Source organism: Paenibacillus sp. SN-8-1, from assembly GCF_050995535.1.
GTDB lineage: Bacteria > Bacillota > Bacilli > Paenibacillales > Paenibacillaceae > Fontibacillus.
On record NZ_CP194782.1, the window covers coordinates 3217852 to 3448537 of the forward strand.

The following is a 230686-nucleotide window of genomic DNA, read 5'->3' on the forward strand; positions in this document are numbered from 1 at the left end:
GTGCCAAGCTGTACTCGCAGCTTTGTTCGCATGCTCACACCTGAACGCGGCCGTACCTGCATTTCGTAGCCTTCCGGGACCTCGAACGCTAAGCCCGTCCGGACCAGCGCGGTATCCCCAGGCGCGATAATCACGTCTTCAACCGCTACGAGATCGACGCCACTATCGCCCGGCTTTGAGTATCTCGGAACGACCGCGTCCGGATGCAGGCGCTTGATATTTACGTTCACTTGCGTCCCTCCTCAATCGCTAAGTCAATGAATGCTGTGGCGGTGAAAAATAACGTGAGCCCCACGATGAATCCGTCTGGTTCGTAGATGCCGAAGAGGTAAAGGATAAATAGAACCGTCCAGTATGCCGCAAATAATGCGTGAAGTATCTTCATTTACGCAGCCTCCTTCGTGGACACTGCGTTATAGTCTACGTCGGTGTCATCGATGACTTCGAACTGCTCTTCACCTATCCATCCGCGATCGTGTCCGTGTTTCCAAGCGCGTCCGTAAATTCCGTCAAGCCCAGACTCACGCCTTTTTAATACCGCTGTCCAAGTCCCTCCACCTGGGCGAGTATCAACAACCGCACCTACCCGAGGCTCGTCCGGTTGTGGCGCGTCAGTATACTCGGCTGGCACCGTGAGACCCAACGCCTTTCTCAGCGCGATTGCCTTGCCGATCTCAGCGTGGAATACGTCGCCTGGCGCACATTTGGCGATAACGACCTCGTCAGGAGTCCGCTTCTTGGTGTGTCCCTTCGAGATTAAGGCCGTAACTGTGCGTTTATTGCGGTTGACGGCGAAGTCAACTACGTAGAATTTCGAAGAGAACGGCGTGCGTTCTGGTAGAGTCGCGAACCTGTTGCCACCAACCCGCGTTAATTCCTCTACATCCTTACGCGCCTGCTCGATAACTTCCGCACGTTTTAGCGTTTTAGCTACAGGCTCCGGCTTAATTCCGTCGAGTTCCGCGAGGATCTTACGTAGGCCATCCGCATTGTCCCGAATGAACTGGCGGAAGTTATCGTAGAGTGGATCGGATGTGAGCGGAGTTGGTGCGGATGTTACCGGTTCGAGGACGACGTATTCCTCGTCGTAAACGAAAACCAACGTCTCCTGCGTGAAAACTCCGTGCGGAACTACGTCTCTCCGCCGTGTTACCGTCATCATGTCTCCGTTTTTGTACGCTCCAGACGCCGACACAGCGCGAACGATTTTGATCCGCTCGCCTACCGCTGCTTTGCGTTTAACTTCGTTATACTTCTTCATATCCGAATCGCCTCCGTTTGAGTGATTAGCGCGGTTGTTTGCGCTGATGTTGTATTATCTACGCTAAGTTTCCGTTTCGCACACTTTTCCGCACAATTTACGAAAATAAAAAAGCGGAGAGCAACGGATATTACTCCGCAACTCTCCGCTCTGTTATCGCTAATCTACGCCGGGCTTCCGCCAGTCTCCGTTCGTACTCCACCGCCATTGCGCTATACGTCGCGACTGCGCGTTCCAAGTTCGCAACCTCTTCGCGCTGGAACGTAAGGAGGCGCTCGCCGACCGTTGCATTCGGAGGGACTTTCGCTATCATGCGGCCGCCTCCGCAATTGGATCGATGAGTCCCTCGCGGATCAAATACGCCAGACATACCGCGAGCGCATCACTATCATCGTAGCCACTTCGGAACACATAGTCCGCCCCTAACCGCAGCCACTTCCGTACGGCCCGCGCAACTTCGTCTTTCTCCGCTTTACCATTACCCGTTACGATTTTCTTAACGCTGGTCGGCGCCAATGCCGGCTTCAAGTCCTCCGCTCGGTATCCGTAAGCCGCAAGCGCCCGATCCGCCGCCGACCATGCGCTAAATATCGTTTGAGTAGCGCGCTTATTCCGCCCGGCTGTAAAGTCCTCGCGCACAACGATATCGAACGGACGGTGCGCATAGATAAACTGAGCTACGAAGGACTCAACGGTGAAATTACGTACGGCGTCCGTATCTGCCGACGAAGTAGCGACCGAAGCGGCCGCGAGGAGGTACGGTTGCCTGTTCCGCACCTCGATCGCAGCGATTCCGGGGCTTAGCGATAAGTCGAGGCCGAGTATGCGGAATTTAGGCTGCGTCGGTTTCTTCGCCAGGACTATCGCCTCCTCCCGTGTAGCCGATTACGAATAGGACTACCGCAATGGCCGCAGTAATAATCCGCGTATATACCGGATTGTTTTCGTCAAGGATTGCGTCAGCTACCGCGAAGATTCCGAATCCTACCGAGAACGAAAGGCCGATATACAAGAGTCCGAGTGCAACCTTATTAACATATTTCATTCGCGCATCCTCCCTTGATGAACGTGTAAACGTAGTTCCGCGTTGTAATAGTTAGTACATCCGGACCTGCGTCCTCAACACGCTCAATCTGCGTACCTTGTAGCAAGTGATTGTGGTCATCGCGATATACGAGAACGAGCGGTTGACCAACGTTTGGGCTCAATATCTCTACGCGCTGGCCTTTACGCTTGGCCTCGCGTTCGGTTGGAACGCCGGCGTGTGTGCGCATGGATTCGATAATGTACGTCATTTATGCGGCCTCCTTCGTATCTTCCGGTACGGTTGCGAGATATTGGCGGAGGTACTTATGATCCTCCTTGCCCGCCATACTGCCGCTCGCCATACGAGATTCCGCCCGTTCAAGTAGCGCCCGGTTCTCCGCTGTTAACGTCTTAGCGCAATGTCCGCGAAATGCGCAGAAGCCGCACTTACCCGTCATCTCAACGCTAACGTCCGGAACTGCTCCTGTCTTCTGCGCTTCATAAACTAACGAGGCTTGCCGCGCCAGGTCGTTGAGAAGCTGCGTCTTCATGGCGTCCGTTATTCGCACATAGAAAGCGCGTAGATCCGGAAGCGGTACGCCCTCTTTCCATGTCTTCTGTCCTTTAGTTACGCTCGAACTCTCCTCATCCGAGAACCAAGAGGGTTTTTGCGTAGACTCGTAAACGATAAGCGCCTCGTCAATTCCGAACACCAGCGCTTCCGCTACGACCTGGCGTTTGTGATCGTCTTGTGCGCCCTTAAAGTCGAGCTTTCCGTTCATAGCACGCAGACCGCTTGCCTTCGTCTTATATTCGAGGATGACGCGCGATCCATCCGGCATGTATTCGAACTTGCCGTCCGGCTTAGCCGTGATTGCGAACGATACCAGCTCGCCAGTTTCCGGATTCGGATGCGTAAAGACTACGCGTTCCTGCGCCGCGTCCTCGAAATCCCATTCGCCGTTATCACGCTGAGCCATCCGAAACTTAACCGAGCCCAGACGCTTTGGTGCGTGGATAATATCGAGTTGCAGGTAATCGACGATCGCTGTACCTTGGCGCCGCTGCCGTCCACGGAACGGAATGTCTGCGGACTTCTCCGCCTTGACGCGTCCGTTCTTAAATACGATCTCGCGGTCACACTTCGCGGTACCTGACGCACCGAACGTAATGAGTCCGTCTTTTGGGTACGGCTTAAATCCGATATGGCGCAGCTTCTGTTCGTAGTATTTGCGCTCAAGCGCGTTGTCGTAGAACGAAGTGTCCGGCGATGAATAATACGCATCCATTTGCGATAGGAAATCGTGTACTAGCGTTTCTCCTCGGTTAATTTAAACCGCCTCCCATACTTCGATTGTTTTCGGAACCTTGCGGACTTCAACCACGTCAGCGTCTCCGTCATCCCATTCGTTTTCATATTCGGCTAAGTGCGCCGCCTCTTCGAACGGTTCCCAGCCGCAAGAGCACGGATGGTCCCCGTATTCATCCGCCAGAACGTGGATTTGTCGCCGGCATTGCGGACAAGTGTACGTAGCTGTTTCACGTTCCATCTATGCGGCTGCCTCCTTCGGAACACGGTACGGAAGGACGATAACGTCAATCTCGTTTTCCTCGTCGCGCAGAACGATCGGAGACGCTTCGCCGGTAACCCCGATAATCACACGCCGGCTGCCAGCGTCCTTAAATACGTTAAGCGCGTTAAGAAGATACTCGGCATTAAACGATACCTCTGCGTCCGGACCGAAAGTATCAGCGCTAATGCCTGCCGAGAATCTATACGGAGTTTCGTCGTTATTCGCGGACAATCTTACGTCAGTCCCGACGAGAGTTAGGCGCGCAATGTACGTCTTGTCTCCGGATAGTTTCGTCGCTTCTAGCGCTACTTTCGTCCGTGCGATTGCGTCTTTGATGTCGTCGCGTCTCGGCCAGTCTGATACGAGCGCTATCTGAGTCGGAAGATCCATCGGGATAATACGCGACGTGTCCGGATATTGTCCGTCAATGGGCGCGCCCGTCTTAGCGTGCGACGTGAATGCCTCCGTAAAGTTATGCGCTCCGCCAATGCGGATGAGCGTGTGGCGATCGGTTGCGACTACGGAGCCATCTGCGCTGTAATGAACGCCCTGTAATATAGGAGTCGCCTCGCTCTTTGCCGTAAACTTTTTCGCGTGCTTCGTGATAATTTCGAGTTTCTTCGCTTGTGAAATCGCCATCTATGCGGCCTCCTCTTTTTGCCGGAACCAATCGTCCGGAGTCATTCCCTTGCCCCACCGTTTCATAATCGCAATGTCCGTACCGTTAGCCACAACGTCGCCCCACCTATAGGACTGCGTCATAATGCGCTCGATGACCGCGATATCCTCACGCGTGAAGTCTTCGGGAATCTCGAAAACTAATTCGTCATGAATCGTTCCCCAAAGCGCCCATCCTTCGCGTTTAGCGCATTCCTTATGCGCCTCGATCATCGTCACCTTCGTTTGGATAGCGGAGCTACCTTGTACGCGAGCGTTCGTTCCCTGGCGCATAGCCCGGTTAATCTTCGCGTTATGCCGGCGCCATTCTTCGTACTTCGGATCGTTCCACTTGCCGAACGGAATCTCCTTGCGCTTAAGTTTACCGTCGGGCAGGCGACGTTTCCGTTGCTGCTTATCCGCCCATACAAAGCCGTTCCTGGCGACGTCCTCTTCGTTGGACTTAAGCCATGCGGACAGCTTCGGCATTCCGCTGAACAGCTCGTCCTTGAACGCGGTCGCTTCCGGCTTCTTGAGGCCGAGCATTTCCGCGAGTGAGAAATCGCTCATTCCGTACAAAGTCGCGAGCCATACGACCTTCATCGCTTTCCGTTCCGGAGTGTCTTCACCGTTCGGTAGCTTATTGACTTCGTGATATGGGCGCTTGTAATACATACTCGCCATGTTAGCGTACGGATCGATTCCCTTTTCGAAGGCTTCGATTAGGACGGGCTCGCCGGATAAGTATGCGGTACAACGGATTTCCTGCGCTTTAAAGTCCGCAGATACGAGAACCTTGCCCGCCGGAGCGAGGAACATCTTCCGCGCCTCTTCCGGCTGGTTCTGAACGTTGAATTGATTGGAGTCCGCCGCGTCTTCGTCCTTGCCGGAGCTGAATCGGCCTGTAACGGTTCCCATCGGATTAAACCGCGAGTGCCACCGCTTAGTCGTCGGATTCTGTTTCGTCGGTAGCGCGTCGATATAGGTTCCGCTGAGTTTCGTTATCTTGCGGTATTCCAGTAGGTCTGCGATAACTTCGAACTCTTTCGCGAGAGGCTTAAGCGTCTTCTTCGCGTCCATGTTCGGAAGGTCGCGTCCGATCGCCTTTGAAAGTGCCGCCTTCATTTGCGGAGGGGAATTAAGGTTCAGCTCGTCCGCTCCGTCATGATATTTCGATAGGACTCCGATAAGCTTCGTATGCAGCTCTTTGGCGCGAGTGCTTAGTTGCTCACCGTATTCCTTCGCGAAGTCCAGGTCGAGTATATATCCGTTAGCTTCGAGGTCCACGATTACGTAGAGTAGCGGAACCTCAACGGATTGGTAATATTCGAGGACGGTCGGAATCGTGGCGAAGTGTTTGCGCTGAAACTCGTACATGCGCCAGGTTAAGTCCGTATCCTTTGCCGCATATGCCAGCGCAATGTCTAACGGGATCTCGTTAAACGGAGTCTTCCCGAACAGTTCCGAGAAGGTGTCCGACTCTACTCCGAGATATTTCGGCGCCAGGTCTTTCAGCCGGTAGGACGGTTCATTCTCGTTGAGCAAGTGCATCGCTACCATCGTATCCCATGTGACTCCGCGCAGATCGTAACCGTGACGCCTAAACATCGCGATATCGAATATGGCGTTATGGAGAACCTTGCCGACATTCTCGTCGTAAAGTAACTCGCGCAATTCGGATAACACGTAATCCCGCGTTAGCTGCTCGCCCTCATCGTGCGCAACCGGAATATATACGTGCATACCGCGCTCGGCCAACGGTGGGATGCTTACGGACGGCAACGTTAGGGATATGCCGACAATCACGTCGGTATAAACGTCAACGCCCGTTGTCTCCGTATCGACTGCAACTTCCGTCTCATTGCGCAACCTTTCGATAAGTCGCGCCAGGAGCTTCGCGTTATTAATGAGGAAGTAGTTCCGCGGCATCTCCGTGACCATCTTGCGCAATGTATCCTCGCGTAACTTCTCGCGAATATCCCAGTATAAACGCAAGGCCTCCGCTTTGCTGAACCGCTTGCCAACGCCGGACGGGTGTCTGCCTGTCACACCCGTGTCCATAGCGTTCTTTACGGCAAGCAACCGTTCACGGTCGATGTCGCTATTCTTCATCGCGAGTATACGTTCCCACGCCTTAGATAACGGCTCCTCCGCGGCTTTCTTACGTTTAGCGGCGTCCTTTACGCGTTCGGCTGCGTCAGTGTCAACGGCTGGCTGGCGGAGATTAAGCGTTAATTTAACGTCCAATATACGCCACCTCCCGGTTTATTAAGCTGCGTCCGCAAGGTCAAAGCGTTGCTCGACCGGTACGATGAGTTTTGCAGTGCTCTTACGCGGACCTCTGTACGCCCCGTTAGTATCGAGGACGCCGAGGTATCGTTCGCCTATATCGCGGACATCTCCTACAATTCCGTTGTAACCGTCGGATGACTCTATTTTCACGAGGTCGCCCGCCTTAAACTCGTTCACCTTACGTCCGATCGCGGCCCAACGCTTCTCATCTTCGTGTTGTGAGATTTCCTCCGCCGAGAGCTTCGTTAACTCCGTAGGATCTGCGGTCCAATACCGTTGAGCCGGAAAGTCAACGTAAACTTCCGTTCCCGATACAATCCTAACCGTCCCGATAGCACCGTTCTCTACGTTGCCCCATTTATAACGAGGAGTCTCCCCGTCAGGAACCGTAAGCTTAACCGTATCGCCTACCGCAAACTGTGCGCAAAGCTCCTTACGCTCGATCTCCGCCAATTCCTCCGCGCTGACCTTTACGAGTTGGTCCGGCTTGGCGTATGCGGTCTGCAGATCTCCGCCTGTGATTTGCACCTTTTCGTTCCCGTACGGTGATTTTGGCGACAGCACTTCGTAGACCTTGCCGTTATAGTAACCGTTCAGACCCGCCGTTCCGCCTCCGCTAATCAGGCGCACCTTATCGCCGACTGCGAACTTATTACGGGGATCTGGCGCGTCCTTAGCTGCGGCTTCTTCGTCGGTTGCGCGGACAACGTCCTCCAGCCTTGCCCAACGTTCCTCCCTGTCTACTAGCGAGCGCATTTTAAACGGTATATCTCCGTGATCGTCTTCGATAATTTCAACGACGGCTCCCTCGGGAATAGCGTTATTATACCGAGTGTCTCCGATAACTACCTTCGCATAATCCCCGACTTTCAGTCGTTTAGGTTGTGAAGGCAGCGCAGGTTTTTCAATTGGTTCGAGGACTACGTATTCGCTTCGGTATACGCAATTGTGAGAACCTACGTTGTCAGTAATGTGCACGTCACCGTCGGATCCTACGCTTAGCGCCTCGAACTCATCCCCGAGCGCATAGTCAATTGCCATAATAGGGTCCACAATCCGAATACGCTCGCCCTTTAACGCTTTGCGATCCACCTCGCGGTAAGTTGCTGCCGGAGTTTGCGCCGGCTCAGTTACCTTTTCGTAGACTTCGTAATTTTCCGCGCAGTGCTTTAACTGATACGGGCGTTCGTCACCGACGTCATCTACGAAGCAAACATGTCCGGCCACATCACGGACTACCTCGTAAAACGCACCTTCCGTTATGTCACCGCCTACACAAAGCGCCTTAACGATATCGCCCGCCTGCGCCCTACGGTCAACTTTGCGGTACTTAACGGACTTGCCGTCCTCGCCGCGTACCTCTACGTCTGCTACCGGAATTACTACGTTCAATTTCGCCATTTAATCGGTCTCCTTTGGGCGCTCATTGGCGCGTTTATTGTTAAAGCAAAGCGTAGTCACTCCGTTCCTAGGCCGCTACCTCAACCGTTCCGGCCGGCGTTTCGTGCGTATAGACTTCGCGCTGGATACTGAGTGGCAGCTCGATCCACCGTCTTTCCGCGCTCGCTTCCGTAGCCCAATACTCGCCCAATCCGGTATTCTCGAAGACCCAAACGCGAGGTGCTTCGGCTTCTTTAGCGCCCAGTACGCCAATAATATATTCAGCTTCGGGCTGCGTGTAAGCTTCTCCGTTACCTTTCCGCGCATAAACGACCATTTCGTTACGGCGGTCAGAGCGTAGTTTAATCGTCTTAACTTGGAACGTTTTCCACTCCGCTGTTAGCGGATCACGCGCGACAATGTCGAAGGATTCGCGCGTCTCCGTTTTGGCTACGGTCCACCCTGCGCAGATAAGTGCTGTCCGCGCGAGAGCCTCCGATACTTGACCGACTATTTCCGTTATGTGTGCGATGTTAATCGTCCTCCCCTTCGTCATCGATTTGAGCCGGTGCAGTAAATCCGACGACCGCCGTTCCATCAGCGTTGCGGCCCCGGTCCGGAAGGTTGCCAACGCCGACATGTACGTCGATAACGTATTCTTCTTGCGTTTGTTCACGCATGGTATTAACGAACGCGGCGACGTCAATGGCCGCCGGTCCGAGTTCTGCGGTCTTGCGGAGGTTAAGCCCGATGGTGATGCGTGAGGATTCCGCCTCGACTACTTCCGTAACATACTGCGTTTCTTCGTCCGCCATTGGGTGCGCCTCCTCTGCGTGTAACTTCGTTTAGAACGGAAGCTCTTCGTCCGAGATGTCGATCGGCTGTGAATCCGTTGGGGCTGGCGTTGGTGATTTAGCTGATTCGCCCAACACGGATTTATCGATATGGTCCGGGTCTGCCTCGTTAAGCAACTCAATAATATCGTCTACCTCGCGGAAGTTTGCGAGTTCTTCATACGGAATATCAAATCCGAGAAATTGTGCGGCTGCTTCCGGCACCTCAGCGTCTCCGGATTCGAGCGAGTACGATTTACCGTCGGAGGTCTTTGTAATCGTAATTACGTCACCAACTAACGCATACTCTTTATTGAACTTTTTCGCGGCCTTTTCGAGCTTGTCGTAGTCACCGATCAAATTCATCGCATGGAACTCTTTGATATCGAGTACTCTCCACGTTTGGTATTCGAGGTCAAATACCGGAACCATGAAGTAGAGTTTGCGCTTAGCTTTTGCTTTGCAAGAAATACATGCGCCCCCGCTCGGCTTTTTGAAGGAATCGAGATTTGCGCCGACTTTTTTTGGCGAGTGTAGGCACGTGTGCTTCTTAAAGAACGTAGCACGTGTCGCATAGTCTCCGTCTTCGTGGCAGAAGTAGAAGAACCAATTATCGGGATCGGCGAGCACAACGAACTGGCGTCCGTCTTTAAGCTCGGAGCCTAGTCGCACATAGCGCGTTACGCCTTCCGGTAGTCCTTCGTTAATTCCGTTACCTTTCGGAGTGCTACGCTCTTCCTCACGTTTTTTCAACTGATCGCGGATTGACATTCAATCACGTTCCTTTACGGTTTATTTGTTGGAGGCAGCGCGGACAATCTCCACGCGGGACAGACGCTTTGCCTCCGTTAAGCGTTCGGTATAGGATTGCGCTCATCTACGTGTCGACTCCGTAAATTGGCGTCTTACTCTTTGGCCCTTTCGGTTTTACGCGTCGGAGAAATCAGTTGCTCCGTTGGTACGCGGCTCCTACGTCCGCAGCACGATACTAACGTAACGCTCGCATTAATATCGCGCGGCCGGCGCAAGAATGTTCCGGCTAACTAATTGCGATAAGTCCTTCCGTAAACAACGTCAATTCCCGCTTTTCAGAGAATAGCGCCTGGTTAATATCTCGCACGCGAATCTCTAGTTCAGAAATGCGGATACCTAACGAAGTTTTACGCGAATCCGAACGCGTTCTTAACGCTGCTAGACGTAAGTCAATAAGCTCGCGCTCCATCTCCGTCCTTGTAACGAGCATCTCCCGTTCGATTTCGAGGACGCGGCGTTGTTTATTCCGTAGCTCCTTTTCGACCGACCCGCTAATCCTAGCGAGGAACTCCCGCTTTACTTCCGCTTTCCTGACGGAAACAATAACGTCCACCGCTTTGTCAGCGAAAAACAATATTCCCTTAGTCGCAAACAAGCGCCGCTCTACCCCGTTATCGTCAACAACGTTCGATACGTAATCTGCGGATTCCATGTGCTGGTTAATCCAGTTGCTGGCGGTTTTCGTTTCGATGCCGAAGCGTTCATTAACGCGCTGAACTGCGTGAGGCTTTGCATACCATTTTTGTGTCATGCGATACGCACCGCCTTTGTGCCGCCGTGTCCGTACGGGAGGTAATCCGCTGCGTCTTCGTATTCTTCGTAGCTGCCGTTATATAATAGGAAAGCGTCAGACGGGCGTCTGTGAACCTTTTCGGAAAATTCTGAAACTTTATGCGTTTTGCTGCGTAAATATTTATGATTAACGTGATTCATATCGTTGACCTCCGGGTAATAGAGATTTGGGCGTGACTAAATAAGCGTTGACAATCCGAAGAATTTTTCGTAAGATTGAAAACGTGATAAGTATGAAATGGAAACATTTAGGAAACGCTGTACATAATGATCTAACAGATACATTGATTACCGCTTGCGTTACGTCTTGAAGGTTGTGCTATAATAGTTATGAGGTCGAGAACGGGCTTCGTGCCTGAAACTCCGTTCTCTTATGCCTCGGTTAAACTGCTAGGTATTCGTCCAAGTCTCCGAAGCGATTGGCGTCGTATCGGCGAGCTAGTTTGCGAAGCTTGCGTTTAACAGTCTCATGATGGATACCGATTGATTTGGCGATCGCGGTATCCGATGCGCTGGGAGGCGCTGATAAATATGCTTCGACGAGTGCAATCGTCGCGGCGTCGGGAACGCCCGAATGTACTAGGAAGTCGATCAGTTGGCGCTGGTCGGCTTTCTTTTTTGCGTACCTCTCTAACACAACTATCTCAACGGTAGATACATCGGCGACTTCAAACATTGGCGCGTCCTCGTCGTCCTCATTCGTTAAGCTGTAACTTGAAAAACAGGAAGTCTTTGAGTAGTGTGTGCCCTCTTTTCGAGAAATTACTCGCTTGGCTCTATCTCGCAACTTTAGGTTTGCCCAGGTATCAAAGCATGCTCCTTTTGTTTCGTCGAACTTCGTGCTCGCAATCCAAAGTTCCTCATGGAGTTGGCTAAGAATCTCCTCAATCGGCACCCCGTTTACTCGGCTGAATCTTACTGCGATTCTCCTCATGACGGGCTTGTACTTCTCGAAAATCGTATTAAATTCGTTTACTACCATCATGGTGTTCCTCCTTAGTGGTTGTGTTGTATTATCTACGCCCCGTTTCCGTTTCGCACACTTTCCAAGAAAATATGTTAAACTATTTTAGGTTACCTTTTTAACATACTTTGGAGGGCATTTATGGCATACGTTGTCACTAAATGCCTGCTTGGAGAGTTGCTGGACAAAGCCGGGATGACGAAAGCTGAACTATCACGAAGAACGGGCATCAACGCTAACCAGATCAGCGACTACATTTCGCTCCGATATCGGGACATGGGTCTCGAACGGGCGCGTACGATCGCGGAGGTTCTCGGTCTAGACAGCCCTTACTGTCTATACGAGTGGAGAGACGTCCCACCGAGCAGGCGCACGGACTAATTGGTCCCGTGTCCTGCAAATTCACGTGATTCCACGTGATAATATTTTACAATTATCGACGCCGTTTGACAATTACTTTATATTTTCCGCAGCTGCAATCTTATCGCCGCGAGTTTCGTCGCTTGCTCGCAGGCTCCACGCACAGCCGCTAAGTCGCCTACCGCGTTCAGATCCTTCGCTCCATTCGGAATAACTACGCTCTTTAACCGCACATGTCCGCGCATCTTCCTTTCGACCGCCCACCGTAGCTTTTCGCCGGCTTCGTCGTTATCTCCCGCAATGAGCAGCTCCTCGATCGGTGACCTGCGCAATAACTCCGCCTTCTCATCCGTAAACTCCGAGCCGCCTACCGCAATGCCGAATATGCCGGCGCTGGCCGCTGTCATCGCATCAATCTCCGCTTCCGTCAATACCGCACGTTTGATGTTACGACGATGCGTGATGTCGATACCGTATATCATCGACTTGACCGGCGCGCCTCCTCGACTATACCAAAACGCCTTCCCCCACGTTGAGCGAAACTTTGCGTTAATGGCTCGTCCATCCGGAGCGCCCCACGGCATAACCACGGCGTTACGATACTCATCATATCCGCAGCGGTATAATCGCTGAATCACCGGGAGTATGCCGCGTCCCGTAAGGTACGGGATCTCCGTGCGTATGTATGGCGAGATGTCGATCGATTCGTAGCGCTTGGCGGCTTGCCTAGTGCGCAACTTAATCCGCAGGACTGGCGTACCGTCGCCGTCAGAGTCTTCGCATAGGATTTCGCGCGCTTCCTCGTACGTGATATTGCGCATAAAAGCGTACAATCGGATAGGCCCTCCGGAAGAAAAGGCAGGGTCGACGGCGCCTTTATCGTTCCAGCATCCGAAAGCGTCCGATTCTATATCGACAACGAGTGAGAATGACGGATGCTCGTCCGGCCTTTCCCCGAGCGGAGACGATGCGATTAAGCGGCCGCGTTGATATGAAGCGTTGCGCCAGTCCCAACGCTCAACCTCCGCGAGAAATAGTTCGCGATTAATGTCCGGATACATATACCTCCTCCCGCCCTATTGAATTTTGTTGCTAAATTGTGTACTATAGAGACACGAACTTTTTGTTCGCAACTCAATCATAACGAACATTTAGTTCGCTGTCAATCAATTTGGAGGTCTAAAATGTCTGAATTTAAGAATAAACTCAAAGCACTTAGAACCGAACGCGACCTTACAATTTCAGATATCGCGAAGCTCCTCGGAGTAAGCGAAAGAACCGTACAGTATTACGAAAAGGGAGAGCGCCAGCCCACGCTTGAAGGTCTCATGAAACTGGCGGATCTCTACGAAGTGTCGACGGATTACCTGCTCGGCCGCGAAGACTAAAACCCGCTTACGTCCGCAAACTGCGCCGCTTCGGCTCGCGCATCAATCTCCTGTACAACGCCCCAATTCGGAAGGTACACGATTTCTACCCGCGTGTCCTCACCGCCGTTACGTCCCTTACCGAGCTCGATAACTCCGCGCCCTTCCTTCGCCAACGTATCGATACCGAACACGTTAGCTGCGTCTTCCAATATCGCTTTACTCTTTTTCAATTCCGCACGTTTCGGCGGCTTAAGTTCCCGCGTTCCGTCTTCGTTCTTCTCTGACGCATCCTCTTCCGCTTGAGTTACGACATGGATAACGGTCTTTGTCTGACCGGCCAAGCGCTTAAGCTTAACGGAGGTTGCCGCTACGTCACCGCCGGCTACTCTTGACGTGTTCGCCTCGTAGTCCATCAGATAGATCGGATCTACTACGACGACATCTGCACCCACCTCGTTAATGTCCGCCTCAAGCTGCGCCAGTGATCGCGAGAGGAAGCCCGCACTGTCCGCCGCCCTTAAGACGATTCTACCCGGAAGGATCTCCGGTAACATCTCGCAGAACGATTCAAGTCCGCGTTCGTACGCCGCATCTAGTTTACCCATTAGCATCGCACGGTTATCGAAGCCAACCGTATAGTCTACGCCATCGATCCGCTCAACCGTTTCGCTTATCCTTGCGCTAATCGACGAGTATGCCCGCGCCATCCACTCAAATTCGCTCATTTCAAGCGCCCATACGAGAACGGTTGCGCCCTGGAACGCGGCTTCGATTGCGCCGTCTTCCATGACGAGAACGGATTTGCCGCGTCCTGAACGTGCGTACCAGGCGTAAGTGTTGCCTGAAAAGTAGCCGCCAATTTGTTCGTTTATCGTAGCGAATTTTGAACGCCATATGCGAAAGGACGTGCCGGCCTTGCGTGATCGGAACTCTTCGAGAAACGCGTCGCCCATTTGGGAAATATCTACTAGAGTACGAACGCCTGTTTCTATGTCCATCTTATAGGAAACAATTCGTTGCGTCAAGCGGTCCCCGAACTTTTCTAGGTCCTCGTCCTCAAATCTCTGGGCAAACTCCTCACTGCTCATAAATTCGGCTAGGTCTCGTTTCCCGTATTCTTCCTTTAATTGACGCGCCAGGTACTCGAAAGAATCCGTTACGCCCGGGATATACGTAATATCCGGACACTCCGCAACGAACGTTGCGTATGAAGGCGCTGCCCCTCCGTTATCCGCCGCGTACTTATTAATAAATCTGAGCGCACCCTTTTCGGCCTCCGTCGCGAGATGTTTCGGTCGAACTCCGAACTGTGTTAATGCGCTTATGCTTCCGCTATCAATTACCTTTGAAAGTAGTTGAGTTCCAGTAATCGACAATTATGTTCACCTCCATAATCTATCAGATAAATCACCTTCTAATCCCCCGCTTACTCTCGCCTTTAAACGGAACCACTACGCACATATCCCGCACACGATCCGCCAGTCGCTGATCGAACACTTGCGTAAGCTCATCCATCGGTATATTACTCGTATAGACGGTCGGCAGCGCATTGGCTACGCGATGATTTATCACACTATGCAAGTCCGCTCGAAACGCTTCGGACGCAGACCTTACGCCAATATCGTCGAGTACCGCAAACGGGGCGGCTTTGGCGCGCTGCTCCATCGTGTAATATTCTGCGGCCAACGGTTCCGCTGTCTCTTGCGGCACGTGACTACGGTTGAATCCGAGGAATAGCGTCTGCCACGCGTTCACATCGAGAAAGTATGCCGGCCGTTCCAGCGCTTGCCTGTTGCGTTGGAGCGAACCGATATAATGGCGCGTTATCCATTCGTTAAGGACCGCAGCGGCCGACGTTGTTTTACCGGTGCCTGGCTCGAGCGAGAATAGGTATAGCGATTTGATTCGCTCACCCTCTGCGCTAAATTGCCGCGGGAAAGTGTTAACGTACGCATCGATAAGCTTATAAGCCTCCGCCTGTTCTGCGCGTGCTGGCGAATTCTGCAGCGTGACGAGCCGGTACTCTGCCGGTAGATTCGCGTTAGCTACTCGGCCACCCGCTCCGTTATATCCGTGACAAGCGATATACGACGAGCAGAGGGCGTTACATTTGGCGGAGCCTGCCAGCGAGCAATACTGCGATAATATGCAGTTGTCTGCGTGTGTCTTTGTTCCCATTGCGTTCCTCCTTCATATCCAGTTTATGCAGCGGTAGTTATATCGTAAAGACGGGCGCAAAAACTTTTTATAGCCAGTCCGCCATCTCCTCCGTACTCATCCCGCCATTAACCGGAATTGTCTCCGTCCGCTCCTTACGCTTCATCTCCGCCAACACCTGCGGCATGATCCGCGGCAGCATATACGCAATCAGAAAGCCTGCGGTCAATTGCGGATACTCCGGAGTCGGCCGGTACTCCTCGAAGGCTCGTTCGATCGTCACACGAAGAGCTGCCGCACCAAACTCGGTGAGTGAGCGCTTAATGACGCCTTGTTCGAACGCCCAGCCACGGAGAGGAATGTACGTATCGACTCCGAATTTCTCCGCGTTAAGCTCGATGACCATTGCGTGGGCTGTGCGTACGTTCCATTGTTCCGCCGGGAGTGTGCGCCAGGCTGTTCGATCAATTTTCGGTTTCATCTTTCAACGCCTCCCTTGCGAGTCTTATTACGTGATCCATTCCGCTAGACAATTTAAGGCGGACTAAGTCTCCGCGGTCGATCGCGGCAAGTAGACTGGACAGCGCGCCTTTGAGACGTTCGTTCTCTTTCGCATAACCTTGCGCCTCCCCTTCCCATCCCGCCGATCGTAGAGACTCCGCTTTGAGTTCATCGCGTAGCCGTATTGCTTCTGAATAATACTCCGCCGCTCTTGCGCTCTGTCCGTCATAGCACGCAAGCAGCAGGCGGTACGAGTGTTTGCAGCGCTCACTCTCTGCCTCTGCAGCGATTGCCCTCCGGATTGCGTGCGGCCAGGCTTCGCGTGCTTCAAGGATAAACTCCGTATCACCCTCGGTTAGAGGTTCGTAATCATCGCGACATACCTCCGCAACGATGTTCGTGCCTCCGGTCGGAACGCTATATACTGCTGAGTGAATAATATAAGCGGGCGCTGCCGCCTCGCATATCGCCAGGTCTGCCGCCAAATCCCGTTTAGTTTCCGTTGTCATCCGTCTGACACCTCCGATTATATTCGTATATGAACCTCCGAATCAAAACCGATTCTACGTGATTTTTGTATAACGTTCATAGGACGATTCCTATACGGCTATGCACCGATCTCACGTTTTCTTAGTTTTACGCAAGCACATCGATAACCCTGCGCCCGACCCTCACGCGTTCCCTTCCGCTAACCTCCCGCACCAAGTCCGGACGGTTCCTCCGTACCTCGCCGGTAGATGTGAACACGCCGAGTTCCCGTAAAATTAGCGGTAAATAACGCTCGTCCGTCCGGAGAGTAGTGCAACAGCCTGGCGCTTCGATACCGCCCACTATGACGGTGAAATGACGGTAGAAATCGATCTTCATACGGGAAACCCTGCGGCTACCCACATAAAGATGAGGATTACGGAGAGTATTGGTCCGAAAATAACTGTCAACACGAAGGTCCCGAGTTTGATTGCGGTAAACATCCACACGATGAGCGCTAGGATGAATCCGATGAGCGCGTAGACCGCAAGCGCTTTTTCAAGAAACGGCACCGCCCGTTTACTTACCGATTTGATAACGTCCATCAAGCGTTCACTCCTTAAGTGTAAATTAATTACGCGGCAGTAACACGCAAGAAAGCCGCAATATTCCCGCAATTAATTCCCTTTCCCGCGGTAATGCTCTAAAATATCGTCAACCGATTCGAATGTTACGTTCACCTTGCGTCAAATCCTTTCGTTAAGATGTTAGCAAAATACGTGACGTATTTGCGTGCAATAAAATGCGTAGAACGTGAATACACCCACCTCCGCTAAATTTCAGCGCCATACTGACGCCTTTACCCGTTACCCTACCGAGTACCCTAGCGCTGTCCCTACGCGCCTAATTTAGCGCAAAAATCACGCTAGGATAGCGACTAAATCCGCTGATAACGAATCGCTAACCGCATCGGCCATCCGCTTAGTCTCCGAAAGGATCTCCGCGATAAAGTCCGTTAGTGACTCATGGCCGGACGTAGCTGCGGACGCAATGATCGCGCGGTTAAGAGCTGCGGTAAGGCCGGCGGCTGATAGCGAATAGTAGCCCGCGTTATCCCACCGTTCGGTTATCTCCGGAGCCGGTGCGCCTTCTTCAGCTCTGTAGCCGGGCGCTTTCGTAGGGTCGACGAGCTTGCGTTCCTTTACGATGAACTGCGTGCCGTCCGAGGTAAGGCGGTAGTTTGCGTTGAGTGGTACGTTTAAGTTAGACATGCGTGATTCCTCCGTTTCGATTCGTATTAAGCGGCTACTCCGAACTCAGCCGCGCAGCTCTTGCGTAATTTACCGACCAGGTACGCAACCATTGATGGACTCACTCCGATCTCCTCCGATATCTGGCGCATAGACACGCCGTCCATTAGGCGCCGAGCAATAAAGCGGTCACGCTCCGACAGTCCCGTAACGTACGTTTCTACGTCAACGCGCGTCACGTCGTCCTCGATCGCGAAGGGTCGGGAACTTCCGTCTGCGTTATCCACCGGCGTTGTGTATCGGAGCCGCGCGAGGATAACCGCCTTGTCCGCTGCTTTACGGGTAATTCCGAGCGTCTCCGCTATCTCTCCGGTAGAGGATTCGGTAAGCTGCGCTTCGGATACCGCACGGGCCGTCTCCATCTGGCGCCACGGAATCCGAATATCTCCGACCTTATCGCGGAAATAATTCTGCATGTATCCGCGGATGTACGGGCCGGCGAAGGCCGCGAACGATTTAGTTGCGTCATTAAAGCGGTCGTAAGCGTCGATGAGTCCGATTGAACCTTCGCTGATAATATCCGCATAGTCGACGTGTTGATTACGGCAGGCTTCACGAAATCGCCGAGCTACGTCGTGAACTAGCGGTATGTTTGCGGAGATAAAGTCGGCGCGTGATAGCGGACCTAATAGCGGGTTATCGGGAAAGTTGCGGGCGGATTCGTGGGTCATCGTAAGGGCCTCCGTTTCAAATGTGTAATAAAGTGCAAATAGTAAATTTCCAGTTCGAGAATATTTCTAGCGGACATTGTTCACGGCGCGCGGATTGTGGTATTTTAAAAGATCTTAAAGATCTAAGAACTTAAGATCTAAAGATTTACTCAGTTATTCACTACGTTCATAACTTCGTACGCACCGGATAAAAAGCAATCCGATACGTAATATCAATACACATATAGGATGCGCGGGTTTTAAACCTAAAAGAAAAGATAAACAACCCTTCGTCCATCGCCCCGCCGCACGCCTCACCTCCGCCCTAGCCTGCGTCATCCATTTTCGCCGTGATTTCGCCGTGAAATTAGCGCGTTTCTATACGTGAGGGTACGTTTACCCCTCCCGGACATTCAAGGCGCCTCTTTCACGGTAATTTTACGGCGAGATTTAAGGAGCGCTGATTTAACGGAATTGGAAACGGATTGTTAACACTATACTTTAGTATAGTGTAAAATAGTGCAAACTAAGGCTATGCGGATGCCTTTTCCGAAGCGGTAACGTCAGTCAAGCGATTGCCTGTTTCGCTTGATATAACGCCCAGCTTCGTTAGTTCGCGTGTGAGTATCGCTTCGATATCGTCGAACTCCGTATAGTCGATCCGTATTAGCGGAATGCCGTTGGCGCGGCAGTAGTCCGTTTTAATGCGGTCATTACGCTGGGTTTTGCGGAAATTTTCTAGCGCCCATTCTTCGCCTTTACCAGCGAAGTCTACCGGCCGCGAGTGATGCTCGCCGTCATACTCAATCAGCACCCACCGCTCTTTATGCTTTACCGCAAAATCAAACGGCAAAGGTAATTTATCGCGACAGTTTTCTAGTCTAAATTGAGAGGCAAATTTAATATTCTTTTTGACTAAATAATCACGTATATTTCGCTCACCCTTGGACTCTGCGCAGTATGGGCAGCGACTGCCTTTCGACAAGAAATCAGTAGGCCTAACCTCATACTCAAGCCCACATTTGCTATGCCGCATAATTATCGGCGTCAGGTTGTTCATGTACAAGCCTAGTACCGTATATTCATCTCTTACTATCTTAAAAACTTCTTCTTTAAAGCTGAAGGTGGTCTTCCTGCGATTACCACAACAATGCGGACAACGCCCGCCACGCAAAAAGTCTTTCGGCCTTGCCTCATATACCTTGCCGCATGTTACGTGTTTGTGCGTAACCTTGTTATCTACTCCACAATAAAAACCTACGACGCGATATTCATCATCTGTCATGCTACGAACGTAACTTCTATAAGACTCTGCGTTCCACTTGACGTGCCGTACGTGCAGAGCAGACTTCGGACTTCCTACACACTTTCTACACCGTGAGTGTCTTCTACTGTTCTCCTCTTCCCCTCTTTTCCAAAACTCCGTCAGTGCCTTCACCTCGCCGCATTTCGTACACGCCTTCGCGTCAACCTCTATCGAAGTCCCATCCGGACCGGTTACCGTTTTCTTAACGATCTCAACACGCTTACCTCTCGCCATCTTATCGCCTCCATACTTCGCGTAATACCGTATTATCTACGGTCACTTTCTACTTCGCACACTTTTACGCAAAAAATAACGCCCAGGCTCCGGAATATCTCCGAAGGACTGAGCGTTATCTACTAATCCAAATCTTCTAAACGTTCCAATGGCGAAAATTTACGGTGTTGCTTGGCGATGTCTGTACCGAAAATTGACACATAGGTCTGCGCCATCTCTAGCGTAGTGTGTCCGAGTATCTTCTGCAACGTGAACGCATCGCCCCCGTTCATTATGTAAAACTTTGCGAAGGTGTGGCGCATCGTATGCGGGCTAACCCGGACTCCGCGGATCTGCGCTGCGATACCGTGGCGTTGCATATTCTGCTGCATCGTCCGTTTCTTCATCGGGCTATTATCGATATTAACGAAAAGTACGTCATGATCGAGGAGGCCGCGGTGCTGCACGTATTTCTTAAGTTCCTTCTCAAGCTTTGACTGGAACGGTACGTATCGCTCTTTGCGCCCCTTACCCATGACTTTAATAACGCGCTCTTTCCACTTAATGTCTGACACGTTGACGTTCTCAATCTCCGATATCCGGATACCCGTTTCAAGAAGCAGGAGCAGGAAGACGTAATCACGGTAGCCAGTAAACGTCGATAAGTCCGGCTGGGACAACAACAACTTTATCTGTTCGCGCGTGAACGTCGGTATTATATGTCGCTCCGTCTTAAGTAGGCGGATATTCTCCGCAGGGTTAGTCGGTAAATATCCCTCTTCGTTCATATGACGGAAGAACGTCCGCCAGCCCTTGAGATTCGTATTCACCGTTGAGTCCAAAACCCCGGAATCCTGTTTCGCGAGTATACACGATTTAAAGTTATCCTCCGTAACATCTAGCGGCCTCTCGACGCCAACAATGCGGAGGAACTTAACGAGCTCCTTGAGCGAATTATTATAATACGTAATCGATGCGCGGCTCAAATTCTTAACGCGGCAGTCCCGTAAAAACGTCTCGATCGCTACGTCATAATCCAGCGCTTCTAACGGATATTTACTCTCGCCATCAACCGCAACCTCCGCTTTAATTAAGTTCGGCCGCCTCGTCCGCTTGGCTTGCGTCATAATTAAAAACGCCCCTCTCACGATTATTACGCGTGATTGGGACGTTGTATACTTCGAATTATGTACGTATAGGATGTCGTTCTGCGCAGCGTAAGTCTTGACGATTTTAGACAACCGTGCGCGGTCCGTAGCTTGCGGTATATTATGAAACCCGCGCCAGGCCTGCGTTTAGGCTTCCGTATAGGCATACGGGAACACGCGTTCACCTGAACCGTGCGCGTCTGCCAATTCCGCCACGACCGCTCATTGTCTCTTGCAGAAGTTGTTCTCTGCGGCGACAAGATATATCTTATCATGGAAGTCTAACCAAGTCAACAACCTTTTTATATTTTTTATTTTCCATTGATATTCATCAAATAAAGTGGTTAAAATAAGAACATAAGTTCGTATAAAAGGATGGTGAACTCCATGGCTGTTCCTCATATAAGCACTGATGAGCTTTCCCTCATAAAAAGCTGGCTTCTGCTTATATTTATACGCAAAGTCTTCGAACGCGACTCCCGTATTCTTAAAGACAGTGGTCTTCTAAAGAGCCCTCAGGTATACGTGGATATGATTACAAGTGGTTCAGACCGAGTTGCGGTAGTTATGGCTGAAATACAGAATGAGCTCACGAAACGCAAGATCAAAATTTACGAGATTAAGCAGGGCGAGCAAGGGATCGAAGCCAGATATGTATGCCGCAGCTACCGTGGTGAAATGCGCATCCTCTGGTCTGCGCTACGAAGTGAGATGCTTAGCCGGATGAGAGCCTATTTAGGCGTACAGCAAGGCAAGCTGAATGAGCATGTAAGCCCTATTTAGCCACATCCTGCTGCGCTTTGGATATGACAAATACCCTTTGCACAAAGTCAAAGGGTATTTCCATGATATCTTAAGTCATTGCCACACACTGTTTCACTGAGTCAACGCCTGCTCCACTCTTGTAGCGCCCTGAGACAATATATGTCCTGAGCTGACTGCTGCCGCAGCCGCTGCAGCCTCACGAATTTCAGCATCCGTGGCTCCCTTGGATCTCGCCTCTTCCGTATGATAGAACGTACACACCTCATTATTCGCAAACAGACTGATTCCGAGGGCGATTAACTGCTTCGTCTTGGCATCCAGTTCTCCTGCGGCTAAAGACTTCCCGGTAAATTCATGATAGGCTTCGGCCACGCCTGGCATAGACTCACCAAAGGCCTGAATTCCATCTTTATATGCTCTTACTTTATCGATCTTCTGAGACATGGTTAGCACCCCTTTCTGTATAGATCAACCTTATTCAGTCGCTCTCTATACGTTGTCCGAGGGTCAGCCATAATATGCTCTACACTTCAAAAGAAATACGCGGCTCCTTAGCGGGCTGGAACGTATAACTTCTGTCCAACTTGACAATATTGCGGTTCGGCCGCCGGATCATGACCTGTGTGTCACTCCAAGCCACGACACTCCCTCTGACGTCATTCTCTGGAATCGCATCTCGAATGACCCGAACCTTCTCTCCGGATAAGCGAAATGCATCTAACTCTTCATCAGTAATCATATTCTTGTCATTACCTCCTTACAGACAGACTTCGTCATCGGCATAAATATATCATAATTCTCGAAGCATCACATCCAAACACAAAAACAGGTCATCTGCCGGTGTTCACCGGCAAACGACCTGTCTCAACACGGATAATTTCGTTCACCGTGTATATCAAAAGGCATTACTCCCTATTTTATCTCTGTGCGTGTTCTTTGCTATCGTTCTTCTCAAACCAGAAGTCAAGCACTTTAGCTGACATCACACGTTCTTCAATGTATGCTACCTGCTGAGGACTAAATTCTTCTCTCCAAGGAAAAGAGAGATCCTCACACATTCCCGCAATGGTTAGCAGCTGTGACCAGGCTACGTACCGTTTGTACCAAAAGAACTGCGGATGTTCCAGCATATAGGGATAAAGGTCATCAAATTCTGTATGTTTGCAATCAAGAGCTCGCTCAAAGGTAACCTTGGCTTCACTTAGCTTCGTAACAAAATATTCTGCATTTACTACCGGTTGTTGTTCCCCCATGTAGTTGCCTCCTCTCCCTACTTATCTCTTATTATAACTGAAAAGAAAGGCTCTGCAAAGGACTGTTATGAAATTGATTCCAATTTGCCTAGTCTTCAAACGTGACTTTACCGTCATTTAAAGACAAAATCCGCACCAACGATTCAAGTCGGATTCCTTGCTCGCGAATTGCTTTGCCTCCAGCCTGGAAGCTCTTCTCCACAACGATGCCAACACCAACCAATTCAGCACCCGAGCGCTGAATAATCTTCACCAAACCACGCGCCGCGTCGCCATTGGCAATAATATCATCAATGAACAAAATTCGGTCATTCTCCGAAATGTATTGTTTGGACAGAAGAATATCGGTCACTATTCCTTTGGTGAAAGATGGAACACGCTCGCACAGCGCATCCGGGTCGGCCAGAAGCGTCTTCTTCCGACGTGCGAATACGAGTGGAACTCCAAGCTCATAGGCGGTAGCAAAAGCTGCAGGAATACCCGACGATTCAACGGTAACTACCCGGGTAACTCCGTCTTCACGGAATCTTGCGGCAAATTCCTTGCCCATTTGCATCGTCAGCTCGGGATCCACTTGATGATTAAGAAGCCCGTCGAGCTTAAGCACCTGGTCCGAGATGACAACACCTTCTTCCAGGATTCTTTGTTTTAATGCTTCCATGGTTTTCTCCTCCTAAGGATATAATCTAATCTGCGTTCTCTGATTGGTTAGGCTGGTTAGCCTGTCCCCGCTCAGCCTTGCTTAATCTGCTTGCTTTTAAATTCCGAATGAACAGATAAATGATGACTCCAATCAATGAAAGTACGATAACCAGAAGAGCCATGCGCCACATATGGTGATGAACAAAGAAGGCCATTTTTCTCCAGTGATGTCCTACGGTGGCTCCAAGAGCCATAAAGGTTGTACACCATATGGCAGCACCTATGCTTGCGTAGGTCAGATATAAATAAAGTGGAAGCCGATATACCCCGGACAAATATGAGGTTAGCTGACGCAGACCCGGGACGAAATAACCGAACAGCACACTCCAGTTCCCATAGCGTGCGAACCATTTCTCGGTTGTGGCCAGCCTGCTCGGGGTAATGAATATCCATTTGCCGAATTTATGAAGCAGTGGTGTTCCAATTACTCTCCCCAGCGTGTAGCTCAGAATCATTCCCGTCATACTTCCGAGAAAAGTCATAAGCAGTGCGATCCAGAACACAAAGTGCCCTTCTGCTGTCAGCCCTCCAAATGTCACAACCAGTGTTTCATCGGGTACAGGAATGCCCATAAAGCCCAATGCCAGTAGTCCGAACATAGCCAAATAACCATATTGGGCGATATAAGACATAATTACACTCAAAATATATCTCACCTTTCTAAGATAAAGCGCAAGCGCTGCTCAAGAATGGACATGTTCCAGTCATGTCCCGTTCCCGTTCCACATACCTTGTACTATATATAGCACAGATCCGGGTCGTTCGGAAGTCATGTACTTCCAAAGTTACCCTCTGGGAGCTCCGCGAAACGGTAAGGAGGAAAAAGATGAAAGATGCCGTCAAAGTCTTACAGATCGGCTTCACGTATATCGGCACGATCGTTGGAGCCGGTTTTGCAACAGGTCAGGAGATTATTAAATTTTTCACGCAATACGGCAAATGGGGCGCGTTCACAATTCTGCTGGCGACCGTCCTATTTATTTGGCTCGGCACCAAAATGATGCTTCTCGCCCATGACATTAAAGCTTCCTCCTACGAGGATTTGAACCGCCGCCTGTTCGGACATCAAGCCGGAGGCTTAATCAGCATATTTACTCTAGTAGTCCTCATGGGTGTGAACAGTGTTATGCTGGCCGGCGCAGGCTCGGTCTTCATGGAGCATCTGGGGCTCCATTATCAGACTGGGCTTTGGATTACAATGATCGGAACCTACCTGCTGCTTCACCGCGGTATACAGGCTATCCTGCAGCTGAACTCCATCGTGGTTCCCCTCATGCTTATCCTGTCGATAATTATAATCGGCAACACCGCGGGTATGCCTGAGGCTTCCCGCTTCCTGACTTATACAACTGACAGAAGCTTAAGTGCAGCATGGGCTTCCCCGTTGATGTATACGGCCTTTAACCTAGGCATGGCTCAGGCGGTTCTCGTTCCGATCGGGAGTCATACCAGGAACAGAAAGGTACTTATCTGGGGCGGCACGCTAGGAGGCCTGGGAGTTGGATTCCTGCTTCTAGCGGGACACTTCGCCCTATCTGCCCATATGCCGGGTATCACGCAATTCGAGATTCCGATGGGTCATATCGCCAATCATTTAGGTTCAATTGTAAGAATTGTCTATGTTATCTTAATATTCCTCGAAATCTTCAGCACTTTCGTAGCCGATATCTACGGCGTGGCCTTACAGATCAAGCAGCGTCTTCGGATTGGGCCAAAGCTGCTGTCCCTTATTCTGCTTCTGGTATGTTACATTACCAGTCAATTCGGATTCAGCTCGCTGCTGTCTGTGCTGTATCCGTTATTCGGCCTGTTTTCTCTTATCTGGGTCATTATGCTAGTGCTCCATAGGAATGAGAGGACAACCTGAGTGCAGGAAATCCCTGCGCTTAGGGTTGATATTGCAAATATACTTTCTTCAGTTCATGAACAGCACGGGCGATGGAATATTCTCGCTTCGCTTTCTCCCAGCCCGTACGTGCCAAGGCATACCGGTAAGAAGGGTCCAGAATGACGGACTCCAGAGCTGAAGCCAGCGCATCAGAGTCTTCAGACGGAACTAACAATCCCCCTACCCCATGTTCAATCTGCTCTGCGATACCTCCAACCTCCGTACCCACCAGAGCGAGGCAGCACAAGGCGGCTTCCGCAAATACGGAACCAAATGCCTCAGCGCGAGACGGAAGAACAAATATATCAAAGAAGGGCATGAATTCTTCTGGATGAAGTGTATACCCGTAGAAGATTGTCTCTTCGTAGATTCCAAGATCCTGGGCCATCTTTTCCAGTTCAGGACGTATAGGTCCATCTCCGATAATATGCAGGACATAAGGGTGTCCCTTGCGTTTAAGCTTCGAGCAAGCCTCAAGCAGAATATCCAGACCTTTAGCCGGGACGAGCCGGCAGACTGTTACGAGCTGGGCGACCTCGTTATCATGGGCGATTGGCTTGAACCTTTTCTCGTCGAAACCATTTGAGATAACTCCAATTTCTTCCGGGCGCTCCACATGCGGAGCTAAATAATCAACAAAAGACCGTGAGACAGTTAGCATTTGGTCGGTCCGATGCTCAAGCTCTCTATAAAGGGAGGTCAGGAACCTTTGCTCTGGTCCCCCTTCCCGAATGGTTCCATTAAGAAGAAGCTCCCGCTCATAGCTGGAGTGGATCGTCTGAATAACGGGTGTATCCGGAAATATCTCCTTCATGGCAAGTCCCGTAATCGGATGATGGGCATGTATTAGATCATAAGGACGCTGTATACGCAGCTTCGTCCACCAGAGGTAATCCCGGTATGTCTGTATATACTTTTGGACAACCGCACTGTCTGCAAATTCAGTCCAGTCAAAAGTCTGAAACTTCACTTGATCCGTACCTTTACTGCGAATTCGCTTGGGGATGGAGAATATATCCATTTCCCAGTGGGGCGGATTAAATCTCTCCTGCAAATAAGGAATCATGGATGATACACCGCCAGGCTGTTCAGGCGGGAAGAATAAGGCCTGCAATAATTTCATAGGGTTGCCCCTTTCTCTGTTCTATAACGCCTGTCAGCGTCGTCTGTTTCTCCATTATGCCATAGGTATGAAGGAACATCCATTTCCCTTTTGTGAATCAAATTCCTTTGTGATAAACTGCTAATACTTTGTAGTTTCATAGAGGGAACGGACAATTGGAAGGAGTATAACCTATGATGGAGCAACTGACACTGCCCGCAGACTACCGTAGAAGTATGATTGACCTGCTTGGAGCTGAAGAAGCTGAGCAGTTTCTTAAGAGCTATGATAAGCCAAGAGCATACGGGCTCAGATTAAATACACTGAAGACGAATCAATCGTCTCCTGTGATGGAGGTTATGAGGAATCAGTTCCATCTAAGGGAGGTTCCTTGGTGTCAGAGCGGATTTTATTATGAAGAAAGTTCACGTCCTGGTAAGCACCCTTACCACGCAGCCGGACTTTATTATATTCAGGAGCCTTCGGCAATGTCAGCGGTCGAGCTTCTCGCTCCCGAACCCGGGGAGACCATTCTGGATCTCGCTGGGGCGCCTGGAGGCAAGACAACCCAAATTGCCGCCAGAATGATGGGGGAAGGCCTGCTTATTGCCAACGAGATCCATCCTCAACGGGCCAAGATTCTGGCAGAGAACGTCGAACGCTGGGGAATCCGCAATACAGTGGTTACTCAGTCCACCCCGGAGGGGCTATCCTCCAGGTTCCCACAGACCTTTGACCGGATTATGCTTGACGCTCCCTGTTCCGGGGAAGGTATGTTCCGCAAAGATCCTGAGGCGGTAAAAGAATGGTCCGCGCGTTCGGTAGAGGCGTGTGCGGCAAGGCAATGGGATATCATTCATGATGCCATTAAGATGCTCAAACCTGGCGGCCGACTCGCCTACTCCACCTGTACCTTCAACCGCAAAGAGAATGAAGAGACCATTGCCCGCTTGTTAGACACATACCCCTTCATGAGTCTGGTGACAGAGAAGCGCATTTGGCCTCACAAGCACGAGGGGGAAGGCCACTATGTGGCACTTTTGCAGAGAGAGAATGCTACAGAAGAACAGTTTATCAAGCAAGAGAATGCAAGAGAACCTAAAGGCGGGAGAAAAGGAAAAGCTGGAAAAGCCGCTGCTCCCTCAAAAGAGACACTCACAGCCTGGGAAGCCTTCCGTTCCTGGGCGGATGAGGACCTTCCCGGTTACGTCCATACGGAAGGAAGCCCCGAGCTGTTCGGTGAGGCCCTCTACTGGCTGCCGCGAAGCAGCGGGCTGCCTCTGAGGATGAGCCAGCTCAGTGGACTCAAGCTGCCCAGAGCCGGTCTGCATCTCGGTGAGCTGAAGAAAGGCAGATTCCAGCCCAGTCATGCTCTGGCTATGGCTTCCTCTGCCGGGCAAGCTGCCCGCACCTGGGACCTTGATCCTTCGTCACCTGAAGCAGCGGCCTACCTGCGAGGTGAGACACTTCCTGTTCCAGACACGCTGAAGGGCTGGACCCTGGTTACCGTGTCTGGATACCCGCTCGACTTCGGCAAAGCCAGCGGAGGTCAGCTGAAGAATCATCTGCCCAAGGGGCTGAGAATCCACCTTTGATCAAGGTGGAACGTCTGAATCCATTCCATAGGTGCCGAGCTAGCCATCTCGTCGCTATGATAATTAAAAAAAGTCTGCTGAGATCAGAAATCCTCAGCAGACTTTTACTATTTTACAGGCAGTACTTCTCCAAAGCCAAACGTACGCCTTCCTCATTATTCGATGCTGTCACATCCTGTGCTGCCGCCTTCACCTCAAGCGGTGAGTTATCCATTGCAATTCCCAGCCCCGCAAACGTAAGCATCGTAATATCATTATAGAAATTGCCAATCGCCATAACCTGTTCAGCAGGGATCCCCCGCTGTTTGGCAAGCTGTTTCAACGCGTTCCCTTTCGATGCCTCGGGATGCATCAAGTCTATGAAATAATCGCCGCTGCGCAGCATGTTAAGTTCATGAGTCCATAAATTCCAATCCGCTTCGACCTTATTCATCGTATCTGTCAACCCGGACGCCGTCATCTTGACAATAGGCTCGGAGAAGTCGACCCAAGCCGGTAGATCAAGCGGTTCAATCAAAAACTTGTGGTACATATCCAGGACATCTGGTCCAATCTCATCCAGCTTGTCGACATAAATGCCGTAGGTAGTATTCACGTCAAAGTGAACCCCATTCTTGCGGCAATAATCAATATAAGGCTCAAGCGCAGAAGGCTCGACTGAGAACTCATGCACAATCTCCCGTGTAGTTACATCCACAGTCGCCGCTCCGTTATGCGTAATTACATAACCTCCAAGCCCCATTGATTCCATAAAAGGAATGCAGCTTAGCGGAGCTCTTCCTGTGCATAGAACAATCTCGGTCCCTTGCGCGGCTACTCTCTTGATCGTCTCTGCCGTAGCTGACGTAAGCACGTGATTATCGTCCAGCAGTGTTCCATCCACATCTAATGCAATCAGTTTGTATTCCAATGATCTCCACCCTCTCTATGTATAATTAATTATATAACATAATTACACTGTCCGCCTAATTCAGCGAAGTAAGGCTAATTCATCTTCCGTTAGTTCACGGAAAGCCCCCTTGGGCAAAGCTTCATCCAGTGCAAGGCGGCCCATCGACACTCTTTTCAAATAGAGGACCTTAGAGCCTACGGCTTCAAACATTCTCTTCACCTGATGGAACTTGCCTTCCGAGATAGTCAGCAGAATCCGGCTGACGGGTCCATCTCCATCATGACCCTGCCCGGTAATAACCAGCTTTGCCGGAAGCGTTACGTAACCATCATCCAGTTCTACTCCCTGCTCAAAGCGCACCACTTCGTCTTCCCCAATCAGGCCGCGTACGTCTGCATAATAAGTTTTGGGGACATGCTTACGCGGAGACAGCAGATCATGAGCCAGTTGTCCATCATTCGTGAGCAGCAGCAGCCCTTCTGTATCCTTATCGAGCCGGCCTACCGGGAATGGATTGAATACCTTATATTTATCCGGAAGCAGATCAATTACGGTTCTATCTCTGGTATCTTCGGTTGCCGAGATTACCCCCGCAGGCTTGTGCAGCATGATATAGATGAATTCCCGGTAAAATACAGGCTCCCCATCTACTTCAATCCGGTCCATATAAGGGTCCGCCTGGGCTCCACTGTCTTTCAATACCTGTCCATTAAGCGAGACGCGGCCCTGTTTGACCATTTTTTTGAGGTCCGCTCTGGAGCCGATCCCCAGATGCCCCAGGATCTTGTCTACCCGCTGTGTCTTTTTTCCTTTATTCATCGGTCTAGGTCCACCTCCACCCCGCAGGGTACTCGTTCTTAAGCATTCCGTCCAGCCACTTGCCCCATCCCGCAGAGTATCCGTCTATACAGACGAGCACATAACCCTTTGGCTCTACACCTTCCATGCACTGAATTCGATCCGGGGAGATCGCCAGCGTCTCTCCCTTCAGATAGCGAACCGCTTCCCCGTCTTCGGAGGATAAAGATAGCGTGCGCAGGGCTTCATCTGGGCGCAGCGCAGCGGCAAGTGGATGACCCGGAGTGAACCTTCCGTTCTTCACCGTACCCACATACCAGCCTGGACGTACCGTTTTGAGCCCATTCAGCCGGTCCTTGGCTATTGGGGACAAGTATACATTGCCCCCGAACATAATCGGCTCGCCCTCGCTGTTCAGCTTCAAATTGGACGCCGCGAAGCTGCTCCAGGTGCCCAACAGCTCCTGTTCAGTAGGCTCCGTCCTCTCAGGCGGTCCATTCTTCTTGCGCCGTGACAGCTTGTCCTTCGCCGGGCGGCGATTCTCGCTTATGCGCACCATTTCAGGTTCAGCTGCCTGAACATTCAAGGCTTCGATTCCGGCCATAGTACCGTTATGCTGGAGCACAGCCACAAAGTGGCCTTCGCCTTCAATGAGGTGAGGCCACAATCTGCCGCAATTTGAAGTCTGGCTTGCCGCATCTGCGGTATAGTCATGATCTCCCTCGCTTGTGTCCCCCGGCTTCAGCCATTCAGGACGCCCCCCAGAGATCCCCCATTCCTGCGGAATGGGCTTGATGCTGAACTCAGGATGCCTGCTTATGAAGGCGGCAATCATGCCCTCATTCTCTTCAGGGGCAAATGTACAGGTAGAGTATACGATGGTCCCGCCCGGGGCCAGCAGCTCAGCCGCACTTCGTAATATATCCTTCTGCATTGCTTCGCATTTCATGACTGAATGCTTTTCCCATTGACGGGCCATATCCGCATCCTTACGGAACATGCCTTCTCCGGAGCAAGGGGCATCGATCAATATCCGGTTAAAGAAGTGTGGAAACGCCTTAGCGATCCGATCCGGAGCCTCATTCAGCACCACTGCGTTCCTTACCCCGTAAAGTTCTATATTCTTGGCCAATGCTTTTGTCCGTTCCGAGCTGATATCATTGGTTACTAGGATTCCTGTCCCTTGAAGCTTCCCCGCAATTTGTGTGGATTTGCCCCCGGGCGCTGCACACAGATCAAGCACCCGGTCACCCGGCTGAACCCCCAAAGCCTCCACAGGAGCCATAGCGCTTGGTTCCTGAATGTAGTAGAGTCCGGCATGATAATATGGATGCTTACCCGGCTTCAGCCCTTCCTCAGTATAATAACCGGTACTGCACCAAGGGATAGGACGAACTGGAAAAGGAACGATTTGTTCAAACTCTGCCTGATTAATCTTAAGCAGATTCGCCCGGACTCCCGAAAAGTGCGGCGCATGATAAGAATCCAAAAAAGCAGGATACTCATCTCCAAGCAGTTTCTCCATCCTTTCCAGAAATACAGGAGGCAATTGTACGGCCATACAGACACCCTCTCTAATTCGCAAGCGGCCCGCTGCCAGATTTGCAAGCAGCGGGCCGTGAGATTATTTATCGTTGTTCTTCTGATCCCGCAGCGCATGCTTCTCTCCACGCTGAGGATGAATTTGAATCGGTATGTTAGGCATAAGTTCCGAAGAAACCATATCCACAGCACGCTTCAGTTCAGAATCTATAATTTGAATGGTGAAGTCGTAGTATTGGACGGGCTCCGCTTGATAATGGTCCAGCTTATCCACTAGCTGCCTTATGTCTTCTTTCAATCTGGCCAAATTAATCCCCAGGCTGTCATCCGCATAATTCTGAAGCTTATCCGATGCTGACTGAAGCATCTTATAGCTGCCTTTAATATTTCCTCTGCGGAAGTGAAATAACCCTACCGCCACCTGAAGCAGCCCTTTATACAGAGGTTCACGATTCCGGGCGAGCCACAATTCTTCGAGAACCTCATGACATTCGAAATAATCACGATCCCGGTTGAAATAGATAAGATACGCTATATAGAGCGGATCATACTTCATCCGTGCTCTCCGCCCTGCGTGCGGCCTTCAGAAGAGCTTTAACTTCATCAACCAGATCTTTCATTGAAGCCAGGTCTTTCGCTTCCCAAAGCTCATTGAACCGCCGCTGAGCATCAATCGCTTCGTTGACGAGATGATAGAAATACAGCTGATGTATGGAATTCAATGCTTGGGTCACTAGACTAGAATCGTCCTCGAACGATTTCTGCGCATCGAGAATTTCCTGGCGGATGCTGGACATCTCATTATCAAGGACAAAGGCGGCCTCGGCAGCCTTCTTCAGACGCTCACGCATGTCTTCGGGCAGGCTATCACGGTATTTATAATTCAGAGAGTGCTCGATCGTAGCCCAGAAATTCATAGCCAGTGTGCGAATCTGAATTTCGGCCAGCACCATCTTCTGTTCTAGAGCTGTCTGTACCGGATACTCCACAATCATATGGAAGCTGCGATAGCCGCTGTCTTTGTAATTAGTAATATAATCTTTCTCATACAAGACTTTCAGGTCTTTTCTATTGCGAATATATTCAGCCACTCTCCGGATATCCTCAGCGAACTGACACATGATCCGGATTCCCGCAATATCTTCAATTCCAGTCTCCAGTTGATCCATAGATACATTTAGGCGCTTGGCCTTATCCAGGATGCTGGATATTTTCTTAACCCTTCCAGTTACAAATTCAATCGGCGCATACTCTTCCCGTTTCTTAAGCTCGGATCGCATGGTCTTGAATTTAACTTTCAACTCTTCTACAGCCTGTTCATACGGAAGCAAAAATGTTCCCCAATCTCTGCCATCCATTCTGTGTGCTCCTCTCTAGCTCCCGGCGCGCTTAACGGTGGTTGGCTCCTACCGCTTCAGATATATGGGTGAACCCGTCACGCGCGAGCAGCTCGCGTAATCCGCGGTGTATCCGGCGATTTATCTCCGGTCCTTCATATATTAGCGCGGTATATATCTCCACCAGGCTTGCGCCGGCACGAATTTTCTCATAGGCATCCTCACTGTTGAAGATGCCCCCAGATCCAATGATCGGCAGCCGACCTTCGGTCTGACGGTATATTCTTGAAATGATCTCGGTGGAGCGCTGCTTCAGCGGACGTCCACTAAGTCCACCAGTCTCCTTGGCATTCGTGTGCGTAAGACCTTCGCGGGAAATGGTTGTATTGGTTGCGATAATCCCCGATACGCCGCTTGCTGCAATGGTATCCACCATATATTCCAGTTCCTCATCACTCACATCCGGAGCTATCTTAACCAGAACCGCCTTGGACTTTCCTGATCTCTCATTATGAACCTTCATCTCATGCATCACCGAAGACAACAAGGAAGCAAGCTCACTCCCATGCTGAAGCGCGCGAAGATCCGGTGTATTGGGTGAACTGATGTTAACCACGAAAAAGTCAGCATGCGGATATAGAGCGGAAATACATTTCTCATAATCCAGATGCGCTTCTTCATTCGGAGTCACTTTGTTCTTGCCGATGTTCACGGCAATAGGAATCCGCCGGGCCGGCAGAGCTGCCAATGTATTCGCCATCGCCTCCGCACCCTTGTTATTGAAGCCCATTCTATTGATGAAAGCTTCGTCTGGAGGCAGACGGAACAACCGCGGCTGATCATTACCCGGCTGACCGACAGGCGTTACAGTTCCAACCTCCATAAATCCGAAGCCAATCGAGGAGAATCCCTCTACTGCTTCCGCGTTCTTATCCAAACCAGCAGCCAAACCGACCGGTGTCGGGAAATGGATGCCGAACAAATCAACTGCCAAATCCGGTGTTTCGTTCACACCGTATAATTTATTGAGAAGCGAAATGCCTCCCGGCATCTTGGCCGTTTTATGTAATCCGCCGATCACTAAATGGTGTGCCTTCTCGGGATCTATTCGGAAGAATACGGGTTTCCCCACGTTGCGATATAACACTGTTTACTCACTCCGTTCCTATCTCGGGTGGACATTTTGCCCCATTTCCCAGTTTAGCGTTTTCTAAGTGAAAAGAAAAGTCTTGAACAAAGGTCCATGAATTCAAGGACAAACCATATAGATATTCAGATTGAAAGCCATTACAATAAAAATGTACGGCTTTTGATTTTCTAATATTGTATGTAGAAGAGTTATGAAAGGGGTAAGCTCTATGTCCACCAAACGCAAACCGCCAACACTTCATCAAAAGAAAGAAGAAGTAAACAAAAAGGCGTTAATCTGGAGCGGCTCTATATTAATTGCCATCGTGATTGTATTTACCGTACTCCTGATCTGGAGCAAGGGCTAATTCAACCAATGATACGTCTTACGGGGATTGGTCTGATTCTGTCTGTCCGGGATAACAAAACGTTCATCTGAACTCCCCCCGAGATCAGGCACAGTCCCCTTTCCAATCGTTACCTTGGTTCCGGCCGGAGCAAGATCGAACAGCTCCTCCACATCCTCCTTGCTCATTCGAATACAGCCCTTCGATTCATCCTTCCCGACACTGTCCGGCTCATTCGTCCCATGGATGGCATAATTCGTATCCGAAAGCTGCATACCGCGGCTGCCAAATTCCCCATTGTCTCTCCCATTCGGATTGATGACTTTCTCCGTGATGACATAGGTACCTTCTGGGGTTCGATCACCACCAAGGCCTATCGTATAGCTTCGAACAACCACATTCCCGCTTACCAAGGCAAGCTGATGACTGCTCTTATCAACCAGGATTGCCAACGGCTGAACAAAGAAGGGCTCTTGTCCTGCGGCTGCTGCCTTACTTTGACTTGAGTTGGCATTGCTGCCTGATGCAGCGCTGGGAGGGATAAAGCTCTTCTCGGCATCGATCTGTTGCTTAGCATGCTGAAGTGCCTGCTTGAAGGCTTGTTCGAGCTCCGGGCTGGTTCCGGCAATCCAGTTGTTCGGATAGGGCTTGGCCAGCTCGCTTATTCCTACCGGGAGATGTCCATTTTTTTGTGTAAAATGACGGATTGCTGAAGACACCACCGCATACGCTTCCTGCTCCTTCGTCCACTGCCGCGCTTTCTTCCGAAGCGGTCCGGCATCCGGCGGCTTGCAATCGCAGCTCTTCGCATCGAAAGCCTGCACAGCGGATCTGCCGCTGGCCGCATCGCGCTCAACCGTAAACATCACAGGCATATTCCGCTTCCACAGCAGCCAGCGTCCCTTCTGCTCCATGCCAAGTACCGCAGTTAAACGAGCCTTGGGCTTCGTACTACCCAGCAGCTCTCCTACAGCCGCCGCCCTCCTGGAAGCATCTCCAAGAGGGCGCGCTGTGAACGCCAAGGAGGCTTTTTTGCGTAGAACTGGGGTTGCTTCGTCCATAGACACTTCAGGCAGAGTATATAGTTCTTCCACGGATGGATCATAGTCTGAACTTGCAGCATCCGTATGAATCCAAGGATCATCCATAGTGGGGATGATCATTAGCAACAAGAACATAAGAGCGAGGAGCAGCTTGCGTCTGCGCTTACTCCGTTTCTCCTTTTGGGCAGATGCCTCCATTAGCCTTGCTTCATACTCTTTCCATACTTCTGCAGGAACTTTGCTGCTTTCAAACGCCTCGTAGATCTGACCAGCCTTATTAAAACAGTAATTGGCCTTCCCTGCCTGCCCGCCTCTTTCGTATTCCTTCCCGAGCAAATACCATGCCATTTTGTTGCCCGGATGCATCTGCACATATTTCTTGAGGTATGACGGATTCATCGAAACCCCCTTAATTTATAGAGCTAATCCCATAAAAAGCCCATTATTTTCCATGCCAATATGTATATTTCTATTTATTTATCGGCAGAGGGCCAGGAACAAATCAGAGTCTAAAGGAACAGATTGGAAAGACAAGACTTATTACCCATGAGTGAAGCCTAAATAATAACTTATTATGACTGGCAACTTACAAAGACAAAGAGACACCCTCCACCTAGTTGGCGGAAGATGTCTCCTGGTCAGCAAGAACTGCTATAGAAGGGTCTTAGCCCTCTTTGTTAAATGGAGTATCAGCAATCTTTATGGAATCTGTCGGGCAGCCATCGCAAGCGTCCTGCAGATCATCATACAGATCTTCACCAATTTCCGTGTTACCATGGTTGGCGTCATTCTTGTAGATAACTTCTGCCAAACCTTCATCATCGTAATCGTAAATATCTGGAGCTGTTGCGCCGCATGCGCCGCACGCGATGCAAGTGTCTTTCTCAACCCAAGTATATTTCGCCATATTAATCTGCCTCCTAATATAAGACGGTACAAGTCCGGTGCGTTCCACCATGTTCAATATAATATAATATAACCACAATTTCAAATGATTTCAGCGGGCCAACCAGTGATAATCATTATCATTCTTCCCGCTTCTCACGCAGAAAATCCGTCTGCAGCGAGGTCCCCCGAATCTTGTGGTTTCGAATTAGCGTGGAAGGGTCATCGCCAAGCATACCTGCAGTAAGTACGGCATTCTCTCCAAACTTGTCCCTCAGCATATCCATAGCCTTGGTAAGCTGCTCTTTCTTCGGCTGCTTCTCATAATCGAACAGGTCGAGCTGAAGCGCGGATTCCTCTTTGGGAACAAGGTTCTGAAGTGTAATCCCGAGAAGCCGTACAGGGCGGTCCTCTTTCCAGTGCTTGCTGTACAATTTACAGGCTTCCCGGTAGATGTCATCCATATTCTCAGTTAGCCTGCCCAAAGTTTGAGAGCGGGTAATTGTCTTCATGTCCGGTGTGCGGATCGTAATTTGTACGGTCTGAGCCATCATATGCTGTCTTCGGAGCCGCCGAGCTACCTGGTCGGCTAGGTTCAGCATGACCCGGGAGACGTCTTCCATACTGCTGATGTCTCTCGGGAGCGTGGTTGTGTGACCGACTGATTTATTCTTGCCCTGGTCCTCTTTCACAGGAGAATCATCAATGCCGTATGCGGCCTGCTTCATCCAGAGCCCCATCACCCCAAATCGTTCTGACAGCACTCGTTCATCTGTTCCGGCCAACTGGCCCAGAGTATAGATTCCCATCCGCTGGAGCTTCTCCGCTGTCTTCCTGCCTATTCCATACATTTCACCGCACGGTCTATCCCATAGAAGCTTCGGCACATCCCTAATCCGAACCACGGTAATTCCATTTGGCTTCTTCATATCCGACCCCATCTTGGCCAGCAGCTTATTCGGAGCAATGCCAATGGAGCATGGAAGCCCAAGCTCCATCATAATTCTCTCCTGGATCTCCTGCGCGATCTCCAGCGGGGTGCCAAACTGCTTCGAGCCCGTTATATCCAGGTAACACTCATCAATGGAGACGGCTTGAAGAAGGGGGGTGTATCCATAGGCAATATTCATGAAGGCTTTGGAATACTTGCGGTATAGATGAAAATTTGGAGCAATTACAATCAAATCCGGACAAATTTTAAGCGCCTGGCTCACCAGCATGCCTGTTGAAATTCCTAGATGCCGGGCAGCATACGAGCAGGTCACGATGACGCCCTTACGAAGCTCTACACTCCCCGCAACAGCTGTCGGCTTATTCTTATATTTGTCCGGCTCCTCGGCCTCATGAACCGAGCAATAGAAAGCGTTCATATCAATATGTAATATGACCCGGCCTTTAGCGGGATAATAATCCTCCACGTTCCTCACCGGAATCCCTCATTTCAGAAAAAATAACGGTTTTATGCAAAAAATCCGAATCCGTGTTACATTTAAAAAAACAAATGATATAATATTTCATTATACCAAAAATAACGATAACTTTTCATGACTTTTAAAGGGGGACTCTCCACTATGTCAAAGGCCTTATCCATCTTCGACACAACCTTGCGCGACGGCACACAAGGCGAAGGAATCAGTTTGTCTGCGGACGACAAATTAAAGATCGCCACGAAGCTCGATCAGCTAGGTGTGCACTACATTGAAGGCGGCATTCCGGGGAGCAATAATAAAGATATCGAATTCTTCAAACGGGTTAAAAGCCTGGGACTAAACGCCAAGATCGTTGCCTTTGGCAGCACACGCCGGAAAGACAGCATCGCAGATCAGGACGCGAACTTGAACCGCATCATTGAATCCGGTGTCCAGGCAGCGACATTGGTCGGGAAGTCATGGGATTTCCATGTCCATACTGCCCTCCAGACCTCGCTGGAAGAGAATCTGGCTATGATCTATGATTCAATTGCCTATTTAAAGCAGAAAGGACTCGAAGTCATCTTTGATGCCGAGCATTTCTTCGATGGATACAAGAACAATCCGGAATATGCGCTTGCCGTCATGAAGAAAGCTGAGGAAGCCGGAGCGGACTGGCTCGTCATGTGCGATACGAACGGCGGTACCCTGCCGCATGAAGTCCATAATATTGTATCCGTTCTGGCAGGAAGTGTTACAGGCTCCTCGCTAGGAATTCATACCCATAATGACTGCGAACTGGCTGTAGCGAACTCTCTTAGCGCGGTTCAAGCAGGGGCTAAGCAAATTCAAGGTACGATGAACGGATATGGCGAGCGTTGCGGAAATGCCAATCTCTGCAGTATCATCCCTAATCTACAGCTCAAGATGGGTTATGAAGTGCTTGAACCTGCCAAATTAGCCCAGCTCACAAACACTGCCCGCTATGTCAGCGAGATTGCCAACGTGCATATGCCTAATAATCAACCCTATGTTGGAACCTCAGCCTTTGCCCACAAAGGCGGCATCCATGTATCGGCCATTCTCAGGGATTCCCGTACTTACGAGCATGTAGCGCCTGAGACCGTTGGGAACAAGCAGCGGGTTCTCGTCTCCGAACTCGCCGGTCAGAGCAACATTCTCTCCAAGGCTCAAGATATGGGAATTGACTTTGACCCGAGCAATGAAGAGACCAAAGAAGTGATTAACCGGATCAAAAATCTTGAACATCAGGGCTACCAGTTCGAAGCGGCCGATGCTTCTCTTGAACTGCTGCTAAGGCAGGCCAACGGTGAATTGACGGAATTGTTCGTATTCGAGTCCTTTAAGATGTTAGTTGAGAAAACAGCAGGCAGACCTGTTGTATCGGAAGCTTTTGTCAAAATCAATATCGGCGGTTCCAGCGTCTATACAGCAGCTGAAGGTAACGGACCCGTTAACGCGCTGGACAACGCACTTCGTAAAGCACTTATTACCTACTTCCCGCGCTTAAACGAAATGCATCTGTCCGATTATAAAGTCCGCGTATTGGATGAAATGGATGCTACAGCTTCCAAGGTACGGGTTCTTATTGAATCTCGCGACCTCTCAACCTCTTGGAACACTGTGGGCGTATCCGGCAATGTGATCGAAGCCAGCTGGGAAGCGCTTGTTGATAGTATTCGCTATGCCCTTCTTGGGGAGACCCAACTTGAGAACCAGGAAGTCTCAGCACAGCGGGGCGGACTAGTGAACCATTGATTTTGGATGACGACATCATATAAAATGTATAACTGACATCAAAGGCCCGACTAATCCTCTTTCAGGAGAAGTCGGGCCTTATTCACAAACAGTAATACATTTTATTACATTTTAACCAAATTTTCTAATTTTTGTTCCAATTGCTCAGCAGAGAGCGTTCCAATAATAACATCCTGAATGACGCCATTACGATCAATTAACACATTCGTCGGGAAGGCAACCCCGTTGTACTTACGATAAGCGACTTCCTTCTCATCGAGAAGGACGGGGAAGGTCATCTTGTACTGCCGGACAAACTCCTTCGCTTTAGAAAGCTGATCGTACATGGTAACATTGACACTATAGACATCAAGGCTCTGGCTGTACTTGTCAGCCATTTTGACCAGATCTGGCGCTTCTTCCTTGCAAGGATCACACCATGAAGCCCAGAAGTTGACAAGCAGTGGCTTATCACGCTTCCCGCCTACTTGATACGTCTTCCCGTCAAGGCCTGTTAATGTAAATGAAGGAGCGGCCGCGCCTGGCTTCAGGCCACTTTTGGCTAATGCTGTTGCACTTAGTGAAGGCTGCTGCTTGTCCTCGGAACTGAACCAGGACAGGATTCCTTGATTCGAGTTTTGATATAAGGCCACACCGAGAAGCAGAGCAATTCCAAGCAGGATGAAGCCATTTCGTCTCATTGATCTCTTTCCTTTGCATTAGGGTATTTTCTTATACTTTTCTATTATTGTACCCTTAATGCGCAATTTGTTACAGGCATCCTATAAATAGATGGATTACACTTTCCATATAGATTCAAAAGGAGCGAATACCATGCATCTTCAATCCAGACAGAAATGTATTATAACGCCCGAAACACGTCGATTATTAGTTACTCATTTATACCGAGTCTTTCCTGAAGAAGGCTGCGGGGCACTTCTTGGCAGTCAGACAGACGACGGATGGGTCATTGATCATTTCCAGCCGATCCGCAATACAGCGAGTAATCCGATGCACAAATTCACACTAGATCCTACTGGATGGATTACTTCCAGCTTCAATCCAAGGCTGCTTGGCATATTCCATACCCATCCTTCCTCATCTCCTGAGCCTTCTGCGGAGGATTTATTACAACTGCAGCTATTTGGGGAAATGGTACCTCTATACCTGATTGCCTCACGAACCACAATAAACGGTGAACCGGACGCCGAAATTGGCGCTTACACAGTTCACCGTCAACCTAATGGATTATTCACTTTAGAACCTCTAACTCTTGCTTAGAAAAACATATAAGTCCCCTAGAGTTAATACCTTCTTCTGTCTCAGTCTCGGGATAAGCGCCGCCCATAAGGCGGCGGTCATCTTGGAGTCTTCTAATGCGTGATGACGTACGGTAATTTCGATTCCGTAGACATTTAACCAATCATCCAGACTTGTAATGCCTCTGGTTGGCTCCAGCTTGCCCGCGATCATCATTGTATCCAGAACCCGGTGCTCCAAATGTGTCCTCGTCGTTCTCCAGAGGGCATGGTTAAGGAAAGATTTATCGTGTGCGCTCCCATGGGCGATAAGAACTCTGTCATCGATGAAAGACATGAAATCATGAAGAGACTCAACAAGCGGAGGAGCCTGATTGGACATTTCCTGGGTAATACCGGTCAGCTCCATAATCGATTTAGAAATCGGCTGAGAAGGCCTGCTGAGCGCATGAAATGTCTGATCGGTAATTCGGTCACCTTCCATTTTCACAGCACCAAAAGATAGTATTTCATCCCCATAACGGGTATGGAAACCCGAAGTTTCGAGATCAAATACAGCCGTCTTCAGTTCAGTTAGCGGGATATGCAGAGTCTCCGGCCTCCGCTGCCCTTTGGTTAGCGATCTAATAAAAGCAATCTGCTGAACACTAGAACTTCCTGTCATTGAAGCCAAGGAAGCAGGAATCGATCGTGCCTTCAGCGCGTCCCAGAAACCTCCGCTTCTCTTCGCAGGCTCTCTCATAGACCTTTCCTTTCCGAGAACCGCAGCTGTCTCTGAAGGGTTCTGTACAACAGCTTTACTGCACCAAGGCTCTCTCTTAGCTCACGCAAAACATCTTTCTGCTTCATTAGAGAAGGGCTCAAATATGAACTGCCCTGAAGCATGCCTTCGTAGACTGAATACGAAGTTAGCGATCTTAACTTAAGCGTAGTATGAAAAGAGTGACGGCAGGCATCCAGCCATTGGCCAGGGATCGCTTCCAGCTGGATTAATTTACGCAGGCGCTCTATCGTTGACGTCTCTTGAATGCCATATTGAAGTGAAATACAGCGCAGCCCGTTCACAAGCGGCATGTAGAGTCCATACTTAATATCAAAGCTTCCAGCATGCTCTCCAAAAGGCTCGGTGATCACTTGACCCAGAACGTTCAACCCTGCCTTGTGCCTAACCGTCCCACGAAGTAATGCAGCTGTCAGCATATCGCTGGGCTCCATCACCTTCTGGAAGATATTCTTCCACTCAACCTCAAGTCCACTACTCCCTGCAATAAACCTCATATCCGAGGCAATATTCAAATACCTCATTTGTTCCCACTGCAGCTCATCTCGCCAGCCCTGCAGCTGTCTCTTCCACCCACTCAGGGTGTGACGCCACACCGGATTAGACAGCATAACGTTCCCCGGACAAGGCGGGTATCCGACCTTTTCCAATATTTTAGATAAAGTGGCAGCAAAATATTTGTAGTAAATCTCGCTTCGCTCTCCCCCGCCTTCACCGATAATCAGGCCATTATCCTGATCACTCCATAGCGTCTGCTCAGAGCGTCCTCCGCTGCCGAATGCAACAAAGGCATAAGGGACAGGCGGTACGCCAATTCCCTCAGCTTCCATTACTCTTTCCGCCAGATAGGCTGAACGAATCATCACTTCATCATGCATTCGGTTAACGGCACGGTTCCACTCCGGCGTAGGCAGTGTCCTAAAGCCCTCCAATAATCGGCTTTGTTCTTTGATTCTCTCTGCCCGTAATGTACGGGGGGAGGAAGCTGCACGTATGCCCGCATAGTTATTCTCATAGGCCAGCGCTTCTGACATGACTGCCCCACTCCCTCTCCCTGATTAATATCACTTATTTAATTACACTAATTGATCCAAGTTCCGATGAACTGCGAGTTAATGCAGGCTCTGTACCCATATCACCTACAAGTGCTTGCATTTGTTCAGGGTAACCATAAGCGCCGTGCTCACTAATATCCAGTCCCATCATTTCCTCTTCCTCGGTAACCCGAATGCCGATCAGCCATTTCATACCAGCCAGCACCAGGAACGAAGCTACCAGAACGAAGGCAAAGGTTCCAGCAACGCCCAGAAGCTGTACGCCGAGTTGATCGAATCCACCGCCATAGAACAAGCCGGGCTTACCCACTCCCGTCGTCGCCACCAGTTCTGGTGTAGCGAACAGACCTGTGGAGATCGCCCCCCAAATACCGGCGATGCCGTGCACAGATACGGCTGAGATAGGATCATCAAGTCCTGCACGCTCCAACCATTTTCCAGACAAGAAACCAATGATTCCTGCTACCGCACCAATTACTACCGCTGCCCATGCATCTACAAATGCACATGAACCTGTGATAGCTACGAATGCAGCAAGCACACCATTAAGCATACTGGAAATATCCGACTTACCTGCAAATACCCATGAAATAAACAATGCTGCCAATGCTCCTGCGGCTGCGGCAATATTGGTTGTAAGAGCTACATAACCGAAGAATCCATCGCCGAGTGGGGTCAGTGCGCTACCAGGGTTAAAGCCGAACCATCCGATCCAGATAATAATAACGCCAAGTACCGTCAACACTTGGTTATGTCCTTGAATTACGTTTGGTTTGCCTTCTTTATTATATTTTCCAAGACGCGGTTTAAGCAGGAACGTGGCAGCAAGTGCCGCCGTTGCACCAGTCAAATGCACGACCGTAGAACCAGCGTAGTCTTGCATACCCAAGCTTCCGAGCCAGCCACCACCCCATACCCAGTGAGCAACAACGGGATAAATAAGGATCATAAACAATGTTCCAAAAATAATATATACGCTTAATTTCGCACGTTCTGCCATCCCCCCGCACGCTATAGCAAGAGAGACTGCTGCAAATGACAGCTGGAACAGGAACTTCACGTTCAAGGAGACATCAGATGCTGCCAGCGAGGCGAATGAACCCGCAGCACTATCTCCACTAAACAAGAACCCGGTTGTTCCCCAGAAGCTGTTCCCGTTCCCGAATCCGAATGCAAATCCCGCCGCCCAGAAGGCGATTACGGATATACCCAGAGTCAATACGGTCTTGCCAGCAACGTGACCTGCATTCTTCATTCTTACAGACCCGGCTTCCAATAAGGCAAAGCCAGCCTGCATGAAGAACACAAGCAAGGCCGCCAAGAACACAAACATCGTATTAAGGCCAATTTCCAATACCGGCGCTGTAACCTCATCGGCTGCAAAAGCAGATACTGGAAAAGCCATAATCAATATTGCCGTAATTAAACCAACGATCCACTTCCTCTTCATTGAAGACCCACTCCTTAATGTCATGTTATCTAACATAATTCTATTTGTTAATGTGATTATAAAACCTTATTAACAAAAAGTACAATAAAAAATTGTTAAAATAGGCTAAAAAATAATAAATACATAACTTATAATGTTATATATATGTAATGTTCGTTTGATTTTCACTCTTTTTATGAAAGCGTAACGTTTGACTGTATACTTTTGAATCGTGTATTATACATTTATAAGAGGATCGTTCATTCCACCAATTTATTGTAGAAAGAACAACCTATATAGAGGGATTGGATATGAGAATTTAGGGAGTGATTATATTGGAGATATGAAGCTTTACCGCATAGGTGAATTGGCCAAACACGCCAATGTGAGCGAAAGAACGATTGATTACTATACGAAGATGGGACTAATCACACCAGAGTCCCGTACACTTAAGAACTACCGTCTCTATAATCATGAAACTTTGGTAAGACTTGAGCGTATTAACCAAATGAAACAGGAGAAATATACGTTGGAAGAAATACGGGCCAAACTGGATCTGTGGAATAATATCAGCAGTGAGGAAGAGGTCACGGAGAAGCTAACCGCGCTGGAGATTCATATGCAGCAGCTGGAGCGTGAAGTCAAGGAACTGGAGCCCATCATCTCCCAGCTTCAGCCTAATCAAATCAACCGTGCTTTTACTCATCTGATGCCTCAAAGCATGGCCTGTATAGAAGCCATCCGTATTCTGCTTAATCATGGGCCATTTACCTAATTTCACGGTTGGAGGAATGAACAATGTATTTTGACGGGATGTATATTCTTATTATTATTGCTTTTATATTCTCTTTATGGGCTCAATTCCGAGTATCCGGGACTTTCAAGAAATGGGCCGAGGTCCCTAACTTACGTGGAATGACCGGTCAGGAAGCAGCAAGGCATATGCTCGATTCCAACGGTCTATATGATGTACCGGTTGAACCCGTTAGAGGAACGCTTACAGACCATTACGATCCGATCGCACGTGTCGTTCGTCTGTCCGAGCCCGTCTACTATGAGAGATCCATTTCGGCCGTATCCGTTGCCTGTCACGAGGTAGGTCACGCCATACAGCATAAAGTTCACTATCCAATGCTGGTTCTTCGTCACAGAATGTTCCCGGTCGTAAATTTTGCTTCCGGATTTGCTCCGTTCCTTCTCCTAGCCGGATTTATCTTCGGATTAATGAATCTGGTTGGTCTTGGCATTATCTTCTTCTCTGCAGCGGTAGCTTTCCAACTTGTTACCCTGCCCGTTGAATTCAATGCGAGTAACCGAGCACGAGAAGTCATGGTTTCACAGGGATATATTACGAATGAAGAAGAACGCGGTGTGGCTAAGGTATTGAACGCTGCTGCACTGACTTATGTAGCTGCTGCCCTTGTTGCTCTGCTTGAGTTGATTCGTTATATTCTTATCTTCACCAGCAATCGCGATTAACCCTCAGACGAACAAAGAACCTCCCTTTTGGGGAGGTTCTTTTGTGTGCTAAGAATCTATTTCGGTGCCGATGCAAAATACTCAAGCAAAAATCTACGGAATGACTGAGCCACAAGCGGCAGCTTGTCATCTGAACGATGTATCAGTCCAATGGTGCGCGTCACCCTGGGGTTCGAAATCTTCACCCTTGCCGGTTGAAGCAGATTGGTCTGGAATAATGCCATTTCCGGCAAAAGGCTAACGCCCATCCCCGCAGCAACCAGACCGCGAATGGTATCTGTCTCTTCTCCCTCAAAAGCAATTTTAGGCGAAAATCCCGCCTCAAGACAAGCTTGCCATACAATCGGCCTAAGCGAGTAACCTTTGCTGAACAAAATGAACTTATCATCCTTGAGTTGATTCAGGTGGATTGTCTCTTCCCCTGCGAGCGGGTGATTTGGCGGCAGTATAGCTACTAGCTCCTCCGTTATGACGAGATTTCCCTGCACCTGATCATGGCTCTCCGGGAAAGGCGAGATGAAAGCAAGATCAACCTCAGCCATGGTCACATCCCGTATCAGAGATGGAAACATACCTTGTTTGAACCTGAACTTCACATTCGGGTAAATTTTGCGGAATTCTGCTACAATGCTTGGTATCAAATGAATGCCTAGACTATGAGGAAACCCAAGCCTGATCTCTCCCTGCTCAGGATCAAGAAACTCATGCACCTCATTAACTGCAAGCTCGAGGTCCTTGATAATCGCCTCTACTCTGCTGCAAAATAGCTGTCCCACCGCAGTCAGGTGGACATTTCTCCCCTTTTGAATAAATAAATCAACCCCCAGCTCCTGTTCAAGCTGATGAATTTGCCTGCTAACTGCAGATTGAGCCACGTGCAGCTCCTCCGCCGCCTTCGTAACATGCTCCTTCTGGGCTACCTTTACAAAGTACTGCAGTTGTCTTAACTCCACTTCCTAAACCTCTCCATTCTGCTCTTTACGCACTCCACTAACTAAATAATCAACCATAAATTCAGACTTACTTTACCACGCACGCTGCATCTAGTTCAACGACCTCTTGTCAGCCGAATCAAGATACCGTATATGAAGAAACCCGTGACTAGCCCGCCCAGATGAGCCATCCAGTTGATATTATCCACAATAACCGAGAAAACAAGGCCTACCATTAGAATAGCATAGAGCGTCTTGCGGGAAGCATCATCCATGAATTGCCGCTGAAGCAAGGCCACATATAGAAAGCCTCCATACACCCCATAGATTGCCCCTGATGCACCGACCGTTAGGGTAGGCTCCATATGATAGTTGTAATAAGCCATACTTAACGCATTGGCAAGCAGGCCACTCCCTATGTAGAGCAGAGCATACTTCCAGGAGCCGAGCATACTTCCAGGAGCCGAGCATTCTTTCCATCGGAGGAGCAAATACCAAAAGCGCGAAGCTGTTAAACAAAATATGATCAAACCCATCATGCAGAAATATTGCGGTCAGGTATCGCCATTTCTCATGCTCATACGCTATATCGTTAGTAAGTGCCCCAAATTTAAGCAAGTCATTCCCATTAAAAGTAACAACGAGAAACATAATAACATTTATCAGCATAATCAGAGAAGTAACGGGATAATAGCGTAAATAACTCTTCAAGTTCTCATAGCGGATGAAGATCAATTATATCACCTTTCCACATAAATAATATCCTAACATTGGACAAGCGCTTTTTAAAAAGATTATAATGTATTTTGGCATGTAAAACCATTTAAGGAGGAGATTTATTTGGCACAAGAACGTCAAACAGCCACATTCAAAGGCAATCCGATCACTTTGGTAGGTCCAGAGCTGAAAGTCGGCGATACAGCACCGGATTTCACACTGAACAAGAACCTGCTTGAAACAGCTTCACTGCAGGATTATGCTGGCAAAATCAAGCTGATCAGTGTTGTCCCTTCACTCGATACAGGCGTATGCGACGCCCAAACCCGCCGCTTCAACCAGGAAGCTGATAGCCTGGGAGATAACGTCGTAATTCTTACAGTAAGTGCAGATCTCCCATTCGCTCAAGCACGCTGGTGCGGTGCCTCAGGTATTGAAGGCGTAATCACATTGTCTGATTACAAGAACAACTCTTTTGGCGAAGCCTACGGTGTCTTGATTAAAGAGTTTGCAATCGACTATCGCGCTATCTTCGTTGTAGATGCTGACAACAAAATCCGTTATGTCGAATATCTTAACGAGATGACTGAGCATCCGGACTATGACAAAGCTCTTGCAGCTGTCAAGGAACTGATCTAATAAATAAAACGGGCACAAGGAAGGCTTATCCTTGGCCCGTTTTTTTGTACACATTTACCCACTTGTTGTCTTGTATTTACTAAGCTTCTTGTCAAGCACCCCAAATATCTGAACGATATTCCGGTAGTTCGATCCAAGATCCCCCATAGACCCGCGTGAAGCCGAATAAATATCAACAGCAGCTCTCATCGGCCCTGTCTGAATAACGGATACGGTAATATCCATCATACGTCCGAAAGGACTCCGCTTCTCAAGTAGAATCTCCCCTACAGTAGGAACCTCATGAAGCAGCTTATACCCAGGAATCTTCTTAATTGTAGAAGATATTTCTTCCCATGCTTTTTCCTTGGATAATTGATAATAGCGTGTTTTTAGTTCAGGCAGTTTCGCTCGGTCGCTGCTTCCTTCCTGGCTTCGCAGCAGCCCGACCACCGTTCTCTTGAGTGACAATGAATTTCCTCCTTCAGTCCGTGCGGATCAATCTGTAATTTGTATACGCTCTCTATAGTGTAACATTGTTAGACAGCAAACAAAAGTCATTTGAACACATAGAAATAAACGCAAAAAAGCACCTCCATATTCATCATGAATAAGGAGATGCTCACTTAGGATCATAAGGAATCCCGCTTATGCCGTCCGATCACATTGTCTTAGAACCTGCATTGGCAGGTGGGTGACCTCAGAAGCGTTTTTGAAGTCCCCTAATCATATAGATAGGGCTTATCAGCTGCGCTGCAATATTGATCTCCCAAGACATCTTCATTGGTTCAAAACAAAGTATAATCGAAACGCACATCGCAGGATGTATTGCTATTATAGACGCTTACATCTGAAAAGTAAACTCATTCAACAAGCAAAATCATTGGTAATTTCACCCGGAGAATTCAACCTATCCCTACGGTTATTTATCTGTCTTAACTTCTTCTGAGTTGAACGAGTCTGTCTCTTCATCATCCAGCTTATCCTCTACGGCTTGATTTTGCTTATCAGCCATTTCCTGCATTTTCGTATAAGTACCGTAGAAGTTGAAGAACGCGACAAAAGCCATTAAGCTCCCAAGGCCAACCAGGATCAGGAATAAAAATTTAATAGTGATCGCGACTAGAACCCCAGCACAGATTACAGTAGAAAGCATGCGCAGTGGACGTACCATTGTTAAAAGAACTGAGTTCTTAATAATCTGCTTGATCCCCATGTGATAATGAACGACCATGGAGAAAAAGTTAAATAATGATATAAATAAGATAAACATGAAGATCAGCATCACAATACCGATTACCTTCGCACCCGGGAACTGATCCATATTCATGTACACTTTATAATCGACAATCATAATTACGCATAGCAGCGTATAGAAGATGCCCCCGATAAGACTTTGCTTATAGTTCTCTTTATAACCTCTAAAGAACGTGCGCCAGACCGAAACATCCTCTTCACCCATCACCCATTTGCGAGTAACCGCAAATAACGCCGACGTAGCCGGAAACAATGTAACCGGTGCCAATACAGCCATTAACCAATAAGTTAGTGTCTCCGGCTGGTTTGGCATTGTCTGAAAAAGTAAGATCTTATTAATTACTACGAAAAAGAACGGGATCGAACATATCAGCCATAATATATTGCTTGCCGCAATCCGCGTGATCCATTCCGTAATTTTATATAATCCACCCATTAGTCCTCTTGTGTCCAATCCTTCTCCCCCTCTATAAGTACGAGTATCTGTAATTATTACTATACTCTATCAGGAATCTGCATTCCAGCGCCTATTTTCATCCATATAGGTCAGTGTCTTTATCATGACCGGGTTTAGTGCCATATGATACCTTGTAAATCTAAACTTTTTCCCATCGAAGGAGGTACCCGACCATGTCCAATGTAGGATACGGTAACATGTTTACTTCTACTGGTACTATTCTGGTATTGTTTATTTTGCTGGTCATTGTCACCCGTACTTTTATCTAGGCATGGCTGCATAAGAACAAAAGAAGACGAAGCGGCGAGCCGCTTCGTCTTCCTTGATATGCGATCTATTATTCGTTATCGCTGCGTGTCGAAGGACGGCGTTCGCCACCGGTAGAACGTGGCTTCCGATCCGAGTAAGAACGGGAAGAATAATCACGTCCTCCTTCTCTGCTACCACTGTTATATCCACCTTTGCCACTGCCGTAGCTGCTGCTTCCATAACTGCGATTACCGCCACCTTCACGGTTGTTCCCACGGTAAGATCCTCCACCGTCTCTACCGCCGCTGCGATTGCCATAACCACCGGATGGCTTGCGTCCGTTAGAACGAATGTCTGGCTTGCGGCGCTTCACGCGGATTGGCTCCTCTGGAGTCAGTTCAATATTTCCTGTTTCTTTCTTGTCTCCAGTAACAAGCTTAATTGCTGCGGAGAGAAGATTCACGGAATCATACTGCTCAAGAAGTTGAATAGCGATACCTTTATACTCATTCAACTCACCATTCTCAACAAGCTCAATCAAGCGCTCAGCGGTAATCCGTTGTTTGCCTTCAATTGCTTCTGCGATACTTGGAAGAGGCTTCTTGGAAATACGATGACGAGTTACACGCTCAATAAAATGCAGATGATCAAGTTCACGCGGCGTTACAAAGGAATAAGCCGCTCCTTCTTTACCTGCGCGTCCAGTACGTCCAATACGGTGAACATAGCTTTCCGGATCCTGTGGAAGGTCAAAGTTAACTACGTGTGTTACACCGGATACATCCAGACCGCGTGCCGCCACGTCGGTTGCTACCAGCACATCGATGCTGCCGTCACGGAACTTGCGCATAACGGTATCACGTTGATTCTGTGACAAGTCGCCATGAAGTCCGTCTGCCGAATATCCGCGTTTGGACAAGGCTTCTGCGAGCTCATCGACCCGGCGCTTCGTACGACCGAAGACAATCGCCAGCTCAGGAGATTCCATATCCAGCAGGCGTGTAAGAGCATCGAACTTTTGACGTTCATGCACTTCGATATAAGCCTGGTCGATCAGTGGCGCACTGACTTGTTTCGGGATTACCGATACATGTTCCGGATTCTTCAGGAATTGTTGAGCCAACTTCTGGATATTTGTTGGCATAGTTGCAGAGAATAGCATTGTTTGGCGCTCTTCGGGGACAAGCTTCAGGATGGATTGGATATCATCCATAAAGCCCATATCGAGCATTTCATCCGCTTCATCAAGAATGACAGTCTGTACGTCGTCCAGCTTGATTGTCTTGCGGTTAATGTGGTCAAGGAGACGACCCGGGGTTCCGATAATAATCTGTGGCTTCTTCTTCAAAGCTCTGATCTGGCGAACGATATCCTGACCGCCGTAGATCGGGAGAGAACGAATGCCCTTGAAGCGGGACAGCTTGCTGATCTCTTCAGCTACCTGGATGGCAAGTTCACGCGTTGGCGCCATGATCAAAGCCACGATCCGATCTTCTTCTCTTTGGATCTTATTGATTAGCGGAAGACCGAAAGCCGCCGTCTTACCTGTACCTGTCTGCGCCTGTCCGATCAAGTCTCTTCCTTCCATTGCGAATGGAATGGATTTAGCCTGAATCGGGGTTGCCTCCTCGAAACCAAGTTCCGTAATTGCTTGTAATACCTTGGGCTCTAGGCCAAATTCTGCAAATGTACTCAAATTTATTCATGCTCCTTCTATATGGTGGACAAATCCACAATCTTGACGTTATTCTTAAGTAGCGGTAAACGTTTATAGGCTGTCCCATCCTGCAAAAAAGTTTCATTTCAGGGGGAGGGTAAAGCTGGTAAATAAACCTTTGGTTATCTAAACTTTACCGTTTCTTTTGAACCATGTAACAGTAACACATATATTCATTAAAATGGAAATCCATCCCTACTCAAGAATATCTCAAACATTATAGCACAAAACATTCTTGAAACACCAGTTACATACCAAGAACCATTTTGCGCGAGGTGAAACCCATGTACAAACTTATCAGTCACAGCCTGGCGGTCATCTTCGGTGCAGTTCTTATTGCCGCCGGTTTCAATCTCTTCCTAATCCCCCACAAGCTCCTTAGCGGCGGGGTGTCCGGTCTGTCCATGTTAACTGGATATTTCACGAACTTCAGTATCAGCACCATGTACCTGGTGTATAACATTCCTCTCCTGATTGCAGGTCTGTTCCTTCTAGGCAAAAGATTCATCGGTCTAAGCATCCTCTCGGTTGTCGCGACAACCTGGTTCATCGCCTTGATCCCGGTACCTGCGAAAATGCTGGCCCAAGATGCTCTTCTGGCCTCTGTATTTGGAGGCGTACTGGTAGGTCTTGGCGCAGGCATCTCCTTCAGAGCCGGAGGATCATCCGGTGGATTCGATATTCTGGGCTCCATTGTCACCAAGTATCGAGACTTTCCTGTTGGTAGCGTCATCGTTGTACTGAATACCCTGGTCGTTCTGGCCATGGGGTACCTAAATGGAGAATGGAACCTCGCACTGGCTTCCATGGTGTCCATCTATCTTAGCGGCAAGGTCGTTGATTATATTCACATCAGCCATGTCAAGGTCACGCTGTTTATTATCACGAATCAGACGGATGTCATGCTGGAAAAGCTTTTGGGACTGCCGCGCGGAGTTACGCTGATCAAGACCGAGGGCGCCTTCTCCCATAAGGAGAAAGACATGCTCATGACCGTAACCACCAAATACGAGCTGGCTGAACTACGGGAAATCATTAAAGCAACCGACCCCACAGCCTTTGTTAATATAGTAGAAACTGTTGGCGTCATGGGTTCATTCCGGCGTAGTTAATTACCTCTGGTGCACCCCCTGGGGGAATATGTTATGATATTGAAGCACGGATCTTTGCCAAATTCATGATTTGCATGCAGAATGAAGCTTTACCCTTTATTTTCACAGGTTAATAGCTTTTCCGGTACGATGAATGATTCTTTAAATGAATGATTCCGGAGGAAAGGATGATTATTGTGGACATGGAAACGGTAAAACTTTCTCAAATCGTCATGAAGTGGTTCCCCGATATGATGCCGGTCTTCAATAAGGAAGAGTTGAATTCCAGAATTCTTCTTCGAGACGGCTTCACTGTTCTGGAACCTGAAGATGCTTTAGAGATTATTCATTACAGCATTTGTGAGCATCAAAGCTCCGCGCTTTTACATTAACCAAGAACACCTTAAGCCGCTTCTTGTACAAGAAGCGGCTTATCATTTTTGTATAGACATTGTTAAATTTCCGACGTTTACTAATTATTGGGCGTTTAACCACATATTTTTAAGTTTAAAGAGGATACATCAACCTATATACTTTATTTCTAACGAAAAATGACAATCCTGTTCTTTCAGGCATTTATCCAATTCGATATAATTATAGAGAGTGCAAACAAGGGAGAGAAACTTCACATGAACATCTTATGGACACTGCTAATGCTGGCTGTGAGTACTTCTTCTGGCCATCAGACGGATCAACCTCAGAAAGGAAGCTTTGCTAGTATACTGAAATCATCCTATCAATCTATCGCTTCCTATTCTCAGAAGGCTGCAAATGGAACAGCACCCACTGGAACAACAACAACAACAACAACAACAACAACAACAACAACGGTTAAGTCGGATCCTCAGGAAGACGCACCCAAGGTTAAAGGCATTTATGTCACAGCCTACAGTGCTGGCGGAGCCCGAATGGAGCAGCTGCTTAATTTGACGGACAATACAGAACTAAATGCAATGGTCATCGACCTGAAAGACGACTCTGGTTACATAACTTACCCAACGACAAATCAAGAGCTTCTTAAATACGGCAAGCCGCAGTCATTTATACGTGATATTCATGGACTTATGGACCGGTTGAAGAAGCATAATGTATATCCCATCGCACGGGTTGTTGTTTTTAAGGACACCGTGCTTGCCAAGAAGCATCCGGAGCTATCGTTCCGTCAAAGTAACGGCACTGTCTGGAGCAATGGCAAAGGAGACAGCTTCGTCAATCCTTACAGCAAAGACGTATGGGAGTATAACGTCGCTATTGCCAAAGAAGCCGCTGCTCTCGGATTCAAAGAAATTCAGTTCGATTATGTTCGTTTCCCGGAGGGCTTTGAGAAGCGGGCCAATACATTGAAATACATTAAAGACAACAAGAGTCGTGTGGATGCGGTATCCTCTTTTGTAGACTATGCGCGAAAAGAACTCGAACCCCTTGGTGTACGAGTATCTGTTGATATTTTTGGCTATGCAGCTTCTGTTCCCGCGGCCGAGGGAATTGGACAGGATTTCACCAAGATCTCCAAGAACGTGAACGTGATCTCGCCTATGATCTATCCAAGCCACTATACGGCTGGCTGGTTTGGAGCCAAGGACCCGGATAAAGCGCCATATCAGACCATCAAGGGCTCTGTTGCAGATACACATAAAAAGCTTGACCCTTTAGGTGAGAAGAAGCCGATCATTCGTCCCTGGATTCAGGATTTCACCGCGAGCTGGCTGGGCAGCGGTCATTATTTGAAATATGGCAAACACGAGGTTGAAGAACAGATTCGGGCACTCAAGGATATGAAGGTGGATGAGTACCTGCTCTGGAATGCGAATAACCGCTATACAGCTGGTGTAGATTACAAATAAGTATTTGGTTTAAAAATATCAAAAGCCCTTTACCGGGCTTTTTCTTTGTGTGAGACAGCTTCACACTCAAGAGTAGTGCTAATTGAAATGGAGACTTGAAATGAAACAGACATTCAGCCTAAAACAAAAGTATATCCAGTTTATTCATATTCTTATTCCAATCCTGATTACCCAGATCACGCTGTCGCTGATGACCTTCTTCGATACGATGATGTCAGGCCATTCCAGCCCAGCCGATCTTGCGGGTGCTGCAATAGGATCAAGTCTCTGGCTACCTGTCCAGACTGGATTAAGCGGAATTCTTATGGGGATCACCCCCATTGTCTCTCATCTTGTTGGTAAGAAGGATCGGGATCAGGTGAACTTTAATGTGGTGCAAGCCATACTACTGTCTCTAGCAGTGTCTATCGTGGTCATTATTGGAGGCAGTATTGCGCTTGATCCTATTCTAAACGGTATGGGCCTTGAGCCGAAGGTCCAGCATGTTGCCCACTATTTCCTGGTTGCTATCGGAGCCGGAGTAATCCCTTTATTCGGTTATACCGTACTGCGATCTTTTATTGATTCCATTGGCCAGACCCGTATCTCGATGACAATTACACTGATGTCTCTGCCCATTAATGTTCTAGTGAATTATCTGCTGATATTCGGGAAAATGGGGTTCCCGCGGCTTGGGGGTATCGGCTCCGGCGTTGCTTCTGCTTTCACCTATTGGTGCATCTTCATACTGGCATTCGTTGTTATCCGTAAAAGCGAGGCATTCTCGGAGTATCAGATGCTGCGAAAGTGGTACAGAATCTCCTTCTCCAAATGGAAGGAGCTGCTCAAGATCGGTGTTCCAATTGGATTCGCCATTTTCTTCGAAACGGCAGTCTTCGCTGCCGTAACTCTGTTCATGAGCCAGTATGATACGAAGACCATTGCAGCGCATCAAGCTGCACTCAACTTCGCCTCTACGCTGTATATGATCCCGCTCAGTATCTGTCTATCTCTGACGATCCTGGTGGGATTCGAGACTGGAGCAGCCAGACTCCGGGATGCGAAGCAATATACAAATCTCGGAATAGGAACTGCAGCTGGCATGTCCATCGTCACTGCAATCATTCTGTTAGTATTCCAGCATGGCGTTGCGTCTTTATACTCCGATGAGCCTACGGTGATCGAGCTTACCAAGCACTTTCTGATCTACGCTATATTCTTTCAGCTTTCGGATGCGATTGCCGCTCCGATCCAGGGAGCTCTTAGGGGATATAAGGATGTGAACTCTCCGTTCCTTCTTGCATTTATCGCCTATTGGGTCATTGGCCTGCCACTGGGGTATGTGCTCGCTAATTACACCAGTCAAGGACCCTACGGTTACTGGCTGGGATTAATCAGCGGTCTGGCGGTTGCTGCCGTATCATTATTCCTGCGGCTCGCTTATATGCAGAAGAAGTATGCCAAGGACTTGGGCCTGCCCTTACAATAATTATATAAGTTGAACTAATATTTACATGGTAGGCTGCCGTGTGAAATGTTCCTACGATCGCTGTTGTTCTCAGACTTCTTTATTAATTTTCTAAGGTAGAAGTCTAATCACAAAGGCGAACGCTCCGCTTCTCCGAAATCATTTCACACTCTTGCCTATAAGTAATTCTTAAATTCAACTTATATAGACTAAAGAACGCCGCCCCATCCAACAAGGATATGGCGGCGTTCTTTAATCTGTGAACAGCATAAGCCGGCGCCTTACGAGGTCGAGGCTGTGGATGAAGCTGCCCGGACGATTTCTTTTCTCCGATAAATAGACAGCAATAACCCTACGGCCGCGAACTCAATCAGCAAATGAGAACCGCCATAACCTACGAATGGGAAGGTCACCCCTAAAATGGGAACATAGCCTATGGCCATGGCCAGCCCGTATACGAGCCGGGCTCCAAGCATCATCATGATGATCAGGATCAATGATTTGCCAAACTGATCATCGACTCTTTTGTAAGTAACAATCATACGATGGATGAGCATTAGGGTGGCTATTGCTATGACAATCCCTGCGAACCAGCCAAAACTGTATAGAAGATAGGTCATAAGATTATCCGATTGAATGTACGGAAGCTCCTTAAGCGGAGCGCCCAGTCCTCTGCCCCACCAGCCTGCGGATTGAACAGCCTCTCTTGTGTGGACGTAGACATACCCGTAACCATCGGGGTCATTATAAGGATTAAGGGCTCCCGTAATTGTGTCTCGCATGTGAATAAATCGGCCATTACTAAGATAGAGATATCCACTCGCCAGGCTAATCAAAGCTCCAATCCCAATTCCTACACCCACACTAACCCGTCGGCGGTACATCCAAGCGTATAATCCTGCACATCCAATTAGATAGAATCCTAGCTCTGTCAAGGCTGGAAGACGTGTATATATAAGTATAGGTAACCCTAAGATTATTAACTCGGCAAATTTACGATTCATTAACCTCAACTTCAACTTTGACAACTGCTGTAAAATCCCCGCAACAGCAATCAATAGCACATAAGAACTGATGTTAGCCCAATCCCAAGCTAAAGAGCCAAGGATAATATACCTGTGCTGACCATCCATAAGGGGTCCGTTAAACGTAAATACAAACCCCGCCATTACGAGACCATACAAATACCAAGCTGCTTTATACAGCTTGCGATAATCCAGAAAATATACTCCGATCATCACAACAATACCGAGTACCAGGAAAAATACCTGCTTCTCAAGGAACCCTGCGGATGCATACTTTTCTGAGTATGCTGCATAGTTCTCACCTACCGACCACATAGAGACCACGCTGATCGCTGCAAAGAACAGCACAATCAAGATAAGTCCGTAATTAATCCGCGGTTTATGTACCTTATGAAGCTGCTTCCCGACTTCAGCAGGATCGCCCATTTGGGTAACAGCCCAATTGACGGCCTCATCCGCATCATATCCTTGGTCTACTCTAGCCTCAATCAGTTCTTCTAAATGGTTATCCAATTCTTCCCGAACGGAAGGATGTACTTCCTTAGCCTTTACCTGTGTACACACTTTATCCAAAAATTCCCGTCGTTGATCCTGCATGTTTAGTGTCCTCCTCCTTCCCCCAGAACTGTATCAACCGCCTGCCGGAATACTTTCCACTCAGTTCTCTTCTCTTCAAGCTGCTTCAATCCGCTATCGGTTATCCGGTAATACTTACGCTTCCTTCCCCCGTTCTCGGTCCAGAAAGCTTCAACCCACTGTTCAGACTCCATGCTGTGCAGCAGTGGATACAAGGTACCTTCCTTCAGTGTAAAAATGCCTCCCGAACTGTGATCCAGTTGCTTGATGATCTCATACCCATACAGGGGCTCCCGCGATAAAAGCGTTAATATCAAGGTGCCTGTACTACCTTTAATCATTTCTTTGCTAATCTTCATCAATCCAGCCTCCTTCAGAGCTAAATGACTGATACGACACAATGTATCATAATTCTATGCATCGATAATCTATGTATAATAATATACTTTACTGGAATTATTGTCCACACCGGCTTTGCATCCTTAGACTCAGCATACTACAATAAACTGGAATACAATCATTGCCATTATAGGACTAGATGAAAATAGGAGCGTGAATATTTAATGCTCAGCGAAGGAACGAAGGCGCCGCTGTTCCGCGCCGAAAGTACACAAGGATGGATTGATTTGGCTGAGTATATAGGCACACGGCCAATTGTACTTATCTTTTATCCCATGGATGATACACCCGGCTGTACCACACAGCTATGTGCGGTTAGAGATGCAGAGCCGTCGTATACCGGCTTCAATGCTCTTGTGCTCGGAGTGAATCCTGGATCGAAAGAAAGCCATGAGAAATTTGCGGCTAAGCACGGATATGATTTCCCGCTTGTTGTTGACATGAACGGAGAGATCCGCCGTCAGTATGACATCGGGAAGACACTCGGTTTCTTGATGCAGCATCGCGTGGTCATTGTGATCGACTTGGAAGGTAAGATCGCATTTGCGGAAAAGGGTCTGAGGCCTACCGAGGAAATCATGGAAGTACTAAAGCGAATTGCCGGGTAACGAGATAGAACGCATAAGAAAAAGGAATCCACACGCCATCAACTGATATGCTCCCATCATAGTAGACAGTAGAAAAAACAAAAACTTCTACTGCTACAATGATGGGAGTTTTTCTAATGTCAAAAAGAAGTCCTATTTCTTTAGAAGTAAAATTACATGCCGTACAGCGGTGTCTTGAGCATAAGTCTAATCCAAACTATGAAGCGAAACAGCTTAGAGTTTGTAAGAGTACGGTTAAGGATTGGATAAGAAAGTATAAAGCAGATGGTTTGGATGGATTAAAGGAATCGAATACATGGAAATCATACTCAAAGGAATTGAAGCTTGCGGCTATTAAAGACGTGTTGTCTGGTCATTGCTCCGTAGAAGAGGCAACAAAGAAGCATCGTATTTCGAGTAGAAGTGTTTTGGGAAAATGGATTTCCAAGTATACTAATGAGATAGAATTGAAACCTACACCTAAGGGAAAAGGACTGTCTCATATGAACAAAGGACGTAAAACAACTTTCAAGGAACGCATTGAAATTGCACAATATACAATCGCTAATGGTTTGGATTATCAGAAGGCGATCGAAAAGTACGATGTATCCTATCAGCAGGTGTACGCATGGGTTCGGAAATACCGAGCTGGTAGTGAAGATGCCCTCAAGGACAACCGAGGTCGTAAAAAGCCTGCAGAGGAACTAGATGAGCATGAACGGCTTAAGCTACGGATCAAGGAATTAGAAGCTCGAAACGAATACCTGGAAATGGAGAATGCCCTCGCAAAAAAGTTGGCGGAGATCAAGCGACGAAATACACGCTAACCCTTGTTCGACAAGCAGACTTGTATCAAGCGATTCAAGAACTGAACAAAGAAAAAGGTTATGCAATTACGAAATTGTGTGCGTTAGCCGGAGTTGCTCGATCTGCCTATTATAAGGGGTTAAAATGGATGCCATCCGCCAGAGAACTTGAGAATTATACGCTAGCTAAAGAAGTGAAGCTTCGCTATGACAAGCGAAAGGGGATACTTGGCTATCGCCAAATGCGCACCCAATTAAACCGAAAGCTCAAGAAGAAGTACAATAAAAAGCGGTATTACCGAATTATGCGTGCTCTTGGATTAAAGGCGGTAATTCGTAGGAAACGGCCGAACTACGTGAAAGTCTCTGAGATGCATGTAGCTCAAAATGTAATGAACCGTGAATTTCAGGCAGTTGCTCCTAATATGAAGTGGTGTACAGACGTTACAGAATTGAAGTACGGAAACGGCCGTAAAGCCTACCTGAGTGCAATTCTTGATGTATACGATAACTCTATCGTTTCATGGGTGTTAAGCCCCTCCAACAACAATAAACTCGTCATGGATACGCTAAAGAAGGCTTATGAGAAGAACCCCGGTGTAACCCCGCTTATTCAAAGTGACAGAGGCTTCCAGTATACGTCTCATGAGTATAATCGACTCCATGTAAAATACGGATTTATGAAAAGCATGTCTCGTGTGAGCCGATGCTTGGACAACCAACCTATTGAACGATTTTGGGGCACTTACAAATCAGAGAGCTATTATCTTACAAAGTATGATACCTATGAAGATGTCCTCAAAGACGTTAGCGAATATATTCGTTATTACAACAACTACCGGTATACAGAGTGTTTGGATGGTTTGTCACCTAACGAATACCGAAGAGCTGCATAATGAAAAAATCTCAGCTCTGTTAAAACGAGCTGAGGAAAATAAACGAATCGTTTTTGTTTTATTCACTGTCCACTTGACAGGGAGCACTTCAAACGGCAGGATTCCTTTTCTCTATTCTAATGAAATAAATTATTGGGACAACCGTGAAGCGAGCTCGTACAGCTCCATATTGAACGGCTTCTTGGTGTTGACTACTTTCTCGATATCTGTAAGGACAAGCTCGCCTTGGAGAACGCCGCAGCCTTTGTTAGACTCTCCTTCAATCAGCTTACGCACAGCGAAGTCACCCAAACGGCTGGCCAAGTTCCGGTCAAATGGAGTTGGGGATCCACCGCGCTGAATATGTCCGAGCACGGTAACACGCGGATCGATGGAAGGGTAACATTCTTTCAAGGCTGTAGCGACATCCTCGCCTCTGCCTACTCCCTCAGCAACGATTACGATACTGTGTCTCTTACCATGATCAAAGTTCGCCTTCATTCGGTCAGCAACCTCATTCAGGTCATAAGATACTTCCGGCACAAGAATCGTCTCGGCTCCAGATGCAAGACCTGCATGCAGGGCGATATCTCCACAGTGACGTCCCATAACCTCTACCACGGAGGAACGTTCGTGTGATGACATCGTGTCACGAAGCTTGTTCACAGCTTCCACAACAACATTAACGGCAGTATCAAAACCAATTGTATAATCCGTAAAGGAAATATCGTTATCGATCGTTCCCGGAAGCCCCATCGTCTTGATTCCTAGACGACTTAGCTTCTCAGCACCCTGGTAGGATCCGTCACCGCCGATAACTACCAGTCCGTCAATTCCGCGATCCCGCAGGATTTGGGCACCCTTCTGCTGGCCTTCCAGCGTCTTGAATTCCAGACAGCGTGCGGATTGGAGAATGGTTCCCCCGCGCTGAATAATATCTCCGACACTGCGGATATCCATCGCAAAGATATCATTATTCAGCAAGCCTTGATAACCGCGCTGAATTCCATAGACCTCAAGTCCATAGTACAAGCCGCTTCGCACAACAGCACGAACTGCTGCGTTCATCCCTTGGGAATCTCCACCGCTGGTTAATACGGCAATTTTTTTAATTTGTGTCATAATGGTTGCCTCCTCAAAATGATTGCTTAAATATGCTTTCGGATCCAGCGGCTGTTCACGAAGAAGAATAATCTCGTAAGGGGACTCTTCTTCATCAATTTTCTGGATACGCTGCGAATCTCCTGCTGCTGGCTTACTTTGGGATCTGATAAGTACAAAGCAAGAAGTCCCTCAATAATCATCCGGTGAAAAGAAGATGCAGGGAGCACAGTAACATCCTGCCTAGCAGACTGAACAATCAGGGATATCCGGTCCAGCATCATTTCTGTATTGTCATAATAATTGCAGAAATTCAGATCTCCGCCGATCCGGTCTTCATCCTGATCAATTAAATAATCAAGCATAATATGTAATCCGCATACATGCGGGAAATAAGCATGTCTGATTACCTCTGCGCTTGTCTGATCAAGATCCTTATGGCTTGCTGCGAGGAAGAGCATGAATACTCCAAGTGTGGACCCGGTAGCCGCAGCGAACTCGTTCCATTTAAGCTCTGGAGCCAGGTTCTGGTGCTCGGAGTGCCACTTTAACAGCGCCGGCTCCCGCAGTTCAGGTCTTATGTGCTTGTACACCTGCAAATCTGTATACAGCTTGACCAGCATCAAGATCTGCGGCTTGGCCGCTTCGTATCCGGGAAGCTTAGCGATACAGTTACGGCACGTGGCGACAAGGCGGTGCAGATACCCCCCATCCTCCTTCTCGTCGCGTAGTTCGTAATAATTGTGCAAAGGTGCATCCGGATCGACCGCATCCAGCATCGATTGATGCAGCAGACGGAAATCATCCGCGTCCATCGACGTGCTTCGGTCGCACAGATTATCCAAATAATCACTTATAGTCTGAAAGGCTACGATTAACGGAATCAGCACGTGTCTCTGCTCAAGATGGGCTAACGCATAGACGGAGCCTCCCTGACAGTGAAATTCCTTGGTAGCAATGCTGGCAAGGGCTTGTCTTCTAAGCTCAGGATCCGGTATGGCCTCGGCCCTCTGCCTCCACTCACTCAGCTCGGAACGCACGTCTGGCAATAAATACTTATATACCCGGCTCATCAGCCTGATCGGATCACGGGGTATCTGATATGGGCGTTCTTCAAGATCAATCAAAGGCTTGCCTCCACATGATAGTCATCATTCACTGGTTTGAACCATTCTTTATTATAATATGATCCTTCTTTTTCTACAAATGATCAATGTCATAGACAGCCTCAAGAGTGCCTCTTTCCTTCCGATTCCTCGGCAGATACTCTATACCATATATGAAGATCATTAATGATACTCGCAAGTTCTGCAATGTCACTGTTAATCTTGCATGAAACAGCGAAGTTATTCTCTTCTCCAAGCTCTCTCAGCTTTATCACAATGATCTGCTCGAGCTCCATAACCCGGGTCGGAATTTGACCGCGTATGTCTTCCCAGGTCTCTATGATCCCTCGTCTCTCCATCAAAGGCAGCTCCTCGAATGGAGTATCAAATTCCGGGACCTTGATTCCCAGCCTGCTATCATATACAAATACGTCCACTTCAATCCCTCCCAGAGGTATTAGATACCCCATATTATATCGGATAATCCGGTAATTTGGTGCTTCGTTATGCTATACTAACGATGGCTGTTTAATGAACATTACATTTAAAATTACGGATTGGAGCCTCCTAGTATGAATTCTCATCATATCCGGCGGGACGTTAACTGGCTCCGTGCTTTTACATTTACAGTGTACGGAATCAGCGTCCTTGTCTTCTCTTTCTTCCCCCTCTTCTATAGAAGCCTGGGATTCACCAACGCACAGATTGGCTATCTCTACGCTATAGGGCCAATGATCTCTCTATTCTCCAATCTTCTCTGGAGTATGATTAGTGACCGCTACCGCACGATAAAGAGGATACTCATCCTACTATTAGTCGGCCAGCTTGTGCTCTCTATCATATTGTCAGTCTCCGGATCTTTCCTCGGTATTCTGATCGTTATCATGGTATTTTACTTTTTTTATTACCCTATATACCCGCTTACTGATACGATGGCGATCACAACGGCCAAAGAATATGGGAAGAGCTTCACCGTGATCCGCATATTCGGTTCTCTTGGATTTGCCACCTTCGCGATTGTAATAGGTTATGTCTTAACCGCATTAGGCACCTCTTGGACCATCCGAATTAGCATCGTACTTACGCTGATTGCTTTATTCCTGACTTTCTTCATTCGTGACCAGTCATCTTCCGCGAATAAAATGGATACATCAGGACTCTGGAAAATACTTCGGCAAAAGGAGCTGCTCTGGTTCTTCGGCTGTGTCTTCTGCCTTGCCATTGGTCACCGCATGAATGATGCCTTCCTGACCATTGCCATGAAGGAAATGGGGGCCAGTGATAACCTGGTAGGATGGGGAGTTCTCGCCTCTTCCCTTTCCGAGATCCCAATCTTCTTCCTGCTTAGTATCTATGGAGATCGGCTTAAAGAGCTGCCACTGATCTTATTCGCGTGTCTGATGTTCGCCCTGCGGTTCCTTCTCATGAGCCTTACCGATTCCGCTTTCAGTGTGATTGCGATTCAGACTCTACACAGCGTCACGTTCGGGATCTTCTTTGTTACTGCGGTCAGGTACCTGACGCGTCTCATTCCGGATCATTACAGGGCTACCGGACTAGCTCTGTTCACAGTAATGTGGTCTAGTGCATCCGGTCTTATCAGCGGTACATTTGGCGGTGTGATCTATGAGCACTTCGGCCGCAAAGAATTCTACCTCGTTGCCATGACTCTCAGCCTTGTAGCCTTTCTAGGATTTGCGAGCAAATATCTGGATCGGATACCCGGCCGCAAAAATGTTAACAAAAGTATTTAGCAGGACCTTGGCTATTCAAAGGTAGAATTCACGGCTATAATAAATGGATTAAGAAGTATAGTACCTAGTCTTAATAAAGGTGGGAAATTAATGGAATTCAAGGATTTTGCGGAGATTATTCAAACCCGTCGCAGTATACGCGATTTCACTGAGGAAAGCGTTCAGACCCAGGATATTGAAGAAATTATTGACTGCGCCAGATACGCACCCAGCGATACCAACTCTCAGACCTGGGAATTCATCGCTGTTGTCAATCGCGACAAGATCAAACAAATTGAAGATTTCACCTGGGAACAGCTGCATTTAAAAGCAGCCGAAGCGGAGAAGCAAGGGCTTGGACGTGAAGCCAAACTCCTGGTCAAATCATTTGGCCCATACGCAACAGCCTTCTCGGGTGCGCCTGTACTGATTGTGTGCTTATCCACCCCATATGCCTCCAAGTTCCGCGACAGAATTTTTGATCCTCTAGAGTTCGGAAGCCCTGAAATTTGGGCGGAAGAAGGACTGAAGAGCAGCTGTCTGGCTTCCCAGAACTTGATGCTCGCCGCGCATGCCAAAGGGCTTGCAACCTGTCCTATGACCGGACCCGTTCTGCTCGCAGAAGAGCAGCTTCGTGAGTTTCTAGATATCCCGGACGACCGCGGGGTAAATATGGTAATCGCTCTAGGCCACCCTGCCGTCTCACCGAAAGCGACGCCGCGTAAGGACGTAGCTGAAATTCTGCGTATTGTGGACTAGCATCGGGAGATAAGGAACCGATTATAATGATTTTAAGTTGAACATATGAATACTAAATGAGGCTGAAGCTTTGCTTCTCCAGAATCACTTCACACTCTTGCCAAATTAGCACTTCCCAAGTTCATCTTAGCTTACAAAAAGGCTCTTACCCCTTGAATGCGGGGGTAAGAGCCCTTTTTGTAAATTCAAATGTATTAACCGATACGATCCATCTCGGATGCGCTGATCTCAAAGTTGGAGTAGACATCCTGTACATCATCATTATCCTCGAAAGCATCCATCATCTTCAGCAGCTTCTCGGCATTCTCGCCTTCCACATCCACTGTATTCTGCGGTATCCAGCGAACTTCAGCCGTACTGAACTCATAGTTCTCCGCTTCGAGAGCACTCTTCACTTTCTCCAGCTCATGCGGGTGGGTGACAAGCTCAAATGTCTCATCCGTAGTAACCATATCTTCAGCTCCAGCTTCCACAGCTTGAAGGAGCAGGGTATCCTCGTCAATATCCTCAAACTGCTCACGATCAATAATAAGGGAACCTTTCTCGTCGAACATATAAGCTACGCAGCCCGATTCACCCATATTACCGCCTCTTTTGTTAAAGATCGCGCGGACGTCTGCTGCTGTACGGTTACGATTGTCCGTCAAGCATTTCACCATGATGGCAACACCACCAGGACCATAACCTTCATAGTAAATTTCCTCGTAATCCACATTATCCGTGTTGCCTGATGCTTTCTTGATTGCGCGCTCTATGTTATCCGCTGGCATCTTGATCGCACGGGCGCTGGCGATTGCCGTCTTAAGTCCGAAATTGGCTTCAGGGTTTGGACCGCCTTTACGTGCCTGCATATAAATCTCACGGCTTAGTTTGACCCATTGATTATTTTTGGCTTGGTCAGCCTTACCTTTACGTTCTTTGAATAATTTGAATTTCATACCGTAACGCTCCCCATTGTAATAAGTCTATATACTTTTCAGTGTATCACTACCCTATGTACCCGGTCAAAATTGGGCAAAAAAACACAGCCCACACGGAGCTGTGTTTTTCTTTATAAGGTGAAGTGCAATTATATTTTGTATACGTTAGCTGCTTGCGCGCCACGGTTGCCTTCAGTAATTTCGAATTCAACTTCTTGACCTTCATCCAAAGACTTGAAGCCTTCGCCTTGAATAGCTGAGAAGTGTACAAATACATCTTCGCCGCCCTCAACAGAGATGAAGCCATAACCTTTTTCTGCATTAAACCATTTAACTGTACCTTTCAAATGAACAACCTCCTAAAATAACGCCATTGAATGGCGAATATCTAAATTATAACCGATGTGCAACTCCAATGCAACGCGTCTAAAGGCCTGCATCTCCAGTCGGATTTTTACCTAAATTCCCCTCTGTTACATTTGCTTTCCGCAAGACCGTGCGGTATGATTTTAGAAAGCTTTTGCAAATGCTTTCCTATAATACAGATCATACTATAGACTGAATACATGAACTTTATGAAGCAGACTGGAGACAGAGCACGATGATCAAAAAACATGAAATTTACAAAACAGACAAATGGAATATGATGACGGTTGAAGTGCAAGGAAAGTATATTGTCCTGCGTGAGATCTCCGATCAATGGGGAGAAGAAACCCACACCTTTCTTAGTCGTCCGGCCTTGATGCAGTGGGCGCAGAACCGTTTTCCCAAAGAGGATTTTGAAGGAAGAGAAGAAGAATGGCGCACCCTGATGAATTCCTTCAAACAAGTCTAGATTGAGCCTAAAGGAGTTTTAAGAATTACCTATGGACTATTCAAGAGTTGCCCTATTTATTGTTCTAGCTATAGCTTTGGGATTCATCCTTATTTTGAACAAAAATAATATCCCCCCGAAGCTAAAACGCCCTATGGCCATAACGGCTTTAGTTATGATTGTCATGGCTTTTGTATTAGTGATCTACAGTTATCTGGCCTAACTGAATACCTGGTCCGCTTATTCTCATATTGTGCCTAATCTTCGGTCATACTATTGGCAAAAAGGATTGGGAGGAATAGCCCTTGAGATGCTCCACGCTCCTCTCGATAATGTTGACCTGCAGCCTGTTGACCACTTCAGCACCGGATATGGATAAGCGGACTGTTCAAGAGAAACGGCCACTATCTCTAACTTTTCCAAGGAGGATACCGATGAGCACATTACCTAAACGTTCTGAAGTGACTGAAGCCAACAGTTGGAATCTGAATGACCTGTTTCCAGATCAGAAGGCCTGGGATCAGTCCTATGAGCAGGTCAAACAGAAGAAATCCAAGGCTTCCGAGTATGAAGGAAAGTTAAATACAGCTGAGAATATCAAAGCCGCTTTTGCTCTTGAGGATGAAATCTCGCTCGAAATTGAGCGTCTGTTCGTATTTGCACATCTTCATCATGATGAAGATACCACGAACCCTACATATCAAGCTCTGGTTGAGAAGGCTAAGAAGCTCAGCGTAGAAATCAGTGAAGCCCTCTCTTATATCACACCGGAGATACTCTCTCTGCCGGAACAAGAACTGGAAGGATTCATAGAGAACCCGGTCCTGGCAGACTATAAATTCACGCTCCAGGAGATCAAACGTGAGAAGGCTCATGTTCTCACCAAAGCTGAGGAAGCGCTTCTGGCCCAAGTTGGCAACTTGTCGCAAGCACCGAAGAATATTTTTGGCATGATCAATAATGCGGACATGAAGTTTCCCAAGATCAAGGACGAGAACGGCAAGGAGGTTGAGCTGACGCATGGCAGCTACATCCAGTTTTTGGAGAATCCGAACCGTGAAGTCCGTCAGCGGGCATTCAAAGCCATCTACGAAACTTACGGCAAACAAAAGAACACTCTAGCCGCTACACTCAGTTCAAATGTGAATAAGAATATCTTCTATTCTCATGTTCGCAAGTATCCTTCTGTTCTGGAAATGTCTCTCTATGGTGACAACATTCCCAAAGAGGTCTATACGAACCTGATTGACACGATCCATGAAAGCCTCCCTCTTCTGCACAGATACATGGCGCTTCGCAAGAAGCTTCTTGGCGTGGATGAGCTTCATATGTACGACTTGTTCGCTCCTCTTGTGGAGGAGTACAAATGGGGTATCACTTATGATGAGGCGAAGAAACTGGTTAGCGAAGGGCTGCAGCCACTGGGTGAGAATTACCTGAAAGTGCTGAAGGAAGGATTTGATCACCGCTGGATCGATGTATATGAGAATGAGGGCAAACGGACAGGAGCATACAGCTGGGGTGCATACGGTACTCACCCCTATGTTCTGCTGAACCATAACAATAACCTGAACAGCATGTTCACACTTGCCCATGAGATGGGTCATGCGCTTCATTCTTATTTCTCGGATGAGGCCCTGAAATACCGGGATGCCCAATATACAATCTTCCTCGCTGAAGTGGCATCGACTACGAACGAAGCACTGCTGATGGATTATCTCCTGAAGCATGCTACCGATCCGAAACAGAAGCTGTATCTGCTGACTTATTACGCGGATCAGTTCCGGACGACGGTGTTCCGCCAGACGATGTTCGCTGAATTTGAGAAGATCATCCACGAGCGTGCGGAGGCCGGAGAATCTCTTACTCCTCAAGCATTGTCGTCGATCTACTATGATCTGAACAAGAAATATCATGGACCAGGTATGGTTGTCGATCAGGACATCGAGATGGAATGGGCCCGCATCCCGCATTTCTATACGAGCTTTTATGTGTATAAATACGCAACGGGCTTCTCGGCTGCAACCAGCTTCTCGAAGCAAATTCTTGAAGAGGGTAAGCCAGCCGTTGATCGTTATCTTGGCTTCCTGAAGAGCGGCGGCAGTGATTACTCTATTAATATTCTGAAGAAAGCTGGCGTTGACATGTCTTCGCCTCAGCCGATTCGTGAAGCGATGAGTGTGTTCGGGGAACTTATCGAACAAATGGAGAATTTGACGAAATAATCGAATGAATCAGATTGATAAATCCCTTGCCCGCTTTGGGTAAGGGATTTTATACTGTCCTAAGAGGAGGTGTACCATGAGAATACAATGGTCCCTGATTGCTGCTTTAATATTTGCTTTAGTGACAGCCATATTCGCAGTTATCAATGTGAGAAGCGTAGATGTTAATCTTATATTCGGGGTGGTTCAGATCCCGCTTATTCTGCTCATCATAGGCTCCACGCTGCTTGGCGGAATTATTGTCGGTTCGTTCGGCCTATATCGGAGTTACCGGCTGGATAAAGAGAATCGGCGGCTCAAAGCTCAGCTCGCTGAGGTTCAGGAGGCAACAGGTTATGTATTTGCCGAACCAGAACCTAAGACGGCTGAAGATCAGCCTCAAGATAAGCAAGGCCCCTCTTTATAACATTGAACAAAGACTATGATACACAGTCTTTAGCTGAAGCCATCCAATACATAACCTATAGGAGGTACTATGAAAATTTCAGTCGATGAGAACTACGTGTTGGACGTATTAAAAAGACTGCTCGATACGCCAAGCCCAAGCGGCTTCACGAAGCAGGCCATAAGGTTGGTTGAAGATGAAGCCAAGAAGCTTGACGTTACTTTCTCGCTTAATGAGAAAGGCGGCGCCATATTAACGCTGAAAGGTCAAGACGAAAGCCGCCGGATTGCACTCAGCGCCCATGTGGATACTTTGGGAGCCATGGTAAGATCGATCACGGCTCACGGCACTTTGGCAATTACTTCGGTTGGGGGATTCTCGATGCATAGTATCGAGAACGAATACTGCCAAATCCATACCCGCAGCGGCAAGGTATATACGGGGACGATTTTGACTACCCACCCTTCTGTCCATGTATATAGTGATGCGAGAGATTTCCCGCGCAAAGAAAGCAATATGGAAGTTCGGATTGACGAGCTTGTAGAGAGCAAAGAAGATGTTCGTAAGCTGGGCATCCAGACCGGTGACTTCGTATCCTTCGATGCCCGCGCAGTCATTACACCAAGCGGCTTCATCAAATCCCGGCATATCGATGACAAGGCCAGTGTCGCAGCTCTTCTCGGGCTGATTGAATCCTCGAAGCGTGAGGGCTGGACACCCCGTCATGACCTGGTCTTCCTGATCTCGAATTATGAAGAGGTTGGACATGGCGCAGCACATATTCCTGATGGGATTCATGAGATGATCGCTGTGGATATGGGTGCTATGGGCGACGATCTGAGCTGCAAGGAGACCGACGTCTCCATCTGTGCCAAGGATTCCAGCGGACCTTATGATTATGACATGACCAGCAAGCTGATTGAGCTTGCTGAAGCTGGCGGCATCCCTTATGCGGTCGATATCTATCCGTATTACGGGTCTGACGCCTCCGCCGCATTAGGGGCGGGTCACAACATTCGCGCCGCACTGATCGGTCCTGGTGTACACGCCTCGCACTCGATGGAGCGTACGCATAAGCAAGCTGTGATTAACACCGTCAAGCTGCTTGGCGCATATGTTACAGCTTAAGCTTCATCTGAATTACCGCGGAATAGCAGCTGCCGGCACTCTGGCTGCCTGTGTAGTGCTGTTGTTATTATGGGGGAGCGCATCCAGGCTCCCCCACTCTTACACGTATTTCGAGGTCAAAGCCTCGAATAACGTGAAGCTTCATGCGCTCATTTCGCGGCCCGGTGAGATTACACTCCAGTCTGCGGAGGGACCTTTGTCCATGTATTCCGGTTACGGAATCAATGGCGGTTTCTTTTACGGAAAAGATCTCTTGTCTATCGCCTCTGTGAACGACAAGCCGGTTGCCGGAGCTCCAGGGCAGTATGGAAGCGGCTGGTTCAATGTGAAGTATCCTCGCGGTACCCTGGTATGGGACGAGGCAGCAGGCACCTACTCCGTGCAGGTTGTCTCATCAGCCTCTGACATCCAGGTCACTGACCGGGGTCGCTACTTCGCCCAGGGTGGTGTTAGTATGAGCCTAATGAACAACGACTTGTGGGAAGCGGCTGCCGAGCAGGAGCACCTGCCTTACCCCGGCGATAAGAGGCTGCGTTCAGGTATGGTCTATGACGCCGACCAAAGGCTCTGGCTGATCGCTACGCCTACCTTATGTACCGCGGCGGAATTCAGACAAGCCATTCAAGAGTCCATAGCTCCTGGAATGCCGAAAGAGGGCATCTTTCTGGACGGGGATGGATCTGCCCAGCTTAATTCAGCCGAGAAGAAGCTTACCGGGGATTCCAGAGCGCTTCGGCAAATCATCGTTGTGAAATAAGACAAGGAGGCCCAACTTGAAGAATCCTGTTGCCTTTGTTGTTCTAGCCTTATTAAATCTTCTGTACACAGCTGCGCTTGTGTTCTATCCCGGAGTGATCCTGACCGCGGTCAGAGTCCTGTCGGGTGGTTCATTTTTCCCGAATTCACCTAATCTCCGTGAATTTTCGTCCTTTATGCTGTTCGCTTATCCAATTTCGATCATCATTGCTTACTTCTGCTGGTGGGCCTATCACAAAAGAAAGTTCAAGCTGGCCTATATTCTAGTCTGTGTGCCTCTTGTCTGGGTATTGATTACTGGGTTATTCTTGCTTGAAGCTTAATGAATAGGTTATACTACTAAAAATGTTACAGCAGATCATGCCGATGAAGAGAATCCAACTCGGAGGCGTTCTCGTCAAAAGGACCCGTTCCTTCTAAGTTAACCGGAACCGCCCGTTATCGCGGACCAAAGAGGATTAAGCTAAGAATTGGCTTAATCAAATTGGGTGGCACCGCGAGTCCTAGCGCTCCTCGTCCCAACAGACGAGAGCGCTTTTTTGTATTTTTTTACAAATAAAGGAGCGGTGAACATGTTAGATTTGAACTGGGTAAGAAGTCACGCCGAGGAAGTACAAAGGGTATCGGATCAGAAAGGTATCCGTCTTGATGTCCAAGAACTGCTATTGCTGGACGATCAGAGAAGGAGGGTTCTTCATGAGGTTGAGCGGCTCAGGAAGAACCGGAATACATGGTCCGAAGAGATTGGCACAGCCGTTCATGAGAAACGCAGTGAAGATGCTGCTGTATTAAAGCAGCAGGTAAAAGCTAATAATACAAAGCTATCCCATCTAGAGAACGATCTGGCTGAATTAGACCGGCAGGTCTTGGCATTGAGCTTGCTCGTTCCTAATACGGTATCACCCGACACGCCGATTGGCGGATCGGATGCAGATAATGTCCTGTTACGAACTGAAGGTGAACCGCCTGTCTTCGATTTTCCAATGAGAGATCATGTTGAACTGGGGAGAATTCATGGCATAATCGATATCCCTCGCGGGGTCAAGGCTGCAGGCAGCCGAAACTACTATCTCCGCGGAGCAGGTGTTCTTCTGCATAGAGCTGTACAGCAGCTTGCCCTTGATATGCTGATAGATCGTGGCTTTATCCCCTTGGAAGTGCCGCTGATTGTCACAACTGAAGCTATGACAGGCACAGGCTTCTTCCCTCTTGGGAAGGACCAATCTTATCACCTGGAGGGAGAAGACAAGTGGCTCGTAGGCACATCAGAAGTCCCTCTTGTCACTCACTACGCAGGTGAAATTGTAGACCTAACCTCCCCCATCAGACTTGCGGCAGCGTCGACCTGCTTTCGTAGTGAGGTAGGCTCGGCAGGCAAAGATGTTAGCGGACTGTACCGGGTTCATCAGTTCTCAAAGGTGGAACAGATCATACTTTGTGCAAATGACCCGGAGCAATCGGAGATCATGCTCCAAGAAATAACCCGCAATGCTGAAGATCTCTTGCAGATGCTGGAGCTTCCCTATCAGGTGATGGCGGTATGCACCGGGGACATGTCTCAGAAGACCTACAAGCAGTTCGATATTGAGACCTGGATGCCAAGCCGTAAGGCTTATGGAGAGACCCACTCTTCCTCGAATCTGCTGGATTTTCAGGCACGGCGTTCCAATATCCGCTATCGTGATCCGAATGATGGTAAGCTGAAATTCTGTCACACCCTGAACAATACAGCCGTGGCTACTCCGCGGATTCTGATTCCTCTTCTTGAGAATCATCAGAGGGAGGATGGGTCGATCTACATCCCCCCTGCCCTACGTAAATATATGAATGGGCTTGAAAGCTTGGCTCCTTTGGACCCAAGCTAGTTCAATTCTCTAAGTAGTCGTAACCCATCGGTACCTAAAAAATAAAGCTCGAAGTAAATAAATAAGCCTTCCATTCCACGAATAACACGGGATTGGAGGCTTATTCAAATTTTAGCAGCTATATAAGTTGAACTACTGATTTACATGCTAGTCAGCCGTATGAAATGTTCTTACGATCGCTGTTGTTCTCAGACTTCTTAATTTGAATTTTTATAGGTAGAAGTCTGATCACAAATGCGAACGCTCCGCTTCTCCAGAATCATTTCACACTCTTGCCTATAAGTGATTCTTAAATTCAACTTATATAATGCTGACTATTTAATTATCCGTTACGCTGGGCTTCAATTCGCTCAGCCAGCTCATTCAGATAGGTCCATCGCTCCATCAGACGTTCGAGCTCGGCCTCCGCCTCCTGCTGCTCCCGCATAAGCTCCTGCAGCCGGGCAGCATCGCTTGAGGCTTGCTCCATGGCATTCGCAAGATCTGTGATCTTCTGCTCTGCAGCTTCAACCAAGCCGTCTATGGCCTCGTACTCCCTTTGCTCGTTATAGCTGAATTTAACCTTCTCCTTAGGAGAAGGAGCAGAAGGGGAAGCGGAAGATTCTTTCTCCGAATTCTTCTTGGCTTTGCTCTGACTCTCACCTGAGTCAGCCTGACCACTGCCTTCACGGCGCAGGCGTTCCTCATAATCGCTATAGTCTCCTACATGAACGGCTACGGCTCCTTCACCTTCAAAGGCCATGATCTTATCGATTGTGCGGTCCAGGAAATAACGGTCATGGGAGACAACGAAGACGGCCCCGGGGAACTCATCAAGATAGGCTTCCAGAACTGTAAGGGTCTGAATATCCAGGTCGTTCGTGGGCTCATCGAGCAGAAGCACATTCGGCGCTCCCATTAACACTCTAAGCAGATACAGTCTGCGTTTCTCACCGCCGGACAGCTTGGAGATCGGGGTCCACTGCATCGTTGGCTCAAACAGGAAACGCTCCAGCATTTGCGAAGCTGTGATTCGCGATCCATCAGCTGTAGTCACCACTTCGGCTTCGTCCTTGATATATTCAATAACCCGCTGCTCCCCATTCATCTCCTGATGCTCCTGGGTGAAATAACCCAGCTTGACGGTCTGCCCAAGAACGACCTCACCCTGATCCGGCGTGAGCCGGCCTGCAATCAGATTCAGCAGCGTAGACTTTCCGCTGCCGTTCGGTCCAACGATACCCACACGGTCACCCGGTACCGCAATATAGGATAAGTCCTTGATCAGTGTGCGGTCGCCCGCTTTCTGACCCAGATGGTTAATCTCTAATATTTTTCGCCCGAGACGTGTGGAAGCTACCGACATCTCAACTGCCCCGGTGCGAACCTCGCTTTTCTGATTCTGAAGTTCCTCGAAACGATCAATCCTCGCCTTCTGCTTGGTTGTCCGTGCCTTGGCCCCTCTTCGAATCCAGGCAAGCTCGGTACGCAGCAGATTCTGCCTCTTCTGCTCCGCAGAGGCTTCCCGCTCTTCACGCTCACTCTTCAGCTCCAGGAAGCGGCTGTAATTCGCTTCGTAGCGGAATAGACGACCGTGGTCGAGTTCCAGCATCACAGAAGCTACACGATCGAGGAAATAACGGTCATGCGTAATCATGAGCAGGGCTCCGCGGCGTTTCTGTAAGTACTGCTCAAGCCACGCAACTGAATCGTTATCAATATGGTTCGTGGGCTCGTCCAGAATCAGCAGCTCTGATGGCTGAATTAACGCGGATGCCAGTGCCACGCGCTTACGCTGCCCACCGGATAAAGTCCCCATTAGCCTGGAGAAATCAGTAATTCCCAGCTTGGACAATACGCTCTTCGCTTCACTTTCCAGCTGCCATATCTGCAGGCGGTCAATCTCCTGACTGAGCCTCGACGCTTTATCTTCCAGTGACTGGTCAGCCGGATTCTCTTCCATTAACTTCAGTGTCTCCATGTATTCATAGACGGCCTGAAGCTCAGGACTATCCCCTTGGAACACCTGCTGCAGCACGGTCATATCCGGATTATAGTCCGGATTCTGAGCAAGGTAACGAATCCGCACATCATTGTTAACGGCAATCTTCCCTTCATCCGCAGGCTCCAGGCCTGCAATTACGCGTAGAAAGGTCGATTTGCCCGTGCCATTCACACCGACTACGCCAATCTTGTCCTGATCTTCCATCCCGAAGGAGGCTCCCTGGAAAAGAACCTTCTCGCCAAAACTCTTGGATATTTGCTCTACAGTCATTATATTCATCGCTTGGTTTCCCTACTTCTACCCATGTATTTTGATTCGCTCTTCGCCTGGATGCTTACGTAGCTGGTTCATCCTGAATGGGACAACCATGCATAAACAAGCGGGATACGAAAAGAATGTTCTTGTTCAAGTCTACCTCGGTTAACGATCGGTCAAATAAAATATCCATCTTCAGCTGATCCAGCATACCGATGTAGGCTTTCGCATGAAGCATCGGCTCCGGCACGCCAGCTTCATCAAGAATCTGGTACACCGCAGCCATATAACTGCGGAGGAAATCCTTCATCAACCCCATCAGTTCGGGATCATTATTGGGGGCCATAAAAAATAATTTCGTATGGTCCTTCCGTTCATAGTAATACTCCAAATGATGTTTGGCAATGAATTGCAGCTGCTCCTGTAGACTTTCACTTGCCTCAAGGCCGGTATTCAATTTGCTCAGGAAATCATTGAAATCACGCTCCGAGACCGCAGCGAACAACTTCTCCTTGCTCTTGAAGTACAAATATACCGTACCTTTCGCTATGCCAGCCAATTCAGCGATGTCCGAGATCTTGGCATCATAGAAGCCTTGGGAACCGAACAAGGCGAAAGCCGCATCGAGTATAGCTTTATGTTTGTCTCCCTGCACTTCACTCATATTCGTCACCCTTCCTATGTTGCCAGGAATCCGATCCATAACGCGATCAACCCTCCAGCCAGAGAACTGAGCAAATTGACCGCATCATTACTCATCCACGCGAGTCCACGTATGCGTTCGGTTGACTTCCCGCAGTGCTGAGTAACCTCTACCTCCCGGCCGCACACCGGGCAGCGGTACATTCGCTGTAGACTAGCTCCCAAGATTGAGTCGGTAAAAGCCCCCGCCAGACCGCCAATTCCGCCGGCTGCAATCCATAAAAGGATCGGTCCGCCGGATAGCCCGCTTAGCTCCAATAGAAGCCAAGCCCCTATCCCAATCAAAATGGCGCCCGCCGCGGCTGCGGTACTCCCCAGCCATGATACTCCACCTGAGGTGCCCGCCGGGAGCACCTTCCACGTTAACACAGAACGGGGTGGCCTTTGGCTCAGACCGCCCCATTCCGTTGCCCACGTATCCGCCGTAACCGAGGCCATAATTCCAATGAACAGATAGGCCCAAAGCGGATCTGGCCAGAACCAGTTAGCCAGACATACCAGCATTCCGAGGCCGCCATTAGCCATAACTTGTCCAGCATCGCGCTGACCGCTCTTGGCGTAAGACTTCTCCAATTCCTCCTTGCGGCGGCTCTTCCATTTCGAGAACAGCGTGGAAGTGATGAAGAACAACAGCAGTGTACCGAACCAAAAGGCATTCCCCGCGCCATAGTACACCGTTCCCATGATCACCGCTGCACACATACCTGATAGAGTTAGTGAATGCTTGTAATAGGCGGCCCCTGCCACAACCGAAGAACAAATAAATCCGATCAGCCAATCCATGGGTTACCCGCTAAACTCAATCGTGCAGCTGCCAAGAGTATGCTCCCCCAGTCGCAGCGTAAGCTCGTCTCCGTCTGCTACAGGACCTACTCCGGCAGGAGTGCCCGTGAATATTAAGTCTCCTTCATCCAGTCCATAATGATCTGCAATATAGTCAACGATCTCCTGAAGAGAGAAGATCATATCCTGCGTATTTCCACGCTGCACGGTCTCTCCGTTCTTAATCAGCTCAAAGCTCGTAAGTCCTATTTCTTCAGTACCCGGGAAGGCAGTATAAGGCGTTAACGGAGCCGAGCTGCGAAATCCTTTGGCCGCGGTCCAAGGATGACCCTTCTTCTTAAGTACACTTTGAACATCCCGAAGCGTAAAGTCAATGCCCAGCGCCATAACATCCACAAGCTCATCAACAGATATTCCAGTAACATATGGACGTGCAATGCGAAGCACCAGTTCAGCCTCATAATGAACCTCACCCTTGTCGCCAGGTAAATTTATAATTGCCCCATCCATCGGTACGACGGCGTGGGAGGGCTTTAAGAAAATCATGGGTTCCGAAGGTACATCATTACCGAGCTCTTCCGCATGGAGGCGGTAATTCCGGCCCACGCAGTATACATTACGGACTATTGATTTCATACTTATCTACTTCCTTCCCCATTTAAAAAATCCAAATCTGCTTCTAGCTGAACGCTTATCTATAAATGTCTCCCGCCATACATCCGGCCGGTTCGTACAGATGAGGATGTCTGGATGCATCTCAGCTATCCGCTTCATCGTCTTCCCATCATCAATGGTCCAGGCCATGACCTGGATACCTGCTTCCACAGCATGAGCTGCAAATTCCGGTGTCAGGTGCCTATAGGAAATAGAAAGAAAATCACTTCCTAGGCTCCGCAGACGATCAAGCAGATCAGCTGGTCTACCATCAATGATAATCCCCGTACGGATCTCACTATCTATGCTTCGGACATTCCTAAGTGCCCCGGTATCAAAAGAAGTCAGGATCACTTCCTTCTCCATGCCGTGCTCCCTGACCGTATCAATCACAGTCTGTTCGATTCCCGGATATTTGTTAGCCTCTGTCTTGATCTCCAGATTCACAAGAAGCCGTCCTTTGACGGCTTTCAGAAAGTCACTCAGCGTGACAAGTCTCTCCTGTGCATACATGCCAGACTTCCAGCTTCCTGCGTCCAGCTTGCTAAGCTCACTCCACAGCGCATCCTTGACCGGACCTCTGCCATTCGTGGTTCGGTTCAACGTGTAATCATGAATTAGAAAAGGCACCCCGTCTTTTGACAACTGAACGTCAACTTCAATCCAATTCACGTAGGGATTTTCCATAGCAAGCTTAACCGCTGCCATTGTGTTCTCAGGGGCGATCCCCGAGAATCCCCGATGGGCCACGCAGTATTCTGTCATCTGGACCGCTCCTTTTAGTTAACCCGAGTTATTCATGCTGGTATCGACCTTATTTACTGTATCAGAAGGTATGAGTCCTAGACTGGTATCACTCTTGCTTGATCTAATATTTCCATTTGAATCAATTTTGACGCCTGGCGACAGGCTTTCAATCTCCTTGATCAGCTTGGCGCCATCCTTGGCATTCTTGGGTACAGGCTGCCCAATCTCAGTGAAATACGGAATCATCCGCAAATCACATTTCCCTTGATTCGAACAACGTGCCTGGAATACAGCTGTATCCCAGGTCTTGGGCCGGTTCGTTGCCTTAGTGAATACAAAGTTCCCTGTACTATAGGCAATCCACTTGCCTTTATACTGCTCTACGCCCTGCAGCACATGCGGATGCCCGCCAACTACGAGATCAGCCCCGGCATCGATAAAGGAATGCGCGAGTGAAGTCTGATTGCTGTCAGGAACGGTCACTCTTTCTTTTCCCCAATGCGCTACTACGATAATCAAATCTGATTTCTTTCGTGCATCCTGTATGGACTTAACTGCTAATTTCACATCGTCGTTGTATACACCCGCAATCCCCGGCCTGTCTGCTTTAGCATTCCAGCTCAGTTCTGGAAGTACACGGCTAAAGCCAAACAGTGCAATCTTGATGCCTTTACGCTCTATGTATACCGGTGCGTATGCTTCATTGCTATTTCTGCCTGCTCCAGCAAATGATATTTTGTTAGTTTTAAGATGATCCAGTGTATCTAACAAACCTTGAACACCTTGGTCTAAAGTATGATTATTTGCAACATTGACCGCATCCACTCCTGCATTCTTCATGGCTTTAAGCGCATCGGGATGGGCTTTGAAGACGAACTGTTTGTTCTGCGCTCCTACGCCCCTGGTAGTTACGGGTGTCTCCAAATTAAGAACAGTCAGATCATCTTTCTGGAATAGATCTCTTACGTACTTGAAAGGAGAGTCGATCCCGTTCTGGTCCATCTTGTCTGCGACTTTACCCGAGAAGATCGTATCTCCGCCAAAATTAATAACCAGGCTTCCATTCGTATTCGTGCCCACTGTCTCGGCTGAGGAGTCCGGATTGGTCTGGCTGGTATCCGTAGGCGTAACCGATGAACTATTTCCCGTAGAATTCTGATTGCTGCTGTTGCTCTGAGGCGTAATATTCTGTGCAGGATTGTCTGAGACAGTCCTTCCTCCAAGTGATTTGTTATTAAAATAAGAAAAGGTAAGAACAAGTCCGATCAATACAATCAAGGTTAAGTTGACTAGCATCCAGAATCGGCTTTGGCGCTGCAGCTTTCGCTTCTTTTCAGCGCTGTACTTTTGCGATCTCGGCTGAAGCATAATTCACTCCTTATAATTCTATGAAATTTGAGGTAATCAAATCTATTATATCAGGTAAATAAGTTGAACTAAAGCAACATTCCTGATACTGTATCTGCCTAAAGCCACCAATTCCTCCTAGAAGTGAGCCTATGCGGGTTTTCTTCTCTCCATGACTATTCATGCCAGGGAGATTCGATCTCATCCATGGAGACGACAGTTCAGAAAAACAACAGATCAGAATCAACGATCTAGGATTTGTATTTGGACTACATGACTAAGAATAGATAGAAATAGTAAACACTCCGTGAATCAATTACTAAAATCCCCCTAATACATATAAGTAAAAAATAAGAGTGCATCCATCGATGCACTCTACCCTTACTACCCCTATAATGCCTCAGCAATAAAACGGCCTGAGAGTGAATAATGCCGATTGTCAGCTTACTTTGCGTCTTTGCGGATTTCCCCTTCAATTGGAAGAATGAAATTGTATCTATGCTCTCTAAACTCTGGATGCTGATTGTAATCGAACCGTCCCAACTCCGTGTCTTTACCTAAAGAATCTACTTTCCCATAAGTCAATAGCTCAGCCATTAAATCATCAGAAAAATATACATACCCACCTTTGTAATCAGGTTTAATCCCTCGCGATTTTGTCTTGTTACCCATTTCATCCAATTGTCCGATGACTTCGGCAATCCCATCCTGGTTGATCTTGATATAATTGGTCAGGAGCCTATAGGTTTGGGAATATTGCAGAGCCTGGCCCTCCGGAAACTGGTAAGTCGTCCTGTACCCTTCCCCGTGAGGAGTCCAATCATAAGGTCCTTCCACAGCGATAAGTTTAAGCGCCTCCTTACGTGCATCCACTAGATCACCCTTCATCAGTGTATTGAACGCTGCCTGTCCGGTTGGAGTCCTTACAATAGCCCGCTTGTCTTTCGCATTATAGTAGGCAGTACCGCCCAATGCTTCGCTGACAAAGCGCAGGGGCACATAGGTACGACCTTTTTTATTTACAACACTGAGATCAAGTGAAACTTGTTTTCCATTAACTGTGGCAGTCTTCGAACCGGCCTTTAGCTTAATCACCTTACTGCCGTCCTTGCTCTTGGCCGTCACGGTATGGGTCTTGGCATCATAATTGTAGGTCAGCCAATTCGGATCATTCAGGGACCTGAGGGGAATAAGAGCTCTCCCTTTTTCGACAAGAGCGTCACTCTGCATCACTCCATTAATAAATACCTGTTCCTTGATCTTATCAGATGTCTTTGCCTCTACCGAGTTTCCAAGAGCCATTGTTCCTGTTAGTAGAACTACCACAATGGCAGCCGGCATCCATTTTTTCATATCTGATCTTCCCTTCATTTAAAATTAAATTCTTTAATTAATGGGGTTTTATAAACAAACGTATATTCTGCTCATTTTGTTACCAAAAATTTGAATTTACACTAATATTCCGACATTTGTGTATGAAAAGTTAATGTGAAGATTGATGATCCCTACGGTCGTTCACCATTACTTGTATCTATCAACATGGTAACGTTCCAACTACACTCCCGAGAAAAGAATAACCCCGAGCCTGGATGGCCCGGGGTTATAGGTTAATTGTTAATGGACAGGCTCGCCCGTCATGATCTTTGCGAGTTCTTTGGCCTGCTTAATGCAGTCGGGCAGACCGACTCCTTCAAAAGCCGCTCCAGTTACATATAAGCCCGGTGCTTTGGCCTTAAGCTCTTCACGCAAGCTGGCAATTTGCTGCAAATGCCCAACCGGATACTGCGGCATCGATTTAGGCAGCCGGGTAATCTCCGAGAATAGAGGCGTCGCCTTGATTCCCATGAGCTCCCGAAGATCTTTGAGAACTAAGTCAGTAAGTGCATCATCGGGAAGCTGAACATTCTGCTCATCTCCCGAGCGACCAACATAACAGCGGAGCAGCACCTTGTCATCCGGGCTGGTATGCAGCCATTTGGTTGAAGTCCAGGTACATGCTGTAATATTGCGACCTTCAGCACGGGGAACAAGGAACCCGGAAGCATCTTGAATTCCCTCCAGGTCCTTCTTATCAAAAGCAACTACCACATTGGCTACCGACACGTAGTTGATAGCTGTCAGCGCACTCACATCAACGAAAGGTTCCAGAAGCTTTGCAGCGCTGAATGCCGGTGAAGTGACCACAACCTGATCGGCATGCAGCACTTCACCACCAGCAAGCCCTACCTCATAAGCACGGCTGCTCCCTGTACGAATATCCAGAACCTCGGTCTCCAGCCGTTGGTCCACGTCATGCAGTTCATGCACAAGACCATGGATCAGACTCTGAAGTCCTTGACGGAAGGTTAGAAAAGCACTGCGTTTGGTTCCGGTATGCGTCTCAACGGGCTTCTTGCCCGTCATCATTCCGCGCATCAAGCTGCCATGCGCCCGTTCAACTTCGCCGAACTGTGGGAATGTAGACTGTAGACTTAAATTATATGTGTCTCCTGCATAGATTCCCGCTAGAAGCGGCTCAGTCACGTTCGTCAGAACCTCGGTACCGAGCCGACGCTCGATGAAATGCCCGAGTGACTCGTCCTCAGTGCTCTTGCGCGCAGGAATAATGAGGTCCATTAGCGCCCGGATTTTCCCGCTCCATGAGACAAGCCCGCTCTTTAGAAAAGGACCCAGCTCGGTGGGAATGCCCAGCACGAGACCTGAAGGCATTGGGTGAAGCTCGCCGCGTTTGACAATGTACGTCTTCTTGGCCCCAGGATTCATAGACACGAGCTCATGATCCAGCTCCAGTTCCTTGGCAAGATCAATCATCGCCGTCTTGCGGGCGAGGAAGGAGTCCGGTCCTTTCTCAATGACGAAGCCGTCCCGGTGAAGGGTCTCGATTTTGCCGCCCATCGATTTCCCCTTCTCCAGCACCGAGATTTGGACAGGAATCCCTTTCTCTCTGTAGAACTTCCGGATATAGAATGCTGCACTTAGCCCGGTTAGTCCTCCCCCGATGATGACTATGTTCCTAGATGAATCTGAATCACTCATAGATTATTCATTCCTCTTCCCATGCTTTGATAATGACGTCGCTAAGCGTCTCCATATACAAAGGATCGGTGTTAAGCGAATCGGTACGCATCAGTCTCATATCCAGCTCTCCTGCTACAGCCTGGGCTTCAATATCCAGATCGTATAGAACTTCCAGATGGTCGGATACGAACCCAACCGGAGCAACAAGCACATCTTCCACCTGCTCAATACTTAAGTCCCTCAGTGTATCCAAAATATCCGGTCCAAGCCAAGGCGTAGCTGTCCGGCCTGCACTCTGCCATGTGAACTGCCAGTTGGTTACATTAGTCTGCTCCGCAACCGCTTTGGAGGTCTCAAGAAGCTGGTCCTGGTAAGGATCACCCATCTCAAGAATCTTCTCGGGAAGACTGTGTGCGCTGAACAGAACTTTAACCTTATCCCGCTCGGCACCGACTTCCTCGAATTGATCAAGCTTGCGGCTTACCCGCTGCGCTAAGGCTTCAATCAATTTGGGATGCAGATGATAGCTCTTGACGAAAGAGAACTTGATATTGTGCTCAGCTGCTTTCTCTTCCGCACGATTGATATAACCGCCTACACTCATAATTGAATAGTGCGGGGCCAGAACAATGCCCACCGCGCGGGTGATCCCGTCTCTCGCCATTTGCTGCACCCCATCCTCGATGAATGGAGAAGCATGCTTCAGACCTTGATAGCAGACAAACTGTACGCCAAGATTTGCCGCATCCCGGTTCAAAGTCTCCTGCAAGGCAGCAACCTGATTATCCGTGTTCGCTCTCAGCGGGAATACACCACCCACGATAGCCTCATAACGGTCTTTCAATTCCTTCAACTGCTCTTCTGTGGGCGGGTTGCCCCGGCGAATATGGGTATAATAAGCTTCAACCTGCTCCAGGCTTTCGGGTGTTCCGTAAGACATAACAAGCACGCCAATTTTATTGTTCACGTTAAATATTCACCTCTGACATTTATTTAGTATATCCAGATAGTAAGCCAGTACCGGCTAACGGAGAGCCTCGGCTGAGTATTCGTGTACATACTCGGTCAGCTCGCGAAGCTTGTCCAGAGAAGCCTCCGGGAACAGCCCATGACCCAAATTGAACACAAATCCCGGTGACTTGATCCCTTCGTCGATAATTTCCTTCGCGTACTGTTTGATTACATCCATAGGAGCCGTCAACACGTAAGGATCGAGATTTCCTTGAACCGCAAAGCCTCCACCTGTGCGCCGGCGGCCTTCTTCAATGGATACCCGCCAGTCAAGTCCGATCACATCAGCCTTGATGTTCGTAAGTGTAGGCAGCAATTCGCCTGAGCTGACTCCAGGAAAATATATTTTCGGTACATCGAGTGCCTCAAGTTCGGCAAAGATACGGGTAATGGTTGGCAGCACGTAAATTTCAAAATCTTTCGGAGAAAGAGCGCCTACCCAGCTGTCAAACACCTGGAATGCCTTGCCTCCGTTCTTCACGTGATGCTTCAAATATTCAATAACCATGTCTCCAAGCTTATCCATCAGGCGGTGCCACAGCTTCGGCTCGCCATACATCAGACTTTTGGTGCGTATGTAGCTCTTGGATGGACGGCCTTCAATCAAGTAGCTTGCAATCGTGAAGGGCGCACCCGCAAAGGTGATTAGAGGGACCTCAAGTTCACGGTCCAGAATACGAATCGTCTCCAGGATATGGGAGAGATCCTTTTCTACATCTATTGGCCGCAGCCGTTCAATATCTTCAGCGGTCCGAATCGGATTGTCGATAACAGGGCCGATGTTCTTCACAATATCAAAATCAATACCGATGGAAGCAACCGGATTCATAATATCGGAGTACAAAATAGCCGCATCTACACCAAGCTTACGAACTGGCATTAGAGTGACTTCTGCTGCAAGTTCTGGCTGCCGGCATATTTCAAGCAGGCTGTAATTTTCTTTGATTGCGCGGTATTCCGGATCGTACCTTCCAGCCTGGCGCATATACCATACTGGCAGCTGATCTACCTCCTGCTTAAGACAAGCACGGATAAACCGGTCATTATATGTCATGAAGACGCCTCCATCTATAAAATTTCCCTAAATCTCATTATGCCCTTTTTAAAAGTAAGTAACAACCCGTCCCGGATGAAGAACCCATGACAATCCTATGAAATAAATGAACCAGAGCTTAAACTTAGGCATTTTGGCGTTATGGTATAATAATGAAACTCTTTCTATGGGAGGATAATAGGGGCTATGATTAATATCCTTAGAACCAGGGGCTCGATGCCAACCTGGAAAGTCAATCTCATCGTGCTGTGGTTAGGCCAATTTCTTGTTAATGCCGGAATGACCATGGTCACCCCTTTTCTCCCGCTGTATCTATCCGAGGACCTCGGAGTACACGGGGCTAAGGAGCTTGGATTGTGGGCCGGAATCATATTTGCGGCCAACTTCGCTACTTCTTTTATATTTCAACCGTTATGGGGGAAGCTAGCCGATCGGTATGGACGAAAAATCATGCTGCTGCGCTCGGGCTTCGGAATGTCGATCGTAATCGCACTAATGGGGCTTGCTACCGCTCCCTGGCAGCTGCTTGGCCTTCGCCTCTTGAACGGAACCATCTCCGGCTTCAACCCGGCGGCCATTTCGTTAATCTCGGGAACTACGCCCAAAGAACGTATGGGCTATGCCATGGGGATTACGCAGTCCGGAATTGTTGCTGGTACAATCCTTGGACCCTTGATCGGGGGACTGTTGGCGGATTGGGTGGGTTTTCGGCCGATCTTTTTTATTACAGGTGCTCTCCTTCTTGTAGCTTCGTTACTCGCTTTGTTCCTGGTTCGTGAGAAATTTGACCGGGAAGAAGCTTCCCATACTCCGCAAATCTCGGTGCTCGCAGGCTTTCGGGAATTGAACAAAACACCGCAGCTGGCTGCTCTGTTCGCTGTGACCTTCCTGCTTCAGTTCGCCATGCTGAGCCCGATGTCTGTCCTGACTCTATACGTGGAGAAGCTTCATGGAAGTGTGGTTAATCTATCGTTCTGGGCGGGCTTTGTCAGCGCCGTTACCGGCTTGTCCAATATGATCACTTCTCCAATTCTCGGAAAGTTCAGCGATAAGGTCGGTGCTCATCGTGTTCTTACCTTCGCGCTTATCGGCACGGCCATTACGCTGATTCCACAGGCCTTCGTCCAATCGGTCTGGCAGCTCGTCATTATCCGCTTCTTCATGGGCATATGCATGGGCGGGCTGCTTCCCAGTGTCAATGCGCTGATCCGCTCCTACACCCCCGACGGGATGGAGAGCCGAGCCTTCGGATTCAACAGCAGCACGCTCGCGCTTGGCAATATGTTGGGGGCGTCCATCGGGGGCTTCTTGTCGGGATATATCGGAATAGAGGGGATCTTCATCATCTCCGGTGTCCTGCTGCTTGCCAACACCATCTGGGTGAGGGCCAAGCTGTATGCGCATCGGGATACGCCTTCGTTTCAGTAGGGGGCTGGAGCGTAAAGCGTAATGTCCGCTGCGCGGTCCGGGCATTCCTGCGATCGCTGTTATCTCCAAGCTTCCTGATTGAATTGGCAGCTGGAGAAGCTTGGAGATAAAGCATATGCTTCCGTAGTAGCTTTCTTTCAGAAAGCTTTTAGGCGAACACTCCGTTTCTTCGGATTCGCCCGGCCCGCTCCGCTGGGCTTTAGCTGAGGAGAGAAATCACGCGGATCGCTGACAACTCAGCTTCCGGCCTGAAAGATTCATGCAGAGACTCAGAACACTTGAACCTATACGCATTAAGACGGTGGCTATCAGACATAGCCTCCTACGAGCATTAAATACCCAGCGTAGACTTGGCATTAGCCTAAGGAGCATTAAGACAGCTAAGTAGTCTGTCATCGCCTACGATGAAGGCCGTTGGTGCGATCCGGCATTCCTGCGGCAAGCTATACAAACAAAAACCACCGAATTCCAAGCCGATTAAATGTACTACAATTTGGAGTAGGAAATAACGTAAACAATGTTAATTTCTACTCCTCTTTCATTTGTATAAATATTTGTATAAGCACAATGAAATCAGCCGAACTTTCTTGCCCGGCTGCCTCCATGTCTTTATTAAGCTATATTTCGAACTCTTTTTCTAGCCTTGTAGTCATCGCTTTTAGAGCTTTAATGCGCTCGAAATTTTCTTCCGCGAAACCATCTAACCTTTTCCTTACATCTTCTCGTTTCTCTTTTAAAGGCTTGACAAACTGCTCATAAAGACCTTTTTTTGCCCTGTCATCACTTTGCTCGGCAATGACGTACAGATACTTTATCCGGTGTTCTAAGTGAGCCCTCTCTTCTTTAAGAGTCATTAGATTTTGTTCTAGCCCAACAAGCTCCTCTTTCAGTTCACCTAGCCACACTCTGAGACTTTGATCTCTGTCGGGATTCAGCACATAGTATCATCTCCAATTCATTGATGGCCTGCCAGCCTGTTGGAGTGAGTGCTGAATCAGTTTATATAGTATTGCACGCTCCACAATACGCTGGTTTGTTGTAGTTTATACTGAATTTCCGCAGGTCGAACAACAGCATAAGACTACGTCGGACCTCTGCTTCTCCCTACTTAACTATAGCCAACGCCAGGCCGTCATAAGCAGGCAGGAAGGTACTGATCAAGCGCTCGTCCCGGGCAATCGTCTCGTTGAATTTACGCATTGCCAGCACGGAAGGGCCGTTCTTCTCCATATTCAGAGTGCGGCCACGCAGCAGGGTGTTGTCCCCCGCGATAATCGCTCCAGGACGTGCTAGCTGGATCGCATGCTCCAGATAGTTTGGATAATTCTCTTTGTCAGCGTCAATGAAGAAGAAATCGAACTTGTCCCCCTTGGCCTTCAGCGCCTCAAGGGAATCCAGAGCCGGGCCAACCATATAGACTGCCTGGTCGCCATAGCCGGCTTCACGCATGTTGCGGTGAGCCAAATCCGCATTCTCCTGGCTAAGCTCCAGGGAGACGATTCGTCCTCCCGGGGCTAGTCCGCGTGCCAGGCAGATGCCGCTGTATCCCCCCAGAGCTCCGATTTCAAGCACGCTCTGCGCCTTGGACATTTGGACCAGCATGGTCAGGAGACGTCCATAGCCTGGCGCGATGGAGACGTCCTGAATGCCTGCTGCCGCAATGGACTCTTTTACCCGGAGCAGAGTCTCATCTGCCTCATACAAATCCTCACTATATTGTTCTGGTGTGATCATGAAGACCATTCCCCTTTCTTGAAACCGATATTCGTTGCAATCATACGGCCTCCTGAAGCGAAAGCCAATTGTATGTTTATGTACATTGTCCTATACTAAATTGAATGCATCTACAGATTAGATTGTATGGTTTTTGAGGCATTCCCACAAGTCAAAATGGAGTTGAGATCATGTCAAGGCAATTAGAACTAATCGCGACAGCACCCATGGGTCTGGAATCCATTGTTGCCCGTGAATTGAAGGATTTAGGATATGAAGATGTAAGGGTGGAGAACGGACGCGTAAATTTCACAGGCGATTTCATTGATATTTGCCGCTGTAATTTGTGGCTCCGTACTTCGGACCGTGTGCTGGTGAAGCTAGGTGAGTTCAGTGCCGTTACGTTCGATGAACTATTCGAGGGAACCAAGGCGCTGCCTTGGCAGGATTGGATCCCAGCCCATGGCGAATTCCCGGTCGAAGGCCGGTCGCATAAATCCCAGCTCAGCAGCGTCCCTGCCTGCCAAGGCATCGTCAAGAAAGCTATAGTCGAGAAGTTGAAGGAAACTTACCATACCGAGTGGTTCCAGGAGAACGGCCCAAGGTATGTAATTGAGGTCAATCTTCTGAATGACAAGGCGCTGCTTACGCTGGATACAACAGGTCCCGGACTGCATAAACGCGGTTACCGCAAGCATGCAACAGAGGCCCCTTTGAAAGAAACCCTGGCTGCCGCCTTGATCCTGCTCAGCCGCTGGGGCCCGCACCGTCCTCTGTATGATCCGTGCTGCGGCTCCGGCACCATTCCGATTGAAGCTGCCATGATCGGCTGGAACATTGCTCCCGGCTTAAGACGCTCCTTCAATTCCGAGAATTGGCCGGTTATTCCTGAGGAGCTGTGGCAGGAAGCACGCGAGGAAGCCTTTGATGCGGTACGCGATGATATTCCGCTTCAGATTACAGGCAGCGATATCGACGGGGAAGCGATTGAGATCGCCATGGCGGCAGCGAAGAGCGCAGGACTTGGCAAAGAGATCACATTCAAGAAGCTTCCCGCAGCTAGCATCACTCCAGAAGGTGACTACGGCTGTCTGATCACCAACCCACCTTATGGTGAGCGTATTGGTGAGGAGAAAGAAATCCGGAAGCTGATCTCCCAGCTTGGTAGAGTGGCGGCCGGGCTTCCGACCTGGTCATTCTTTGCCATTACCCCGACCAAGCAGTTCGAGCAGGACTTCCACAAGAAAGCGGACAAGCGCCGCAAGCTGTTCAATGGCCGGATCGAGTGTCAATATCTTCAGTTTCTTGGACCTCTTCCCCCTCGTCGTTAGCACGAAGGGGAACTTGTCCATGCAATGGAAGGAGCGCTAGGAAATTAAGTGAATTTACTAGAAAAGAGCGATGCTGGTTCATCGCTGAGACGTGTGTTTCAATATCGACATCTGGAATACTTCATATTTATCGCCATCATTTTATGGAAGCTAGGCTATATGCACTCCCATCTGCACGCGAACAACATCGATATGAGCAGACTCGATTATGTCATTGCTATCGGCTCGATTATGGCCGCTTCCTTTTGGACGTTATGGCTTCCTAGAAGAGGTCGCGGCATCGCGCTTAGCATCCTGAATCTTGTGCTTACTGCCCTCATCTTCTCGGATCTGGTCTACTACCGTTACTTTCAGGACTTCATTACCATTCCTGTGCTGCTTCAGGCTGGTCAGCTAGGTGAACTGGGCGGGAGTATTCGTGAGCTGATTCACTGGACCGATATCTGGTTCTTTATCGATTGGATCTTCTATATTCCCATGATCTTCATCCTGGCTTCACGTAGACGCCGCAGCACTGTATATGATCGTGGGTCTAGAACAAGAGATTCTCGTCTAAAGAGAATAACCCAGCGTCTGATCACGGGAATTGTCACCTTAGGTCTTGGTCTTGCGCTGGCCTTAGGGCCGATCCATTATTATACTTCGACATGGGCTGTCGGTCTTTTTGCCGGGAACTGGTGGAATATGGCGCTCTACAATGTGACGGGGCTGCTCGGCTTTCATTATTATGATGTCTACAAGTACGGCCTTGAGCACTGGGGTCCAAAGAAACAATTGTCTGATCAGGAGCTTGCTGACATTAAACAATGGTACGCCGACGCAAGCTCGGATCGCCCGGTTATGAACGAGACTTATGGAGCATATAAGGGCAGTAACGTGATGGTTATCCAGGCCGAGGCCTTCATGAACTTCATGATTGGCAAGCAGGTGAATGGCCAGGAGGTCACCCCGAACTTCAATAAGCTGATGAAGGAAAGTCTCTACTATTCTAACTACTATCATCAGACCGGGCAGGGCCGGACCTCCGACGCCGACTTCTCATCTCATAGCTCGCTGCATCCGCTGCCAACCGGATCTGTATTCACCCGTTACCCGGACCATCAATATGATGTGCTGCCCCAGATTCTGAAGTCAGGCGGATACACCACCGCGGCATTCCACGCCTATGACAGCAGTTTCTGGAACCGGTATACGATGTACAAGAACATGGGTTATGACCGCTTTTACAGCAAAAAGGATTACGTGATCGATGAGCCGCTCGGATGGTCACTTGGAGACAAGTCTTTTTTCAAGCAATCGCTTGGGTTCATGGGCAAGGAGAAACAGCCATTCTATTCTTATATGGTTACACTGTCCAGCCATCATCCTTATTCTCTGCCCGAACCTGTTCAGCAGCTTGATGTAGGCGAATTCTCGGGAACGATATTCGGGGATTATCTCGAAGCGATTCATTATACCGATGCGGCGCTTGGTCAGCTCGTTGATCAGATGAAAGCCGAAGGATTATGGGACAAGACCATCTTGTACTTCTATGGCGATCATGATAACTCAATCAAAGATAAGTCTTATTATGAGAAATTTCTGGGCAAAAGCTTGACTGATCTGGATATGGAGCAAATTATGAATCAGGTTCCACTGCTCGTCCACTTGCCTGACGGGAAGCATGCCGGGGTATATGATGAGCCTGCGGGTCAGCTGGATATGACCCCGTCCCTGCTGCATCTGCTGGGGATTTCATCCAAGCATTTTTACATGATGGGAAATGATATTTTTGATGATCGTCAGAAGATGGTTGTTCTAAGATCTGGTGCATTCACCGATGGGGCTATCTACTATATTCCTTCAGCAGACGGTGTGTTCGAGAATGGAACATGCTACGATTTAAGCACCCGCCAGAAGACTGAAGTAGAGCGGGCACGTCAGGGATATGAGGAAGCTAAGAAGCAGCTCGATTATTCAGACAAAACGATTATGTACGACTTGATACAGAAGTTTGAGGAAGCTGTTCCGCAGGGTCGTTAGACCGGCGGGCAGCTTTTTTTGCATTAAATTTAGATTACCACCGAAATGTAAGATTCAGCACAGCGGCATGTTAGTCAGGCGTTAAATCCCCCGTAATGGATGCAAAAAAGCCCGGCAAGCGGCAGGCTTGTCCGGACTTCTATGCAGTTCCTAGTTCCCATCCCATATTTGGAACCAGCCCTATGCACGGGGCTTCTTCACGAAAGGCTGGGCTTTCGCAAGCACTTCCTCTTCCGTTGGTGCGCTGACATAGCGGCCATTAATATAGACAAAAGCCCGTTTACCGCAAGGGCCACAGTAAGACTTGCAGCCGACCTTGATCTCGGCATCTGGAGCCATCTTCTGGAGCTTGGGTACGAGCGTCTTCAGACGGACGTGATTGCATTTATCGCATACGCGGATATCGTTAGCCATGCTGCTTCCCTTCTTTTACCAAAAACTAGTAATCTACGTGATTCCTTGGTCACATACTAATACAACGTATAAAGTCAATAAACGTATTGTACCTTAACTCGTCAGGCTGGCGCAAGATGAAGGATCACAGCTTTTTTCAAACAATTGTTATGGTAAAAGTGCACCAAAGCTTAGTTATATTTAAGTGGAACTATTGATTACACGTAAGGCGGCCATGTGAAATGTTCTTCCACTCGCTGCTGCTCCCAGATTTCCCTCCAGAATCATTTCACACTCATGCCTTAATGTAATTCTAAGTCAAAAAAAGGCCCCCACAACATACCAGCCTGTGACTAGTACGCTGCAGAAGGCCTGTTACTCAGCACTCTTCGCCGCTCAGATTAGTGATCCCCGTGATTGCCTTTGGAAGGGTTCGTAATAACAAAGCCTTCTTCCGGGAAATACAAGTAGTCAATCTTCACACCCTCGAGGAATGGGTCACTCAGATCCACGATCACATCGATTTCTTTGTCAGTGGACACTACAGTGTCCTTATCTGTAGGCTTGGCCAAATCGAGACCATAGTGAGCATGGTCGCCATGTGAATGCGTAACGAACACTTTCAGAGCAAGACCTTTGCCCTGGTTCTCTTCCTTATCAAGTTCTTTCTTTATGACTTTCGCAGCATTGCGTGTAATCTTGACACTCATGGCTCTCTCTCCTATTCATATGTTAAAACCCAATATGGCTATTGTAAATAATCTGCCCCCCGCATGCAAGGAGCAGACCATAGGCCCAACTGGGATAAGGATTTTACAGGAGTGGATATTTCCGCTCCGCTCGTGTGACGAACCAGTTCATCAGGAGCATTGACACCGCGATATCATCCAGCGGAATGAAGGGCATCACATCCGGCAGTACCCAATACAGCCCCGCAGGAACCAGGAACATCAGCTTCTCGAACAAGGGGATTTGGGAGGACGTGATAAGTCTAGGCAGCCGGCGGAAAATATGGGCCCAGCGTTTGAGCGACCATAATTTTTGCAGTTTCATGAATGTCCCCTCCTAAAAGTTTTGCGAAGCAAAACTTGCTTCGGCAGCATTCGCCTACACCCTTAGGATACCCGTTTTCCTGGTTTATGAATAATTCAAGTTCGCATCGCTTCCGCGAGCAGCTCGGACACTTCCGCATATATGCTCTCGAACTCCGCTGGCGGAAGTGGGTTAACGCCTTCCCCGGCTTCAATCGTGAATCCCGGTCTTCTGAACTCCTTAATGAACCAGTCCTTGTACCCGGCATCACTTCCTGTAAGCTTAACTGCCCGGTATCCCGATGCATAGGCGAACCTGTGGGCTAGCTGCTGAGAATCAAAGGGCTCGAGATCCCGGTAATTCCAGTATATCTCCTTCCCTTGCGTATGCAGAGACAGGGCCAGCTCGAAGTTCTCCCACCGGGTCAATTCCGCAAGCGCTTTCGCTTCAGGCTCTGTAAGCGGCGCTGTACCGCCATAATCCTGAGAGGCGGGCATATGAACTCCGCGCCGCTGCCGTTCCTCTTCCCAATAGGCCGGGAACTGGTCATTCAGGTCCACCCCGTGAATATTCGCCTTCCAGCGGCTGAAGTCCATATTTCCCTTATTCCAATTGATCAATTCATCTGCATTGACATGGGCGGAAGTCACGCCCTCCTGGGATAAATTCACCCCATCCGGATTGGCCATCGGCACCGCCCACAAGGTGACCTCCTTCAGCCAAAAGCATGCTTCTCTGCTCCAGCGTTCCGTGGCTACTGCGCTCGACGCGGCGATCTCTTCCACAAACCGCAGAAGCAGCGGAGAAGTAATCCATTCATTCGCATGCACCGAGGCGTTCATATGAATCGCGCGGGGACCGGTGCCCAGGCGAAGACAGTGAATGGGCTTGCCCATAACACTCCGTCCGATCTCCAGTACATCAAGATAAGGATACTTGCACTGCAGCTGCTTCACCTGCTGAATCAGATCTTTATACAAATACTGACTGCCTACCTGAACAATCCGTCCTCTGCCATGATGCGAACAGAATCCCATTGTACCCACCTCTTTCAACATTTATCAAAGCCCGAACTGAAGAGCCGATCAGTTAAAATGCTGTGTTTCTTCCTCTGTTTCTTCCATTGTATGCTCAGGATTCTGCCCCATGTTAATGACAAGAACAGCAAATACCCCGGAGAACCTAAGTTCTACCGGGGTTGCCATCTACCTTGTTCTTGATATTAGATATCGACTTTTGTAAGTCCCTGCCCTAAAGCACAGGATTCTGCCACACGACAGGCGTAAGATTGATATGTTCACCAAGCCACTCACAAGCAATGGATTGGAACATCTCCGCATCCCCGCTGCAAAAGAATTGATGAATCGGCGTCTCATCGCCGCGGGCCAGCTGCCCTTTTTGATACAGTACCGTGCTAATCTCCCTCGCTGTCTCATCCGCTGAACTGATCAGCTTAACTTTAGATCCCATCTCAAGCTGGATGGCTTTCTTAAGAAATGGATAATGAGTGCATCCAAGGATGAGGCAGTCAATGTCATTCTGCTTGATCTCTTTCAAGGCATCCTTAACGACTTCCTGAGTCTCTGGAGTATCGAACACTCCCCGTTCCACAAGCGGCACGAGTGTTGGGCAAGCCTCACTCACCACATGAATGTAAGGTGACAACTCTTTAAGAGCTGCAGGATAGGCGCCGCTTTGAATGGTTCCAGCCGTTCCGATCACACCGACGTGTCCAGTCTTCGTCGCACTGATTGCCGCGCGCGCACCAGGGCGAATCACCCCGATGACTGGAATGGAAATCTTGGATGCAATGTAGTCTAGCGCTGCCGCTGTAGCTGTATTGCAGGCAATCACGATCATTTTTGGATTAAATTGAATTAAATAGTCAACTATCTGCTCCGTGAACAAGCGAACTTCTTCCGGTGTGCGCGGGCCGTAGGGAGTACGTGCTGTATCTCCGAAGTAGATGACCTTCTCCCGGGGGAGTTGTCTCATGACCTCTTTCGCAACCGTCAGTCCTCCTACTCCCGAATCTAGTATTGCGATAGCTTGCTGCACGAACATCCCGCTTCCTTTTTCATAGGTTGATATGGAATGAACTTAACCTAAGTGGCCCAACATTCGTTCCATATGATTCTCACCGTTACTTTATGACATCCAGTCACAAAGCGTACCTAAATATTAACCCAATTTATGCGGGGGGACAAGGAAAGTGGAAGATCTTACAAAATGCAAATAAGACCCCGAAGGGTCTTATGTCCAAAACATCAGATTACTTGGCAGCTTCGGCAGACTCTGTAATGTCTACAGCAGCCGCCTCGTTATTCTCTTTAGAAGCGGAAATTTGAACCACGAGCTCCTCCTCCGTCACGCCCGCTTTGACTTTCTTCTCACGAAGCGCATGAATGCTGCTGACTACATCATGGGCTTTACCTTTTACCTTATTGATCACTTCGGAAGTATGCTCGCTCACCTTGCCTGCAACTTCACGGGATTTGTCGCCAACCTGACGCGCACCGTCCGCGATATCCTTACGCAGCTCACTGCCTTTCTTAGGAGCCAGCAGCAGTGCTGCCGCCGAACCGATTACACTTCCTACGAGCGCGCCCAACCAGAAATTCTTTTGACTCATTCAACATCTCTCCCTTTCGGCACTCTGATACCTAAGACCAGCTTCATATCAGGGCGAATGCCTATATTGTTGATACATTATAAGCAGCCTGGGCTTGTCTTGACACAGATGAAGATGAAATTCAAGAAATTTATTCTATATAAGACGCAGTTAAAATGTTCACATTATTGGGTACAGTCGTAACTACAGGGAATGCTTGGACTTTCGGCCGCTGTTGTCTCCAGATTTCTTGATTTATACCGCAGTTCGGTTGAAATCCGGAGACAAAGGCGATCGCGTTCGCTCCTTCAGTTCCAAGCTTCCCCTCCGTTACTCCTCCCCTGCATGTCATTTTTCTAACTGCGTTTTATATAGACGGCAGATAAAAAAGCCTAAACCATGATCCAGTGACCATGATTCAGGCTTATGTCCTGCTGATTGGATCTATCCGCATTTAGTTAAGTTCTCGGTCCAAATACTCTCTAACCTTCACCGCAAAAGACGTAAGCGCATCCGGAAGACTGGCTACCAGCTCGCTCAGCCCATCTTTGCGCCAGTCAAAATACTCCTGAACCAGCGGCCTGCGAAGCCGAACCAGCTCTGTCAGCAACGCGGCAAGCTCGCCGTCCACGACTTTCTCATCCAGCATAATGTCGATGATATCCTCATAGCTGCTGGCATCCCGCATGATAAAACCGTCGATGAGATAACTCCCTACATCGGTCACGACTTCTATACCCAGGTGCAGGGCTCTCTCCTCGGCGAATGCATAGAGAAGCTCCAGATTCTGATTCATCTTGGCCTCAGCCTGATTCAGCACCTCGATAATCTGGGGTATCACGTTAAGCCGCCGCTCAATCTGTTCCCGGTTCACATAATACATCAGTCAGAACCCCTTAAAATTCAAAGTCTACAGCAACCTGCGATTCACGCACCTGAACCATATGCTCAATCACTTTCTTATGCTCAGGGTGAACCTGATAGCCCTGGAGATCTTCAAGCGAAGCGAAGGTTGTGATCAGTGCAATATCATAAGAGCGCTCGGAGTGAATGACATCGGAGCCAACCTGAATATCCACCAGCTGCTCCACTTTCCCTTCCAATCCGCGAAGTACGGATACGGTTCTCTCTACACTCTCTGGCGAAGAATCTTTCAATTTGAATAGGACGACATGCTTAATCATTTCGCGTTCTCTCCTTGTGTATGGAAATGTTGTTCCAAGTGGATAACCCTTAGGAAAATATATCACGGTTGAGGGAAAAGCAAAAGGCTGGGTGGAAAAGCACGGTGATTCCGAGAACAACTTTGTGAGTTGAAATTATCTTTTATCTATTGCTTCAATTCTATCTGCTTAGTCCTTAAAAAATAGCGGCAAATGCGCCCTATGCGCCGCCAGCATCTCATCAAGAATCGCCTTGCCAACGGTAACCGATGGCACCAGTGGATGGTGCGTTATCGCCTGCAAGGCAAGATCCCGATCTCCGCTTACTGCGGCCTTGATTGCCATGCTCTCATAGGTCTTCACCGCATGAAGCAGGCCTTTCACATGCTCGGGTACATGGGTCGGCATCAAGGGAATAGGGCCCTGCCCGGTAACTACGCAGTTAATCTCGATGCTGGCATCCTCCGGCAAGAAGTCGTATATCCTGCCATTCTGCACATTCAGAGTCTGAATGTCGTTGCTTCCTTGATACAGTGAGCGCATCAGCTTCACAGCGGCCTCAGAATAATAGGCGCCGCCGCGCTGTTCCAACTGCTTCGGCTTCTCCTCGAGTTTCTCATCTTTGTAGAGCTCGAACAATTCTTTCTCCACCCGGCTTACCACATCCGCCCGGGTCCCGTCTTGACCAAGTGCTTCCTTCATTTCCTCGTACATTTCGGTCATCATATAGTAATATTTCAGATAATAAGTCGGAACCGCACCAAGGGAACGCAGGAAGTCGCTATCCCAGCCTACGGTAGGCACATTCTTAGCTGAATGCTCGCGGTCTCCGGCTAGAATCTCGGGCAGCTTCTCTTCCCCATCAACCTGTGCGGAGGTAACCCAGTGCAGGTGATTAATCCCCACGAACTCAGGCAGCACACGGCTCTCATCCACCTCATACACTTCGGCAAGGAACTTCTGAAAGTTGATGGGTGAGTTACACAGACCCACTGTCTTCACCCTCGAGTATTTCGTAACCGCTTCTGTGATCATACCCGCCGGATTCGTGAAATTAAGCATCCAGGCATTCGGCGCCAGCTCTTCGATATCCCGGCAGATGTCCAGAATTACCGGTATGGTGCGAAGCGCTTTGAACATCCCCCCAGGACCTGTTGTCTCCTGACCGACAACCCCGTGGCGAATCGGAATATGCTCATCAAGCTTCCGGGCTTCCAGCAGCCCAACACGAATCTGAGTACTTACGAAATCCGCATCCTTGATTGCCTCACGGCGGTTAAGCGTTAAGTGTACCTCCATAGGAATGCCCGCCTTGCGAACCATTCGTCTTGCCAGATTGCCGACAATATCAAGCTTCATCTTGCCTGCTTCGATATCCACCAGCCACAGCTCAGCCACCGGCATGTCGTGATAGCCTTGAATCAAGCCTTCCACTAATTCAGGGGTATAGGACGATCCTCCACCGATCACCGCAAGTTTAAGTCCTGGTTTGTTATTCATTACACTCGCTCTCCTTCCGATTTAGAAAACGAAAATTGCTCCATCATCCGAATGACTTTCTCATTGGCGGGATGACCTGCTTCATCCATAGCAGTAAGCACAGCACCCGCCACAGGCTCCATCCTGATTCGGGAGACCGCGGCCTTCGGGGCCGTCTTGCGGAGCTCTTCCTTAATCGCTTCCACCATGCTGTTCTGCCCGCTCTTCGCAAGCACACTGCCGCCAAGGACGACATCGAACACCTCATCCTGCATGCCAAGACGGCGGATTAATGCAGCTGCGGCATTACCGTGTTCGGTCCCCTGCTCCCAGAGGAAGGACCGGGCCAGCTCATCTCCCTGCCGGGCAGCTTCAAATACAAGCTCTGCAAGCCTGAGCGGTGGGTGAAACTCATCATCCAGGGCGGCGTCCAGCATATGCGGAACATCTGGAAAATGAGTCTCCCGCAGCACCAAGTCGTGCAGCAGGGTCGGCTTGCCGCGCCCATCCCAGGCACGTACAGCAGAGCGGAAAGCGAAGTCCGCCAGGCTTCTTCCTGACCCATGCCCATCACCGAACAAGTAGCCGAAGCCTCCATACTGAAGCTCTTCCCCATACCGGTTCCGGGCAGCCGCATTGAAGCCGCTCCCGCTGATAATCACCGCTCCATAAGGCCTCAAAGTCCCTGCACGCATGGCGATCATCGTATCACAGGTGATCCGGTAATTAGGGAATCGAAGTGCCCCGATCATGGGCCGCAAAATCTTATAGTCCGGTTCCCGATCTGCCCCAGCAAGCCCGAAATAGGCATAGCTCACATCTTCAGGAGATAATCCAGCCTTGTTCAGGGCTGATCGGCAGGCCAATGCAATATTCTCCTCGGCCTCCTTTAAACCGATCTGATGGTTCCCGTTACCTGCGGCACCTTGGCCCATGATTTGTCCGTTACTATTCACGATCAGACAGTGCGTCTTGCTTCCGCCCGCATCTACTCCAAGATAGTAGTTCATCCTACTCACCACTCCTTCTCCCTTACAGGATACAAAAAAAAGAACTATCGCTTCTTCTGCAATAGTTCTCTCTATTGATACTATCTTACTATTCTCTTCGATCCCCGCGCAGTCGTCTACGCATAGTGGAAGGCGATACACCCAAATGCCTGCGGAACAGCCGGTTAAAGTTCGATAAATTGCGAAATCCACAGGAGATCGCAATATCAAGAATCGGATCGTCTCTCTCTTCAAGCAGCCGCACAGCATGAGATAGCCGCAGCTGGACTAAATAATTCAGAGGCGAGCTCCCCGCCGCCTGGCTGAATAACACGCTGAACCGAGAAGGACTGAGGTGCACAAGATCAGCAAGCTCCCGCAGCGTCCATGCTCTGGACAGATCCTGTTCCATATTGCGGACAACCTCCCTCATCAGCTCAAGTTGACGGGGCGGCATGAAGTAATCAACCGAAGCCGGGGCGGCATCGAAATGGCGGTTGACCTCAGCCAGGAAAAGCATGAGCTGCCCGATGATGACCGAGCGGCTTGAACGCTTGTTCTGTATATATTCCTGATAAATATTCTCGATATAAGTCGTCATCACCTGACTCCGAGTTTGACCGTTCACAATATGATGGGAAGGGCTGGAATCATGACTTCGGAATGGTAAAAGCAGTTCAGGATCAAACCTCTGCACTGCCGCAAGCAGCTGCGGATTGAACATGATGACAATCATTTTGAGATCATGCCCCTCATAAGCCCGGTGCAGATCATCCGAATCAATCAGGAACAGATCTCCGCGCTCAAAAGGGTATTCCCGGCCGTTAATCACATAAGTGCCGCTTCCCTGGGCAATAAGATTAATCTCAAGGGCTCTGTGCCAGTGCAGCCGCTGAAATGAAGGTGAGACTCCAAATGTACAGGAGGCCGTAAGCGGGAATTCAGCCGGAAGATATATGTCGTCACGGGCAATGGGGCTCGGATTCAACGGTTTCACTGCAGGAATCTATCTCCTTCCTGACATAACAAGACAATACGATATGAATCTATTGAATCATACCCCCGCTTGCTTAACAACCATGGTTCCTCATAGATCAAAAAAATCAAGAATGATCTGGACAATGTGTTCAGAGGCGTATCCATCACCAAATGGATTGCTGGCTTCAGCCATGGTTCTATACGCTTCTCTGTCATCAAGCAGAATGGCAATCTCACGATAGACGCGCTCAGTCTGTGTTCCTATACAGCGGAGCGTTCCCGCTTCAACTCCCTCAGGCCGCTCGGTCTTATCCCGCAGAACAAGTACCGGCTTGCCAAGAGAAGGGGCCTCCTCCTGAATCCCGCCTGAATCAGTTAATACAAAATGACAGCGCGCCATGAAGTTATGCGTGGCGACTACATCAAGCGGTTCTAAGATATGAATTCTTGCCTTGCCGCCAAGAATCTCTCCGGCCAGCTTCACGATCTCCGGATTCGGATGAACCGGGTAGATGAACTCCACATCCTTACGCTCTGCGGCAGTGCGCGCGACAGCTTCGAACACTTCCTTCATGGGTTCGCCCCAATTCTCTCTCCGGTGCATTGTCATGAAGATCCATTTGCGGGACCTATCCAGCTTGGCAAGGAGCGGATGATTGAATTTCTCCTGTATGGTCCACTGAAGGGAATCAATGACCGTATTCCCGGTAACATGGACATTCGCAATCCGGTTCTCGGCAGCCAGCTGAAGCCCTGCCTGTACAGTTGGGGCGAAATGCAGATCGGCAACCCGTCCAATGAATTCCCGGTTCATCTCCTCTGGATAAGGAGCGTATTTATCATAAGTTCGCAGGCCCGCCTCCACGTGTCCGATTGGAATTTGTGAATAATAAGCGGCCAGAGCGCCCATAAATGCGGTGGTCGTATCCCCATGAACGAGCACAAGATGGCATCCCGACGAGCGGATCACCTTCTCAATACCAGTCAGCACAGATACGCTGAGATCGGTCAAGCTTTGCCCTGGTTTCATCAGATCCAGATCATAATCCGGCTTAATCCCGAATACCTCAAGCACTTGATCAAGCATTTCCCTATGCTGAGCCGTGACACATACAATCGGTCTGAGACCGGGAGTACGCTCCAATACTTTTACTAGTGGTGCCATCTTGATTGCCTCAGGCCTCGTACCGAATACAACAAGCACACGAATCTCTTCCATCTCTATGTTCTCCTCCTCTAGCAATTCCCTTCGATAGTATATGAGAGTGTGCTCCAAAGCGTATCCGCTAGGAGGCTCCTAATCTGCTTCCTTCATAATTAGATTTTTTCATTCGCTTGCTATAGCAAACTATTTTTACCGTGGATCGGGCCATTGGCGTTATTCTATGAAGCTAGCAATGCATAGAATGGAGCAAGCTTTCACAAAGGAGGGAAAAGCATTTTGGCTGTCATTATCTATCCCAAGACTATGAATTGGACATTTATGAAACAGCGGCCACAGCAGCTGATGACCCAATTCGGCGCTCTGGGACATCAAGTGTACTTCGAGAATCTGGCGCCGCTCTCCCCCCATCTTCAGGAAGTCGAGCCTGGCGTTCATCTGTTCACCGATCATCAAAGCTTTCTATCGCGGACACTCCCGCGTCTTCGCAAGGATCAACCGGTAATCGTGTGGACGACCTGGGCCAAACAGCGATCCAGGCTGACTCTGTTCAAGCCTGACGCGGTAATCTACGACTGCTGTGATGAGTTCCCGCATTGGGCGAAGTATGAAGCGAAGATGGTTGAAGCATCCGACCATCTTGTAGCCACAGCGAAGTCAATTAAGACACGGCTCGAACTAGCTTACCCGGACAAACCGGTTACGCTGATTCCTAATGCGGCTGATCAAAGCTTGTTCGATCTCCCGCCGACCGCACGGCCCGCTGATCTTCCCGAGGGTCCGATTGTCGCCTATATCGGCGCATGGGCTTACTGGATTGATCATGCCTTGTTCGAGAAGATCGCACGCGCCTTCCCGGGAGTTAACTTCGTCTCTATTGGAGCTCCCTACGGCGATATTCCATCTTATACAGAGCTTCCCAATGTTCATGTGCTAGGTGAGAAGCCGCACAGTGTACTGAAACAGTATTTGCCTCACATTGATGTTGCCATTATTCCATTTCTATACCATCCAATTACACTGGCTACCAATCCGGTCAAAGCTTATGAGTATATGGCTGCCGGTGTTCGTGTTCTGTCCACTGCATTGCCGGAATGTATTCATATGGAACCTTATGTAAAAACGGCTACGACGCATGATGATTTTACTGCAAAGCTCGGCCATATGCTCTCAAGTCCAGATTCCGAAGAGATGCGAAATTCAAGAGTTCAGTATGCCAGACAGAACCGCTGGCAGGAGCGGGGAATCGCCGGAAATGAAGTTATCTCCGAAGTTCTTCGCAAAAAATCGCTACTCTAATGGCCGAGATACAGCCCTTAATCGGAAGACTAGCGAAGGCTGTCCCGGAATCCTGGCTTGCCAATCCAAGGTGGTACGCAGACCAGCTAATCCACTTGCTGGAGAAGAATACTCACCCTCAGTCTGAATGGATATTCTGGAATCCCGCAGCTACTGCGGTAAGCAGGCCTTTAATGGATTGGCTTGAACAGCAAATCAAAGGGGTGCCGGACCTTAATCATACCCTGGTTATTAGTCTGGATTTCGGTTCTTCACATGTAGGGTACCGACAAAAATCCAGATCACACTTTATGGATAATGCACCAGCATCTGCCGGACTGCCACCCACATGGCCCATAGCCTCAAGCCTGCCCCTGATATGGCGGCGGGATTATCTGCTTGAGGAGCTAAGCCGCGCGTTTGAACCCCTGCCCTCTGCACTATACCTGCCATATGAGATCATGCCGCTGAATCCGCAGCAGATTACAACCATCCCCATCCCCCTAATTCATCGCAGTAACGAACTCGAAGGGCATAAGCCTCTTTATCCATACTCGTATCCACTACATCTTGGGATACGATGGCGGATGATCCCTTCCAGCCCCCAGCTTGAAGGAATAGTTCCCGTGATTGCCAATAGCCGTAAATATCGTCAAGGAGCATCTTTAGAAATGAAGGGCAGCAGAACCGTCCCATCCTTACCAGGGGATGGCTCCGCCCTTACCCGTGATGACGACCGTGAAGCCGAACAGGGCTTGGGAGTACAACAAGGCTCTGGGGTGCAACAAAGCTCTGTAATGCAACAAAGCTCTGTAATGCAACAAAGCTCTGTAATGCAACAAAGCTCTGTAATGCAACAAAGCTCTGTAATGCAACAAAGCTCTGGAGTGCAGCAAAGCTACGGAGTGCAACAAGGCTCTCCGGCTGAAGGCAGGTCTCTTGCCTCGCCAAGTGAAGCCAGCCCGGCCGTCTCCATTCTTCTGCCGGTCTACAACATGCGGGCTTCTCTGGGATGGGCAGTCAGATCAGTTCTGGCTCAGACCTCCCCGGACTTTGAGCTTCTCATCGGAGATGACGGCTCGGAGGATGGTACGGCAGATCTGCCGTACCTGCGAAGCGACCCGCGAATTCACATTCACCGCTTCTCCCCTAACCGCGGCAAGGTGTTCGTGCTTAACGAACTCTTGTGTGTGGCGCGGGGCAAGTATGTGCTGGAGCTGGACGGGGACGACTGGCTCCAGCCCGAGGCTGTGGCTCTGCTCACAGCCGCCATGAATGGCGCGCCGGGAGCGGCCATCGCGACCGGCGTAAGCGGCCTGTGGCAGGGCACTCGCCACTTGGGACCCTTGTGGCGCGGGGCCTTGCCTTACCGCGGGCACCGCGCGGACGCATCTGCGGCCGCCCCGCTGGTGCCGCGGTTCTACCGCGCGGCGATGCTGCGCGGGATCGGCGGCTGGCCGATCAGAGCCGGTGCGGATGCCCGGCTCTTTGAGGACATTGCCGTCTGCGAGGCGCTGCTTGCCGAGCATCCGGAACCGGCCGTCATAGATCGGCCGGTGTATCACCGCGTACTCCGCCCTGACAGTGTCAGTCAGCGGGGGAGCGCGCAGTATCCCGCCTGGTTCAATGCCCAGGCGGACAACTTGAAAGGAGGACATCCGCAATGAATATTGCTGTCTGTGGTTATTACGGGATGGGCAACTTCGGTGATGATCTTTTCCTGCGCACCTTTCAGCAGGTCTTTTATCCACACCAGGTCTATCCGTGGAACTCGCAGCTTGATCCAGACAAGACGGACGCTGTCATTATTGGAGGCGGCGACCTGATTACCCCCTATTCCTTCAACACGTACTACTTCCCGCCTGCACTGCGAGACAAACCTACCTGGCTGTACGGGGTCGGCATCGTTGATGCCTATCCTGAGGAGAGCTGGCCAGCCGCACAGGTCGAGCAGTACCGGGAGGTTATCAGCCGCGCGAAGAGGGCGGTGTTCCGTGACTCCAGATCTGCGGATATTGCCAGACGGGCCAATTTTCACAAGCATGTGGAGGTCGCACCCGATATGGCCTTTGCTTACAGGCAGCCAAGATTTCCCTATAAACAAGCTTCGAAGAGACCTACAATTGGCATCTGTGTATTTGCTTATGAATCCTTCCCGTTTGATTCCTTCGTAACCCTGATGAAATCATTATCGGACCGTGGATTTCATTTGCGTCTCATCCCTGCTGTGAATCATCCGAATGGCGGCGGATATTCCGATTATCCGATGTGTGTCCGGCTCAAGACCCGCCTCAGAGAGATCGATCCGAGAGCTTCTGTTGATATTTTGCCGTTGCTGCTCGATCTGGATCTGACTTACAGCGCGATCCAATCTGTCGATTATTTAATCAGCTTCAAGCTCCATCCAACCCTGGTTGCCCTGCGCGCAGGCATTCCTGCCCTGGCCTTCAGCGGGATGAGCAAGATCAAGAGCCTGCTTGCGTCCTTTGGGATGGAACAATACTACTGCAACTATAAAGAACCTCTTGCCAGCTTCAACCCGGTGATTGACGACTTTCTTACGAACGGTCCTCATCTGGTCCGATCTCGCGCACGGCAGTTCCGATTGACCGAGCGGGAGAGCATCAAGAGTCTGCTGAGGCTGCGTAAGGATATGGAGAAATACTTGCTTTGGCATGGAAAGTAAACCTGACTTAAGGAGGAAATATCATGTGGTTTTTTGGATGGGGTCATCTTAGACGAGAAGTGAAGCATCTTGCGAAATCTGTACGGATTCTTACAGAGCGTCTGGATGAGCTTGAGAAGAACCTGGCTTCCGGCTTAATTCCGAACCCTTCGCTGCAGGAAGTTCTTCAGGGAAAGATCGGGCAGACCGTTACAATCAGTACCGCAAGTGCAACCGTGGAAGGTATTCTGCTGACTGCGGGGAGTGATGCCCTGGAGATCCGGGAATCTACCGGTGATCTCGTGCTTATTCCTTACTCCCGGATCACCGTTCTGCAGTAGCTTGCAATAGACACACCTAAGAGAGGAGTTTTCTATTATGAATTTCCATAATCTTGCCCAGGGCTTCATTGGCAATGAGGTTGAAGTTCTGACACCTAACGATCTAATCTCTGGCACTCTGATCTCGGTAGGCGATACCACGCTGTTGCTAAAAGTACCACCTGTCATATATGGTCCGCCGACGGATCTTGCTATTATTCCTTTACAGGCCGTTGAATTCATTCGTGTTGTAGCTTCATAAACATTACACCAAGGAGCTAGCCCAAAAGGTTTCAGAAATTGATTATTGAAGCTTATCAATATGTCTACACAGCATAAATGGCGCCATGGATCTCACATCTGTGGCGCTATTTCTCATCTTAAGTGCATCGTTTACCTAGATTACAACGAGGGCTATCATCCATTCATAACTCTACAGATTCTTCAGTTCGTTATATCCCGTCTCAAAATTCTTCAAAGTCCAGTTAATATGGTTTTGATCTTCATACTGCCGGAAATAACTTTCTATATAAGCCGCAGTTAAAATGTTCACATTTGTGGGTACAGTCGTAACTACGGGGAATGCTTGGTCTTTCGGCCGCTGTTGTCTCCAGATTTCTTGATTTATACCGCAGGGCGGATGTAATCCGGAGACAAAGGCTATCGCTTTCGCTCCTACAGTTCCAAGCTTCCCCTCCGTTACGCCTTACCCTCAAGTCAATTTTTTAACTGCGCCTTATACAACAAGAATAAGATCCAGGTAAAAGCCATACAAAACTCTTCGTCTTCTTTCAGAATCCGTGCGGATCGCTCTACCATATCTCTTTACAAGTAGAGAAAATATAGACATTGGGCTGCAACCGGCCTCGAACATCCTCGTATATTCCTTTAAAGGAGTGGTCATTATCATGTCAAACCCTGTGCCGTTCGGGCCATATTCGGAAACACAAGATGAGCTGAGAGTAATGCTTAGAGAAATAGAGTCTTGGGAGAAAAGCCAGAAGGATCTCTGGTTCTGGGAGAAAATCGGCCGCCTGCCCTTTATGCTCCTAGATCGTCTTACTCCCAAAATCATTCAAAAAAAGCTGGGACAAGCTATTGATGAACTCGGCAGCTTCGTTCAGACCGGTGGACAGTACCTGGTATCTGAATCTTCCGTGCTGAGCACGCTTCGTAGTGCAGCTGTCACCGAAGCCCCAGCCCAAGTCCCCCAAATGGAGCTGGAAGATCCATTAACTCTTGAATCAGCCAGCCGCCTGCCGATTGCCGTCATGGACAAAACCTGTGAAGAGCTGATTAAGAGCCGGGCTGCATTCGCTACTGCTCAAGGTGCTACGACCGGATTTGGAGGACTATTCACCCTGGCCATTGATATTCCTGCCATTCTTGGCCTGTCTCTGAAGACAATCCAGGAGATTGCCATTACTTACGGTTATGATCCAAAGGAGAAGCTGGAGCGAATCTTCGTGATTAAATGTCTGCAGTTCGCTTCTGCCGATATTGTCGGGAAGAAAGCCGTTCTGGATGATCTATCCGACTTCGATAACGAGAACAGGCAGCGGGAGTCGCTCTCCCAGCTTCAAGGCTGGCGCGAAGTGATTGCTTCCTACCGTGACAACTTCGGATGGAAGAAGCTGTTCCAGCTTGTTCCGATCGCAGGAGCACTCTTTGGCGCCATCATCAACCGGGGGACACTCCAGGATGTGGCCGAAGCAGCTACCATGCTCTACCGGAAGCGGCGGATTCTTGAACGCCTGCGAGAGCTGGAAGGTTAGAGAAAATGACTGCTACGAGTGTATTCCTTGTGCTTCATCTGCAGTACTTGGTAAGCTATACTGTTTTCCTTGGGCTGCCTACCCAAGGATCCTTATAGCATTTTGGCAGAGATAGAGGCCGTCCCAAAAGCAAAAATTTTAAAGCTTAAAGACAACTCTTTAAGAAATGGAAGCAAAGCTCCATCCCAAGGGAGTCATCCTTAGGCTGGAGCTTTTCTGTTTGGGTAAACCCCATGTTTCTTCAGGAGATTGTGGTCTGGTGAAAGCCCCCCCCCACCTTCAGGCTCACTTTCGAAAGACTTGGCCAAGAGTGAATCCAAAGCAGGGTTTCTTTTAAGGTTTCTTTTAAGGTTTCGTTGAAATTTCGCCGAAAGTCTGCGGAGAGACGAACGATTGCGTACAAGCGAAAGCGGTCGCCTTTGTGTTCGGATATATTCCACTAAGATTAGTTCTATATATCCGAATACAACAGCGATGGGAGTAACGTTCGTTCTCGGAGCCTTTAGAACACAAACTGAACTCCTTATTACCGACCAAATTCAGGGAACTAAATTTTGGTTTCTTTTGTCTAATGAGTAAGAGGTGAAGAAATTGGAACAAACACAGTGGGAATACATGATTCATATTGATCAGATGAGTTCCTCGGATCTACATGATCTCATGAACGCCTTCGGTCAGGATGTCTGGAATCTGGCCTTTATCCTGACTCGAAGGCACGATTTGGCGGACGATATTGCGCAGGATGTTTTTCTGAAGGCTTATTCTTCGATTCATACGTTTCGCGGACATTCGGCCATCAAGACCTGGCTCCTGTCCATTACCCGCAACACATCTTTGAATTATTTGAGATCCGCCTTTGTGAGGAAAGTCACCCTGTTCGAGTGGATTAACACCAAGGAATCCTCCCCCTCGGCAGAGCAGAAAGTGATGGAGTATACCTTCTCTTCGGAGATCTGGGATACCGTGCTAAAGCTGCCGATCAAGCTAAGAGAAGTCCTGATCCTCCATGCGAAATACGAGATGACCACCAAGGAGATCGCCGCCATGCTCCAGCTGTCCGAAGGTACCGTCAAATCCAGATTATCCAGAGCCCGTGGCAGAATGGCCGCGTACCGAAAGGAGAGTGCTCTCTATGAGTAAAGAAATCGACGAGCTGTATGATCAATTGAAGCAGGGACCTTTTCCGCACCGGACGTTCACCAGAGACCACATGAACCGTATCGTCCATGAGGCCGCCAAGCCGAATAAGCGTTCATCCCCCGCCAAATCCAGAATAGTCTGGGCTGCGGCCGCTTTTGTTCTCATCATCGGTATAGGAGCATTCTATACGTATTTACAAGGAACTCCGGCTGCCAAAGAGATTGTTGCGACTCCTCCTATCGCCAAGCCGAAGGTTCAGGAATCCACAGGCGATATTCTCTTAAAGCCCGACAGACCGAGCGGACAGCTGGGGGAACAGCTTCCTTTTACTGCTGAAATGGTGGAGTCTATTACGGTTAAGCCTTCAGGTAAAAGCACTGAAATTGCCGTTCCGGAGTCGCGTTACACAGTGGTCACAAACGGATTGTATTGGGAGGACCTGTCCATCGCCAAAGCAGACAAGAACGCTCCTGTCGGGAAACAGGCGCAGATCCGAATTCATACCGCCAAAGGGATTTACAGCGTACCCTACAGCCTGGACAGCAACACTTATCAGCTTGGAAGTGCTCGTTACTATGCGGATGACCAAATGCTGCGCTTGATGTCCGGACTGCTCGAACCGGACTCCGATCTGGGAAAGGTCGAACGCCTCTCGGTTGCAGCACAGGAGGAAGTCGACAGGGACCAAATGAAGAGAAATGACAGTCTCAATTATAAGTCCGAACGGTTAAATATTAACGGGAAGGACACCGATGGATGGCTTAGACAGATTGCTTTTCAATCGAATAGTTACACTTACGCGAAGAGGTATTACAATAGTTTGACCAAAAATATGAGCGACCTGTTCTACTATAAGGAGACAGGCATAATCGCTTCGGCGAGCGAGGTTATATTCCTGAGCAAGAACTTCCAGACCCCGGATGGGATCAAGGTCGGTCTGACCAAGCAGCAGGTGCAGTCGAAGCTCGGGAAGCCGAATATGGAGACCGACTCCAGTTGGGATTACCGCGTAGGGGACTCGTTAAAGTTCCATCTGTATTTCGAAAATAACAAGGTGAGCTTCATTTCCCTGACTATGCCCGCGTAAATCACCTGTCCAGCAAGAGAGAAGAGGCGTTCCGGTACACCCGGAACGCCTCTTTCTTCTGTAACTCTATTAGCTAAAGATTCGTATCACCGATCACTGGGCCTGGACCTTCTCTCCATCCTTAAGCGTGTACTGACCTGACACAACCAGCTTATCTCCGGCTGATGCACCCTGAATCTCCTGATAAATTCCGTTCAGTCTTCCGAGTTCGATCTTCACCCGCTGAACCTTGTCTCCCTTCTGCACGAATACATAACAATTGTCCCCATCGCGGACGATGCTCCCTGTAGGGACAGCGAGAACGTTCTCCTCTTCTTCTGTAGTTAATTGAACCTGTACTCGGGAGCCAGGGACAAAGAAGGCGTCCTTGTTATCCGCTGTCAGCTGAAGAGTATATAACCGGGTAGTCGTGTTTGGAACTCCGGAGAGATAAGCAACACGAACCTCCCGCCTATCTTGGGGCTGATCGGCATAATAGACACGAACTGTCTTCTTCCCCCTGACCAGCTGCGCCAACTCTTCACTAAGCTCAGCTTGAATCGTTATTTGATTGGCATTAAGAATTAAGCAGGCCTTGCTTCCCTGTGTTATGCTGGCGCCTACCGTTATGGCCAGCTCAGCCAGCGTTCCGCTGGACGGAGCTGTAATATTGTAAGTATCCAGAGTCGCTCTCGCCTGCTCGAGCGATACTTTGGCTGTCTCCAGCTGGGATTTGGCGGCAGGTACCGAGCTTTTGGATTCAAGGAACTTTAGCTGTACCTTCGAGGTCTCCAGATTCTCTTTGGTTGTGTTGTACAGGTCTTCATTATTTGCCCGGGTTGCTTCCTTCAGCTGTTTCTCATAACCGCTGATGGTCCGCTCCAGCTGTGCTCGGTTCGATTCCAGTTCTAGCTTGGCAGAAGTCAAAGCTCTCTCCGCACTGGACACCGACGCCTCTGCTGTTGCTACAGATAAGCGGGCTGTCCCAGAAGAGATCCGTGCGATAACTTGGCCTTTCATAACCTTGGCCCCATTATTCTTAAGTATTTCGGTTATTGTACCCGATGCCTCTGCAATGACACCAACCTGTACCGAGGCATTCACATCCGCGACCTGCTCCCGAGGGGCTCCCATGGAATGCATTCCAATAGGCTCCACCTTAACTTTGGGGACCCCGGTTGTCCCCTGTACCTGTGACACCGTCGAGGCTGAGGTACAGCCGGCTGCAACTGATGCCGTGAGTACAAGGCAAGCTGCTGTTATTATCCATTTGGCCGTGCGCTTCTTCGGATTCAATCTCACAATCATTCACCTTACCCTTTCTTTACATATCCAGGCTCTTCTCTTCCCTTGGCTCATGTCCCTTATCAGATGAAGACCTGCGGGTTAACTTCTTCCTGATCGAATCGAGCAGCTCGTAAATGACTGGAACAACTACGAGTGTCAGAATTGTAGAAGTCGTTAACCCTCCAATGACAACGACCGCAAGTCCTTTAGAGATCAGCGTTCCATGAGACAGTCCCAGCGCCAGCGGAATCATCGCGACAATTGTAGCTCCGGCAGTCATAATAATTGGACGAAGCCGAACCCTGCCAGCTTCAAGTAACGCTTGTCTGACGTCATAACCGTCCTTCATTAATTGCTGTGCCCGGTCAAGAAGGACAATTGCATTCGTGACTACGATCCCGATCAGCATCATGAAGCCGATTAGCGAGGTAATATTAATTGCTTCATGTGATATGAACAGGCCGAGCAATCCTCCAATTACAGCTAAAGGCAGCGAGAACAGAATGGCGAAAGGCGTGCTGGCATTACCGAAGCACAGCACCATAATCAAATATACAATGGCAATAGCAGCACCCATGGAGACGAACAGCTGACTAAAGTTCTTCACGATATCATCGCTTACCCCTCCTGCGCTAGAAGATACCCCTTCTGGAAGCTCAATGGCATCCAGTGCAGCCGCAACCTTGGAGCTGACCGCAGCTTTATCCGGGGAGTCTATGGATGCCGTGATGCTGACAACCTGCTTCTGCTTCTCACGCTGCAGCGCGATGGGTGCCGCCACCTTTTCAATTTTGGCAACTTCGTTCAAATATACGATGTCACCTGAAGAGGTGCGCAGTGGAATCTTGCCCAGCTGCTGAATAGAATCCTTATCCGCTGAAGAGAGCTGAACCTCCACCGTATACAGAACATTGTCAAAACGAATGCTGCCCATCTCCGTCTGTTCAATCCAGCTGCGGACCGTATTTTGAATGGCTGATGTACTAAGTCCGAACCTCTTGGCTTTAGTCTGCGACACGGTAGCGATAACCTGGGTTTTGGCATCTCCCAGCGTATCCTTGATATTTTTAAGTTCAGGAAACTGCTTAATTCTATCCTTCACCTGGGCAGCTGCCTGCTCCAGCATCTTCTGATTATCCCCTGACAGAACATAGGAGAAGTCAGCTGAGCCGAACCCGCCGCCTCCACTGGATAAGGAGTCCGGGGTGACTTCTGTTCCCTTGGGAAGCTCGGATAGAATCAAAGCCTTATACTGTTCTTTGATCGTCTTGGCATCTGCATCATCATTCAGTTCTGTATTAATCTGCACCATATAAGGAAGCTGCTTATCCGTGCCTCCGTAACCTACAAGAGATTCGGCGAAATGAAAGATGGGATTCCCTTTGTTGTCTTTCGCCTGCTTCAGCAAATTCTCAATTTGCTTCGATTGGGCATCTGCACTCTCAAGCGGGGTGTCATACGGCAGCTTGATGGTGAAGCTCAGCTGGCGTCCGGCTTCGCCGTCAGATAAGTTGTTCACAGCCAAATTCGGGATCGTAGTGAACAGAGTCACAATAAACACAATTCCGGATAACAGCAGCGTCTTGAAGCGGTGGTTCAGACACCAGGTCAGAATCTTTTCATAAAAAGCAGCCGTTCTGCCGGTCTCTTCCTCATTATGTGATCCCAGACTGACGCCCCGCAGCACCATCAGCTTGGCCATCAAAGGTATAACCGTCAGCGCCACAAGCAGCGATGCCATGAGGGCACAGGCCACAGTCAGGGCAAAAGGGCGAAAGAACTCACCAATTACTCCGCTGACAAAAGCGATGGGAAGAAACACCCCTACTGTCACCAGCGTAGATGAGGTAATCGCCATGGAGACCTGACTTACAGCGAGGAGAAGGACCGATTGATTTCTCTCTTTAGCTTTTTGCAGATTCGTATAGATGTTCTCTATAACTACGATACTGTCATCCACAATCCGGCCAACTGAGATGAATATACCTCCAAGTGACATAACATTTAGCGTTAGACCGAGGTAGTTCATCATGATAAAAGTAATCAGAATCGAAAGAGGGATGGATACCAGTACAATTGCCGTCATTCTAATGTTGCGAAGGAACAGCAAGATGATTAAGGAAGCAAGCACGACGCCAATAATACCTTCGCGCAGCAGGCCGCTGATCGATTCCCGCACCTCATCCGCACTGTCATATACCTTCTTGAAGGTGATGTTTGGATGGGCAAGCTCCCATTTCTCCAGAAGGGAATTAGTCTCATTAGAGAACTCTACAGCGTTGGCGGCCTGGGTTTTATATAGATTAATCCCGATCGCAGACTTGCCGTCGACGCGTGAAATGAACTCCGACTCCGTCACGGCCTTGATCTCCGCCAGATCCTTTAGTGTAAGAGTCTGTCCTTGACTGGATACCAGCTCCAGGTGGTTCAAATTGTAAATGCTGTCGAGTTCTCCCGTAACCCGTACCATCTGCGTATTGCCATCCAGCTTGATGGTCCCCACCGTGCCCGAGGCCAGTGAGGCCTGAATGGCAGCGGTGACGTCCGCCGGAGCAAGCCCATAAGCATTTAACGCATCAGCCTTCAATTCAATATCGAGCGAGGTTCTTCTCGCCCCGATCGTGTCGATATGGTCGACTCCTTTTATAGAGGAAAAGCCGGGTTTCAGCTCGCTTTTATACAAGTTATCCAGATCTGATTGGCTCATCCCATTATCCGCATACACGGCTAGGTAGTAAGCAGGGATAGAGGCAAATCCTAAGGTCGATACGATAGGCCTTGAAGCTTCCATAGGAAGCGGAACGCCCTGGATCAAGCTATCCAGATCCTGTTTCTTCTTATCAATATCCACACCTTGAGTGAACCGCACCATAACTTCAGACCCTGAGTCACTTGATGTGGAACTGAGCATTTCTATTCCTTCGACATTGGCAATTTTGTCCTCAATAGGCTTGGATACCTGACTCATAACATCTTCCGGAGAAGCAGAATATGCGGTAGACACTACCACTAACGGAAAAGATACATCCGGCATATTCTCAAGCTTAAGCGACCCCGCTGAATAAAAGCCCGCGCCGAACAAAATCGCGATCATAATCAGCATGGCCGAAGCTTTATTCATGGAGAATCGTATTATGCCTTTCAAACAGTTACCTCCTTTAACTTCATTATTTATCCAGAGTGAATCCCATGATAAACCAGAAATGTAAACTGAATATTTCCTGAATCTTACAAGCGGCATAATTAAGGGCACAGCAAAAAAGCAGCAAAAAAGCCACTTCAGATTGGTATTATCCCCTTCTAGTAGACAAGAAGAAAAAGACATCTGGTAAGATGGATTAAGCTTGTTGAACGGAGGGGATTTCTTTATGGATTAAAAAGGGACAAACCTTTCGGCAGTACTACTTTAAGTTAAAGTACAGGCAGTCAGGTTGGTTAACGAGGAGCAGATGAGTATTCGTAATAAATCTCAAGTACAAACCTGGATATCGAAATATCAAATGGGTGAGATTCTAGAGCCAACTACCACCAACCGAAGACGCTTTTAAACCAAGTTTTCCAGTATGGAAGAAGAAATGGCGTACCTACGGGTGGAAATTCTAAAAGCATCCGAATCTATACAAGGAGAGACGAAGAAAGCAGCCAGGTCAGTTCAGTATCAACGAGGATGCTGAATTGCTTAATTGATTAAGCCTATTTTCACGGGTGGGCTATTACAAATAGAGAAGAAAAGCTCAGCAAACTGCCAGACAGTGTAAAGAAAAGGAAACGTACTGGACGCTCATATCTTGTCGCTCCATCGCCTTCATTCCTAATTTGGTTATCAAGTAGACCGTTGCTTTACCAAAAGAAGGCCTCTTAGTTAAGCATAAAAAGGTATAACAGCTTATGAGGAAATTGGGAATTCCGTCGGTTATTCGAAAGAAACGCCGTTTTTTTCGGTAAACAGGCTTCTTTGCACCTTCCGGAACGAAATGATCTTGCCTTGGTTAGCAAAACGGTAGATGCCTTAAGTAAAAACGCAAATTCGGAGGGAGTTATTCTCCATTCAGACTAGGGATTCCAATACACTTCCTAGCCGTTTAACCGTAAGCTTAAAGGACTCGGGATACTCGAAAGTAGATCCTGGCGCGGAAACTGTCTGGACAATACCGGCATTGAATCCTTCTTGTTTCGTCTGATGAGGGAGAAAATTTATTAAAACAATCCTGGAACCTTAACAGAGGCAGAACAAGAGGTGCGCGAGTATATTTCTTTTTATGACCAAAATAGATTTCAGAAAAAATTAAACAACCGTTCCCCGGCTGAATACCAAGAAGCGGTTGCTACTTAAACATGTCTTTTTAGTCCTGTCTACCTGACAAGGGTTATGACTAATTTGGGGTGACTTTTAAGAATCAATTGGTAACTTATCGAGATATTCATCAATTTGAAGCCTTAAACTAATAATAGAGTCGTTTGCAGTATTCTGTCTTTCTTGGTTTTTAATAAATCCTACAGACTCATAATAAGAAAGCCTATGAGGAAAACAATCTAATGTTATGAACTTAACACCACAAAAGCCCTCCCTCAATTCCAAAGCTTTAAATACTGTATATCTTATCAGCCATTTGCCTATTCCTCTTTTTTGATAGTTTTTATGTACAGCCAATCTAGCTATCTTAAGGGACGGAAATGTTTCATACGCAATTTGACCATGATCTCTTTCTTCATGATTCAGTCTAATCGCATCTGTGCATAATGATAAGTACGCTATAATTTCATTATAATCATTTATGACCAAGAATGTTGTATTATAACCTTCTAGTTGCTCATCGAGTGCTTCGTTGTGTAGGAAGTAATTCATGTCCTCAGAATGACGTACTAGTTCTTTCCTTTTTCGAGGTGTTGCACTTGGAACAACTGTACAATCAAAATTAGCTAGATCACCCAAATATTCTTCGGATAATCTAGCTATTTTATATTCTTCTATGATCATAATCTATTTCCTTTTACTCTCGAACGCCTTAAAATAATTGATGAGATTCTTAGCATTTTGCTTAGATCTATCAGTCGGCTTTTGCTTTAAAGATTCAAGCAGTCTTTGGGCATCTCGTCCCTCCAATGTTGGTGTTGCTGCCATTTGAGTAGCCATTTTTCTTCCTCCTTTTTTTCTCTTCATCTCGATACACATCTCCTTATCAATTAGATAGAAGATTTATATGCTAGATATAGAGAAAAAATGTTATCTTTTTTGTCTAGATGAGGGAAAATTTTATAATATACCATACTACAATAGGTCATGTCAATACACCGTGAGTGCGATGATTCCCTCGCACTCATTGTATCACGTAATACGTAACACACACAACGGAGAGATGTAAATTTTCCCATTGAGAATGGTGTTACTTAGTAAGAGATAGAGATTTCAACGATTCATATGAACTATGTTATATATTAAATCTTATTCTCTTTAACTGTAGGTCTTTATCCTTAGTTTCCTCCTACAGTACCAGTACAGTAATAACTTTTTTAATATATCAGGAGTTTTCAATCCTAAACAAACATGCATATGCTTTTTCAATAACTTATACCAATTGATAAGACGTAATATGAAGTGCGACACTAAAAAAGCAAAAGACCCATCATAGAGATCATAGATTCCTTATTTTCTCATCTGAAGACGGATTAAATTTATTCAAGCAAACCCGGAACCTTATCAGAGGCATAACAAGAGGTACGTGAGCATTTCGTATTATGACCAAAGTAGATTCCAGAAAAATTAAACAACCGTTCCCGGCTGAATACTGAGAAGCGGTTGCTGCTTAAACATATCTTTTTAGTTCTGTCTATTTGACAGGAGCATGACCAAGATGAAGTGGCTTTCTATTGAGATTATTATAAATCAAGTACATAAGACGCAGTCAAAATGTTGTCCATCGCGTCTATATTAGTTCCAATCCAAGCAACCTTAAACCGGCGGGATTCTCAACGGCTCATTCCACGCTAGGGTCAGGTTCCGATCCTTGTGCTTGATCGTGATCGACTCCCCTTCAAGAAGCGTATACTGAACGCCGCCGCCATCCACAAGGATTTCCAGCAGCGAGCCCTGATTAACAATTCTGAAGCGGTAGCTCTCCCACTGCTTGGGCAGCACCGGATTAAATACCAGAATTCCATCAATCAGGCGCATTCCGCCAAACCCGTTCACAATGGACATCCAGGAACCGGCCATCGCCGCGGTATGCAGGCCATCCTTCGCGTTCTTGTTGATATCATCCAGATCCATGCGAACCGTGCGGTCGAAGTAGGAATAAGCGCTCTCCAGTTCTCCAATCTCGGCGGAGACAATGCTGTGAATACAAGGTGACAAGGACGAGTCATGCGTAGTTAGCGGTTCGTAATAGTTATAATTCCGAACCTTCTCCTCCATGGTGAACTTGTCCCCAAGCAGGAACATCGCAAGGACAAGATCAGCCTGCTTCAGCACCTGGTGACGATAGATGACAAGCGGATGGAAATGGAGCAGCAGCGGATATTTGTCCGCAGGTGTGTTCTCGAAGTCCCATTTTTGCTTACTGAGGAAGGTGTCATCCTGAGCGTAAATGCCCAGTTCCTCGTCATAAGGAATAAACATCTTATTAGCTGCCTCTAACCAGACTTCCATTTCCTCGTCAGTAAGGTTAATGCGGCTGCGCAGCTGTTCAAATTGATCCGGATATTCACTTCGCAGAAGCTCCGCGGTCTGATAAGCATAGTTCAGCTGATCCTGCACCATGAAATTCGTATAGGCATTGTTATTGACAATGGCCGTATATTCGTCAGGACCTGTCACCGCATCAATACAGAAGGCACCGCCTTTGGCTGGATTGAAATGCCCCAGATCCACCCAGAAGCGTGAGGTCTCGAACAGGATCTCGGCGCCTTTGCTGACCAGGAATTCCGTATCTCCGCTTGCGAGCACATACTGCTTTATTCCGTATGCAATATCTGCATTAATATGAGCCTGCGCAGTCCCTGCAGGGAAGTAAGAAGAGTTCTCCTCCCCGTTAATCGTTCTCCAAGGATAGAGAGCACCCTTCTGAGACATCACGGCGGCACGCTCCCGGGCCTTGTTAAGCGTAGCATAGCGGAATTCCAGTAGAGATCGGCTGATCTCCGGCTGAGTATAGGTGAAGAAAGGAAGCATGTACATTTCCGTATCCCAGAAATAATGGCCTTCATATCCTTCCCCGGTTAGGCCCTTCGCGCCGATATTGGTCAATCCATCACGGCCCACGGACTGCAGCAGCTGGAACGCATTGAACCGAATCCCCTGCTGAAGAGCTGGATCACCTTGAATCTCCACATCGGCATGTTTCCAGAATTCCTCCAAGAAGGCAGCCTGTTCCTGAAGGAGGGCCCCGAAGCCGGTCTCCCCAGCCATACCAAGCACCTGCTCAGTCCGCTCAAGGAGTTCAGCTTCTGGATAGTCCTTAGATGTATGGTAAGAGATATACTTCGTTAGGGAAGTGCTGTCCCCCTTGAGCAGGGGAACCGCATATTCCATCGTAAGACGTTCCTCTTCCTTCTTCTCCGTCACTTCAACATTTGAATTTGAACTAACCAAATGGCTCATCGCCGTAACTAGCGCAAACTTCGTATGCCGTGTACGCTGCTTCATGACCGAGAAATTCTCGTTATGCTCCATGCTTTCCATAATGAGGCTCGGCAGCGCACTACCTGAACCCAGGCGAGGATCATCGGTCGCCTCCTGCTGTGCAATCCTGCCATCCATAGCCGAAGATAAGGTCACCGTTCCTTCAAAATTAAGTGCCGTAACCTCATAATCCACGGCCGCCAAATGTTTATGGGCAAGAGGCACCAGTCTGCGGATTCGGATCCGCACCTGATGGCCAGCCGGGGACTCCCAGTCTACCTCCCTCAGCAGATAGCCCCGCTTCATATCCAGCTCACGCTTGTAACTGAGGATCCTGCCTCTGTTTAGATGGAACTGTTCCCCCTCAACGCGAAGCTGAATAATCTGGGCATTGGTTACATTCAGCATCGCCTGGTTGCGTGAAGGATAGCCGTAGGCCCCTTCAGGATATACAATCGGTTCCGAATCATAGAACCCGTTCAGATAATTCCCAATAACCGCGGTTCCTTCGCTGCCATGAAAGCCTTCTTCGAAGTTCCCGCGCATTCCGATATAACCATTACCGGTGGCGAACAAGCTCTCACTTCTCTGGTTGTTCAAATCATCATATTTGTCTTCACCCAGGCTCCAGTCCGCATAAGGATAGAGAGGCTCCGGGTGTTCGTATGGTTTCATCTTCATCTAGTTGTACAGCCTCCTTGTCTTCCTTGATATCTGTAGCTGAATCCTTATCTGCTTACTTCATTATCCCTTAACCGATCCACCCATCAAACCTCTTACGAAATACTTCTGTAGCAGGAAGAAGATCGCAAGCGGCATCAGCATCGAGATGAATGCGGCCGAAGTTAACAAGTGCCAGTCGTTGCCTCTGGAGCCAACAAGGTCCGCAATCTTCATGGACATGACCTGAACATTCGGCTGATTGCCGATAAAGATCAGCGACACGAGATAATCGTTCCATACCCACAGGAACTGGAAGATGCCAATCGATGCAAGCGCAGGTACAGATAATGGCAGAATGAGCTTGCTGAAGATTGTGAAGTGATTCGCGCCATCCATGAATGCAGATTCGAACAAATCTTTCGGAAGCTGGCTGATGAAGTTGTACATGAAATACGTCACCAGCGGTAGACCGAAGGCAGTATGGGCCAGCCAGATACCGAGGTAGCTTCCGTTCAGCCCTAGGGAGGTATAATCCTTAAGCACTGGAATCAAAGCCACTTGAATCGGGATAACCAGCATTGCAATGATAATGACGAACAAGGTTTTGCGGCCCGGGAACCGGAGCCATGCGAATGCGTACGCGGCAAAAGAAGCAATCAGCACCGGAATTACCGTTGCTGGTACAGCAATCGTCAGTGTGTTCCAGAATGCCTGGGACAAGCCTGTACCCTTCTCTGTCGTTTCACTTCCGTCTGCATTCTTAATGGTATATTCCTTACCTGTGATTACGTTGTTATAGTTATCCAGAGTCAGATCCGTGCTGGTTACCCAGCCCTGCTTCTCGATACTAATAACCCGGGCTCTGCGATTCTCCCAGATCAACCGGCTGCCATCAACCTCTACACCCGCTTTGAGCTGGTCGTCCGTATAAGTCTTGCCGTTAACCTCGATCGGTCCGCGCAGGTCCACATCTTTAGGCAGCTTAATTGTATCCCCGGCTGCCTTCCACTCTTGGTGGGGTAGTACCTTCCACCAACCCGTGCTAAGAATATCCGCAGCAGGACGGAAGGACGAAATCAAGAGTCCCAAGGTAGGAAGCAGCCATATTAGACAGATGAAGCCCAGTACAATGTTAACGATCCACTTGCCGCTTTTTCTTTTCTTTTTGAAGGCCATTTAGAATCCCCCCTGCTTGCGGAACTGACGCAAATTAATAATGATAACAGGCAGGACAGCAATCAACAGCACGATGGCCAGTGTGGAACCATAACCGAAATTCCGGTACATGAAGAACTGCCGGTAGAACTGTGTTGCCACTACCTCTGTATCGTATTGACCTCCCGTCATCACCATGACGACGTCAAATATTTTCAGCGTGAAGACGATAATCGTCGTTGTGACCGTCAAAATAGTAGTAGATATAAAAGGAACGATAATGCGGAAGAAAATTTTGATTTCGCCGGCTCCATCCACACGTGCAGCCTCGAGAATGTCCTCAGGGACCCCTTTGATCGCTGCGGAGAAGATGACCATGGCAAATCCGGTCTGCATCCAAATCAAGATAATAATCAGGAAAAAGTTATTCCACGGCTGCAGCATGCTTGCCCATGCTTGAGGCTCCCCGCCAAGAGCAACCACAAACGCGTTAAGCAGACCAATCTGCTCATCACCAGGCTGATAGTAATAGACGAACTTCCAGATAACACCGGCAGCCACGAACGAAATAGCCATTGGCATGAAGATAATGGATTTCGCGATTTTCTCATAGCTGCTCCGATCTGCGAGAATAGCAATCAGAAGGCCAAATGCTACACATGCAAATGTTCCCACGAACACCCATAACAGATTGTTGCGAAGTGCTGTCGCCATCAGATGATCGCTAAAAATAGCGATATAGTTCCCTAAGCCGACGAACTTGTCGGATGAGGCATTGAAGAAGCTCAGATATAGCGTTCTTATGGCAGGCAGTACGAGCAGCCAGCCCAGTACAATGACGGCAGGCCCGATAAATATATAAGGTAATATTTTTCTCCGGACATAGTCTGGATACTGCTCGGCCGCCCAGCTCAGAGTGTAGTAAATCAGGTAGACACCCACTACACCCCAAAGGACTGCAAGAACCGCAGTAAGCAGCGGGTTTAATGTCGAGTCACGGAAAAACATAAAGATCAGGCCATTAATGACAATATTGGCGAGCAATACGCCAAGGGACAAGAACACCGCCCTCATGCTGATTCTTTGCTTGGCTTGTGCATCCATAATTGATCCTCCTATAAGTTTTGCGAAGCAAAACTTTCTTCGTAAGCATAAGCTTGTTTTGCGAAGCAAAACTGTCTTCGTAAGCATAAGCTTAGTTTTGCGAAGCAAAACTCTCTTCGTAAGCATAAGCTTAGTTTTGCAGAGCAAAACTTTCTTCGTAAGCACTTAAAAGAACAAAAAGAGGGGCAGTTCACTCACCTTTCAAGCTGCCCCTCTTCCTGCTTAAAGCTCTCTATCCGCCTATACAGGCTTCAAGATTAATCAGTTAGTTGTTCCAGCCAGCCTGAATTTGTTTGAGTGCATCATCCAGCGTAGCTGTTCCACTTACATAGTCCGTCATACCCTTCCAGAACGTTCCTGCACCTACTTTACCAGGCATCAAGTCAGAACCGTCAAAGCGAAGTGTCGTAGCATCTTGAACCAGCTTAGCCATACGGCGATCGGATTCAGATTGGTACCAGTCCAGAGAAGCATCGTTCATTGGTGCGATAACGCCGCCAGATTGAACCCAAGTTTTGATGGATTCCCCTGTAGTGAAGAACTGCATAACTGCACGTACTTCCGGACGATCGTTGAACATCGCATAGATATCACCCGCTACAAGTACCGGCTTGCCGTATTTCTCATCGATTGGCGGCAGGTAGAACCAGTCATAGTCTTGATCGACTTTAGCCGTTGCTGGGAAGAAGCTGGTAATAAAGTTCCCCATCAGGTTGAACCAAGCTTTCGGCGGATTTTCGAACATTGGTTTTGGAGCATCCCCGAACGCTGTAGTTACGATCGACTTCGTTCCGCCATACACATAATCCTTATTCATCCAAATCTTAGACATTACATCCACCGCGTGTTTCACTTCTGGGGAAGTGAATGGCAGTTCGCCTTTTACCCATTTGTCATAGTTCTCAGGTGTGGTGGTACGAAGCATAATGTTCTCGATCCAGTCCGTTGCAGGCCAGCCTGTTGCTGCACCACTCTCGATACCGATAGCCCATGCAGGATCTCCATCCTTCGCAATCTGTTCAGTCAAAGCCATCATTTCATCCCAAGTCTGCGGAACTTTGTAGCCAGCCTCATCAAATTGCTTCTTCGGATACCACACTAAGCTCTTCACGTTACTGCGGTTCCAGATCCCAGCCATGATTTTGCCGTCTTTGCCGTCCATCATGGACATATCCAGCCAGCTTTGGTTGTAGTTTTTCTTCATTTTGTCCTGATCCAGCACATTGGTCAGGTCAATAACTTTACCTGTCTTGGCAATCGAATTTAGCAGGCCTGGTTGCGGGAAGTCCGCAATGTCCGGAGCGCTTCCGCCGTCAACACGGATATTGATGGTGGCTTCGAATTCCTTGGAGCCTTCGTATTGAATATCGATCCCTGTCTTGTCTTCAAAATCCTTAATGCTGCTTTCAAATTTCTTCTGGTCCGCATCCACGAATGGTCCGAACATGGTCACTTTTGTGCCTTTATATTCACCTTTCAACGCCTTATCCAATTCAGCACCCGCTGCCGCAGTTGTTGTGGTGGTCGTGTTGTTGTTATTGTTATTTGTATTCGTAGAAGCCGCAGGATCTGTAGGGCCACCACCACTTCCGCAAGCGCTGAGCATCATCGTCAAAGATAGGCATGCTACCATAAGTAGTGAAGCTTTTGTTTTCCCTGTCTTTTTCATCTTCGCACACATCCCCTTTAGTAAATGATAAAGAATTGCAAACGTACTGCCTTAGTTGGTCCGAAACCGGTTTCCCTCGGATCACCTCCTTGCAAGTTTATTCATGACTGAAATAATTTAGCTTAATCATGCACTAAATATTATCAATATGATAGAGCGCTTTCATATCTCCTGTAAAAAACGAACTTACCTTCTAAAAAAAACAAACTTGTTCTCGATAAACCATTTACGAATCCTTTAAACAGTACTTTACGCAGCCCGCAAATATGTCTTATTCACTTAGAATCGTCCATTTCTGAAAAGCTTTTCAAAAATGGTTGACTTCAGGAATCATCTCTCCCGAGATGACTCCCTGACAATCAGCTTGTGATTCATAAGCTCTCTCATTACATCTACAGTTCCCGTGGTTATAAGTTCGTGCAGCTTCTCCGCGGCCCGGTAACCCAAATCATAAATCGGCTGTGCGATCGTCGTAAGCTTGGGAACAAACATGCTGGCCATGCGAAGATTATCGAATCCCATAACAGACACCTGCCCTGGCACAAGAACACCTCGGTCCTTCAAGTATGAAATGGTCCCCATGGCGAATTCATCCGCAACACAGAACACGGCGGTCAGCTCCGGGTACTCGGTAAATAATTCGTGGGCTGCCTGGTAAGCATGCTCGAAACGGTGGGCCGCATATGTGATTTTGCGGGAATTCCGCTCAAGGCCAAATTCAGTCAGTGCTCTTATAAATCCTTGATAACGCGGGGGGCCTGAGATTGAATAGTCGTCGTTGAACCCGATCATCCCAATCTCCTGATGTCCAATCTCGATAAGGAACTTCACCGCATCATAAGCGGCAGCCTCATCATCAATCTCAACACAGGGAACTTCAAATTCGTCCGAGTGAGATGATACAAGCACAAATGGAATTCTGCATCCCACCAGCTTCTCATAATACTCCGGGTAAAGGGTATCACTTGCGAATACTACGCCGTCGACTTGCTTCTCGTGAAAGTTATCAATGTACGAGAGCAGCCGATCCTTATCCCGGTCCGTGTTGCAGATCATTAGACTATAGCCAAGCTTGATACATGCATCCTGCATCCCCCGGATTACTTTGGAGAAGTAAAAATTCTCTATATCGGGAATAAGCAGGCCAAGCGTAAAGGACTTCTTGTAAATCAGGCCTCTAGCGAACGAATTGGGTTGATACCTGAGCTTCTCAACAGCCTCCAATACGCGAATACGCTTGCTCTCTACAACGGATTCTGGAGTATTCATCACACGCGATACGGTACTGATTGATACACCCGCCATCCTGGCTACATCTCGAATTGTTGGCTTCATTCTATTAACTTCCTTCTTTTTGAGAACCTTTTCAAAGTGATTATAACAAGGTTAATTTAAGATTGGCAAGACTTTTTTTAAAGCGCTTTCACGATATATAAATATTACGATTATTCCGCTCCATCCCCTGCTGAGTATGTCCCGTTTCCTACACTAGAGGGGCCGTCCTTAAGACGCCCCCTCCATTTTCACAGCTACTTTTCACAAGCGATGCCGTCATTATCACGATCTAGGGCTTTCCGGTAACCCGGCTCTCCTCTTTTGATATTATAGTACCCCGCCTTTTTCGCAGCTGTACAGTTCTTGAAATACAGATTCTTGCTCTGTGCCTTGGCGGCAGCTTCTGAAGCATAGGTTCCGAATAGACCAGCTGAAGCTAATATAAGAGTCTATAACCTGTTATTCTCTTAATTTATCATAGTTACCAGTCTCGTTTAAGTTAAAATCAGGAAATTCCACCCCCCGCCTAATTCGGCGCCAAGCACCTGATTAAACGAGAAGAGCCGCAGCCTTGAGTAAGGCTACGGCTCTTCAGGTCATTAATACAATCTGTTCTATGATCTGACTAAGTTATGTTGTACCCCGCCTAGAATTTCACTGCTGTATACCCCTCACACCGCCGCCTGCTTCCCGTTTGAACAACTTACCGAACACCCCTTTAAGGTAAGGAAGAACAAAATAGTCGGCTCCGAACTTGCCAGCATTGGCACCTGCTGCGACGATGAATACTCCCAGCATGATCATCCATGGGTTAGTGCTTACAGTTCCCGCATACACGAACATGAAGTTCATTAATAATCCGAAGAACGCGGCGGCCGCTGTCAGACAGCCAAGAATGAGTCCAAGACCCACCAGGAATTCACCCAGTGGAATTAATAGGTTGAACAGCTTTGCGTTCGGTATTGCAAAATGATTAAGGAATGCTACGAAGTTCGGATATACCAGCTCACCTGTAGCTTTATCCATGACCGGGTTACCCACAGCGCCTTTCAGGAAGCCGGTTGCGTCAAATCCGCCCGTTAATTTGTGCCATCCAGCGTTAATCCATTCCCAGCCAACGTAGATCCGTACAATCATCAACAGGACGGCTGCAACTTTATTTTCTCTTAACCATTTGATCATCTTAACCATCTCCCTGTTCTTTATGTCTTTATTGTAGAACTGCTAAGAAGATTGAATTGTGATAAATATCACACTTTTGTGATTTTTTTCACAATTATTTCTGCACAGGTTTATTCTATCAAAAAAGCAGCTTCGGCAAGGCTATCGTCCGCAGCTGCTGATCGGATTTTATATATCTACAGTGTGTATAATACCGCTTTCCACACTACTGATTCTATCCGGCACCTGATCTTGTTCATCGAATCTTTTGAGGAAATCCAGGCTAATTCCTCTTTCTTCAAAATGATACTCCAGCATATCCAGGCTATTAAGTCTGCGGATTAACGAAGCAGCTCGATTGTCACCGTTATTCACCATGTTCTGAATATGCCTTGCACAAGATTTACCATACACCCCATGAAGCGGATAGCTTACGCCGCCAATCCATGGAACTGCTGCCTCATAGTCCTCCTGCTTATGCTCCAGCAGCAGCGCTGCCGCTTTAGCAGAGATATAAGGCATATCGCTGCCGACGGTCCAGATATTCGGATGTGATGACAGGCTGAATCCTGCGTACATCCCTCCTAGCGGGCCTCTCCCTCTATAAAAATCTGTAATGATCCTTATATCCGGATCGAGAATCTTCAGGAATGGCCTAGGATCTGGTGTAGCAACGATGATCTCCTGACATATTTCCTGCATCTCCCTGACTTGGATTTGAATCAGCAGTTCACCTTGGCATGGAAGAAGTGCCGCGAGCTGCCCGTCTCCCTGTGCTTTGGAACCACCTGCCAGTATCAATCCAGTTAACATCCTGTCTCCTCCTATAATCAGATTGGCATTCGAGCCCTTAGCTCTAAGTCCAAAAAAAGGCATAAGCCCTGGACTAATTCAAAGGGATTATGCCGCAAATCTACATTCTTCTTCTATCTTTTCTACCGGCCGAAAAATACGGATATTTCCTTTTCTGCACTCTCCGGACAATCCGATCCATGAATCACGTTGGCTTCGACAGAGGTTCCAAAGTCTCCTCTTATAGTTCCTGGTGCGGCTTCAGCCGGATTGGTTGGCCCGATCATACTTCTGGAGAGCTGCACAGCATTCTCCGCTTCCCAGACCATGGCGAACACCGGGCCTGATGTAATATAATCAACCAGTTCCTGAAAGAACGGCTTTGCACTCAGGTGAGCGTAATGCTGCTCAGCCATGGCGCTATCCATTACGAGCTGTCTCGCATGAATCAGCTTGAACCCTCTATGCTCGAATCTGCTCATAATATCGCCAACGAGCCCCCGCTTGGTACCATCCGGCTTCACCATTACAAATGTCTGTGATACTGCCATATGCTCATCTCCTTCAATTACTTTCTCATTGTAGTTCGTCTATATTCCTTCATCTGTGCGGTAGGTCACAGCTTCTTCAGCATTCGCCACGGGTGCCAGCGTATCGCAAGCTGACGCCCCATACGTGAGAATCCCCCAAGATCCGGCTCAATTAACCACTTGGTTAATTGCCGTGTCTGCGGCAGGGCTAGAATGACCGTAATGCTCAGAATAACTAAAGCTAGAATAACGAGATCAGCAGGCCGGCGGATATTTTCATACAGCCCGAGCCTTATCCCGCTTCGGATGAACAAGCCGTGCAGTAGGAACACATAGAGAGTTCTGGAGCCCAGACTTGTAATTATCGAACGTCTCTGAGGTATGAGAGCCAGAAAAGTCAGGCTTCCGGCGCCCTGAAGTAAATACCAGCCGATCCGGGTTAATGCAGCGGCAGGTCCTCCTATGCCTAACTCAGCGTAGGTGAACTTCCCGTACAACCAATCCGGTGTACCGTGCCAGGCCAACAGGGAGACGACAGCAAGCAGGAATATGGACAGACCTCCCTCCACAATCCGGCTTGATCCGCTGCATAAGACCAGCAGCTTTCTTGGATGCAGGGAATAACCTGCTGCGAAGAAAGGCAGAAATACAAATAAACGGGACAGGCTAAGCCAGGAACCATCGTGTCCCAGATAACCCGCAGTTACACCTAGAGCGATTGATAGGAGTACAGGATGCTTGATATTCAGCGCGCACATCAACCGAAGCAGAACGCGCCATCCAATATGGGCAACAAGAAACCACAGCATAAGGTAAGGAACAAAAAAGGAATGCTTCTGCTGAGGGGCCTGAAAGAACACAACATCAAGCGTAGAATATAAAGTCTGAAATACTACGTACTGAACGGCAATAGAACCAAGAGATGCAAGTCCATTTCGTCCAAGCAAGTTTTGTCTTGAGAAATACCCTGTCACAAATGCGAACAATGGAATATGGAATATAAATATCCAGGCATGCAGATCCTTCATCATGCCAAACCTGTTCATAACAGGTTCAATCCCTGTTGCGATTACGACCAATAGAATCAGAACAAACCTCAAGTTAAGCATCCAGGTATCATAATTCACTTCCGGTAAGCTGCCGGCTTTCTCTTCTAGATTCTTCATTTGTCATGTCTCCGTTTCTCTACCTGGAAGAGGATTTTCTCTATATCTCTTCTTCCAAGACTCCTATACCCGGAGTGTAGCAAACGCCGCAGACCCGTAATATGACTGAAGTCACAGCTGAACTGTGATCAATTTCATAGCTTTCTCAGGGTATTTCTGCTCAAAGATCAGAGGTTTCCCCGATAACGATAATTTGAAATTCAGTTTATGATGAATTCAGCGGATAACAAGGAGGACGAACGGATGATGACTACACATTTAGGAAGAGACGCAGTGAAACTTAACCCGGAGCAGGCACAAGGAATTCGGCAATTTTTCTCGGAGGAGAACTATGAACGGCTGTGCAGCATTATGTATCCCAAGTCTGTACACAAAGGCTCTAATCTGTTCTGGGAAGGTGACACTGCGGATTATTTGTACTTTGTTCGCAGCGGCCGCATCAAGGTAACGAAGTCGGCGGACGATGGCAAAGAATTCACGCTATATCTTCATCACAAGGGTGATCTTATCGGTTACGGGGATGTCTTGTCTGAATCCGTTCATATGCTAAGTGCGGAGGCGCTTGAGAATTGTGAAGTGGGTGTTATTCAGCGGAAAGACCTTGAAGTGCTGCTCTGGCAGCATGGGGATTTGGCTGTGGAATTCATGCGCTGGCAGGGAATGAACCACCTGCTGACCCAGACGAAAATGCGTGACCTTCTGATGTTCGGGAAGAGCGGTGCGCTCTGCTCTCTGCTTATCCGTCTGAACAACTCGTATGGGCAAGCTCACGGCGAACACCGCCGTCTGTCCATCAAGATTAACAACACAGAAATGTCGGATATGATTGGCGCAACCCGGGAAAGTGTAAACCGTATGCTGAGTGATCTAAAGAAAGACGGGATCATCGATATTGAGGATGGACATATTGTCATTTACGACTTGGAGCACCTTCGCGATGTGTGTCACTGTGATAACTGTCCTGCGCACATTTGCCGGGTATAGATTGGCCTGATTTCTTAAATTTCGCAAAATTATAAAGTACCGTAATATTACGAAATTCCGCAAGCTTCCTTGTTTCCTTAGTTCGGTCTGCATTGCGATAAAGTGATTTGCCTCTTGTCTGTATATTCTGATCTAAACCAAGAAGCATCTCCAACCCGCGAGTTAAAGGTGCTTCTTGTGGTGTATTCCGCTAGCCTGCCTGTCATTCAGGTCCCGCAGAAGGTCCGGTAAGGCCGGCTAGTTGGTTCAGGCAGTGTGGTGTATTCAAGCTGATCAGCCGAATGGGAGTACGGACTGGCAAGCACCCCAAGAAGTCTCTCCATCACACTGTAGTCCCCTTGAGTTACTGCCGCATGAAGCGCCTCTTCTACCCGGTGGTTGCGCGGAATTACAGCCGGATTACTGCTTCGCATCAACTCGTATGATGAGGTGCCTCCTTCCGGCTGTCTGCCTAATCTTGCCTGCCACTTCTCATACCATCCGGCAAAGTCCTCTGTGCCGTACATCGGGGTATCTTCCTGCTGACCGAAAGTTAACGCCCGGAAAGTATTGGTGTAATCCGCACGATATTTCTTCATCATATCAAGAAGCTCTTGAATCAAGGCCTCGTCCCCGAGCTCTTCGTTCGAGATACCCAGTTTGGCTATCATCCCGGACAGCCAGTGACCGTGAAACAGCTCCCTGAATTGATAGATTTCCGCCTCAGCCAACTTGACCGCTTCTTCTCTATCGCTATGCAGCAGCGGCAGCAGAGTTTCGGCAAATCTCGCGAGATTCCAGGCCGCAATCTGCGGCTGGTTGCCATAGGCATAGCGCCCTTGCAGGTCAATGGAACTGAACACAGTCCCCGGATCATAAGTATCCATGAAGGCGCATGGCCCAAAGTCAATGCTTTCTCCGCTAAGAGCCATGTTGTCCGTATTCATAACCCCATGAATGAAACCGACGAGCTGCCACTTGGCAATAAGCTCGGCTTGACGCTTAATCACTTCCTGAAGCAGTGTCAGGTAACGATTCCCTTCCGTGCTTGCTTCCGGGTAATGCCTCTGTAAAGTATAATCTGCCAAGGTCTGAAGCTCCTCGGAAGTCCCCCATCCGGCAGCGTACTGAAAGGTACCCACGCGCAGATGACTGGCAGCCACACGGGTCAGAACCGCGCCCGGAAGCTCCGTGTCCCGGATCACGGGTTCACCTGTTGTGATCACCGCCAAGCTGCGGGTGGTAGGGATTCCAAGTGCATGCAGGGCTTCACTGATGATGAACTCACGCAGCATTGGCCCCAGTGCAGCCCGCCCATCTCCACCGCGGGAATAAGGCGTCCTGCCTGAGCCTTTCAGCTGAATATCATACCGCTCACCCGAAGGGGTGATCTGCTCCCCAAGGAGCACAGCCCGGCCATCCCCGAGCTTCGTGAAATTCCCGAATTGATGTCCTGCATAAGCCTCTGCGATAGGCATAGCTCCCTCCGGAATATTGTTGCCGGCAAGAACCGCTATACCTTGCTGACTCCGAAGCGCTTGAATATTCAGGCCCAAGGCATCTGCGAGCGGGCCATTAGCCGCAACTAATTTCGGTGAATGTACCGGTGTTGGATTAACCACACTGTACAGGGATTCCGGCAGCCTGGCATAACTGTTGTCAAAATTCCATCCTGCTTCTGGGGTCACTTTCTCCTCAGCCATTTGTATCTCCTTTTCCAGGCATTCTAATATAGTAACTCTCTATACTCAAGAATACTTATCGGCCCTTGTAGTGTGAACTTCTGCCTATATATTATACCCTGAAATTCCAGATATCGCAGGCAATCTACTAAGTGAAGGCCCTCGTCTCCCGCTTAAATGGGTAATATAAGAGATAATCCAGCTGCATGCCTATAGGGAGGAAATACCATGAACAACAGAACCATATTGCAGCACACAGATCATCGTCCGATCCCATTTCCTGAAGGTCCCTGGATCATGAAGCAGGTATGGAGAAACTTATTGTTCGCCCACTGGCCGGTTCAGGAAGCGGATCTGCTTCCCTTTATTCCGTCCGGCCTTAACCTTCAGCTCTTTGAAGGAAGGCCCTGGATAAGTGTATCTCCTTTTCTGATAGATCCGCTCAGGCTTAGGGGGCTGCCTCCGGTGCCATTCACCCGCCGTATGCTTGAGTTAAATGTTCGCACCTATACCGAGTATCGCGGCAAACCCGGTGTCTTATTCTTCACACTTGAAGCCTCCAATCCATTAGCCGTTCAGGCCGCTCGCACCATCGGCCATCTTCCGTATCACCATGCCAGGATGAACGCCAACTTCTCGGATAGCACTGTCTCATATCAGAGTACAAGACACAAGCATAAGCAGGAGGCCGAATTCAAGGCCCGTTATAGCCCGATTTCCTCATCAACCTTTCAAGCCCAGCCCGGCTCACTCCTACACTGGCTTACCGAAAGATACTGCTTATATACGGCCGATGCAAAGGGACAGCTGTACAGTGTGGACATCCACCATCTTCCTTGGCCTTTACAAGAAGCCCGAATCGAAATTCAAAATAATACCTTAACTCCATTCCTTGGACTTCAGCATGATCCCGAGCCCTCTATAGTTACTTTCTCAGAACGGCTTGATGTTCTGATCTGGCCACAACGAAAGCTCTGACTGCCTCGAAATGAAGGATCCAACAAATTATAAAAACTTCGCTTGAATGTACCTATTAGGTATATTATACTCTAATTACTTTCTAAGCAGGAGGAATTAGAAGATGGTCTATGTGATCCTGGGACTTCTAATGATTCGGAAGCTGTCCCAATATGATATTCGGGGTGTCCTTAGGCGAAAGGTGTCACCCTTTTTCAGCGCAAGTCTTGGCAGTATCCAAGCCGCTTTGAAGAAGCTGGAGAGCCAGGGCTATATTGAATGTCATGAAGTTAGCGAGAATGGGCGGAGGAAGAAGATCTATTCCATCAATCCATCAGGAACACAGCATTTCATGGAGTGGATGTTGTCTCCGGTCGTACCCGGCCGTATGGAACAGGATGTGACTACCCGGCTGTTCTTCCTCGGGTTAATGACGAAGACCGAACGTCTAACCATCTTGAAGCAAGTCATTGACCAGCTTGAAGTCTCAGTTCGTGAGTTCGAGACCGCTTTTCAGGAGGCTAATCAGAAGGAAATCCCCAGCCACCTTACCGATATAGCAGCCTACCAATTCAAAACCCTGAAGCTTGGGCTCTATCATCACCAGAGCATGCTGGAATGGTTCACCAAACTCACGAAGGAATTGGAGGCTGAAGGCTGAATGGATAACAAGATAAGCTTACGCAAGTTAAATTTCAAGAATGCTGACTATTCCTATACATGGATCGCCAACGAGGGACGAGACACGATCGTGATGCTGCACCCTGCCTTTGCTGACCAGACGATTTTCGAGCAGCAGATCGCCCATTTCCAGATGAACTATCAGCTGATTCTTCTGGATTTGCCCGGTCATGGGAACAATTCACTCCTAAGCTCCAAGGTCACTATGCAAGATGTTCCAGAGCTCCTGCACCTAATCTTAGCCGAGAATAATATAAGTAATTGCCATTTGCTGGGCGTCTCCGCAGGGTCTCTTGCCGCTCAGGCCTTTGCGGATCGTTACCCGAATCAGGTTAAGTCGGTAATCATCGTTGGCGGCTACTCCATACATAAGGCAAATGACACTATCCTAAAGGGACAACGAAAAGAAGGGCTAAAGTGGTTATTCTATATGCTGCAGCCCATGAGAAGGTTCAGAGAGTATGTGATCTCAGTCTCCTGCTATACGGCAGAATGCAGGGTCTTGTTCGCACAAGGAAGTCAGCATTTCAGAAAAGGATCATTCAGAGCAATGGCCGGTATGAATACCTTTTTCATCAGAAAAGATAACCCGGTGCCTTATCCCCTTCTAATTATCGTTGGCGAACATGATCTTCCCATCATATTGGCAGCTGCTGCTGAGCTGCATCAATTAGAAATTAATTCCCAGCTCGTACTTCTCCCTGGCGCGGGGCACTGTGCCAATGCGGATACGCCTCATGAATTTAACAAGACTGTTGAGCTATTCTTATCAGGGATTCATTAAAATTGTTTAGACTTCCGTTTGGTGAATCCCCTTCAAGACCTCCTTGCTCTTGCGGCCCCTTCGACCATCACTCATTAGCGCAAATAGAATCCCCGGCACAACCATGTAACTGGCAAGAATAAAGGTATCTCTGAAGGCTTGAACTGAACCGTCCTGCATATGGCCTGCGGTACTGGACAACAGCAGTTCTATTTCCTTCAACTGACCTTGACGATCATCGTCAAAAGCCCTCTGTTTCTCAGGCTTAAGCTCACTGATCGCCACCTTCAGATTCTGTTCAATCCTATCCTTAACCTCGGCAGTATTCTTACCGGTTCCTCCCTCCTCGGTGCTGCCTTGGAGTTGGAGCTTGTTCATGACGCTGATCAGAACCTGCCGGGAAGCCGGCAGCAGCTTTTGGTCGTGCTGAATGGCCTGGGTACTGCGAACCTCGGCGGCTTCCGCCTGATTACTGATATTTTGCTGAAGCAGAGTAACTATGATAGCCACTCCAAGTACACTCCCAAATGCCTTGGTCATATTGATCACGCCAGAAGATATTCCCACTTTCTCCTCAGGGACATTGCGGATTGCCGAAGACATGACCGGCGCCATGGTGAGACCCACCCCAATTCCTGCTGCCGCAAGCCGGATTAGCACATCCCCGGTAGTAGCATTCACACCAAGACTACTCATGGAGTAAGTAGCTCCGCCCATTACAGCGACCCCTGCGGCTGCGAACCAGCGGCTGCCATACTTACCCGACAGACCTCCCGAGACCGCCGAGCTCACGATGGACCCTACTGCCAGCATGGACAAGACCAGCCCAGCCTTCAGTTCAGTCATTCCTAATACACTTGTAAGAAAGAATGAGGTTAGTAGCGCGATATTGGATAGCGCGGCCCCTACGATAAGCAGGGTTAATGATGAACCGTTAAAAGCGGAAATTCTAAGCAGCATAAGAGGAAGCATGGGCTCCTTCCCCTTCCACTGCATATAGAAGAACACCAGCAGACAGACCAGCCCGGCAACCAACAAGCTGTAAATGAAGCCTGAGTTCCAGCCATAATCCTTAGCCTCAATCAAGGCATAAGTGATGAAGAGCATTCCGCCGGTAATGCCCAGCATTCCGCCGTAATCGATCGACCTGCTTGCCGATTCATCTCTGGATTCTTTAATGAACAGCAGGGTTAACAGGATACTTAGCAGTCCTAGAGGTACATTCACGAAGAAAATCCAGGCCCAATTCAGCTTCTCAGTAATCATCCCTCCCAGAGAGGGACCGCATGCAGCGGCCAGTCCAGCAATAGCCCCCCATATGCCAATGATCACCCCATGTTGTTCTTTCGGGAAAGACGTCGTTGTTAAAGGAATCGTCACAGGAACAATAATTGCGCCGGCTAGCCCCTGAATAACTCTGAAGAAGATAAGCATCGCAAGGCTCGTTGAGAAGCCAGCAAACAGTGAAGCAAGGGTAAATAAAGCAACGCCGATGATAAATACTCTCTTACGTCCGAATTGGTCCGCCAGCCTGGATGCGGTCAGAATAAGGGCAGCAAAAGCCAAATTATACCCGTTCATTACCCAGGAAATTTCGGATACCGTTCCTCCAAAATGACGTGTCATCTCCGGTAAAGCAATGTTGATGATAGTCGTATCCAATAGAGCCATGAAATACCCCAGCACGATCGCTGTAAAAATGAACACTCTTCTGAGTCTCATACTCATTCGTTATCCCTCCAATAATATGAACTTTAGTTCATGTTTACGATTATATGAACTATAGTTCATATTTGTCAATCGAAATTATGAACTTAAGTTCAACTTTCGTTGACAGTCAAAATCCTCTCCTCTACAATCGAAGTACAAGAGGGGGCGCGAATGTAATGAGTGAGGCTGAAGATAAAGTAAGAACTCCGCAGCAGGAGCGCAGCATCAAAACAAAGGAAGCCATTATTCAAGCGGCTATGAAGCTTTTCTCCGAGAAGGGCTTTCATAATACCAACACGAAGCAGATTTCTGCTGAGGCAGGGGTATCGACCGGAAGCTTCTACTCCTATTTCACAGATAAACGGGCTGTATTCATAGATTCATTGAAGCTTTACAACGAAAGTCTTTTAAGCCGGGTTGATGCATCACTTGGTGAAGTAGACTTTACGAGCATAGACAAGCATGCGGCCATTGCTCATATGGTGGATAGCCTTATTGAATCGCACCGGGTCTACTCCGAGTTCCATAAGGAGCTGGCTGTGATGTACAATTCGGATAAAGAAATTCAGTCGCTAATGGATGAACAGTTCGACCTTGGCCGCCGCAAAACATTGAGCTACCTTCAACAGGGTCAGGGCGATCTTAAGGTTGATGATCTAGAGGCAGCCTCCTGGGTCGTATTCGAGGCCCTGAATAGTATTGTTGATATGATTGTGTTCTCGCCCAGAAATGTATCGGCAGATCGCTTGAAGAACGAACTCGTTCGCATGATTGTGGACTATTTGTACAAATAGGAATAGGTTGTGGGCATACAAACAAAGCCGTACAGAATCAAGGATAACCTTGTGATCTGCACGGCTTTATTTGATCAATGAATCTATGCACATGTCTGGCTTCATCAACAGGGCAATCTGTCAGTGAGCGATTAGCTTAGAGATTGTTTTGTAAATTCAATAAAGGCAGCAGCATCCTCCCAGCTTGGGAACCCCGCCTGTGCCATCTTGTCACTACCTCCGCCTTTTCCATGAAATGCTCCAAGGTTCTCTTTATAGAAAGCCCCGCATGAAAGGTCCTGATTCCCGCTCTGGGCAAGGATAACCTTATGATCCTGTTCTACTGCGAGCAGTACATACCGCTCACTGCCCTCACTCAGCTTGACCGCAAGGTTCTGCATATCTTTCATGGACTTGTTCTCAAAAACATGGATAATTAGATTCCCCTCTGCTCTGGATAGGAGCTCCTGCACGAGATAGTGATCATTCTCTGCTTTTACGGCCGCCAATTCCGCTTGAAGCTGCTTTTGCTCAAGCTCCCATTTCTCAAGACGATCCATAATTTCATCCTTGCCGGTATTGAATTTGGAGGATAGGCTTGCGAGAATCTGCATGCTTGTATTGAACTCTTCCAATGCCCGGTACCCGCATTTGAAATAAATCCGGGTATTCCCCTTCTGCTTCTCCGACTTCAACAGCTTGATGATCCCAATCTCCCCCGTTGAGGTAACATGGGTCCCGCCGCAAGCGTTGTATTCCACACCTGCAATCTCCACAATCCGAATATTCTCGGTTACTTTAGGCTGCTTAACCAGCGGCAGCTTCGCCGCTTCTTCCTCAGTAACGAAATAACTGGAGATGCTGCGGTTCAGGTAGATCAGCCGATTAGCTTCATGCTGGATGGACGCCAATTGTTCGCTCGTGAGCTCCAGCTTGTCCACATCAATCGTGGCATAGTCATTACTCAAGTGAAAGCTCACGGTTAAAGCTCCGAACAGATTCAGACATACAGCCGAAAGCAGGTGCTGGCCGCTATGATGCTGCATATGATCGAACCTCCGGTTCCAATCCACACGGCAGCTGACCCAGTTCCCTTCTGGCCGACGTTCAAGCTTGTGCAGAATCGTATCCTCTTCCAGGATCACATCCAGAACAGGGATTTCTTGAATCCATCCCAGGTCGCAGGGCTGTCCACCGCCATGCGGATAAAAGCCGGTCTCCTCCAAAGTGATGTATAGCCCCTCCTCCCTCTCAAGCACCTGACTGATACTCGTTTCCCACTTGGTAATATAGGCGGAATCGTAATAGAGCTTCTTGGTCATCATTTTGTTCCTTTCTGGTCCCTCGGTCAATTTCGGTTATTCCACAAGCTTACTATAACTATATCTTCAAGCCAATGGACAGCTAATGAATGAGAGAGCAACATTTTGAAATCCTCCCTGTGATAGAACTAGGAATGAGACAATGACAAGGAGAGATGAGTATATGAACATGTTAAAAGGTAAGACAGCGCTGGTCACAGGGGCCAGCCGTGGGATCGGAAGATCCATTGCACTGCGTCTGGCTCAGGAGGGGGCGCTGGTTGCTGTACATTATGCCAAGAACAAATCCGCTGCGGAGCAAGTGGTTCAAGAAATCAGGAATTTCGGAGGGGAAGCATTCACAATCTGCCAGGAATTACACTCAAAAAGCAGCGTGGAAGCTTTATTTAAGTTATTAGACGCGGAGTTAATTGAACTGACTGGAGGATCAGGGTTCGATATTCTTGTGAACAACGCGGGAGTCGGCCTGATCATGCCGATTGAGGATTTGACGGAGGAGTCCTTTGAGGAGATTCTGAGCATAAATGTTAAGGTTCCCCTATTTCTAACCCAGCAGGCACTGCCGCGTCTGAGAGATGGCGGACGAATCATCAATCTCTCATCAGTAGTGACCAGAGTTGCATATCCTGAAGTGCTCGGCTACAGCATGACCAAGGGTGCGATCAATACGTTCACACTGGCTCTGGCCAAACACCTCGGGCCCCGAAATATTACGGTTAATGCCATTCAACCCGGAATCACAAATACGGAGATGAATGCCGGGACACTACAAGATCCCAAAGGCGAAAAGTATGTCGCGAGCCTCTCCGCCTTTAACCGGGTAGGACAGCCCGCAGATATTGCGGACATCGCGGCTTTTCTTGCTTCCTCAGATAGCCGCTGGGTAACGGGTCAGCTTATCGATGCCACCGGCGGCTCACATTTGTAAGCATCTAACCTGTTCAAAATAGAGAGGTTGATCTTAACGAATCAACCTCTCTTTGATGTATGTTGGCGCAGGCTGCTGAAGCCGATCGGCGCAATCTCTATATTGATATTTTATTGCAAATACAACAAAATTAAGTTATATTCTATTCATACGTTTTATTGTATTTGCAACAAAACAGGCAAGAGTGTGGAATGACTAACAACATTCCACACGACTGCCTCATGTGTAAATCAATAGTTTAACTTATATAAGGAGCCCATTATGAAGGAAATTCTTCGTGAAATTGGAATGATAGCAAGGGCATTGGATTCAATAAGCAATATAGAATTCAAAGAATATGACCTTACAAAGGGGCAGTATTTGTACCTTGTGCGGATATGTGAACACCCGGGAATCATTCAAGAAAAGTTAGCTGAAATGATCAAAGTGGATCGAACCACAGCAGCTCGCGCTATCCAGAAACTTGAAATCAATGGCTTTATTGAAAAGAAAGAAGATCAACAGAACAAAAAAATCAAAAAGCTCTATCCAACAGAGAAGGGGCAAAATGTTTATCCATTTATAAAAAAAGAAAATGATTATTCCAACCACGTGGCCTTAGAGGGATTGTCGGATGGTGAAGCTGATACGCTTTTTAATCTTCTCCAAAGAGTAAGAAGCAATGTGGAAAAGGACTGGGAATTTGTAAAAAGAGGAAACAAGAGAACTTATTGATTGCATAAGGAGGACATCTTCAAATGACTATAAATATAAAAAAGTGTACCCTCGAAGATGCACACAAGCTACAAGAAATTAGTTATGAGACCTTTAATGAGACATTTAAGCATCAGAATTCGCCCGAAAATATGAATGCCTATTTGCAAAGGGCATTTAACTTAGAACAGTTAGAAAAAGAACTATCCAACATGTCTTCGCAATTCTTTTTTGTTTATTTGAATAATGAAGTCGCTGGATATTTAAAGATTAATACCCATCACGCTCAATCTGAGGAAATGGGTGATGAATCACTCGAAATCGAACGGATTTATATCAAGAACAAATTTCAAAAACATGGGCTAGGTAAATATTTGCTAAATAAAGCTGTGGAAATTGCGAGAGAACATAATAAAAAGAAAATCTGGCTGGGTGTATGGGAAGAAAACAAAAATGCTATCGCTTTTTATAAGAAAACGGGGTTTGTTCAGACTGGAGCCCACTCTTTTTATATGGGTGATGAGGAACAGGTAGATTTTATAATGACCAGAACAATCATATAGTTGTATCAAAAGAAAAAGAAACCCCTTGGTCTCACAAAAACCGGGGTTCTCTGCAATCTTTCTGTGTATTATTCCGGATTACCTCACCTTAATGACTACACTGCCCTTCTTATGTCCTTTCTCGACATACCTGTGCGCTTCCGGAATTTGTTCCAGCGGATAGTGTCTATCAATCACGGATTTCAGACTTCCTTGCTCCATAAGCTCTTTGATAAACAGGAGATCTTGAGGCCGCACCTTGGCGATTCCCTGTCCATCCACGGTAACATAAGACCCGCCGGGTTTAAGTGCTGTCTTGCATTTGGATTTTGGACATTTCCCCACCGCATCAAAGATCAGGTCATAGTGCTCGTTCTGGTCAGCAAAATCCTCTACCGTATAATCAATAACGTGATCGGCTCCCAGCGACTTCACCAGTTCCAAATTCGTCCCACTGCACACACCGGTAACCTCGGCCCCAAAGTACTTTGCAAGCTGTACCGCCGCAGTTCCCACTGTTCCAGAGGCGCCATAGATAAGCACCTTCTGGCCCTGCTGAATATTCCCTTTGCCAAGAAAATAAATCGCTGTAGTTCCTCCGAATAAAATAGAACCAGATTCTTCATAGGACACATTGTCCGGCATGATCTCCATTAAGCTGCCTTCAGGCAAGCAGGCGTACTCAGCATGAGCACCAAATTTCATCCCGGTCAATGCAAATACCGAATCGCCCACCTTATACCGCTTAACATCCTTGCCAATCGCTTCAACAACACCCGCTAACTCAACTCCAAGAACAGGTTTTCTAGGCTTGCGAAGACCCAGGACTAAGCGCATGGGAATCCATAGCAAGAGAGGGCTTTGGAATGCACGGACCCTGATGTCCCCCGCAGTAACGGTTGTTGCGTGAACCTTAACCCGTACTTCATTATCCTTCGGCATAGCCTTATCTACTTCCCTCAGCTTGAGTACATCCGCTGTTCCGTACTGTGTACATACTATCGCCTTCATATGTTGCCTCCAAATCAGAATTTGCAACTAGTATATTCGCAGTACGGTATGGGGATATAGCTACTAAAGTATGGTTTTAAAATTATGCACATTGTAATGTGTATAGATCTCAGAGCAGGCCCAGCGTTCGGGCACGTGCTACGGCTTCCGTACGCCTGGATACCTGCAGCTTGTCAAATATAATCCGGTTATGCCCTTTAACCGTAGTCAGTGCTATATATAAGCGCTCGCTAATCTCCTGGTTAGAGAGGCCCTCGGCAATAAGGCGAAGCACCTCGAGCTCCCTTTCGCTTAACGGCTCAATTAGAGCTTCAGCAGGGACAGGGCTGGCTGAGTAATTAGGAGGGGCAAAGTTTTGATTCAGCCCTTCTCCTTCAAACTCAGTCAGCAGCCTACCTACATAATCCACCATTATTCCTTGCGCAGCGGCTTCGCGAAGAAGCCTCTGCATATAAATTCCCTCATCCAGAAATGTCCGGATGAAGCCGCTCGGCTCAGCCATCGTCAGAGCGTCCGCCAGAACTTGTACAGCAGTTAACCTATCCCCGTGCGCATACAAAGCGGCAGCTTGTAACACCATCACCTTGAGCCGTTCATCCTGAGCTCCCTTCGCCTCAGCCTCCTGCCGTATCTGCGCAAGCACTGTCAACGCGGCAGCGGTGTCCCCCCGTGCCAGGTGTGCCCGTGCCTCGCCTAGAGGTAGCTTATGCTGCTGTGCCAATTGGGCCGCCGCAGCCAGATTACCATGGCGGAGCAGCACCGATACTTGTGCAGCTGCAATGCGGGGAATCTGGCGCTCGAAGCTGATCTGCCGAGCGAGATGATCAGCTCTGGCTAAAATGAAGGCAGCTTGGCTTACCTCTCCAAGAGCAAGGTTCATTCGGGCAAGGAATACTTCACCCGCAACGACTCTATCCGCCTGTTCGAACTGCTGGGCTAGCTTTACACTCCGCTGTCCGTGCTCCTGAGCTCCCTCCAGGTCGTTCCATTCATAGCAGAGTCGGGCTAAGCCCAGATGTGCTTCACAAGCAGCCGGCAGCGGCGGGTCTCCTGCCATTTCGAGTACATGCCGATAAGTCTCAGCCGCAACATGAAGCTGATTGTCAGATTCCTGTATGAGCCCAAGGCCAAGGGCAGCCATCATCGTGATCATCACATGTCCGATTCTCTTGCTGTTCGCTAACGCTTCGGCGTAGGCCTTACCTGCCTCGGCACGATTCCCCAGAAGCTGGTAGGCGTAGCCGAGCGTCCAGGTCGTCGCCGTTCGGACAGGCAGGTTGTCAGGATGCAGATATTCCAGCGCGCGGCGTGCCTCGGACATGATCACCTCCGCCTGATGCCTGCTGACTGCCAGCGTGGCGCGAATGGAGGCGATATGTCCGATTAGATCGTGAACTTTATCGTTATGTCCGGCCGATTGCAGCACCCGTTCAGCCGCTATAAGCTTCGACTCTACGCTAGACATTTCGCCCCTCATCAACAGCCCGGAGGCATACATTACCCAGAGTGCTGGTCTGGCATCCATCTCCTTGCTCGGCAAGGATTCGAGCCAATTCATGACAGGAGCCACCGCTCCGCGGAACAGCAGGGGCATCCCATCTCCCTCTGCCAAGTAAGCGGTACGGTCTATATCGTTGGCCGCTGCGGCATGGTGAAAGGCTTCAAGGGGAAGTCCATGTTCTTCATACCAACTACTTGCATGAAGATGGTATGAGGGCGTGCTTGATCCGGGCAGCCGCTGTCTCAGGAAATCGACAAACAAGTGGTGATAACGGTACCAGCAGCGCTCCTGGTCCAGCGGGATAAGGAAAAGGTTCGCGCGCTCGAGATATTCAAGGATCTCCTGCCCGGAAGCTTGCCCTATCGAATCTGTCCGGACCTCTCTCCTAAGTACGGCATCACATAGAGGGCCGCATAGCCGATCCAGGACAGAGGTGCCCAGAAGAAAAGTCCGCACATGTTCGGGCTGCTGCTCCAACACTTCTTCCATCAGATAGTCGGTAACGAAGCGGTGACTTCCGGTAAAGGATTTGACGAAGCTGTCGATGTCGTTAGATCCCTGCACGGAAATCGCGGCCAATTGCAGCCCGGCAGCCCAGCCCTCGGTCCGGGTCGCTAAAGCGGTGATATGCTCATCTGTTAAGGTTAGGCCCGTCTCCCGGCTCAGAAATTCTGCCGCTTCAGAAGAGGTGAAGCGCAAATCCGCCGCCCGTAGTTCGGTTAATTGTCCCCGGACACGCAGGCGGGCCAGAGATAGACCCGGATCCGCACGCGTAATGATGACAAGGTGCATCTGCGGAGGCTGATGCTCGATTAGATAACTGAGACCATGATCAATCTGCCTGTCATGAATCAAGTGATAGTCATCCAGAACGAGGACGAAAGGGTCTGAATTGATCGTAATGCCCTGAATAAAAGCGGTTAGTATAGTTTCGATAGGCGGCGGCTGTGGAGACTGAAGCAGCCCAATTATCCTTTCATCCATATTCGCCCCTATCGACTGCAGCGCAGCGAAGAGATAAGTCAAAAAGCGGGTATAATCGTTATCCGCTTCGTCCAGCGATAACCAGGCGGCTTTCCGCTCGCAGCTTGTTAACCAGTGGCTGACCAGTGTGGTCTTACCAAAGCCGGCAGAAGCAGAGATCAACGTCAGCTTACCCGGCAGACCTTTATTTAACCGCTCAATCAGGCGTGGGCGGACAACAAGACTGGGCCGAAGCGGGGGGATATATAGTTTGGTGTACAGGATAGAGGTTGTCATACCCTGATTATAATCAGGGAAATCGCGGCCCTTCAACCAAAAGTTCTAGAAATCCACATCCAAAGCCACGCCTAATTGATAATATGTCTTGCTGATTTCGGCGGTGGGGTTATTATTTTTTGCGTTACAAAGTCTAGCCAGTACACCCTAATTAAAAAGCGTACAACTAGAGACTTAAACATGAGCTCGGTTCTATGGATATTGTAATTTTTTAATAAGTAAAGCCGATATTATTAATATCAAAAGAAAGCGTGGTGTAGGGGGAAATGCATATTCATATAAAAAAATCTTTTTTTTAGGGATATTCTTCGGGTTTTTAATTTTTATTGGTGCCTGTTCAATTATTGCTAGTTTTGATAAAGATCCGTGTAACAATGAATATTGTCGAAAGGAGCTTAACTTAAGCCAGGAAGCCCAAAATAATGTAGATGAGTATAAAGTGATATTACAAAATAAAGATTATGAGAAAGCTAAAACAATACCATATTCGACTTATTGTCAACTGGCCGCTCCAACTGGTTTTTACGGTACAAGGTACGATGTCATCTCAATATGTAAACAAGAACAAACGATTAGAAATTATGCGGAAATCATGAGTAAGTCAAGTAGTAGTTCGATAGATACATATACAAGTCTATATTTTTCGGTGCCATTAGACGGAGTTTTGACAAAAGAGCAACTTGATGAGCTTAGATCGTTTTGGAAAGAAAAAGCTGAAAAAGATGGTTATGACACTAATTTAGAGGAAAAATAAAGTCCTCTTGCACGTCACATGCGCAATATATAAAGCCCTGAGAGCTTAATTTGTGAAGTGCACCCCTTAGAATGGACATTGGAAAAACCCCCTGGTTTAACCGATGAATTCTAAGGGGTGTATTTTTAATGGGGATCAAGGGACAGAAGTATAAAACATATTCAGAGGAAACAAAAATGGAGGCCATTCGCCTGCGTGTAGAGGAGAAATGGACGTATCGACAGATCAATGAACACCTGGGAATTCAAGATAAAGATAGAATGAAGCGTTGGATGCGTAAATACCGTGAACAGGGTGAATTTGGTCTGCTCGATCAACGAGGAAGGCGAAAAGAATATTTAGATCAAGAGAGGTACGTTCAGCAATTAAAGCGAGAAAATGCGATGCTAAAAAAGTGTTTGAAAATCTGGACTCAGGAGGTAGGAAAGAGCGCTACAAGCTTATCGAACAAGCGGCACACTCAGGCCAAGTAGCCACACTGTGCCAGCTTCTTAGTGTCTCTAGAAGCGGTTACTATGCCTACTTGAAGCGAAAGAAGAACGACCGGGATGCCGAGGCCCTGAGACTCATAATCAAAGTGTACAATCGCTATGAAGGGAAATATGGCTACCGTCAGCTCCAGCTGTTCTTGTGGCAAGATGAAGGTGTATGGATGAATCACAAGAAAGTACTTCGCCTGATGCAAAAGCTTGGACTTCAAGCCAGCATTCGCCGAAAACGTCGATTTAATATGACATACCAGGCTGCCGAGCGTGTAGCCGATAACCTGCTTAAGCGAAATTTCACAGCCGAGAAACCAAGCCAGAAATGGGTGACGGATGTGACTCAATACCGGGTAGGCGAGCGCTGGCTGTATCTTTCTGCAGTGAAGGACCTATTCAATAACGAGATTGTGGCCTACCAACTTAGCGAACGTAACGACAATGAATTGGTACTCCAGACGTTCGCCAAAGCATTGGCTAAGCAAAAAAACGTGACCGGATTGGTCGTTCATAGCGACCAAGGGTTCCAGTACACGTCTCATGCTTACCACGACATGCTGCCAAAGGTTGGCGCCCAAATCAGCATGTCTTGCCGGGGCAATTGCCTAGACAACGCCTCCATGGAGAGCTTCTTCTCGCATCTCAAAACGGAAGGACTCTATCCTTATGATATACGAAATCTGGCAGAGGCACAAAGGCGAATTGAGAAATACATACGATTTTACAACCGAAGACGACCACAGCGTAAATTAAACAAACTGACGCCGGTAGAGTACCGACGCCAGTTTCTAGCTTAGGCGTTTTTTTCAATGTCCACTAAAAGGGGTCTTGACCATAATTGCACTCAGGGCTTGTTTTTTGTTACCAATAAAAGAAATGTGCTACAGCAAAATAAACGGTTTTCACGACTCCAATAATCAATCCAGGCAAGTCTGTGAGAGTGTTAATTGGGTGGTGTAGAAGTCCAATGATAGTACCGAATACGAGCATAAGTAGTGCGGCGAATAAACCAATTACAGCATATATTACATCCATAATGATCCAGGTAATCGGCGTGGCAACAGAATAAACAGAGCTTGCATATGAACTAATACCAGCTTCTGATTTCGCCTGTTCATTAAAATATTTCCCTATCCCAATATCGGCTTGAATATTTCTAAATAGTTTAGCAGGAAGGTTTAATAAGTACGAAATGTTGTATGCTAAGTTTCCACTTCCACTTAATTCTTTTGTAAAACTCATATGATAGCGAAGATCCCGTTCGGCAACTAGAAGCATTAACTTCCGGTCAATTCCTTTAGGAGTGATAAAACCATCCATTAGTGAAGTTAGATCCGAACTTGGTTCTTTCATAGTGGATCCAGCTATAAGAACTGCTGAAGTTTTAAATGGGTAGTTATCAGTTAGCTGGCAACCGCTTAAAAGTACTACCATAAATAACATCATGAATAGCAAGCTAATACGTCTTTTCATTCTTTTTAATACCAACCCTTCAAATTATGTATATTGTTTCTTATATCACACCAAATAAATACTACCACTTGTAGGAAAAATTAACCATACACAATCACTATTATATGAACAAAGTCCTGAGAGCTTGATTGCACTCAGGACTTTGTTGTTTACTCTTCAATTGTAAAATTCCATGTTTTAGATCCCTTAGTCCCATCATTAAGTACATACCTAAAGGTCAGTTTTGTTAATCCACCTGTTTCTCCAGGTATGTAGACAGAAGGTGTAAACATTGCTATTGCTCTGTTATTATCGATCTTCCAAGTAGGTGTTTTTCCTAAAACAGGAATTTCTTCAGGAAGGCGATTACTATCTGGATCTGAAATGACAACCCATTCAGAATCATCGATATTTAAACCAGCACCATAAAGTAACTCAACCTCAACGTTTTCGCCCTTCGGTACTTTAATTACTTTGCCTGTGTCTCCATTTAATTCGGAAAATACTTGAGTCAAAGCTGAAGTGGAATAATCGGAGAATTCAAAGCCCTTATTGAAAGAAGGAGTAAATTCATAATACCCTAATCGTACTATCTTCTTAGTAAAATGAAAGTCGTTTGTTTTTTTCTCGAGTGAGACTGGATGATCATCAACATGTTTGTCATTTTCGGAAGATAAATATACGAAGGCCACAACTGCTAAAACTAATATCCATTTTAGATTTGGATTATTATTCTTTTTCAATTTACGTCACCTTTCGAAGAGGAGTGTTTAAATCGACATTATACCATCCCCCTGATTAAATTAAATTATCTCCTGACAAATGAATGGTCTCTCTTGAAGTAACCCAAACAATCGTACTTTCTGTAGTTAGCACTTCACTATACCATGAAATTCCTACCTTGTAAGCCTTTGACCATATGTAAGCATACCAGTATTATGTCCTCTAGGACGCAAGACGATCTAAGGATACTGAATAGTACAGTCTTATTTGTGATTTATATATACTATACCGTCTTAGTCTGATAAAAGGTGGTCGCCGATCTCGGTTCAATTGTTTTAAAATGGTCCGAGAATGGAACAGATTCGTATCTCATAACATTGAGGAATGAAGATAAAACCACCTTTATCTAATTATAGCACTAGCTATAGTTGATAGAGGCGGTAAGTGATGAAAGCATTGGTTCTATACTTTTGAACTGAATTTAATTATTAATATGGAGCGGAATATACATATATCTTGTAAACTCGTCAGAATCGATTTTCCAACTGGCCTTAATTTCTTCTTTATCAGAATTACTGAAAATCATATCCGCTTCAACTTTTTCACCGGGAGCCAAAGTAAGGTCTTTTGCACGTAGTTCCCTTGCGTTGGCACCAGTATCATCAAGGTTACCTAATTGAAAATCCCTAAAAATCAGGGTTTCCTTTGTTGGATTATATAGTCTCACACGACAATATCTAAATGTACGGCTCCAATCCGGGTAATCCGGGTAAGTCCTAGTTTCCTTTTTTAAATAAGCTGCACTGATCTGAAGACCTTCTTTATGTTGAATAGTATGATAGGTTAATCCATTTTCTATTTGTGTTCCTAAATCGGTAATACGTGTTATTTTCGTTTCCTTTTTTAATAAAGGGACGTAAATACTACCTATAAGCATTCCGTTGAGGGTATTTTTAATAGACTTATAATAATATATTCCAGAATAAGGAAAGTATAGTTTTCTCATTTCTTTAGGTTTTAAGGGTGTTTTAAACCAGTAACCATCATTGGAGAGAGGATGTCCTGAGTGGTAATTTTCACCCTCACCACGAAGTTTAGTTTTTGTAGTTAGATAGAAATTGCTGGGGAAGTTGTTTATATCAAGACTTACAGATTCAAAGGGATTAAATAATATTATATGATATGTTTTAAATTCTTCATCATCTTGTGATACTCCAATTTGAATGCCGTGGTATGTATCAACGAAGTTATATGGTATGCCGTCAATTACTCTTTCACCGAGGAAACCTCCAGGATTCGCATAAAAAATTCCGGCCTTTTTATCGTAAATATAGTCATATTTTATCCCCAACAACCCTTTGTGAGCTTCACCCGATCCAAGATTTTCTAATACGTCTTGTATTGGTACAAATGCCTCATTACCAACCAACTTAATTTTAGCGTTTAAATTTCTTGTGTGTTTACCTTTTGCTGTTCCATATTTACAGTTTTCAACTACCTTATTGCTTCCGACAGTATAGGTTTGTACGCAATGCGTTTTTTCAACAACACTAGCTTGAGTCGTAAGTTGTTTGGTTTTAGAATTCCATTCCACCTTGTAGCGTGGAGAGGCAATTATCTGAACCATTTTGTAAGAAGTCATCAGTGTGCCGTTCTCAATAAAAGGTTTTGAAGGTAGACTAACTTCCTTATCCTGGTTGAAAAATTTTATTTGGTCCGAAGCGGCAGATATGGGAGATGCGGTGACATTAATGAACAATGATACAGTCCACATCACAACCATTAACCAAAGAATTGATAATTTCGATAAAAGTTTCATATAATATTTTTTCTCCCCTCGAATTGTTCCGCTAAAAAACTTATGTAACTAGTTAGCAAGAATATCCATACATGATATCGGAGTTTTTTTATATACACCAGTAAAAAATAGGAATTACATAGGTGATCTTTTGATGATTCATGAATAAGTACATAGGTATGGTTGTTGAGATCATCTACCAAGACGCAGCCGGCAAGATCACTCAGATAAAGATCGAGATCCGCGGTATACGAAATGGGCTAATCCGTGCTCAATGTATACTTACTGGACAGACAAGGGCATTTCGCGAGGATAACATATCGGCTGTGGAGCTGGTACAAGACGGTGTTCGCCGTGTTGTCTGATCTTGATCGTAAGTTACTGCGCATTCTGTGGAATTATTCACTAAAGTACCGTCGTATGCCTGAGATGTCCGAATTGCAGCGACTTACGGGTAGGCAAAAGGGCGACATACTTAAAGGAATTAACACACTAGAACAGGCTCCCTACATCACCTGGCAGAACAAGCCTTCTCTTTAGGGTATCGTCATTTTGGAAGGTTGGGAACGAGGTCAATCACACCAGCCAAAAATGGCCACAAGCAGTCAGAATACTGATTATTGGACTGATTATTAGTGGAAGTCTCATTAATATTCGTGATTAACTTATTTACTCCATTAATATGACGTTCAGAAGGTTCCACCTTAACAGACTCCCAGTTGAAAATCGTCTTAACATCTACGTTAAATATCTCAGCCAAATCTATTGCAGTAAGTCCGTTAAAGAAACGGGCCTTTTTATTCTGCAGATAGTGCATTGTATACTATAATTGAATTGGAAAGAATGATTCACTAATCGTGAGGTGATTCAAGTAGAATGATCGAAGACACGATCAGATCAAGAGACTATACTTTTTTATGGAAGTTTCTTTTGGGCTCAAAGCTGCTTATTGATTTGGCACTATCCGGGGTCTTCTATTTTCAGAATTCACTGACCTTATTTTGGAGACTAAGTTTTATAACGATTTCATTGGAGATTTTCCTGCTTATCAATTTCTATTACTTCACCAAGAGAAATAAGCGGTCTTGGCTTATTCATATCCTCATCCTTGATTTTCTTCTATCCGCTTCTTACGGATATATCTATATCGCCGGTAATTTCCCCAACCATTTATTCATTGGAATTACAGCCCTGGCTATCCTAATGTTAATCAGGAACACTCGAATGCAGATCGTGACCTGCATCCTGTTATTAATCGGGTATTTAGTTACGATGGGAAGCGTTGACTGGTATCTATATCAACAGCTTGATCAAGTTAGTTACTTCATCTCCTGTTCATTTATTATATTTGCGGGCATTGTGAGCTCTCTCATCCAAAGTTATCAACGCGGGCGCCAGAACACGATGCAGCTGTATACACAGCTAATGCAGTCTCACGAGCAGCTTAAGAACTATACTCTCAAAGCGGAGGAGTTGGCTGTAGCAAGAGAACGAATCCGAATCGCCCGGGAAATTCATGATACCGTGGGTCATAAGCTGACAGCCCTATTAGTACAAATGCAAGCGGCCCGTAAGCTAAGTCCAGTAGATTCAGCACGCAGTGAACAGACCTATCTGGAGTGTGAAGATCTGGTCCGCTCATCTTTGCAGGAGGTCCGGCTGTCAGTTCGTACGATTCGGGATGAGCCGTTCAAGTCAACGTCACTAACTGACTGCCTTAGAGAATTAGCTGAAGAGTTCACCAAATTCGCCGAGGTTCAAACCGTCTTTGAAGTGAACGGCAACCCCATGCCAATGCCTGCTAATCTTCAGCTAACGGCCTATCGGATTACACAGGAGTCGCTTACGAATGCTCAAAAGCATGGTCAGGCGAAGCATGCAAAAATCTCATTAACTTACTCCGTGAACGGGCTATCTCTATGTATACATAATGACGGAGAGATCCCAGCGGAGCTGAAGCCAGGGTTTGGATTAATCAATTTGCAGGAAAGAGTGAAGGAGTGTAACGGAGACGTGCGTTTTAGTGTGGATAGCCATGAAGGCTTTGCTGTCGAGGTGCAGCTCCCCTATTCTCTAACGGAAATGGAGCGTGTGCTAAATTGAGAATTCTGATTGTGGACGATCAACGGCTTATGAGAGAAGGCCTTGCAACCCTCATCGGGCTGGAATCGGATATCGAAGTCGTTGGAACCGCTGTGGATGGGATTGATGCTTATACCAAAGCGCTTGAGTGGAGGCCTGAGGTGATATTGATGGATATCCGGATGCCGGGTATGGATGGTGTCGAAGGATCGGAACTCATTTTGAAGCATTTACCGGAGACGAAGATCCTGATTCTTACCACCTTTGATGATGCGGAGTTAATCCTCCGTGTCTTGGACACTGGCGTCCATGGATATCTGCTCAAGGATATGCCATCCGAGGCGATCGTCAGCGCGGTTCATACCGTATACAATGGCGGAACGGTGCTTCAACCGGATATTACCGCAACACTTCTTAAGGAGCTCCGAAATTTATCCGATTCCAATCAGCCTGGGGCATCACATCCCTTAAGCCTGAATGAGCCTCAGGGGCTCCTGCTTCTTACAGACCGGGAGAGAGAAGTACTCGCTGTTCTCGGCCAAGGATTGAACAATAAAGAAATTGCAGATTTACTTCATATCACAGAAGGTACTGTGAAGAATCATGTCTCAAATCTTATATCCAAGCTAGGGATGCGTGACCGGACACAAGCCGCCATATTTTCAGTTCGTCATCAAATGCAAGTATAAATACCAGGGCATGACTTTTGGCATAGAGTATGCGAATCTGCATACTTTAGCGATCAAACGTTCTGCCTTTTTGGCCTGCAATCCATTACTTTTCACAGATTTGCTTACACACTGTTCTGATTACAATCGAAGTGTAAGAAATTTGAGGAGGAGTTATGAATATGAAAAGATTAAAAATAGCCTACTGGATCATCACTGCGTGCACCCTTATCGGGTTCTTGCTCAGTGCCGTCAATGAGATCATTAGATCCCCAGACACACTAATTTCAACAACACAGCTGCTGGGCTACCCCGCCTACTTCCTTACCCTTCTGGGTGTAGCAAAAATCATAGGTATTGTTGTACTTATTATTCCCAAATACTACAGAATTAAAGAATGGGCCTACGCCGGCTTTACGATTGACTGCATATCAGCCTTCTGGTCAGAAATAGCTGTAGGCAATCCTAAAGGCAGCATTAAGTCAATCGTGGTCATTTCATTTGTACTACTCTCTTACTACCTGCTTCGCAGAATGCAGAAAGGTATGGAATTACAAGTGGCCTCTGAACCTAAGCGTGTTCATACTGTATAACAAGGAAAGTATTCGCAAGCTGTTAAAGATTAGGGTCTCGGGCAATTCATGAACTGCAGGTTTAAATTTTGAAAATGTTGGGTATAAGAAACCTGAATCCAACATTCGTTTATTCCCGCCCAAAGAAGGAGCGATATTCATGAATACGAAGCAATTAGACCGAATCCGCACGGGAAAAGGCTTTATTGCAGCCCTGGACCAAAGTGGCGGAAGTACGCCTAAAGCTCTGCTGCAGTATGGAATTGATGATACCCGCTATGCGAACGAAGATGAGATGTATGAATTGGTTCATGAGATGAGAACACGGATTATCAAGAGCTCTGCGTTTGATTCCCGGTACATTTTGGGGGCTATTCTTTTTGAAAATACGATGGACCGCTCCATTGACGGCCAACTTACTGCCGATTATCTCTGGGAGAAGAAAGGTATTGTGCCTTTCCTGAAAATTGACAAGGGGCTCGCCGATATCGAAGATGGAGTTCAGCTTATGAAGCCCAACCCCGGCTTGAATGATCTGCTGAAGCGTGCAACTGAGCGCGGTATTTTCGGAACGAAAATGCGTTCCGTCATCCATGAAGCGAACCCTGCCGGAATTAAGAAGGTCGTTCAGCAGCAGTTTGACACCGCCAAGCAGATCATAGAGATGGGACTCATCCCTATCATCGAACCGGAAGTGGATATTACTAGCTCGGATAAGGCTGAATCGGAAAAGCTGCTAAAAGCTGAGCTTATCGAGCATTTATCCGCACTCGGACAAGACGCGCAAGTTATGCTTAAACTATCCATACCATCCGAGGACAATTTCTATAGCGATTTGATGAAGGAGCCCCATGTTGTACGAATTGTGGCCTTGTCGGGGGGCTACCCGCAGGCAGAAGCGAACGATCGCCTCTCACGCAATCACGGATTGATCGCCAGCTTCTCACGCGCCTTAGCAGAAGGGCTTAGCGCCAGTCAGAGCAACGATGAATTCGACGCTCTTCTGTCCAAATCGATTCAGGACATTTACGAGGCTTCGATTAAATAAATAACTCTATATAGAATCGATACAATGATTAACGCCTCCGAACTTGAACAAAGCTCGGGGGCGTTATTCTTTTATCCTTGTCACTTCCAATGCTACTTCCCTTTTCAATTCCCAAAGCCGAATTTCTATAGATTGAGGGTCGGCTGGATATCCTATAAGTACCCTGTTGCAAAATCAAAAAAGACATGATATATTAGTTGAGCTATCAATGATTGATACGTCAATCATTGAGGCGTCCAGCATTAAATTAAGCAATGGCATTCCCCATTGTTCATGTCCAGATTCACCCGGGAGGTCTAGTCATGACACGTACAATTTCCAAAGAAGAGCAGATCATTAATCTGCTGAACGCACTGGGTAACAAGATCAGCCCCAAGTTCGAACGATGTACAGGAATCAGTTCCTCTCGCTTCGAGATTCTGCATCAGCTGGATCAGGTCGATGAGATTAACCAATCCATGCTGCAGAAAGTCATTAATATTGACAGTGCTGCTATCACCCGCCATTTGAAGCAGCTTGAAGCCGATGGCATGGTGAGCAGACGTAAAAATCCGGAAGATAACCGAGTCACGTTTGTACGTCTTACGGATGATGGCCGGAGACATATTGAAGGCTACAAAGTCGAGAAGCTGAGCTTCATTAATCAGATTCTCAAGGATTTCAGCAAGGAAGAGATTAACTCCCTGGCGGATTTCCTGGAACGTATGCAGAACAATTATTTTTAACCTATATATAGAGGAGAAAATCATCATGAGTACAGTACAAAAAACAAATGATTTTAACGAAATTACTTTTGGCCGCCGTTCGGTCAAAGCCTATGATCCCGAAACCAAGATCAGCCGTGAAGAAATGACCGAGATTCTGTCCGAAGCTTCCCGCGCCCCATCCTCAGTTAACATGCAGCCTTGGCGTTTCCTGGTTGTTGACAGTGCCGAAGGGAAAGAAAAACTTGCTCCACTCGCTAAATTCAACCAAACTCAAGTACTAACCTCATCCGCAGTAATTGCGGTGTTCATCGACATGAACAATGGTGAATACATGGATGAAATCTTCGGGAAAGCCGTAGAACTCGGATATATGCCGCAAGAAATAAAAGAAATGCAAATGAACGCTTTCAAACCTTATTACGAAAACATCTCTCAAGTTGATCTTCGTGACGTGAACCTGATTGATGCAGGCCTTATATCCATGCAGCTGATGCTGGTAGCGCGGGCGCACGGTTATGATACTAATCCAATCGGTGGTTACGAGAAGGACCAAATTGCTGAAGCTTTCGGTATGGACAAAGAACGCTATCAGCCGGTCATGCTGATCTCGATCGGCAAGGCTGCCAAAGAAGGCCACCCTTCCTATCGTCTGCCTGTAGAGACGATTACTACCTGGGCGTAAGATCAGGAAAATTGGAGGTTAAAATACATGATTATCATCCATGCACATTTGCAGATCAATCCGGAACAGGAAGTCGTTTTTCTGGATGCCGCCAAACAACTGATCGCCGCAACACGTAATGAAGAAGGCAATATCAGTTATGACCTTGTCAAAAGTACGGAGCGCGAGCACCACTATACAATGATTGAGCTGTGGAAAGACGAGGCTGCTACTGCTGCCCATAATACCAGTGAGCATTTCCAGGCTTTTGTTCAGCAGGCTCCCGAATTTATGGCCGCTCCAATGAACGTAGCTGTATTTGCAGGAGAAGCTGTTCAGCGCTAAGTTGCTCTGGCCGCAATTGGGTCAGCGGACTCTCCCACTTTATGATTATTTTTATACAAAAAATCCATCCAGGCTCATAGTTTCTACGAGCTTAGATGGATTTTTCACTATATAGGACGCTTAGCTATTCTAGGTCCGGCGCATATATGCACGTACCGTAAGTGGCGCGAAGACGGCCACAATAACAGCAACGCCTATAAGAGAGATGGTAAGGTCGGTCCCAACCGTTCCATGATTGGCTAGGTCCCGGACAGCAGTGACCAAATGCGAAATAGGATTGATGTTCACGAACCACTGAAGCCACCCAGGCATTGTGTCAACAGGTACGAATGCGTTGGACAGGAAGGTTAGTGGGAACAACACAATCATGGAGATCCCCTGAACGCTTGAAGCCGTGCGTGCAATCACGCCGAAGAAAGCGAAGATCCAGCTGATCGCCCAGGAACATACGATGACCAGAACACCCGCGAGCGCGACATATCCTAGGCCCCCACCAGGCTGATAGCCCATAATATACCCCATGGTTAAGGTGAGCACCGTCGCGATGGTATACCTTATGGTATCTGCCAATAGGGCTCCTGCCAAGGGTGCAATGCGTGCAATAGGCAGTGATTTGAACCGATCGAATACCCCCTTATCCATGTCTTCGCGCAGTTGGACACCCGTGACAATGGAAGTGGTAATTACAGTCTGAACTAGGATGCCTGGAATGATCACCGGTAAGTAATTAATTACGTTCCCCGATATAGCACCTCCAAAAATATAGGTAAACATCAGCGTGAAGATGATCGGCTGGAGCGTAACATCAAACAATTGCTCCGGGGTGCGTTTAATCCGCAGCAGCCCCCGATAGGCCATCGTGAGCGAATTGCGAATCGTCTGGCCGATACTCGTGTGGTTTTTCGGGTGGCGCTGGGAAGCCGGCTTTATGGATGTACTGCTCATACGCTTACCTCCTCAGGTGTGTTCGATTGTTCGGCTGCGTGCGAGTCGTTCTCTTGTACACCCTTTCCGGTAATCGTTAGAAATACTTCGTCCAGAGTCGGCTTCTGTACACTAATCTCGGCCAAGTGAATTCCTCCATTACGCAGAGCTATCAGCAGATCGGTGACACGGTCAGCATCTGCCATCGGCGCCGTTATTTTCCCTGCTTCTGCAGAGATGCTGGAACGAACCTGAAGCACCTGTTCTACGATCTGGCGTGCTGCCTGCGTGTCCTGAGAACTTTGGACTCTCAAATGCAGTGACGAGTTGCCGACTGATGACTTCAGTTCATCTGCCGTCCCCTCGGCGACGACCCGCCCACGATCAATCACCGCGATGCGGTCTGCCAGCTGATCAGCCTCATCGAGATACTGTGTTGTTAACAGTACGGTGGACCCCGTATTCACCAGCCGGCGGATCGTATCCCACATCTGCGAACGTGTGCGGGGATCAAGTCCCGTTGTAGGTTCATCCAGGAAGATGAGCGGTGGCTGTGCAATGAGGCTCGCCGCCAGATCCAGTCTGCGGCGCATCCCCCCGGAGAAATTTTTGAGTGGACGGCTCGCCGCTTCCGTCAAGCCGAATTCCTCCAGCAGATCTGATGCCTTACGGCGCGCCTCACTGCGAGTCAGTCCAAGCAGCCGGGAGAAAATAATCAGATTCTCCGTAGCGCTAAGTGACTCGTCGACCGAAGCGTATTGCCCTGTTACCCCAATTAATTGACGCACGATCTGTGACTCTTTTACCACATCATGCCCGAAGATTCGTGCCGAACCTCCATCCGGACGTAATAAAGTCGCGAGCATTCGAATTGTGGTGGTCTTGCCCGCCCCATTGGGACCAAGCACGCCGTAGATCGAACCGGTACGTACCTTCAAATCTACGCCATCCACTGCATGATTGCTGCCAAAAGTTTTAATAAGTCCATGGGCTTCTACTGCCCACTCTTCATTATCAGATACAGATTTCCTATGTTGATTATTCACTCCGTCTCCCCCTTATTAACTAATTACATGAGAATCTTATCTCGCCATGATAAATGGAATTTAAACTGTGATTTGTATCATCTTATTGCATTGTAAGAAATTCCATTCGGCTAATAAACCAGCCAGAGAATGATGTACATATCGGTCTTCAGGTGGAGAATGTCCACTATAAGCCCCTCTTGCTCTTAATATCCTTCATCAAAAACTAACGCCCCCCGCTTTGTGCGGAGGGCGTTAAGGACTAAATCAAGTTGACCTCATGTTTCTATACGTGTTTTTGGGGTCTAGCGAAGAACATGTTTACTACAAAATTAAACGACAGTAAGGCAAACAGCCCGAAGTTGACTATTATTGATACACTTCCAGACACGAATAAAGCCATATAGACCATAACCAGTACTAAATAAAGGTTGGATTCATCCAGTACATTCATGAGCGTACTCATAATCTTATTGTTCAGCATGACACAGCAGCCTCCCTTTACATTTTATGGGATAATTATACTCTTCATGAAATCAAACGACAATTACCGGAGTATTCACTTACTTCGGCTGCTGGTCACACAAAATGGGTGTTGAAAAAGTCTCCATTCACTTAATACGATCTCAAATGGAACGAATACCCTTAAAGACTTGAGTTACTAACTGCCCTACATAATCTTCATTAATCTGATCCCCCGTTACCAACAAGCGGTAGAAAATCGGCCCGTAAATGAGATCAGTGCATAATGCGATGTCGAGATTCTTCTCAAGCTCTCCGCGCTCAAGTCCCCGGTCGATAATATCACGGACCTCCAGTCGGCGAGGCTGGATATAGCGGGTCCGGAAAGCCTCAGCCAACGCTGCATCAACCTGTCCCTCTCCTATAATCTCCAGTAAAATGGAGCCCTCACGGCTTGTCATGAACCGGGCCATATTTGTGGCATGTTCCAGGATATCCTGGAATACCGAACCTGTATCCGGCACAGGCAGTCTTGCAGCCGCTGCGGATAGAAAACCGTCCATGACCACGGCAGCCTTGTTAGGCCACCATTTATAGATCGTAGCCTTACTTACCTTGGCACGCTCAGCAATTTTCTCTACCGTAACAGCTCCAAATCCGCTTTCCAACAATAATTCATAGGAAGCGGACAGGATGGAGCTTTGCGTTTCCACATTGCGCGGACGTCCTCTTTTCCCCTGCACGTGAATCCTCCTTTGGTTATATCCGTTTCAAGCACTAATAAACTATACGTTTAGTATACAAAATACTTATATCAAAAAAAAGCCTATTTACAAAACGGTACGTTCAGTATATTATCTAAATCAAGAAATACGAAACTGAACGTTTAGTATTTTATCGAGGAGGATATTTATGTTAAATGAACAAGGTACACAAGACCGCCGCATCTCAAGCCACATGATGTTTCTGCTCGCAGCCGCGTGCGGACTTATCGTTGCCAATCTCTACTATGCTCAGACCCTGGTAGGACCTATCCGAGATGCAATTGGCCTTACTTCTACAACAGCCGGATTCATTGTTACAGTAACCCAAACTGGTTATGTAGCCGGTCTGCTGTTCATTGTTCCGCTAAGCGACATTCTTGAGAATCGGCGTCTCACCATGATCATGCTTATAGTTGCCGTTGGCGCACTGTTAACTGCCGCATTTGCACCGAGTGCCCCCTTGTTTTTGACCGCATCCCTTCTTATTGGAATTGGATCAGTAGTAGCTCAGATTCTGGTGCCATTCGCCGCCTATTTAGCGTCTGAAGAACAGCGCGGCCGCGTGGTTGGTAATGTGATGAGCGGCCTCTTACTCGGAATTATGTTCGCCCGTCCTCTCGCCAGCTTTGTTACCAGCCTCTGGGGCTGGAGAGCCATATTTATTATATCTGCAATTGTCATCTCTTTATTGACTGGACTGTTATCATTTGCACTTCCGGTACGTAAACCATTTCCTGCAGTACGCTACGGACAGCTGATTCTCTCTTTAGGTGCTATATTGCAGCAAACGCCTGCATTACGACGCCGCGCACTGTATCAAGCTTGTTTATTTGGAGCCTTCAGTTTATTTTGGACGGTCGTGCCGTTACATTTGGCTGATAATTTCGGAATGTCCCAAGTAGGTATTGCATGGTTTGCACTGGTTGGTGTGGGCGGCGCAATAGCTGCGCCGATTGCCGGAAGATTAGCGGATAAAGGGTGGATTAAACTGCTAACGGGGATTGCCATGATTGTCGCCGTGTTGTCTTTTCTCCTCATTCATCTGTTCGAGAGTTCCTCAACATTTGCTCTGGTTCTACTCTTTGTATCCGCAATTACACTCGATATGGCTGTATCGGGAAATCTGGTGATTAGTCAGCGCGTAATTTATTCACTCGGAAGTGAGGCAAGAGGACGCCTGAATGGACTATTCATGGCTACATTTTTCTTGGGCGGAGCCATCGGCTCATCCTTGGGGGGCTGGTCTTATACCCAAGGAGGCTGGAATCTTACTTCTCTTATTGGCACGATCTTGCCGGTCTTGGCACTGGTCTACTTTCTCACCGAGAAAAGAACTACCACAAACAGTTGAACATTTTTGGGTATATGGAAGTAATTGACACCGCGATCACCGCGTGATACATTGTGTATATACAACATACACAATTTGAAGTGGAGGGTACAATATGCTGGCTTTAGATATACAGAAATTAAATAAAAAGTATGAGCATTTCCATCTAAAAGACATTTCTTTTCAACTGGAACAGGGTTATATTATGGGATTTATCGGGGCCAATGGCGCAGGAAAAACGACAACTATTAAATCCATTTTGAATTTGACCCGTAAGGATAGCGGTGAGATCCATGTACTCGGCAAGAACATGGCTGAGCATGAAGTCGAATTAAAACAAGAAATAGGCTCTGCATTTGGGGATATCAACTTCTACACCCGAAGTAAAATTAAAACGTTAACGAATGTGATCAAAACGTTCTATCGTAATTGGAATGATGAAACCTATTCCATGTATATGAAGAAATTCAACTTAATTGAAGACAAAAAAATAGCCGAATTATCAACCGGAATGAGAGTGAAATACAACCTGGCCATTGCTTTATCACACGGCGCAAAGCTTCTTATTCTGGATGAACCCACCAGCGGACTTGATCCGGTTGCCAGGGACAATCTGCTGGATACTTTTCAGGAGCTGGTGGAGGAAGGCGATATAAGCATCCTTTTCTCAACGCATATCACATCTGATCTGGAAAAGTGCGCAGACTACATTACCTATATCCATAACGGGCAGATCATCAACAGTGCTGAGAAAGAAGATTTTATCAATAAATATCGCTTGTTGAATGGTAAAAAGGAGCAGCTCGAGCTGATCAAAGACCAGTTAATTTCCTACAAAACGAACTCTTTCGGTTTTACAGGTTTGATTCATACCAATGACTTTGATCCATCTTTGGACATTAAATCTACCTTGCCTAATCTTGAAGAGATTATGATCTACTTCTCAAGAAAGGAGGATGTGTATGTATAATCTATTGATGAAAGAGTTAAAGTTAAGCGTAAGTCCATTCTTTTATGTACTACCCTTTCTAACAGGTGCCTTAATGTTAATTCCGGGATGGCTATATTTCCTTGTAATTCTGTACTTTTGTTTTATCACGATACCGAATATGTTCGGAGTATACAAAAGTCAGAACGATCTGATGTTTACAAGCATGATGCCTGTAACAAAAAAAGACATAGTTAAAGCAAAAGTAACGTTTCTTGCAATTTTGGAGTTATTGCATATTGTTGTGGCCGCTATATATGGCCTGATTAGTGTTCGCTTATATCCGAACCTGACCTACCATTTCTTTGCGCCATCCTTTGGCTTTTGGGGACTCTGCTTTGTTATGCTGGCAATCTTCAACATCATATTTATACCTATGTATTACAAAACGGCATATAAGTACGGCGCTGCATCTATCGCATCCATCACAGCCGCAATCCTTTTTGCCGGGCTCGCAGAATGGCTTGGCATAGACAACCCGCTCGTGTATGACCTGTTTAAAGGAACTTGTGCTGAGAATTTGACCCTCCAGCTCTCCATCTTGCTCATAGGAATTGTGATATTTGCGCTATTAACGATAATCGCGTATCATATTGCAATCAAACGGTTTGAGAAAGTGGAAATCTAAATGAACATAGCAATTTCGAACACATCAGATAAACCCATCTATCAGCAGCTTTTTGAACAAATCAGCGCACAAATCCTTAAGGGCGAACTACCAAGCGGGTACAGCCTGCCACCCATACGACAGGCGGCCTCGGAGCTCCGCGTGAGTATCATTACCGTCAAGAAAGCGTGGGAAGAGCTAGAACGGCTTGGTTTGATCTACACCGTTACCGGCAAAGGATGTTTTGTAGCCGAGCTGTCGCCCGGCGATATGCTTCACAAACGCAATGAAATGCTCTTGCAGCAGATGCGAATTGACGCTTCATATTACAAATCCTTTGGTCTGACCATTGAAGAGGTCTTTGAACTTATGAAAGAAATTTATTGACGCTCCATTTCGTATACCTCATGAAGAGCTTTGTAGAACAGTTCTGGCTGGTCCATCATGGTCATATGTCCGGCATCAGGAATCATGTAGATCCCTTTATTAGGGGCCTTGATCTCATCAAAATATTGCTGTGCAAGGACATATGGGGCCTGCCAGTCGTTCCCGCCCAATATGTAATAGATAGGTACTTGATACTGAGCCTTCTCCTTACGAAGATCGAAATCTCCTAGAAACTCATGAAGCTTGCCATTAGCCTTGAAAATCTTCATAAAGGCTGTAATATCCGATAATCGGAAGATAGGACTTTTAAATACAGTCAGCCACGTCCCAAGCCCCAGCTTTATTGCTAAATCATACTTCCCTTGAAGCTTCCTAACCTTTTCACACTTCTCCAGGAACTCACGGTTAAACACAATTCTTGAACCAGGATATTCGCCAATGGACTTAAGCTTTGCAAGCGATTTGTGATCACCGGCTTGTTCCATCATCTCCTTAACCTTGTTATATCCAATTCGTTCATTTTCGAGCATATTGATAACCGGGCCAACACCAATGAAATATGCTGCCTCTTCAGGATGCTTTCTTATAAACAGGGTGCCGAGTACACTCCCCCACGAATGCCCGAGGATTACGATCTTCCTCTTGTCATATTTCTTCTTCAAATATTGAATCACATCGATTAAATCCTGCATCAGCAATTCGAGATCTGGAAGCTTATCCGGGTTTTTCGTCAACGTCTTGCCCGCTCCCCTTTGGTCCCAATGAACGACCGTATAGATCTCCTCCCATGGCTCCTGGAATACCCTTGTGAACAGAGATTCAGCAGAGCCTGGTCCTCCATGCAGGAACAGCATCACAGGATTAGCGGCACTTGTTCCTCTATGGTATAAAAATTGACGGATTCCGTTAATGGGAACATACTCTGCATGACAGATGGATCTCTTGGCCTTATTCTTCATGGTCCCGCTCCCCACTCGTGGATTGTTTTCTCCGTCTTTCAAATTCCTTGATTACCCTTGCTTGGATATCGCTTAGATCCTGAACAGGTTCAAGCTTGCCTTCTTCTTCGAACCCGTCTTGTTCCTCACCATCAAAGCGGTACATCTTCTTGAGTAGATTCCACATTTGTTCCAGTTCCTCTGCTTCAAACTGCGCAAACAGATCTGTCAAAAAATAAATGCCTTTCTCCGCCACTTCCACCAGGACATGTTGTCCCAGCTCTGTAATTGTGACATTGACTGCGCGCTTGTCCTTTTGGCTGGGCTTAATGAGAATATATCCGTTCTTCTCTAGAATGGTAATGATCTGCTTCACGCTCTGCTTGGTCGTTCCAAGCTTCCTGGCAATGTTATTGATCGTGGTCTCATCTTCCGGCAAATGTGTAATGGCGAGCATCGCCATGTATTGTCTGGACGTCAATCTCTCCAGGTAGGCATCGCCTTTCATCTGGATCTTGTTAGCCAGTGAGAACAATGTCGCATAAGTCTGCTGCATCAGAAACAATTCTTTATAAACGTCCATAATTAGTCGAGATAGCTCCTTTTGTTAGACAGTATAAGTACTAAAACAAATTATAGACACGGATTTTATTTTAGTCAATATAATGTCTAATATCTCTGATATATCAAGGCCTAGGTCACAACCTCCGAGGTGATTCCTCGTAAAACACGCAATGACCCGGATATAACTCCCCTTCCGCTATAATTTGAAATAATATACAGTTTTTAATAATTTGTATTTAATTCCCAACTTAATGAACAATTCAAATAGAAATGTAAGTAAGTTTACATTTTCAGGGAAAATGTTGTTTGTTTGGAACCATTTTCCTAACTATAATCCAATTTGTACACTGTGAAATTATCCTGCACATTGTAAGCTTTGATCGAAAGTTATGAATTGAGCGATAGTCACAATTAATCAAAACGGGAGGGAATGTTATGCAGAAGGAAGTAGTTTCTTTAGCTAAAATCACTCAGTTTCGATCCGCTATCGAAGAGTTCAGCCCATTTGAATGGTACAAGCGTCAGTTAGAACATGATCCGATCAGCTATAATGAGGCAACAAATACCTGGAATGTCTTCCGGTATGATGATGTGAAAAGAGTGCTCAGCGATTACGAATACTTCTCCAGTGTTAGAGAACGAACGACGATTAGTGTGGGGGCCGACAATGAGGAAGGGCAAAGGCCCTCCGGCCGGGTCAATCTGAGCCTGGATCCTCCAGATCACCGGAAAAGCCGCAGCTTGCTTTCGGCAGCCTTTACGCCCAGAAGTCTGGAGCTGTGGGAGCCGCGTATCCATGATGTGATCAGCCAGTTGATCAAGGATATGGAAGACGAGCCGGTCATCGATATCGTCAAGAGCTTTTCCAGTGCGCTGCCGACCATTGTGATTGCCAATCTGCTCGGCGTTCCATCCGAGGACCGCTTCCTGTTTAAAGAATGGGTGGACCATTTGTTCCTTCCGCTCCCTATCGATAATGCCGAAGATGTTCAGGAGCTGAAACGGCGTGCGGCCAAAGAATATTTTAACTACCTCTACCCGCATGTGGTTGCGAAGAGAAGCAATCTAAGCGAAGATATCATCTCCGATCTGATTCAGGCTGAGGTGGATGGTGAGCGGTTAACGGATGATGAAATCGTAAAGTTGACCATGTTCATTCTCGGGGCCGGTATTGAGACGACAAGCCATTTGCTGTCCAGCACGTTCTATTCCTTTCTGTATGATAACGACAAGATCTACGCCGAGGTTCGGTCCAACCGCGCGCTTCTTCCGAACACGGTGGAGGAAATGCTCCGCTACCGCTTTCATTCAGTCAAAATGGACCGGACGGTAAAGCAGGATAACAACGTGCTCGGCGTGGATCTCAAAAAAGGGGATCTCATCATAGCTTGGATAAGTGCTGCCAATTTGGACAAAGCAGTGTTTGAGGACCCGTTCAGGCTGAACATTCACCGTCCCAACAACAAGCGGCATCTGACCTTTGGTAACGGCCCGCATTTCTGTCTGGGCGCTCCGCTTGCACGGCTCGAGGCCAACCTGGGTCTGGGGCTCTTCATGGACCATTTTCAAAGTATCGAACCTGTTCCCGGCTTCAAACTTGAGGAGAATTTGACGCCGTCCGCCACCGGGCAGACGCTTAGCTCTCTACCTGTTCGGGTTACTCGTTTGTAAGCTAAAGCTAATCATCGAGCAGTTATCCAACTATTTAAGCACAGCGTATCTTTCATAAAAAAACAGAAAGCCCTTGATAATCAAGGGCTTTCTGTAACTCGCCCAACCGAAACGCCGTCCGCCTAGAGGGACCCTTACCCCTTTGATCCTAAGAGCGCGTCCTTTCAACCGAGGGATTAGGATGAATCAGACAGGCAGCCAGTAAGCCGATTCCGAGGACGATAGCGAGCATTAGAAATGTTAGCGCGAAACTCCCCCATTCCATAATACGGATCGATAATATCGGGCCAAGACTTGTTCCTGTAAAAAGGATAACCGTGTAGACCGAAACCGCGATCCCCGCCGATTTGCCCCCCAACTGTCCGATGAGTGAGATGAGAGCGGGAACGGATACTGCAATTCCAGCGACAAAAAACACGCTTATAACAATCAACACAGCTAAATTGGAACTGAAACCAAGAGAGGCAAGACTTACAGTTGCAACAGTTAATGCCCAGCGAAGTACAGTAGATACGCCAAACCGCTGCACCAGCTTGCCTGCAAACGGTGAAATGAGCATCCCTGCAATCCCGATTGATCGAATATACAAAATGTCGTGTATGCCAAGACCAAACTCAGGCCCCGCCAAATAACTGCCCAAAACGGTATACATACTAACGAAGGACATCAGTAGCACCATAGCAATAACGTAGCTTAATACCAAGTTCTTTTGCTTGAAGAGGGATGGCATCCGTTTGATAGAGTCCAGAATTTTCACACTATTTGACCGATGCTCTTCTCTGGGCAAATACGTTATCACCAGAAACAGAGTTACTGTGTAAACGATGAATAGCATAATAAATACAGCATTCCAGTTATACACTTGGCTTACCAAGCCACTAGTAACCTGCCCAACAATCCCAGCTACCAAAAATCCTGTGCTAATAAAACCGATTGCAGTTACCCGTTTTGTCGCAGGGAACATAGCAACCGTATAAGCCAGTGCTACAGGTGAAAAGGAGGCAGCGGCGGCGCCTTGCAGACTTCTTAAAAGCACGATTCCTGTAAAGTTATTCACCAACCCAAGCAGCAAGGACAAGACAGTCAAAGCCATAAGTCCGATAACGATCACAGGTTTGCGTCCATATTTCTCAGATAACGGCCCGTAGAACAAACAACCTATAGCAAAACCGATCGAAAATCCACTGCTGGCCTCCGCGGCATGAGTCAAGGTAATGCCGAAAGTATTGGCAAAAACCGCAGTGAGGGGAATCGTGACATACAAGCTTGACATTACGACCATTCCTGACCAGCAAAGTATCAGGATCATTAGAGAATAGTTTTTTGATGATGACATGGTACACCCCTTATTATAAAATTCATTCAAATAATAGTTAGATAATCTAATTATATCCCCAAAAAAATTATCTTCCCACCCCCAGTCTTTTTTCGATACCGGCGTTCAATTTCGCCAATATCTTATTCATTAACTCAGTCTCCTCATGATCTAACTCATTCATAATAGAAGAGCAGACAGACCAAAGTGAAGGTAATACTTTGTCCAGCAGCTCCAAGCCTTCCGCCGTAATTTTGACCTGAACCCTGCGTCGATCAAGGTCGCTTTGCTCACGAAGAATCAAATTTCGCTTTTCCAGCCAGTCTAACAATGCCGTAACCGAAGCTCGCCTAATCCCCAATCTGTCTGCAATCGAAGAGGGTGCAATAAACTCTCGATCTTTATGAAGCTTAAGCAGTAGAAGCACATCCAGTTTGCTTTCGGTAATGCCGAATGGTGCTAATTCCAAATCGACAGCATCCAAATAGTTATCACTGAACCATAGCATTAGTAGCCCCACACGGGCAGAAGCGCCGTTGATTTCTGTACCAGCGGTTTGGCCCATAAGTTCCAAATAAGGCTGAATACCAAGCTTAGGCAGCTGGTCTGTTGTATGCTCTTTATTGTTTTTTTTGCGCATGATCTCACCCGGAATAATAATTAGATTATCTAACTAAAATCAATATAACGGATATACAGGATAAAAGCAACACCCTCTTTGCTAATTAAAAATCGGACCACTGTCCATTCCATTTGGAGTGGTTCCAACAGGCTATCACTCCCTTCCCCTAATTCTCCATACAAAAAAAGTACGACAACCTGAAGGTTGCAGTACTTCTATTAAGGAACCTAAGGGGGCTCGAACCCCTGACCTCATCGCTGCCAGCGATGCGCTCTCCGAGCATAATTAACTTTACTAGCGCAACCGTAAAGGATCACTTACTTCGCCAAAATACGCATTAACATCTCTACGCTTGGCAGCCCATATTCTTCTGTTCCCAACTCCTGCATGATAAGACTGTTGACCACGTAAAAATACCATGATAATAATTGCCGGGGATCCCCATCAGAGAATTGTCCTGCTTGCTGTCCCTTAACAAAGACGGGAACTAATCGATCTATCAGTTCACTTTCCGAAAATCGTGCAAGGATTTGGCTGACCTGCTCAGGAACCTTCTCCGCTTTCCTAGCTTGCAGAATCAGCCGAAAAGCGTACTTGTTGTTTTCATCCAGCATGCTTTGAGTCAAAGTTTTGATCAGGTCAAATGGTGGTTGAGACGAGAGTTGAACGTACTCGACTTCCCTTCCCGCTTCTTCCATTAACATACTAACAAGTTCAGTGAACAGTTCGTCTTTTGACTTAAAGTATCGATAAATTAAACCTTCACTGATACCGGCTTCGGAAGCAATCATGCTCGTTTTTGTTCCAGCGAATCCATGACATGCAAATACTTTAAGTGCCGCTTGTTTTATTTGTTCTTTGCGTTCATCGCGAATACGATCCAACTGCTGTTTATTTAATGGGGACAAAGAATTTCAATCTCCGATCGTTAAGGATTATTGAATTCATTGTATCATGAGGGCATCGTCCTATGCTATCACAGTGAACTTGGTGCAAGGGCAATAGCAATAGTACGAACTCTCTCGATCAATTCTATGAAAAACTGATCAGGCCGGGCAAAGCATGCCAGGTGCCCGGCACTTTTGATCTGTATAAATTGTTTCTGAGGCGCATCGATTTCGTCATAGAATGCTTTAGCCGTTGCGGTGGGTGTGATTATATCGGAATCTCCCTGGAAAACGAAAAAAGGTAATTCAAATTTCGTACCAAGCTTAGAGAAATCAAAGTTTATTAATTCTTCGTACAGGTGATCCAAAGATAAATGCATACCCTTAAAAATGTCGATGAGGTCTCCCATTGTATGATCCGGGGATGAGAGCATGGATGGCAATATTAGATCCATAATCATATTCGGAACAGTAGTGGTGGCTTTTACGAGTATACGACTCAATTGGTCGAAGTCATGGCGACTCCAACGTGAACTGTCCGGGCCCATTCTTTCAATTAGCCGAACACCCTTTTTAAGGCCGGAAGCGTGAAAAGCGTCCAGCGCCAATTGGTACGAAACATGCTCGGGATCCGGAGCATTCTGATCGGTACCGACATATGCATGGAACAAATCGGGGCAACGTTGTGCCATTTTCATTGCGATCAGGCTGCCCGCAGAGCTGCCGATGAGAATGATCTTTCGATGGCCAAGTCGATCGCAGAGGTACCGTGTCAACTCGATCCCATCCTCAGAAAGCCGGTCGAAAGTAATTGTCCCATGTCCGGTTCTGAAATTTTTACGAAACGTTTTGCCCGCACCTCTTTGGTCCCATTGCACGATCGTGAAATATTTCTCCCATTGGCGCAACAACGGGTTAAAGATGGAATACGGCGAAGCAGGCCCGCCATGAATAAATAACAGAACAGGATTATTGCGATCCTCACCACGAATCGTGATCCATTGATCAATACCACCGATATGAACGAATTGACTTTCCACGATACTGTTCGGATGATTGACCTGAAGTTTTTGTGCGTTCTTTCGCTGATTGAGCTTCCTTAGAATTAGATCGGGCAAAATGTTTTTTTTATTCATATACATTTCTCCTCATCTCTTGTGCGGATTAATAATGAGTGAGTTACTTACTCATTATTAAAATAATATACGTTTACGCAATCTGTCAATGAAGTCAACCGACATTAAAGTCTCCAGAATGAAAAACGCAACCTTTGCAGGATGCGTGAATTTAATTCTGTTAGTTCAACTCATTTGCTACTCCCTTGCTGGCAGGCCTCGATCACTTGCTTTTTTAAATTGTTTATTTAAAAAGTAGTTATTGATAAAAAGGACCAGTTTTTTCTCCAGCCACATTTGTTCCCCGCCGATCGCTCCATCGTGAATGAATATGTCCATTTCAGTTTTGTTATGCTCAAGATCTTCATAATACATCGCCAGGGTCAGTAGGTTCAGGCTGGAGCCACCCTTCTGCCCAGCATAAGCGAACTTCGGATTCGGTACCTGCAATTGGATAAGATCCTCGAAGACTTCCCTGGCTTTGTTGGTTAATAAGTCACCCTCGAAAATATCCTTCATTAGATGCGCATATTCTTTGGCTGTTGAGCTGATAAACCTATCGGACCAAATCCGCTGGAATTTCCAGCTGGAGCGTTCCCGTCGGTTCAACTGCTGAATCCACTTACTATCTGAATCGTTCCGAAGGAGATTGAAGATTTCAAGGGAGCGACCTGATCAGCAAACTCAGCAAGTACGATAATTTTGACGGTGCTGGCGAGCGGTCTTTTCACCTCCGACTGTAGATCCGCAACGGTTACCCCATTTTCAATAATTTAAAGGGATGCCTTCGCCGGGTTACGTTTGATAAACCGAAGAACATGCTGCTCAGTCCTGCCATTCATTCTCTTGACTTCAATAAAAACTAAAAGGGAGATTAATAGGATTAGAGCAACAATGCCACCTCTGATATAAATTGCAATATTCAACGTGTGTTCCTCCTATACTAGGCTAGTGGTTGGGCTTAATACACAAGCAAGAGTCTTCTTTTTCATCAATTATCAAAGATATTTTTAACAAATTATAACAATTGACCTCTGAGTTCCACAACCGTAAAATCTTGAAGGTTTAACACTGGCTTACAATAATCCGCAGCATCCTTTAAAGTGACCAAATGTGTGACCACGACCCAAAGTCAACATGTTTATTGCATAGCAAAAACCCGCCAAACACTCGAAAATCCTCGTGTTTAGCGGGCTTTTAATTTATGGAGCCTAGGGGGATCGAACCCCTGACCTCATCGCTGCCAGCGATGCGATCTCCCACGTAATTCAGAAATACTACCATTACCTGCATTAGATAGGAATTGTACCACGTCTAATTGGAATGTAATATCAATGCGATCTTTGAAAACCTTTATCTCCTCTATAATAGTTCTCAGTATAACCTTTTTCTTATCATGAGTTGCTTCTTTAAATTTATCTAACCAAACACTGATATTCCCTGCCAACTCTTTAAGGGAGTTTATTTCAAGCTTCTTCTCTTTTGTTTCACTATGAAGAAGAGTAATTTCAGTATTTAAGGAATCAATTGTTTTCTCTTTTTCTTGTATTAACTCATTCAGAAGTTCTGGTTTAAATGGGCTTTGACCTAAAATACTTTTCGGTATTTCCTTCTTTAAAGTATCAATATCAGAATATTCTTTCTCTAATTCTTTATTTTTTTTATTCAATTCTTTTTGCATTAATTCATATTGTTCTTGATTGTAGTCTTTGGCGTAATCTTCGTAATTAATCTTTTTCAAATGCTGTAGATAAACATCTACCTCATCTAAAACCGTATCCTCTATCTTATTGTTCGAATATAAAGTTTGACCATCACAGTCGATTTTAGCTAAAGCTTTTCCACTACAACGATATTTTGCTTTTTTCCATTTCTTTACTGTTCCATCTGCTAACTTATATGTTTTCTGACAGTATGTTGTAGTCATTGGAGAACCACAATGTCCACACTTGATAATTCCGACAAGTAGCAATGGGCTTTTTGTGGTATTCATTCGTATATAGTCTTCATTTTTCACATTTTTAGGGGACCTTTCAGTTCTAATTGCTTGTACTGCATCAAAATAGTCTTCTTCTATTATTACCAGTGATGTGACCTGGTTTACAGGTATAGTCCATTCATTTCTGTCTCTTGTTGAAAATACACCTTCATCAGACTTTCTTTTTCCATATGTAGGATATCCCTTATAGGCCGGATTCCTTAAAATGAAATTGATTGATCCTGTATTCCATTTTGAACCTGTCGCTGTAGTAATTTCTTTTTCATTTAATAGCTTTGCGATTCTGTTGCTACCGTATCCTTCTTCTTTTGCTAAATAATAAATTTGTTTGACCACTGGGGCCTTTTCTTCGTCTATAGCCAACATCATTAACTCTTTACCTTTTTTATTCTTCTTGCCTGATTTCACCAACTTATATCCAAACGGAGGTGTTCCACCACGATATTTCCCATCTTGAGCCATCTGTGTGTGCTTTTCATCGACACGAACCGAAGTCTTCCTGCTTTCACCACTTGATTGCCAGAATCTAAGATAATTCATCAGTCTGTCTCCATGTTGCTCAATCTTCTGCTGACCCTCTACCACTGACCACATTTCTATGCCTTGTTTAACGAACCATTCTAACACATAAGGTGTTTCATCGTCTTTTCTTCCCAATCTATCAAACATAAAAACGAGAAGTACATCGTATAAACCTCTTTCAGCATCTTCTTTTGCCTGTTGAATTATATCTCGATTAGCAGCTGAGACTTTGAATCCCGAAACTCCTTTTTCTGTGTATTCCTTGACTAATTTCCAATTTTTATTTTTATCAATAAATCCTCTACATGATCTTTTCTGTATCGGAATATCGTTACCATCCAATTGCCCCGTGGTTGATACTCTGTATAAACAAGCCACCCTCTTCATAAGTGCCATAGTTTTGCCTCCCCCATCATTTGGAAACACTACCATAATCGTAATTGGTATAGTCAAAAAAGTAAAATAAAACTTGACGTTAATCTTTGATTTGTGTTATTTTATTTATCGCGAGAAATATTGAGGGGCGTTAGTTCAGTGGGAGAACGCTTCGCTGGCAGCGAAGAGGTCAGGGGTTCGACCCCCCTACGCTCCATAATTTAAAGAAGACCCTTAATGGGTCTTCAGATTATCGAGAAATCCACGTCTTTGAGACGTTGGGTTTCTCTTTTTTATTTACAGTCTCCTTAAAAAAAAGGGGGATTAACCTCGCTTTTCCAGGCGATTCAGGTGGATCGTCATCTTCTTTCTGTTATGTTAGCACGAAAAACTCCATTGTTCATGAGTAGCTACTTATACTATACAACATTAACGCAGTATCGTCTTACACTAAGTGTATATAAAGAAGGCTGTCGAGACTATCTCGACAGCCTTAGGAGTCCCCCAGGACTCCCTATGCTTAGGCATCATTCTTGTATCTCTTTCTCTTAACAAGAATCTATCACTTCCAAATAAGCTTGTCCGCTTACAGTACGCGGCGAGCTGTGACGCAAGTTTTATCCCAGGTGCTTCCCTTGAATGTAGAGATAGTGACGCCGATTCCTACCCGGTAAGTGTGAAGCAGCTTCCCATTTCCAATGTAAATGCTTACGTGATTAATCACGCCATCGCGGTTCGTATCGGAGAACACCAGATCTCCTGCCTTAAGCTGACTTTTGGATACGTACTTGCCAGCCTTGGATTGATCCTTGGACGAGCGCGGAAGCTTTACACCAACCTGCTTGTAGAGATATTGGGTAAATGAAGAGCAGTCAAAGCTGCTTGTCACTCCGGTCTTAGCACCGAATTTATAAGGGGTTCTCAGAAATTTCTCACCAGATGCAATTATACGATTCGCCTTTGTGCTGCTGGTAACCGTCGCACTTGTGGCCGCATGTGCTGATTCAGAGGTTAATAAGACACTTCCGGACAAAGATACCACTAGGCTCAGACTGATTCCTACTATGGTTTTACCAATACGTCTAATTTTCGTGTTGTTCATGATGTACTCCCTTGTGTTCGTATTGGCGGCGTGAACCACCTGACCCAAAAGTAACACATTTGTAACTTCCATTATGTACCTGACAATTTGCAAACTACCAGCAGATCAAGGTTTATCCCAGTTTATGAAAAGTTTATTAAAATTTTAATCGAGATTATTCTTGACAATCTAGTGGATATACCTTCCTTTCCAGGCACTATAGCAAAAAGGCACGAACAGCTTATATATCAAGCCACCCGCGCCTCTTGGCCAACCTTTTCATAATCTATGATTATCTAATCTCTATATCAAATGCTGATGTAAACGTTCTAAGCCGTCTGAGCTTCTGTTTCTGATTTTTGACTTGCCTTTGTAATCGTTCTGCTCTTCTGCCCATCGATGCTGACAGGAACGTCACCATCAATCGTAACTCTGCGTACCACGCGATGCTGATCCCCATAATCATTTACAGCATAATGCTGCGTAGCCCGGTTATCCCAGATCACCACATCGCCAACGGACCAGCGCCAGCGAACCGTATTCTCCAGCCGGGTGATGTGGGACTGAAGCAGTGAGATCAGCTGTGCAGAGTCATTTGAGGAGAAACCTACAATTTTCTTAGCAAAATGTCCAAGCAGTAATGTCCGTTCACCCGTCTCCGGGTGCACACGCACAAGCGGATGCTCGGTCTCATACAGTGTGGAGACAAACACTTCCTTATGATGGCGAGCCGCTTCCTCTGAAATCTTCTCACGGTGGGCTGCATAATCATATTGGTTCGTGTGCACCGCCCACAGCCGATCAACCAGGCTTCTCAGTTCTTCCGGGAGATTGTCATACGCCGCGGCAGTATTGGCCCAGACGGTATCTCCACCTGCTTCAGGTATAATCACGGAACGAAGAATCGAAGCCTGCGGATAAGCATCAACAAAGGTCACATCCGTATGCCACGAATCTGCCCGGCCTCCGTGAGCAGAGTCCAGCTCCAGCACATATTCTGTTCCATTCTTAATCGGTACCGTTGGATGAGCAACGGGAGCTCCGAATATTCCTGCAAGGGCTTCCTGCCCGGCATCATCCAGATGCTCCTGTCCACGGAAAAAGATCACTTTGTACTTCAGCAAAGCCTGACGGATTTCGGCGATCGTCTCTGCATCAAGATCTGTACCAAGTCGAACACCGCTAATTTCTGCACCAATTCGGCCTGCAACCGGATGAACCTGAATACCCTTGATAACTTCCTTGTTCACCAAATTACTCATCATTAGTTCCTCCTTTTATTTGGATCCTGAATTAGGATTTGAAACCGTTAAGAGTTAACCGTTAAGAACTAAGAATAGCTTTAGTTGACACTGTACAGGAATGCTGCATCTTCATAGGCCGCAGGGTGCACCGGCCGCTTCAGTTCGAGATGATCCCGCAGGGTTGTTCCTGAGTACTCGGTACGGAACAATCCCCGCTTTTGAAGCTCGGGCACAACCAGATCCACGAACTCTTCAAGTCCCCCAGGCAAATATGGCGGCATAATATTGAATCCGTCCGCTGCTCCGCTTAGGAACCACTCTTCTAATTGATCCGCAATTTGTACGGGAGTACCTAGGATCTCGCGGTGACCCCGTGCACCGGCAATCCGCTCATACAACTGACGAATCGTAAGATTCTCACGCTCTGCCAAGTCCTTGAGCAAAGTGAACCTAGTCTTGCCTCCATTAATTTGATCCAGTTCCGGAAGATCCGGGAGAGGTCCATCCACCGGATATGGCGAGAGATCGAAGCTGATCAGCTGGGACAGCAGACTTATTCCCGCCTCCTCTGGAATCAGCTGCTCCAGAAGTGCCTTTTTCTCTTTCGCCTCCTCTTCTGTTCTTCCGATAATCGGAAATACCCCCGGCATAATCTTCAAATCCTCAGGTGAGCGCCCATACTTGGCCAATCTCCCCGTCACGTCGCTGTAGAAGAGCTGTGCTTCTTCAAGCGTCTGCCACGCTGTGAATATCACCTCAGCTGTCCGTGCGGCAAGCTCCTTGCCAGGTTCGGATGAACCGGCTTGAATGACCACCGGATACCCTTGGACCGGCCGGGCTACATTCAGCGGACCCTTAACCGAGAACCATTCCCCTTTGTGATGAAGGGTATGAAGCTTGTTCTTATCAGCAAAAGCCGCGTTATCCTTATCATATAAGAAGGCATCGTCCTCCCAGCTGTCCCATAGACCCGTTACCACGTTAAGGAACTCTTCCGCCCGTTCGTACCGAAGGGAGTGAAGCAGGTGGGTGTCTTTATTGAAATTGAGCGCCTCGTCCGGGTTCGCAGAGGTGACTACGTTCCATGCCGCGCGCCCGCTGCTCAAATGATCCAGTGAGGCGAACTTTCTAGCCACATGATACGGCTCGTTATAAGTGGTAGATACCGTTGCAGCAAGTCCGACGTGCTCTGTTACGGCAGCCAATGCGGATAACAAAGTAATCGGCTCCGGGCGCACGGTTACGGTCTGGGCAACCGCTTCGGCATATTTTTCAGAAACTGAATATCCGTCCGCCAAGAACAGCATATCGAATTTCCCCCGCTCCGCGGTCTGGGCCAGCTTCTTATAGAATTTCAGGTTCAGGACTTCGGAAGCTTCCGCTCCGGGGAATCGCCAAGCTGCCACATGATGACCGGGTGTCATCAGGAAGGCTCCGAGTTTCATTTGCCGTGTACTCTTGCTCATAGGGTTTCCTCCTCATAATGGACCGTGATATTTACTGTATAAGTTGAAAATATCGATTTGCACGTAGTCAGCCGTGTCCCATCCTACTCATTGGAGACCTGCTTCCAACTTGTCAATTTCTTCTCCAAAGTTACGAGCGCGTAATTCAGAATGACACCAAAGATCGAGATCGTAATGATCCCTGCGTACATCTCCGTAATCTGAAAGCTGAACTGTGTGTACTGAATGAAGTACCCAAGTCCTGACTTGGCTCCTGCCATTTCAGCAGCGACGAGAACAAGGATAGAGGCTGCACCGGCTTGGCGGATGCCTACAAATATAGTAGGAACAGAGGCGGGCAATACCACCTTCCGGAACAGCTGTATGGGAGATAACCCCATGGATCTGGCCGACCTGATTAGCAGCGGATCCACGTTTCTGACCCCGCTGATCGTATTCAGCAGCAGCGGAAATACGCAGGCATAGAAGATAATAGCGATCTTGGAGGTCTCACCAAGACCGAGCAGCATAATAAATACTGGAAGCAGCGCAAGCACTGCTGTATTACGGAATAACTCAAGAAGGGGGTTAAGGTACTGTGCAACGCTCTTCCACCAGCCAATAGCCAGACCTAGCGGAACACTCACAACCAGAGCCAGTGCAAACCCTTCAATAGAACGAACGAGACTGACCTCCATATGCTCAGCAAGATCACCCGAGAGGAGCAGGCTCCACCACGTGCTCAGCACTTCGCTTAAAGGTGGCAGGAAAGTAGCATTGGTCCAGCCAAGGCGCGGAGCGACTTCCCACAGAACCATAAATGCGATAATGACAATAGATGACCTGAAAGCCAGATGCAGCTTCTCCAGAGTCCAGCCCAATGCTGTCCTCCGGGTGCTCTCTACCTTCTTCTTCTCCAATCTGACAAGCACTTCTCCTGCTCCTGTATTAGCCATGGACAGCCGCTCCCTTCCCGGATGGTTTGCTGCTTCCCGACTTCAAACTGCGGTCCTTCTCCTGTTCCTGGGCAAGCTTAACTTCGTCTTTCAGCAAATCCCAGACTTGGTGCCGTAATCTTACAAAATCCGGATGAGCTCGTAGATCCTCCTCTGACGTTCTTGCTTTAAATGGAATATCGATCACTTCTTTAATCCTTCCCGGCCGAGAAGTCATGACGGCAACCCGCTGGCCTAAATAGACGGCCTCTTCAATTCCGTGGGTGATGAAAATAATCGTCTTCTTCGTTGCTTCCCAGATTCGCAGCAGCTCACTCTGCAGTGACTCCCGGGTCTGGGCATCAAGCGCGGCGAAGGGTTCATCCATGAGCAGCACATCCGGATCATAGGCCAGGCTTCTTGCTATGGCGATCCGCTGCTTCATCCCGCCAGAGAGTTCATGAGGATAACGATGCTCGAATCCTGCGAGGCCTACAAGCTGAATAAATTCCTGAGCGATGGCGCGCCGCTCTTTACGCGGAACTCCCTTCGTCTCCAGTCCAAATTCCACATTGGCCAGCGCCGTCTTCCAAGGGAACAAGGCATACTGCTGAAACACAATTCCCCGGTCCAGATTCGGACCTGTTATAGGCTTGCCATCCAGAAGTATCTGTCCGCTGGTAGGCGTGGTAAGACCTGCGAGAAGATCGAGCAGAGTGGACTTTCCGCACCCAGATGGGCCTACGATAACCATGAATTCGCCTGGCCTCACATCCAGGTTAATATGGTCTAGTGCCTTTACAGGCTGACTGTTGCCTTTCAAGTCTCCAGGTCTTCGTTTGACGCGAAAAGATTTATCCACCTGCTGAATGCTGATTTTAGCGGAATTGGCAGTCATAACTAACACCCCTATTCTGATTATGGTTACCTTTACTTGGCCTCATTTAGGTAAGGATTGAACTCATTGGTATACAGCTCTTTCGGATTCAGCTCGCCCTGCTTGATCGTGCCCTCTTTAACCAGCCAATCCACCCAGGTGCTGAATTCCTTCTCGGAAATAAGCCCGCCCTTTCCCGCAACTCCAGTGCTCTTCCAGTACTTGATCGCCTTGGTGTCTTCCTTGCGGCCACGGTTATTGATAATCTTCTCGTACCTCGCTACTACCTCATCACGTGGAGTCGTCCTCGCCCATTCAATCGCTTTGGCTGTGGCCTCCACGAATTTCCGCGTAGCCTTTGGATTATTCTTGATAAATTCTTTGGTTAACACGTAGCTGCCCGCGCTGAACGTTCCGAACAGCTCCTTATCTGTGAATAGAGGATGAATCCCGCCGCGTTCCAACGCCTTATCCCGGAGTATACCGCCGAGTGTAGCCACATCAATCTGTTTGGCCCGCAGCGTCTGTTCCGTAGTGACCGGCGGAACTACAACCAGCGTGACCTGATTGATCTCATCCTGAGTCAGGCCCTGCCTGTGCAGGTACTCCTTAATTACGAACTCGTGATGAGCTCCAAGTGTATTGACAGCGATCCTTTTGCCAATCAGATCCCGGGCCGTCTTAATGGGGCTCCCGTCCAGCACGTAATAGCCGCTCCAGGTGTTATCATCGACCCCGTAGTAAGCAATAACTGGAGTAATGGGTGCTTTGGCTGCAAGCAGTTTGACAATGGCACCGTTAAAGGCTCCTCCAAAATCGGTATCTCCAGTAACAACAGACTGTATATCCTGCGGTCCGCTGATCGTATTTCCGATGAATTTCAATTTGAGCGGAGCCAGATAACCCAGGTCCTCAGCAAGTTCGGGAAAAGTAACCGCACCCACGCTTCCCTGATACCGAAGCTCGGCAACCTCCAGACCGTTCTGGCCGGCTGCGCTCGCCGATGGGGTTTTGCTTTCGCCGCATCCGGATAACACAAGCGAAGACACAAGCAGCAGGGCCATAGCCGTACCGGCAATTTTGGAAATAGGATTCATGGGATCAACCTCCATCTGCAATTTGATATGAATTTTTAGATACGGATGAAATGGCCTTTTAATTTTGCTGCAGCAAAAAAAGACACATTCATCTCCAAGATGATCGTGTCTCCGGTGGTCCGGTCGATATTACACAAAACCAATCGACTTACTATGATTTAAATGTAATACTACATTTGTATCCCTATATAGTCAATACTTTTTGTGGAAATAATTATAATATTTAAAATAATATACATAAATCCCTGAGCAAAGAGAAGCTCGCTGTCCGAAACCTAACATATCTGAAGCCTCTAACTTCACTTTCATTGTTCAAATGTCTATTATAATCCCTAGATGAACATTCAATATAAGAGTAGTCTTGTAAGGAGGAATCAGAATGTGCCCGAGAAATGTGGAACGTGACTTAAGAGTTAGAGATGAACGGATTCAGCTTATCCTGGATTCGGCCATTACAATTATTTCAACCAAAGGATTCGGATCAACAAGCATCAGCGATATCGCGAAGGCGGCCGGAATCAGTATTGGTACGATGTACCACTACTTTAGATCCAAAGATGAAGTTTTTGCAGAAGTTCTTAAGCGGGGACAGCTGGATTATGGAAAGAGAGTATCCGAGCTTGCGGAGGAACGGGAGACCCCTGCGCTTGTCAAGCTGCATGATTTTGCCGCGAGCTGGCTTGCCAATCCGATTAATTGGGCTTATACAATCATGCTCCAAAGCGCCAGAACCACAGATACGGTGCCACTCGAGATCAGACAGGCAGTAACAGACAGATTCACAGCGAACCTCCAGCCTCTCGCCCGTATTATGGAGGACGGTCAGCGGGAAGGCACCATCGTTCAAGGCGATCCGCTGAAGCTGGCCTTTTATTTTGTCAGCTTGATTCAGGGATTGACGCTTCAACGAGCGCCAGGATTCGAGATTCCGGTATCTATAGAAGTCGGTGGATTAATTCGGCTGTTCCAAGCGTAAGATCATTTCAAAGGTCAGCTGTCTATACCCAAGTTAACACATAGGAAAAAAAAGATTGACATCCCCAAACTCCCCTTGATAGAATGCTCATAACAAACCGAATACATATTCAATTTGTGAATTATCTTAAACCGCAATGATAATTGTCACATTCAACCAGACAACTGGAGACTTGGCAATAGGCATACAACAGTCTTAGATACTGCGCTGTATCCTTTGCCATCTCTTTTGTGAATAAAACCAATTAAACAGGTTTGTTTAATATGATTTAGGAGGCCGATTATGTCTGAGCATTCTTTGGTAATCGAACATCTCAATCGCACTTTTGCTTCTCCTGCGGGTCCTGTCCATGCTCTCTCGAATATTCAGCTTAAGGTGAAGCAAGGAGAGTTCATCACCCTGATCGGTCCAAGCGGCTGTGGTAAAAGCACCCTGCTTAAAATCGTGGGTGGTCTTGATACCGGGTATGAAGGCAAGGCCGAGCTGAGCGGCAGACCGATTACGGGTCCTGGCATTGAGAAGGGTGTGATCTTCCAGGAACCACGCCTGTTCCCTTGGCTGAATGTGGAGAAGAATATAGCGGCCAACTTGTCTCTAAAGAACCCGGCGGTCCGCCGCAGAGTGGATGAGCTAATCGAGCTTGTGCGACTGAAAGGCTTCGAGAAGGCCTATCCTCGGGAGTTATCAGGAGGCATGGCCCAGCGCGTTGCGATTGCAAGAGCTCTGCTTCGCAGTCCTGATGTGCTCCTGCTCGACGAGCCATTTGGCGCGCTGGATGCTTTTACAAGAGCCCATATGCAGGAAGTGCTGCTCGATATTTGGCAGAACAACAAGACGACCATGCTGTTCGTCACGCACGATCTCGATGAGGCGGTATTCCTCGGGGAACGGGTCGTTATTATGAACCCTAGACCTGGACACATTCGTGAAATTCTGCCGATTGACCTGCCATTCCCGCGTTCGAGAACTGGTCCATCCTTCCAGGAGCTGCGCCGCCTGGTTCTCCAGGCATTTGAGAAAATCGAAGAACCCAAGATCGATCTGGGAGCAGGTATTTAAGTGCTGCAGCAAGGATTAATTTAATTTCATTTATTTGATCTACAATTAAAAAAAATTGGACATAGGAATTACCAATAGGCAAGAGTGTGAAATCAGTAGTTCAACTTATATTAAAAGTTACTAGAGGAGAGATATCGTATGAAGAAATGGACAATTACCCTGCTGTTGCTAATGGTTGCAATCACTGCTGTAGGATGCGCCTCCAAAGACACAGTTGCAACTGAAACCAAGACTGCGGACGGCAAGACGAACTATCAGGGACTCACCCTCAAGCTTGGTGTGCAAGGAAAAGGCGGCTTGTACGGCAAAGCCAGAGAAGAAAAATGGTACGAGCAGGCCTTCGAGAAGCTTGGTGTCAAAGTCGAATGGGCTGAATTCCAGAGCGGACCGCCGATGACGGAGGCGATGGCCTCAGATAAGCTGGATTTCGCTTCCCTAGGGAATATGCCAGTGATCGCCGCACAAGCCGCGGGCATCAAGTTCGAGATTATTTCCCAGATTCTTGATGGTAAGCAGAATACGGCAATTATTGTGCCGGCGAACAGCACACTCAAAGATATTAAAGATTTGAAAGGCAAAAAGGTTGCCGTAACCAAAGGAAGTAATGCTTATAACCTGCTTACACGCGGATTGCATGATGCCGGAATTGAGCTATCTGAAGTACAGATCATTCAGCTTCAGCCGAATGAGGCTCAGCCTGCTTTTGACTCGGGCAAAGTAGATGCCTGGGCGACCTGGGACCCGTACATCACCATTAATACCCTTACCGGAAAAGGAAAGGTGCTTGCAGAAGGTGAATCTCTCGGCGTTCTTGCCCCGTCCTTTGTGATTGTTCGCAAGGAGATTGCAGATAAATACCCGGAGCTTGTCACCACTTATTTATCCGTGCTGGAGAAGTCCCAATTGTGGGAAGAGCAGAATTCAGCTGAAGCTACCAAGAAATATGCTGTAGACTACAAAATCCCTGAGGCTATTGTCGGAGGCATGCTGAAGCGGTCCAAATCCGTGAATATTCCGGTCAGTCAGGACATTATTACAGAACTTCAGAAGACCGCCGATTTCCAGGAGTCCATTGGGACAATTCGCAAGAAGATTGATGTATCTGAAGTTGTAAATAACAAGTTCATTGAAGAAGCGCTCAAGTCCACATCATCTAAATAACATCCGAAAGTGAGGCGCTGTCCATGTTCCCTGCAAGTACCCGAGACAAGACACTTCAAGGCGAGCTTCACAGCGCGCCACAAATACGGAGAGCACGTCCAAGATCTGTTCGCCGCTCGAACAGATTGATCGGACTGCTCCTGCCGCTCACGCTTCTCGTGATCTGGCAGATTGCCGGCTCAGCCGAGCTTCTTAATCCCATACTGCTGCCGGCTCCCTTCGATATTTGGGAAGAATTCCGGTCTATGCTCCTTAGCGGGGAGCTGCTCAGCAACCTGGGCATTTCCACATGGAGAGTCGTATGCGGCTTCCTAATGGGGGGCGGACTTGGGCTGGCCGCAGGTCTATGGGTAGGCTTTTCTCATAAAGCCGAAAGACTGCTGAATCCATCCCTGCAAATGCTGCGGACTCTCCCCCATCTTGCGATTGCCCCACTATTCATTCTATGGTTCGGGTTCGGAGAGGAATCCAAGCTGCTGCTGATTGCCAAGGGGTCCTTCTTCCCGCTGTATATTAATACGTTCCTCGGAATCCGCAGCGTGGATAACAAGCTGTTCGATGTAGCTAGAGTCCTTGAATTCAGCCGCATGCAGATGATCACGAGATTAATCATGCCTGCATCCCTGCCTAATATCCTGCTTGGCACCCGCCTCTCGCTTGGTGTGGCCTGGATTGGTCTTGTGGTTGCAGAGATGATGGGCTCTACATCAGGGATCGGCTTCATGATCAATGATGCCCGCTCTATGTCACTGACGACAGTCATGTTCGTCGGAATTGTGGTATTTGCCATCGTAGGCAAGCTTTCAGATTCACTCGTTCTGCTGATGGAGCGTAGGCTGCTCCGCTGGAGAGACAGCTTCAAGGGGGAGGGAGATCAGTAATGGCACAGCTTATCAATCAAGAGGTCCGGATAGAATCCGGCTCCTCTCCGGTTAAAATATCTCCGGCATCCAAGAAGGAACTTGGCTGGCTTAACCTTGTTCCGGCATGGCTTCACGGGCTGCTCGTTCCTATCTCCCTGCTTATCATATGGCAGATCGCCGGGGATACCGGACTTGTGACCAAGGAGCAGCTGCCCACTCCCCTGGCAATTATAAAGAGATTCATAGAACTTGGAGCAAGCGGTGAACTCTATCATCACCTTGGAGTAAGCTCCCTTCGGGCTCTAAGCGGCTTCGTTCTGGGTTCTGTGATCGGTCTGCTGGTCGGCGTGTTCACCGGAATTGGCAAAATTATCGAGCGGACGCTGGATCCATCTCTGCAAATGCTGAGAACCGTACCGCTCCTCGCCCTGATTCCTCTATTCATCCTTTGGTTCGGAATCGGCGAATTCAGCAAAGTTCTGATGATCTCATTAGGCGCCTTCTTCCCGGTCTATCTCAATACATTTCTCGGTATCCGAAGCGTGGACACCAAGCTGTATGACGTCAGCCGGATACTCGGATATTCCCGCTGGCAGCAGCTGACCAAGCTCATCATCCCTTCCGCACTGCCGAATATTCTGCTCGGTCTGCGTCTGGCGATGGGTACCTCCTGGCTGGTTCTCGTATTCGCCGAACTGATGGGAACTAGTGCAGGTATTGGCTATATGATTGAAGACGCCCGCACGTATTCCAATACAGATATTGTCTTTGTGGGTATTATTCTGTTCGCTCTGGTAGGATCGTTATCCGATATTATCGTTCACGCTCTCGAGAAGCGCTGGCTAAGCTGGCAGGATACATTTAAAGGTTAGTCCTAATCTCTCTCATTAAAAAGGAGGCTTGAGGCCGCATGACCAAACGTACAGATCAGCTTCACTTGGGCGCATTCATCTATTATGCCGGTCATCACCATGCCGGATGGCGTCATCCAAATTCCGGGGTCGAAGGCATGTATGACTTCGACTTATACCGCTCCATCGCCGAGACGGCGGAACGCGGCAAGTTCGACATGATTTTTTTCGCGGATTTGTTATATGTACAGAACGTGGATATGGCCGCATCGGGCATGCTTGATCCGGTCACGCTCCTGTCGGCGCTGTCTGCGGTAACCAGTCGGATCGGGCTGACCGCAACCGTGTCTACCACCTACAATCATCCGTATAATGTGGCACGCAAATTCGCTTCCCTAGATTATATCAGTAAAGGAAGAGCGGGCTGGAATATTGTCACTTCCCAGCTGGATATCGAAGCCCATAATTACGGGCTTCCCAAGCATCCGGACCATTCACTTCGCTATGAAATGGCTGAAGAGTTCGTAGAAGCTGTGACCAAGCTTTGGGACAGCTGGGACGATGATGCGCTTGTCCTGAACCGTGAGACCGGAATCTATGCAGATCCCGGCAAGGTCAAAGCGATTGACTACAAGGGGAAATGGTTCTCGAGCAAAGGTCCGCTCAACCTTCCCCGGCCTCCGCAAGGGAATCCGGTGCTCATTCAGGCTGGTTCGTCCCCTCAGGGTCAGCAGTTCGCCTCCAAATATGGCGAGGTCATCTTCACCGCACAGCAATCGCTGGAAGCTGCCAAAGCCTTCTATAAGAGTGTAAACAGCAAACTCATAGAATCTGGCAGAGCGCCAGGAAGCTTGAAGATTATGCCGGGGATCTCACCGATTCTTGGAGCCACAGTGGAAGAAGCCAGACGTAAAGAGCAGGAGCTGATGGAACTCATTCCTGCTGAGCTTGCTGTAGCTGCTCTATCCGGCATGGTAAGCTATGATCTCTCCGCCTACCCTCCGGACGGCCCTCTTCCCGAGATTCCGGACCCGGTTGAGAAATCTAATGGAATGAAGAGCCGCATTCAGCTCATCATGGACACGGCCCGTTCCCAGAACTTGTCCATATTGGAGCTCGGCCGCAGAATTCTCGGGGCTCGCGGTCACATGCAGTTCGTAGGAACGCCAGATCAGCTCGCAGACTTGATGGAACAATGGTTTCAAGAGAAAGCATGTGACGGATTCAACGTTATGGGGCCTGTGCTTCCAGGTGACCTGGAGACATTTACGGATGAGGTGATCCCTATTCTGCAGCGCAGAGGTCTATTCCGCAGAGAATACACCGGGACTACGCTTCGTGAACATCTAGGCCTCGTTAGACCGGAATCTGGGCATTTCAGCAACCGCGGCGCTAAGGAATTCAGTACCAACTAAAAGATTACCTGCAAATCATGACCACCCGTCCAACGGGTGGTTTGCTCTTGGGGTATAACCCCCTGTTGCCAAACTGCGCCTAAAGACGCTAGCCTGACCACAAATCTGTTCAGGCTCAGTGTTAATTGTCACTTTCACTTACCAGTTAAACTGGTTTATTTCTTTTTGCCCCTGTTGCTGCTGAATGGATCTTCGTACTCTTTTACGCTCAGCTTATCTACAGCTTGGTCATGTGCCTCTTGTTCACGAATGTACTTCGCTACGGTTGCTTCATTCAAACCTACCGTACTCACATAATATCCTTCTGCCCAGAATTTTCGATTCCCGTATTTATACTTTAGTTGTGCGTGCTTCTCGAAGATCATTAACGAACTTTTTCCCTTTAGATATCCCATGAATGATGAGACTGAAATTTTCGGTGGGATAGCGACCAACATATGGACATGATCAGGCATCATGTGACCTTCTATAATTTCTACTCCCTTGTACTTACATAAGCGTTTGAAAATTTCTATTAAATCTCTTCTTACTTGATTATAGATCTCTTTCCGTCTATACTTCGGGGTGAAGACAATGTGGTATTTGCACATCCACTTTGTGTGAGCTAGACTATAGCTCTTGTTTGCCATTTAAGACCATTCCTTTCTTTGAGCCTGAACATCTCAATTTTATCGGAATGGTCTTAGTGGTCAAACCGCTGATCCCTCCACCCGCATAGCGGGTGGTTTTTTGTTTCGCGCGTTTCACGCACTCAACCGGCTAAAGCCATAACAAAACCCGTGAGGCTGCTGCCCCACGGGTACATTACTTTGTATATATAGGATGAGTAATTAATTGTATCTGCGACTTCAATTCTCTTTGAATATTCTCAAAAGACCTCTCAAGCGAAGAATCCCAACACATGGAATCCTGTCTGATGTAAGTCAGCACCTCTTCACAGCTCTCAATGAACCTCTGTATATCGCCGCTCGAAGTAAGTATACCCTGACTCACTTCTTCGATTAGTTCGGAATAATCAGAGATGATCTGAATCTGAATCTTCTGTTCTACCCGCCCCAACTTCGACCAGGCATAGGCACCGCCATCCACAACTTCCACCGAACCATCGATATATTTCAGACTAGAGTGACAGACGATAAACTCTCGAATCTGTTCTTCAAGGACTTGGTAGCGTTCCAACATGATGTGTACATTGTTCATAATTCGCCCCAATCTCACTCCTGAATGCGAAAAGACTTCCCTATAGCACTTTACTAATCGGGAAGTCCTCTAATTACGGTCGCAAGCAGTAAGTTAATTCCAGTATACCTTATACTGACAAGAAAGTATATGAATATCATTACGTCGAGAAGTAAACATCCTCTTTGCCTGTAGGTGGAGTGGTTGCATTCCAGACCGCAGCCAGCGTATCCGGCAGACTCGTTGCTGCCGTAATATAATCCCCGATCAGCGGAACGGGCGTTGGAGAATTACCATTCGGATTGAAAGAGGTATCCGTCAGACGCCGGTTGGTGAAGGAGCCTCCGCCGTTGAATGACTCGGCCACAAAGACATCCAGAAGAAAGCCATCGACCCGATTAGTGTAATAGATAATCCGTATAGTTCCGGTTGATGGGGAGACCGTAATGGACGGGAAAAAGTTCTGCGTTCCTGGTGGCGCTCCGGTTATACTTGTCGGAATAGACCACAGCTGCCCATCTGGCGAGATCGAGAGCAGAATATCCGAGTATCCGTTACGGAAGTCATTCCAGGCTGCGTATACATTGCCGCTGCCGAGGCCGCTTGATATATCTGCACCTAGGGTCAGATTCGTCTGGACTCGGAAGCCATAACCAACTACGGGAAGAGGCGATGGCACAGGAACTACGGATGAGATCAGAATGGACTCACGCACAATTTGCGGGGTGAATGAGGCTCCTCCATCATAGGAAATGCGAAGGTTGGCTTCAGGATTCACCGGTCCTGTCAAGACATATCCGGAATATACCTCTCCAGATAAGCCTACCGCAATAGCTGCTCGATCATGGAATCCTCTTGGGTCGCTGAGCCGCTGAGGTGTCTCCCAGCTTGCTCCCTCATTCAGGGACCGCTGGAAGAAGATCGCCGAGAAGTTGAAGAGCGGTGTGTAGCTGACGTAGGCATTTCCCCGATATGGGCTGCCCGGTGAACGATCTACGGCTATAAAGGGCTCATCGTTATGGATAATTACCCCATACCCACGCTGCACAATGACTGGTGGATTGAAATCCGCCCCGTTATTGAATGAAGTGTAACTAACAATAGTCCCGTCATTGAATCCATTATATACATGAGCAGCGACAATGAACGTATTGGGAAAAGTATAATCCACGGTCGGAGCCTCCGCGCTCTCATAACCACTCGGCTGGGGGAGAATGCTGCTGCTCCAGGTCTGGCCCCCGTCCGACGAAATAGATACACCAATTCGTGCCGTTCCCAAGCTGTCATCCACATATACTACGCACATGAAATTGGATAAGACCGAATTAACAGCTATCGAGGGCTCGAAATGATTCCCCGGTAACGCCCCCGTTATATTTACAACTGGCAATCATCTTCATCTCCTTTCTCTCTTAAGGGAGATTTGTCAATCTGTCAATTTGGCTCATTTCAGCCTGCAGAACTCTCTGCACAACACTGCCTACAGCATCGAGACCAAATACATGAATCACTGCACTTGTTGCGCTGAAATAATCCATCTGTACTTCATAAAACCCACCTGCGTTGATTGGATAACTGAAACTCTGGATAGCCTGCGGCGACAAGGCAATTAAGTTATGTCCCAGCGGCGTCCGCGGCCCATCGGCAATCCCCCATTGGAATACCTCAAGTTCAATATTTGCCGTCAGATTAATGGAGTCATTAGTACAAATCACTAGAATTTGACCAGCCGCGGTTGAGCCCGTTGAAGGATTGTATATGGCTCCGGTTGTGTAGGGCATCTCCCATTCTCCCCTCCTGCGTTCTTTGGCTTCTTTTATTAAAATCTATAGAACCCTCTATTTAAATTATGCGAATGACTGTATGTCGAACAGGCTAAATGGCAATTATTTCGCGATTCTATCACACCAACATGGCTGATATACAAGAATAAATAGAAATCAAACATATGTTACCTGTGTAGTATATTCCAACCCCACGGAGGTGATTGATATGACTCTCTCTATTATTGACTTTGGCCGAAGTATTCCCAACAGCTTTACCCAGTCTACTAATGTTCCGCTAGTGTCTATCCCAAGCGCTAACACCCTGGCCAATTTCGGCCTGCTTACCAGTACCGGCGGCTCTGTTGAGCTTCACGTGAGCTTGGGTTTACAGGCGACTGCCGGAAGCCCTACCGTACTCATTTCGCTGATTCGTGATGTAACGGAAATTGCCAATACCCAAACAACGATATTCACCATAAATGCCTTGGAGACGATTAATTTCTCGTTCGTAGATGTCAATGCTCCTACCGGCTATCACTCTTATACACTTCAAGCTGCCATCACGAACAACGTCTCCTTTAACAGGGCGAGCGTTGTCGGACCTACTGTATTCTCAGGGACCTCTTTGGCTTAATTGCATTCGTAAGTTTATTGATGAACACCTGCTCACTATAAAAGCCGGAGCCCCCTCTGTGGGCTCCGGCTTGTCAGCATTATATCTTGTTATCCTTATTCAGCAGCTTCCTTGTATTTGATATCCAGCAGTTCTCCCGTATCTTCATTGAATTGTACACTCACATAGACACCAAATTCCTTGGATGGCTTCTTCACAATTAACTTGAACTGCTCCTCATAGATATGATCTCTAATCGTCTTCCGGCCGACATGCTTATAGTCGGTAATGTCGGCATCATACTTCTTCTTCGTCTCCAGGACGGCAACTCTGCCCCACTCGGCGTAGGAAGGTTCTGCCATGGCCAAACTTCCCGCACCCAGCATACTTATAACTAGAGCTGTGAATAATGTAATCACCCATCTTCTTGCAGCTTGCATGAGATTCACTCCTGTCTTTGGAATTTAAGCCTTATTATTCAAAAGAGGAGTTCAAATTATGCAGATAGGCCGCTACCTATAAGCTCCGATAATGTCCCTGATCTTGATCCATTGCCAATCATCACCCAGCTGCAGCTTAATCTCACGGCTGTGGGTATGAATAGAAGTGACGACACCCCGCAGCTCCGTATCTTCATATTCACCCCACAGCCTAACCGTGACCGCTGCGCGGCCTCTGAGCGATTCACTCAGGGCGCGCTCAATCAGCTCCAGCTCTTGGGCATCTATAATCGGCTTTATTCGGCGATCCCGCTCGCGTCCTGCCCGGATAATCGCTTCTTTGTGCTCCGGCAGCATCATTCTTGACGATTCCCACAATCCATTCGCTTCCAGCTTTCCTGCCATAACCCTGTCCTCCCGTCTCATATAATCCAGGTACCTTCATAATTATTATATGCGAACATTTGTTTGTATTATATCCAATTTCCTGAATTTAAATCAATGTAAATAAAATCCTTTCAGCAGGAATTGAAGAGGCTGGGCAAGAATATATTCGTCACATTCAACATCCGAATCAAGGAGGTTATTATCATGAAAAGAAGGATCCCGTTTGTTCTGATCATTCCCGCTCTGCTGTTAACCCTGCTGCCTACTGTGCTGCAGAGCCCTACCCTATCTGATTTTAGTAAAGGGATAGTTATAGGATTATTTGCCGCGCTAACAGTCTTAAGCATAGTAATTAACGTACTAACAGTGAAGGGCATAGATTTAAGCCAGACCCGGCTTGGGAAATTCAAGAGGAACTTGTTCCGGCTGAAATAACAAGCAGACTTGGAGGATAATAGAACAAGCATGCCTAAGATTCGTTTAGCGGAGAAGACAGAGTTTAAGACATTGACACGTATTTGGCTTAATGCCACATTGACGGCTCATTCTTTTGTGGATCAGAAATATTGGGAATCCGGCCTTCCAGATATGGAGCACAAATGGCTCCCCATGTCCGAGAACTATATTATTGAAATCGAGGAACTTCAGAGGATCGCAGGATTCATCTCCCTCGTCGATAATTACCTCGCCGCTATATTTATCGATCCCAATGATCAGGGCAAAGGACTCGGTTCAGAACTGCTTAACAAGGCCAAGCAGCTTAGGAACAGCTTGACGTTGAAGGTCTATCAGAAAAACGAGACTGCACTACGCTTTTACCTTGCACACAATTTCGTTATTGATTATGAAGAAGTAGACAGTTCCACCGGGGAGAAGGAGTATCTTATGAAGTGGCACAAATAAGATGGATTATTTGAGGATACAACGGAGAAATATACCGGAAAGTACAATTTCATCCCAAGGTAGAGGTTGAAATTGTAGATACCGGCATTCTCCAATAACATTACAGATTAACAAGCTGCTTCAAATAAGGCATGAGCAGTGGATATAATTCCTCCTGGCTAAGCCCAATCTCCAGGGTCGCTTGAATGTAGCCGAATTTGTCGCCAATATCATATCTCTTTCCGGCGAGTTCCAGGGCAAGCAGCTCTTCCGTGCCGCAGATCTTGTGCAGAGCATCTGTAAGCTGGTATTCTCCGCCCGCTCCCCGGTCTATCTGCTCCAGCACGGAGAAGATCGAAGGCTGAAGGATGTAGCGGCCCATAACGGCCATTTGGGAGGGCGTCTGCTCGGGAGAAGGCTTCTCCACAAGTCCATTCACCTTATACAGTCCATTTTCTGCCGAAGAGGAATCAATAATTCCGTATTTGCTTACATCAGATAGCGGGACGGGCTTCACGCCGACCACAGGCTTTCCTGTCTCTTCGAATACGCAGATCAGCTGTTTGAGAGCCGGGGGCTCGGAGACCATAATATCATCGCCAAGCAGAACGGCGAACGGTTCATCTCCGATAAATTGCTGGGCGCAGAGGATGGCATGGCCGAGGCCCAGCGGTTCCTTTTGCCGGATATAATGAATCCCAGCGAGCTCACTAATTGCCTGAACCTCAAGGAGCAGGTCCTGCTTGCCCTTCTCCTTCAGAATGCGTTCAAGTTCCACGGACTTATCGAAGTGGTCCTCTATTGATTTCTTGTTGCGGCCGGTTACGATAATGATGCTCTCAATTCCGGATTGCACCGCTTCCTCTACAATATATTGAATCGCTGGCTTATCAACGATCGGCAGCATTTCCTTGGGTTGTGCTTTGGTTGCCGGTAAGAAACGAGTGCCTAGCCCGGCAGCGGGAATTACAGCTTTTCTGACTTTCATATGGGTTCACTCCTGTTCTACTTTGTCTCTAGTCTGTTGTCCGAACACCAGATAGCGGCTTCCCGCATAATTAACAAGGATACTTACTGCCGTGGCAGCCAGCTTACAGAGAGTGAGATTCGCTCCCGTGCTGGCATACAGCACCTTGAGCAGTAACGAAGATACCGTTAACGCCGCAAGATTCACCAGAATAAATCGAAGAAGCTCATTTTTCCTTTTCTGTGTGCGCTCCTTACGAAAAGTCCATCTGCTGTTCAGAATATAGCTGTTCAATACGCCACAGCCGTAGGATACGATCTGGGCGGGAATGACGGGGATGTTACCCATGATGAGCAGTGTGAACACGCCCAGATCAATTCCGGTATTTATAAGTCCCACAAGCCCGAATTGAATCAGCCGGGTTATCTTGCTGTTCATGCCTGAATTGTGCGCTTCTCAGGAAGCTGCTCCTCCTGCTGAATCCCGTGCACTTCATTCACAATATAGAGCGGCCGCCCCTTGGTCTCATCATAGATCCGGCCGATATATTCGCCGAGTACCCCAAGCATGATCAGTACAAACCCGTCGAACAGCAGCATGATCCCGATGAGGGAGGGCCAGCCTTTACTGGTGGCCCCCGTGAACAATGCCAGATACAGAACATACAGCAGATAGATGAAACCGAGGATGGACAGAGTGATTCCCGCATAACCCGCAAGCTTCAGCGGCTTATAAGAGAAGGACATGATTCCATCCAAAGACAGCTTAATCATCCGTTTGAGGGGATACTTGGTCTCCCCGGCAAGGCGTTCGTCCCTTTCATACTCCACCGCGGTCTGGCGGAAGCCTACCCAGCTGACCAATCCGCGGACGAACCGGTTCTTCTCAGGCAGGCGTTTCATTTGCTCTACAACCTTGCGGTCCATCAACCGGAAATCTCCTGTGTCTACAGGGATATTAATATCGGTAGAAGCCCGAAGAACCCGGTAGAACATGCTGGCAGACCACTTCTTGAAGAGCGTCTCCCCGTTCCGCTTAATGCGCTTTGCATAGACAACCTCAAAGCCTTCCTTCCATTTATCAATCATCGATAGAATCAGTTCGGGAGGGTCCTGAAGATCGGCATCAATAATAATCACAGCTTCTCCTGAGGCATAATCCATACCTGCTGTAATCGCAATCTGATGTCCGAAATTCCGGGAGAAGTCAATCAGCTTGACGGTGTCGTCCCAGCAGCTGTAGTCCTTGATAATATCGGCACTCTGATCCCTGCTGCCATCATTCACGAATATTAATTCATAGGAGTCTTGTAATGTGCCCATTACTTTTTTTAAACGTCTATACGTCTCCTGAATAACGGCTTCTTCGTTATACATCGGAATAATAATTGAATACTTCGCTTGCACGCTCATACAGTCTACTCCCTCCTTATTCCTGAGCTATATAAGTTGAACTAATGATTTACATGCTAGGCTGCCGTGTGAAATGTTCCTACGATCGCTGTTGTTCTCAGACTTCTTTATTAATTTTCTAAGGTAGAAGTCTAATCACAAAGGCGAACGCTCCGCTTCTCCGGAATCATTTCACACTCTTGCCTATTAGTAATTCTTAAATTCAACTTATATATATCAATTTATTTCAAAGTGACTTCGTAAAGTGTCATATTTCCATCCGGTCCGCCCTGCATGATGCTTGAATCCGTCTGCTCAGCGGTACTTCCGGATTCGTTCCATTCACTGGAGGGAATTTCAGTACCATGGTCCTTAATCCAGGTTGTAAGCTCTGAACTTCCACCACGGCCGCCCATACCGCCGCCAACCAGGAAGTATTTCACTTTGTTGCTCTTAACCAGAGCTTCAAGCTTAGCCGTTGTATAGACAGGGTCCGAACCTGAGAATCCGCCCATAATGATGACAGATTCCTTTTCATCAATCATATAAGGAGCCGCTGTGCCATAATTCGTCGTTGCGAATAAGTATTCCTGACCTGTGTTGTTCTTCTTCAAATAAGCAAGCAGCTTCGTATTCACCTTCTGGCTTTCGCCCATTCCTCTGCCGCCCCCATTTGTATTAAATCTGCGGGCATTACCTGAAGAGACGGTGTTATCCGCTGAATTCCCATCTGCGGGGGTACCGGTTGAACTGCTGCCAGAATTCATTCCAGGAGGAGTCATGTCCCCAAATTGTCCATTCGCGCCTCCAGGGAATCCCATTCCCCCCATACCGCTTGATGTTCCAGGGCCAGCCTGTGGAATCATGCTGTTAAGTCCATAAGTAAGCGGGGTCAATGCCCAGAACATCGGCCCAATCAGAAGAACAAGGAATCCGGCTACCGCCGCGATATGCTTCCAGGATCTCTCCTGGCTGCGGATATAGACGAGCAGTCCTGCAGCCACAATACCCGCTGCCGCTATGGCGATAGACCATCCAGAGCCGATCGTGCTGTTAAATGCCTGAACAATGTAATATTGAAATGCTGCTGTAATTAGTACGGCTGCCGGCAGGAGCCAGGACTGCCAACCGGTACGTTCGCGATAGGATGTCCACATGGCGGTCCAACCCGCCCCAACCAGTGCCGCAATCGGTGCAGCGAGCATGATTAGATAATAATGGTGGAAGAAACCTGCGATGCTGAAGAAGACCATAACCGGTCCAAGCCATGCCAGCCAGAACAAGCCTTCTTTATGTTTCTGAGTAATGTTGTTACGGCGAATTCCTGCGAACAGAGCAATGAAACCAAACAATACGAACGGAAGCAGCCAGCTGGCCTGACCTGAGAGTTCAGTCTGGAAGAGGCGCAGCGGACCCGGAGTTCCCGTTCCGAACATGCTTCCCATTCCTCCACCCCCGCCATTTCGGCCGTTATCCCCAAAAGGCGGCATTCCTTGGCCGTTCCATCCACCGCCGCCGTCTTCCTGGTTCATACCAGCTTGTGGAGTCTCATTGTTAGCTGACGGATTTGCGCTCAATTGATCTGTGTTCGGTTGAGCAGCGCTCGATTGAGCTGCGTTGGATTGATCTACGCTGGATTGACCTACGTTGGATTGACCAGCGTTCGGTTGAACAGTCCCCGTTTGAGCCGATCCTGCAGGCCCCCCGTTATTTCCCATAAACGCCTGACCCGGGTTTTCCCCGCTAAAGTTGTCTCCTGAACGCACTCCTCCACCCATGCCGCCTTGATTCCCCGTCAGACGGGAGACACCGTTATAACCAAAGGCTAATTCAAGAACCGAGTTAGTCTCACTGCTTCCGATATAAGGCCGCTTGTCTTTAGATATAGAGTCGACGGTGACGGCCCAGGATAGGGATACCACAACGAGGACCGCGGTACAGCCCGCGAGTATACTCACTTTTCTCTTCCAGCCGACTTTAGCCGCAATAACATAGAATAAGTAGAATGCCGGGAGAACCATATAAGCCTGAAGCATCTTCATATTGAAGCCAACGCCCACCATGGCAAAAGCGCCGAGCAGGTTCCAGACACTGTTCCGCCGGATTCCCCGGAACAGAAGCCACGCTGCAAGCAGCAGCGTAAATACCAGCATACTGTCAATGTTGTTGGTTCTGCTTACGGCTACGGCAACAGGCATACAGGCCATAACGAGTGCCGCAATTCTTGCCGATGCCAGTCCAAAGGTTGGCTTGACCAGGAAGTATATCAGCAGCACCGAGCCGATTCCGGCAAGTGCCTGGGGCAGAATCACACTCCAGCCGTGAAGACCGAAGATATAAGCGCTGATCGTCTGAATCCAGAAGGTAACCGGAGGTTTGTCCACGGTCACCGAGCCTGCTGAGTCAAGCGATCCATAGAAGAAGTTGTGAAAATTCTGAAGCATACTCGCAACAGCTGTAGTGTAGTAAGTGTTGGCATACTGATCATTCCAAATGCCATACAAATTCAGAAAAGCTGCGAGCACCACGATAAGAATCAGAAGCTTATCCGTGCACATTTTCTTTAAAAGTCTCATATTCCATATCCACTCCCTTGATTAACCTGCACTAATTGTGCCATCCTTAACTGAAGTGAAATTGAGCGCTAGCTGAATGTTAGCTGAATGTTTGGATTCATCACCTGAATTCAGGTTATCTTTCAGACAAATTTCAGTTAATTAACCGATAATAGAATTAGAAATGAACCTGCCAGAACAGCTTCAGAGAGAGGAAGAACATATATGAAACCTACTAAAGGAATAAAAATATTACTCGTTGACGATGAGCCGCATATTCTGCAGTTTCTTGAAATGGGTCTGAGCGATGAGGGATTCGAGGTACAGACGGCACCCGATGGTGCCGCTGCGGTGGAGCTTGCAGTTGACTTCAAGCCGCATGTAGTTATCCTCGATGTAATGATGCCCGAAATGAATGGCTTCGAGGTTGTTAAGCAAATGAAAGGCTCCGGTACTAATGTAGGGATCATTATGCTTACTGCCAAAGACGAGGTGGAGGACCGGGTTAAGGGATTAACCCTCGGGGCAGATGATTATATGGTAAAACCCTTCAGCTTCGATGAGCTGCTGGCGCGCATCCAGGCACGCCTGCGCAATCAGTTCCCCGATCTGCTGGGGGAAGTTACGCAAGGTCCGTTCCGCATTGATGACCGCAGGAAAGAGATCATCTACAATGACAAAGTTCTTGAATTATCTCCTACCGAATATGAGCTGCTCAAATTCATGATCATGAACTACGGGATTGTGCTAAGCAAGACGCTGATTCTTGACCGCGTCTGGGGGTATGATTTTGGCGGAGAAGAGAATATCGTTGAGGTCTATATCCGTTCACTGCGCGAGAAGCTGGGTGACAAGGAGCATAAGCTGATCCGGACGCTCCGCGGCGTCGGGTACCGGGTTGATCTGCCATGATGAAGAAAGCCCGAAAATTCATCCGTAATCGATTAGTACCGGGCTCTCTGCGCTCTCAGCTGCTCGTACGCTCCCTATTCATTTTGGCGGCTCTGCTGATTCTTATCGGCGGTCTCCAATACTGGCTGATGAAAGACTTCCTATATAAAAGCCGCGCCGAGGGATTACGGGCCCAGATCATGTCGATTCCCAAAGGGTTACTTCATACACAAGGCGAGCTGTCCCCTGACCCGGATCACAAGGAACAGAATCGCCAAGAGACGACGGATCTCCCTGAATCAAGCTCCAGTATGGAGCGGGAGGGACGGCCTTTTGTATTCAGGGAGACTTCCCTAGCCTTAATTGGTTCAGATGGGAGCTTTACCGATGTCTCCGGGGAATTCGGGATGAAATCACCCCAGCTAACTTCTGCGGAATATACAGCGCTTATGGCTGGTTACCAGGCTTACCATACTCATAAAGATTACGTAATCGCACAAGATTCATCCGGGGCAGAGCAGCTGATCGTATTCAGCCCCGCGGGTCCTCCGAGCGGGTCCAAGGGTCTTCTTCAGATGGGCACAAGCACAGCTCCGCTTCAGGAGCAGCTGCTTCAGCAGTTGTTAATTTTCGTGGTGCTGTCTGTTCTGGCTCTGGCTGGTGGATTAGTCCTCTATATTCCCGTGCTTCGCCGAACGCTTATCCCTCTGTCCCGAATGGTTGAGGTTGTCCAGCAGACGGATGCCGGGAACCTGGCAGAGCGTCTCCCTACAGCTCAGGGTCAAGTTGAAATTGATCGCTTGTCTACTTCCTTTAATGGGATGTTGGAGAGACTCGAGCTATCCTTCGAGGCAGAGCGGGAGTCCAAAGAACTGATGAGGCAATTTATTGCGGACGCCTCTCATGAACTCCGCACACCGCTTACCTCCATTCACGGCTTTCTGGAAGTCCTGCTTCGCGGGGCCGCTGACAATCCGCAGAAGCTCCAAGCTGCCCTGACCAGCATGCACGGCGAATCCAGACGCATTAACAAGCTGGTCGAGGATCTCCTCCTGCTCACGAAGCTGGATCAGGCCCCGCAGCTCCAATTAACGGAGGTTCGGCTCGATGCTCTTCTTCGTGAGATGGAGCCTCAGCTGCTAATGCTCGCTGGCCAGCGGAAGGTACGTTTTGACCTCACTGCCCACGTAATAACGGCAGCTGATTCCGATAAAATGAAGCAGGTTGTACTCAATTTATTTCATAATGCGGTGCAGCATACGCACGAGACTCAGGGGGTTATTACTGTATCCTTGAATGTCTCGAAGGAACAGGCACAATTAACGGTTCAGGATAATGGCAGCGGTATCAATCCGGAGCATCTCCCTCATATCTTTGACCGGTTCTACCGGAGCGAATCCTCAAGAACCCGCAAATCCGGCGGAGCCGGGCTTGGGCTCTCCATTACCCAGTCCATCATTGAGGCCCATAAGGGAACCATCTCTGCCAAGAGCGAGCCAGGCCAGGGAACTTCATTTCAAATCACCCTGCCAATCGTTAAATAAAAATGCTGACCCCCTCCGGAATATCCGGCGGGGGTTATTTTCAATGTCTTGATTAAGAAGTACTGCTTCTATTTAACGTTAACCCATTCTCTGCAGACGTTATCCTCCTTAAATTTAGACTTTAAGCAGCCGATATATAGGTATACATAAATTTCGACAAAAACAACATGATTCGACAAAACGAAAAAATGATGGGGTTAGGAGAATGAGTGTGTCTTTTCGTTTACGTACTTTTTTCACGATCGCCCTCTCCGGGTTGATTGTAGTATTAACGGCCGTGCTAAGTCTGGTTATCGGTAGAGAATCCTCCAAGGAAATAGAGAGCACGATCGGTTCTTCTCTAGCTGAGGTCTCTTACCAGATGGCTGAGAAGCTTGACTATTTCATGTGGTCACGGGCTGGCGAAGTCCAAATGTTAAGCAAGCTTGATACTTTCCGGGAAGCCAAGGATCCGAGTGATATGCGGAGACTCCTGGATGAATTGAAGAGGAGCTTCCCGGTCTTCACCTGGGCAGGATTCACCGATCCGAAGGGCAAGGTTCTGGCCTCCACAGATGGAATCCTAACCGGAGCAAACCTGGCCGAGCGTCCCGTGTACAAGAATGCGCTCAAGCAAACATTTATCGGTGATGTGCATGACGCTAAGCTTCTTGCCAGGCTAATTCCTCACAAGGATAATGAACCTCTGCAATTTGTGGATATTAGCACTCCGGTGTATGGCAATGACGGAAAGCTGGTTGGGATATTGGCCGCCCACCTTAGCTGGGAGTGGTCAAGAGAAGTGGAAAAGTCTATCCTTTCGCCCCTGAAGAACCGCCTGAACGAACTGAGCATTATCGTAGTCAGCAAAAAAGATAACACCGTAATTTTAGGTCCAGAGAACATGCTCGGACAACCGCTCAAATCAGATATCCTTACCAAGGCACAGTCTGGACAAAATCATTGGCAGATCGATCAGTACGCAGACGGCAAGTCCTATTTGACCGGTTATGCCTATGGAAAAGGTTACTTATCCTATCCCGGACTTGGATGGTCTATTCTGATTCGTCAGCCGGTAGAGGTCGCATTCGCCTCTACGAATCATCTGCGTCTTACTATTATAATTACTGGAATTATAGCGACTGCCATATTCGCCATCCTTGGATGGTTGATTGCTGGCTGGATTGCAAGGCCTCTGGACCTGATTGCCAAGGCTGCCGATCGGCTGCGCAAGGGTGAACCTGCTGAAATTCCTCAGTATAAGCGTATCCGTGATATCGAGGTGTTGTCTTCCTCCTTGCGAAATCTGGTAGCGGATCTAACTCATACCGAGGACAAACTCGGAGAGATGTCTGTACTTGCCATGCACGACAAGCTGACAGGACTGCCGAACCGGGCCGCGCTCAGCGACTACCTGTCACAAGCACTTCGTGAAGTTACCGGGAAATCCTCTACCCTAACCATCCTATATATGGACCTGGACGGCTTCAAAGCCATTAATGACACGCTGGGGCATCAGGCCGGTGACATCCTGCTTCAGAAAGTCGCCAAGCGCCTGAAGGACATTGTCCGGGAAGACGAGCTGGTCTGCCGGATGGGCGGGGATGAATTTGTCATTGTCTTATGTACCTCTATACAGAAACCGATGATTGAAGCTAAAGCTGTCGCTAACCGAATTATCACATCCATCAATGAGCCTTTTCAAATTGACGGTCAGACAGTTAACCTCGGCTGCAGCATAGGGGGCGCCCTGTACCCGGTAGACAGTACAGATCCTGTGGAAGTTCTTAATCAGGCTGATGAGGCACTGTATCTGTCCAAGGGGGCAGGCAAGAACTGCACAACTTTTATTTCGAGCACTATGGAAAAGATTTCTTAAGCAAAAATCATAACCCGAACAACGAAGAACACCCTGCCGGATAATGAGGCAGGGTGTTCTTGTGCATGTCATCCCAATGTGGATGACATGCCATTCGTCACTTTGGACAGGACTGTTGGGAGACGGGCCTGTCCTCTATATTTAAGGCGAAGAAGAGGGATGTCCTAAATATACATCCCTTAACTTAAATGAACCTTATATAAATCTGAAGAACAGATTAAAATTGTAAAATCAGTTCATTTACTTTCGAAATTTTTATATTTAAAATTGAACCTTTTGAAGGAAAGTTACCAATATCTATTGTAACACCCGATTGGAGGCCGGCCCGATGGAGGACATAGAGATACACCCTTGGCTTATCCGGATGAGTCAAGGGGATGAAGAAGCATTTCAGATAATCTATGAATTAACAAAAGACCATGCTTACAGATTAATTTACTACCTTGCTCCAGACAAACAGGATGTAGGAGATCTGATGAGTGAGGTGTATATGGAACTTCTAAAAAGTCTGGACAATTATCAACAGGATCAAAAATTCAGATCATGGTTTAATGGCTTAATTATCCGGCAGGTACGGAATTGGCAGCGAAAAAGTTGGTTCCGGTTTCGCATTATGGAAAAGATAAAATCCATAACTTTCGACATGACCGATAGGGACTCAGAACGACGGACGACAGTCTTGTATAGCCGCATGGAGTTGCTCCCAATATTGGAGTCATTACCGCTAAAGCTTAAAGAAGTAATTGTCCTTAGATACTATCAAGATTGTTCTCTGGGGGAAATATCCGCACTACTAAAAGTTCCATTAGGCACTGTAAAATCCAGACATCACCATGCCCTCAAACACATGCGCAAACACTTCAAAATCCAGGATCAGAAAAAGGAGATGAATAGATATGTCCATGGAAAATCAGCTCAAAAATGAGTTTCAACAGAACTCAAAGAATATCGTTCCTTCTCCTACTTTGGATTCTAGAATCATGGCGGTATACAGGGAGTGCCTAACGGAAAAAAAGGAGAAGAAACAAATGAAGAGATTAAGAAAATTACCCAATATAGCAGTGATCGGTTTATTGTTTGTTCTATTATGCGGCTTCGCTTTTGTAGGTGGAAAACTTCTATTCCAAGAGGAACAAGGGGATGTAAAAGTTAATTTTACAGCGAATGAGGAAATAACATTGGAAAGTAGCCTTTTGGAAAAAATGCGCCATTCACTAAGTGAAGTGAAAGCAAATTTAAAAAAGGGAGAGATAGCCGTTCTATACTTTGCAGAGCTGGGAATGAACAGTTATGCATTTCAATCTGTCTCGAATCCGGAAGTCGTGAAGAATCTGGACAGCTGGAGCAGGACAGTCACTCAACATAATCCTACAGAACACATCCCAGAGTCTCTACTTGAGACGTTCAAATTCACCCAGGGAATGGAGTCCCCTGCTTATGGGGCTTTTATCGATAGTGCTGCTTTTAAGCTTCTGGATGATATGAAAGCCGAGAGCAAAAAGACGGGACAAGATGTGATATGGCGTAAAACAACGGCAAAATCGAAGCCAGTCTTTAATTTTTATACTTCATTATATCGTAATGAAGAACAGCAGACGATCTACTATACTCTGCAGATTCCAAATGAGAAAGTTATGATGGAAGGGATCACCTCTCCCTCATCGGTGTATGAAGACCTGAACATTCAGGGGCATCAAGCGCACTACACCTTGGACAAACAATCTTTGTACGGTGCCAGTAATATCTATCAGAACATCATGTGGATTGAAGAAAAAGGAGATCAGACCCTCATTTATCAAGTCGGAACAGACTCTCCATCTGTAACAAAACAACAATTAATTCAAGCGGCTCAGAATCTATAAATATGTAAAAGCGGTTGCCTGCTTAAGGGCCAAAAAATATAGTTGCTAGGTTGGTCGATGAAAAGATATAGAACAAGAATATCAGGAAATTTGACCATGCAATCATAAGATATACCTTTGATTCTTTCCTTAACTGAAATGGACCTAATAGACTGAGTATTACTCCAACAAGAATGATCATGAAGCCGGGAAGCATCTCTGATTCATATAGCCGTATAGGGTATATAAAAAAGTAAACAGCCAGTATTGCAGCAACTGCCGCTAAAATAGTAAGGAACAGCTTGAATTTTTTCATTAGCACTCTCCTTCATACCTTATCTAAGCTGACCTTAACCAAAATTTTACTATTCCTAACACCTGATCACACTTATGAACTAATGAGCAGAAATAGTCCAAGGTTATTAATTTTAGTCATAAAAAAATCCCCTTCGTTCAACAAGATAAAATCCATCTTACCAAGATGTCTTTTTCTCTTGTCTACTCGAAGGGGATTCCATGTTCAGGCGCGCTTTGCTGTTTTATCTAATTACACCTGCAAAGGCAAGACGGAAGTCAGTACCTGTACAGGATTCCGAGCTGCCGTGAATGACTTCAATCTCAATATCATGAGAACCCTCTGCAAGATCATCTGCGATCACCAATAACCGGAACCATCCTTCACTCCCGACCCAGGAAGGTCGGTCACGGGAAGTTATCTTCCACTCTCCCCCATCCAGACGATACCTGAATTCCGAGGAGGCTTTACCGAAGTCAAAGCCAAGTGCGAGGCCGCGCCCTTCAAAGTTGAATGACAGCTTGGCGCCAACTGCAGCGGTCTCCAGCACCCGGTCAATCCACTCCAGATTCACCCATCTGCGGATAACCCAAGGTCCCTGCCGCTTCATATTCTCAAAGGGAACATGTTCTACCCGTTCCCAATTGTTCGGATACAGCGGATCAGGGCGACTCAATCCGATGAATTCTTGGTTTGATCCAGCTTCTGATCCAAGCTTAGCTTCGGGTTCAGCTCCACCCTCACCCTGCTGAACCACCAATTCCTGTTCGAGGAACTTAATTACACTATGGGCATAGCTTAAGCTACCGCGCTCAGTTGGATGCAGGCCATCCGGGAGCCATTCCTGCCATCTCATCCGGCCCTTCTGCACTTCATCCAGTGCATATCTCCCCATCCAGACAGAGCCCAGACCATAATGTTCACCGAGCTGTTCAAGCTGAGCAATGGAATCCGGCACCTTCCCGTTCATCATAGCTTCGTACATGTCCTGGATGTAGGTATAGGTGAGCACGACATCCCGGCCTTCCCCTGCCAGCAGCTGGCGGATCAATCCCTCACGCGTCCGGCCGCGCTTCTCCTGAGACTCATCGTAATCGTTCACCGCGTATTCCACGAATACGAGATCTGCGCCCCGGTCAATCAAGTCCCGCTGTGCACGGAACACAGCCAGATCACTGCCCGTAGCTCCAATAGCTGCATTCTCCACCTTTAGGGTAACCTGCGGAAATACTTCCGCGAACCAGGCGATAACCGGTTCCGGCCAGTTATGACGAGGCCGCGCATCCGTGATAGAGCCTCCAATAAAACCAAGCGTGAGCGTGCCTTCGCTGATCCGTTGCAAGGTTCGCGCAAGTCCTTTACGGTGATTCCAAATCTGTGTCATGAAAGATACCCTCTCTTCCTGTTATAGCTCAGACATTACTTGAAATAATCGATCGGATAGGTAAGGAAGATACTCATGCCCATATTCATGGTACAGCAGTACGTCCTTCTCCGACTGAATCTTGTTATACGCTGCGAACTGGGTAGAAGGAGGGCAAATAGGATCGCTAAGCCCGGTAATCCAGAGCACTTTAGCCTTGATCCGGTCAGCCAGATTCTGAATGTCGATATAGCCGAGTCGATTGAACACCTCGTCCTCCCGCTTATGGTTCGGATCGAACATGCGGAAATAATAGACCAGCTCTTCATAAGCGCTGCTTGTAATATTCGTCTCCCATGCTCTCTTATAGTCAGATAAGAAGGGATGCACCGGGACAAGAGACTTCACCCGAGGCTCAAGTGCAGCACAAGCGACAGCGAGTGCCCCGCCTTGGGATTGGCCGTATACGCCGATGCGCTCAGGATCCACCTGGTCCATGCTCATCAGAATTCTAACCGTCTGCACAGTATCTAGGAACACGTTCCGGTAATAGAGATTATCCGGATTTGGATCATCCAGTCCGCGAATGACATGGCCCCGGATCGTGGTTCCTTTCACATTCAGATTATCTTCGGACAGGCCACCCTGTCCCCGGCAATCGAGTGCCAGAACTGTAAAGCCGTGCGCAGCATAAGCAGCCTTCTCTAACCAGTCGCCACTATCACTGGAATAGCCGTGGAAAATAGCAAATCCAGGACCCTTTCGGCCCTCATGCTGTCTTGGTCTGGCCATCTTGCAGTGCACTCTTGCCCCGCCTACGCCAGTGAAATAGAGATGAAAGCACTCCGCAAGCTCGGTCTGGAACTCCGCAGGCACAAGCTCGTAATCTGTACCCTGCTCCTCCAACTCCTTCAAGGCACGTTCCCAATACTGATCAAAATCATCCGGTCTTGGACTTCTGCCCATATAAGACTTCAAATCTTCAATTGACATTTCAAAAGCCATAACCATTCCTCCTATGCATAAACAGCCCGTCTAGGACGGGCTGTCTTGATCAACCTTGTTAAAGATTCATTATATATAGAATTCCTTAATGATCTTCTCGGCAGGCTTGCCATAGACGCTATAATCGTCATTGTTCACAGCGTCCTGTTCCTCATGCAGCAGATGACTCCAATCCCAAAGACCGAACCCGCGCACCCAAGATCTGCGGCTGGTTTTGTCGAACATATCTGTATAAAAGTCCGCCTGCTCCTTCAGATTCACATCTCCCTCAAGACCCCAGTCGTTCGGAATCTGGGAAGAACCTGTTCGGCTTGGGCAGCCAGCTTCTGCAAAAAAGAAAGGCTTATTGAATGGCTCAATAATCTTCTCGATCCGATCAAGCTGATTATCCCAATCTCCAAGTGGATAATAACCACTGGAAGATATGATATCTACCGCATCCCACCAGCTCACATTACCTTCCTGATACTTATCTGTATTATAAGTGACAGGTCCGTGATAATGTTTGCGGATCTTCGCAATACACTGACGCCATTCGTCCGCACGCCGTTCCGTCTGTACCATTTCACAGCCAGCAATGTACATTTCGCAGCCAGTAGCCTGTGCAATAGCCGCATAATGCTCCTGGTATTCCATGTAGCTTGCGAACCAGTCGCGCCATTTCGGCTCACAAGGAACATCCAGATCGAAGAAGTTGATATGCGCTCTCCATGTGCCATCTTTTACATTCACCGTTGGCTTAAGAATGGTCTTAAACCCTAAGGATCTAGCATACTGAATCATATCGATAAGCTCTTCATCGTCTACGATATGCTTACCCTTATAATCAATGCTCGTAGATTGCGGTGTATCCTGAAGTGCAGCCAATGCAAAAATAACATGTGTCGTGCCCGTTCTCTCTTGAAGAAGTCTAAGCGACTCCTTGGCCTCTGGCTTCAGGAAATCCCCTTTGCGTGCCATCCAGCCGTAAGTAAATCCTTTGATGTAATCCATTTCTGGCAGCGCTCCTTGCTTACATGATTCCGATTTCGTGATCGTCTCCTACCATTTCATTCGTTTCTATTACATAGTTGATAATTTCATCTACGGTTGTATAAGCAACGCCAACGTAAGTATCTGCTGCACCATAGTAGATTGCGATTCTGCCTGTAGCAGCGTCATGAAGAGTTGCGCAAGGGAATACTACGTTATCCACAAAGCCTCTCTCTTCGTACCATTCTTCTGGAGTAAGCACGTAAGTGCTGGAACGGTATTTCACTTTGGATGGCTCATCCTTATCGAGAATGACAGCACCCATACTGTATACAAGCCCGTTACAAGTTCCGGTTACGCCGTGATAGAACATCAGCCAGCCTTCGGAAGTCTCAATTGGTGCCGGACCACCGCCGATTTTAACGGATTGCCACCAGCCATCTCCACCTTTGGACATTACATGGCGGTGTTTGCCCCAGTATACAAAGTCAGGGCTTTCGCTCAGGAACACATCACCAAACGGAGTATGACCGCTATCACTTGGACGGGATAGCATCACGAAGTTACCGTTAATTTTTCTTGGGAACAGAACACCATTACGGTTAAATGGAAGGAATGGGTTCTCCAGACGTACAAAAGTTTTGAAATCATCAGTCTTCGCTACACCAATGGCAGCACCATAGAAATCGGTACACCAGATAATGTAATAAGAATCTTCTACTTTCACGAGGCGTGGATCATAAGCATAACGCGGCTGGTAAGGTTCTCCCTGCTCGTTCACGAATTCAATCCGTTTCTCATCAATTGTCCAGTTAAGTCCGTCTTCACTAGTACCCATATGAAGATGCGGGCGTCCATTAATCGTCTCAGCTCTAAATACACCGATAAAGCCGTCTCCATAAGCCACAACCGCACTATTGAAGATACGGGCAATACCTTTTGCCGGATTTCTTTTCACAACCGGGTTATCTGAATGACGCCATACAGGACCAACGCTGCCTTCCGGTTTGTCCTGCCAAGGCATTTTATTAAGGTTCTCTCCAATGATCTGATATTGTCCCATTTTTATTACTCCTCCAGTTTATCTATATATTTTATAAGTGCTGCCGATTACTTAACTGAACCTTGAGCAAAACCGTTATAAATGTATTTTTGCAAGGAAACAAATGCAATTGTAATCGGAATGATCGAAATAATGATAGCCGCACAGATGACTTCCCATTGCGATCCATAAGGACCCTTGAACTTAAAGAGTGCGGTTGAAATAACCTGTAACTCCTGGCTCGGCATGTAGAGGAACGGAGTATAAAAGTCGTTGTAAATGTTAACCCCTTTGACGATAATGACCGTCACAATAGCAGGGGCCAGAAGCGGCAGGATGATTCTGAAGAAAATCGTGAAGTATGACGCTCCATCAAGCATCGCTGATTCATCCAGTGATTCCGAAATGGAATCCAGGAATTGCAAGAAGATGTACACCGCGATAATATCTGTACCCAAATAGAGAAGAATTGGGGCAAATCGTGTATCAACCAAGTGCAAGAAGTCAATAATCTTGAACGTAGCTACTTGTGTAGTTACGCTTGGAATCAAGGTTGCAAGCAGGAAAGCACCCATAAGCAGCTTGCTTCCGCGGAACTTGAACCGACTTAATATGAAAGCGATCATCGATCCAATGAGTGTGGCACCCACAATGGATAAGATTACGATGAATACGGTATTCGCGAAACCGAGCAGCATCTTACCGTCAATGAACGCTTTCTTGTAGTTAGCAAAGTTAAACCAGTTAGTTGGAGGCTGGAGCGGACTCGAATTCGCGTATTCCTGCCCTGTCTTTAGAGAAGCGAACAGAACCACAACGATCGGAATAAGAACTACAAAAGCAGCCAAGATCAATGAGAGGTATTTAAATATGCCTGCAGCCGTATATTTGAGTTTATACATATTTAATCCTCCTTCTTGGACAGCATGTTCTGAATCACTGTTACAATAACCACGATAAAGAGCAATACGACAGCCATCGCGGATGCGAGTCCAAGCTTACTGTATTTAAATGCTACGTCGACAGTCTGGATTACGAACGTATTACTTCCGTTGGAACCGCCTGTCATAATGTATGGAATATCGAAGGCGCTGATCGCACCGCTAATGCCGAGAATTAGGTTAAGCTGAACGATACGTTTGATGCTTGGAATGATGATATGGCGGAATTGATGCCATTTATTCGCTCCATCGATATCGGACGCTTCATATACATCTTTACCTACCGAAGAGATCGCCCCGAGGAAGATAATAAAGTTAAAGCCCATATATCTCCAGATAGACGCTCCAGCAAGTGAGATATTAATAATATTCGGGTTAAGGAGCCACCCTTGTGAAAGACTGCTAAGACCCAGGAACTTCAGGATCGTATCCAGCGTTCCATCCGGTTTGAAGAAGAAAAGGAAGATAAATCCGATGGCAACACCATTAAGTAAGGAAGGGAAGAACAGAACGCCCTTGAAAAAGTTCTTGGCACGTACTTTGAAACTTAGTATGGTGGCGAAATATAATGCCAGACCCATTTGAACAAATGTGGCTACGAAATAGTACAAGCTGACTTTAAATACGGTGAAATATTTTGGATCCGTGAAAATAGTTTTGTAATTCTTGAAGCCGACCCATTTATAGTGGTCGCTATATCCATTCCAGTTCGTAAAGCTGTATTTAAACATGTTGATAACCGGCAAATATGCAAAAGTGAATAGTAAAACAACCGGTATCAGGGAGAAGGCTATAATGATTATTTTTCTCTGATTGTTATAGCTCATATTTTTGAACACCACTCACACCTCCAATAGTCCCTGCCTCCCTACAAGATAGAGAAGGAAAACGAACACGCGGCTCGTTTTCCTCATCTCCTCATGAGAAGCTATTTCTTCTGATTCTTCTTATTCGCTAGCAACAGATGCACGTGATGCTTTCCATTTATCATTCAGATCTTTCATGATGTCATCATAAGATTCTTTCTTGTTACCGATAGCGGCTTCAATAATACGTTTCTTGAAGTCAGGCTGCCAGAGACCAATTTCAGAGTCTTTGTCGATCTTGTCTACAAGACCTTCTTGACCTGCTTTAGCTGGAGTTTGGAACTTGAATTCAATACCTGTGCCTTCATATTGTTTGAGAACTGCAGGAAGTTCAGCACCAACAGCAGGGCTCATACCGCCACCCGCACCTTCAGTTGTTGGATAACCAGATTTGTTAATGAACCAGTCGACCCATGCTTTAGCCGCTTCCTTATTGCTGCTCTTGGAGCTAACACCAATGGTATAGTCATCTGAAAGTGGAACAATAACTTTATCCGCATTGGTTGGGAAAGGCATGAATCCGATATCATCAGGGGTTTTACTCAAGCCCTTCACTTGTCCAACAGCCCAAGATCCGAGAACCATGGTACCAATTTTGCCGTTAGCCAAATCTGCTTTAGAGCTTTCCCAATCTGTTGTTGTAGGGTCTTTCTCGATCAAACCTTTTTGAGCCACATCATACATTAATTTGTAAAGCTCATAGTGTGGCTGACCTTTAACAAAGTTGTCGTCAGTGTTTGGTTGAGTCACGTTAACATAGTCAACGTTACCAGCAACAGTTGTCAGATCTGCTTCCCATTGAGTCAAAGTCCAGCCAGCCGCATAGTTTGTGTAGAGTGGAACCGCAGCGCCTTTGTCTTTAATCTTCTGGAGAGCTGCCAGGAATTGATCAGGAGTTTTTGGAACCTCTGTCACGCCCGCATCTGCGAATACTTTCTTGTTGTATACAAGACCGGAATAGTTAATTGCTGTTGGAATTCCGTATACTTTACCGTCTACTGTTCTTTCTTCAAGACCGTTATATTGCTTCTTCATATCCTCGAAGTTACCAAGCGGCTCGAAGAATTGTGGCAGGTCAGCCAGTGGAACACTGGTTGGCAGCAGAAGCACATCACCGTAGTCGGAAGAGTTCATACGAACTTTAATTTGACCTTCATAATCAGACAGCCCTTGGAATTTAACATTGATGTTCGGATACTCTTCGTTAAATTTCTTAGCGTAGTCCTTGAATACAGTATCCACGATATCTGTTTTTTGCGTGATTACTGTAATGTCTCCTTTGAGGTCTTTACCTGTTGCAGTAGTTCCTGTTGATTCGGTGTTGGTTTTACCAGCGTCCTCAGTTTTAGTGGATCCACAACCTACCATTGCGAAAACCAGGAGAGCCGACATAAGTCCTAACAGCATTTTACGTCTTTTCATTTTATGAAACCCCTTTCCTTAACCATTATAAAGTTATCGTTTAAGTTACAACTCGATCTTACAATGATACCGCTTTCTCGTCAATCCATTTTTTTAGGTTTTTTGTTAGGTTTTTTTAATCATTCAAAAAACCCCTTATATAACAAGGTTTTTCGGGATTCACGAATCTGTATTTTCCATCTTTTGTGTGTTTATTAGTATGTCAAAAGTTACTTAATTTTATTCTTTCCTCTTTCATTGACAAAGGATTTAAGGATTATTAAAATAATAATATAAGTTAACGGTAAACACTGTTAAGTAACTTAATTTACAGTTAGGCTAAATCCTTTGTAAATCTGGAATAATACTATATAAAGATGCACGATTTGATCTTTATAAATGGCAAGTTAGCTAGTATACTAAAGAGTAACATTTAGATGATTTTGGAAATTGAGCGCAGGAGTGATAGGTGGTGATCGGATGAAGAACAATGTTACTATGCGGGATATAGCCACGAAACTCGGAGTAAGCAGTGTTACAGTCTCCAAGGCTCTAGGCGATAAAGAAGGGGTAAGTGATGAATTAAAGGCTAAGATTAAGCAGGTTGCGGCTGAAATGAACTATCGGTACAATACAGCAGCTAAGTCGATGAAAGAGGGTCGCTCTTACAATATTGGTGTCATCATTCCTGAGCGGTTCACCGGGCTCGCCCAATCGTTTTACTTGAGAATATATCAGCACATATCCAGTCTGCTGGACAGTTACGGCTACTACGGCATTCTTAACATACTCAACAGCGAAGACGAAGAACAGCTTAATCTACCGAGAATTTATTCCGAGAAGAAGGTTGATGGCATCATCGTTATTGGTCAGATCAGCAAGGAGTACATTGAAGTTATCGAAAGCATGGATCTGCCTAAGATCTTCACTGACTTCTATGACGAACATGCGGACATTGACTCCGTCATTACGGATAACTTCTATGGCTCGTACGAAATAACGAATTACCTCATCCGTAATGGACACCGGGATATTGCTTATGTCGGCAACCTTCATTCCACAAGCAGTATTCAAGACCGCTTCCTGGGATACTATAAGTCCTTGCTTGAGCATGACATTCCGTTAAATAACAACTACATCATCAATGACCGGGATAAACGAGGGAAATACATTGACATCGAGATTCCAAACCCGCTCCCTTCAGCATTTGTCTGTAACTGCGACCAAGTTGCATTTCTGCTAACCGATAAACTGAAGTCGCTGGGATACAATGTTCCAACAGACTGTTCCGTAGTCGGATTCGATAATGATATTTATGCTACATTAACGTCTCCTCCTTTGACTACGGTTGAAGTGGATATCGAACAAATGGCGACCACTTCGGTGAATTCGATTATGCAAAAGGTTAACCAACCCAACAAACGCTTTGGACGCGTACTTGTTCAAGGCAAGATTGTGTACCGTGATTCGGTCAGCTCACTGAACGAGAATCACGGCGAGAAGGCACAATCGGTCGTCGTATAAATAATGAGGGGCTCTCTCCGCAGGTGTTCTACCTGGGAGAGAGCCCCGTTTTAAGTAGACAGTATAAATTACAAGAGAGTTTTAAACGGCCTTGATCCTGAATTCAATGGGACCAAGGCCGTTTAGTCTTATCTGTAACCAATCGTTATTGTAAAAGTGAATATAGCCATCAATAACTATCTGGAGCTCTTCAAGGGCTCTTTAGGTATGTAATACAAGTTATATTGAAGAAGGAGCTGTCTCCCGTAAGTAGAATAACTACTTCGGGGACAGCTCCTATTGGTCTTATTACTATGATTCGTCAATTTGTAGGTTCTGTTGTGCTAGCAGTAGCACCAACAAGGTTAACCTCGTCTACATAGACGGTTGATTCTCCCGTACCGGTAAAGGACTCAAACTTCAGACCCATGGATTGAATCTGATTCAGATCCGTCACCGTATCGAGAGGCAGCGTTATCGTGGCAAAGTCGGAAGCATCTACATTCACCATTCCACTATCGAACCATTTCCAGCCACTTCCTGTCTTTATATACAGGCGCGCCTTGGCCGTGCCGGCAGATAGCTTCACTTTAACGGTACTGGCTTTAAGGCCTGTCAAGTCGAGAGCCGTTTCATTCTTAAGCTCAAATGACGTTCCGCCAAGGTTGAACGTTGATTGAAGCGCCTTCTCCCCATGAGCATACACATCGGAGGTCACCGTTAAGGTTCCTGCGCTAGCATTATTCTGATCAATAGTCCATCCCTGGGTATCTGTTTCGAAATCATACAGAATTCCTGGAGCATGACCACTACTGCCTGATCCACTGTCTCCCTCTGGTAATGCGGCAACATTTGGATCATTTACTGCCTTAATGTCATCAAAATACATGGTATTTGTAGTTTTTGTTCCGTTATATGGACTAACCGAATTCGTATAAATCGAGAACGAGCTCACCTTCTTCAAGAGCTCTTTGGTCAATGGTCCTGAAGCACCATGCACAGGAGTAAAGTCAGCAAAGTTCATTTTTTCCAATCGAGCGTTGGTATCCGTGGTTTTCGGGTAATACTCATAATTCTTGCCACCTGCAGTGATCTGGATAACCAGCTTCTGCCCTTCGCCATCCGGTTTTACCCATGCCTGCAGCTGATTAAATCCCGACCAATCCACACTTTTCTTAAATGAATTAGATACCCCGGCATATCCTTGGGAGGCAAGTGTGTAAGTATAAGCTATGCCGTACTTGCCACTTTGTTTGTTATCCTCATCCAGAGCTACCTTCGCACCATCCCCTTGCGAACTATACTTGTTGGCTGCTTCTTGAGAATCGCTGTATCCTTCAAAATCATCCACAACTGCTGGATCTGTGACTGGTTCCTGATATACACTGTAAAGTCCAAAGTCATCCACATAGATGGAGCCAGATCCGCTAAGCCCGCTACCGACTAAGGAGAACGCAAGTCCTGTCGCTTGCGCGGATAGTTCAGGATTGTTAATGTCAATAGTAACTGGGTACACATAGTACTCTTTTTGGGATACAGTAATTTTTTTGAGCTCTGAGAGTTTCTTCTCTGTGCTATTCATACCAAATTTCTCATCTTCAGCTTCAGGCGGCAACTGCAACTGCACGAGAGCCCGAATACTTGCGTTGTCAGTTCCAATGCTTACGGGGATGTAGGCATTGAACTTCACGCGTTCTACCACAGGTGGTATAGTGCTATCAAGGTCCGTGAGTTTCAACTTCAGCTCCTGCCACGTATCCGCTTGTTTTAGACCATCCACATCCAATTGTAACGCTCCACTATTGTTAAAATCGCTTGCTTTGGTCTCTAATGTTAATCCACCGCTAGCAGACCAAGTCCCATTGCTCTCAAACCCATCGTTACTTGTATCAAAAGTGTACTTCTTCAATAGAGTTTCCTCAACCTTAACATAGACCTTATTCGTTTGATTAAGTTCAGACTGCAGATTCCCATTTGCATCATATACATGTACAGAGAATGTCGTTGATTTGCCATTTAATGATGTATCCGGTGTCCAATCTGCAGTATAATAGCTTTCCGCACTGTCCCATACCATTGGAATTTCAGTAGTTGATCCCGCCACTGTGTAAGTGACCTTTGACGGCTTCTCATTCAGCACTCTTGCCCGGATTTTCGTTGTAGCCGATCTCACCGTAGAGCCGTTAACAGGTGATGCAATATGCATGAATGGCTTCTCGGTGTCAACTTTCACAGATCTCGCTGGTATATTTTTGACTTCCTTGGCGAATGCAGTGTAAGGATCCTCATAAAATTTGATAAAGTCCGCCAGAAGCTCATGAACGCCCAGCTTGCCAGGATCATTATAAGGTACAAACAGATTTCCATTTAGATTAAAGTTTGCCCATGTCAACATGTATGCAATCCGCTTCGCATCTGGATCATTCTTAATCGCATTAAGAAGCTTCGTGAACCACTTCAGATCTCCATTCCCCGTTGTTTTCATTCCGCTTGGACTGTAACCGAACTCGGAGAATGTAGCAACTTTACCCTTCGAGTCTGCCAGCTTGGAGATCATAGCAAGGTCGCTAACGAGCCCCTCTAAAAACCCTTTGCTTCCGGGATTCTCCTGATTATCGTACTGGTCCATACCCAAAATGTCTACATACTCATCTCCTGGGTAGGTAGCCAGGTATTGAGCCTCTGACCCGCCAAAAGTGCCATTTGGAGAGTACACGTACAGTAGGTTGTGAACCTGCTTAATATCCCGCAAGTACTCCACCGTGTATCTATAAATTTCCACATATTCACTTGGAGTTGTAGTCGATGCGCCCCACCAGAACCATTTACCATTCTGCTCATGGAACGGACGGAACATAATTGGAATCAGTTTGCCATTATCATCCTTCAGATTGATGGCAAGGTCAGCGACTTGGTCCAGAAAAGCATTAAACTCCGCATTCTTGTCTCCGCCCGGTAGAATATGTTCAACTACATTGCCCTCAGTATCATTAAAGGTTCCGCCTGTTACAAAATTCGGCATATGTGAGCTGAGGGTAATGATACCGTTCTTATCATGAGCCTTCTTCATCAATGCAGCCAAGTTCTCACGGCTCTTAGCAGGATCGCCTTCAACACCCGGCTTCTCTTTCCCTTCCAGGCTCAGCGTATCCCAACCGTACACGGCCGGTAGGTCCCCTACTGAGTTCAAGACATCTGATTCATCTCCCGAGATTGCGCTCTCTTTGAAGGACAAACCTACATCTGTAGCATGCTGATGCCCGAAGAGCACCTGCTTCCCGCGTGTATCTGACAAATAGGCGAACAAGGAACGTGTGGTGTCTGAAGCTTCAGAGTCAACCAAATTCACTGTGTTCAGAACAGGTCCATTACCGCCACCATTGTTCCCCCCGCTACCGCTTCCCGGTGTGGTGCCGCTTCCACCTGTAGATCCAGTGCCCTGGGAGGCTCCTGTTCCACTGCCGCCCGTTACAACTTGACCATTATTGATGCTAAAATTGCCAATCACAGCTGGCTTTCCGTTAACCACTACATCACTAGCCTGAAGGGTCGACGTGGCGATGTTTCCTTTGGAATCAATCGTTGTGCCTGAAGCCGTGCTTAGAACTTCAAGCTTCTTGATGGTCGTCCCGCTTTCCGCAGTCAAATTCAGGGCTTGGTTAGCCACAATGTGGTCAATTGCAGTTCCTGATCTGAGCTCCAGCTTGGATTTGCTGTTCGCAACCAATTGACCGATTGCAGTTGTGCCTGTGGCCAGAACTCTTACGCTGCCTTCTTTACGATTCACATCCACATTACCCAGCGTAGAGTTATGTACAATAATTGTATGATCTCCACCGCCGGCTACAAAGGTCGTTCCCTTCACGGTTACATTATCCAATGTTACTTCGCCATCGGCGATTCCGGAGGATAGATACAAATTCCCGGTAATCGTAGTATCCTTCAAGGTTACTCCCTCGTGGTTAATAACCACATTTCCTTGAATATTGCCGCCTTGAACGGTCCCTGGAGCTGCATAGTAGCCTGCCACTAGCTTGTCAATCAGCGTAACTACTTCAGCTCGGGTGATTGGAGCATGAGGCTTAAATGATCCATCCGGGTAACCGCTTACAAATGGAATCAAAGCATTCACTGCTTCCTTGGCATATGCAGTAATGTCTTGCTGGTCTTTAAAAGCTGCCGAATTATTACCCTTAAGTACAAACGCTCTTGCCAGCAGGGTCACAGCATCTTCACGTGTAATTTTTGTATTCGCACGGGCCTGGTTGTTCTCAAAGCCCTGGTAATACCCGGCCTTCTTCGCAATAGCAAGCGCATCCGAGTACCACGCGTCTGCGGAGACATCCGAGAACGAAGCGCCTGACTTCTCATAATAACCAAATACCTTGTTAAGGATGGTCGCAAACTCAGCTCTGGTAATTGGCTGATCCGGATGGAAGGCCCCATCTTCATAACCACGAATTAGATCATTCGATTTCCACTTCTCAATACTCGCGTTAGCCCAGTGCGCACTGGATACTGATGTTACTGCAGATCCATTACCTGAATCGGCATAAGCTGATCCGGAGGCTGATAGCATAGAGACAACAAGCAGCGCTACGGTTGATGCGGATAAAACTTTCCCTTTCTTCACGAGCATACCCCTTTCATTACTTTCCATTAAGTTAACGGTAAACTTACGAAGATTTTATATTGATAGCGCTTACTAGTCAATAACGGAATTAAAATTTAGTCATTTTTTCATATTTTCCGTAAAATAACCTTCTTTTATGGTTTTAATATGAATTGACATAAAGTTTTTAGGCAATTAAAATTAAGTTATAAAGTTATCGTTTACTTTACTTCAGGAGGTGTGATTTCTTTTGCAAAAATTAAAAAACGAAGTGTCCCTGGAATTGCACGAACACATCCTGCCCTTCTGGTCGGCTTGTATCGATGAATCCCATGGAGGATTCTATGGCGAAGTGAATTACGAACTTCAAAGTAATGAGGAGGCAGACAAAGGAGGAATAGCCACATCCAGAATTCTGTGGGCGTTCTCTTCCGCTTACGTCATCACGGGAAATGAGAAATACCTTCCGTATGCCACTCATGCCTATAAATTCCTGCGGGATAAGATTATTGACCATGAATTCCGCGGATTGTACTGGATGGTTGATTATAAAGGGAATCCTACAGACACCAGAAAGCATGTGTATACCCAATCGTTCGGAATCTATGCTCTCAGCGAATATTACAAAGCCTCCAAAAATCCGGAAGCACTTGAGCTTGCCAAGGAGCTCTTCCTTCTGATCGAGGATGTTGGCTTCGATAAGGAGATTAACGCTTACAAGGAGGAGTTCGATCGTAAGTGGACCGAAACTCCAAATGAGATGCTTAGTGAAAATGGAGTTATCGCCGACATTACCATGAACACGCATATTCACGTTTTGGAAGCGTATACGAATCTCTTCAAAGCCTGGCCGGATGCCCGAGTAAGAGCTGCGCTTGAGAACTTGCTTGAAATTCTCTACTCCAAAATCTACAATGCCAAGACCAAGTATCTGGGCGTGTTCTTCGATAAGCAGTGGAACTCTCTGATTGATCTTAAATCTTTCGGTCATGATATCGAGGCAAGCTGGTTGATCGATCAGACGCTTAGAGCGCTGAACCTGGAGAAGCAGGAATATATTCAAATGGTCATTGATATCGCCTATAACATCGCGGATCATGCCATGCTAGAAGACGGTTCTATGATGAATGAACAAGAACATGATCATCTGGATAAGACTCGTGTATGGTGGGTACAGGCGGAAGCTATTGTCGGCTTCTACAATGCCTATGAGCGGACCCAGGATCCAAGATTCCTGGAGCTCGCTGATAACCTCTGGGCTTATATCAAGAACAATCTGATTGATAAGCGTAACGGCGGAGAATGGTACTGGTCCATCGAGCCGGATGGCACACCAACACCAAGAGAAATTAACGGGGCATGGAAATGTCCATATCATAACGGCCGATTCTGTCTTGAAATTATGGAAAGGGTGAACTAATAAAATGATACATCCCAAATATAAAGAGGTTCTTGCCAAACAAGAACAGTTGATCACACGCAAAAATGAACTCAACGAGGAGTTCTACAACGGCGTATACGACCGTTACAAGTATCCTGTAATTACCCGTCATCATGTGCCTGTGCATTGGAGATTTGACCTGAATGCAGAGACTAATCCCCATTTCATGGAAAGACTCGGAATCAACGCTACACTCAATCCGGGCGCTATTTACTTTGAAGGTAAATACTACCTGGTTGTCAGAACTGAAGGCCTTGACCGTAAATCCATCTTCGCTCTGGCTGTAAGCGATAACGGAATTGATAACTTCCGCTTTATTGATACTCCGCTGACATGGGAGGATATCGATGCAGCAGAGACGAACATGTACGATATGCGTCTGGTTCTTCATGAAGACGGTTGGATCTATGGCATTTACTGCTCTGAGAGCAAAGATCCGGAGGCGGCCCCATTTGACACCTCGAGCGCTGTAGCCCAGGCCGGCTTTGTTAGAACTCAAGACCTCAAGACTTGGGAGCGTCTGCCAAACATCCAGACTAAGTCTCCTCAGCAGCGTAATGTTGTGCTCCACCCTGAGTTTGTAAATGGTAAATATGCGTTCTACACTCGTCCACAGGATGGCTTCATCTCCACAGGTTCCGGTGGTGGTATTGCATTCGGGCTGTGTGATGACATTCTGAATCCGGTAATTGATCAAGAAGATATTATCGATGAGCGCAGATATCATACGGTGTACGAAGTGAAGAACGGTCAAGGTCCAGCTCCAATCAAGACAGACAAAGGCTGGATTCATATTGCTCACGGTGTTCGGAATACAGCTGCGGGCTTACGTTATGTCCTGTATACCTTTGCAACAAGCTTGGAAGATCCAACGAAGATTATCGCTAAGCCAGGCGGGCACTTTATTGCTCCTTACGATGATGAGCGTGTTGGTGATGTGTCGAACGTAATTTTCTGCAACGGGGCTGTAGTGAACGAGAATAACGATGTGTTCATCTACTATGCATCCAGTGACACTCGTATCCATATCGCTACAACAACGATTGAGAAATTGATTGACTATACGTTCAATACACCTGAGGATCCATACCGGTCCCTGGATAATGCACTTCAGCGCAAGAGCTTGATTGAGCGCAATGAAGAATTGCTGAGCAACAACTAATTTAATTAGAATATCAAAACAAAAAGCAATTGAGGGTTTCCCCTTCAATTGCTTTTTTGTTATACCTTTATTGGAAACATGCCTATCTATCCAGCTCCTTGACACAACAGAAGACTTAATTATTGCTTCCGACTGATATTACAGACCGGCAAAGGCTCCAGGATCTCTTAGTCGTCCACCACTGTATTCTTGGATAACAGACTCTTAAGCTCCTTCATGAACATATTGATGTCTTTGAACTGCCGGTACACCGACGCAAAACGGACATAAGCCACTTCATCCACAGGATAGAGCTGTTCCATCACAAGCTCACCAATATAACGGCTCTCCACTTCAGCAATTGCCGTGTGACGGAGTGATCTCTCTACTTCCGACACCATGGTCTCAAGCTGCTCGACAGAGACAGGACGCTTCTCACAAGCACGAATCAAACCGCGCAGCATCTTCTCCCTGCTGAACTCTTCCCGGCTTCCACCTTTCTTGACTACAATCAGCGGTGTTTCTTCCACCATCTCGAATGTAGTGAAGCGCCGGCTGCACTGCTCGCATTCTCTTCTGCGGCGAATAGAGCGATTATCATTGGCAGGCCTCGAATCCAGCACCTTCGTCCCCAAATAATCGCAATAAGGACACTTCAAATCATCACTTCCTTCTTCTCTAAGATTCCCATAAAATTCATGCTGATTGCAGTAATGAGATTTCAGATCACGAGACATAATAGTTGTACCAACCGGAGGGAGGTGAACAACAATGGCTCAAAACAACAACAGCAGCAGCAATAATCTGGTTGTAAGACAAGCTTCCGGAGCTCTCGAACAAATGAAATACGAAGTTGCTCAAGAACTGGGTATTTCTTTTCCACAAGACGGTTATGCAGGTAACCTGACTTCTTATGAGAACGGTTCAATCGGGGGTACAATTACTAAACGTCTAGTTACTCTTGCTGAACAACAACTGGCTGGACAATTCCGCCAATAGTGTATTTTCTTAAGATGAGCATTCGGGCAGGGGAACCTGCCCGGGTGCTCTTTTCTGCTATAAGCCAGCCATCTAGAAATTCTTGTAAATACTCACGTACTGCTCATAATAATGAGCAACCCGCTGCACATAATGCCGGGTCTCCCCGAAAGGAATGTCTTTGGAGGTTTCAAGCCGTCCATCCCACTTTCCACTCTTCAGCCAGCTCTTTACTTTCGTTGGCCCGGCGTTATAAGCCGCAATGACAGCGATCTGATTACCGTTAAATTGATCGTAGAGGAACTTTAAGTATCGGCTTCCGATCTGAATATTTTTATCCGGCTCTTCCTTCAGGCTTTCCAGTGAGACATCCTCAAATTTAGCTTTGTCGATAACCCACTGGGCCGTGTCCGGCATAATTTGCATAACCCCAAGCGCCCCTTTGTGCGACTCCTGATTAGCTTTATAATTCGTCTCTACACGGATGATGGCAGCAATCATGAATGGATCTATCTGATTCTCTTTGGCATATGTCCGAATTTCATCTTTGTAGTGAATGGGATAGAATAGCGTCAGCCATCCACTGTTGAAGAATACAAGCACCGTGAACCCAAGAAACAATAAAAGCAGCACCCTCTTCTTACGCAGCCACTTCATAGTAATCCTTTACGGAGCCAGAATTCATCAATCTGCCGTTCGGTATACTCTAGCCCCATGCTGTTGTCAATGACGACATCTGCCAGCTTCCGTTTCTCTTCGATATCCATTTGAGCCGAGATTCGGGCTGAAGCTTCTTCCTCAGTCAATCCATTTCTATTCATTAACCGGACCAGCTGCATACCCGGCGGAATATAGACAACCATGACTTCCTCGAAAGAAGACTCCTGCCCCGTCTCATAGAGAAGCGGAATATCCGAGACGACGAGACGATTCGGATACTCATCTTCATAAGCCGCAGCACGTCGGCGCATTTCTGCACGTATGGCAGGATGGGTAATACTTTCAAGAACCTTTCTCTCCTCTTTATGTGTAAAAATATGCTCCCCCAGCTTCTTCCGGTCCAGAGTTCCGTCCGGAAGAAGCACAGCTTGTCCGAAGTGAGCGATAACGGCTTCGAGTACAGGATGCCCAGGCAGCATAACTTCTCTTGCCACCACGTCCGCATCAATCAGCAGCGCCCCCCGCTTCACAAGCATTTGCGAGACCGTACTTTTCCCGGTTGCAATTCCACCGGTCAGTCCGATATTCATTTCTTCACCTCATTATTGCTTCTTCTCATCCTTCTTGGTCTTGATTAGCTGGCAGCTTGGACAATAGTGGGTGCCCCGTCCCCCAACAACAGACTTCTCTACAGGTGTACCGCATACCACGCAGGGGGCCGCCTTACGTCCATATATCCGGAGTGAATGCTGGAACATTCCCATCTCCCCTTGTCCATTCACATAGGATTTGATGGATGAGCCGCCGGCTTCTACCGCCTCACTTAAGGTGAGCACGATAGCCTCATACAGACGGACAAGCTCCTCCTGGTTCAATTCATTGCACAGCCTCTCGGGATGAATTCCCGCGCGGAACAAGGCCTCATCCACATAGATATTCCCAAGCCCCACCACATATTCCTGATTCAGCAAAGCCGGCTTGATCTTGGTCTTCCGGGATGCAATAACCTTCTTGAACGCTTCAAAGGTAAAGGCCTCATCCAAAGGCTCCAAGCCAAGCTTAAGCAGAGGCTTCATCTCGAATTCTTCTCCAGGATAGAACAAATGCATCGTTCCGAATTGGCGCACATCCTTGTAACGGAGCTCGGTCCCGTCTGTAAAATGGAATATCACATGGGTATGCTTCTCTACGGGCTCACTGCTATCATATACCCCATACCGCCCTTCCATCCTCAGGTGGGAGACAAGGACAAGCCCGTCCATAATAATCCGAAGGAATTTACCTCTGCGCCCAACTTCAACTATAGTGTGTCCTTGAAGTTCAAGCCTAAACTTTTCTATATCATCAGGTCTCTGGATAATCCTTGGCAAAGAGACCGTAACATCTTTTATGGTTTTACCCGTGACCAGCTGACTGAGTGTTCTACGGACTGTTTCTACTTCCGGCAATTCCGGCATAATTCATTCACCTCGGGTACTTCCTGATAATAAGGATACATCAGCGGCTTTATTTCGCTTCATACCAATTAAGCCCACTGCTAACCTCAGCCTTAAGCGGTACGGACAAAGACAGCGCCTTCTCCATCGTCTCCGGTACCAGCTTGGTCATGATCTCCAGCTCATCTTCCGGCACTTCAAACACGAGCTCATCGTGTACCTGAAGCAGCATACGGCTCTTCAGCTTATGTTCTCTAAGTGTGTCACTCATCAAGACCATCGCCAGCTTAATAATATCCGCTGCTGTCCCTTGAATTGGAGTATTCATCGCCGTGCGTTCTGCGAATGACCGGAGGTTAAAGTTCGAAGCGTTAATCTCCGGAAGGTAGCGGCGGCGTTCCAGCAGGGTCTTGACATACCCGTCCCGCTTCGCTTCCTTGACGATATCGTCCATATACTTGCGAACTCCTTGGAACACCTCGAAATATTGATCGATGAACTTGGCAGCTTCTTTGCGTGTAATGTTAAGGTTCTGGGACAACCCATAATCACTGATTCCGTACACAATCCCGAAATTGACGGCTTTCGCGGAGCGGCGCATGTTCGAATCCACCTGTTCTGGAGGCACTCCGAATACATCACTCGCTGTCTTGGTATGAATATCCATATCATTGACGAACGCTTCCTTAAGCCGCTCATCACCTGAGATATCCGCGAGTACACGAAGCTCAATCTGGGAATAGTCGGCGGCCAGGATATGCCAGCCCGGCTCGGAAGGAACGAATACCTTGCGAATCTTGCGGCCTTCTTCCATCCGGATCGGGATATTCTGCAAATTCGGATACTGGCTGCTGAGACGTCCCGTAGCCGCAATGGTCTGACGGTAATACGTGTGGACCTTGCCTGTCTCCGGCCGAATCTCTTTAAGCAGGCCTTCCACATAAGTGGACTGAAGCTTGGCCAACTGGCGGTACTCCAGGATGGACTGCACAATATCATGATAAGGAGCCAGCTTCTCCAACACTTCAGCATCTGTGGAATAACCGGTCTTGGTCTTCTTGATCACCGGAAGTCCGAGCTTGTCGAACAGGATTTCGCCCAGCTGTTTCGGGGAATTAATATTAAATTCCATACCAGCCAGCTCATAAATATGCTGAACAAGTCTGCGTATCTGGGTCTCGAACTCTTTACCAAGCTCCTGAAGATCTTCACGGTTCACGGCAATGCCCTGCTTCTCCATATCCGCAAGAATACGGGATAGCGGCATCTCAAGCTCAAAGAACAGGCGGTTCATCTCGTTCTTCTCCAGCTCCTGCTCCTGCAGTGGGATAATCTTCTGGGCAGCTGCCGCTTTATGTGCCAAATGAAGACTCAGCACCTCGGTATCAGGCACTTTGTATTTCGCTCCCTTGCCGAACACCTCATCATCCGGAGCCAGGAAGGATAGCTCATACTTAGAGGCCAGACCGCTAAGCGTCTGGTTATTCTCGGTAGGGTCCAGAAGATAAGCGGCAAGCTGGATGTCAAAGGCAGCCCCTTCAAAGACAATGCCCTGCCAGTGAAGAGCCAGGTCGATCCTGTGAAGATCATATCCCTTCTTGGGCGCCTTGGCATCAGCAAGCCACTGCCGAACGGATTCGCCAGCCGGCTCCTTCAGCAGTTCAAAAGGAATATAATAATGGTTGTCCTTTGATGAAAGGATCAGTCCAATAATATCAGCATGGTGCGGATTATCTCCGTTAGTCTCTACGTGAAGCACCTCAATCTCTCCGAGCTTCGCCGTGAGGGCCTCCATTCCTTCTTCATCCACCACTGTAACCTGGATAGGCTCAGCCTCGTGAGCCTGCTCAGCATTCCCTTCTCCGGAATTCGGACCAGCCGTAAAGGATAGACGTTCCAGCAAGGATTTGAACTCAAGCTTCCGAAGCATCGGAGCCGCCTTCTCTTCCTGGAGACCACCGAATACCATATCATCCCATAGGTGTTCCAGCGGCACCTCACGGAAAATAGTTGCAAGCCGCTTGCTCATCCGCGCATCTTCAGCGTGATTAATGAGGTTCTCCTTCTGCTTGCCCTTTAATTCATCCGTACGTGCAAGCACTTCCTCAACAGAACCGAATTGATGCAGCAGCTTAAGCGCCGTCTTCTCCCCAATTCCGGGAACACCCGGGATATTATCCGAGGTATCTCCCATCAGCCCTTTAAGATCCACGATCTGAGCTGGAGTAAGACCATAACGCTCTTGAATCTCCTGCACACCGTAAGGCTCCACCTCGGAGACTCCTTTCCGGGTCAAGGAGACTTTAACGTTGTCCGAGACGAGCTGCAGCATATCCTTATCCCCGGTGACAACGATAACCTGACGTCCGGATTCATCTGCCTGTCTGCTCACCGTACCGATAATATCATCCGCTTCATAGCCTTTAAGCTCGAACCGCGTTATTCCGAAGCTGTCGAGCAGCTCCTTCAGCAGCGGAAATTGTTCAGACAGTTCTGGAGGCGTCTTCTCCCGGCCTCCTTTATATTCTTGATAGCCCTCATGCCGGAAAGTCTCCTTACCTGCATCGAAAGCAACCATGATATGCGTGGGCTGCTCTTCCTGGATCAAACGCATCAGCATATTGGTGAAGCCGTACACCGCATTCGTGTGCATTCCGCTGGAATTCGTCAGTGGAGGCATCGCGAAGAACGCCCGGTAAATAATGCTGTTGCCATCAATCAGAATCAATTTCTCCATAATACACCTCGTTCCTTCGTACTACTATCTATCTCTTATGATAACACAAGGGCTGTCCTATTAAGAAATTTAAAAAGAGGCGCCGCCCCAAAAGACGGCCAGATTTTGTTAAGGAGTTGGAATTGTATTTGAAAAGGCACAGGGGAAGAAAGTTACTCCAAAATAAACAATTATAAACAAAAGAAGACGTTCCTTGCTGAAATCGAAGCTCGGCCAACCATTTCAAAGAAGAGCTTCTTTTGCGCATTCACGATACCATGAACCAATTATAACCAGGAGGCGGCCTGCGCGACCGAGAGGCTACTGAAACCGAAGAGCAATCGGGATGGGCCGGCGATTCCTGCTCTGAGGAATGGAGAAAATAAACCTGGAGGTCGGGCGGCTTTTACTTGCCCCACACTGTTCTGAAGAAGCATGCAATAGAACAAAACAGCAAAGCGCCAGTCCAAGGATAACCCCTTGGACTGGCGCTGGACTTGCTTTTTTTATTGATTAAGATCCGGACGCTGCCCTGTAGCGAGATATACAGCGCTCTCTCCAATGTTGGTGGCATGATCCGCAATACGCTCGATGTAGCGGCCAACCAGAGTCAGCAGCATAGCCTGCTGCACATTGTCTGGATTTGCCGTCATAAAGGCATATAGATCACGGATGATCTGACTGTACAAATGGTCAATTTCATCGTCGTCCTGAGCCATTTTATACGCTAGATCCGTATTCTCATCCAGGTAAGACTGCAGGGATTCTTCAACCATAATGCCCGCGAGTTCCGCCATACGCGGAATATCAACCAGAGGCTTGATCAATTCCTGTCCTTCAATCCGCACTGTTACTTTGGCAATATCAATGGACAAGTCGCCCATACGCTCCAGATCGCTTGAGATCTTGAACGCTACAATAATACGGCGCAGATCCTTGGCAACGGGCTGCTGGGTAACAATCAGACGGGATCCAATCTCCATGATCTGCTCTTCCATGTGATTGAGCTCAGCATCCCGTTTAATAATAACCTCAGCTTTAGCGATATTCGATGTCTGAAGTGATTCAATAGCCCCTTTAAGCGCCTCCTGCACGTGGTCACCCATCGCGCGAAGCAAGTTCCGCAGTTCCTCTAAGTTTTGATCAAATTCTTTTCTACGTATCATGAACAAGAATGCCTCCTTCTACTTAACCAAAACGACCGGATATATAATCCTCGGTTCTGGAATCCTGCGGCGTTGAGAACAGCTTCTGGGTTTCATCTGCCTCAACAACTTCCCCATTCAAAAAGAACACGGTTCTGCCTGAAATCCGGGCTGCCTGATGCATGTTATGCGTGACCATGACAATGGTATACCTGTCTTTTAATTCTTGCACCAATTCTTCAATCTTTAGCGTCGATATCGGATCGAGCGCCGACGTAGCCTCATCCATGAGCAGGATATCAGGTTGAACGGCCAGAGCTCTGGCAATACACAGACGCTGCTGCTGTCCACCCGACAGACTTAGAGCGGAACGCTTCAGGAAGTTCTTCACTTCGTCCCAGAGCACGGCTTGACGCAGACTTTGTTCCACAATTTCATCAAGCTCTGATTTGCTGCGAATGCCATGTAGACGTGGACCGTAGGCAATATTATCATAGATTGATTTAGGAAAAGGATTAGGCTGCTGGAATACCATCCCAACCCGCTTGCGCAGGGCCTCAACATGAACATCATCACTATAAATATCGGTTCCGCCGATTTTCACAGCGCCTTCGATCCGGGTACCAGCGATCATATCATTCATCCGGTTAAGGGTACGCAGCAATGTGGATTTCCCGCATCCAGACGGTCCAATGAATGCTGTGATCGCTTTCTCGGGAATGTCCATGGATACATCCTTAAGCGCATGATAAGATTCATAGTACAAATTCAACTTGTCAATATTGATGATCGCTTCCATTTCTCTTCTCCTTCAATTAACACCTTTATGGATTGAACTAATGACCATTCACTTCTTTAGTTCATTTCATATAGATAATAAGATAAAAGAAGCCCACAGGCCTCAAATATAAAGCAAACATACTGTTTCTGCTAAGCATACATATCGATCATACCTTTTTTGTGTAAAGGTGAATGTGCGGAATTGTAAACGCAGTGTAAAAAATCCGGCTTCGCACGTGAGATTAGTGCAGCTCTACCAATCTCTCAAGCTCCTTCATGACAAGATGTGCTCTCTGAGCGGCTTCATCCGACGAGTCATGCATGTCTCTCCCGCGAAGCTCCACACTTTGCACAGCTTCAACCAAAGATTCAAAGGTGGTATCCGCTCCGGCAACCCTGCCCTGGCTGCCTTCAACCTCCGCTGCCGAAGCGGCAGCCATACTTGCTGTCTCGCTTACCATCTCGCTAATCACCTGCAGCGTCTTCCCGATATCCTCCGAGAACCTCTTCGTCTGTGCCGAGAGATTGCGCACCTCATTCGCAACTACTGCGAACCCTCGTCCATGCTCCCCGGCATGGGCAGCTTCAATGGTGGCATTCATGGCCAGCATTCCACTGCGATCCGCGAGCTCTCTGATGCTCTTTGTCACTTCAGAGATCTGAGCAGTTCGCTCCAAGAGCTCTTTGACCTGTCTCTCCTGGTTACCCGTAATGGTCAATACCCGGTGGAACGATTCACGTACCTGCTGCAGCTCCGATCTTCCGTCTCTAACCAGACGGCTCATCGTCTCTGCCTCTCGAAGACTCCGCTTTGCCGCTTCAGACACAGCATGAACGGAACGTTCTATCCGCTCAAGACGTTCATAACTATCCCGGACAGTTACAACTCTGGCCATATCGGCTTTCTGCTGCAGGCTTCTGGACATCATCATGAGATCTTGAGTGGTTAATACGCCTCTAACTTTGCCCCGATCAGTAAGGATCATGCATTGGTAGAAGTGCACGGTATCCCGGCTCAATGCGGCGTCAATGATCCTCTCAGGAGCATCGGTAATTTCGCGGACCAAGGGTTCTTGCTCTGCGAATTGTACTGCAGCCTTCTCATAGAATAAATCGGATGAGAACCTGCCGGCGAATAACCGGTAGAAGGCATCCCGCATGATCAAGGCAAGCGAGCCCTTCTGTTCATCTACGAGAATGATGCACGGAATCTCCTCATCTGCACGAAATCTCCGCAGAATCTCACCGCAAATCTCTTTGGAATCCACAATCGGAACTTCCCGGCAGAATATATCTGCAGTCACATCAAATTCATTGCCGACAGCAATCTCAGCACTTATAAGGGCAATATCTTCTTCCTTCTTCACATTCATATGTATAGGGCTAATCTCTTCTATAACGGGCCTTTCAAGGACTGCAGAGGCTGGATTACTCACGGTCTTCACTCCTATGACTTTATTCCTATATCCAGAAATATAGGACAATACTGTTTGTGGAGTGTTAACCTAATCCTGCTATATTGTAAAATACGTGTAATCGATATTAAAAAACCCACCATTTTATCCAAAATGATGGGCGGTTCTTTTCTTATTTACGACCAGCTTATAGCCTACTCCACGAATTGAATCGATATGGACTGACTGAGGATCGAGCTCAAGCTTCTTACGAAGTGAGCTTACATGCACATCCACTGTACGCTGTCCGCCAATATAGTCGAAGCCCCATACCGCATTCATCAAGTCATCCCTGGTCATGACAACGCCGGGCTTTCTGGCCAAATACAGCAGCACCTCAAACTCCTTGGGACGAAGAGTAATATGCTCTCCCCCAAGTGTCACCTCGTACTTCTCTGGGTAAATGGCGAGCTCGCCAAGACTGATCTGCGACTCTGGCTGAAGCTGTGGCTTATCCCGCTCATCCTGTCCGGTAGATCTTCTAAGTACAGCTGCAACACGGGCCAATAGCTCGGCCACTCCGAAAGGCTTGGTAATGTAATCGTCCGCCCCTGACTTAAGTCCCTGAACAACTTCTTCTTCCGCATTCTTGGCTGTCAGGATGACTATAGGTGTCTTCACACCCTCACTCCGCAGCTTGGACATAATTTCAATTCCGTTCATACCCGGCAGCATTAAATCCAGCAGAATCAGATCGAAGTCTGATTTGAGTGCAGTATCACAGCCGGTCTGTCCATGCTCTTCTACCGTTACCTCATAACCCTCATTAGAAAGGTTATAGGACAATAATCTGGACAAGGTTGGCTCATCCTCAATAACCAAAAGTCTATGCGTCATATATACCCTTAGTACCCCCATTTTTTCAAATCGGAATAAATGTTTACAAATCTTGACTTGCTCAGCATATCACGAGAGTGTTAACGGTGTGTAAAATAATCAACTTTCTTCTAAATACTACTCTACATTATGCAGCAGAGGTAAATCCAGGATAAACATCGTTCCCTCGCCGACCTTGCTCTCAACCCGGATGGTTCCGTGATGAAGCTCGACCAGATGCTTCACAATCGATAGCCCAAGGCCTGTTCCGCCTGAACTGCGCGAACGGGCCTTATCCACCCGATAGAAGCGCTCGAATATTCTTGGCAAGTCTTTCTTCGGTATACCGATTCCAGTATCACTGATGATAAAGCGAATCTTCTCTTCCTCACCGGACTGCTCCACATTCTCAACCGTAACTTTAACTCGACCTCCATCCAATGTATAGCTAATTGCATTTGATAGCAGATTCATGAATATTTGCCGCAGGCGGTCTTCATCCGCTTCCATGTACAATTCTTCAGGAACTTCGAGCTTCATCGTAATGCATTTCTTAGCTGCCGAAGACTGCATGACTTCAAAGACACTTCCGAGCAGACTATGCACGTGCACAGGAGAATACTCGAGCGGTACCCGTCTGGATTCAATCTTGGACAGCTCTAGGGTATCACCAATCAAGCGGTTAAGTCTGTCACCTTCATCGTAAATGATCTGCAGGAAGGAGCGGCTTGTCTCCTCATCCTTGACTCCACCAGATAGCAATGTCTCAGCGAAGCCTTTGACTGCGGCAATCGGCGTCTTGAGTTCATGTGATACATTTGCAACAAATTCACTTCGCATCACTTCCAGCTTGCGAATCTCCGTGACATCCCTAAGCAGGAACAACATTCCACGGTAAGAGCCATCGTCTTCAAACATAGGTACGCTGTCAAAGTGGAGAATTTTCTCCTCGGGATCATAAATCGTTCGTTCTTCGCTCATTTGTTCCATACGGGAGATTCCTTCGTCCATGAACCGGGTCAGCTCATAGCTCCGCTTAATTTCATGGTATAACTTGCCCAGCATATGTGTATCCTTGAGGCGCAATATCCGCTCGGCCTCCCGGTTCACAAGGGCAATTCTGTCATTTGTATCCACCATAAGGATACCGCCGGTCATATTAGACAGCACACTCTGCAGAAGATCCTCGTTATCACGGATTCGCTTAAGCTGAAGCTGAAGACTGTCAGCCATGCCATTGATGGCATTGCCCAGTTGTCCAATTTCATCCTGACGTTTCATATCTACACGAGCATCATAATCAAGCTTGGAAATCCGGTGAGCCACTGACGTAATATGCTCAATCGGCCTGGTAAGACCCATGGCAACCCGGTAACTGACAAGAGCTGCAGCCAGGAAGAGCACCGCAAGCCCGCCGATCATCAAGGCCCAGCCCCTCCGAAGGCCCTCCTCTACCGTTTCAAGGCTCACTGACAACCGAATGTAGCCATCAAATCCCTGTTTGGAGACGACATGCTTGGCAACGTACAGCATATTCTCATGCACCGTGCTGCTGTACCGAATCGCTGTTCCTGTATTCCCGTGCTCTTTCGCCGATACGATCTCTTCGCGAGTACTATGATTACCCATTTTAGAAGGATCACTCTCGGAGTCACCAACAACGACTCCGTCCAAGCTAACAAAAGTAACCCGGGAGTTCGTTAACTTGTCAATCTGCTTTGCTTGACTGGTATAGTAGGCCATTGCACCTGAGTTACCATCAATCTGTGGCAGTTCCAGAGTACTGGAGATCAGATTTATTTCCCGGGCCATATTGTCTTCAAGTACTGTAACATGGGAATCTTTGAATACTTGGGCCATCGTAAGTCCTGCGGCGAGCATCGAAATTCCCACAAGGCCCATCAAAATCAAGGTTAAACGCATTCGAAATGTTTTCATGAATTCTTTCCTTTTGAAGTAATTTAGTAGAATGAATGCTTGCTTCAGTCAACTTCTGTTGGTTAACATTGTAAGTATTATAATAACACAATGTAATGGCAGTATTATCTATATAAAACTTAGTTAAAATAACCACATTTCCGGTATGGACATAACTACGCGGAATGCTTGGACTTCCGGTTGCTGTTGTCACCAGATTTCTTATATATACCGTATTGCTCGGTTGAAATCCGATGACAAAACTTATGCTTCCGATGTAGCTTTCTTTCAGAAAGCTTGTAGGCGATCGCGTTCGCTTCTACAGCTCCAAGCTTCCCCTTCGTCACACCTCAGCCGCATACCATTTTACTAAGTTTATTTTAATACTTCCGGAAAGAGGTCTAGTTCATGAATTATCATTTCTCAGCTTATATGTACAGACTACGAGCTATCCAGCGCTGGAGTCTAATGCGGAGCACTTCCACAGAGAACGTTGCCGAGCATTCCTTCTATGTAGCAATTCTAGCCCACATCCTATGTGAAATTGGCAACCAGCTCTACGGCAAGCATCTTCAGGCTGATCGAGCGGCCACACTTGCTCTGTTCCACGATGCTACAGAAGTATTCACGGGGGATATACCAACACCAGTGAAGCATCACAATCCGAGACTGCTCTCCAATTTCAGAGAAATGGAGGCTATTGCCGCAGAGCGCCTTACCTCTATGATCCCCCCGGCTCTTAGGTCGCTATATGAACCTCTGCTCGATCCCACCACAGAGAACGATAAAGAGCTTCGGAAGTATGTAAAGGCTGCTGACAGCCTTGATGCCTACCTGAAATGTACCTGGGAGGTTGCCTCGGGTAACCGCGAATTTGCGGCTGCCAAAGCGCAGCTTCTGAATAAGCTTGAGAGTCTGCATATGCCGGAAGTCTCCTACTTTCTGACCCATCTGGCACCGAGCTTTGAATTAACCTTGGACGAGCTTTCTGACGACTCTGAGGACTAACCCTTGTTCATACACCATGAAGATTACAAAAAGGCAGTATCTGAGTCCTCAGACTACAGATACCGCCTTAAGCTTATCCGTTTACAATCTCGCCACCATTGACGTGAATGACTTGCCCGCTGATATAGGAGGAATCCTCGGAAGCCAGGAATACATAGGTCGCAGCCAGTTCCTCCGGTTGACCGGGGCGCTGCATCGGTGAATCCGCACCGAACTGCTTCACCTTCTCCGCATCGAACGTTGACGGAATAAGCGGAGTCCAGATCGGTCCAGGTGCAACCGCATTAACACGAATCCCCTTCTTGCTAACCAGATTCATCGAGAGGGAACGCGTGAAGCTGACAATGGCTCCCTTAGTCGATGAATAGTCCAGCAGCGCGGGACTTCCTTTATATGCCGTTACGGAAGCCGTGTTAATGATCGTGCTGCCTTTCTTAAGATGAGGCATTGCCGCTTTCGTCAAATAGAACATTGCAAAAATATTGGTTCGGAACGTACGCTCCAACTGCTCTGAGGTAATATCCTCGACATTCTCCTGAGGGTGCTGTTCCCCGGCGTTGTTGACCAGAATATCCAGCCCGCCGAGCTCGCTTACCGTCTTCTGTACAGCCTCCTGAGCGAAGGTCTCGTCGCCGATATCTCCGGCGATAAGTAGAGCTTTACGTCCTGTCTTCTCGACTTCAGCTTGGGTCTTCTTAGCATCGTCATGCTCATTCAAATACACAATTGCTACATCAGCGCCTTCTTTGGCATAGGCCAGTGCAACAGCACGTCCAATTCCGCTATCGCCTCCGGTGATGAGCGCTACCTTTCCTTTCAGCTTGCCAGCAGGCATATAATTACCCTCATACTGCGGCAGTGGATTCATCTGCTCCTCGATACCCGGTCTCTGGGTCTGATGCTGCGGCGGGAGGGTCATCTTAGGTTGTTGGTTATTCTGTGACATTGTAAGTCTCCTTCCTTGGACTAGACTGGAATTCATGACCATTCTATATGGAGTGAACTATTGAGATTAAGCAATCCTTAGTTCAATTCATATAGGATGCCAACAATGCAATGGACATTATACCTACACATACTTACCACCAACCCGCTTGCGGCAAACAGACCCAAGTAAGACCTACATAAGTTGAACTTAAAAATTATAAGAAGGATTGTGAAATACTTCTGGAGTGTAATAATTTCAACTTAATTAGAATTCAATATCATAACGCTCAAAGAACCAGTTGTCATCGAATCTTCGAGTTGCCTTATACCTTTCCCTATCCAGAAATGCGCCCGACTTCATAATTTCTGATTCCCAGCCCGCGGACACTTCATTTCTGCCCAAAGCTCCCCACGTCCTTAATAATCTCTCTTCGTTAAAATGTAACACCGCCATTCTAAGCAGATGATACCCGCTGTGATCGGCGGGAGGAATATAAGGGAATACCGTGCGCTCCACCAATAATAAATGGACTGCAGGCTCGATCCGGCAGTGACAGCCAAATAACCTCATTCGCAAGGAGAACTCTGCCGTGATCGCGGACTCCTCTCTGAATCCCCGATCAAAGCCCTGTACGCCGCGAAAGCTCTCCAGTTCAACCGCTATGCATTCCCAAGGCAATACCGCTGCTTCGTAAGAAGGTGACCAATCATAAATCCATTTCATAGTAAAATCCGGCAGACAAAGTAACCGTCCATATCCGACCTGCCCTGTCTCGTCTTTAAACCTCGATATCCCCGGGCTGGTGCAGCTCACATCCCGGGCCAAGATCGGTGCGATTAATTGCTCGATCCAATAATCCTCAAAATATAGATGACCCGTGCAGAATATGCCCACCCTTCCTTTGGCCATCTCTGCACCGCGGTTTCTAGCCTCTGCCGGTCCGA

General features: G+C 47.6%; 237 protein-coding genes, 2 tRNA genes, 1 other RNA gene and 3 pseudogenes (2 of these 243 running past the window's edge). 84 read left to right on the forward strand and 159 right to left on the reverse strand.

Annotated features, from left to right (window positions below):
* From ACRRNK_RS15630 to ACRRNK_RS15705, 16 genes are all read right to left on the reverse strand, one after another.
* A protein-coding gene (locus ACRRNK_RS15630) for a dUTP diphosphatase (protein WP_433943643.1) crosses the window boundary here: on the reverse strand, positions 1-230 show its 5' end (the start). It extends 286 nt beyond the left edge of the window; the window shows 230 of its 516 coding nt (coding positions 1-230); its start codon is at positions 228-230; its stop codon lies off the left edge, out of view.
* Complete coding sequence (locus tag ACRRNK_RS15635; RefSeq protein ID WP_433943644.1) at positions 227-385, reverse strand: hypothetical protein; 159 nt, start codon at positions 383-385, stop codon at positions 227-229. Before ACRRNK_RS15635 ends, ACRRNK_RS15630 begins: the two co-directional genes overlap by 4 nt.
* Positions 386-1261, reverse strand: a complete 876-nt coding sequence (locus ACRRNK_RS15640) for a hypothetical protein (protein ID WP_433943645.1) — start codon at positions 1259-1261, stop codon at positions 386-388.
* Between the two features lie 309 nt (positions 1262-1570).
* Positions 1571-2125, reverse strand: a complete 555-nt coding sequence (locus ACRRNK_RS15645; protein WP_433946911.1) for a crossover junction endodeoxyribonuclease RuvC — start codon at positions 2123-2125, stop codon at positions 1571-1573.
* Positions 2094-2306, reverse strand: a complete 213-nt coding sequence (locus tag ACRRNK_RS15650) for a hypothetical protein (RefSeq protein WP_433943646.1) — start codon at positions 2304-2306, stop codon at positions 2094-2096. The genes ACRRNK_RS15645 and ACRRNK_RS15650 overlap by 32 nt, the downstream gene beginning before the upstream one ends.
* The gene (locus ACRRNK_RS15655) at positions 2293-2556 is read right to left on the reverse strand and encodes a hypothetical protein (protein ID WP_433943647.1); all 264 of its coding nucleotides are present in this window, start codon (positions 2554-2556) and stop codon (positions 2293-2295) included. The genes ACRRNK_RS15650 and ACRRNK_RS15655 overlap by 14 nt, the downstream gene beginning before the upstream one ends.
* Positions 2557-3576 (reverse strand): hypothetical protein, encoded by a 1020-nt coding sequence (locus ACRRNK_RS15660; protein WP_433943648.1) that lies wholly within the window; start codon positions 3574-3576, stop codon positions 2557-2559. It lies immediately after the preceding gene.
* A gap of 261 nt (positions 3577-3837) precedes the next feature.
* Complete coding sequence (locus ACRRNK_RS15665) at positions 3838-4500, reverse strand: hypothetical protein (protein WP_433943649.1); 663 nt, start codon at positions 4498-4500, stop codon at positions 3838-3840.
* Entirely contained in the window at positions 4501-6447 is a 1947-nt protein-coding gene (locus ACRRNK_RS15670) for a DNA polymerase (protein WP_433943650.1), read from the reverse strand.
* 339 nt (positions 6448-6786) lie between these two features.
* Positions 6787-8211, reverse strand: a complete 1425-nt coding sequence (locus ACRRNK_RS15675; RefSeq protein ID WP_433943651.1) for a hypothetical protein — start codon at positions 8209-8211, stop codon at positions 6787-6789.
* A gap of 67 nt (positions 8212-8278) precedes the next feature.
* Positions 8279-8746 carry a hypothetical protein gene (locus ACRRNK_RS15680; RefSeq protein ID WP_433943652.1) on the reverse strand — a complete coding sequence of 156 codons (468 nt, stop codon included), beginning with the start codon at positions 8744-8746 and terminating at the stop codon, positions 8279-8281.
* A complete protein-coding gene (locus ACRRNK_RS15685; RefSeq protein WP_433943653.1) occupies positions 8724-9005 on the reverse strand; it encodes a hypothetical protein in 282 nt (93 codons plus the stop codon). The genes ACRRNK_RS15680 and ACRRNK_RS15685 overlap by 23 nt, the downstream gene beginning before the upstream one ends.
* A gap of 30 nt (positions 9006-9035) precedes the next feature.
* Positions 9036-9794: a single-stranded DNA-binding protein gene (locus tag ACRRNK_RS15690; RefSeq protein WP_433943654.1), complete on the reverse strand. Its 759-nt coding sequence runs from the start codon at positions 9792-9794 to the stop codon at positions 9036-9038.
* 268 nt (positions 9795-10062) lie between these two features.
* Entirely contained in the window at positions 10063-10587 is a 525-nt protein-coding gene (locus ACRRNK_RS15695) for a hypothetical protein (RefSeq protein ID WP_433943655.1), read from the reverse strand.
* On the reverse strand, positions 10584-10769 hold the full coding sequence (locus ACRRNK_RS15700; protein WP_433943656.1) for a hypothetical protein: 186 nt from the start codon (positions 10767-10769) through the stop codon (positions 10584-10586). Before ACRRNK_RS15700 ends, ACRRNK_RS15695 begins: the two co-directional genes overlap by 4 nt.
* A 241-nt stretch (positions 10770-11010) precedes the next feature.
* Positions 11011-11613 (reverse strand): hypothetical protein, encoded by a 603-nt coding sequence (locus ACRRNK_RS15705; RefSeq protein ID WP_433943657.1) that lies wholly within the window; start codon positions 11611-11613, stop codon positions 11011-11013.
* A gap of 120 nt (positions 11614-11733) precedes the next feature.
* Here ACRRNK_RS15705 and ACRRNK_RS15710 point away from each other — a divergent pair, with 120 nt between their 5' ends.
* Positions 11734-11973 carry a helix-turn-helix domain-containing protein gene (locus tag ACRRNK_RS15710; RefSeq protein ID WP_433943658.1) on the forward strand — a complete coding sequence of 80 codons (240 nt, stop codon included), beginning with the start codon at positions 11734-11736 and terminating at the stop codon, positions 11971-11973.
* Between the two features lie 77 nt (positions 11974-12050).
* On the opposite strand, the gene ACRRNK_RS15715 is transcribed toward ACRRNK_RS15710, so the two are convergent.
* Entirely contained in the window at positions 12051-12590 is a 540-nt protein-coding gene (locus ACRRNK_RS15715; protein WP_433943659.1) for a toprim domain-containing protein, read from the reverse strand.
* 546 nt (positions 12591-13136) lie between these two features.
* Between ACRRNK_RS15715 and ACRRNK_RS15720 the strand changes: the two genes are divergently transcribed.
* Positions 13137-13340 carry a helix-turn-helix transcriptional regulator gene (locus tag ACRRNK_RS15720; RefSeq protein WP_433943660.1) on the forward strand — a complete coding sequence of 68 codons (204 nt, stop codon included), beginning with the start codon at positions 13137-13139 and terminating at the stop codon, positions 13338-13340.
* Here ACRRNK_RS15720 and ACRRNK_RS15725 read toward each other — a convergent pair.
* From ACRRNK_RS15725 to ACRRNK_RS15765, 9 genes are all read right to left on the reverse strand, one after another.
* Complete coding sequence (locus ACRRNK_RS15725; RefSeq protein ID WP_433943661.1) at positions 13337-14698, reverse strand: DnaB-like helicase C-terminal domain-containing protein; 1362 nt, start codon at positions 14696-14698, stop codon at positions 13337-13339. The two genes, ACRRNK_RS15720 and ACRRNK_RS15725, sit on opposite strands and share 4 nt — an antisense overlap.
* Positions 14699-14729: 31 nt before the next feature.
* On the reverse strand, positions 14730-15500 hold the full coding sequence (locus tag ACRRNK_RS15730; RefSeq protein WP_433943662.1) for an ATP-binding protein: 771 nt from the start codon (positions 15498-15500) through the stop codon (positions 14730-14732).
* Between the two features lie 67 nt (positions 15501-15567).
* Positions 15568-15960 carry a hypothetical protein gene (locus tag ACRRNK_RS15735; RefSeq protein ID WP_433943663.1) on the reverse strand — a complete coding sequence of 131 codons (393 nt, stop codon included), beginning with the start codon at positions 15958-15960 and terminating at the stop codon, positions 15568-15570.
* Complete coding sequence (locus ACRRNK_RS15740; protein WP_433943664.1) at positions 15944-16489, reverse strand: hypothetical protein; 546 nt, start codon at positions 16487-16489, stop codon at positions 15944-15946. Before ACRRNK_RS15740 ends, ACRRNK_RS15735 begins: the two co-directional genes overlap by 17 nt.
* A gap of 354 nt (positions 16490-16843) precedes the next feature.
* A complete protein-coding gene (locus tag ACRRNK_RS15745; RefSeq protein WP_433943665.1) occupies positions 16844-17053 on the reverse strand; it encodes a hypothetical protein in 210 nt (69 codons plus the stop codon).
* A 315-nt stretch (positions 17054-17368) separates the two neighbouring features.
* Complete coding sequence (locus ACRRNK_RS15750) at positions 17369-17719, reverse strand: hypothetical protein (RefSeq protein WP_433943666.1); 351 nt, start codon at positions 17717-17719, stop codon at positions 17369-17371.
* A gap of 26 nt (positions 17720-17745) precedes the next feature.
* Positions 17746-18429, reverse strand: a complete 684-nt coding sequence (locus ACRRNK_RS15755) for a sigma-70 family RNA polymerase sigma factor (RefSeq protein ID WP_433943667.1) — start codon at positions 18427-18429, stop codon at positions 17746-17748.
* 511 nt (positions 18430-18940) lie between these two features.
* Entirely contained in the window at positions 18941-19693 is a 753-nt protein-coding gene (locus tag ACRRNK_RS15760) for a hypothetical protein (protein ID WP_433943668.1), read from the reverse strand.
* A 377-nt stretch (positions 19694-20070) separates the two neighbouring features.
* Positions 20071-21054 carry a tyrosine-type recombinase/integrase gene (locus ACRRNK_RS15765; RefSeq protein ID WP_433943669.1) on the reverse strand — a complete coding sequence of 328 codons (984 nt, stop codon included), beginning with the start codon at positions 21052-21054 and terminating at the stop codon, positions 20071-20073.
* Positions 21055-21462: 408 nt separating this feature from the next.
* Here ACRRNK_RS15765 and ACRRNK_RS15770 point away from each other — a divergent pair, with 408 nt between their 5' ends.
* Entirely contained in the window at positions 21463-21858 is a 396-nt protein-coding gene (locus ACRRNK_RS15770; protein ID WP_433943670.1) for a hypothetical protein, read from the forward strand.
* 93 nt (positions 21859-21951) lie between these two features.
* On the opposite strand, the gene ACRRNK_RS15775 is transcribed toward ACRRNK_RS15770, so the two are convergent.
* From ACRRNK_RS15775 to ACRRNK_RS15795, 5 genes are all read right to left on the reverse strand, one after another.
* Complete coding sequence (locus ACRRNK_RS15775) at positions 21952-22284, reverse strand: carboxymuconolactone decarboxylase family protein (protein ID WP_433943671.1); 333 nt, start codon at positions 22282-22284, stop codon at positions 21952-21954.
* A gap of 79 nt (positions 22285-22363) precedes the next feature.
* A complete protein-coding gene (locus ACRRNK_RS15780; protein ID WP_433943672.1) occupies positions 22364-22579 on the reverse strand; it encodes a hypothetical protein in 216 nt (71 codons plus the stop codon).
* Positions 22580-22757: 178 nt separating this feature from the next.
* Complete coding sequence (locus tag ACRRNK_RS15785) at positions 22758-23093, reverse strand: hypothetical protein (protein ID WP_127200835.1); 336 nt, start codon at positions 23091-23093, stop codon at positions 22758-22760.
* Positions 23094-23181: 88 nt separating this feature from the next.
* Positions 23182-23754: a xanthine phosphoribosyltransferase gene (locus ACRRNK_RS15790; protein WP_433943673.1), complete on the reverse strand. Its 573-nt coding sequence runs from the start codon at positions 23752-23754 to the stop codon at positions 23182-23184.
* 25 nt (positions 23755-23779) lie between these two features.
* Positions 23780-24439 (reverse strand): DedA family protein, encoded by a 660-nt coding sequence (locus tag ACRRNK_RS15795; protein ID WP_433943674.1) that lies wholly within the window; start codon positions 24437-24439, stop codon positions 23780-23782.
* 182 nt (positions 24440-24621) lie between these two features.
* On the opposite strand from ACRRNK_RS15795, the gene ACRRNK_RS15800 reads away from it, so the two are divergent.
* Positions 24622-25662, forward strand: a complete 1041-nt coding sequence (locus ACRRNK_RS15800; RefSeq protein ID WP_433943675.1) for a YkvI family membrane protein — start codon at positions 24622-24624, stop codon at positions 25660-25662.
* Positions 25663-25681: 19 nt separating this feature from the next.
* Here the strand turns inward: ACRRNK_RS15800 and ACRRNK_RS15805 are convergent, their stop codons facing one another.
* A complete protein-coding gene (locus ACRRNK_RS15805) occupies positions 25682-26806 on the reverse strand; it encodes a glycosyltransferase family 4 protein (RefSeq protein ID WP_433943676.1) in 1125 nt (374 codons plus the stop codon).
* Positions 26807-26982: 176 nt separating this feature from the next.
* On the opposite strand from ACRRNK_RS15805, the gene ACRRNK_RS15810 reads away from it, so the two are divergent.
* Positions 26983-28380: an RsmF rRNA methyltransferase first C-terminal domain-containing protein gene (locus ACRRNK_RS15810; RefSeq protein WP_433946912.1), complete on the forward strand. Its 1398-nt coding sequence runs from the start codon at positions 26983-26985 to the stop codon at positions 28378-28380.
* Positions 28381-28492: 112 nt separating this feature from the next.
* Here ACRRNK_RS15810 and ACRRNK_RS15815 read toward each other — a convergent pair whose 3' ends face one another.
* From ACRRNK_RS15815 to ACRRNK_RS15840, 6 genes are all read right to left on the reverse strand, one after another.
* Complete coding sequence (locus ACRRNK_RS15815; protein WP_433943677.1) at positions 28493-29290, reverse strand: Cof-type HAD-IIB family hydrolase; 798 nt, start codon at positions 29288-29290, stop codon at positions 28493-28495.
* 60 nt (positions 29291-29350) lie between these two features.
* Entirely contained in the window at positions 29351-30091 is a 741-nt protein-coding gene (locus ACRRNK_RS15820) for a pseudouridine synthase (RefSeq protein WP_433943678.1), read from the reverse strand.
* Positions 30092-30095: 4 nt separating this feature from the next.
* A complete protein-coding gene (locus tag ACRRNK_RS15825) occupies positions 30096-31631 on the reverse strand; it encodes an RsmB/NOP family class I SAM-dependent RNA methyltransferase (protein WP_433943679.1) in 1536 nt (511 codons plus the stop codon).
* A gap of 63 nt (positions 31632-31694) precedes the next feature.
* Positions 31695-32168, reverse strand: a complete 474-nt coding sequence (locus tag ACRRNK_RS15830) for a DUF309 domain-containing protein (RefSeq protein ID WP_433943680.1) — start codon at positions 32166-32168, stop codon at positions 31695-31697.
* Entirely contained in the window at positions 32158-32970 is an 813-nt protein-coding gene (locus ACRRNK_RS15835; protein ID WP_433943681.1) for a GTP pyrophosphokinase, read from the reverse strand. The genes ACRRNK_RS15830 and ACRRNK_RS15835 overlap by 11 nt, the downstream gene beginning before the upstream one ends.
* Before the next feature lie 31 nt (positions 32971-33001).
* Complete coding sequence (locus ACRRNK_RS15840) at positions 33002-34096, reverse strand: quinone-dependent dihydroorotate dehydrogenase (RefSeq protein ID WP_433943682.1); 1095 nt, start codon at positions 34094-34096, stop codon at positions 33002-33004.
* Between the two features lie 211 nt (positions 34097-34307).
* Here ACRRNK_RS15840 and ACRRNK_RS15845 point away from each other — a divergent pair, with 211 nt between their 5' ends.
* Entirely contained in the window at positions 34308-34445 is a 138-nt protein-coding gene (locus ACRRNK_RS15845; RefSeq protein ID WP_433943683.1) for a hypothetical protein, read from the forward strand.
* On the opposite strand, the gene ACRRNK_RS15850 is transcribed toward ACRRNK_RS15845, so the two are convergent.
* From ACRRNK_RS15850 to ACRRNK_RS15860, 3 genes are all read right to left on the reverse strand, one after another.
* A complete protein-coding gene (locus ACRRNK_RS15850) occupies positions 34442-35866 on the reverse strand; it encodes a L,D-transpeptidase (protein WP_433943684.1) in 1425 nt (474 codons plus the stop codon). The two genes, ACRRNK_RS15845 and ACRRNK_RS15850, sit on opposite strands and share 4 nt — an antisense overlap.
* A gap of 265 nt (positions 35867-36131) precedes the next feature.
* Entirely contained in the window at positions 36132-36374 is a 243-nt protein-coding gene (locus ACRRNK_RS15855) for a ferredoxin (protein ID WP_251375774.1), read from the reverse strand.
* A gap of 118 nt (positions 36375-36492) precedes the next feature.
* On the reverse strand, positions 36493-37779 hold the full coding sequence (locus tag ACRRNK_RS15860; protein WP_433943685.1) for a DNA polymerase IV: 1287 nt from the start codon (positions 37777-37779) through the stop codon (positions 36493-36495).
* A 144-nt stretch (positions 37780-37923) separates the two neighbouring features.
* Between ACRRNK_RS15860 and cimA the strand changes: the two genes are divergently transcribed.
* The gene (gene cimA / locus ACRRNK_RS15865; protein WP_433943686.1) at positions 37924-39540 is read left to right on the forward strand and encodes a citramalate synthase; all 1617 of its coding nucleotides are present in this window, start codon (positions 37924-37926) and stop codon (positions 39538-39540) included.
* 104 nt (positions 39541-39644) lie between these two features.
* Here the strand turns inward: cimA and ACRRNK_RS15870 are convergent, their stop codons facing one another.
* Positions 39645-40220, reverse strand: a complete 576-nt coding sequence (locus ACRRNK_RS15870; protein ID WP_433943687.1) for a TlpA family protein disulfide reductase — start codon at positions 40218-40220, stop codon at positions 39645-39647.
* Positions 40221-40353: 133 nt separating this feature from the next.
* On the opposite strand from ACRRNK_RS15870, the gene ACRRNK_RS15875 reads away from it, so the two are divergent.
* Entirely contained in the window at positions 40354-40800 is a 447-nt protein-coding gene (locus tag ACRRNK_RS15875; protein WP_433943688.1) for a M67 family metallopeptidase, read from the forward strand.
* On the opposite strand, the gene ACRRNK_RS15880 is transcribed toward ACRRNK_RS15875, so the two are convergent.
* The 3 genes from ACRRNK_RS15880 to ACRRNK_RS15890 are packed head-to-tail and all read right to left on the reverse strand — an operon-like array spanning position 40786 to position 44064.
* Entirely contained in the window at positions 40786-41520 is a 735-nt protein-coding gene (locus tag ACRRNK_RS15880; protein WP_433943689.1) for an exonuclease domain-containing protein, read from the reverse strand. The two genes, ACRRNK_RS15875 and ACRRNK_RS15880, sit on opposite strands and share 15 nt — an antisense overlap.
* On the reverse strand, positions 41517-42593 hold the full coding sequence (locus ACRRNK_RS15885; RefSeq protein WP_433943690.1) for a DUF294 nucleotidyltransferase-like domain-containing protein: 1077 nt from the start codon (positions 42591-42593) through the stop codon (positions 41517-41519). The genes ACRRNK_RS15880 and ACRRNK_RS15885 overlap by 4 nt, the downstream gene beginning before the upstream one ends.
* A gap of 34 nt (positions 42594-42627) precedes the next feature.
* The gene (locus tag ACRRNK_RS15890) at positions 42628-44064 is read right to left on the reverse strand and encodes an ammonium transporter (protein WP_433943691.1); all 1437 of its coding nucleotides are present in this window, start codon (positions 44062-44064) and stop codon (positions 42628-42630) included.
* A gap of 322 nt (positions 44065-44386) precedes the next feature.
* Between ACRRNK_RS15890 and ACRRNK_RS15895 the strand changes: the two genes are divergently transcribed.
* Both ACRRNK_RS15895 and ACRRNK_RS15900 read left to right on the forward strand, forming a co-directional pair.
* On the forward strand, positions 44387-44818 hold the full coding sequence (locus ACRRNK_RS15895) for a MerR family transcriptional regulator (protein ID WP_433943692.1): 432 nt from the start codon (positions 44387-44389) through the stop codon (positions 44816-44818).
* A 23-nt stretch (positions 44819-44841) separates the two neighbouring features.
* Positions 44842-45522, forward strand: coding sequence for a zinc metallopeptidase (locus ACRRNK_RS15900; RefSeq protein ID WP_433943693.1), 681 nt, complete (start codon positions 44842-44844; stop codon positions 45520-45522).
* 56 nt (positions 45523-45578) lie between these two features.
* On the opposite strand, the gene ACRRNK_RS15905 is transcribed toward ACRRNK_RS15900, so the two are convergent.
* From ACRRNK_RS15905 to ACRRNK_RS15915, 3 genes and pseudogenes are all read right to left on the reverse strand, one after another.
* A complete protein-coding gene (locus ACRRNK_RS15905) occupies positions 45579-46475 on the reverse strand; it encodes a LysR family transcriptional regulator (RefSeq protein WP_433943694.1) in 897 nt (298 codons plus the stop codon).
* Between the two features lie 95 nt (positions 46476-46570).
* The gene (locus ACRRNK_RS15910; protein ID WP_433943695.1) at positions 46571-46906 is read right to left on the reverse strand and encodes a rhomboid family intramembrane serine protease; all 336 of its coding nucleotides are present in this window, start codon (positions 46904-46906) and stop codon (positions 46571-46573) included.
* 49 nt (positions 46907-46955) lie between these two features.
* Positions 46956-47123 (reverse strand): annotated as a pseudogene (locus ACRRNK_RS15915) (rhomboid family intramembrane serine protease); the annotation flags it as partial.
* Between the two features lie 171 nt (positions 47124-47294).
* Between ACRRNK_RS15915 and tpx the strand changes: the two are divergent.
* Positions 47295-47810: a thiol peroxidase gene (tpx, locus tag ACRRNK_RS15920; protein WP_433943696.1), complete on the forward strand. Its 516-nt coding sequence runs from the start codon at positions 47295-47297 to the stop codon at positions 47808-47810.
* 54 nt (positions 47811-47864) lie between these two features.
* Here tpx and ACRRNK_RS15925 read toward each other — a convergent pair whose 3' ends face one another.
* The 3 genes from ACRRNK_RS15925 to ACRRNK_RS15935 all read right to left on the reverse strand — a co-directional run bounded on the left by ACRRNK_RS15925 (position 47865) and on the right by ACRRNK_RS15935 (position 49500).
* Positions 47865-48260, reverse strand: a complete 396-nt coding sequence (locus ACRRNK_RS15925; protein WP_433943697.1) for a DUF1499 domain-containing protein — start codon at positions 48258-48260, stop codon at positions 47865-47867.
* Positions 48261-48426: 166 nt separating this feature from the next.
* Positions 48427-48617, reverse strand: a non-coding RNA gene (gene ssrS / locus ACRRNK_RS15930) — 6S RNA.
* 94 nt (positions 48618-48711) lie between these two features.
* Entirely contained in the window at positions 48712-49500 is a 789-nt protein-coding gene (locus tag ACRRNK_RS15935) for a YesL family protein (RefSeq protein WP_433943698.1), read from the reverse strand.
* A gap of 176 nt (positions 49501-49676) precedes the next feature.
* Here ACRRNK_RS15935 and ACRRNK_RS15940 point away from each other — a divergent pair, with 176 nt between their 5' ends.
* Entirely contained in the window at positions 49677-49772 is a 96-nt protein-coding gene (locus tag ACRRNK_RS15940) for a YjcZ family sporulation protein (RefSeq protein WP_433943699.1), read from the forward strand.
* Positions 49773-49840: 68 nt separating this feature from the next.
* On the opposite strand, the gene ACRRNK_RS15945 is transcribed toward ACRRNK_RS15940, so the two are convergent.
* Complete coding sequence (locus tag ACRRNK_RS15945) at positions 49841-51448, reverse strand: DEAD/DEAH box helicase (RefSeq protein WP_433943700.1); 1608 nt, start codon at positions 51446-51448, stop codon at positions 49841-49843.
* A gap of 305 nt (positions 51449-51753) precedes the next feature.
* Between ACRRNK_RS15945 and ACRRNK_RS15950 the strand changes: the two genes are divergently transcribed.
* The 4 genes from ACRRNK_RS15950 to ACRRNK_RS15965 all read left to right on the forward strand — a co-directional run bounded on the left by ACRRNK_RS15950 (position 51754) and on the right by ACRRNK_RS15965 (position 55872).
* Positions 51754-52581 carry a YitT family protein gene (locus ACRRNK_RS15950; RefSeq protein WP_433943701.1) on the forward strand — a complete coding sequence of 276 codons (828 nt, stop codon included), beginning with the start codon at positions 51754-51756 and terminating at the stop codon, positions 52579-52581.
* A gap of 167 nt (positions 52582-52748) precedes the next feature.
* Positions 52749-52952: a hypothetical protein gene (locus ACRRNK_RS15955; RefSeq protein WP_433943702.1), complete on the forward strand. Its 204-nt coding sequence runs from the start codon at positions 52749-52751 to the stop codon at positions 52950-52952.
* Between the two features lie 237 nt (positions 52953-53189).
* The gene (locus ACRRNK_RS15960; RefSeq protein WP_433943703.1) at positions 53190-54404 is read left to right on the forward strand and encodes a putative glycoside hydrolase; all 1215 of its coding nucleotides are present in this window, start codon (positions 53190-53192) and stop codon (positions 54402-54404) included.
* 100 nt (positions 54405-54504) lie between these two features.
* Positions 54505-55872, forward strand: a complete 1368-nt coding sequence (locus tag ACRRNK_RS15965; RefSeq protein WP_433943704.1) for an MATE family efflux transporter — start codon at positions 54505-54507, stop codon at positions 55870-55872.
* Positions 55873-56132: 260 nt separating this feature from the next.
* On the opposite strand, the gene ACRRNK_RS15970 is transcribed toward ACRRNK_RS15965, so the two are convergent.
* On the reverse strand, positions 56133-57473 hold the full coding sequence (locus ACRRNK_RS15970) for an FtsW/RodA/SpoVE family cell cycle protein (protein ID WP_433943705.1): 1341 nt from the start codon (positions 57471-57473) through the stop codon (positions 56133-56135).
* A gap of 2 nt (positions 57474-57475) precedes the next feature.
* Complete coding sequence (locus ACRRNK_RS15975) at positions 57476-57811, reverse strand: PadR family transcriptional regulator (protein WP_433943706.1); 336 nt, start codon at positions 57809-57811, stop codon at positions 57476-57478.
* Between the two features lie 204 nt (positions 57812-58015).
* On the opposite strand from ACRRNK_RS15975, the gene ACRRNK_RS15980 reads away from it, so the two are divergent.
* The 3 genes from ACRRNK_RS15980 to ACRRNK_RS15990 all read left to right on the forward strand — a co-directional run bounded on the left by ACRRNK_RS15980 (position 58016) and on the right by ACRRNK_RS15990 (position 60140).
* The gene (locus tag ACRRNK_RS15980; RefSeq protein WP_433943707.1) at positions 58016-58459 is read left to right on the forward strand and encodes a peroxiredoxin; all 444 of its coding nucleotides are present in this window, start codon (positions 58016-58018) and stop codon (positions 58457-58459) included.
* Between the two features lie 116 nt (positions 58460-58575).
* Entirely contained in the window at positions 58576-59265 is a 690-nt protein-coding gene (locus ACRRNK_RS15985; protein ID WP_433943245.1) for a helix-turn-helix domain-containing protein, read from the forward strand.
* Positions 59199-60140 carry an IS3 family transposase gene (locus ACRRNK_RS15990; protein WP_433946783.1) on the forward strand — a complete coding sequence of 314 codons (942 nt, stop codon included), beginning with the start codon at positions 59199-59201 and terminating at the stop codon, positions 60138-60140. Before ACRRNK_RS15985 ends, ACRRNK_RS15990 begins: the two co-directional genes overlap by 67 nt.
* Positions 60141-60269: 129 nt before the next feature.
* On the opposite strand, the gene pfkA is transcribed toward ACRRNK_RS15990, so the two are convergent.
* From pfkA to ACRRNK_RS16005, 3 genes are all read right to left on the reverse strand, one after another.
* Positions 60270-61241: a 6-phosphofructokinase gene (gene pfkA, locus ACRRNK_RS15995; RefSeq protein ID WP_433943708.1), complete on the reverse strand. Its 972-nt coding sequence runs from the start codon at positions 61239-61241 to the stop codon at positions 60270-60272.
* Positions 61242-61267: 26 nt separating this feature from the next.
* Complete coding sequence (locus ACRRNK_RS16000; RefSeq protein WP_433946913.1) at positions 61268-62293, reverse strand: tetraprenyl-beta-curcumene synthase family protein; 1026 nt, start codon at positions 62291-62293, stop codon at positions 61268-61270.
* A 155-nt stretch (positions 62294-62448) separates the two neighbouring features.
* Positions 62449-62763 carry a hypothetical protein gene (locus tag ACRRNK_RS16005; protein ID WP_433943709.1) on the reverse strand — a complete coding sequence of 105 codons (315 nt, stop codon included), beginning with the start codon at positions 62761-62763 and terminating at the stop codon, positions 62449-62451.
* A 135-nt stretch (positions 62764-62898) separates the two neighbouring features.
* On the opposite strand from ACRRNK_RS16005, the gene ACRRNK_RS16010 reads away from it, so the two are divergent.
* A complete protein-coding gene (locus ACRRNK_RS16010) occupies positions 62899-64080 on the forward strand; it encodes an MFS transporter (RefSeq protein ID WP_433943710.1) in 1182 nt (393 codons plus the stop codon).
* A gap of 90 nt (positions 64081-64170) precedes the next feature.
* Positions 64171-64818, forward strand: coding sequence for a nitroreductase family protein (locus ACRRNK_RS16015; protein WP_433943711.1), 648 nt, complete (start codon positions 64171-64173; stop codon positions 64816-64818).
* A 194-nt stretch (positions 64819-65012) separates the two neighbouring features.
* Here the strand turns inward: ACRRNK_RS16015 and ACRRNK_RS16020 are convergent, their stop codons facing one another.
* Together ACRRNK_RS16020 and ACRRNK_RS16025 are read right to left on the reverse strand one after the other, a co-directional pair.
* Positions 65013-65756 (reverse strand): YebC/PmpR family DNA-binding transcriptional regulator, encoded by a 744-nt coding sequence (locus tag ACRRNK_RS16020; RefSeq protein ID WP_433943712.1) that lies wholly within the window; start codon positions 65754-65756, stop codon positions 65013-65015.
* A gap of 131 nt (positions 65757-65887) precedes the next feature.
* Positions 65888-66085 (reverse strand): cold shock domain-containing protein, encoded by a 198-nt coding sequence (locus ACRRNK_RS16025; protein ID WP_127200876.1) that lies wholly within the window; start codon positions 66083-66085, stop codon positions 65888-65890.
* 254 nt (positions 66086-66339) lie between these two features.
* Here ACRRNK_RS16025 and ACRRNK_RS16030 point away from each other — a divergent pair, with 254 nt between their 5' ends.
* The 7 genes from ACRRNK_RS16030 to serS all read left to right on the forward strand — a co-directional run bounded on the left by ACRRNK_RS16030 (position 66340) and on the right by serS (position 72911).
* Complete coding sequence (locus ACRRNK_RS16030) at positions 66340-66573, forward strand: hypothetical protein (RefSeq protein WP_251375803.1); 234 nt, start codon at positions 66340-66342, stop codon at positions 66571-66573.
* 413 nt (positions 66574-66986) lie between these two features.
* Positions 66987-68777: an oligoendopeptidase F gene (pepF, locus tag ACRRNK_RS16035; RefSeq protein ID WP_433943713.1), complete on the forward strand. Its 1791-nt coding sequence runs from the start codon at positions 66987-66989 to the stop codon at positions 68775-68777.
* 76 nt (positions 68778-68853) lie between these two features.
* Complete coding sequence (locus ACRRNK_RS16040; RefSeq protein ID WP_433943714.1) at positions 68854-69183, forward strand: LapA family protein; 330 nt, start codon at positions 68854-68856, stop codon at positions 69181-69183.
* Positions 69184-69252: 69 nt separating this feature from the next.
* Complete coding sequence (locus tag ACRRNK_RS16045) at positions 69253-70290, forward strand: M42 family metallopeptidase (protein ID WP_433943715.1); 1038 nt, start codon at positions 69253-69255, stop codon at positions 70288-70290.
* Positions 70277-71047, forward strand: a complete 771-nt coding sequence (locus ACRRNK_RS16050) for a hypothetical protein (protein ID WP_433943716.1) — start codon at positions 70277-70279, stop codon at positions 71045-71047. The genes ACRRNK_RS16045 and ACRRNK_RS16050 overlap by 14 nt, the downstream gene beginning before the upstream one ends.
* Positions 71048-71063: 16 nt before the next feature.
* Complete coding sequence (locus tag ACRRNK_RS16055) at positions 71064-71369, forward strand: hypothetical protein (RefSeq protein ID WP_433943717.1); 306 nt, start codon at positions 71064-71066, stop codon at positions 71367-71369.
* Between the two features lie 249 nt (positions 71370-71618).
* Positions 71619-72911, forward strand: coding sequence for a serine--tRNA ligase (gene serS, locus ACRRNK_RS16060; RefSeq protein ID WP_433943718.1), 1293 nt, complete (start codon positions 71619-71621; stop codon positions 72909-72911).
* 322 nt (positions 72912-73233) lie between these two features.
* On the opposite strand, the gene ACRRNK_RS16065 is transcribed toward serS, so the two are convergent.
* The 10 genes from ACRRNK_RS16065 to hemE all read right to left on the reverse strand — a co-directional run bounded on the left by ACRRNK_RS16065 (position 73234) and on the right by hemE (position 84466).
* A complete protein-coding gene (locus ACRRNK_RS16065; protein ID WP_433943719.1) occupies positions 73234-75174 on the reverse strand; it encodes an ABC-F family ATP-binding cassette domain-containing protein in 1941 nt (646 codons plus the stop codon).
* A gap of 55 nt (positions 75175-75229) precedes the next feature.
* Complete coding sequence (locus ACRRNK_RS16070; RefSeq protein WP_433943720.1) at positions 75230-75814, reverse strand: TetR/AcrR family transcriptional regulator; 585 nt, start codon at positions 75812-75814, stop codon at positions 75230-75232.
* 14 nt (positions 75815-75828) lie between these two features.
* On the reverse strand, positions 75829-76635 hold the full coding sequence (locus tag ACRRNK_RS16075) for a DUF92 domain-containing protein (RefSeq protein WP_433943721.1): 807 nt from the start codon (positions 76633-76635) through the stop codon (positions 75829-75831).
* A gap of 3 nt (positions 76636-76638) precedes the next feature.
* Complete coding sequence (locus tag ACRRNK_RS16080) at positions 76639-77271, reverse strand: fumarylacetoacetate hydrolase family protein (protein WP_433943722.1); 633 nt, start codon at positions 77269-77271, stop codon at positions 76639-76641.
* Between the two features lie 6 nt (positions 77272-77277).
* A complete protein-coding gene (locus ACRRNK_RS16085) occupies positions 77278-78054 on the reverse strand; it encodes a glycerophosphodiester phosphodiesterase (RefSeq protein WP_433943723.1) in 777 nt (258 codons plus the stop codon).
* An 18-nt stretch (positions 78055-78072) separates the two neighbouring features.
* Positions 78073-79404, reverse strand: coding sequence for a CapA family protein (locus ACRRNK_RS16090; protein ID WP_433943724.1), 1332 nt, complete (start codon positions 79402-79404; stop codon positions 78073-78075).
* A 423-nt stretch (positions 79405-79827) separates the two neighbouring features.
* A complete protein-coding gene (locus ACRRNK_RS16095) occupies positions 79828-80736 on the reverse strand; it encodes a copper amine oxidase N-terminal domain-containing protein (RefSeq protein WP_433943725.1) in 909 nt (302 codons plus the stop codon).
* 261 nt (positions 80737-80997) lie between these two features.
* The gene (gene hemG, locus ACRRNK_RS16100) at positions 80998-82419 is read right to left on the reverse strand and encodes a protoporphyrinogen oxidase (protein WP_433943726.1); all 1422 of its coding nucleotides are present in this window, start codon (positions 82417-82419) and stop codon (positions 80998-81000) included.
* Positions 82420-82426: 7 nt separating this feature from the next.
* Positions 82427-83368 (reverse strand): ferrochelatase, encoded by a 942-nt coding sequence (gene hemH, locus ACRRNK_RS16105; RefSeq protein ID WP_433943727.1) that lies wholly within the window; start codon positions 83366-83368, stop codon positions 82427-82429.
* Positions 83369-83425: 57 nt separating this feature from the next.
* Positions 83426-84466 (reverse strand): uroporphyrinogen decarboxylase, encoded by a 1041-nt coding sequence (gene hemE, locus ACRRNK_RS16110; protein ID WP_433943728.1) that lies wholly within the window; start codon positions 84464-84466, stop codon positions 83426-83428.
* Between the two features lie 216 nt (positions 84467-84682).
* Between hemE and ACRRNK_RS16115 the strand changes: the two genes are divergently transcribed.
* Entirely contained in the window at positions 84683-85894 is a 1212-nt protein-coding gene (locus ACRRNK_RS16115; RefSeq protein ID WP_433946914.1) for an MFS transporter, read from the forward strand.
* 617 nt (positions 85895-86511) lie between these two features.
* Here ACRRNK_RS16115 and ACRRNK_RS16120 read toward each other — a convergent pair.
* Both ACRRNK_RS16120 and ACRRNK_RS16125 read right to left on the reverse strand, forming a co-directional pair.
* Complete coding sequence (locus tag ACRRNK_RS16120; protein WP_433943729.1) at positions 86512-86832, reverse strand: hypothetical protein; 321 nt, start codon at positions 86830-86832, stop codon at positions 86512-86514.
* A gap of 166 nt (positions 86833-86998) precedes the next feature.
* Positions 86999-87628: an O-methyltransferase gene (locus ACRRNK_RS16125; RefSeq protein WP_433943730.1), complete on the reverse strand. Its 630-nt coding sequence runs from the start codon at positions 87626-87628 to the stop codon at positions 86999-87001.
* Positions 87629-87798: 170 nt separating this feature from the next.
* On the opposite strand from ACRRNK_RS16125, the gene ACRRNK_RS16130 reads away from it, so the two are divergent.
* Both ACRRNK_RS16130 and ACRRNK_RS16135 read left to right on the forward strand, forming a co-directional pair.
* A complete protein-coding gene (locus tag ACRRNK_RS16130; protein WP_433943731.1) occupies positions 87799-88938 on the forward strand; it encodes a THUMP domain-containing class I SAM-dependent RNA methyltransferase in 1140 nt (379 codons plus the stop codon).
* Between the two features lie 48 nt (positions 88939-88986).
* Positions 88987-90960: an LTA synthase family protein gene (locus tag ACRRNK_RS16135; protein ID WP_433943732.1), complete on the forward strand. Its 1974-nt coding sequence runs from the start codon at positions 88987-88989 to the stop codon at positions 90958-90960.
* Between the two features lie 180 nt (positions 90961-91140).
* Here ACRRNK_RS16135 and ACRRNK_RS16140 read toward each other — a convergent pair whose 3' ends face one another.
* The 13 genes from ACRRNK_RS16140 to wecB all read right to left on the reverse strand — a co-directional run bounded on the left by ACRRNK_RS16140 (position 91141) and on the right by wecB (position 100824).
* A complete protein-coding gene (locus ACRRNK_RS16140; protein WP_433943733.1) occupies positions 91141-91374 on the reverse strand; it encodes a DUF1450 domain-containing protein in 234 nt (77 codons plus the stop codon).
* A 380-nt stretch (positions 91375-91754) separates the two neighbouring features.
* The gene (locus ACRRNK_RS16145) at positions 91755-92063 is read right to left on the reverse strand and encodes a HesB/IscA family protein (protein ID WP_433943734.1); all 309 of its coding nucleotides are present in this window, start codon (positions 92061-92063) and stop codon (positions 91755-91757) included.
* A gap of 103 nt (positions 92064-92166) precedes the next feature.
* Positions 92167-92406 (reverse strand): hypothetical protein, encoded by a 240-nt coding sequence (locus ACRRNK_RS16150; protein WP_433943735.1) that lies wholly within the window; start codon positions 92404-92406, stop codon positions 92167-92169.
* Positions 92407-92501: 95 nt separating this feature from the next.
* Entirely contained in the window at positions 92502-93422 is a 921-nt protein-coding gene (locus tag ACRRNK_RS16155; protein ID WP_433943736.1) for a M14 family metallopeptidase, read from the reverse strand.
* Positions 93423-93636: 214 nt separating this feature from the next.
* A complete protein-coding gene (gene racE, locus ACRRNK_RS16160; RefSeq protein WP_433943737.1) occupies positions 93637-94449 on the reverse strand; it encodes a glutamate racemase in 813 nt (270 codons plus the stop codon).
* A 208-nt stretch (positions 94450-94657) separates the two neighbouring features.
* The gene (locus ACRRNK_RS16165) at positions 94658-95017 is read right to left on the reverse strand and encodes a YtxH domain-containing protein (RefSeq protein ID WP_433943738.1); all 360 of its coding nucleotides are present in this window, start codon (positions 95015-95017) and stop codon (positions 94658-94660) included.
* Between the two features lie 130 nt (positions 95018-95147).
* Entirely contained in the window at positions 95148-95348 is a 201-nt protein-coding gene (locus ACRRNK_RS16170; protein ID WP_433943739.1) for a hypothetical protein, read from the reverse strand.
* Positions 95349-95450: 102 nt separating this feature from the next.
* On the reverse strand, positions 95451-95879 hold the full coding sequence (locus ACRRNK_RS16175; protein ID WP_433943740.1) for a DUF86 domain-containing protein: 429 nt from the start codon (positions 95877-95879) through the stop codon (positions 95451-95453).
* A gap of 13 nt (positions 95880-95892) precedes the next feature.
* The gene (locus ACRRNK_RS16180) at positions 95893-96180 is read right to left on the reverse strand and encodes a Dabb family protein (protein WP_127200049.1); all 288 of its coding nucleotides are present in this window, start codon (positions 96178-96180) and stop codon (positions 95893-95895) included.
* Positions 96181-96348: 168 nt separating this feature from the next.
* Positions 96349-97659 (reverse strand): 6-phospho-beta-glucosidase, encoded by a 1311-nt coding sequence (locus tag ACRRNK_RS16185; RefSeq protein WP_433943741.1) that lies wholly within the window; start codon positions 97657-97659, stop codon positions 96349-96351.
* Positions 97659-98648 (reverse strand): N-acetylglucosamine kinase, encoded by a 990-nt coding sequence (locus ACRRNK_RS16190; protein ID WP_433943742.1) that lies wholly within the window; start codon positions 98646-98648, stop codon positions 97659-97661. The genes ACRRNK_RS16185 and ACRRNK_RS16190 overlap by 1 nt, the downstream gene beginning before the upstream one ends.
* Positions 98649-98736: 88 nt before the next feature.
* Positions 98737-99624, reverse strand: coding sequence for a helix-turn-helix domain-containing protein (locus ACRRNK_RS16195; RefSeq protein WP_433943743.1), 888 nt, complete (start codon positions 99622-99624; stop codon positions 98737-98739).
* A 90-nt stretch (positions 99625-99714) separates the two neighbouring features.
* Positions 99715-100824: a non-hydrolyzing UDP-N-acetylglucosamine 2-epimerase gene (gene wecB / locus ACRRNK_RS16200; protein WP_433943744.1), complete on the reverse strand. Its 1110-nt coding sequence runs from the start codon at positions 100822-100824 to the stop codon at positions 99715-99717.
* A 222-nt stretch (positions 100825-101046) separates the two neighbouring features.
* Between wecB and ACRRNK_RS16205 the strand changes: the two genes are divergently transcribed.
* From ACRRNK_RS16205 to ACRRNK_RS16240, 8 genes are all read left to right on the forward strand, one after another.
* The gene (locus tag ACRRNK_RS16205; RefSeq protein ID WP_433943745.1) at positions 101047-102066 is read left to right on the forward strand and encodes a glycosyltransferase; all 1020 of its coding nucleotides are present in this window, start codon (positions 101047-101049) and stop codon (positions 102064-102066) included.
* Entirely contained in the window at positions 102066-103712 is a 1647-nt protein-coding gene (locus ACRRNK_RS16210) for a glycosyltransferase family 2 protein (RefSeq protein WP_433943746.1), read from the forward strand. Before ACRRNK_RS16205 ends, ACRRNK_RS16210 begins: the two co-directional genes overlap by 1 nt.
* Complete coding sequence (locus ACRRNK_RS16215; RefSeq protein WP_433943747.1) at positions 103709-104731, forward strand: polysaccharide pyruvyl transferase family protein; 1023 nt, start codon at positions 103709-103711, stop codon at positions 104729-104731. The genes ACRRNK_RS16210 and ACRRNK_RS16215 overlap by 4 nt, the downstream gene beginning before the upstream one ends.
* A 23-nt stretch (positions 104732-104754) precedes the next feature.
* Positions 104755-105051: a hypothetical protein gene (locus ACRRNK_RS16220; protein ID WP_433943748.1), complete on the forward strand. Its 297-nt coding sequence runs from the start codon at positions 104755-104757 to the stop codon at positions 105049-105051.
* Between the two features lie 37 nt (positions 105052-105088).
* The gene (locus tag ACRRNK_RS16225) at positions 105089-105292 is read left to right on the forward strand and encodes a hypothetical protein (protein WP_433943749.1); all 204 of its coding nucleotides are present in this window, start codon (positions 105089-105091) and stop codon (positions 105290-105292) included.
* Positions 105293-105938: 646 nt separating this feature from the next.
* Positions 105939-106805 (forward strand): EcsC family protein, encoded by an 867-nt coding sequence (locus ACRRNK_RS16230; protein ID WP_433943750.1) that lies wholly within the window; start codon positions 105939-105941, stop codon positions 106803-106805.
* 582 nt (positions 106806-107387) lie between these two features.
* Entirely contained in the window at positions 107388-107945 is a 558-nt protein-coding gene (locus ACRRNK_RS16235) for an RNA polymerase sigma factor (protein ID WP_433943751.1), read from the forward strand.
* Positions 107938-109032 carry a hypothetical protein gene (locus ACRRNK_RS16240; protein ID WP_433943752.1) on the forward strand — a complete coding sequence of 365 codons (1095 nt, stop codon included), beginning with the start codon at positions 107938-107940 and terminating at the stop codon, positions 109030-109032. Before ACRRNK_RS16235 ends, ACRRNK_RS16240 begins: the two co-directional genes overlap by 8 nt.
* Before the next feature lie 93 nt (positions 109033-109125).
* On the opposite strand, the gene ACRRNK_RS16245 is transcribed toward ACRRNK_RS16240, so the two are convergent.
* Both ACRRNK_RS16245 and ACRRNK_RS16250 read right to left on the reverse strand, forming a co-directional pair.
* Positions 109126-110319 carry an efflux RND transporter periplasmic adaptor subunit gene (locus tag ACRRNK_RS16245; RefSeq protein WP_433943753.1) on the reverse strand — a complete coding sequence of 398 codons (1194 nt, stop codon included), beginning with the start codon at positions 110317-110319 and terminating at the stop codon, positions 109126-109128.
* 16 nt (positions 110320-110335) lie between these two features.
* Positions 110336-113443 (reverse strand): efflux RND transporter permease subunit, encoded by a 3108-nt coding sequence (locus ACRRNK_RS16250; protein WP_433943754.1) that lies wholly within the window; start codon positions 113441-113443, stop codon positions 110336-110338.
* 1080 nt (positions 113444-114523) lie between these two features.
* Between ACRRNK_RS16250 and ACRRNK_RS16255 the strand changes: the two are divergent.
* Positions 114524-114631 (forward strand): annotated as a pseudogene (locus tag ACRRNK_RS16255) (IS3 family transposase); the annotation flags it as partial.
* 57 nt (positions 114632-114688) lie between these two features.
* On the opposite strand, the gene ACRRNK_RS16260 reads toward ACRRNK_RS16255, so the two are convergent.
* The 12 genes from ACRRNK_RS16260 to ACRRNK_RS16315 form a co-directional block, all read right to left on the reverse strand.
* Entirely contained in the window at positions 114689-115276 is a 588-nt protein-coding gene (locus ACRRNK_RS16260; RefSeq protein WP_433943755.1) for a GNAT family N-acetyltransferase, read from the reverse strand.
* A gap of 3 nt (positions 115277-115279) precedes the next feature.
* Entirely contained in the window at positions 115280-115459 is a 180-nt protein-coding gene (locus ACRRNK_RS16265; protein WP_433943756.1) for a hypothetical protein, read from the reverse strand.
* Between the two features lie 789 nt (positions 115460-116248).
* Positions 116249-118597 (reverse strand): glycoside hydrolase family 65 protein, encoded by a 2349-nt coding sequence (locus ACRRNK_RS16270; protein WP_433943757.1) that lies wholly within the window; start codon positions 118595-118597, stop codon positions 116249-116251.
* A gap of 63 nt (positions 118598-118660) precedes the next feature.
* The gene (locus ACRRNK_RS16275) at positions 118661-119755 is read right to left on the reverse strand and encodes a carbohydrate ABC transporter permease (RefSeq protein ID WP_433943758.1); all 1095 of its coding nucleotides are present in this window, start codon (positions 119753-119755) and stop codon (positions 118661-118663) included.
* Positions 119756-120838: a carbohydrate ABC transporter permease gene (locus ACRRNK_RS16280; RefSeq protein ID WP_433943759.1), complete on the reverse strand. Its 1083-nt coding sequence runs from the start codon at positions 120836-120838 to the stop codon at positions 119756-119758.
* 265 nt (positions 120839-121103) lie between these two features.
* Positions 121104-122507, reverse strand: coding sequence for an ABC transporter substrate-binding protein (locus tag ACRRNK_RS16285; RefSeq protein ID WP_433943760.1), 1404 nt, complete (start codon positions 122505-122507; stop codon positions 121104-121106).
* Positions 122508-122837: 330 nt separating this feature from the next.
* On the reverse strand, positions 122838-123842 hold the full coding sequence (locus ACRRNK_RS16290; RefSeq protein ID WP_433943761.1) for a LacI family DNA-binding transcriptional regulator: 1005 nt from the start codon (positions 123840-123842) through the stop codon (positions 122838-122840).
* A gap of 194 nt (positions 123843-124036) precedes the next feature.
* Entirely contained in the window at positions 124037-124225 is a 189-nt protein-coding gene (locus ACRRNK_RS16295) for an excalibur calcium-binding domain-containing protein (RefSeq protein WP_433946915.1), read from the reverse strand.
* Between the two features lie 211 nt (positions 124226-124436).
* Entirely contained in the window at positions 124437-124964 is a 528-nt protein-coding gene (locus ACRRNK_RS16300; protein ID WP_433943762.1) for a DoxX family protein, read from the reverse strand.
* Between the two features lie 168 nt (positions 124965-125132).
* Positions 125133-125756: a molybdenum cofactor guanylyltransferase gene (gene mobA / locus ACRRNK_RS16305; RefSeq protein WP_433943763.1), complete on the reverse strand. Its 624-nt coding sequence runs from the start codon at positions 125754-125756 to the stop codon at positions 125133-125135.
* Positions 125757-125878: 122 nt separating this feature from the next.
* Positions 125879-126286: a nucleoside-diphosphate kinase gene (ndk, locus tag ACRRNK_RS16310; RefSeq protein ID WP_433943764.1), complete on the reverse strand. Its 408-nt coding sequence runs from the start codon at positions 126284-126286 to the stop codon at positions 125879-125881.
* 65 nt (positions 126287-126351) lie between these two features.
* Positions 126352-127431 carry an acyltransferase family protein gene (locus ACRRNK_RS16315; protein WP_433943765.1) on the reverse strand — a complete coding sequence of 360 codons (1080 nt, stop codon included), beginning with the start codon at positions 127429-127431 and terminating at the stop codon, positions 126352-126354.
* 243 nt (positions 127432-127674) lie between these two features.
* Between ACRRNK_RS16315 and ACRRNK_RS16320 the strand changes: the two genes are divergently transcribed.
* On the forward strand, positions 127675-128415 hold the full coding sequence (locus ACRRNK_RS16320) for a Crp/Fnr family transcriptional regulator (RefSeq protein ID WP_433943766.1): 741 nt from the start codon (positions 127675-127677) through the stop codon (positions 128413-128415).
* Positions 128416-128621: 206 nt separating this feature from the next.
* Here ACRRNK_RS16320 and ACRRNK_RS16325 read toward each other — a convergent pair whose 3' ends face one another.
* Positions 128622-130097 carry a protein adenylyltransferase SelO gene (locus tag ACRRNK_RS16325; RefSeq protein WP_433943767.1) on the reverse strand — a complete coding sequence of 492 codons (1476 nt, stop codon included), beginning with the start codon at positions 130095-130097 and terminating at the stop codon, positions 128622-128624.
* 207 nt (positions 130098-130304) lie between these two features.
* Here ACRRNK_RS16325 and ACRRNK_RS16330 point away from each other — a divergent pair, with 207 nt between their 5' ends.
* From ACRRNK_RS16330 to ACRRNK_RS16340, 3 genes are all read left to right on the forward strand, one after another.
* A complete protein-coding gene (locus ACRRNK_RS16330) occupies positions 130305-131054 on the forward strand; it encodes a YqjF family protein (RefSeq protein WP_433943768.1) in 750 nt (249 codons plus the stop codon).
* A gap of 103 nt (positions 131055-131157) precedes the next feature.
* Positions 131158-131694 carry a PadR family transcriptional regulator gene (locus ACRRNK_RS16335; RefSeq protein ID WP_433943769.1) on the forward strand — a complete coding sequence of 179 codons (537 nt, stop codon included), beginning with the start codon at positions 131158-131160 and terminating at the stop codon, positions 131692-131694.
* Positions 131695-132498 carry an alpha/beta fold hydrolase gene (locus tag ACRRNK_RS16340; RefSeq protein WP_433943770.1) on the forward strand — a complete coding sequence of 268 codons (804 nt, stop codon included), beginning with the start codon at positions 131695-131697 and terminating at the stop codon, positions 132496-132498.
* 6 nt (positions 132499-132504) lie between these two features.
* Here the strand turns inward: ACRRNK_RS16340 and ACRRNK_RS16345 are convergent, their stop codons facing one another.
* On the reverse strand, positions 132505-134205 hold the full coding sequence (locus ACRRNK_RS16345; protein WP_433943771.1) for an MFS transporter: 1701 nt from the start codon (positions 134203-134205) through the stop codon (positions 132505-132507).
* A gap of 158 nt (positions 134206-134363) precedes the next feature.
* Here ACRRNK_RS16345 and ACRRNK_RS16350 point away from each other — a divergent pair, with 158 nt between their 5' ends.
* Positions 134364-134981: a TetR/AcrR family transcriptional regulator gene (locus tag ACRRNK_RS16350; protein WP_433943772.1), complete on the forward strand. Its 618-nt coding sequence runs from the start codon at positions 134364-134366 to the stop codon at positions 134979-134981.
* Between the two features lie 131 nt (positions 134982-135112).
* Here the strand turns inward: ACRRNK_RS16350 and ACRRNK_RS16355 are convergent, their stop codons facing one another.
* Positions 135113-136282, reverse strand: coding sequence for an alanyl-tRNA editing protein (locus ACRRNK_RS16355; RefSeq protein WP_433946916.1), 1170 nt, complete (start codon positions 136280-136282; stop codon positions 135113-135115).
* A 163-nt stretch (positions 136283-136445) separates the two neighbouring features.
* On the opposite strand from ACRRNK_RS16355, the gene ACRRNK_RS16360 reads away from it, so the two are divergent.
* From ACRRNK_RS16360 to ACRRNK_RS16370, 3 genes are all read left to right on the forward strand, one after another.
* Positions 136446-137210, forward strand: a complete 765-nt coding sequence (locus ACRRNK_RS16360) for an SDR family oxidoreductase (protein WP_433943773.1) — start codon at positions 136446-136448, stop codon at positions 137208-137210.
* Between the two features lie 261 nt (positions 137211-137471).
* Positions 137472-137924, forward strand: a complete 453-nt coding sequence (locus ACRRNK_RS16365; RefSeq protein WP_433943774.1) for a MarR family winged helix-turn-helix transcriptional regulator — start codon at positions 137472-137474, stop codon at positions 137922-137924.
* A gap of 23 nt (positions 137925-137947) precedes the next feature.
* Positions 137948-138466: a GNAT family N-acetyltransferase gene (locus ACRRNK_RS16370; RefSeq protein ID WP_433943775.1), complete on the forward strand. Its 519-nt coding sequence runs from the start codon at positions 137948-137950 to the stop codon at positions 138464-138466.
* A gap of 78 nt (positions 138467-138544) precedes the next feature.
* On the opposite strand, the gene ACRRNK_RS16375 is transcribed toward ACRRNK_RS16370, so the two are convergent.
* The gene (locus tag ACRRNK_RS16375) at positions 138545-139456 is read right to left on the reverse strand and encodes an NAD(P)-dependent alcohol dehydrogenase (RefSeq protein ID WP_433943776.1); all 912 of its coding nucleotides are present in this window, start codon (positions 139454-139456) and stop codon (positions 138545-138547) included.
* A gap of 109 nt (positions 139457-139565) precedes the next feature.
* Complete coding sequence (locus ACRRNK_RS16380) at positions 139566-142217, reverse strand: LuxR C-terminal-related transcriptional regulator (protein ID WP_433943777.1); 2652 nt, start codon at positions 142215-142217, stop codon at positions 139566-139568.
* Between the two features lie 439 nt (positions 142218-142656).
* Between ACRRNK_RS16380 and ACRRNK_RS16385 the strand changes: the two genes are divergently transcribed.
* From ACRRNK_RS16385 to ACRRNK_RS16395, 3 genes are all read left to right on the forward strand, one after another.
* Positions 142657-142971 carry a hypothetical protein gene (locus ACRRNK_RS16385; protein ID WP_433943778.1) on the forward strand — a complete coding sequence of 105 codons (315 nt, stop codon included), beginning with the start codon at positions 142657-142659 and terminating at the stop codon, positions 142969-142971.
* A 128-nt stretch (positions 142972-143099) separates the two neighbouring features.
* Positions 143100-143444, forward strand: coding sequence for a transposase (locus ACRRNK_RS16390; protein WP_433943779.1), 345 nt, complete (start codon positions 143100-143102; stop codon positions 143442-143444).
* Positions 143366-144250, forward strand: coding sequence for an IS3 family transposase (locus ACRRNK_RS16395; protein WP_433943780.1), 885 nt, complete (start codon positions 143366-143368; stop codon positions 144248-144250). Before ACRRNK_RS16390 ends, ACRRNK_RS16395 begins: the two co-directional genes overlap by 79 nt.
* 64 nt (positions 144251-144314) lie before the next feature.
* On the opposite strand, the gene ACRRNK_RS16400 is transcribed toward ACRRNK_RS16395, so the two are convergent.
* The 3 genes from ACRRNK_RS16400 to ACRRNK_RS16410 form a co-directional block, all read right to left on the reverse strand.
* Entirely contained in the window at positions 144315-144926 is a 612-nt protein-coding gene (locus tag ACRRNK_RS16400; protein WP_433943781.1) for a hypothetical protein, read from the reverse strand.
* Positions 144927-145075: 149 nt separating this feature from the next.
* Positions 145076-145648, reverse strand: a complete 573-nt coding sequence (locus ACRRNK_RS16405; RefSeq protein ID WP_433943782.1) for a hypothetical protein — start codon at positions 145646-145648, stop codon at positions 145076-145078.
* A gap of 461 nt (positions 145649-146109) precedes the next feature.
* Entirely contained in the window at positions 146110-147447 is a 1338-nt protein-coding gene (locus tag ACRRNK_RS16410; RefSeq protein WP_433943783.1) for a stalk domain-containing protein, read from the reverse strand.
* A 140-nt stretch (positions 147448-147587) separates the two neighbouring features.
* Between ACRRNK_RS16410 and ACRRNK_RS16415 the strand changes: the two genes are divergently transcribed.
* Positions 147588-147791: a hypothetical protein gene (locus ACRRNK_RS16415; protein WP_433943784.1), complete on the forward strand. Its 204-nt coding sequence runs from the start codon at positions 147588-147590 to the stop codon at positions 147789-147791.
* Between the two features lie 182 nt (positions 147792-147973).
* Here ACRRNK_RS16415 and ACRRNK_RS16420 read toward each other — a convergent pair whose 3' ends face one another.
* Entirely contained in the window at positions 147974-148243 is a 270-nt protein-coding gene (locus ACRRNK_RS16420) for a hypothetical protein (RefSeq protein ID WP_433943785.1), read from the reverse strand.
* A gap of 59 nt (positions 148244-148302) precedes the next feature.
* Here ACRRNK_RS16420 and ACRRNK_RS16425 point away from each other — a divergent pair, with 59 nt between their 5' ends.
* From ACRRNK_RS16425 to ACRRNK_RS16455, 7 genes are all read left to right on the forward strand, one after another.
* The gene (locus ACRRNK_RS16425) at positions 148303-149529 is read left to right on the forward strand and encodes a sensor histidine kinase (RefSeq protein ID WP_433943786.1); all 1227 of its coding nucleotides are present in this window, start codon (positions 148303-148305) and stop codon (positions 149527-149529) included.
* Entirely contained in the window at positions 149526-150197 is a 672-nt protein-coding gene (locus ACRRNK_RS16430) for a response regulator (protein WP_433943787.1), read from the forward strand. Before ACRRNK_RS16425 ends, ACRRNK_RS16430 begins: the two co-directional genes overlap by 4 nt.
* Positions 150198-150358: 161 nt before the next feature.
* Positions 150359-150769, forward strand: a complete 411-nt coding sequence (locus ACRRNK_RS16435; RefSeq protein ID WP_433943788.1) for a DoxX family protein — start codon at positions 150359-150361, stop codon at positions 150767-150769.
* Positions 150770-150908: 139 nt separating this feature from the next.
* The gene (locus ACRRNK_RS16440; RefSeq protein ID WP_433943789.1) at positions 150909-151796 is read left to right on the forward strand and encodes a fructose bisphosphate aldolase; all 888 of its coding nucleotides are present in this window, start codon (positions 150909-150911) and stop codon (positions 151794-151796) included.
* A gap of 302 nt (positions 151797-152098) precedes the next feature.
* Entirely contained in the window at positions 152099-152521 is a 423-nt protein-coding gene (locus ACRRNK_RS16445) for a MarR family winged helix-turn-helix transcriptional regulator (protein WP_433943790.1), read from the forward strand.
* 25 nt (positions 152522-152546) lie between these two features.
* Positions 152547-153185: a nitroreductase family protein gene (locus ACRRNK_RS16450; RefSeq protein WP_433943791.1), complete on the forward strand. Its 639-nt coding sequence runs from the start codon at positions 152547-152549 to the stop codon at positions 153183-153185.
* A gap of 27 nt (positions 153186-153212) precedes the next feature.
* Positions 153213-153509: a putative quinol monooxygenase gene (locus tag ACRRNK_RS16455; RefSeq protein WP_433943792.1), complete on the forward strand. Its 297-nt coding sequence runs from the start codon at positions 153213-153215 to the stop codon at positions 153507-153509.
* 129 nt (positions 153510-153638) lie between these two features.
* Here ACRRNK_RS16455 and ACRRNK_RS16460 read toward each other — a convergent pair whose 3' ends face one another.
* The 3 genes from ACRRNK_RS16460 to ACRRNK_RS16470 all read right to left on the reverse strand — a co-directional run bounded on the left by ACRRNK_RS16460 (position 153639) and on the right by ACRRNK_RS16470 (position 156663).
* On the reverse strand, positions 153639-154454 hold the full coding sequence (locus tag ACRRNK_RS16460) for an ABC transporter permease (protein ID WP_433943793.1): 816 nt from the start codon (positions 154452-154454) through the stop codon (positions 153639-153641).
* Complete coding sequence (locus tag ACRRNK_RS16465) at positions 154451-155479, reverse strand: ATP-binding cassette domain-containing protein (RefSeq protein ID WP_433943794.1); 1029 nt, start codon at positions 155477-155479, stop codon at positions 154451-154453. Before ACRRNK_RS16465 ends, ACRRNK_RS16460 begins: the two co-directional genes overlap by 4 nt.
* A gap of 605 nt (positions 155480-156084) precedes the next feature.
* A complete protein-coding gene (locus ACRRNK_RS16470; protein ID WP_433943795.1) occupies positions 156085-156663 on the reverse strand; it encodes a TetR/AcrR family transcriptional regulator in 579 nt (192 codons plus the stop codon).
* Between the two features lie 169 nt (positions 156664-156832).
* On the opposite strand from ACRRNK_RS16470, the gene ACRRNK_RS16475 reads away from it, so the two are divergent.
* From ACRRNK_RS16475 to ACRRNK_RS16490, 4 genes are all read left to right on the forward strand, one after another.
* On the forward strand, positions 156833-158035 hold the full coding sequence (locus ACRRNK_RS16475; protein ID WP_433943796.1) for an MFS transporter: 1203 nt from the start codon (positions 156833-156835) through the stop codon (positions 158033-158035).
* A gap of 94 nt (positions 158036-158129) precedes the next feature.
* Entirely contained in the window at positions 158130-158984 is an 855-nt protein-coding gene (locus ACRRNK_RS16480) for an ABC transporter ATP-binding protein (RefSeq protein ID WP_433943797.1), read from the forward strand.
* Positions 158977-159630 (forward strand): ABC-2 transporter permease, encoded by a 654-nt coding sequence (locus ACRRNK_RS16485; protein ID WP_433943798.1) that lies wholly within the window; start codon positions 158977-158979, stop codon positions 159628-159630. The genes ACRRNK_RS16480 and ACRRNK_RS16485 overlap by 8 nt, the downstream gene beginning before the upstream one ends.
* Positions 159631-159996, forward strand: coding sequence for a GntR family transcriptional regulator (locus ACRRNK_RS16490; RefSeq protein WP_433943799.1), 366 nt, complete (start codon positions 159631-159633; stop codon positions 159994-159996).
* Here the strand turns inward: ACRRNK_RS16490 and ACRRNK_RS16495 are convergent.
* Positions 159990-160955 (reverse strand): alpha/beta fold hydrolase, encoded by a 966-nt coding sequence (locus ACRRNK_RS16495; protein WP_433943800.1) that lies wholly within the window; start codon positions 160953-160955, stop codon positions 159990-159992. The genes ACRRNK_RS16490 and ACRRNK_RS16495 overlap by 7 nt on opposite strands.
* A complete protein-coding gene (locus tag ACRRNK_RS16500) occupies positions 160945-161517 on the reverse strand; it encodes a MarR family winged helix-turn-helix transcriptional regulator (protein ID WP_433943801.1) in 573 nt (190 codons plus the stop codon). Before ACRRNK_RS16500 ends, ACRRNK_RS16495 begins: the two co-directional genes overlap by 11 nt.
* Positions 161518-161933: 416 nt before the next feature.
* Between ACRRNK_RS16500 and ACRRNK_RS16505 the strand changes: the two genes are divergently transcribed.
* Positions 161934-163169, forward strand: coding sequence for a cytochrome P450 (locus ACRRNK_RS16505; RefSeq protein WP_433943802.1), 1236 nt, complete (start codon positions 161934-161936; stop codon positions 163167-163169).
* A 148-nt stretch (positions 163170-163317) separates the two neighbouring features.
* Here ACRRNK_RS16505 and ACRRNK_RS16510 read toward each other — a convergent pair whose 3' ends face one another.
* The 9 genes from ACRRNK_RS16510 to ACRRNK_RS16550 all read right to left on the reverse strand — a co-directional run bounded on the left by ACRRNK_RS16510 (position 163318) and on the right by ACRRNK_RS16550 (position 170061).
* A complete protein-coding gene (locus ACRRNK_RS16510) occupies positions 163318-164505 on the reverse strand; it encodes an MFS transporter (protein WP_433943803.1) in 1188 nt (395 codons plus the stop codon).
* Between the two features lie 67 nt (positions 164506-164572).
* The gene (locus tag ACRRNK_RS16515) at positions 164573-165124 is read right to left on the reverse strand and encodes a MarR family winged helix-turn-helix transcriptional regulator (RefSeq protein WP_433943804.1); all 552 of its coding nucleotides are present in this window, start codon (positions 165122-165124) and stop codon (positions 164573-164575) included.
* Positions 165125-165423: 299 nt separating this feature from the next.
* Positions 165424-166014 carry a TetR/AcrR family transcriptional regulator gene (locus ACRRNK_RS16520; protein WP_433943805.1) on the reverse strand — a complete coding sequence of 197 codons (591 nt, stop codon included), beginning with the start codon at positions 166012-166014 and terminating at the stop codon, positions 165424-165426.
* Positions 166015-166082: 68 nt separating this feature from the next.
* Positions 166083-167129 carry an alpha/beta fold hydrolase gene (locus ACRRNK_RS16525; protein WP_433943806.1) on the reverse strand — a complete coding sequence of 349 codons (1047 nt, stop codon included), beginning with the start codon at positions 167127-167129 and terminating at the stop codon, positions 166083-166085.
* Between the two features lie 177 nt (positions 167130-167306).
* A complete protein-coding gene (locus ACRRNK_RS16530; protein WP_433943807.1) occupies positions 167307-167717 on the reverse strand; it encodes a hypothetical protein in 411 nt (136 codons plus the stop codon).
* The gene (locus ACRRNK_RS16535; protein WP_433943808.1) at positions 167714-167839 is read right to left on the reverse strand and encodes a hypothetical protein; all 126 of its coding nucleotides are present in this window, start codon (positions 167837-167839) and stop codon (positions 167714-167716) included. Before ACRRNK_RS16535 ends, ACRRNK_RS16530 begins: the two co-directional genes overlap by 4 nt.
* 42 nt (positions 167840-167881) lie before the next feature.
* Positions 167882-168034 (reverse strand): hypothetical protein, encoded by a 153-nt coding sequence (locus ACRRNK_RS16540; RefSeq protein ID WP_433943809.1) that lies wholly within the window; start codon positions 168032-168034, stop codon positions 167882-167884.
* A 279-nt stretch (positions 168035-168313) separates the two neighbouring features.
* A tRNA-Ala gene (locus ACRRNK_RS16545) sits at positions 168314-168378 on the reverse strand.
* On the reverse strand, positions 168343-170061 hold the full coding sequence (locus ACRRNK_RS16550; protein ID WP_433946917.1) for a recombinase family protein: 1719 nt from the start codon (positions 170059-170061) through the stop codon (positions 168343-168345). The genes ACRRNK_RS16545 and ACRRNK_RS16550 overlap by 36 nt, the downstream gene beginning before the upstream one ends.
* Before the next feature lie 88 nt (positions 170062-170149).
* Between ACRRNK_RS16550 and ACRRNK_RS16555 the strand changes: the two genes are divergently transcribed.
* Positions 170150-170221 (forward strand) — tRNA-Ala (locus ACRRNK_RS16555).
* Between the two features lie 369 nt (positions 170222-170590).
* Here ACRRNK_RS16555 and ACRRNK_RS16560 read toward each other — a convergent pair.
* The 6 genes from ACRRNK_RS16560 to ACRRNK_RS16585 form a co-directional block, all read right to left on the reverse strand.
* On the reverse strand, positions 170591-171106 hold the full coding sequence (locus tag ACRRNK_RS16560; protein ID WP_433943810.1) for a C40 family peptidase: 516 nt from the start codon (positions 171104-171106) through the stop codon (positions 170591-170593).
* 308 nt (positions 171107-171414) lie between these two features.
* On the reverse strand, positions 171415-172347 hold the full coding sequence (locus ACRRNK_RS16565; protein WP_433946918.1) for a TauD/TfdA dioxygenase family protein: 933 nt from the start codon (positions 172345-172347) through the stop codon (positions 171415-171417).
* 80 nt (positions 172348-172427) lie between these two features.
* Complete coding sequence (locus ACRRNK_RS16570) at positions 172428-173795, reverse strand: LLM class flavin-dependent oxidoreductase (protein WP_433943811.1); 1368 nt, start codon at positions 173793-173795, stop codon at positions 172428-172430.
* A gap of 83 nt (positions 173796-173878) precedes the next feature.
* Positions 173879-174730: an ABC transporter permease gene (locus tag ACRRNK_RS16575; protein WP_433943812.1), complete on the reverse strand. Its 852-nt coding sequence runs from the start codon at positions 174728-174730 to the stop codon at positions 173879-173881.
* Entirely contained in the window at positions 174723-175607 is an 885-nt protein-coding gene (locus tag ACRRNK_RS16580; protein WP_433943813.1) for an ABC transporter ATP-binding protein, read from the reverse strand. The genes ACRRNK_RS16575 and ACRRNK_RS16580 overlap by 8 nt, the downstream gene beginning before the upstream one ends.
* Before the next feature lie 32 nt (positions 175608-175639).
* A complete protein-coding gene (locus tag ACRRNK_RS16585) occupies positions 175640-176683 on the reverse strand; it encodes an ABC transporter substrate-binding protein (RefSeq protein ID WP_433943814.1) in 1044 nt (347 codons plus the stop codon).
* A gap of 379 nt (positions 176684-177062) precedes the next feature.
* Between ACRRNK_RS16585 and ACRRNK_RS16590 the strand changes: the two genes are divergently transcribed.
* The 6 genes from ACRRNK_RS16590 to ACRRNK_RS16615 all read left to right on the forward strand — a co-directional run bounded on the left by ACRRNK_RS16590 (position 177063) and on the right by ACRRNK_RS16615 (position 183008).
* A complete protein-coding gene (locus ACRRNK_RS16590; protein WP_433943815.1) occupies positions 177063-177659 on the forward strand; it encodes a TetR/AcrR family transcriptional regulator in 597 nt (198 codons plus the stop codon).
* Positions 177660-177941: 282 nt separating this feature from the next.
* Positions 177942-178718, forward strand: a complete 777-nt coding sequence (locus ACRRNK_RS16595; protein WP_433943816.1) for an ABC transporter ATP-binding protein — start codon at positions 177942-177944, stop codon at positions 178716-178718.
* Positions 178719-178856: 138 nt separating this feature from the next.
* Positions 178857-179879: an aliphatic sulfonate ABC transporter substrate-binding protein gene (locus ACRRNK_RS16600; protein WP_433943817.1), complete on the forward strand. Its 1023-nt coding sequence runs from the start codon at positions 178857-178859 to the stop codon at positions 179877-179879.
* A gap of 23 nt (positions 179880-179902) precedes the next feature.
* Positions 179903-180760: an ABC transporter permease gene (locus ACRRNK_RS16605; protein WP_433943818.1), complete on the forward strand. Its 858-nt coding sequence runs from the start codon at positions 179903-179905 to the stop codon at positions 180758-180760.
* Positions 180760-181614 (forward strand): ABC transporter permease, encoded by an 855-nt coding sequence (locus ACRRNK_RS16610; protein WP_433943819.1) that lies wholly within the window; start codon positions 180760-180762, stop codon positions 181612-181614. The genes ACRRNK_RS16605 and ACRRNK_RS16610 overlap by 1 nt, the downstream gene beginning before the upstream one ends.
* A 38-nt stretch (positions 181615-181652) precedes the next feature.
* Positions 181653-183008, forward strand: a complete 1356-nt coding sequence (locus ACRRNK_RS16615) for an LLM class flavin-dependent oxidoreductase (RefSeq protein WP_433943820.1) — start codon at positions 181653-181655, stop codon at positions 183006-183008.
* Between the two features lie 155 nt (positions 183009-183163).
* Here the strand turns inward: ACRRNK_RS16615 and tnpA are convergent, their stop codons facing one another.
* The 4 genes from tnpA to ACRRNK_RS16635 form a co-directional block, all read right to left on the reverse strand.
* A complete protein-coding gene (gene tnpA, locus ACRRNK_RS16620) occupies positions 183164-183637 on the reverse strand; it encodes an IS200/IS605 family transposase (protein WP_433942914.1) in 474 nt (157 codons plus the stop codon).
* A 175-nt stretch (positions 183638-183812) separates the two neighbouring features.
* Positions 183813-184190, reverse strand: a complete 378-nt coding sequence (locus ACRRNK_RS16625; RefSeq protein ID WP_433943821.1) for a hypothetical protein — start codon at positions 184188-184190, stop codon at positions 183813-183815.
* A 157-nt stretch (positions 184191-184347) separates the two neighbouring features.
* The gene (locus tag ACRRNK_RS16630) at positions 184348-185577 is read right to left on the reverse strand and encodes an exo-alpha-sialidase (protein WP_433943822.1); all 1230 of its coding nucleotides are present in this window, start codon (positions 185575-185577) and stop codon (positions 184348-184350) included.
* A gap of 22 nt (positions 185578-185599) precedes the next feature.
* A complete protein-coding gene (locus ACRRNK_RS16635) occupies positions 185600-185968 on the reverse strand; it encodes a hypothetical protein (protein ID WP_433943823.1) in 369 nt (122 codons plus the stop codon).
* Positions 185969-186179: 211 nt separating this feature from the next.
* On the opposite strand from ACRRNK_RS16635, the gene ACRRNK_RS16640 reads away from it, so the two are divergent.
* The gene (locus ACRRNK_RS16640; RefSeq protein WP_433943824.1) at positions 186180-186587 is read left to right on the forward strand and encodes a hypothetical protein; all 408 of its coding nucleotides are present in this window, start codon (positions 186180-186182) and stop codon (positions 186585-186587) included.
* A gap of 95 nt (positions 186588-186682) precedes the next feature.
* Here the strand turns inward: ACRRNK_RS16640 and ACRRNK_RS16645 are convergent, their stop codons facing one another.
* Together ACRRNK_RS16645 and ACRRNK_RS16650 are read right to left on the reverse strand one after the other, a co-directional pair.
* The gene (locus ACRRNK_RS16645; RefSeq protein WP_433943825.1) at positions 186683-187006 is read right to left on the reverse strand and encodes a DUF3889 domain-containing protein; all 324 of its coding nucleotides are present in this window, start codon (positions 187004-187006) and stop codon (positions 186683-186685) included.
* A gap of 72 nt (positions 187007-187078) precedes the next feature.
* Positions 187079-187411, reverse strand: a complete 333-nt coding sequence (locus ACRRNK_RS16650; protein ID WP_433943826.1) for a YolD-like family protein — start codon at positions 187409-187411, stop codon at positions 187079-187081.
* 186 nt (positions 187412-187597) lie between these two features.
* On the opposite strand from ACRRNK_RS16650, the gene ACRRNK_RS16655 reads away from it, so the two are divergent.
* Both ACRRNK_RS16655 and ACRRNK_RS16660 read left to right on the forward strand, forming a co-directional pair.
* On the forward strand, positions 187598-187828 hold the full coding sequence (locus ACRRNK_RS16655) for a hypothetical protein (protein WP_433943827.1): 231 nt from the start codon (positions 187598-187600) through the stop codon (positions 187826-187828).
* A 30-nt stretch (positions 187829-187858) separates the two neighbouring features.
* The gene (locus ACRRNK_RS16660) at positions 187859-188296 is read left to right on the forward strand and encodes a GNAT family N-acetyltransferase (RefSeq protein WP_433943828.1); all 438 of its coding nucleotides are present in this window, start codon (positions 187859-187861) and stop codon (positions 188294-188296) included.
* A gap of 100 nt (positions 188297-188396) precedes the next feature.
* Here ACRRNK_RS16660 and galU read toward each other — a convergent pair whose 3' ends face one another.
* The 4 genes from galU to ACRRNK_RS16680 form a co-directional block, all read right to left on the reverse strand.
* Entirely contained in the window at positions 188397-189263 is an 867-nt protein-coding gene (gene galU, locus ACRRNK_RS16665; protein ID WP_433943829.1) for a UTP--glucose-1-phosphate uridylyltransferase GalU, read from the reverse strand.
* A 6-nt stretch (positions 189264-189269) separates the two neighbouring features.
* Positions 189270-189680, reverse strand: coding sequence for a GtrA family protein (locus ACRRNK_RS16670; RefSeq protein WP_433943830.1), 411 nt, complete (start codon positions 189678-189680; stop codon positions 189270-189272).
* A complete protein-coding gene (locus ACRRNK_RS16675) occupies positions 189677-190654 on the reverse strand; it encodes a glycosyltransferase family 2 protein (protein WP_433943831.1) in 978 nt (325 codons plus the stop codon). The genes ACRRNK_RS16670 and ACRRNK_RS16675 overlap by 4 nt, the downstream gene beginning before the upstream one ends.
* 221 nt (positions 190655-190875) lie before the next feature.
* Entirely contained in the window at positions 190876-193209 is a 2334-nt protein-coding gene (locus tag ACRRNK_RS16680; protein ID WP_433943832.1) for an ArnT family glycosyltransferase, read from the reverse strand.
* Positions 193210-193413: 204 nt separating this feature from the next.
* Here ACRRNK_RS16680 and ACRRNK_RS16685 point away from each other — a divergent pair, with 204 nt between their 5' ends.
* The 5 genes from ACRRNK_RS16685 to ACRRNK_RS16705 all read left to right on the forward strand — a co-directional run bounded on the left by ACRRNK_RS16685 (position 193414) and on the right by ACRRNK_RS16705 (position 199343).
* Positions 193414-194100: a response regulator transcription factor gene (locus ACRRNK_RS16685; protein WP_433943833.1), complete on the forward strand. Its 687-nt coding sequence runs from the start codon at positions 193414-193416 to the stop codon at positions 194098-194100.
* Positions 194100-195623 carry a sensor histidine kinase gene (locus ACRRNK_RS16690; RefSeq protein ID WP_433946919.1) on the forward strand — a complete coding sequence of 508 codons (1524 nt, stop codon included), beginning with the start codon at positions 194100-194102 and terminating at the stop codon, positions 195621-195623. Before ACRRNK_RS16685 ends, ACRRNK_RS16690 begins: the two co-directional genes overlap by 1 nt.
* Positions 195624-195834: 211 nt before the next feature.
* Positions 195835-197481 (forward strand): diguanylate cyclase domain-containing protein, encoded by a 1647-nt coding sequence (locus ACRRNK_RS16695; RefSeq protein WP_433943834.1) that lies wholly within the window; start codon positions 195835-195837, stop codon positions 197479-197481.
* 328 nt (positions 197482-197809) lie between these two features.
* On the forward strand, positions 197810-198406 hold the full coding sequence (locus tag ACRRNK_RS16700) for a sigma-70 family RNA polymerase sigma factor (protein WP_433943835.1): 597 nt from the start codon (positions 197810-197812) through the stop codon (positions 198404-198406).
* Entirely contained in the window at positions 198384-199343 is a 960-nt protein-coding gene (locus tag ACRRNK_RS16705; RefSeq protein WP_433943836.1) for a hypothetical protein, read from the forward strand. Before ACRRNK_RS16700 ends, ACRRNK_RS16705 begins: the two co-directional genes overlap by 23 nt.
* 22 nt (positions 199344-199365) lie before the next feature.
* On the opposite strand, the gene ACRRNK_RS16710 is transcribed toward ACRRNK_RS16705, so the two are convergent.
* The 8 genes from ACRRNK_RS16710 to ACRRNK_RS16745 all read right to left on the reverse strand — a co-directional run bounded on the left by ACRRNK_RS16710 (position 199366) and on the right by ACRRNK_RS16745 (position 207228).
* The gene (locus ACRRNK_RS16710; protein ID WP_433943837.1) at positions 199366-199638 is read right to left on the reverse strand and encodes a hypothetical protein; all 273 of its coding nucleotides are present in this window, start codon (positions 199636-199638) and stop codon (positions 199366-199368) included.
* A 223-nt stretch (positions 199639-199861) separates the two neighbouring features.
* Entirely contained in the window at positions 199862-201001 is a 1140-nt protein-coding gene (locus ACRRNK_RS16715; protein WP_433943838.1) for an SGNH/GDSL hydrolase family protein, read from the reverse strand.
* Between the two features lie 21 nt (positions 201002-201022).
* Complete coding sequence (locus tag ACRRNK_RS16720) at positions 201023-201985, reverse strand: acetylxylan esterase (RefSeq protein WP_433943839.1); 963 nt, start codon at positions 201983-201985, stop codon at positions 201023-201025.
* A gap of 69 nt (positions 201986-202054) precedes the next feature.
* Entirely contained in the window at positions 202055-202978 is a 924-nt protein-coding gene (locus ACRRNK_RS16725) for a glycoside hydrolase family 113 (protein WP_433943840.1), read from the reverse strand.
* A 19-nt stretch (positions 202979-202997) separates the two neighbouring features.
* Entirely contained in the window at positions 202998-204020 is a 1023-nt protein-coding gene (locus ACRRNK_RS16730; protein ID WP_433943841.1) for a glycoside hydrolase family 130 protein, read from the reverse strand.
* A 47-nt stretch (positions 204021-204067) separates the two neighbouring features.
* A complete protein-coding gene (locus ACRRNK_RS16735) occupies positions 204068-204901 on the reverse strand; it encodes a carbohydrate ABC transporter permease (protein ID WP_433943842.1) in 834 nt (277 codons plus the stop codon).
* A 2-nt stretch (positions 204902-204903) separates the two neighbouring features.
* On the reverse strand, positions 204904-205767 hold the full coding sequence (locus tag ACRRNK_RS16740; RefSeq protein WP_433946920.1) for a carbohydrate ABC transporter permease: 864 nt from the start codon (positions 205765-205767) through the stop codon (positions 204904-204906).
* Positions 205768-205887: 120 nt separating this feature from the next.
* Positions 205888-207228 carry an ABC transporter substrate-binding protein gene (locus ACRRNK_RS16745; protein WP_433943843.1) on the reverse strand — a complete coding sequence of 447 codons (1341 nt, stop codon included), beginning with the start codon at positions 207226-207228 and terminating at the stop codon, positions 205888-205890.
* A gap of 459 nt (positions 207229-207687) precedes the next feature.
* Between ACRRNK_RS16745 and ACRRNK_RS16750 the strand changes: the two genes are divergently transcribed.
* Entirely contained in the window at positions 207688-208731 is a 1044-nt protein-coding gene (locus tag ACRRNK_RS16750; RefSeq protein WP_433943844.1) for a substrate-binding domain-containing protein, read from the forward strand.
* A gap of 81 nt (positions 208732-208812) precedes the next feature.
* On the opposite strand, the pseudogene ACRRNK_RS16755 reads toward ACRRNK_RS16750, so the two are convergent.
* A pseudogene (locus tag ACRRNK_RS16755) lies at positions 208813-208914 on the reverse strand (IS3 family transposase); the annotation flags it as partial.
* Between the two features lie 118 nt (positions 208915-209032).
* Positions 209033-213343: a glycosyl hydrolase gene (locus ACRRNK_RS16760; protein ID WP_433943845.1), complete on the reverse strand. Its 4311-nt coding sequence runs from the start codon at positions 213341-213343 to the stop codon at positions 209033-209035.
* A gap of 229 nt (positions 213344-213572) precedes the next feature.
* Between ACRRNK_RS16760 and ACRRNK_RS16765 the strand changes: the two genes are divergently transcribed.
* Together ACRRNK_RS16765 and ACRRNK_RS16770 are read left to right on the forward strand one after the other, a co-directional pair.
* Complete coding sequence (locus ACRRNK_RS16765) at positions 213573-214742, forward strand: AGE family epimerase/isomerase (RefSeq protein ID WP_433943846.1); 1170 nt, start codon at positions 213573-213575, stop codon at positions 214740-214742.
* Between the two features lie 4 nt (positions 214743-214746).
* Positions 214747-215925 (forward strand): glycoside hydrolase family 130 protein, encoded by a 1179-nt coding sequence (locus ACRRNK_RS16770; RefSeq protein ID WP_433943847.1) that lies wholly within the window; start codon positions 214747-214749, stop codon positions 215923-215925.
* Between the two features lie 167 nt (positions 215926-216092).
* On the opposite strand, the gene nrdR is transcribed toward ACRRNK_RS16770, so the two are convergent.
* Entirely contained in the window at positions 216093-216563 is a 471-nt protein-coding gene (gene nrdR, locus ACRRNK_RS16775; RefSeq protein ID WP_433946921.1) for a transcriptional regulator NrdR, read from the reverse strand.
* A 112-nt stretch (positions 216564-216675) separates the two neighbouring features.
* Between nrdR and ACRRNK_RS16780 the strand changes: the two genes are divergently transcribed.
* Positions 216676-216903, forward strand: coding sequence for an alpha/beta-type small acid-soluble spore protein (locus ACRRNK_RS16780; protein ID WP_251375932.1), 228 nt, complete (start codon positions 216676-216678; stop codon positions 216901-216903).
* Positions 216904-216975: 72 nt separating this feature from the next.
* On the opposite strand, the gene ACRRNK_RS16785 is transcribed toward ACRRNK_RS16780, so the two are convergent.
* The 9 genes from ACRRNK_RS16785 to pnpS all read right to left on the reverse strand — a co-directional run bounded on the left by ACRRNK_RS16785 (position 216976) and on the right by pnpS (position 227827).
* Positions 216976-217539 carry a lytic transglycosylase domain-containing protein gene (locus ACRRNK_RS16785; RefSeq protein ID WP_433943848.1) on the reverse strand — a complete coding sequence of 188 codons (564 nt, stop codon included), beginning with the start codon at positions 217537-217539 and terminating at the stop codon, positions 216976-216978.
* Positions 217536-218132 (reverse strand): dephospho-CoA kinase, encoded by a 597-nt coding sequence (coaE, locus tag ACRRNK_RS16790; RefSeq protein ID WP_433943849.1) that lies wholly within the window; start codon positions 218130-218132, stop codon positions 217536-217538. The genes ACRRNK_RS16785 and coaE overlap by 4 nt, the downstream gene beginning before the upstream one ends.
* 12 nt (positions 218133-218144) lie before the next feature.
* Positions 218145-218999, reverse strand: a complete 855-nt coding sequence (mutM, locus tag ACRRNK_RS16795; RefSeq protein ID WP_433943850.1) for a DNA-formamidopyrimidine glycosylase — start codon at positions 218997-218999, stop codon at positions 218145-218147.
* Positions 219000-219048: 49 nt separating this feature from the next.
* Entirely contained in the window at positions 219049-221715 is a 2667-nt protein-coding gene (polA, locus tag ACRRNK_RS16800) for a DNA polymerase I (RefSeq protein ID WP_433943851.1), read from the reverse strand.
* Positions 221716-222200: 485 nt separating this feature from the next.
* The gene (gene phoU / locus ACRRNK_RS16805; protein WP_433943852.1) at positions 222201-222860 is read right to left on the reverse strand and encodes a phosphate signaling complex protein PhoU; all 660 of its coding nucleotides are present in this window, start codon (positions 222858-222860) and stop codon (positions 222201-222203) included.
* 22 nt (positions 222861-222882) lie between these two features.
* A complete protein-coding gene (gene pstB / locus ACRRNK_RS16810; protein WP_127199932.1) occupies positions 222883-223638 on the reverse strand; it encodes a phosphate ABC transporter ATP-binding protein PstB in 756 nt (251 codons plus the stop codon).
* 223 nt (positions 223639-223861) lie between these two features.
* Complete coding sequence (locus ACRRNK_RS16815) at positions 223862-225055, reverse strand: methyl-accepting chemotaxis protein (RefSeq protein ID WP_433943853.1); 1194 nt, start codon at positions 225053-225055, stop codon at positions 223862-223864.
* Positions 225056-225178: 123 nt separating this feature from the next.
* Positions 225179-225910 carry a response regulator transcription factor gene (locus tag ACRRNK_RS16820; protein WP_433943854.1) on the reverse strand — a complete coding sequence of 244 codons (732 nt, stop codon included), beginning with the start codon at positions 225908-225910 and terminating at the stop codon, positions 225179-225181.
* Positions 225911-226027: 117 nt separating this feature from the next.
* On the reverse strand, positions 226028-227827 hold the full coding sequence (gene pnpS / locus ACRRNK_RS16825; protein WP_433943855.1) for a two-component system histidine kinase PnpS: 1800 nt from the start codon (positions 227825-227827) through the stop codon (positions 226028-226030).
* Positions 227828-228214: 387 nt separating this feature from the next.
* On the opposite strand from pnpS, the gene yfbR reads away from it, so the two are divergent.
* Positions 228215-228814: a 5'-deoxynucleotidase gene (yfbR, locus tag ACRRNK_RS16830; protein WP_433943856.1), complete on the forward strand. Its 600-nt coding sequence runs from the start codon at positions 228215-228217 to the stop codon at positions 228812-228814.
* Positions 228815-228887: 73 nt separating this feature from the next.
* Here yfbR and ACRRNK_RS16835 read toward each other — a convergent pair whose 3' ends face one another.
* Both ACRRNK_RS16835 and ACRRNK_RS16840 read right to left on the reverse strand, forming a co-directional pair.
* Positions 228888-229760 carry an SDR family oxidoreductase gene (locus ACRRNK_RS16835; protein WP_433943857.1) on the reverse strand — a complete coding sequence of 291 codons (873 nt, stop codon included), beginning with the start codon at positions 229758-229760 and terminating at the stop codon, positions 228888-228890.
* A gap of 246 nt (positions 229761-230006) precedes the next feature.
* Positions 230007-230686: the 3' portion of a glycosyltransferase family 2 protein gene (locus tag ACRRNK_RS16840; protein ID WP_433943858.1), read on the reverse strand. 211 nt of this gene lie beyond the right edge of the window; the window shows 680 of its 891 coding nt (coding positions 212-891); its start codon lies beyond the right edge, outside the window — the gene reads right to left on this strand; the stop codon is at positions 230007-230009.

Bases quoted from the DNA above. Each gene is read 5' to 3' on its own strand.
- ACRRNK_RS16660 (WP_433943828.1), top strand. From the start codon at position 187,859: ATGCCTAAGATTCGTTTAGCGGAGAAGACAGAGTTTAAGACATTGACA.
- ACRRNK_RS16730 (WP_433943841.1), bottom strand. From the start codon at position 204,020: ATGGGACAATATCAGATCATTGGAGAGAACCTTAATAAAATGCCTTGG.
- ACRRNK_RS15780 (WP_433943672.1), bottom strand. From the start codon at position 22,579: ATGATTACTGATGAAGAGTTAGATGCATTTCGCTTATCCGGAGAGAAG.
- ACRRNK_RS15650 (WP_433943646.1), bottom strand. From the start codon at position 2,306: ATGAAATATGTTAATAAGGTTGCACTCGGACTCTTGTATATCGGCCTT.
- ACRRNK_RS16080 (WP_433943722.1), bottom strand. From the start codon at position 77,271: ATGAAATCAATAGTCCGTAATGTATACTGCGTGGGCCGGAATTACCGC.
- ACRRNK_RS16210 (WP_433943746.1), top strand. From the start codon at position 102,066: ATGGCCGAGATACAGCCCTTAATCGGAAGACTAGCGAAGGCTGTCCCG.
- ACRRNK_RS16045 (WP_433943715.1), top strand. From the start codon at position 69,253: ATGAAAATTTCAGTCGATGAGAACTACGTGTTGGACGTATTAAAAAGA.
- ACRRNK_RS15820 (WP_433943678.1), bottom strand. From the start codon at position 30,091: ATGAATAAAGGAAAAAAGACACAGCGGGTAGACAAGATCCTGGGGCAT.
- ACRRNK_RS16300 (WP_433943762.1), bottom strand. From the start codon at position 124,964: ATGATCAAATGGTTAAGAGAAAATAAAGTTGCAGCCGTCCTGTTGATG.
- ACRRNK_RS15635 (WP_433943644.1), bottom strand. From the start codon at position 385: ATGAAGATACTTCACGCATTATTTGCGGCATACTGGACGGTTCTATTT.
- ACRRNK_RS16085 (WP_433943723.1), bottom strand. From the start codon at position 78,054: ATGACAGAATACTGCGTGGCCCATCGGGGATTCTCGGGGATCGCCCCT.
- ACRRNK_RS16700 (WP_433943835.1), top strand. From the start codon at position 197,810: ATGGAGGACATAGAGATACACCCTTGGCTTATCCGGATGAGTCAAGGG.
- ACRRNK_RS15895 (WP_433943692.1), top strand. From the start codon at position 44,387: ATGAAGCTTTACCGCATAGGTGAATTGGCCAAACACGCCAATGTGAGC.
- galU (WP_433943829.1), bottom strand. From the start codon at position 189,263: ATGAAAGTCAGAAAAGCTGTAATTCCCGCTGCCGGGCTAGGCACTCGT.
- ACRRNK_RS16475 (WP_433943796.1), top strand. From the start codon at position 156,833: ATGTTAAATGAACAAGGTACACAAGACCGCCGCATCTCAAGCCACATG.
- ACRRNK_RS16340 (WP_433943770.1), top strand. From the start codon at position 131,695: ATGGATAACAAGATAAGCTTACGCAAGTTAAATTTCAAGAATGCTGAC.
- ACRRNK_RS16500 (WP_433943801.1), bottom strand. From the start codon at position 161,517: ATGGACGTTTATAAAGAATTGTTTCTGATGCAGCAGACTTATGCGACA.
- wecB (WP_433943744.1), bottom strand. From the start codon at position 100,824: ATGGAAGAGATTCGTGTGCTTGTTGTATTCGGTACGAGGCCTGAGGCA.
- ACRRNK_RS16290 (WP_433943761.1), bottom strand. From the start codon at position 123,842: ATGAAGCCAACAATTCGAGATGTAGCCAGGATGGCGGGTGTATCAATC.
- ACRRNK_RS16460 (WP_433943793.1), bottom strand. From the start codon at position 154,454: ATGAGCAGTACATCCATAAAGCCGGCTTCCCAGCGCCACCCGAAAAAC.
- ACRRNK_RS16070 (WP_433943720.1), bottom strand. From the start codon at position 75,814: ATGAGTGAAGTGCAGGGAGACAAACATAAAGCTATACTCGATGCGGCT.
- ACRRNK_RS16680 (WP_433943832.1), bottom strand. From the start codon at position 193,209: ATGAGACTTTTAAAGAAAATGTGCACGGATAAGCTTCTGATTCTTATC.
- ACRRNK_RS16175 (WP_433943740.1), bottom strand. From the start codon at position 95,879: ATGTATTATGTGAACCGGGAACAGATTGAGCGGCGGCTTAACGTGATA.
- ACRRNK_RS15755 (WP_433943667.1), bottom strand. From the start codon at position 18,429: ATGACCCACGAATCCGCCCGCAACTTTCCCGATAACCCGCTATTAGGT.
- ACRRNK_RS15660 (WP_433943648.1), bottom strand. From the start codon at position 3,576: ATGGATGCGTATTATTCATCGCCGGACACTTCGTTCTACGACAACGCG.
- ACRRNK_RS16330 (WP_433943768.1), top strand. From the start codon at position 130,305: ATGAACAACAGAACCATATTGCAGCACACAGATCATCGTCCGATCCCA.
- ACRRNK_RS15790 (WP_433943673.1), bottom strand. From the start codon at position 23,754: ATGGAAGCATTAAAACAAAGAATCCTGGAAGAAGGTGTTGTCATCTCG.
- ACRRNK_RS16440 (WP_433943789.1), top strand. From the start codon at position 150,909: ATGAATACGAAGCAATTAGACCGAATCCGCACGGGAAAAGGCTTTATT.
- ACRRNK_RS15850 (WP_433943684.1), bottom strand. From the start codon at position 35,866: ATGAATCCGTCATACCTCAAGAAATATGTGCAGATGCATCCGGGCAAC.
- ACRRNK_RS16655 (WP_433943827.1), top strand. From the start codon at position 187,598: ATGAAAAGAAGGATCCCGTTTGTTCTGATCATTCCCGCTCTGCTGTTA.
- ACRRNK_RS16835 (WP_433943857.1), bottom strand. From the start codon at position 229,760: ATGTCACAGAATAACCAACAACCTAAGATGACCCTCCCGCCGCAGCAT.
- ACRRNK_RS16715 (WP_433943838.1), bottom strand. From the start codon at position 201,001: ATGACACAGATTTGGAATCACCGTAAAGGACTTGCGCGAACCTTGCAA.
- ACRRNK_RS16270 (WP_433943757.1), bottom strand. From the start codon at position 118,597: ATGAAGATGAAACCATACGAACACCCGGAGCCTCTCTATCCTTATGCG.
- ACRRNK_RS16155 (WP_433943736.1), bottom strand. From the start codon at position 93,422: ATGGGATTCTGTTCGCATCATGGCAGAGGACGGATTGTTCAGGTAGGC.
- ACRRNK_RS15640 (WP_433943645.1), bottom strand. From the start codon at position 1,261: ATGAAGAAGTATAACGAAGTTAAACGCAAAGCAGCGGTAGGCGAGCGG.
- ACRRNK_RS16615 (WP_433943820.1), top strand. From the start codon at position 181,653: ATGACCAAACGTACAGATCAGCTTCACTTGGGCGCATTCATCTATTAT.
- ACRRNK_RS15940 (WP_433943699.1), top strand. From the start codon at position 49,677: ATGTCCAATGTAGGATACGGTAACATGTTTACTTCTACTGGTACTATT.
- ACRRNK_RS15960 (WP_433943703.1), top strand. From the start codon at position 53,190: ATGAACATCTTATGGACACTGCTAATGCTGGCTGTGAGTACTTCTTCT.
- ACRRNK_RS16390 (WP_433943779.1), top strand. From the start codon at position 143,100: ATGGGGATCAAGGGACAGAAGTATAAAACATATTCAGAGGAAACAAAA.
- ACRRNK_RS16020 (WP_433943712.1), bottom strand. From the start codon at position 65,756: ATGAAATTCAAATTATTCAAAGAACGTAAAGGTAAGGCTGACCAAGCC.
- ACRRNK_RS16780 (WP_251375932.1), top strand. From the start codon at position 216,676: ATGGCTCAAAACAACAACAGCAGCAGCAATAATCTGGTTGTAAGACAA.
- ACRRNK_RS16335 (WP_433943769.1), top strand. From the start codon at position 131,158: ATGGTCTATGTGATCCTGGGACTTCTAATGATTCGGAAGCTGTCCCAA.
- ACRRNK_RS16090 (WP_433943724.1), bottom strand. From the start codon at position 79,404: ATGCTTCAGCCGAGATCGCAAAAGTACAGCGCTGAAAAGAAGCGAAAG.
- ACRRNK_RS15705 (WP_433943657.1), bottom strand. From the start codon at position 11,613: ATGATGGTAGTAAACGAATTTAATACGATTTTCGAGAAGTACAAGCCC.
- ACRRNK_RS15980 (WP_433943707.1), top strand. From the start codon at position 58,016: ATGCTCAGCGAAGGAACGAAGGCGCCGCTGTTCCGCGCCGAAAGTACA.
- ACRRNK_RS16675 (WP_433943831.1), bottom strand. From the start codon at position 190,654: ATGAGCGTGCAAGCGAAGTATTCAATTATTATTCCGATGTATAACGAA.
- ACRRNK_RS15830 (WP_433943680.1), bottom strand. From the start codon at position 32,168: ATGAAGTATGATCCGCTCTATATAGCGTATCTTATCTATTTCAACCGG.
- ACRRNK_RS15720 (WP_433943660.1), top strand. From the start codon at position 13,137: ATGTCTGAATTTAAGAATAAACTCAAAGCACTTAGAACCGAACGCGAC.
- ACRRNK_RS16030 (WP_251375803.1), top strand. From the start codon at position 66,340: ATGATCAAAAAACATGAAATTTACAAAACAGACAAATGGAATATGATG.
- ACRRNK_RS16595 (WP_433943816.1), top strand. From the start codon at position 177,942: ATGTCTGAGCATTCTTTGGTAATCGAACATCTCAATCGCACTTTTGCT.
- ACRRNK_RS16435 (WP_433943788.1), top strand. From the start codon at position 150,359: ATGAAAAGATTAAAAATAGCCTACTGGATCATCACTGCGTGCACCCTT.
- ACRRNK_RS15975 (WP_433943706.1), bottom strand. From the start codon at position 57,811: ATGAAGATTAGCAAAGAAATGATTAAAGGTAGTACAGGCACCTTGATA.
- ACRRNK_RS15750 (WP_433943666.1), bottom strand. From the start codon at position 17,719: ATGTCTAACTTAAACGTACCACTCAACGCAAACTACCGCCTTACCTCG.
- ACRRNK_RS16490 (WP_433943799.1), top strand. From the start codon at position 159,631: ATGAACATAGCAATTTCGAACACATCAGATAAACCCATCTATCAGCAG.
- ACRRNK_RS16580 (WP_433943813.1), bottom strand. From the start codon at position 175,607: ATGACTGCCAATTCCGCTAAAATCAGCATTCAGCAGGTGGATAAATCT.
- ACRRNK_RS16150 (WP_433943735.1), bottom strand. From the start codon at position 92,406: ATGAAACTGCAAAAATTATGGTCGCTCAAACGCTGGGCCCATATTTTC.
- ACRRNK_RS16575 (WP_433943812.1), bottom strand. From the start codon at position 174,730: ATGGCTAATACAGGAGCAGGAGAAGTGCTTGTCAGATTGGAGAAGAAG.
- ACRRNK_RS16095 (WP_433943725.1), bottom strand. From the start codon at position 80,736: ATGAAAAAATGGATGCCGGCTGCCATTGTGGTAGTTCTACTAACAGGA.
- ACRRNK_RS15800 (WP_433943675.1), top strand. From the start codon at position 24,622: ATGAAAGATGCCGTCAAAGTCTTACAGATCGGCTTCACGTATATCGGC.
- hemE (WP_433943728.1), bottom strand. From the start codon at position 84,466: ATGACATATAATGACCGGTTTATCCGTGCTTGTCTTAAGCAGGAGGTA.
- serS (WP_433943718.1), top strand. From the start codon at position 71,619: ATGTTAGATTTGAACTGGGTAAGAAGTCACGCCGAGGAAGTACAAAGG.
- ACRRNK_RS16240 (WP_433943752.1), top strand. From the start codon at position 107,938: ATGAGTAAAGAAATCGACGAGCTGTATGATCAATTGAAGCAGGGACCT.
- tnpA (WP_433942914.1), bottom strand. From the start codon at position 183,637: ATGGCAAACAAGAGCTATAGTCTAGCTCACACAAAGTGGATGTGCAAA.
- ACRRNK_RS15855 (WP_251375774.1), bottom strand. From the start codon at position 36,374: ATGGCGAAATATACTTGGGTTGAGAAAGACACTTGCATCGCGTGCGGC.
- ACRRNK_RS15845 (WP_433943683.1), top strand. From the start codon at position 34,308: ATGTCCACCAAACGCAAACCGCCAACACTTCATCAAAAGAAAGAAGAA.
- ACRRNK_RS15740 (WP_433943664.1), bottom strand. From the start codon at position 16,489: ATGACAACGGAAACTAAACGGGATTTGGCGGCAGACCTGGCGATATGC.
- ACRRNK_RS15690 (WP_433943654.1), bottom strand. From the start codon at position 9,794: ATGTCAATCCGCGATCAGTTGAAAAAACGTGAGGAAGAGCGTAGCACT.
- ACRRNK_RS15730 (WP_433943662.1), bottom strand. From the start codon at position 15,500: ATGGGAACAAAGACACACGCAGACAACTGCATATTATCGCAGTATTGC.
- ACRRNK_RS16320 (WP_433943766.1), top strand. From the start codon at position 127,675: ATGATGACTACACATTTAGGAAGAGACGCAGTGAAACTTAACCCGGAG.
- ACRRNK_RS16525 (WP_433943806.1), bottom strand. From the start codon at position 167,129: ATGAATAAAAAAAACATTTTGCCCGATCTAATTCTAAGGAAGCTCAAT.
- ACRRNK_RS15770 (WP_433943670.1), top strand. From the start codon at position 21,463: ATGGCTGTTCCTCATATAAGCACTGATGAGCTTTCCCTCATAAAAAGC.
- ACRRNK_RS15785 (WP_127200835.1), bottom strand. From the start codon at position 23,093: ATGGGGGAACAACAACCGGTAGTAAATGCAGAATATTTTGTTACGAAG.
- ACRRNK_RS16410 (WP_433943783.1), bottom strand. From the start codon at position 147,447: ATGAAACTTTTATCGAAATTATCAATTCTTTGGTTAATGGTTGTGATG.
- ACRRNK_RS16010 (WP_433943710.1), top strand. From the start codon at position 62,899: ATGAATTCTCATCATATCCGGCGGGACGTTAACTGGCTCCGTGCTTTT.
- ACRRNK_RS16570 (WP_433943811.1), bottom strand. From the start codon at position 173,795: ATGAGCAAGAGTACACGGCAAATGAAACTCGGAGCCTTCCTGATGACA.
- ACRRNK_RS16650 (WP_433943826.1), bottom strand. From the start codon at position 187,411: ATGGCAGGAAAGCTGGAAGCGAATGGATTGTGGGAATCGTCAAGAATG.
- ACRRNK_RS16225 (WP_433943749.1), top strand. From the start codon at position 105,089: ATGAATTTCCATAATCTTGCCCAGGGCTTCATTGGCAATGAGGTTGAA.
- ACRRNK_RS16455 (WP_433943792.1), top strand. From the start codon at position 153,213: ATGATTATCATCCATGCACATTTGCAGATCAATCCGGAACAGGAAGTC.
- ACRRNK_RS16735 (WP_433943842.1), bottom strand. From the start codon at position 204,901: ATGTATAAACTCAAATATACGGCTGCAGGCATATTTAAATACCTCTCA.
- ACRRNK_RS15900 (WP_433943693.1), top strand. From the start codon at position 44,842: ATGTATTTTGACGGGATGTATATTCTTATTATTATTGCTTTTATATTC.
- ACRRNK_RS15835 (WP_433943681.1), bottom strand. From the start codon at position 32,970: ATGGATGGCAGAGATTGGGGAACATTTTTGCTTCCGTATGAACAGGCT.
- ACRRNK_RS16445 (WP_433943790.1), top strand. From the start codon at position 152,099: ATGACACGTACAATTTCCAAAGAAGAGCAGATCATTAATCTGCTGAAC.
- ACRRNK_RS16050 (WP_433943716.1), top strand. From the start codon at position 70,277: ATGTTACAGCTTAAGCTTCATCTGAATTACCGCGGAATAGCAGCTGCC.
- ACRRNK_RS16180 (WP_127200049.1), bottom strand. From the start codon at position 96,180: ATGATTAAGCATGTCGTCCTATTCAAATTGAAAGATTCTTCGCCAGAG.
- ACRRNK_RS16130 (WP_433943731.1), top strand. From the start codon at position 87,799: ATGTCAAGGCAATTAGAACTAATCGCGACAGCACCCATGGGTCTGGAA.
- ACRRNK_RS16450 (WP_433943791.1), top strand. From the start codon at position 152,547: ATGAGTACAGTACAAAAAACAAATGATTTTAACGAAATTACTTTTGGC.
- pstB (WP_127199932.1), bottom strand. From the start codon at position 223,638: ATGGAAGCGATCATCAATATTGACAAGTTGAATTTGTACTATGAATCT.
- ACRRNK_RS15695 (WP_433943655.1), bottom strand. From the start codon at position 10,587: ATGACACAAAAATGGTATGCAAAGCCTCACGCAGTTCAGCGCGTTAAT.
- ACRRNK_RS16510 (WP_433943803.1), bottom strand. From the start codon at position 164,505: ATGTCATCATCAAAAAACTATTCTCTAATGATCCTGATACTTTGCTGG.
- ACRRNK_RS16275 (WP_433943758.1), bottom strand. From the start codon at position 119,755: ATGGCCTTCAAAAAGAAAAGAAAAAGCGGCAAGTGGATCGTTAACATT.
- ACRRNK_RS16600 (WP_433943817.1), top strand. From the start codon at position 178,857: ATGAAGAAATGGACAATTACCCTGCTGTTGCTAATGGTTGCAATCACT.
- ACRRNK_RS15735 (WP_433943663.1), bottom strand. From the start codon at position 15,960: ATGAAACCGAAAATTGATCGAACAGCCTGGCGCACACTCCCGGCGGAA.
- ACRRNK_RS15665 (WP_433943649.1), bottom strand. From the start codon at position 4,500: ATGGCGATTTCACAAGCGAAGAAACTCGAAATTATCACGAAGCACGCG.
- yfbR (WP_433943856.1), top strand. From the start codon at position 228,215: ATGAATTATCATTTCTCAGCTTATATGTACAGACTACGAGCTATCCAG.
- ACRRNK_RS16260 (WP_433943755.1), bottom strand. From the start codon at position 115,276: ATGATCATAGAAGAATATAAAATAGCTAGATTATCCGAAGAATATTTG.
- mutM (WP_433943850.1), bottom strand. From the start codon at position 218,999: ATGCCGGAATTGCCGGAAGTAGAAACAGTCCGTAGAACACTCAGTCAG.
- ACRRNK_RS15765 (WP_433943669.1), bottom strand. From the start codon at position 21,054: ATGACGCAAGCCAAGCGGACGAGGCGGCCGAACTTAATTAAAGCGGAG.
- ACRRNK_RS16280 (WP_433943759.1), bottom strand. From the start codon at position 120,838: ATGGATGCACAAGCCAAGCAAAGAATCAGCATGAGGGCGGTGTTCTTG.
- ACRRNK_RS15875 (WP_433943688.1), top strand. From the start codon at position 40,354: ATGCATCTTCAATCCAGACAGAAATGTATTATAACGCCCGAAACACGT.
- phoU (WP_433943852.1), bottom strand. From the start codon at position 222,860: ATGATACGTAGAAAAGAATTTGATCAAAACTTAGAGGAACTGCGGAAC.
- ACRRNK_RS16245 (WP_433943753.1), bottom strand. From the start codon at position 110,319: ATGATTGTGAGATTGAATCCGAAGAAGCGCACGGCCAAATGGATAATA.
- ACRRNK_RS16770 (WP_433943847.1), top strand. From the start codon at position 214,747: ATGATACATCCCAAATATAAAGAGGTTCTTGCCAAACAAGAACAGTTG.
- ACRRNK_RS15710 (WP_433943658.1), top strand. From the start codon at position 11,734: ATGGCATACGTTGTCACTAAATGCCTGCTTGGAGAGTTGCTGGACAAA.
- ACRRNK_RS16705 (WP_433943836.1), top strand. From the start codon at position 198,384: ATGGAAAATCAGCTCAAAAATGAGTTTCAACAGAACTCAAAGAATATC.
- ACRRNK_RS16220 (WP_433943748.1), top strand. From the start codon at position 104,755: ATGTGGTTTTTTGGATGGGGTCATCTTAGACGAGAAGTGAAGCATCTT.
- ACRRNK_RS16550 (WP_433946917.1), bottom strand. From the start codon at position 170,061: ATGGTAGTGTTTCCAAATGATGGGGGAGGCAAAACTATGGCACTTATG.
- ACRRNK_RS16265 (WP_433943756.1), bottom strand. From the start codon at position 115,459: ATGAAGAGAAAAAAAGGAGGAAGAAAAATGGCTACTCAAATGGCAGCA.
- ACRRNK_RS15880 (WP_433943689.1), bottom strand. From the start codon at position 41,520: ATGAGAGAGCCTGCGAAGAGAAGCGGAGGTTTCTGGGACGCGCTGAAG.
- ACRRNK_RS16230 (WP_433943750.1), top strand. From the start codon at position 105,939: ATGTCAAACCCTGTGCCGTTCGGGCCATATTCGGAAACACAAGATGAG.
- ACRRNK_RS16420 (WP_433943785.1), bottom strand. From the start codon at position 148,243: ATGCACTATCTGCAGAATAAAAAGGCCCGTTTCTTTAACGGACTTACT.
- ACRRNK_RS16685 (WP_433943833.1), top strand. From the start codon at position 193,414: ATGAAACCTACTAAAGGAATAAAAATATTACTCGTTGACGATGAGCCG.
- ACRRNK_RS16640 (WP_433943824.1), top strand. From the start codon at position 186,180: ATGACTCTCTCTATTATTGACTTTGGCCGAAGTATTCCCAACAGCTTT.
- ACRRNK_RS16140 (WP_433943733.1), bottom strand. From the start codon at position 91,374: ATGGCTAACGATATCCGCGTATGCGATAAATGCAATCACGTCCGTCTG.
- ACRRNK_RS16325 (WP_433943767.1), bottom strand. From the start codon at position 130,097: ATGGCTGAGGAGAAAGTGACCCCAGAAGCAGGATGGAATTTTGACAAC.
- ACRRNK_RS16485 (WP_433943798.1), top strand. From the start codon at position 158,977: ATGTATAATCTATTGATGAAAGAGTTAAAGTTAAGCGTAAGTCCATTC.
- mobA (WP_433943763.1), bottom strand. From the start codon at position 125,756: ATGTTAACTGGATTGATACTGGCAGGTGGTTCCAAAGCACAGGGAGAC.
- ACRRNK_RS15950 (WP_433943701.1), top strand. From the start codon at position 51,754: ATGTACAAACTTATCAGTCACAGCCTGGCGGTCATCTTCGGTGCAGTT.
- racE (WP_433943737.1), bottom strand. From the start codon at position 94,449: ATGTTCGTGCAGCAAGCTATCGCAATACTAGATTCGGGAGTAGGAGGA.
- ACRRNK_RS16585 (WP_433943814.1), bottom strand. From the start codon at position 176,683: ATGAATCCTATTTCCAAAATTGCCGGTACGGCTATGGCCCTGCTGCTT.
- pfkA (WP_433943708.1), bottom strand. From the start codon at position 61,241: ATGACACAAATTAAAAAAATTGCCGTATTAACCAGCGGTGGAGATTCC.
- ACRRNK_RS16165 (WP_433943738.1), bottom strand. From the start codon at position 95,017: ATGAGTCAAAAGAATTTCTGGTTGGGCGCGCTCGTAGGAAGTGTAATC.
- ACRRNK_RS16515 (WP_433943804.1), bottom strand. From the start codon at position 165,124: ATGCGCAAAAAAAACAATAAAGAGCATACAACAGACCAGCTGCCTAAG.
- ACRRNK_RS16610 (WP_433943819.1), top strand. From the start codon at position 180,760: ATGGCACAGCTTATCAATCAAGAGGTCCGGATAGAATCCGGCTCCTCT.
- pnpS (WP_433943855.1), bottom strand. From the start codon at position 227,827: ATGAAAACATTTCGAATGCGTTTAACCTTGATTTTGATGGGCCTTGTG.
- ACRRNK_RS16170 (WP_433943739.1), bottom strand. From the start codon at position 95,348: ATGACATGCAGGGGAGGAGTAACGGAGGGGAAGCTTGGAACTGAAGGA.
- ACRRNK_RS16065 (WP_433943719.1), bottom strand. From the start codon at position 75,174: ATGAATATAATGACTGTAGAGCAAATATCCAAGAGTTTTGGCGAGAAG.
- ACRRNK_RS16185 (WP_433943741.1), bottom strand. From the start codon at position 97,659: ATGAATAACAAACCAGGACTTAAACTTGCGGTGATCGGTGGAGGATCG.
- pepF (WP_433943713.1), top strand. From the start codon at position 66,987: ATGAGCACATTACCTAAACGTTCTGAAGTGACTGAAGCCAACAGTTGG.
- ACRRNK_RS16725 (WP_433943840.1), bottom strand. From the start codon at position 202,978: ATGGATTACATCAAAGGATTTACTTACGGCTGGATGGCACGCAAAGGG.
- ACRRNK_RS15910 (WP_433943695.1), bottom strand. From the start codon at position 46,906: ATGCTCGGCTCCTGGAAGTATGCTCTGCTCTACATAGGGAGTGGCCTG.
- ACRRNK_RS16365 (WP_433943774.1), top strand. From the start codon at position 137,472: ATGAAGGAAATTCTTCGTGAAATTGGAATGATAGCAAGGGCATTGGAT.
- ACRRNK_RS15970 (WP_433943705.1), bottom strand. From the start codon at position 57,473: ATGCAGGATCAACGACGGGAATTTTTGGATAAAGTGTGTACACAGGTA.
- ACRRNK_RS16215 (WP_433943747.1), top strand. From the start codon at position 103,709: ATGAATATTGCTGTCTGTGGTTATTACGGGATGGGCAACTTCGGTGAT.
- ACRRNK_RS16345 (WP_433943771.1), bottom strand. From the start codon at position 134,205: ATGAGTATGAGACTCAGAAGAGTGTTCATTTTTACAGCGATCGTGCTG.
- ACRRNK_RS16075 (WP_433943721.1), bottom strand. From the start codon at position 76,635: ATGGATTGGCTGATCGGATTTATTTGTTCTTCGGTTGTGGCAGGGGCC.
- ACRRNK_RS15700 (WP_433943656.1), bottom strand. From the start codon at position 10,769: ATGAATCACGTTAATCATAAATATTTACGCAGCAAAACGCATAAAGTT.
- ACRRNK_RS16710 (WP_433943837.1), bottom strand. From the start codon at position 199,638: ATGAAAAAATTCAAGCTGTTCCTTACTATTTTAGCGGCAGTTGCTGCA.
- ACRRNK_RS15810 (WP_433946912.1), top strand. From the start codon at position 26,983: ATGGAGCAACTGACACTGCCCGCAGACTACCGTAGAAGTATGATTGAC.
- ACRRNK_RS16625 (WP_433943821.1), bottom strand. From the start codon at position 184,190: ATGTTGGAACGCTACCAAGTCCTTGAAGAACAGATTCGAGAGTTTATC.
- ACRRNK_RS15760 (WP_433943668.1), bottom strand. From the start codon at position 19,693: ATGACAGATGATGAATATCGCGTCGTAGGTTTTTATTGTGGAGTAGAT.
- ACRRNK_RS16590 (WP_433943815.1), top strand. From the start codon at position 177,063: ATGTGCCCGAGAAATGTGGAACGTGACTTAAGAGTTAGAGATGAACGG.
- ACRRNK_RS16370 (WP_433943775.1), top strand. From the start codon at position 137,948: ATGACTATAAATATAAAAAAGTGTACCCTCGAAGATGCACACAAGCTA.
- ACRRNK_RS15745 (WP_433943665.1), bottom strand. From the start codon at position 17,053: ATGGACGTTATCAAATCGGTAAGTAAACGGGCGGTGCCGTTTCTTGAA.
- ACRRNK_RS16190 (WP_433943742.1), bottom strand. From the start codon at position 98,648: ATGAACTACTATCTTGGAGTAGATGCGGGCGGAAGCAAGACGCACTGT.
- ACRRNK_RS16415 (WP_433943784.1), top strand. From the start codon at position 147,588: ATGAATAAGTACATAGGTATGGTTGTTGAGATCATCTACCAAGACGCA.
- ACRRNK_RS16350 (WP_433943772.1), top strand. From the start codon at position 134,364: ATGAGTGAGGCTGAAGATAAAGTAAGAACTCCGCAGCAGGAGCGCAGC.
- ACRRNK_RS16115 (WP_433946914.1), top strand. From the start codon at position 84,683: ATGCCAACCTGGAAAGTCAATCTCATCGTGCTGTGGTTAGGCCAATTT.
- ACRRNK_RS15890 (WP_433943691.1), bottom strand. From the start codon at position 44,064: ATGAAGAGGAAGTGGATCGTTGGTTTAATTACGGCAATATTGATTATG.
- ACRRNK_RS16375 (WP_433943776.1), bottom strand. From the start codon at position 139,456: ATGAAGGCGATAGTATGTACACAGTACGGAACAGCGGATGTACTCAAG.
- ACRRNK_RS16355 (WP_433946916.1), bottom strand. From the start codon at position 136,282: ATGACCAAGAAGCTCTATTACGATTCCGCCTATATTACCAAGTGGGAA.
- ACRRNK_RS16720 (WP_433943839.1), bottom strand. From the start codon at position 201,985: ATGGCTTTTGAAATGTCAATTGAAGATTTGAAGTCTTATATGGGCAGA.
- ACRRNK_RS16670 (WP_433943830.1), bottom strand. From the start codon at position 189,680: ATGAACAGCAAGATAACCCGGCTGATTCAATTCGGGCTTGTGGGACTT.
- ACRRNK_RS15955 (WP_433943702.1), top strand. From the start codon at position 52,749: ATGATTATTGTGGACATGGAAACGGTAAAACTTTCTCAAATCGTCATG.
- ACRRNK_RS16505 (WP_433943802.1), top strand. From the start codon at position 161,934: ATGCAGAAGGAAGTAGTTTCTTTAGCTAAAATCACTCAGTTTCGATCC.
- ACRRNK_RS16145 (WP_433943734.1), bottom strand. From the start codon at position 92,063: ATGAGTGTCAAGATTACACGCAATGCTGCGAAAGTCATAAAGAAAGAA.
- ACRRNK_RS15680 (WP_433943652.1), bottom strand. From the start codon at position 8,746: ATGACGAAGGGGAGGACGATTAACATCGCACACATAACGGAAATAGTC.
- ACRRNK_RS16565 (WP_433946918.1), bottom strand. From the start codon at position 172,347: ATGAGTAATTTGGTGAACAAGGAAGTTATCAAGGGTATTCAGGTTCAT.
- polA (WP_433943851.1), bottom strand. From the start codon at position 221,715: ATGGAGAAATTGATTCTGATTGATGGCAACAGCATTATTTACCGGGCG.
- ndk (WP_433943764.1), bottom strand. From the start codon at position 126,286: ATGGCAGTATCACAGACATTTGTAATGGTGAAGCCGGATGGTACCAAG.
- ACRRNK_RS16480 (WP_433943797.1), top strand. From the start codon at position 158,130: ATGCTGGCTTTAGATATACAGAAATTAAATAAAAAGTATGAGCATTTC.
- ACRRNK_RS16125 (WP_433943730.1), bottom strand. From the start codon at position 87,628: ATGATCACACCAGAACAATATAGTGAGGATTTGTATGAGGCAGATGAG.
- ACRRNK_RS16750 (WP_433943844.1), top strand. From the start codon at position 207,688: ATGAAGAACAATGTTACTATGCGGGATATAGCCACGAAACTCGGAGTA.
- ACRRNK_RS16000 (WP_433946913.1), bottom strand. From the start codon at position 62,293: ATGAGCCGGGTATATAAGTATTTATTGCCAGACGTGCGTTCCGAGCTG.
- ACRRNK_RS16745 (WP_433943843.1), bottom strand. From the start codon at position 207,228: ATGAAAAGACGTAAAATGCTGTTAGGACTTATGTCGGCTCTCCTGGTT.
- ACRRNK_RS16740 (WP_433946920.1), bottom strand. From the start codon at position 205,767: ATGAGCTATAACAATCAGAGAAAAATAATCATTATAGCCTTCTCCCTG.
- ACRRNK_RS16315 (WP_433943765.1), bottom strand. From the start codon at position 127,431: ATGAAGAATCTAGAAGAGAAAGCCGGCAGCTTACCGGAAGTGAATTAT.
- ACRRNK_RS16040 (WP_433943714.1), top strand. From the start codon at position 68,854: ATGAGAATACAATGGTCCCTGATTGCTGCTTTAATATTTGCTTTAGTG.
- ACRRNK_RS15870 (WP_433943687.1), bottom strand. From the start codon at position 40,220: ATGAGACGAAATGGCTTCATCCTGCTTGGAATTGCTCTGCTTCTCGGT.
- ACRRNK_RS15885 (WP_433943690.1), bottom strand. From the start codon at position 42,593: ATGTCAGAAGCGCTGGCCTATGAGAATAACTATGCGGGCATACGTGCA.
- ACRRNK_RS16560 (WP_433943810.1), bottom strand. From the start codon at position 171,106: ATGAACAACACGAAAATTAGACGTATTGGTAAAACCATAGTAGGAATC.
- ACRRNK_RS15965 (WP_433943704.1), top strand. From the start codon at position 54,505: ATGAAACAGACATTCAGCCTAAAACAAAAGTATATCCAGTTTATTCAT.
- hemG (WP_433943726.1), bottom strand. From the start codon at position 82,419: ATGAGTGATTCAGATTCATCTAGGAACATAGTCATCATCGGGGGAGGA.
- ACRRNK_RS16400 (WP_433943781.1), bottom strand. From the start codon at position 144,926: ATGAAAAGACGTATTAGCTTGCTATTCATGATGTTATTTATGGTAGTA.
- ACRRNK_RS16635 (WP_433943823.1), bottom strand. From the start codon at position 185,968: ATGCCCTACACAACCGGAGCCATATACAATCCTTCAACGGGCTCAACC.
- ACRRNK_RS16015 (WP_433943711.1), top strand. From the start codon at position 64,171: ATGGAATTCAAGGATTTTGCGGAGATTATTCAAACCCGTCGCAGTATA.
- ACRRNK_RS16360 (WP_433943773.1), top strand. From the start codon at position 136,446: ATGAACATGTTAAAAGGTAAGACAGCGCTGGTCACAGGGGCCAGCCGT.
- ACRRNK_RS15775 (WP_433943671.1), bottom strand. From the start codon at position 22,284: ATGTCTCAGAAGATCGATAAAGTAAGAGCATATAAAGATGGAATTCAG.
- ACRRNK_RS15675 (WP_433943651.1), bottom strand. From the start codon at position 8,211: ATGGCGAAATTGAACGTAGTAATTCCGGTAGCAGACGTAGAGGTACGC.
- ACRRNK_RS15805 (WP_433943676.1), bottom strand. From the start codon at position 26,806: ATGAAATTATTGCAGGCCTTATTCTTCCCGCCTGAACAGCCTGGCGGT.
- ACRRNK_RS15655 (WP_433943647.1), bottom strand. From the start codon at position 2,556: ATGACGTACATTATCGAATCCATGCGCACACACGCCGGCGTTCCAACC.
- ACRRNK_RS16495 (WP_433943800.1), bottom strand. From the start codon at position 160,955: ATGAAGAATAAGGCCAAGAGATCCATCTGTCATGCAGAGTATGTTCCC.
- ACRRNK_RS16380 (WP_433943777.1), bottom strand. From the start codon at position 142,217: ATGACAACCTCTATCCTGTACACCAAACTATATATCCCCCCGCTTCGG.
- ACRRNK_RS16785 (WP_433943848.1), bottom strand. From the start codon at position 217,539: ATGAAGTGGCTGCGTAAGAAGAGGGTGCTGCTTTTATTGTTTCTTGGG.
- ACRRNK_RS15825 (WP_433943679.1), bottom strand. From the start codon at position 31,631: ATGGCCGTACAATTGCCTCCTGTATTTCTGGAAAGGATGGAGAAACTG.
- cimA (WP_433943686.1), top strand. From the start codon at position 37,924: ATGTCAAAGGCCTTATCCATCTTCGACACAACCTTGCGCGACGGCACA.
- ACRRNK_RS15985 (WP_433943245.1), top strand. From the start codon at position 58,576: ATGTCAAAAAGAAGTCCTATTTCTTTAGAAGTAAAATTACATGCCGTA.
- ACRRNK_RS16425 (WP_433943786.1), top strand. From the start codon at position 148,303: ATGATCGAAGACACGATCAGATCAAGAGACTATACTTTTTTATGGAAG.
- coaE (WP_433943849.1), bottom strand. From the start codon at position 218,132: ATGAATATCGGACTGACCGGTGGAATTGCAACCGGGAAAAGTACGGTC.
- ACRRNK_RS16645 (WP_433943825.1), bottom strand. From the start codon at position 187,006: ATGCAAGCTGCAAGAAGATGGGTGATTACATTATTCACAGCTCTAGTT.
- ACRRNK_RS16605 (WP_433943818.1), top strand. From the start codon at position 179,903: ATGTTCCCTGCAAGTACCCGAGACAAGACACTTCAAGGCGAGCTTCAC.
- ACRRNK_RS16820 (WP_433943854.1), bottom strand. From the start codon at position 225,910: ATGACGCATAGACTTTTGGTTATTGAGGATGAGCCAACCTTGTCCAGA.
- ACRRNK_RS15670 (WP_433943650.1), bottom strand. From the start codon at position 6,447: ATGCCGCGGAACTACTTCCTCATTAATAACGCGAAGCTCCTGGCGCGA.
- ACRRNK_RS15685 (WP_433943653.1), bottom strand. From the start codon at position 9,005: ATGGCGGACGAAGAAACGCAGTATGTTACGGAAGTAGTCGAGGCGGAA.
- ACRRNK_RS16690 (WP_433946919.1), top strand. From the start codon at position 194,100: ATGAAGAAAGCCCGAAAATTCATCCGTAATCGATTAGTACCGGGCTCT.
- ACRRNK_RS16285 (WP_433943760.1), bottom strand. From the start codon at position 122,507: ATGAAAAAGACAGGGAAAACAAAAGCTTCACTACTTATGGTAGCATGC.